The organism is Jiella soli (genome assembly GCF_020615385.1).
Taxonomy (GTDB): Bacteria; Pseudomonadota; Alphaproteobacteria; order Rhizobiales; family Rhizobiaceae; genus VKMB-3413.
Genome location: NZ_JAJAVB010000039.1, coordinates 1 through 228331, shown reverse-complemented (window position 1 = coordinate 228331; position 228331 = coordinate 1). Strand labels below are relative to the sequence as shown.

The following is a 228331-nucleotide window of genomic DNA, read 5'->3' as shown; positions in this document are numbered from 1 at the left end:
GAGACGCCCTGGAGCGAGCACGCGATCAAGGAACGGGTGGACCAGAACGGCTTGACCGGCCGGATCGGCGGCCAGGCGCTCATCGACCTCGCCGAGAAGGGGCGGGCGTTGTTCGAGGCGCGTTTCACCGTGCTCGACGGGGCAGGGCGCCCCGCGGCGACGCAGGCGATCGTGCCGACTGCAGCACGCCGCCCCTCCGAGCACGCCTTCCAGCGTCTCGCAGGTCCCGATGCCAACGCCTGCTCCTCCTGTCACAATGAGCCCGTCGCCGGCGGAGCGGGCGGCTTCGTGCAGAACGCCTTCGTGTCCGAGGGCTTCGAGAGCGCCGACTTCGATACGCTCGACCCGCAGTTTTCCAACGAGCGCGGAACGGTGCATCTCTTCGGCTCCGGCCTGATCGAGCTTCTCGCCCGCGAGATGACCGCCGATCTGAAGGCCGAGCGCGCTGCGGCCCTCACCGAGGCGCGCGCGAGCGGCGAGCCGATGCGCAGAGACCTTTCGACCAAGGGCGTCGCCTTTGGCAGGATCACCGCGCTGCCGGACGGATCGGTCGACCTGTCCGAACTCGACGGGGTGGACGGCGATCTCGTCGTCAGGCCCTTCACCCAGAAGGGCGTGATGACCTCGCTGCGCCAGTTTACGGTGAACGCGCTCAACCAGCACCACGGCATCCAGTCGGACGAGCGCTGGGGCGCGCGCTGGACCGGCACGGCGGATTTCGACGGCGACGGCCATCCGGACGAGTTCGGCGAGGGCGACGTCTCGGCGCTGACCGCCTTCCAGGCGGCGCTGCCGCCGCCGGTGGAACAGGCGCCGGACGATCCGGCCTGGCGGGAAGCGGCAAAGCGTGGGCGAGCGGTCTTCGCCGAACTCGGCTGCGAGAGCTGCCACCGCCCGTCGCTGCCGCTGAAGAGCCTCACCTTCGAGGATCCCGGCCCGCTCGACATGGCCGGCACGCTACGCTCGAGCGATGTCGCTGCGCCGGCGACCTACGATCTCGCCTCGCTTCCCTTTGCCAAGGACCTGCCGCGCAACGACAAGGGCGAGGTGTTGGTGCCGCTGTTCGGCGATCTCAAGCGCCACCGCATCGCCGATACCCGCACGGCCGAACTCGGCAACGAGACGCTGGCCCAGCGCTTCGTCGAGCGCGACGTGTTCATGACCGCCGAGCTCTGGGGCCTCGCCGATACCGCGCCCTATGGCCATCGCGGCGACGTCACGACGCTCAACGAGGTCATCCGCGCCCATGGCGGCGAGGCGGAGGCGAGCGGCCGCGCCTATGGCGACCTGCCCGAAGCCGACCGCTCCGCGCTGATCGCCTGGCTGAAGACGCTGAAGGTGGGGGAGTGAGGGGATGAGGTCGAGACCGGAAGCAGCTATGCCGGGATTGTCAGCGCCAGACACCCCCCTCTGTCCTGCCGGACTCCAGGGCGAGCCCGGCAGGACAGAGGGGGGCGCGGCGGGCGCCGAGGTCCGCCTTTCAGCCGAAATTTCACGACCCCTTCTGCCGATAGTCGCCGCCCTTCTTCTCACCACCCCAGCCTTTGCCGTCGACACCGCGCCAAAACCCTTCGCCGGCGACGTCCCGGTCATGCGAGAAGAAGCCGCCGCCGCCGGCATCGACCACACCTATGGCGGACCGTGGGAGTATTTCGTCGGGGGCGGCGGCGCCGCGTTCGACTGCAATGGCGACCGCTTTCCCGACCTTTTCCTCGCCGGTGGCAAGGGCGACGGCGCGTTCTACGTGAACCGTTCGCAGGCCGGCGGGCGCCTCGCCTTCGAGAAGGCCGCCGTCGACGTCGATCCGAAGGATCTTCGAAACGTCACCGGCGCCTATCCGCTCGACATCGACCAGGACGGAATAGAGGACCTCGTTCTCTTGCGCGTGGGGCAGAACATCCTCCTCAAGGGAGGAAAGGACTGCCGCTTCGAAAAGGCGAATTTCCCCTGGAAGTTCGATGGCGGCCGCGCCTGGACGACGGCCTTCTCCGCGACCTTCGAGGCGGGCAACGCCTATCCGACGCTCGCCTTCGGCAATTATGTCGACCGCGCCGCGCCGGGCTCGCCCTGGGGCACCTGCGCCGACAACGTGCTGATCCGCCCGAAGGCGGAGGCGAAGGCGAAGGAGACGCCCGACTATTCCGAACAGGTGGCGCTCACGCCCGGCTATTGCGCGCTGTCGATGCTGTTTACCGACTGGAACCGTTCTGGCGAGCCGAGCCTGAGGATCGCCAACGACCGGCAGTATTATCGCGGCGGCGAGGAGCAGCTCTGGCGGATCGAGCCCAGCCGCGCGCCGCGGCCCTATCGCAAGGCCGATGGCTGGCAGCATCTTTCGATCTGGGGCATGGGGATCGCCGAGGGCGACGTCGACAATGACGGCTTCCCCGACTACGCGCTGACCTCAATGGGCGACACCAAGCTGCAGTTCCTCGACCGCGAATTCGAGGACGCGCCAACCTATCGCGACGAGGCCTATGAGCGCGGCGCGACGGCGCACCGTCCATACGTGCGCGACGCCGGCAAGCCTTCCACCGGCTGGCATGCGGGCTTTGCCGACTTCAACAACGACACGGCGCTCGACCTCTTCATCGCCAAGGGCAATGTCGAGGCGATGCCGGATTTCGCTTCGGACGATCCGGACAATCTCCTGATGGGCGGCTTCGACGGACGCTTCACCGAAGAGGGCGCTCCGGCCGGAATTGCGCTGCCGACCAAGGGGCGGGGCGCGCTGATCGCCGACTTCAATCTCGACGGCGCGCCGGACCTCCTCGTCGTCAATCGCGGCCAGAAGGCGAGCCTCTTCCGCAACCTGGGCGGCAAGTCGGACTTCGGCACCCGCCCGCTCGGCAATTTCCTCGAAATCGCGCTGACCCAGAAGGGCGGCAATATCGATGCGATCGGCGCGAAGCTCGCGGTGAAGATCGGCGCGAAGACGCTGAACCGGACGATCAAAATCGGCGGCGGCCATGCCTCCGGCACCTCCGGCTTCGTCCATGTCGGACTGGGTACGGCGGAACGCGCCGAGATCCGGATCCAGTGGCCGGACGGCGAATGGAGCCATCCCTACCGGGTCTTTGCCGACAATTTCGTGCTGATCGAGCGCGGCGCAGTCGAGGCGCGCTACTGGTATCCCGACGCCGACCGCCCGGCGATGGCCCAGCCCGCGACCACCGCCGGACGCTGACGGTCGGGGCGAGGCGCAGGCCTGGGTGGGGCCGCTTCGCCTCGGCTGCTCCCGGAGGGGAAGATCATGCCGGCGGGCCTGAGAGCGGTGGCGCCGATCGGCGCCTTTCCGGCCGGGGCGCGATCCGAGGCCTCAGATCCCGGCGAACCACTCGTAGCCGTGGTCTTCCCAATAGCCGCCGCCGCCCTTGCCGAAGCTGTCGAGCGTGTCGGTGAGCGTGATCGAGCGGATGAATTTCGCCATCTTGTAGCCCAGCTGGCGCTCCACCCGTACCCTCAGCGGCGCGCCGTTGGAAACGGGAAGCGTCTCGCCGTTCAGCCCGTAGGCGAGGATGGTCTGCGGATGGCGCGCATCGCGCAGGTCGATCGACTCATAGTATTTGATCGGCCCGTTGAAGCCGCTTTCCATCGTGTCGAAGCACTCGAACAGCGCGAAGCGCGCGGCGGGCTTCACGCCGGCCCGATCGAGCAACGGGCCGAGCGGCGTTCCGGTCCACTGGGCGATGCAGCTCCAGCCCTCGACACAGTCGTGCCGGGTGATCTGGGTCCTCGCCGGCATGGCGCGGATCTCGTCCAACGATAGCGTCAGCGGCTTGTCGACGAGGCCCTTCACCTCCAGCCGATAGTCGGTAAAGCCGTTCCGGGCGAGGGCGAGATAGTCGCCGTCGCGCGGATTGGTCGAGCCGTTCGGTCGCTGCGGCTGGCGGATCTCGCTCGCCGCATATTCGCGGGCGAGGTCGTCGCTGCCGAGGAGCAGCCGCTGCGCCCGGTAGGTGAGCGAATTCGCCGTTTCCAGCACATTACGCACTGTGCCGTCGCGATCGCCAAGGAAGTCGAAGCAGCCGGAGAGCGGCACGGTCGAGGCGACGGCGGCACCGGTCAGGAAGCGGCGGCGGCTCAGCTGGAAGTTCGGCATCATTCGGCCTCCGGATCGGTGCGGTACCAGCCGGTGACGATCGAGCGCAGCTCGTTCAGCGGGCCGGCGAGGACGACCATGAGAATGTGGACGACGAAGAACAGGATCAGCGCGAGCATCACCAGGAAGTGGATGGTGCGGGCCGTCTGGCGGCCGCCGAAGACGTCGAGCAGCCAGGGCGCGAAGGACACGACCCCCGGCGACATGGTCAGCCCCGTCGCGATCATCACGGGGAGCGCGACGAAGAGGACGCCCGCATAGGAGAGCTTCTGCAGGACGTTGTAGCGCCCGTCGTGGTGAAAGCGCAGGCGGGCGTGGTCGGCGACGTCGCGCGGCAGGTTCTTCAGGTCCCGCCCCGTCGGCACGAGCTCGCGCGCGTGCCGGTTGACGAGGCTCGCTACGAGCCAGACGAGCAGCGTTCCCGCGAGGATCCAGGCAAAGAAGAAGTGGACGACGCGGCCGGTGGCAAGGTCGCGGTAGCCGGGGATGGTCAGCCAGCCGGGAAAGGTCTTCGATTGCAGGCTGCCGTCTTGGGAAACGGCGCCGAGCCAGCCGGTGGTGTCGAAGGTCTGGCCGAAGAGGGTTGTGCGCCCGGCGAGCGAGCCGCCGTCCCGCACCGCGCCGATCGTCAGGATGGCGTTGTCGAAGGAGAAGCCCGACTGCTGGCCGATATAGAGGTTCGGCCGTGCCATGAAGATCTGCAGGCCGGACAGGACCATGAAGAAGAGCGCCACGACCCAGACCCAATGCGTGATCCGGGTGGCGAGCCGCTGCCGGTAGATCAGCCGGCCAAGCCGACGCGCATCGGCGGGCGCGGTATCCTGATCCGGAACGACGGTGTCGGCGGCCATTGCCTCTGCCGCGGCGCCGGCGGTCGAATCAGTCATTCCCATGGCCCATGTCATCGCCCGAGCCCGGTTCGACCCGCTGCTTTGACGCGATTGTGTCTCCGCCCGGCGCAACGAAAGCGGGTCCTCGCGATTGGCTTCCTGCAAATGCTCAGTCAAGGTGCCACCCTGCATGACCGTCTCCCATCCCTTGCCGCGAATTGCCGGTATCGCGACCGCCGTTCCGCCTCACGTCCTGCCGCAGAGCGAGGTCGTGGCCCACGCCGCCGAGATGTTCGGCAAGCGGTTCCGCGACTTCGAGCGGTTACGCCCGGTCTTCGAGAACACCGGGATCATGGTACGGTATTCGGTGCGCCCCTTCGATTGGTTTCACCGATCACAGAATTGGCAACAGCGCACTGAGGCGTATCTCGACGGCGCGACGGAACTCTTCGTCAAGGCTGCGACGGCCGCGCTCGAGAGGGCGGGCGTGTCCGCTGGCGAGATCGATACAGTGGTGACGGTCTCCTCGACGGGTATCGCGACGCCGTCGCTGGAGGCCAGGGCGCATCAGGCGATGGGGTTCCGGCCGGATGTTCATCGCGTGCCCGTCTTCGGCCTCGGCTGCGCCGGCGGGGTGTCCGGCTTGTCGCTGGCCGCCCGCTTGGCGCGGGCCGATCCCGGCTCCAAGGTGCTGCTCGTCGCGGTCGAGATCTGCACGCTCGCCTTCCGGGACGACGAACTGACCAAGAGCAACATCGTCGCGACCGCGCTCTTCGGGGACGGCGCCGCGGGTCTCGTGCTGACCGCCGACGGCCGCGAGGAGGGCGCGGATGTCATCTCGGCGGGCGAGCACCTGTGGCCGGAAACGCTCGGCGTCATGGGCTGGCAGGTCGATCCCGAGGGCTTCGGCGCGATCTTCTCGGCCTCGATCCCTGATCTCGTGAGCGAGCGCATGCGCCCGGCTGTGGGGGAGTTCCTCGAACGGCAGGGCGAGAGCGTTGACGATCTCGGCGGCTTCGTCTTTCACCCGGGCGGGGCGAAGGTCGTGGACGCGCTGGAAGGAGCGTTCCGGCTTCCGCAGGGCACGCTGAACGTCGAGCGCGAGATCCTGCGCGACTTCGGCAACATGTCGGCGCCCACGGTGCTCTTCGTGCTCGAACGCAAGCTGCGCGAGGGGCTTGCCGGTCGGGCTCTGGTCTCGGCGCTCGGCCCGGGCTTCACCGGCAGTTTCGTGCGGCTCGATGCCTGAGTCCTTTGCAGGTCCTGCCGCGCCGGTTTGGGCGACCGCCGCAGTCCTCCTCTACGTGACGCTCCAGCGGCTGGCCGAGCTCTGGTTCGCGCGGCGCAATACGAGACGGCTCAAGGCGGAGGGCGCCATCGAAATGGAGGCGCCGCATTATCCGCTGATCGTCGCGGTGCATGCCGCCTGGCTCGGCCTGATGTGGCTCTTCGCCTTCGGCCAACCGATCTCGCTCGGTCTCCTGGCGCTCTTCGCGCTCGTCCAACTGGCCCGGTTCTGGACGCTCGTCTCGATCGGCCGGCGCTGGACGACGCGAATCGTGGTGAAACCCGGGGAACGGTTGATCGCGAAGGGGCCGTATCGTTTCTTTCCGCATCCGAACTATGCCGTCGTGGTCTGCGAGATCTTCCTGCTGCCGGCGGTCTTCGGCCTCTGGGCGATCGCGCTGCTGTTCACACTGATCAATGCCGGCGTCCTCGCGATCCGCATTCCGGCCGAGGAGCGGGCGCTGAAGGCTCACACGCTGGGGCGGCAGACTTCCGCGGACCGGCCCTGAGGAAGGACTTGCTCAGCTTCCGGCGGCGGTCCGTTTCAGGATCTGGTCGAGCGCCTGGCGGAAGCGCGAGCGGTCGGCGGCAGTGAAGCTGGCATTGTAGCCCTTCGATTCGCCGGTCTCGCGCAGATGCTGCTTGAAGGCCCGCATCGACAGGGCAGTGCCGATGGTCTCGTCGGTGAAGGGGCGCCCGGTAGGCCCGAGCACGGCCGCGCCCTTTTCGAGCGCACGCGCGGCGAGCGGAATGTCGGCGGTCACAACGACGTCGTCCGGTTCGGCCGCGTCGACGATCCAGTCGTCGGCGGCGTCCGGCCCTTCCGGCACGGCAACGATCCGCGCGTCCGGATAGCGCGAGGGCCGCATGCCGCCATTGGAGACGAGCACCGCTTCGGCGCCGTGACGGACCGCGATCTCGATCGCCTCGTCCTTCACCGGACAGGCATCGGCGTCGATCAGGAGCTTGGTCATCGTCGTCTTTCCTGCAGCCCAGATTCACGTTCGGCCGTTTCCCTAACGCCAACTTATCAATGGCGAGGGCCGTTTTTCCATGCGATCAAAGCGCATGGCAACGATCACCGAGACCCTCGAGAACACGCCGGCCGAGACCATTCGCGGCATCGTCATCATGGCGAGCGGCGCGGCCTTCATTCCGCTGCTCGATGCGTTTGGCAAGATCCTGGTCACCACCTATGAAGTTCCTCCCGGAGAAGTCTCGCTGATCCGGCTGATCCTCCAGGCGGTGATGATCCTGCCGCTTCTCCTCCTGCGCCATGGCATCAAGGGGCTTGCGACCCGCCATCCGCGGACGAACTTCCTGCGGGGCGCGCTGCTCGGGATCGGCGGCATCGCCTTTTTCGGAGCGCTCAAATTCATGCCGCTCGCCGACGCGGTGGCGGTGTTCCTGGTCGAGCCGATGATCGTGACGCTTCTCTCGGCGCTGCTCCTGAAGGAGAGCGTCGGCTGGCGCCGGATCCTCGCGGTGCTCGCCGGGTTTGTCGGCGCGTTGATCATTATCCGGCCGAGCTATGCCGTATTCGGCCTCGCCTCGTTGCTGCCGCTCGCCGCGGCGATCGCTGTCGGCCTCTACCTCATCCTCAGCCGCCGGGTCTCGCGCGGGACGACGCCGATGGGAATGCTGTTCTACGCCGGGCTCGGGGGCGCCGCGGTCGTGGCGCTGCTGATCGCCGTCGGCGAAGCCCTGGCTATCCCGGACCTGTCGTTCCGCTGGCCGCGCGAGGCCGCGGTCTGGGGGATATTCCTCGTGATGGGGGCCGTCGGCACGGCCGGCCATCTCTGCTTCATCGAGGCCTATCGGCTCGCGCCGGCCTCGCTGCTCGCCCCGTTCGGCTATATCGAGATCGTCTCGGCGATCATCCTCGGCTACCTCTTCTTCTCGGAATTGCCGGATGCGCCGAAATTCCTCGGCATTGCGATCATCGTCGGCTCTGGCCTCTTCATCTATCTGCGTGAGCGGCGCCTCGCGGTCGGCGTCGAACGCGTCCCGGCCGAACACTAAAGCATCGGGCGGGAAATCGGGATTGCGCCTCCGGCCTCTCTCATTGTTCTCGCATCGGATCGTTCCGAAAACCGGTTCCCACTTTTCGGTCCGATGCTTTAGCCGGTCTGGGCGAGGAGCGCTTCGAGGCGCTGGATCTGCTGGTCGATCGCCGCGCGCTGGCGCCGCAGCTCCTCGAGCCTGAGGCTCGCCGCCGCGTGGTCGAGGCCGACCTCCTCGTCCGGTTCGCCGAGACCCTCCATGAGCCAGGCCGGATTGACGCCGAAGGCGCCGGCCAGCGCGACCAGCCGCTCAGGACCGGGAGCCGCACGGTCGCGCTCCCAGTCCCGCATGGTTTCCGCATCGACGCCGATCCGGGCGGCGAGGGCCTCCGTCGACAGTCCGAACCGCGCGCGCATCCGCTCGATCCGGCCGCCCATCGTGTCGTCGTCCGTGCGCATGATCGGCTGATCCATCATCGCTATTCCCCTCGTCTCGGTGTTGATCCCTCGCTCCCATCACGGAACATGATGCGACTGACTTGCGGGATTTCAGCACAAAGGTCAAAACCGATGCCTTGTCTTTGATCATTTCCCGCCGGAGTCGAAGCATCGACATGTTCGAGACCATCCTGATTGCCAATCGCGGCGAGATAGCCTGCCGCGTGATCCGGACCGCCCGCGCCATGGGGATCCGCACCGTCGCCGTCTATTCCGACGCCGACCGGAACGCGGTCCATGCGCGCATGGCGGACACCGCGGTGCATATCGGCGCGGCGCCGGCCTCCGAGAGCTATCTTCTCGGCGAGAAGATCCTTCAGGCGTGCCGCGAGACCGGCGCAGAGGCGGTGCATCCCGGCTACGGCTTCCTGTCCGAACGGGCCGCCTTCTGCGAACTCCTTGAGGACAACGGCATCACCTTCATCGGGCCGAAGCCGAAGGCGATCCGGGCGATGGGCGACAAGATCGAATCGAAGCGCTTCGCCGAGGCCGCCGGCGTCAATGTCGTGCCCGGCCATCTCGGCATCATCGAGGATGCCGACGAGGCGGTGCGGATCGCCGGGGAGATCGGCTATCCGGTGATGATCAAGGCCTCGGCCGGCGGTGGCGGCAAGGGTATGCGCATAGCCTTTAACGAGCGCGAATGCCGCGACGGCTTCGACCGCGCCCGTTCGGAGGCGCGCTCTTCCTTCGGCGACGACCGCGTGTTCATCGAGAAGTTCGTGGTCGAGCCGCGCCATATCGAGATCCAGGTGCTCGCCGACGCCCACGGCAATGCCATCCATCTCGGCGAGCGCGAGTGTTCGATCCAGCGCCGCAACCAGAAGGTCGTCGAAGAAGCGCCGTCGCCCTTTCTCGATGCCGAGACGCGGGCGGCGATGGGCGCCCAGGCCGTCGCGCTCGCTCAGGCCGTCGACTATCAGAGCGCAGGGACGGTCGAGTTCATCGTCGACAAGGAGCGTAATTTCTATTTCCTGGAAATGAACACGCGGCTGCAGGTGGAGCATCCGGTCACCGAACTCGTCACCGGCATCGACATCGTCGCGGAGATGCTGAAGATCGCGGCCGGCGAGCCGCTGGCGATCCACCAGGAGGACGTCAGGTTGGACGGCTGGGCGGTGGAGAGCCGGATCTACGCCGAGGATCCCTTCCGCGGCTTCCTGCCCTCGATCGGCCGGCTCAGCCGCTACCGCCCGCCTGAGGTGTCGATCGCGCCGGGCGCGACGGTGCGCAACGACACCGGCGTCGAGGAGGGCTCGGAGATTTCGCTCTACTACGACCCGATGATTGCCAAGCTCTGCACCCATGCCGACACCCGCGAGAAGGCGATCGACGCCATGGGGCGGGCGCTGGGCGCCTTCGAGATCGACGGCATCTCGCACAACATCCCTTTCCTCGCAGCCCTCATGCAGCATCCGCGCTGGCGCGAAGGGCGGCTGTCGACCGCGTTCATCGCGGAGGAATATCCGGACGGTTTCGAGCGGCCGGAGCCTTCGGCGGACACGAAGCGCCGCGCCGCGCTGATCGCCACCACGATCGAGATCGCGCGGAAGCGGCGGCTCGACCGGCATGTCGACCGGCTGCGGCCGCATTCGGGCCAATTGCAGCGCGACTGGGTCGCCAGGATCGAGGGCGGCTATCTGCCGGTCTCGGTCAAGCGGCCGGACGAGCTGGCGCCCGGCGAGGACATCTACCGCGCGGCCTGCGACGGCCGCGCCTCGCTGATCGCCACCGCCTACCGGCCGGGGGAATCCCCCTGGACCGGCACGATCGACGGCGTCGCCGAGACCGCGCAGGTGAGGACGCGCGGCAATGGCGTCTCGCTGTTTCTCGACGGCGTCTGGATCGATGTCGCCGTCATGGTTCCCGCCATCGCCGAGCTCGACCGGCTGATGCCGGAAAAGCAGGCGCCCGACACGTCCAAGCTCCTGCTCTGCCCCATGCCGGGGCTCGTCGTCTCCATCGCGGTCGAGGAAGGGCAGGCGGTCAAGGCGGGCGAAACGCTGGCCGTGGTCGAGGCGATGAAGATGGAGAACATCCTGCGGGCGGAGCGCGACCTGACGGTTGCGAGCCTCAAGGCGAAGCCGGGGGACAGCCTTGCCGTCGATGCGGTGATCATGGAGTTCGAATAGCGGCGCTCCGCCGCTATCATTGTTCCGGGCCTGTCATCGCGTGACGGTCAACCACGACCTTGCACGGGAGCTCCCATGACGACCTTCACCCATGTCGAGATATCCGGTCGCGTGCAGGGCGTCGGCTATCGGGCCTGGTGCCATGGCGAAGCGACGCATCGCGGCCTGTCGGGCTGGGTGCGCAACCGGCGCTCCGGCACCGTCGAGGCCGTCTTCTCAGGGGAGGCCGCCGGGGTCGAGGACATGCTGTCGGCCCTGTGGACGGGTCCCTCAGGCGCAACGGTGACGGCGATTGACGCGACGCCGTCGCAGGAGCGCCCGGCAGAGGGCTTCATCCTGCGCGACACGGTGTGAGCCTCCAGGCTCACCGCCTCCACTGCGACGAGACTGCTGGCGCGCGTGAGGGCTATGCCGTCGCCCCGAACACCGCCTCGAAATTCTTGCGGAGCAGGCCGTCCACCTCCGGCATCGAGACGAGGATGCCGAGATCGGCGAGGCTGGTCACGCCGTGGCCGCGGATGCCGCAGGGCACGATGCCGGAAAAATGCGACAGATCCGGATCGACATTGAGGGAAATGCCGTGGAACGTCACCCAGCGGCGGACCCTGATGCCGATCGCCGCGATCTTGTCCTCGGCCATGGAGCCGTCCAGACCCACCGGCCGTTCCGGCCGCTGCACCCAGACGCCGACGCGGTCCTCGCGCCGCTCCCCGCGCACCTGGAATTCGGCAAGGGTCGCAATGATCCAGGCCTCCAGCGCCGCCACGAAGGCACGAACGTCCTGGCGGCGGCGCTTCAGGTCGAGCAGCACGTAGGCGACCCGTTGTCCCGGCCCGTGATAGGTGTATTCGCCGCCGCGCCCGGCCGGAAAGACGGGGAATCGCGCATCGAGAAGATCCTCGGCCCGGGCACTGGTGCCGGCAGTATAGAGCGGCGGGTGTTCGACCAGAAACACCGTCTCTTCGGCCTCGCCATCGGCGATCGCCGCGACTCGCGCCTCCATCATCGCAAGGGCATCCGCATAAGGCGTCAGCCCGTCGAGAACCGTCCAGGCCACGGGTGGCGATTCGGGCGCGGCAAGGAAGCGCTCGGCCGAGGTGGCAAGACGAGGCGTCGGCGAGGCGAGAGGAAGGGCAGTGTCCATTCCGCTCATTTAGCATCGTTCCAAGCCGATTTTGAGATCCTGAGCGATCGATCGGTGCGCCGCGGGCCACAACGATCATCGGATCGTCACAAGCCCCTTGTGCGGCGCCGGAACTCTTGTTAGATGCGCTTCACCGATGGCCGAGCGGCCAGTCGGTACACGGCGTGCGGTCGTGGCGGAATTGGTAGACGCGCAGCGTTGAGGTCGCTGTGGGGCAACCCGTGGAAGTTCGAGTCTTCTCGACCGCACCAGCCATCTTCGGAACTCCTGGAAATTTGCGATCGCTCTCTGTGAGGCGACATGCGCGACGCGCCTCTTCGGCGGAAGCGATATCGTTTCTTCGCCATCCGGCGGGTCGCATCAGCTTGCGCGATTCCCGGTAGCGCCTGACGGGCGCGGCTCTCTCTGACCCATGGCCAAACGCGTTTCGACGCCCGATGCGGACATCGGACGTCGAATTCGTTGTGGAAGAATTTGGCGGCACCGCTTCGTCGCGAAGGGAAGGTCAGCGCCCGGGTTCGGGTCCCATCTGTCGGACATCCGCTCGGCATTCGCCTGGAGCGGATGTCGCTCGTTCGTCGTACCTGCAAAATCTGAGACGTTGGGGCGCCCGGCCGTCGTCAGGGCCGGAGCGCCCATTCGCGTCGCTAGACGTAGAGATCGCCTGCATCGAGGTAGGCATCGCCATAGACGACGATCTGTTCGGTCGTCTCGGCATTGATGGTGATGAGGGTCTGGTAGACGCCGCCGGAATTCGAGACGGCTGTGACCGACACGTCGGTGGCGAGGAGGTCCGTCGTCGCACCGGCGTTGTTGTAGGTGTAGAGAGACAGATCGATCACGTCGACATCGTGCTCGAAGCCGTAGACCGTGTCGGATCCGGTCAGGTAGTTCGAGCCGGTGCCGGTCTGCCCGGCTTGGTAGAAGACCCGATCGGAGCTGTTGTAGTCGTAAAGCACGATGTAGTCTGCATCCCCGCCGCCCCAGATCTTGTTGGAGTATGACTGGTAGGCATAGATGTAGTCGTGGCCGGAGCCGCCATAGATGGTGTTGCTGGAAGCGGTGTAGCCGGTCGTCGTCTGGATGGTATCGTCGCCGGAACCGCCACCGAACTGGCCATTGGTGCCGGAGATGTAGATCAGGTCGTCTTCGGTCCCGGAATAGACAGTGTCCTGTCCCTGGCCGCTGTAGATGAGGTCGTTGCCCTGGCTTCCGAAGATCTGGTCGCTGCCGTACTGCGTGCCGCCCGACAGATCGCCATAGATCGTGTCGCTTCCGAGGCCGCCGCCGATCGTGTCGTCGCCGCCGCCGCCTTGGGCGTAGTCTGCGCCGTCATTCAAATAGATCTGATCGTCGCCGACCTGGCCCGTCGAGGCGCCCGATCCGTCGCCGTAGATCGTGTCCGCGCCGCTGTCGGTCGAACCGCCAAACAGGATGTCGTCGCTATTGCCACCCTGGATGTAGTCGTTGCCATTGCCGCCGAAGATGTAATCCTTGCCGTCGTCTCCGTAGAGATAGTCGGGGAACCCGTAACCGATAAGGGTATCCGCGCCGCCATTCCCGTAGAGGTAGTCCGTTTCTTCCGTTCCGACAAGTGATTCGGAATTGTTCGTGCCGACGATAGTGGTCATGATACGTTCTCACTTTTACAAAATGACGTAAGGTCACTGTAGCTTGAATGGAAAGCTATTCCTAGAGAATTTTTTCGGTTAATCGGCTGAATCTCGATGGATTTCGGTGGATTACGATTGCTGACTTGAGGGATTTGGAATAACGCTGCGGAATCTAGGGCTGGCATGCAAGTCGGCCGCCCGGTCGCGACAGCCCCTTTGTCTTGGGAATTGCGGAGACTGCCATCCTGATCGCCGGTGGGTGCACCGGAGGAACGGGCCTGGCGGTGGCGGTTGGAAGCGGCGTACCTGCCCAGTGCGCTCCCGCAAGATTAGTACTTGGCCCGGGCTCTGTCCTTGTCGCAGCGGGCGAAATCTTCCGGACCGCTCTTCGCCGCGGCGCAAGCCATTGTCGTCCCCCGCCTTTCCGACCCGGCCCAATTGCTCTAGACGCAGTGCCCATGCGCGCCGCGGCCGCGCCGCGACATTTTTCCGTCTGAAGAGGAGGGTGCATGGCTGACACACAGCTCGCGAACGGCGCGCCCGCCATCGAAGCGCAGTCGGAAATCTACGACGAGGACGGCTATATCGCCGAGGACTTCCTCGACAGAGTCCGTGCGGCGATCGAAGAGGAAGACGCCGACTTCCTGCGCGAGCGCGTCGGGCGCCTGCACGAATCCGAGCTCGGCGACCTTCTCTCGACGCTGAACAACGATCAGCGCCAGACGCTCGTTCGGCTGATGGGCGAGGAGTTCGATTATACTTCGCTGACCGAGGTCGACGAGGCGATCCGCCTGTCGATCGTCGACGCGATGCCGAACGAGCAGGTCGCCGAGGCCCTGCGCGAGCTCGATTCCGACGACGCGGTCTACATTCTGGAGGACCTCGAGGAGGACGACCGCAAGGAAATCCTCGCCCAGCTGCCGTTTCGCGAGCGGCTGCGGCTGCGCCGGTCGCTGGAGTATCCGGAAGAATCGGCCGGTCGGCGCATGCAGACGGAGTTCGTCGCGGTGCCGCCCTATTGGACCGTCGGCCAGACTATCGACTACATGCGCGAGGAGGAGGACCTGCCGGAATCCTTCGCGCAGATCTTCGTCATCGATCCGACCTTCAAGCTGCTCGGCGCCGTCGACCTCGACCGGATCCTCAGGGCCAAGCGCCCGGAGAAGATCGAGGACATCATGCACGAGACGCGCCATGCGATCCCGGCCGAGACCGATCAGGAGGAAGCGGCGCAGATCATCGAGCAGTACGATCTGCTCTCGGCCGCGGTGATCGATTCCAGCGAGAGGCTGGTCGGCATCCTGACCATCGACGATGTCATCGACATCCTTCAGCAGGAGGCCGACGAGGACATCAAGCGCCTCGGCGGCGTCGGCGACGAAGAGATTTCCGACACCGTCCTGACGGCGGCCCGCTCCCGCTTCCTGTGGCTCCTCGTCAATCTCGCGACGGCAATTCTCGCTTCGCTCGTCATCGGTCTCTTCGATGCGACCATCCAGCAGATGGTGGCGCTCGCCGTCCTGATGCCGATCGTCGCCTCCATGGGCGGCAATGCCGGCACCCAGACCATGACGGTCGCGGTCCGGGCGCTCTCGGCCCGGGAGATCGACATCTACAATGCCGGCCGGATCGTGCGCAGAGAGGTCCTGATCGGCCTTCTCAACGGCCTGCTCTTCGCGGTTCTCATCGCCGGGGTCGCCTGGCTGTGGTTCGGAAACAGCAATCTGGGCGCCGTGATCGGCTGCGCCATGATCTTCAACATGCTGGCCGCCGCGCTGGCGGGCATCCTGATCCCGCTCATCCTCGACCATTTCGGCGCCGACCCGGCGATCGCCTCCGGCACCTTCGTCACGACGGTCACGGACGTCGTCGGCTTCTTCGCCTTTCTCGGCCTTGCCAGCTGGTGGTTCGGCATTTCCTGAGCGCTACGCCCCGTGCGGCCGCGATCCCGTGCTGCCGGCTTGCCATGCCGTAAGTTTGACTTCGCTCCGAAACCTCGGGCAAGCATGGCCGGGCGCGTGATTTTTGGGAAGCATGGCCGCTGATGCGGGAGCACTATACGATTACCGAGCTGACCCGCGAGTTCGGGATCTCGACGCGGACGATCCGATTCTACGAGGACGAGGGGCTGATCGCGCCGATCCGCCGCGGGCGGACCCGGCTGTTCCGGCATTCCGACCGGCAGCTCCTGCGCAACATCCTGCGCGGCAAACGGCTGGGCTTCTCGATCGCCGAGATCCGCGAGATCATCGCCATGTACAAGGCGCCGCCGGGCGAGGCCGGCCAACTGCGCACCATTCTCGCGCGGGTCGCCGAGCGGCGCGACGAGCTTCAGCAGAAGAAGCGCGACATCGAGGACATGCTGCGCGAGCTCGACGCGGCCGAAGAAGCCTGCCTCACGCGCATGGCCGAACTCGGCATCGGCCAGCGCGCCCGCAGCGGCTGAGGCACCTTTTCGCGTGCGTTGCGGCAGAACTCCCTCCGGTCACTGCAGCGCCTTGATCGAGCACTGGTTGGTGACCTGTCTGATGCGGGTCATGTCCTTCGCGCCGATATCGCCCGCGATCAGGGTGTCGAACAGCTTCTCCGCCTTCAACTCGTCACGCGCGCAGGCGCAATAGCGGTCGCAGAAATCGGCCGGCCGATCACCGATGCAGGCGCGCATGCAGTCGGCGGCGAACACCTTGTTCGTGTCGGGCGGCGCAACCTGGGCGAACGCGAAGACGAGGCCGAAGAGAATCGGCTGGTGGAGAAGGTAGAAGACGAGGGTGTGGCGACCGAGCACCGCCACCGGCTGGAGCGGGCGCAAGGCGGGGTTGAGGGCGCGCAGACGATCGAGAAAACCGGTGTCGGTGGCAAGCCGGCCGGCGGCGATGCCGGCGAGCACGGCGCCGAAGAACGGAAAGAGCGGAACGAGATCGTTCGACAGGGGCGGGGCCGGTGCGAAGCCGATCCAGGCAAGCAGCGGCGTGTCGAAGGCGGGATCGGAGAAGAAGGCGGGAAGCGCGATGACGAGTGCCGCCGCCAGCGCCGTGACGAAGAAGGGCAGCCGCAGGAAAAGAAGGCCGATGAGGCTCGCCAGCACGATCTCGTGCAGGATGCCGAAGAAGACGAAGCTGTTTGGCGTGACGAACAGCGTGATCGCGGTGACGGCGAGGGCGCCCGCCGCGACCTGCGCCAGGCGGAGGAGGAATGGCCGCCAGCGAATCCTGCGCCCATGCGCAAGGACCAGGCTGAAGCCGACGAGGAAAAGGAAGCTCGAGGCGATCGCCCGCGCGAAGATCCGCCAGCCGCCGGAGCCGGTCAGACCGTGCTCGACATAGGAGAAGTGTTCGAGGTCCCAGGTGAAGTGGAACACGACCATGGCCAGGAGGGCGATGGCGCGGGCGATGTCGATGATCTCGATGCGGCCGCGGGCGGCCGGATTGGGGAGGTCGGACACGAAATTCCTCGGCGCTGGAAACGGGGTCGCCCCGCCTATCTTCCTGAGGCGACACATGAACGACACGTGCCGCGCTCGCGACACGGCTTCCCGGAAAGGCTCTACATGAAGATCATCGAGGCGCACGGTGCGCATATCCCCGCGATCGGTTTCGGCACCTATACACTCGAAGGGGGCGCTTGCGTCGAGATGGTGGCCGAGGCGATCCGAACCGGCTACCGCCATATCGACACGGCTCGCATGTACGGCAATGAGAGGGAGGTCGGCGAAGGCATCCGCCAGGCCGGCATCGATCGCGACGAATTGTTCGTCACCACCAAGGTCTGGTGGACGGAGCTTTCGGAGGACAAGTTCCTGCCGTCGGCCGAACGGGCGGTCGAGGCGCTCGGCATCAACGCGGTCGACCTCCTGCTGATCCACTGGCCGAACGGCTCCATCCCGCTGGAGGAATCGATCGATGCGCTCAACGCGGTCGCCGACAGGGGGCTGACGCGGCATATCGGCGTTGCCAACTTCACCAGCGCGCTGCTCGACGAGGCCTGTGCCATGTCGTCGCGTCCGCTGGTGTGCAATCAGGTCGAATACCACCCGTTCCTCAGCCAGGAGGCTGTGCTGTCGGCCTGCCGCCGCCACGACATGGCGCTGATCGCGTATTCGCCGGTCGGGCAGGGCGGGGCGGTTCTCGATCATCCGGTGATCCGGGAGGCGGCTGAGAGGCACGGGCGCACACCGGCGCAGATCGTGCTGGCCTGGGAGGTCGCGCAGGAAGGGGTTGGCGCGATTCCGCGGACGAAGAACAAGGAGCGTCTGGCGGAAAACCTCGACGTCTTCGATCTTGCGCTGTCCGATGAGGAGATGCGGGCGATCACGGAGCTGACGCATCGGCGCCAGCGGCTCGTCGACCCGTCCTTCGCGCCCAATTGGGATCGCAACTGATGGATCCGGAGACGTTGCGGCGGATCGCCGCCGGCGTCTCCGAATGGGGACGAGAGGCGCTCCGCTTCTTCTATCAGCCGTCCTCGCTGGCGCAGATCGGCGTCGTGGCGCTCTGCGTCATCCTCGCCTTTGCGTTCGATCGCGTCACGCGCCACCCGATCGAACGCCAGGCCCGCCGGATCAAGGGCGCACCGGGCGTGCTTCGGATCGTCGTCGCGATCCGCCGGCGCATGAAGCTCGTCTATTTCGTCGCGCTCCTGTGGTTCGCCACGCTGTTCGATCTCGCCGCGGGCGGTCCTCGCTCGCAGATCGTTTCCGTCGTCTTCAAGCTGGCGCTCGCCTATCTGGTCATCGCCGTCGCCTCGCGCATCGTGCGCAACCGCCTCGCCTCGCGGCTGATCAAGTTCGCCGCCTGGACGCTTGCCGCGCTATCGATCCTCGATCTCCTCGACCCGGTATCGCGGATCCTCGACCAGACCGCGGTGGCGGTCGGCCAGTCGCGCATCTCCGCCCTTCTCGTCATCAAGACGATCGCGGTGCTGGCGATCACGCTCTGGCTCGCCTCGATCGTGGGCAAGTTCCTCGACGCACGCGTCCAGCGCAGCGAGGAACTCACCCCGACGCTCCGGGTCCTGATCGGCAAGGTGCTGAAGATCGGGCTGATCCTGATCGCCCTCGTCGTGGCGCTTGCCTCCGTCGGCGTCGATCTGACTGCGCTGACGGTGTTCTCCGGCGCGATCGGCGTCGGCCTCGGCTTCGGCCTTCAGAAGGTCGTCTCGAACTTCATCTCCGGGATCATCATCCTGCTCGACCGCTCCATCAAGCCGGGCGACACGATCTCGCTCGGCGAGACGTTCGGCTGGATCCGCGAGCTTCGGGCGCGCTTCGTCTCGGTCGTCACCCGCGACGGCAAGGAATATCTGATCCCGAACGAGGACTTCATCACCAACCAGGTGATCAACTGGTCCTTCTCCAACGACCTCGTGCGCATCGACGTCCATTTCGGCGTCTCCTACGATTCCGATCCGCATGAGGTGATACGGATCTCCAAGGAGGCGGCCGCGGCCGTGCCGCGCGTGATCGAGGCCAAGCCGGTGGTCTGCTGGCTGACCGGCTTCGGCGACTCTTCACTCGACTTCATCCTGCGGTTCTGGATCTCCGATCCTCCCGGCGGCCTCACCAATGTGAAGGGCCAGGTGCTCCTCGCCCTGTGGGACGCGTTCAAGGCCAACGGCATCGGCATACCGTTCCCGCATCGCGAAGTGCTCCTGCGCACGCCGATCGTGGTTCAGGAGGGCGGGGCAGGCGCCGCCCGAGCCGAAGTCGCAAGCAAGGCGAAATTTGGCGACACGGATTGATGGCGGTCCCCCCTCCACGCCACCGCGCCGGCCCGATTTGATTATCAGCCAGCCAGCGCCGAACGGCTGGCGAAGGCTTCGTGCGCCAGAGTTCGGCCTTGCCTCTCGTCCGGATCCGGCCGCAAGCAGGGAGTTCCAGGCCTTTGTTCTTCTACCTCGCCAAGATCGGCTGGTTCGTCCTGCAGCCGCTGGTCGCCGTCATGGTGCTCGCGCTGGCAGCCTTACTCGCCCGGCGGCTGCGGCTGCGCCGCATTGGCACGGCGTTCCTCGCCCTCTCGGCGCTTCTTCTCGTCATCTGCAGCCTGAGCCCGCTCGGCCTCCTGATGATGGCCGCGCTCGAGGACCGGATTCCGCGCCCCGATCTGCCTGAGAACGTAGCCGGCATCGTCGTCCTCGGCGGCGCCTTGGATACGCGTGTCGCCCGCACGCGCGGAGAGCCGGAGCTCAACGAGGCGGCCGACCGGATGACCGCGGCGATGGCGCTCTCCCGGCGTTATCCAAAGGCCAAGATTCTCTTCAGCGGCGGGCAGGCGGCTGTCTTGGAGGACGACATTCCCGAGGCCCAGCCGGCCGAGGCGCTCCTGCTCTCGCTCGGCCTGCCACCGGACCGGCTGCTGCTCGATTCGCGCTCGCGCGACACCTATGAGAACGCGGTGTATTCGAAGGAGCTTGCCGATCCGAAGTCCGGCGAGACATGGCTCCTCGTCACCTCGGCCTATCACATGCCCCGCGCCCTCGGCTGCTTTCGCCGCGCCGGCTTTCCGGTCGTGCCGGTTCCGGTGGACTACCGCACGCCCGCCGGGCAGGCGGTCTGGCGGCCGTCGCGGGATGCCGTCCGCAATCTGGAAAAGGTTCATTTCGCCATTCGCGAATATCTCGGCCTCTTCGCCTATTGGATCGACGGGCGCACCGGCGCCCTGTTTCCGGGGCCGGATCCGGCATCGGCTGGTTAGCGAGATCCGAGAAGGGGCGGGCGTCACGAGCTCCGGCGCGGCAGAAAAGTCACGGCCACACCAAGAATCACCGGACGCTGCCGCCGGCCTTCGGGAACTCTTGCAGTCCGGCCGATCCGACTCAGCCGGGCTTTCCGCGCGGTCAGCGATCGCCGGTCAGGCCTAACCCTTGGAAGGCGCAAGGAGGTATCGCGAGACCAGTCAAAGGCGGCTTCGATAGTTAAGTCTGGAGCAAGCGAGTCATGCATAAATCCGGAGCTGAGAATTATTCCGTGAGTGGCTTGTGACCGCGTGCGTTAATCGATATTTAACGACCACGAGCCAGCGGACGGGGGGTCGTTGGATGGCTCGTGGTTCAGGGTTTCAGGACAGTTTCTGATCATGGATGACAGCGTGCAGAAGTCGTGCTGGGGCGTGACTGTGTGGACGGTTGCGATTTTCTCGGTGCTCTTGGTTATCGGCTTTCTCTTCACCAACGCCGAGACCGTTGCGATCGCCGCCAATTAGGTCGCGATCCTATTCTCTTGCGGTGCAGGTGACGATCGGTCGCCGCGGCGCTACCCGGTGATTTCCATCACATTCCAGACAATGGCGTGAATCTGCGTCCTCGTCGGCGACAGCCGGTCTTGGCTGGCCGGCATCGCTGAGTCATAGGAAGCGTCATGCCGCTTCACCTGATCAAGCTCTGCGTCGGCGTCGAGACGCCGGACGAACTCGCAGCCTATGTGGAACACCGTCTCGCCTCGGCTCGCGCCGGCGGATCTGTCGCCGAACAGATCCATACGACCAGGATGGTGCCGAAGCGGGCCGAGGAGATCATCGACGGCGGATCGCTCTATTGGGTGATGCGTGGTCAGGTGCAGGTGCGGCAGCCGATCCTCGACATCCGTCCGTTCACGGACGGGGAGGGGATCGGTCGCTGCCGGCTCGTGCTGGAGCCGGTGTTCGTGCGGACCCGGTTGCAGCCGCGCCGCCCGTTCCAGGGCTGGCGCTATTTGAAGCCGGAGGATGCGCCGCCGGATCTGTCCGCCGGAGCGTCCGACGACGACCAGTTGCCGCCGGACCTGTCTCGCGAGCTGCAGGCGCTCGGTCTGTTGTGAGATGCGGACCCGGCGAAAGCCGCCGATGGTCCGTCGTCGGCTTGCTTCAGTGGAAGCGCATCCGGACCGCGGAGCGTCCGGCAGGTGAGTAGGCGCGGACACGGCTGTGGCTGACCGGCTGCGAAGCCCGCCATGCGCGGGCGCCGTAGGACAGGAGCAGGCCGACGAGTTCCTTCGCCTTCAGCCGCGAACGGCCATCGCGAGCATCGCCCAGGCGCAGGGCCGCCTGCTGTAGTGGATGCATGCCGGCGGGAAATGCCGGCCGCTCCGGCTGCGCGCCACTCGCCGCTTGCGTCAGACCGCGGCCTTGTTGCTCGATCGACATTTCCAACCCCTCGTTACGCAGAACACATGCTGTCATGGCATCGGGCGGCGACTGGCGAGCCTTGGCCGCCCGACTTCCCTCGCGAGCTTCGGTCGCTCCCGGCCGAAGCTGGTCTTCATGCCGGCCACCCCCGCGGCCGGCATGAAGGGGTCAATTTGCTACGGCGTAGCAGCTGTAGTCGGCCCGCTTCAGCGCCGTGCAGGCGTTCCAGGCCTGGTCCTTGCTGGAGAAGCCGGCAAAGCGGGCACGATGCAGGACCTGCGAACCGCTGCGAACGGTCTCGGTGAACGGCTCGGCCTTGGCGAGCGGGCGGCCGACCTTCTGCTTGGCCTCGGTCAGCATCGAGATGGCGCGCCCCTTGTCGTCGGTCGCGGCGATCTGGACGACCCAGGGCGAATTCGGCGTCTGATCCGAAGCGATCGAACCGGTGCGGCTGGTGTCGAGGCCGCGATCCTGCGGGATTGCCGCGGCGGGCGTGGGGACCGGGCGGGCCGCCGCCGGTCTCACGAGCGGAAGGATCGCATTGGCGGCACCGACCGGACGCTCTTCGACCAGTGCGGCGCGGATCGCGTCGCGGCCGAGGATCGGCCGGTTGCTCGGCTCGGGAATGGCGGCGATGCGTGTCGCGGTCTCGGTGCCGTAGGCCTCGGCGATGCGATCATTGATCGACATGCCGCCCACCGGTCGCGAGCCGGGAACCGGCACTTCCTCGGGAAGCGAAGCGACCCTCATCGTATCGCGGCTTGCGATCAGCGGACCGGTGTCCTTGGTGCTTGCCTCGGGCAGGTAGCGGCGCAGCAGCTCGACCATGTGGTCGTCGCGCGAACGGCCGGACGTGCCGCCCATCACCACGGCGACGACACTCTTGCCGTCGCGCTTGACCGAGGTGACGAGGTTGAAGCCGGAGGCGTTGATATAGCCGGTCTTGATGCCGTCGGCGCCGTCGACGCGGAAGAGCACGCGGTTGTGATTGCCGAGCCTGCGGCCTCGGAAGCTGTAGGACCGGGTGGAGAAGTAGCCGTAATATTCCGGGAAATGCTCGCGGAGCGCGATACCGAGCTTGGAGAGGTCGCGAGCCGTCGTGTGCTGGTCGGAATTCGGCAGGCCGTTGGCGTTCTTGAACACCGTGTGCGCCATGCCGAGCTGGCGCGCTCGCTCCGTCATCCGTCGTGCGAAGGCCGCTTCGGAACCCGCCTGGTACTCGGCCAGCACCACCGCGGCGTCGTTCGCCGACTTGGTGACCAGCGAATAGATCGCTTCTTCGACCTTCAGCGTCGATCCGGGCTTCAGGCCGAGCTTCGACGGCGGGCGCGATGCCGCATAGGACGAGACCGGCATCGCATCGTTTTTCGAGATCCGACCGCTCTTCATCGCCTCGAAGGTGAGATAGAGCGTCATCATCTTGGTCAGCGACGCCGGAAAGCGCAGCTCGTCGGCCCGGTCGGCATAAAGCACGTGGCCGTTGTTCGCGTCGATGACGAAACCCGCATATTTCGGGTTAACAGCCGCAGCACTGCCCGTCATGGAAAGCAACAGGCCAGCGCCCACTGCGGCCATGCCTGCGAGTTTCGCAACTGTCTCGGCGGCGGTTTTGAGTCTCGTGAGTTCGAATTGCACGCGAATACTCTCGCTGATCGTGGAAAATGCGGCGTCGCGAAATCGGGTCACTAAAAGAAGCCTTGCTGGCATCTCGTCATCCACCGCGGATGCGCCGAATTGATGGCCAAACGATAGTTCGGGGGGGATTACCAATCGGTTTATGGTTGCCGAACCCTTCTTTGCGCCGGGAAACTTTCCGCCAGCAGCCTTAACGGGCTTGCATCCGGCCGATCCGCTAGGTCCCCGCCGGGACGTGATTCTCCCGCGCCGCAGCGAGACCTTGAAAACTTTTGTGCAGTGCAATATCTGAAGGCCGTAAGAAGACGACGCCGTGGCGCCCGACGCCAGCGGCAGAGGAAATGGCCAGTTTTCAGCAAGGGAAAGGACAGTTCTATGAACATGTACGAAGACGCCAACACGATGACCAGGGAAGCCATGGACAACGCGATGAAGTCGCTTTCGGCGATGACGAAGGGGTTCCAGCAGATCACTTCCGAGACCGCCGACTTCACCAAGCGGTCCTATGAGCAGCAGACGGCGATGATCGAGAAGCTTCTGCAGGCCAAGACGGTCGAGAAGTCGATCGAGGTGCAGAACGAATATGCCAAGACGGCGTATGAGAACTGGATCGCGCAGATGAACAAGGTCAGCGAGATCTATACCGGCATCGCCAAGGACACCTATCGTCCGTTCGAGCAGACGGCGTCGATGGCGCTCCGCACCGGTACCAAGGCGGCCCAGCAGACGGCGGCGAACGCCGAAGCTGCGATGAACGAGCAGGCTGCGGCCTGATCACGGCGATCCCCGGCGCTTTCGAGGCGCGGGGGCGGTCCCGGTCCACAGACCCGATCAAATTGCACGAGGCCCGGTTCCAGCCGGGCCTTTTTGCGTTAATCTTCATGGTCGAAGCGCCCTTCGCGATCAACGGCATCCGGCGCGCCTGCGGCGGGATGGCGCCATCTTAAAATCCGATGAATGACACATACATAGACGCGATGACGATGGTGGTGGAATTGAACGAGGGCCCTCTGGAAACGCTACAAGGATGGCGCGTCGTCACGTCGCAGGCAGGCAAGGACGACGGGCCGGGGACGGACCGGAGTACGTCCGTCATCACGCGAACGAAACCGAAAACCAAGCGCCCGAGCCTTTACAGAGTGCTGCTTCTGAACGACGATTACACTCCGATGGAGTTCGTCATTCACGTGCTCGAACGGTTCTTCCAGAAGGATCGGGAGGCAGCCACCAGGATCATGCTGCATGTGCACAACCACGGCGTTGGCGAGTGCGGGATCTATACCTACGAGGTTGCGGAGACCAAGGTCACGCAGGTCATGGATTTCGCCCGCCAGCACCAGCATCCGCTGCAATGCGTGATGGAAAAGAATTGAGGTGAAGCTTGCCGACATTTTCGCAAAGCCTAGAGAAGTCGCTCCATCAGGCGCTGACATTCGCCAATGAGCGCCGACAGGAGTTTGCGACGCTGGAGCATCTGCTCCTGGCGCTTCTCGAGGACAAGGACGCGGCGGCGGTGATGCGGGGCTGCAGCGTCGACATCGACCTGCTCAGGCGAAACCTGACTTCCTACATCGATACCGAACTGTCCAACCTCGTCACCGGGCATGACGAGGATTCCAAGCCGACGGCCGGATTCCACCGGGTGATCCAGCGCGCCGTCATTCATGTCCAGTCGTCCGGTCGCGAGGAAGTGACGGGCGCCAACGTGCTCGTCGCCATCTTCGCGGAACGCGAGAGTCACGCGGCCTATTTCCTGCAGGAGCAGGAAATGACCCGTTACGACGCGGTGAATTTCATTTCGCATGGGATTTCCAAGCGTCCTGGCGCCTCTGAGAGCCGGCCGCTGCGCGGGGCGGAGGATGAACAGTCGACCGTGGGCCAGGATGAGGACGGCAAGCGCAAGGCGGCTCCGGACGCCCTTAGCGCCTATTGCATCAATCTGAACGAGAAGGCCCGCAACGGCCGGATCGATCCGCTCATCGGCCGTGCCGAGGAGATCAACCGGACGATCCAGGTGCTCTGCCGGCGTTCCAAGAACAATCCGCTGTACGTCGGTGATCCCGGCGTCGGCAAGACCGCCATCGCCGAGGGCCTCGCCAAGCGCGTCGTCGACGGCGACGTGCCTGAAGTGCTGGCGGACGCCACGATCTTCTCGCTCGACATGGGCACGCTGCTCGCCGGAACCCGCTATCGCGGCGACTTCGAGGAGCGGCTGAAGCAGGTCGTCAAGGAGCTCGAGGACTATCCGGGCGCGGTCCTGTTCATCGACGAGATCCACACCGTGATCGGCGCGGGCGCGACCTCGGGCGGGGCCATGGACGCCTCGAACCTGTTGAAGCCGGCGCTCTCCTCCGGCGCGATCCGTTGCATCGGCTCGACGACCTACAAGGAGTACCGGCAGTTCTTCGAGAAGGACCGGGCGCTCGTGCGCAGGTTCCAGAAGATCGACGTGAAGGAGCCGTCGATCGACGACGCCGTGTCGATCCTCAAGGGCCTGAAGCCGTATTTCGAGGACTTCCACAAGGTGAAGTTCACCAACGACGCCATCAAGTCGGCGGTGGAACTCTCGGCCCGCTACATCAACGACCGCAAGCTGCCGGACAAGGCGATCGACGTGATCGACGAAAGCGGCGCCTCGCAGATGCTCCTGCCGGAAAACAAGCGCAAGAAGCAGATCGGCGTGAAGGAGATCGAGGCGACCGTCGCCACCATGGCGCGGATCCCGCCCAAGGCCGTCTCCAAGGACGACGAGGAAGTGCTCGCCCATCTCGACGAGCAGCTGAAGCGCGTCGTCTACGGTCAGGATGCGGCGATCGAGAATCTCGCCTCGGCGATCAAGCTGTCGCGCGCAGGTCTGCGCGAGCCCGACAAGCCGATTGGCTCCTATCTCTTCTCCGGCCCGACGGGCGTCGGCAAGACCGAGGTCGCGCGCCAGCTGGCCTCTGCGCTCGGTGTCGAGCTCCTGCGCTTCGACATGTCGGAGTACATGGAGCGGCATACGGTCTCGCGGCTCATCGGCGCGCCTCCGGGTTATGTCGGCTTCGACCAGGGCGGCCTTTTGACCGACGGGATCGACCAGCATCCGCACTGCGTGCTCCTGCTGGACGAGATCGAAAAGGCCCATCCGGACCTCTTCAACATCCTCCTGCAGGTCATGGACCACGGCAAGCTGACGGATCACAACGGCAAGCAGATCGACTTCCGTAACGTGATCCTCATCATGACGACCAATGCGGGTGCCGCCGACATGGCCAAGGCCAACATCGGCTTCGGGCATTCCAAGCGCACCGGCGCGGACGAGGAGGCGATCAACCGCCTGTTCACGCCGGAGTTCCGTAACCGCCTCGACGCGATCATCCCGTTCGGTGCGCTGCCGACGCCGGTGATCCATCAGGTGGTCGAGAAGTTCGTCATGCAGCTTGAGGCCCAGCTGTCCGAGCGTGGCGTCATCTTCGAGTTGTCGCCGGATGCCGTCTCTTGGCTGGCCGAGAAGGGCTATGACGAGAACATGGGTGCGCGGCCGCTGGGCCGGGTCATCCAGGAGCACATCAAGCGGCCGCTCGCCGACGAGGTTTTGTTCGGCAAGCTGAAGCGCGGCGGCACGGTCAAGGTCACCGTCGTCGAAGACGAGGCCGGCGCCAAGACGCTGGCGCTCGAGGCGATCGCCGACGAAGTTCCGCCGGGCAAGCCGAAGAAGGGCGGCGAGTCGCGGCGCCGGGCCAAGGTCGCGGCCGATGGCTCGGACATCGAGGACGAGATCGAGGCGGACGAGGACTTCGACGACGGTGCCGATGAGGACGATGGCGAGGATGGTAATGGCGAGACGGAGACGCGCTCCGATCGCCGCACCGGCTCGGCGGTTCCGCGGGTTCCGCGCCGGAACTAGGCCGTCCGCTGCACTGACCTGAGAAACGGGCCGTCTCCTTCGAGGCGGCCCGTTTTCGTTGTCGAGGAAGCACGGACGACGTCCCGCTAACGATCTGCCGGCCGCGCGGCCGGCCTGGATCAGGCGGCCACGAGGGCCTTGCGGATCTTTTCGGCCTGCTCGGCGATCGCGGCCTTGTCGCCGCTCGCCTCGCCGTGCTGGCCGAGCGGGATCCCGTCGAACATCGGCAGGATGTGGAAATGAAGGTGGAAGACGGTCTGGCCCGCCGTCGCTTCGTTGAACTGCGCGATTCGCACGCCGTCCGCGTTCATCGCGGACTTGGCGGCCCGCGCCAGCTTCGCCACGATCGGCATGACCGTGGCCAGCGTCTCGTCCGAGGCGTCGAGGAGGTTGCGAGAGGGCGCCTTGGGGATTACCAGGCAGTGGCCCTTGGTCTGCGGCATGATGTCCATGATCGCGACCGCGGCCTGGTCTTCATAGAGCTTTTCGCTCGGAATCTCGCCCTTGATGATCTTGGCGAAGATGTTGCCGTCGTCATAAGCGGTCATGAATCGGTCCCTCCATGGCTGATGGAGGACAAAGATTAGGCGCGGGGCGGACCTTGTCCAAGCGCTATCCGACCGGCGCCGGAGGCGAGGGCGCTACTCGGCGTCCCCCTTCTTGTAGGGCGTGTGACCGCTCAGGATCTCGCCGACCTGTTCCACTTCCTCACGTTCGGCTTCCAGATAGTCCTCGATGGCATGGCGCAGCCCCGGATGGGCGATGAAGTGCGCGGAATGGGTGGTCACCGGCTCGTAGCCGCGCGCCAGCTTGTGCTGCCCCTGGGCCCCGGCCTCGACCACCTCCAGCTTATGGGCGATCGCATAGTCGATGGCCTGGTGGTAGCAGACCTCGAAATGCAGGAACGGGTGTTCCTCGATGCAGCCCCAGTTGCGCCCGAAGATCGTGTCCGTGCCGAGAAGGTTCAGCGCGCCGGCGATGTAGCGCCCCGCACGCTTGGCCATGATCAGGAGGACGCGGTCTCCCATCCGCTCGCCGATCAGGCTGAAGAAGCGGCGGTTGAGATAGGGGCGGCCCCATTTGCGCCCGCCCGTGTCGAGGTAGAATTCGAAGAAGGCGTCCCACGCCGCCTCGGTGAGGTCGCGACCGGTGAGCCACTCGATCGAGATGTCGTTCGCCAGCGCCTCGCGGCGCTCCTTCTTCAGCGCCTTGCGCTTGCGTGAGGCAAGGGTCGCGAGGAAGTCGTCATAGCTTCCATAGCCGCGGTTTCGGAAATGGAACTGCTGGTCGGTGCGGTGCAGCCAGTCCGAGCCGGTGAGGGCGGTCAGATCGTCCTCGGTCACGAAGGTGGCGTGGACGGAGGAGACGCCGGTCTTGGCGACATAGGCCTTCGCGCCCTCGGCCAGCGCCTGCCGGCGAACCTCGGCGCCGGGCAGGCCGCCGACGAGCAGCCGCGGTCCGGTCGCCGGGGTGAAGGGCACCGACATCTGCAGCTTCGGATAATAGCGTCCGCCGGCCCGCTGGAAGGCGTCGGCCCAGCCATAGTCGAAGACGTATTCGCCCTGGCTGTGGCTCTTCAGATAGGCCGGCGCGACGGCGATCGGCACGCCGTCATCGCCTTCGAGCACCAGATGCTGCGGCAGCCAGCCGGCTCTTTGGCCGACACAGCCTGAGTCCTCCAGAGCCGACAGGAATTCATGCGTGACGAAGGGATTTTCCGGATGCGGCTGTACCGCGCCGCCAGTCGCGGCGAGCCCGTTCCAGACGTTGGGATCGACGGCTGCGATCCGTTCGACGATCCGGATCGCGAAGGAGGCTTGGCCAGAGTCGGACCCGTTCGAATTGTTCCACATGCGGTGGAAACTAAGGCTTCGCTGCCGCAGCGCAAGCGATCATTGCTGCGGCGCAAAGCCCTCGAACGTAATTTGATCGGCATGGCGGACGCTGTGGGCGGCTTCGTCCGCCGTCTTGACCGTCCAGGATATCACCGGGGCGCCGCGATCTGTGCGGACCCAGTCGACGAAGCCGTTCGGCAGATGGGCGAGGTTGTAGGAGACGAAGTCGCAGCCAAGCGAAAAGATCGCGCGGTGGGCGGCGAGAACCGGTTCCTCGACGCCTTCCGCGGTCAGACCGATCGGGCGGTCCGCCGGCCGCATGGCGAGCATTGCGTCGATCAGCCAGTGATCGAAGGACATCAGGGCGAGTTTGCCGCGATAGGCCGCGACGAGAGGGCTCAGCTTCGCCAGGAACTCGGCGTCGCGCTGCGGGTCGCGGCCCTTCAGCTCCATCACGATCGGCACCCGGCCGTCGACGAGGTCGAGGAATTCCTCCACCGTCGGAATGCCGGCGTCCGTTCCTGCGAGCCGCAGGTTCGCGATCTCGGGATCGGACAGGGTCTCGAAGGAGCCCTGCCGATCGGTCAGCCGGTCGGTGACGGCGTCATGGAAGACATGCGGCGTGCCGCTCGCCGACATCTGCACGTCGCACTCGATCGCGTAGCCCGCCTCGATCGCCGCTTGCGCCGCCGGGAGAGAGTTCTCCGGCACATGCCGAATGCCGTCATGCAGTCCGCGATGGGCAATCGGCCGCTCGACGAGCCACTGGAAGTCGCCGCGATAACCTTCGGACATGTCAGGCGATCTCGAAGAGCGCTTCGATCTCGACCGCGGCGTCCATCGGAAGCACCGGCACCCCGACGGCCGAGCGGGCATGCCGGCCGGCATCGCCGAGGATCTCGACGAGGAAGTCGGACGCGCCGTTCGCCACCTTGTGCTGCTCAGTGAAGCTGGCATCGCTCGCGACGAAGACCGTCAGCTTGAGGAGCCGGCCGATCCGAGAAAGATCGCCGCCGAGAGCGGTCCTGGCCTGGGCGAGGATGTTGATGGCGCAAAGCCGGGCCGCCTTCTGCCCATCCGCCAGCGAGACGCCGCCGCCGAGCTTGCCGGTGACGGCGAGGGCGCCGTTCTCCATCGGCAGCTGGCCGGAGGTCTGGAGCAGATTGCCCCAGGAGATGGTCGGCACGTAGTTGGCCGCGGGAGCCGCGGCTTCGGGGAGGGTGACGCCGGCAGAGGCGAGGCGGGATTCGATGGAATCGGCCATGATGTTGTCTTCCTTCAAGCTGACGGATAACACCAGACCACCATGCACGCCCGCAGCGCGGCGCAAGTCGGCGGATCTGGCCCGGGGTTCGAAACAGCGGTAGCCGATCTCGCCGATCAGCGAAAGATCGTCAGTTTATGCAGTCCGGCACCTTCCTGTTCCTAGCGGCTCCCATCCTCCTTCTGGCTCCGGGAGAGGCCGGCGCCGTGCCGCTCGCCCCGCATCGCGCCTCCTACGACCTGACGCTTCAGGGCGAGGCGGAGGGTCTCGTCAATGTCGACGGACGCATTGCGATCGAGATGCGGGAGGACAAGTGCGAGGCCTACAAGCTCGACTATCGCTTCGTCGCCCGGTTCCAGAAGGACCAGGAACTGATCGTCACCGATCAGCAGACCAGGACGCGGGAAAGCCTCGACGGCCAGTCTTTCTCCTTTGAGACCAAGTCCTTCGTCGATGCTCAGGAAAACGGTATGGTGAGCGGCTCGGCGACGACGAAGGACGGCCAGACCGAGGTCACCTTCACGCAGCCGGAGGCTCGCACCCTCGTGCTGCCGAAGTCGCTCTTCCCGATGCAGCATACGAGCGAGATCATCGAGCGGGCGAAGAAGGGTGAACGGATCGCCGAGTTCTCCGTCTTCGACGGCGACGCGGATGCCGGCAAGCTCCTGACCAGCACGGCCGTCATCGCGCCCGTCGACGCGGATGGAGCGCCAGCAAAGGACGTGCCGGCAAAGGACGACGGCTCGACCGGTGCCGACGCGGCGGGGACCGGAGGCTTCGAGGGGTCGCCCTCGGCTCCGACGCCGGAAGAAGGGACTGTGGGCCCGGCGCCGGGAGACGCGACGGCGGACGAACCGCAGGACAGCGCAGCGGCCGCGCAAGGCCCAGAGGCCAAGCTGAAGGGCCTCAAATCCTGGCGCGTCAGCGAATCCTACTACAATTCCGACAGCGATCCGGACGGGCTTCCGATCTTCCAGACCCGCTACACGCTCTACGAGAACGGCGTCTCCGACGATCTCCTGCTGAAGTTCGACGGCTATGCGCTCGCCGGCGGGCTTTCGAGCCTCGACCTCCTGCCGCGGCCGGACTGCCCGTAGGGGCTGCAGGCGGACGGGCCATATCCGGCCCGCCCTAGGGAGCGGTTGCGGGGCGGAGAGTGGACAATTGCGCCCAGTCGCCCCGCCTCGGACGCCAGACCGCCTTCGCGCCGCGGCCGCGGGGTGTTGGTCAGGCGATGAGCGAGGCCGCCTCATCTTCACCCAGGAAGGACGGTCTCGTGCAACGCTGGCTGACTTCGACGCTCCTGCCCGAGATCGCGGCCTCGATGATCGCCGCCATGACCGCCAGCACATGCAGGGCGACATCGCCATTCGCCCGATGCGGCCGGCCCTCGGCGATCGCCCGGGCCATCTCGGCAAGGCCGGCCCCGCGATAATTGGCGTGCTCCGGCCGGCCTGCCGGCCAGTTCGCGGCGCCGAGCACATGGTCGGCGGTGCGGGTCTTCGCCCAGTCGCCGCGCTCACGGGCGATTTCCAGCTCGCCGCCGAACCAGTTCGGGTCGGGCACGCGCAGCGAGCCTTCCGTGCCGTGGAGTTCGATCGGCCGAAGCCCGTGGTTCCAGACGTCCCAGCTTGCAAGGAACGTCACTTGCGCTCCGCTCTCGAAGCTGAGCAGCGCCTGGACCGTCGTCAGCGTCTCCACCCGGATTGCCTGGCCGAGCATCGGCGAGCCTTCGGTCGTCACCGTCCGGGTCGTAAAGCCGATCTGGCCGTTCGCCTGGATCAGGGCGACCGGACCAAGGAGATTGACGAGCGTCGAGAGGTAATAGGGCCCCATGTCGAAGACCGGACCGCCGCCGGGTTTGAAGAAGAAGGTCGGGTCCGGATGCCAGTGTTCCATGCCATGCGACAGCACCGCCGCGAGGCCGAGAAGCGGCCGGCCGATCGCGCCGGCGTCGATCTGCCGCCGCGCCTCCTGGACGGAGGCGCCGAGAACGGTGTCGGGGGCGCAGCCGACGCGCAGACCCTTGGCGCGGGCGGCCTCGACGATGGCGGCACCGTCCGCGACCGTGGTCGCCAGCGGCTTTTCGCAATAGACGTGCTTGCCCCCTTCGAGCGCGGCGAGCGACACCTCGGCATGGGCGGCGGGGACGGTCAGGTTGAGGACGATGTCGATGTCGCCCTGGGCGAGGAGACGGTCGACGCTCGTCGCCTCGATCCCGTACTTTGCCGCCTTCCGCTCCGCGGCCTCGGCGCGCAGATCCGCACAGGCGACGATTTCGATGTCGCGGAACCGCGCGGCGTTGACGAGGTAGATGTCGGAGATGTTGCCGCAGCCGATCAGGCCTATGCGCATGGACATGGGGACGTCTTTCCTGTTCAGCGGTTCGCCGCGAGAAGCTGCGTCAACTTGGCGCCGCTGACGCGGGCGCAGCGGGCAAAGTCGGAGGGATTGTCGTGCTCGGCGATCATCAACGACGCGCCGGAGCCCACCGCGAGCGGCCAGAGCCGGTCCCAGTCGACCACACCCGCGCCGACATCGGCCCAGCCGTCCTCGCCGGCGTTTTCGCCCTCTGGCGCGATGTCCTTCACATGCACCGCGACGATGCGGCCGGCATAGCGCTCGAGCCATGCCGCCGGCTCGGCGCCGGCGCGCACCATCCAGGCGACGTCCGCTTCCCACAGGACACCGTCCTTGAGGAGATGCTCGATCGGCAGCGAGCCGTCGGCAAGGGCGGCGAATTCGAAGTCGTGATTGTGCCAGGCAAAGCGCAGGCCTTCGTCGGCGCAGTCGGCGGCGAGCCGGCCCAGCCGGTCGCCCAGGGCCTGCCATTCCGCCTTGTCGTCAGGGCGGTCTTCCGCCGCGAGATAGGGGGCGACGACGATCTCGATGCCCAGCACGCGGCAGATCGAAATGACCCGATCAAGTTCGGCTCCGATCATCTGGAGCGGGAAATGGCCGCTCTTGGCGGTCAGGCCCGCCGCATTGAGGCGCTTGCGGAAACCCTCCGGGTCATCGTGGTTCGGCCCGAAGGTCTCGACATTGGTAAAGCCGGCAGAGGCGATCGTTCCGAGGACATCGGCGTCCTGAGGGGCGTTGCGGGCGGAATAGAGCTGGAAGGAGAGGGGGGCGGTCAATGCCATGAGGGTACGGGCCTTGCGGGTTTAAGCGGGAGGATCACAGGCGGGCTTCGTTCGCTGCGTCGAAGATGCAGGCGACGGCTGGATCGAAGGAGAAGGTGATGGTGTCGCCGGCGCGCACGCGGCTCTCGCCATCGGTGCGGATGGTCAGCGGTTGGCCGGCATAGCGGGTCCACACGATCGTATCAGCGCCCATTGGCTCGACGATCTCGACCGGGCCCGTGGCCGCCACCTGCCCGTCGCGCGCGCCGGCGATGGCGATGTGTTCCGGCCTGAGGCCGAAGGCGACCTTGCGGCCGGGTTCCGGCCGATCGGCAAAGGCGTAGCGGGAAAGATCCACCCGCTCGCCCTTAAGCGCGACGGAGAGGCCGTCGCCGGTCCCGACGATTTCGCCGTCGAAGAAGTTCATGCCGGGCGAGCCGATGAAGCTGGCGACGAAGCGATTGACGGGCCGGCGGTAGATCTCCTGCGGCGGTCCCAGCTGCTGGATCACGCCGGAGCGCATGACGGCGATGCGGTCGGCGAGGGTCATCGCCTCGACCTGGTCGTGGGTGACGTAGATCATCGTGTTGCCGAGCTGCTGATGCAGCTTCTTGACCTCGACCCGCAGCTCGTTGCGCAGCTTGGCGTCGAGGTTCGACAGGGGTTCGTCGAAGAGGAACACATCCACCTGGCGCACCAGGGCGCGGCCGATCGCGACGCGTTGGCGCTGGCCGCCGGAAAGTTCGGCCGGCTTGCGCTTCAGAAGCTCTGAGAGATGCAGGAGCGCCGCCGCCTTCTCGACGCGCGCGGCGATCTCCGCCTTGGGCAGGCCCGCGATCTTCAGCCCGAAGGACAGGTTCTGTTCGACCGACATCCGCGGATAGAGGGCGTAGGACTGGAACACCATGCCGATGCCGCGATCCTTCGGTTCGGCCCAGGTCACGTTCTCCCCGGAAATCCAGATCTCGCCGTCGGCGATGTCGATCAGTCCCGCAATGGCGTTGAGGAGGGTGGACTTGCCGCAGCCGGAGGGCCCGAGCAGCACCAGGAACTCTCCGCGGGCGATTTCGAGGTCGAGGTCGGCGATCACCTTGTGGGCGCCGAAGGCGATGTCGAGATCGCGCACCGAGACGGAGGGCTCGGCGACGAACTGGTGCGTTGCGCTCATCTGGTTCATCCCTTGACGGCTCCCGCTGCGATGCCGCGCACGAACCAGCGGCCGGATACGAAGTAGACGAGGAGCGGCACCGCAGCGGTCAGCAGCGTGGCGGCCATGTTGAGGTTGTAGGCACGCTCCCCGGTGGTGGAGTTGACGACGTTGTTGAGCTGGACCGTCATCGGCAGATTGTCCCGGCCGGCGAAGACGAGGCCGAGGATGAAGTCGTTCCAGATGTTGGTGATCTGCAGGATCGCCGTGACGATCAGGATCGGCGTCGACATCGGCAGCATGACGTAGGCGAAGATCCGCCAGAAGCCGCCGCCGTCGACGCGCGCGGCGTTGAACAGTTCGCGCGGCAGGCCGGCATAGAAGTTGCGGAAGATGAGCGTCATGATCGGCAGGCCGAAGATGACGTGGACGATGACGATGCAGGCGAGCGTGTTGTAGATGCCGAGCGTCGAGAAGGCCCGGACCATCGGGTAGATGAAGATCTGGTAGGGCAGGAACGCACCGAGCAGGAGGATGGCAAAGAGCAGATCGGCGCCGCGCACCCGCCAGAAGGAGAGGGCGTAGCCGAGGGTCGCGCCGGCAGAGATCGAGAGGACGACGCTCGGCACGGTGATCACCACCGAATTCCAGAAGCCGACGCGGATCCCCTCGCAGTTGAGCCCGGTGCAGGCGCCGGACCACGCCTTGACCCAGGCGGTGAGATCGAGATTCGCGGGCAGGGCGAAGATCGACCCTTGCCTGATCTCGTCCATGGTCTTCAGCGAGGTCAGCACCATGATCGCCGCCGGCAGGAGGAAAAAGGCCGCCGCGACGAGGAGGAAGGCGTAGAGCCCGATGCGTCCGGGGGTGAGCTGTCGCGGCCGCTTGCCGCGCGGCCCGGGCTGCGCCCTGGTGGGATCGGCGAGGTCGCCGCGGTTGGGCAGGGCCTCGGCGGGCGTTGCGTCGATGGTCATGCCGCCCCCCTCGCGCGCGCCTTGCGGAAGTATTCGAAGTAGATCCAGGGGACGAGCACGGCGGCGACGGTGATCAGCATGACCGTCGCGGCGGCCGTCGCCAGGCCGATGTTCTGGCGGGTGAAGAGATTGTCCATGATGAACTTCGCCGGCAGTTCGGTGGCGATGCCCGGCCCGCCATTCGTCAGCGCGACGACGAGGTCGTAGGCCTTGACGACGCTGATCGAGAGCAGCACCACCGCGGTGACGATCAGCGGCCGCAGCATCGGCACGATGATGAAGAGGTAGACCCGCCAGGCGGGGATGCCGTCGACGCGGGCGGCTTTCCAGATCTCGCCGTCGATGCCGCGAAGGCCCGCCAGCATCAGCGCCATCACGAGGCCCGAGGCCTGCCAGAGACCGGCGAGCACCAGGGCATAGAGCGCCATGTCGCGGTCGACCACCCAGTCGAAGCGGAAGCTCGAAAAGCCCCAGTCCTGCACCGCCTTCTGGATGCCGAGCGTTGGGTTCATCAGCCACTGCCAGATCAGGCCGGTGACGATGAATGACATCGCGTAAGGGTAGAGAAAGACGGTTCGCAGCGTGTTCTCGAAGCGCACATGCTGGTCGAGCGCCGCCGCCAGGAGAAAGCCGAGGACGAGGCAGCCGCCGACGAACAGGACGCCGAAGATCGCGACGTTTTCGAGCGAGACGATCCAGCGCGTGCTGGAGAACAGCCGCTCGTACTGGGCAAAGCCGACATAGCGGTCGACCGGCAGGAGCTTGGAGGCGGTGAAGGAGATCTGGACGGTCCAGAGCATGGCGCCGACATAAGCGGCGAGCACCACCGCCCAGAAGGGCAGGAGCACAAGGGTGGCCATGCGGAAACGCGGGGCGCGCGCCGACATTGAGCGACCTTTCGGCTGGATGGCTGCGGAGCCGGGCGCGAGCGCCCGGCTGCTCAGGCTGGCAGGCTGGGTGTCAGCCCTCGAGCTCGAAGGCATTGACGAAGCCTGCCACCACATTGTCCGCCGGCGCGTCCGGATTGTTCCAGAACTGGGTGAGGACGTCGTCGACGGACCCGACGAGGCTGGCGCTGACGAGGATGTCGAACACTGGGACCTGGCGGTCCTTCTCCTTCAGGAGCTTCAGGCCCTTCTTCGCGCAGGCGTCGAAGGCGTTGGTGTCGACATCGTTGCGGATCGGCATCGAGCCCTTGGCGAGATTGAAGGCCACCTGAGCCTCGGGATCCATCATCGTATTGGCCAGAAGATCCTGGGCCTTCCGCTTTTCCGGATCGTCGACCTTCGGGAAGACGAAGACGTCGCCGCCGACCATCAGCATGGAATCGTCGAGGCCGATGGTGCAGCCGTAGTCCTGTCCCGCCTTTTCGCCGGCGCTGGTGAATTCGCCCTTGGCCCAGTCGCCCATCACCTGGATGCCGGCCTTGTCGGTGATGAGGAGATTGGTCGCGTCGTTCCAGTTGCGGCCCGGCGAGCCGGCGTCGACGAGACCGCGCAGCCTGCCGAAGGTCTCGACCGCTTTGCGGAATCCGTCCGAGCGGACCGCGTCCTCGTCCTTGTCACGGTAGACCTTCATGTAGAGGTCCTTGCCGCCGACCGACAGGAGGATCGAATTGAACAGGACGTGCTCCTGCCAGGGCTGGCCGCCCAGGGCGAGCGGTGTGAAGCCGGCCTGCTTGATCTTCTCGAGCGCCGGGATGAGGTCGTCCCAATTGTCAGGCAGTTCGGAGATGCCGGCCTTCTCCAGGACGTCCTTGGAATAGAACGTCCAGTTCTGGCCATGGACGTTGACGGGAAGGGCATAGAGCTTGCCGTCGCGGCTCGCGGCCGACACGAGCGCCGGCGGCATCTTGTCCTTCCAGCCGCCCTGTTCGGCGAGATCCTCGATTGGCCGGATCAGGCCCTGGCTGACGAGGTCGTCGAACTGCTTGCCGGTGTTGAACTGGGCCGCCGCCGGCGGATTGCCGCCGACCATGCGGTTGATCGCGGCCGCGCGCGCGTTCTCTCCGCCCGCCGTCGCCGAGTCGACCCATTCCCCGCCGGCCTTCTCATAGGCCTTGGCGAAGGTCTTGATGGCGGCGGATTCGCCGCCCGACGTCCACCAGTGCATCACTTCGGCCTTGGGCTTGTCTTGCGCAAAGCCCGGACCGGCCATCATGCAGAGCGCCGTCCCGACGAGGAACGCCTGTGCGATCGATTTCATGATTTTTCCTCCCACGATTGGATCTTGGTGATCTCTGTAATCGATTACATCGATGGTATGTCAGAAAGTAATCGATTACAAGAGCCTCAATCAGTGATCGTGACGAAGGCACCGGACATGAACCAGATCAGACGCCTGCCGCGCATCGGCGACGTCGCCGAGGCGGCGGGCGTGTCGGTGGCGACCGTCAGCCGGGCCCTGTCTGCGCCGGAAAAGCTGCGCAAGGAGACGCGGGAGCGCGTCATGGCCGCCGTCACGGCGCTCGGCTACACGCCGAACTCCGTCGCCCGGCAGCTGAGGGGCGGCAATTCCCAGCTCGTCCTGGTGATCGTGCCGCGGCGGTCGAACCCGCCCTTCTTCTCCGAGGTCCTGCACGGCATCGATGTGACGCTGGCCGAGGCGGGCTATGTGCTGATCACCGGCTATATGGAGGGCGTCGACCGCGACCTGCGGCTGATCGAACTCGCGACGTCGGGACATCTGGCGGGGCTTCTGACAACATCAGGCCAGCTTCCGCAGGTCAGCGGCCGCTCGATCCTCGATGCGGGCCTGCCGGCGGTCGCGATCTGCGCCGATCCGCAGGTTCCGGGCCTGCCGCCGGTCCTCCTCGACGACGCGGCGGCGGCGCGCCTGCAGGTGAACCACCTCCTGGAACTCGGACACCGGCACATCTTCTACCTCACCGGGCCGACCGGCAATTACAATGAGACGGTGCGCCATCGCGGCATCGTCGCCGCCATCGGGGAGGCGGGCCTGCCGCCGGACGCGCTGGTCGAGCATCCTGGCAATTACGTCTTTTCCGGCGGCGCTGCCGGGGCAAACGCCTATCTCGCCCTCGAAGACCGGCCGACGGGCGTCATCTGCGGCAATGACGAGAGCGCCATCGCCTTCATCAAGACGGTGAGGCGCGCCGGCCTGTCGGTGCCGCGCGACCTGTCGGTCGTCGGCTTCGACGGGATCGAGTTCGCCGATTATTGCGAGCCGACGCTGACGACCATCGCCCAGCCGCGATTCGAACTCGGTGCGGCCGGTGCGAAGCTCCTCATCGACCTTCTTGCGGGCAAGACGCGGGAAGAACTCATGGCCGGAGAGGACCGGATCCTGATGCAGGGCCGGTTGCTCGCGCGGGACAGCACTGCCGCCCCGTCACGCTGATCCCTCGCACAGAGGCGCGGCGGCGCCTGCCGCGTTCTGCGAAAGGCCTTTGGCCGCACGGCCCATTCTCGACGTTAGAGCATCGGGCGACAAATGGGCATCGCTCGATGCTCTCGATCTCCCTGGTGACGCGCCAAGTGGCCGAATAACTAGATTCCACTTTTTCGCCCGGCGCTCTAGTCGGACCGGAGTTGGCGCGTCAGGGACTGCAGCTTGTGCATCAGATGCTCGCGCATCAGCTTGCCGAGTCTGGTGCCGTCGCGGGATTCGAGTGCGGCCTGGATCGCTTCGTGCTCCTCCGTCGCCGCGCGCCAGCGCTCGGCCGACAGGTTGGCCTGGTAACGCGCCCGGTAGACGCGGGCGGCGAGCGTCGCGTGATGCCGAACGAGGGTCGGATTCCCGGCCGCTTCGAGGATGCCGGCATGGATCTGCTGATTGATGTCGAAATAGGTCGGCCGATCGGCGGACTCGTAGGCCCGGCGGAGCGCGGCGCAGCGGGTGCCGAGCGCCACGATCGCCGCATCGCTGGCGTGCTCCGCCGCCAGCTCGCCCGCCGCGCCCTCGAGCGCGGCGATGACGGGGAACAGCTCGCGCAATTCGTCCGCCGTCTGGTGCGCGACGATCGCGCCCCGGTTCTGCACGAGAACGACGAAACCTTCATGGGCGAGGATCTTGACCGCCTCGCGGACCGGTGTGCGCGACACGCCGAAACGCTCCGTCAGCGCCTTTTCCGGCACCTTCTCGCCGGGCTTCAGATCGCCTTCCATGATCATGCGCCGCATGCGATCGCTGATCTCGGCGGACAGGGCAGGCCGCACCACCGGCGTGTCGAGGTCGAGAATGCTCATGGGACGGTCTTGCTCTCGCTCATCGTTCCGTGACTGCCGCTGCATCGGGACTACCAAGATGGCTCCCTATCATTGCCCGGTGATCCGGTCCGACGTGTCGGTCGAGGCGAGGGCGGCGGCCAGCGCCTCGGCGACATGTATAGCCCGGCGGCCAGCGCCGTCATGGATCTGATGGCGGCAGGACGTGCCGTCCGCAACGATCAAGGCGTCGTCCGGCGCCTGCCGGACCGCGGGCAGAAGCGACAATTCGCCCATCGCCAGGGAGATGTCGATCGTCTCGGCATCGTAGCCGAAGGCGCCGGCCATGCCACAGCACGAGCTTTCGATCGTGACGAGCTCGATGTCGGGGATCAGCCGCATCGCCGCCTCCACCGCCGGCATCGCGCCGAAGGCCTTCTGGTGGCAATGGCCGTGGAGATAGGCTTTCCGGCCGATCGGCTTAAGCGGCAAGGACAGGCGTCCGGCCTTGGCCTCGCGGGCGAGGAACTCTTCGAAGAGAAGCGCGGCGCCGGCAAGCGCGTCGGCGTCCTTGCCCGGGACGAGGGCCGGAAACTCGTCGCGCAGGGTGAGGAGGCAGGACGGCTCCAGCCCGACCACGGCCTTGCCGGCCCGCACATGCGGGATCAGCGCGGCGATGGTGCGCTCCGCCTCCTGCCTAGCGCGGTCCGCCATGCCCCCGGCGATATAGGTTCGGCCGCAGCAGAGCGGGTTCCTTCCCGACACCGGCCGGGCGGTCTCGACACGATATCCGCCGGCGCTCAGGACAGCGATCGCGGCCCGCAGGGTCTGCGGATCCAGCCACCGGCCGAACGTGTCGGCGAAGAGCACTACGTCCGGCTTATTGGCCGGCGCCGGGGCAGGCGCCGCACTGCCCTGATCGGTCGCGCCCCTCGCGGCCGCCCTGTCACCTTCCTCGTCCCGGAAGAAGTCCCGGCGAAAGGCCGGGAGCGTGCGTTTCCTGGAAAAGCCGAGCGTGCGCTCCGACAGCGCGGCGAGCGCCGGGATCCTGTTGCGCAGGCCCAGGAGGCCGCCGGCCCGTGCTGCCACCGGCGCCGTGCGCGGCAGGTTCGCGATCAGCCGGTCCTTCGCCGAAAAGCCCTTCGCCTTGCCGCGCTGGTAGAGGATCTCGGCCTTCATCTTCGCCATGTCGACACCTGTCGGGCATTCCCGCCGGCACGCCTTGCACGAGACGCAGAGCTTCAGCGTCTCGGCCATCTCGTCCGAAAGGAGCGCGTCGCGGCCCAACTGCCCGGACAGCGCCAGGCGCAGCGTATTCGCCCGCCCGCGCGTGACGTCGCGCTCGTTGCGGGTGACGCGATAGCTCGGGCACATCACGGCGCCGGCGGATTTGCGGCAGGCGCCGTTGTTGTTGCACATCTCGGCCGCGCCCTGGAGCCCGCCCGATGCGCCCGGCCAGGCTGACCAGTCGAAGACGGTCTCAAAATCGTCCGCCCGATAGCCCGGCGGGTAGCGCATGAGCCTGCGGTCGTCCATCTTCGGCGGATCGACGATCTTGCCGGGATTGAGGAGGCCGGCCGGGTCGAAAGCGGTCTTCACCTCCTTGAAGGCCGAGACGATCCGCTCGCCGAACATGGCCGTGTGGAATTCGGAGCGCACGATCCCGTCGCCATGCTCGCCGGAATGCGAGCCCTTGTATTCGCGCACCATGGCGAAGGCCTCCTCGGCGATCGCGCGCATGGTGGCGACGTCTTTTTGCAGCTTGACGTTGAGCACCGGCCGAACGTGGAGACAGCCCTCCGAGGCGTGCGCGTACCAGGTGCCGCGCGTGCCGTGGCGCTCGAAGATCGCCGTGAGCCGGTCGGTGTAGTCGGCAAGATGGTCGAGGGGCACGGCGCAATCCTCGACGAAGGAGACCGGCTTTCCCTCTTCCTTCATCGACATCATGATGTTGAGGCCGGCGGCGCGCAGCTCGGCGATCGCCCCCTGCAGCTTCGCTTCGCGGATGGCGACGACGCCGCCCTCGCGGACGCCGCCGCGACCGAAGCCGTAGCCGAGGTCGCTCATCGTGTCTTCCAGCGCCGCAAGGCTCGCCTCGTTTTCCTCCGGCTCGTCGGCGAATTCGGTGAGGAGCAGCGCTGCCGGCTCGCCCCGCACGAAGGCGTCGAGCGTCGGCACGAACATGTCGATCTTGCGGGCGAGCCCGATCATGGTCGAATCGACCAGCTCGACCGAGGTCGGTTTCAGCGCGACCAGATGCTTGGCGGCCTCCATCGCGGACCGGAAGGTCGGGAAATGGCAGGCGGCGAGGATCTTCTTGCCCTTCGGCAGCGGCGACAGCCTGATCTCGATCGCGGTGGAGATGCCGAGCGTTCCCTCCGAACCGACCAGGAGATGGGCGAGATTGATCGGTTCGTCGCCCGGCGTCAGGGCGTCGAGATTGTAGCCGCCGACACGCCGCTGCACCTTCGGGAAGCGCCGCGCCACTTCCTCCGCCTCGCGCCGGCCGAGGGAGAGAAGGGCGGCGACGAGATCGCGGGGCGGCTCCTGCGATGCGTACTGGTCGAGTGCCGCAAAACGGCCTTTCGTGCCGTCCGAAAGGATCGCGTCGATCGCGATGACGTTGTCGCGCATCGTCCCGTAGCGCAGCGAGCGCGAGCCGCAGGAATTGTTGCCGGCCATGCCGCCGATCGTCGCGCGCGAGGCGGTCGAGACGTCGACCGGGAACCACAACCCGTGCGGTCTGAGAAGCCGGTTGAGGTCGTCGAGCACGATGCCCGGCTCGACCAGCGCGCGCCGGCCCGCGACGTCGAGCTCGAGCAGCCGGTTCAGATATTTCGACGTGTCGACGATGAGGCCGGAATTCACCGTCTGGCCGCATTGCGAGGAGCCGCCGCCGCGCATGGTGAGCGGCAGCCCTTCTTCCCGCGCGGCGTCGAGCGAGGCGGCGACGTCCTCCACCGTCCTTGCGACCACCACGGCCGCCGGCATGATCTGGTAGATCGAGGCATCCGTCGCATAGCGGCCGCGATCGAAGGCGCTGAAATATGCGTCGCCGGCAATCGATGCCGAGAGCCTGCGGGCGAGGCCCGGCCGGATCGTCTCTGCCATTCTGGCGGTCCCTCCCGACGCGATCGCGATATTCGAGTCTTGACACGAATAATGAATTCATAATCCAATCGGATTGCAAGGGAGGCGGTCGCGATAAGCGTTCGTCAGGCGGTTCGGCCGCAAAGGCGGCCGCCGCGGCCGAGGGAGATGAGATCCGTGACCTATCAGCCCGGCAGGCATTTCCTGCAGATTCCCGGTCCGTCCAACGTGCCGGATCGCATTCTGAGGGCAATGGACCGACCGACGATCGACCATCGCGGACCCGAATTCCAGGCGATGGCGAAGCGTGTCCTCGCCGGGATCAAGACGATCTTTCAGACGACGAACCCGGTGATCATCTATCCGGCCTCGGGGACGGGCGCCTGGGAAGCGGCGCTGGTCAACACGCTGTCGCCGGGCGATCTCGTCCTGATGTCCGAAACCGGACAGTTCGCAAGCCTGTGGAAGAAGCTTGCCGAACGCGTTGGACTGAAGACGGAATTCCTCCCGGGTGACTGGCGCCATGGCGCCGATCCCGCGGCGATCGGCGAGAGGCTTGCCGCCGATACGGACCATCGGATCAAGGCGGTCTGCGTCGTCCACAACGAAACCTCGACCGGCTGCGTGTCGCCGGTCGCCGAGGTCCGCAAGGCGATCGACGCTGCGCGGCATCCGGCGCTGTTCATGGTCGATACCATCTCCTCGCTCGGCTCGCTCGACTACCGGCATGACACCTGGGGCGTCGACGTCACGGTCGGCGGGTCGCAGAAGGGGCTGATGCTGCCGCCTGGCCTGTCGTTCAACGCGGTCTCGGACAAGGCGATTGCGGCCTCGAAATCCGCTGGCCTCGCGCGGTCCTACTGGGCCTGGGACGAGATGCTGGAGATGAACGCCAACGGCTTCTTTCCGTTCACGCCGGCGACCAACCTTCTCTATGGCCTCGAGGCGGCGATCGAGATGCTCCACGAGGAGGGGCTCGATGCGGTATTCGCGCGCCATCGGCGCCATGGCGCGGCGACGCGGGCCGCGGTCGAGGCGTGGGGGCTCGAAGTCCTCTGCGCCGACCCGGCCCAGCATTCCGGCGTGCTCACCGCAGTGATGATGCCTGGCGGCAAGGGCGCCGACGCGCTGCGCAAGACGATCCTGTCGCGCTTCGACATGTCACTCGGCGCGGGACTCGCCAAGCTCGCCGACAAGGTCTTCAGGATCGGTCATCTCGGCGATTTCAACGATCTCACCCTGATCGGAACGCTGGGGGGCGTCGAGATGGGGCTTCAGGCGGCGGGGGTCCCGCATCGAAAGGGCGGTGTCGATGCGGCCATGGCCGTGCTGGCCGCGGCGGCGTCGGGAAGCGAGGCGCGTCAGGCGGCGGAATAGCAGGAGTTGAAGACTGCGGGGCGGAAGAGGAGCCGCCCCGAAAAGCATCAAAACCGGGAGGAAAAGATGAACTATCGTACGCTCATGCTCGGCGTCGCGGCTGCGGCGCTTCTCGGCTCGGCGGCAAGGGCCGAGCCCACGCTCAAACTTGGCCATGTCGGCGATCCCGGCTCGCTCTACGAGGCGACGGCCAACCATTTCGCCGAATGCGTCGCCGCCACCGGCAAGGCCAAGGTCGAGACCTACGGCTCTTCGCAGCTCGGCACCGACGAGGAGATGCTGCAGAAGCTGAAGCTCGGCCAGATCGCCTTCTCGATCCCGTCCTCGGTGATGAGCTCGGTCGCGCCGACCTTCGGCGTGTTCGAGATGCCCTATCTGATCAAGAGCCGCGACCACATGAGGAAGGTGCGCGACGACATGCGCTCGACCTTCGTCGATGCCGCGGACGCCAAGGGCTACCAGATCCTCGGCTTCTGGGAGAACGGCTTTCGCAACGTCACCAACAATGTCCGTCCGATCAATGTGCCGGCCGATCTGGAAGGCATCAAGCTGAGGACGCCGAAGGGCGAATGGCGGGTGAAGATGTTCCAGAGCTACGGCGCCAACCCGACGCCGATGTCCTTCTCCGAGGTCTTCACGGCGCTGAAGACTGGTGTCATCGACGGGCAAGAGAACCCGCTCGCCCAGATCTATTCGGGCAAGTTCCAGGAAGTGCAGAAATATCTGTCGATGACCGGCCATGTCTATTCGCCGGCCTATCTCGTGACGTCTGCCCGCCAGTGGAAAGGCTGGGATGACGAGGTCAAGACGGCGGTCCAGGACTGCGCCACGAAGGCGAGCGACTTCGCCTACAAGACCTCGGCGCAGATGGACGACGATCTCGTCGGCAAGATCAAGGAAGCTGGCGTAACCGTCAACGACGCCGACAAGGACGCCTTCATCAAGGCCTCGAAGCCGATCTACGAGCAGTTCGGCAAGGAAGTCGACGGCGGCCAGAAGCTGATCGACGACATCCAGGCGCTTTCCTCGGGAACCTGATGATCTCCGACGCGCAAAGGGGGAGACCCCTTTGCGGCCATGCCGGTCCGATGCGGATGTCGATGCCGATGTCGGGCCGGCCCCTTTCCGATTGTGTCGAAGACGGCGCCCGTCGGGGCGATGGGAGGACGCATTGCGCCTGATGGCGAAAGTTCTGGGCGAGTGCCTGACCTGGCTGGTCATTGCCCTCATGGTCACGCTGACGAGCGTCGTGATCGTGGCGGTCGTCTATCGCAAGCTCGGCCACTCGCTGTCCTGGTATGACGAGGTGGCCTCGGTGCTGCTCGCCTGGATCACCTATTACGGCTCGGCCCTGGCGGCGCTGAAGCGCAGCCATATCGGCTTCGACGACGTGCTCCTGGCGCTGCCGCACACCTTGCGCGGCATCGCCGTCATCGTCTCGGAGATCCTGGTGATCTTCTTTTTCGCGCTCCTGGCCTGGGCCGGCTACGAGGTGCTGCAGGTCCTGGCGGGCGAGACGCTGGTCAGTCTCACCTGGGTCCCGGTCTCCGTCACCCAATCGGTCATCCCGATCGGGGCGGCCCTGTTCATCATCGCGGAGATCCTCTCCTTTCCGGACTATTGGCGCGACGTCATGGCCGGACGATCGGTGGAGCATGCGGTGATGGCGCATGGCGCGACGCCCGGCGAGGAACGTGTCTGATGGTTCTCGGATCGATCTTTCTCGCGCTCGTCGCGATGGTCTGCATCAACATGCCGATCGCGATCGCTCTCGCGCTCTCCGCCGTGCTCGCAATCGCCATGACCGACGGCTTTTCGGCGCTCGTCACCATCGCGCTCGACATGTATGCCGGGGCAAAGTCCTTCTCGCTTACGGCGATCCCGATGTTCGTCCTCGCCGGCGCGATCATGAATGCCACGGGCATCACCCGGAGGCTGATCGCCTTCGTCTCGGCGATCGTCGGTTTCGTGCGCGGCGGCCTGTCCATGGTAACGATCGGGGTGTCCCTGTTCTTCGCCGAGATCTCCGGCTCGGCCGTTGCCGACGTCGCGGCGATCGGCTCGATTCTGATTCCGTCCATGAAGAAGCGCGGCTATCCCGCGCCCTTCGCGGCTGCCGTCACCTCGTCGGCGGCCTCGCTCGCGATCATCATTCCGCCGTCCATCCCGATGATCCTCTATGGCGTCTCGGCCGGCGCCTCGATCGAACAGCTCTTCGTCGCCGGCATCGTGCCGGGCCTCATCGGCGCCGGCGGGCTGATGGGCGTCGCCTACTTCTTCGCCCGCCGCTACAATTTCCCCAAGGAAGCCGCCTTCGAATCCGCCAAGCTGCGGCGCACCTTCATCGATGCGCTCCCGGCCTTCGCCCTGCCGCTGATCATTCTCGGCGGCATCTTCGGCGGCTTCGTCACCGCGACGGAAGGTGCGGGGCTCGCCGTCGTCGCCGCGATCCTGGTCGGCCTGTGGTACCGGGAGGTCGACTGGGGCCAGCTGAAGGAAGCGATGCTCGAAGGCGGGATCCAGACCGCCGTGGTCATGCTGCTCGTTGCATCCTCGATCCTGATGGGATCCTATCTGACGACCGCCCGCGTCCCGCAGGAACTGGCCGCCGGGATCCTCGACCTCACGACCAACAAATACCTGATCCTCCTTATCCTCAACGTCTTCTTCCTGGTCATCGGCTTCTTCCTGCATTCCTCGGCGGCGATCATCCTGGTCGTGCCGATCATCGTGCCGCTGATCAACCAGGCGGGGATCGACCCGGTCCATTTCGGCCTGGTGGTGACCCTAAACCTCGCGATCGGTCAGCAGACGCCGCCGGTCGCCTCGGTGCTGATCACCGCCTGCTCGATCGCCAAGGCGAACATCTGGGACGTCTCGCGCTGGAATCTGCCCTTCGTGGCGGTCCTCCTCTTCGTCTTGTTCCTGTGCACCTATGTGCCGGCGATCCCGATGTTCCTGGTCGATGCGTTCTACAGGTGAGACCGATGTCAAACGATGAACTTCTCTACGAACTGCGCGGCACGACCGGCTGGATCACGCTGAACCGGCCGCAGGCGCGCAACGCGCTCACCTTCGCCATGTACGAGCGCCTCGCCGACATTTGCCGGAACGTTCCGACGGACGGGTCGGTGAAGTGCCTCGTCGTGACTGGTGCGGGCGAGAAGGCCTTCGCGGCGGGCACCGACATGACCCAGTTCCGCGGCTTTTCGACCGACAAGGTCGCGCTCGACTACGAGCACAGCATGGACGTCGTCCTCGGCGCGGTCGAAACCTGCCCGCTGCCGATTATCGCCGCGATCTCCGGCGCCTGCACGGGCGGCGGCGCGGGCATCGCGGCAGCCTGCGACATCCGGATCGCGACGGCCGACCTCCGGTTCGGCTTCCCGATCGCCCGCACGCTCGGCAACTGCCTGTCGATCGCCAATCTCTCGCGGCTCTCCGGCCTGATGGGGGCCGGCCGCACCAAGGAGGTGATCTTCACCGCTCGGCTGGTCGGGGCCGAGGAGGCCAAATCCGTCGGCCTGATCTCGGAAGTCGTGCCGGACCATGCTGCGCTGATGGCGCGGGCGGAGGAGCTTGCCGAAACGCTGGCGGGCCATGCGCCGATCACGCTGCGTACGACCAAGGAGGCGCTGCGGCGCCTGCGCACCGAGGGCGCGGCGGCCAACGACCGCGACCTCGTCGTCCAGGCCTATATGAGCGAGGACTTCAAGGAGGGCATGGAGGCCTTTCTCGGCAAGCGCAAGCCGCAATGGAAGGGGCGCTGAGATGGCCGCGGGAAAAGGTCCGCTTGCCGGCATGAAGGTCGTCGAGCTCGCCCATATCATGGCCGGGCCGGTCTGCGGGCTGATGCTGGCCGACATGGGCGCCGATGTCGTCAAGGTGGAAAAGCCCGAGGGCGACGACACCCGCCGTTTCCTGCCGCCGGACATCAACGGCGAATCCGCCGCCTATCTGATGATGAACCGCAACAAGCGCGGCATCGTCCTCGATTTGAAGAGCGAGGACGGCAAGTCGGCGCTGAAGCGGCTGCTTGCGAACGCCGACGTCGTCATCGAGAACTACCGCATGGGGACGATGGAGAAGCTCGGCCTCGGCTATGACGAGCTGAAGACCATCAATCCCGGTCTCATCTACTGCGAGATCTCCGGCTTCGGACGCACCGGACCCTATGCGACGCGCGGCGGTTTCGATCTGATCGCGCAGGGGATGAGCGGCCTCATGTCGATCACCGGCGAGGCGCCGGGCCGGCCGCCTGTGAAGTCGGGCGCCCCGGTCTCCGATATCACCGCCGGCATTCTCGGCGCCCTCGGCTGCGTTTCCGCCTATGCCCGAAAGCTTCAGACGGGGGAGGGCCAGAAGGTCGACACATCCTTGTTCGAGGCCGGCATCACGCTGACCTACTGGCAGTCGGCGATCGCCTTCGCGACCGGCGTCTCGCCGGGGCCGCTCGGCTCTGCCCACCCGCTGAACGCGCCCTATCAGGCGTTCCGCACCAGCGATGGCTGGATCAATCTCGGCGCCGCGAACCAGAAGAACTGGGAGCGGATGCTGACGGTCATCGGCGCGGAGCATCTTGCGGCGGACGAGCGCTTCTCCAGCAATCACGGCCGCATGACGAATCTTTCCGCGCTCGAGGCGATTCTGAACGAGTATTTCGCGAAGGACAGTTCGGACGCGTGGCTGGAGCGCCTCGAGAAGGCAGGCGTTCCCGCCGGGCCGGTTCTCGACATCCGCGAGATGCACGAGGATCCCCAGGCGCTCGCCCGCGAGATGATCGTGACGACGAGCCATCCCGTTGCAGGCGAGGTGAAGGCGATCGGGCTGCCGGTCAAATTCTCCGAGACCCCCGGCGGGATCGCGAAGCCTGCCCCGCTGCTCGGCGAGCACAGCCGGGAGATCCTGGCGGAAAACGGGTTTTCGGCGGAAGAGATCGAGCGGATGGTGTCCGGCGGAGCGGTCCGCGCGGCGCCCGATCGTCGGGCACAGTAAACCGGAGGGATCCGCCGGCGACGGTCAGTCCTGTGTCTGGGGGCTGCCGTTCTGAATCGCGGAAAAGCGGGGATCGAACCGTCGCGCGATCGACTCTGCCCCGGCACCGATGGCGACCATCCAGGGATCCGCGCGGCCGGGCGTCAGCCGGGGCAATGTCCGGCCGGGGCGGTCCACATGCGAGGGCAGAAGCGACGTCATCCGCGCTCGCAGCGCGTCGAGGAGGGCGGCGGGCGCCGCGCCGCCGAAGACGATCGTCTCCGGGTCGAGCAGTGTCTCGACGACCTGCACCACCCATAGCAATCGCGTCGCCGCGTCGTCGAGCCAGGTATCCGCCGCGCCGGAGGCGACCGCCTGTTCGATGGCGGAAAACAGATCGGGCAGCGACGGGTCGATCCGCAGCCGGCGGCAGAGTCCCGCCAGCGACGCGACGTGCTCGATCGGCTCGCCCGTCCGCTGTTCCGCAAGGAAGGGCAGGGCCATGCCGATCTCGCCGGCGTTGCGATGGTGACCCGTATGAATTTCGCCGCGCACGAAGATGCCGGCGCCGAGCCCGTAGCCGAAATAGAGATAGACGAAGTCGTCGAGCCCGCGGGCGGCGCCCGACAGTTTCTCGGCGGCTGCAGCCGCGGCCGCGTCGTTCTGCAGGGCGACGTCGAAGCCGGTCGCCGAGGAAAGCTCCTCGACCGTCGGTCGGTTTTGCCAGGCCGACATCATCCAGGGATCATCCTCGGCGCCGGCAATGCCGAAGGGGCCGGGCATGGCGAGCCCGAGACCGACCAGCCGAGAGCGGGCCCCCGGATGCAATTCTTCCAGCCGCCGGCAGGCCGTGTCGACGAGACCGGCGATGATCGGCAGCCCGGTATCGGGCCCGCCGTCCGGAAGCGGAGCGTCGAGCCGCAGGATGTCGTGGCCCAGAAGATCGACGACGACGACGCGCGTGCAGTGGCGGTCGATCTGCACGCCGAGGGCGAAGGCGCCCGTCGCGACGAGACGATAGGGGATCGCCGGCTGTCCCCGCGCGATCCGGACCGGGGCCCCCGACACCACCAGACCGGCATCGGTCAGGTCCGCCACGAGGTTCGACACGGTCTGGCCGGTCAGATGCGTCGCGCGCGCGAGCTCGGCGCGCGACAGCGGGCCATTGACGCGCAGGGCGTCGATGACGACGCGCCGGTTGTGCGCGTTCGCACCGCCGAGATTGGTGCCCTGCTTCGCCCTGATCCGGCTGCCCGTGTTCATTTTCCCCGCATCGGTTGACAATGCCGATCTTTCCGGCAACCATTAACCCAAATTGTTTGAGTTAATCGAGTCCAGTCCAGCAATGTTCTTGTCCGGCCCGGCATCCGGCCGCTTCGGAGGGAACCAAATAGGGTGAAATTCGACATGTCTCATCGCCTTTGTTCGACGATCCTGGGGACCGTGCTGGCCGCTTGTGCCTTCACGGCGCCGGCGCTTGCGGAAACGACCCTCCATGCGCTCTTCATGGCGCAGGCCGCCTATAGTGAGGCCGACGTGCGGGCCATGACCGACGGCTTCATGAAGGCCCATCCCGACGTCAAGGTGGAGCTCGAATTCGTTCCCTATGAGGGGCTGCACGACAAGACGGTGCTGGCGCAGGGGTCCGGCGGCGGCTACGACGTCGTCCTGTTCGACGTGATCTGGCCGGCAGAATACGCCAAGAACGACATTCTCGTCGACCAGACCGACAAGATCACGCCGGAGATGAAGGACGGCGTCCTCCCCGGCGCCTGGACCACGGTCGAATATGACGGCAAGCGCTATGGCATGCCGTGGATCCTCGACACCAAATACCTGTTCTACAACAAGGACATCCTCTCCAAGGCAGGGATCGAGGAGCCGCCCCACACCTGGGAGGAACTGGCGGACCAGGCGAAGACGATCAAGGACAAGGGGCTGCTCGACTTCCCGATCGTCTGGAGCTGGTCGCAGGCCGAGGCGGCGATCTGCGACTACACCACGATCCTGTCGGCTTATGGCGGCTCGTTCCTCGGCAAGGACGGACATCCGGTCTTCCAGACCGATGGCGGGCTGGAAGCGCTCCAATACATGGTCTCGACCATGAAGAGCGGCATCACCAATCCCAATTCGAAGGAATATCTCGAAGAGGACGTCCGCCGGGTGTTCGAGAACGGCGAAGCCGCCTTCGCCCTCAACTGGACCTACATGTACAACCTCGCCAACGACGCCAAGGAATCGAAGGTCGCGGGCAAGGTCGGCGTCGTGCCGGCGCCGGGCCATGAGGGCGCGAGCGAGGTCTCTGCGGTCAACGGATCGATGGGACTCGGCGTCACGACGACGAGCGAGCATCCCGAGGAGGCCTGGAATTACGTCGTCTACATGACCTCGCAGCCGGTGCAGAACCAGTACGCCAAGCTCAGCCTGCCGATCTGGGCCTCGTCCTACGACGATCCTGCCGTCACAAAGGGGCAGGAGGATCTGGTCGCGGCGGCGAAGACGGCGCTTGCCGCGATGTTCCCGCGCCCGACGACACCGCGCTATCAGGAACTCTCGGTCGCCCTGCAGCAGGCGATCCAGGCGGCGATCCTCGACATGTCGAGCCCGAAGGATGCGCTCGAAGAGGCGGCGGCCAACAGCGGCCTCTGACGCGAACCGCATGAAGGAGGCGCGGCGCCGCGACCGCCGCGCCTCCTTCATTTTCACCGTCAATCCGTCGCTTCCGAAGAGGTCGCCGTGTCGAGCGCCTGGATCTCCACCCGCGCCTGGCTTTTGATGCTGCCGCTGCTGATCGTGATGGTCGCGGTCGTCGGCTGGCCCATGGCCGACACGATCCGGCTGTCCTTCACCGACGCACGGCTCGTGGGCACGTCGGGCGAGTATGTCGGCCTTGCCAACTACGCCAAGCTCCTCGGCAGCGCGCCGTTTCTCGGCGCGCTGCGCACGACATGCCTGTTCGCGGTTCTGTCCGTGGCGGCGGAGATGCTGCTCGGCGTCCTGGCGGCGCTTCTCCTCGACCAGCAATTCCGGGGGCGGGGCATCGTGCGGGCGTTGATGATCCTGCCCTGGGCGCTGCCGACCGTCGTCAACGCCATGCTGTGGCGGCTGATCTACAATCCCGAATATGGCGCGCTGAACAGCGCCCTCACGCAGATCGGCCTCTTGGGCGATTACCGGTCCTGGCTCGGCGAGCCCGGCTCCGCCCTGTGGGCCATCGTGGCGGCCGATTGCTGGAAGAACTTCCCGCTGGTGGCGCTGATCGGGCTCGCCGCCCTGCAGGCCGTGCCGCGCGACGTCAAGGCCGCCGCGATCGTCGACGGGGCGGGCCCCTTCGCGCGCTTCCGCTTCGTGACCTGGCCCTACCTTGCCGGGCCGCTGACCATCGCGCTCGTCCTGCGCACGATCGAGGCCTTCAAGGTGTTCGACATCATCTGGGTGATGACCCGGGGCGGTCCGGTCAATTCGACGCGAACGCTCTCGATCCTCGTCTATCAGGAAGCGTTCTCCTTCCAGCGCGCCGGGTCGGGGGCGTCGATGGCGCTGGTGGTGACCTTGATCGTGACGGTCTTCGCGGTGGCCTACATCGCCATGATGCGTAAGAGCGGATCGAGGGCCTGACCGATGGAACGCCGCTCGCTGATCGCCAGCCTTGCCGTCTACGGCTTCGCCATCCTCTTGTCGCTCATGATCCTGGCGCCGCTGGTCTGGCTCTTCCTGATGAGCATCTCGTCCTCGGCCGATCTCAGCGCCAAGCCGCTCCACTGGTGGCCCGATACGGTCGACCTGTCGCGCTACCGCCAGCTCGTCTCGCTTGCCGCAAACAGCGCCGGAGAGGCCTTCCTCGCCGCGCTGCGCAACAGCCTGTTCGTCGCCGGCCTCGCGACCCTGGGCGCGATCCTCGTCGCCGTTCCCGCCGGCTGGGCGGTGTCGCGGACGCCGGCGGTCCAATGGTCGCTCTTTGCCGTCATCGCGACCTACATGCTGCCGCCGGTCTCGCTTTCGGTCTCGCTCTACATGACGCTCGCCGCCTTCGGGCTTCTCAACACGATCGTCGGTCTCGCGCTGGTCTATCTGACCATCCTCGCGCCCTTCGCGACCTGGCTCTTGAAGACCGGCTTCGACACGATCCCTCAGGAGATCGAGAGCGCCGCAATGATCGACGGCGCGCGGCTCGACCAGACATGGCGCATCGTCACCCTGCCGCTGGCGGCGCCGATGGTCGCGACCGCCGCGCTGTTCGCCTTCCTTCTCGCCTGGGACGAGTTCTTCTACGCGCTTCTGTTCACCTCGGACCAGCGCGCGAAGACGGTCACGGTCGCGATCGCCGATCTCGCGGGCGGGCGCGTCGCCGATTACGGGCTGATCGCAACGGCGGGGATCCTGGCCGCCCTGCCGCCCGTCCTGATCGGACTTGTCATGCAGAGGGCGGTGATCTCCGGCCTTGCCGATAGTGGAGTAAAGGGATGAGCGAAGCGACGGCGTCCCCGCGGCCCGGGGGGCTGCAGGCGATCGAACGCGAGATGGCGCGGCAGGCCGTGGATGCGCGTGCCTCCTTCGAGGCCGGGCGCGAGGTGGCGGAGAGGATCGCGGCGTCGCTGCGGCAGACCGGACGGCTCCTTTTTCTCGGCATGGGCGGCTCGCATGCGGTCGGCCGCGCCGTCGAGCCGTTCTATCGCGAACGCGGCATCGACGCGGTGGCGATCCCGCTGTCGGAACAGCTCATCTCGCCGCTCCCGACCGGCCGCCGGACGATCCTCGTCACCTCACAGTCCGGCGAGAGCGCCGAGGTCCTGCGCTGGTTCCGCGAGGGCGGAGCGAACGCGGAGACCTTCGGCCTGACGCTGGAGGGCGGCTCGAGCCTCGGCAAGACGCTGCCCTGCCTCGTCGGCACCGGCGGGACGGAGCTCGCATTTGCAGCCACCCGCAGCCTCACCATCACCTTCGCCCAGCACCTCGCCATCCTCGCCGCGCTGGGAGCCGACCCGGCGCCGGCGCTGGCGGCGCTCGCGGGGAATACGGATGTTGCGGTGGGCGAGGCGGTCGACGCCTTCGCTGGCGTCGACACCGTCGTCACGTCCGGCCGCCTTCTGCGCGGGCTCGCCGAGGCGATCGCGCTCGGTTTCACCGAACTGTCCCGCGAGCCGTCCTATGCGCTCGAAGGCGGGCAGTTGCGGCATGGGCCGATGGAGATGCTGGGGCCGCGGGTCGGGATCCTGCAGTTCGCGGCGCAGGAGTCGTCTGCCGGCCTCGTTTCGGGCCTGTCGTCGGCTTGCGTCGAAGCGGGCTCGCCGGTCGTCGTCCTCGACGCGTCCGGCGAGAAGGCCGTGCCCGGCGCGGTGACGGTAAGCCTCGAGCCGACGGCCGGCTTCGCCGCGATCTTCAGGATCCTGCCGGTCGCGCAACGTCTCATGGTGGCGCATGCCGCCCGCCGGGTTCGGGACGTCGGCACGCCCCGGCGCTCCAGCAAGATCACGCGGGACGAATGAGGCCGATGCGACCGCTGGCCGTCCTCGGCAATGTGAATGTCGATCTGATCCTCGGCCCGGTGCCGCCTTGGCCTCGGCCCGGCACCGAGGTCATCGTTGAGCATGACGACCTTCGCATCGGAGGCGCGGCTGGCAATACCGCGCTCGCCTGGCAGGGGCTCGGCAGGCAACACCGGATCTTCGCCAATCTGGGAACCGACATGTTCGGGACCTGGCTTGCCGACGGGTTCGGCTCTCAGGCGGAATGCTGGCCGCGGGAGGATTCGGCGACCACGGTCTCCGTCGGCATCACCCATCCCGGCGGGGAGCGCACCTTCGTCACCTCGCGGGGCCATTTGCCGTTGTTCTCCTGGGACGGCCTGGAGGCGATGCTGGATGGCGCAGACCTCAAGGGCGGGATCCTGCTCGTCTGCGGGTGCTTCCTGACCGAGAAGCTGACGGGCGACTATCATCGCCTCTTCGAATGGGCAGCCGCTGAGGACGTGGAAATCGCGCTGGACACCGGCTGGCCTCTGGATGGTTGGACGCCGAGGGTTCGCGAAGAGGCGCTCGGCTGGTTGCCGCACTGCCGATACCTTCTCCTGAACGAGATCGAGACGACGCATCTTGCCGATGCCCCGACGGTCGAGGCCGCCGCGGAAGCGCTGCTGCCGCGGCTTCGGCCGGACGGGGTCGTCGTTTCCAAGCTCGGACCGCGCGGTGCGGCGGCGCGGGCCGCGGACGGACGGGTGATCGACGTCGCCGCCCCCGGGGTTGCCGTGATCGACACGATCGGGGCGGGCGACGTCTTCAATGCCGGCTTCTTGGCGAGCATCGCCGCGGGCGGGGACCTTCGGGACGCGCTCACCTTCGGGATTTCTCTCGCCTCGCGGGCGGTCTCGAGCTCGCCGCGGCGCTACGATCTCGAGGACCAATCATGAGCACGCTCGAACTCGCCGGTATCCGCAAGCGCTACGGCAATCTGGAAACATTGAAGGGCATAGATCTGACGCTGGAAAGCGGCGAGTTCCTGGTCCTGCTCGGGCCGTCGGGCTGCGGGAAGTCGACGCTCCTGAACATCATCGCCGGTCTCCTCGAACCCAGCGCCGGCGAGGTGCGCATCGACGGGCGGGCGATGACCCGCGTGCACCCGAAGAACCGCGACATCGCCATGGTCTTCCAGTCCTATGCGCTCTATCCCAATCTGACGGTCGCCCGGAACATCGGCTTCGGCCTGGAGATGCGCAAGGTCGCCAAGGCCGAGCGCGAGGCGGCGGTGAAGAAGGCCGCGGAGATCCTGCAGATCGAGCCCCTGCTCGGGCGCAAGCCGAGCGAACTCTCCGGCGGACAGCGCCAGCGCGTGGCGATCGGCCGGGCCCTGGTGCGCGACCCCAAGGTCTTCCTGTTCGACGAGCCGCTGTCGAACCTCGACGCCAAGCTGCGCACCGAGATGCGCACCGAGCTGAAGCGCCTGCATCAGCAGCTGAAGGCGACCGTGGTCTATGTCACGCACGACCAGGTCGAGGCGATGACGCTGGCGACGCGCATCGCCGTGATGCGGCAGGGCCGGGTCGAACAGGTCGGAGCTCCCAAAGCGATCTACGATCATCCCGCCAACCTCTATGTCGCCGGCTTCATGGGATCGCCCCCGATGAACGTCCTCACCGGCACCGTCGCGCCCGAGGGGGACATCTGGCAGGCGGACGGCGCCGAGGGCCGGGTGGCGATCCCGCACTTCCTTCGAGCAAGGCTCCAGCCCGGGCAGGCGCTTACGCTCGGCGTGCGCCCGGAGCGGCTGCAGATCGCGGCAGGAGAGGGGGCGGCCGACCTCGTCATGGACGTCGAGGTAACGGAACTGACCGGAGCGGAGACGCTGGTCATCGGCAGCGTCGGCGGCCAGCCCCTGATCGGCAGCGTCGAGCCGGAGCTGGCTCCCCGGCCGGGTGAGCGGCTGCCGCTCGTCTTCCGGGAGGACGCGCTGCGCTGGTTCGATGCCGAGACCGGCGAGGCGCTCGCCGACACCCGGGGAGACTAGCGGCGGGGTGATCGGCGGGGACGGCAGGCATTCAGGCTAGGCTTCGGTCCGCGCCGTTCCTCGCGGCGCGCCCGCTTCACGACAGGAGGTTGGGCAGCAAGAGGACGAGGCTCGGAAACGCGACCATCAGCGACACCACGACGAGGTCGGCGAGGAGGAACGGCGTCACGCCCCGGAAGATCTGCATGACCGAGGTGTCGCCGCCGGGGACGACCGATCGGATGACGAAGACGTTGAGGCCGACCGGTGGGGTGATCATCCCGATCTCCAGGAGCTTGACCACCAGCACGCCGAACCAGACGAGGCTGATCGCCTCCGCCTTGAAGATCGGCAGGAGCACCGGGAGGGTCACCAGCATGGCGCCGAACGGCTCCATCACGGTGCCGAGGGCGAGGTAGATCAGGACGACGATCACCATCAGCTGGACATAGCCGAGGTCGGCGCCGGCCACCGCCTGGCCGATGAAGCTCGACAGTCCGGTGATGCCGAGGAAGCGGGTGAACATCGAGGCGCCGATGCCGATGATGAACAGCGAGGCGGCGGTGAGCAGCGTCTCGACGAGGGAGTTCTTCAGGACGCTCCAGCTCAGCCGGCCGATCACCAGCGAGACGACGATGGCGCCGAGGGCGCCGACGGCGCCGGCCTCCGTGGCGGTGAAGAAGCCGGAGAACAGCCCGCCGAAGACGAGCACGATCAGCACCAGCACCGGCCAGATGTCGATCAGCGCCCGGGTGGCGCTGAGGTGCTCCGCGCCGACCGGGGTGCGCGGGGCGATGTCGGGCCGCAGCCAGCAGTAAAGCAGGACGACGACGGAATAGCCGACCGCGGTGACGAGGCCGACGGCGATCCCGCCCAGGAACACCTGGGTGATCGAGGTCTCGGCGAAGACGCCGTAGATGATCATCAGGATCGAGGGCGGGATCAGCGCGCCGATGGTGCCGCCGGCGGCGATCGAACCGCAGGCGAAGCTCGAGCGGTAGCCGGCCCGGGTCATCTCGGGGATGGCGATCCGTCCCATCGCCGCCGCGCAGGCGAGGCTCGATCCGCACACCGAGGCAAAGCCCGAACAGGCGAAGATGGAGGCGATGGCGAGACCGCCCGGGACGCGGCGGAAGATCGCCTTGCCGGCCTCGAACAGGCCGCCGGTGAGCCCGGCGTGATAGGCGACGAAGCCCATCAGCAGGAACATCGGGACCGCGCTCATGGTCCAGCTCGCGACGAAGCTGTAGGGCGTCGAGGAGACGACGCCGAGCGCCGGCTCGAAGCCGATCAGATAGGCGATGCCGCCGAAGGACACCGCGATCAGGGCGAGCGCGACGGGGACGCGCAGCACCAGGAGGACGAACAGGGCGATGACGCCGCAGAAGCCGACCTCGACGCTCATGACGCGGCGCCTTCGCGGGCCGCGGGTCCGCCCGCTAGCTGCATCGCCGCCCTCAGTAGCGTCGCAAGGGCAGCCAGCCCGAAGCCGAGCGGCGGCAGGAAGTAGGTCGGCCAGACCGGCACGCGCGTCTCAAGCGCCAGCACATAGGTGCCCGTTGCCCATTCGCGCAGCGCAACCCGCCACGTGGTGTAGGTGAGCACCGCATAGACGCAGGTCACGAGCAGCGAGACGAGGGCGTCGGATATCCGCAGCATGCGCGGAGACAGCGCCGCGTCGGTGATCTCGACGCTGACCATGGCGTTGCGCCGCTCGATCCAGGCGAGCGGCAGGAAGGCGATCAGCACCATGTAGTAGCGTGAAACGATTTCGACTGTAGCCGGCACCGGCGCGTCGAAGAGCGTCCTCAGCACGATATCGGCGCAGATGTGCAGCATCATGACGAGGACGCCGAGGGAGGCGAGCGCGGCCAGCGCGCCCACCGCCCTTCCTGTCCAGCGGGAAAGCGCGTTCATCGGGATATCCGGCTTGGGCATCGGAGCGAAAAGCGGGAACCGGTTTTCGGAAAATCCGCTGCGATACTGATAACTCGAAGCGTCAGACCCGATGCCGAAACCGGGCCGTACGGTCCAAGTCAGGGAAGATGAGGGCCTGCCGGGGGCCTCCCGGCAGGCGCTTCGATCACAGGCCGTAGGCGTTCGGATCGACCTTGTCCCAGACCTCGGCCTGGACGCGCTCGGCGACGGCCTTGGGATCGGGGCCGGTCTCCTTGACGATCTTGTCCCATTTGTCGACGAGGTCGAGGAAGCGCTGGACCCGCTGATCGGCGTCGGCGAGGCCGTAGCGGTCCTTGGCGAGCGAGGCGACCGTCTTGGCGTCGGACTGGGCGAAGTCCTGCACCTCCTTGAGGAGCGCCGGATCGGCCTCGACGATTTCGAGCCCAGCGTCCTTCGCCGCCTTGCGCGCCTCATCGGGCATCTCATAGCCCCAGCGATAGGTGAAGTCGGCATTGGCCCGGTTGGCGGCGCGGATCACCTCGGCCCGCTCCTCGGGGCTGAAGCTCTGCCAGGTCGCGTTGCCGACAGAAAAGTCGGAGGTGGCGTGGTAGGTGCCGAGGGGCAGGGTGGACACCGAGCCGACCAGCTCGATCAGCCGGAACGACAGGAGGTCGGCGATCGAGGCCATCGACCCGTCGATCACGCCCTGCGAGAGGGATTCGAAGGTGTCGTTCACCGCGACACTGACCGGGACCGCGCCGAAATGCTCGGCGAAGCGCGAGAAGGGCGCGCCGCCGCTTCGCAACCGCAGCCCCTTCATGTCGGCCGCGGTGCGGACCGGCTTCTTGGTGAGCAGCGTATAGACGTCCGACGATCCGGACCCGAGATAGACGATGCCGAAGCGGTTCAGCTCCTGCTGGCAGGTCTCGCAGGTGACGATGTATTCCGTCATGGCGGCGGCCATCGCCTGCGGCTCGCGGCCGGCCAGCGCCAGCTCCCCCGCGAGCGACATGTTCGGCAGGTCGGCCGGGAAGTAGAGCGGCAGAAGATTGCCGATCTCGACGAGCTGGCTCTGCAGCGCGTCCTTCATCTGCGACAGGCTGACCACCTCCGGTCCGAGGACCCGGGCCGTCAGATCGCCGTTCGATTCCTCGGCGATGTATTTGGCGAAGTTGACGTAGAGCGTCCCGTTCGAGGGATGGACCGGCGGAGCGCCGGGCGCGATGCGCAGCTCGCGCGCCTCACCGGCCTGCGCGGCGAGGACGGCCGTCAAAGTGGCGGCCGCCAGGATGGCAAGTTTCTTCATGGTGTCTCCTCCCGTGGATCATGAAGTCAGAGATTCAGCAGCTTCTTGGCATTCTCCTTGAGGATCAGCGGTCTGACCTCCTCACGGATGTCGATCTTGGCGAAGTCCGCCAGCCAACGGTCGGGGGTGATCGCCGGCCAGTCCGATCCGAACAGCATCTTGTGCTTCAGAAGCGTGTTGGCGTAGCGCACCAGGATGGGCGGGAAGTATTTCGGCGACCAGCCGGACATGTCGATGTAGACGTTCGGCTTGTGGGTCGCGACCGACAGCGCCTCCTCCTGCCAGGGAAAGGAGGGGTGGGCGAGGATGATCGGCATGTCCGGAAAGTCGGCGGCGACGTCGTCGAGATAGATGGGATTGGAGTATTTCAGCCGCATCCCCATGCCGCCGCGCATGCCGGCGCCGACCCCGGTCTGGCCGGTGTGGAACAGCGTGATCGCCCCTTCTTCCGCGATCGCCTCGTAGAGCGGATATGCGCTGCGGTCGTTCGGGTAGAAGCCCTGCATCGTCGGGTGGAACTTGAAGCCCCTGACGCCGAACTCCCGCACCAGCCGGCGCGCCTCCCGCGCGCCCGCTCTGCCCTTGGCCGGATCGATCGAGGCGAAGGGGATCATGATGTCGCTGTTTTCGGCCGCGATCTCCGCGACTTCCTCGTTGGAGTAGCGGCGGAACCCGGTCTCGCGCTCGGAATCGACCGGGAAGATCACGCAGCCGATCTTGCGCTCGCGATAGTAGGCCGCTGTCTCCCGCACCGTCGGCAGCATGCCGCTGGCGCCGGCCGGGTTCTTGAAGTACTGCGCCATTCCGGCCTGGAACTCGTCATAGCCGTCGTCGCGAGGCCCGCAGCACGGCTCCTCCGCATGCGTGTGGATGTCGATCGCCGTGAGCTGGTCAAGATCCATCGTCATCAGCCTATAGATCGGTGAGTTTGCGCAGGAGCGCCATGAGCTCGGCCTTCTCGGCCGGCGTCAGCCGCTCCGCGTTGATTTCCTCGAATGCCTGGAAGAAGCCGAGGTTGTTTTCCACGAACTCGTGCCCTTTGGGGGTCAGGCTGAGTTCGACGGAACGCCGGTCGTCGTCGGGAATGGTCCGCTCGACGAGGCCGCGATCCTCCAGCGCCCGGATCAGCTTGGTCATGTGGGCGCGCTTGATCATCAGCCGCTGTGCGAGAACGCCCTGCCGCACGCGGACATTGCGATGCATCACCATCAGCACGGAAAACTCGCCCGGCCTCAGTCCATGGTCGGCTAGGGCGGCGTAGAAATTCTCGAAGTTCTTGACCTGCGCGATGCGCAGCAGGAAGCCGAGCGACGAGGTCAGCGCGCCGAGGTCGAGTGCGTCGGCGGCAAGCGGAGGGGCGAAAACGTCGTCCATGACCTCAATCCGCCTTGGGGATGTTGAGACGGGCCGCCCGCTTCTGGAGAAAGGCGTCGAGCCGCTCGCGGGCCTCGGGACTGGTCGTGGTGAAGGCCGAGACGAAGGATTCCACGAACAGGCCGTCCTCCTTCGCCATGTCCTGGATGCGCGGCAGCGCGTTGATCACCGCGTAGTTCGACAGAGGCGCGTTCTGCGCCGCCGCCTTGGCGAGCTCGGCCGCCTTTTCACGCGCCTTGCCCTTTCCGACGACGTACTGGACGAGGTTCCAGCGCTCCGCCTCCTCGGCCGCGACCACGCGGCCGGTCAGCATCATGTCCGTCATCCGCGCGACGCCCATCAGGCGGGCAGCGCGCACCGAGCCGCCACCGCCGACGAAGATGCCGCGCTGGCCCTCCGGCAGGGCGAAGAATGCGCCGGCGTCGGCGACCCGGATATGGGTCGCGGATGCAAGTTCGAGACCGCCGCCGACCACCGCCCCGTGCAGCGCCGAGATCCAGGGAATGGTGCCGTGCTCGATCTCGCCGAAGACCGCATGCCAGCGCCGCGATCCGCGCACGCCCTCGATCGGCGTTTTGTCGGCATGTTCGGCAAGATCGAGCCCGGCGCAGAAATGATCGCCATGCCCGAAGATTACCGCGGCCTTGGCTTCCTTCTCCGCGCGCATCACCGCGTCATGAAGGGCTTCGACGAAGCGGTCGCTGATTGCATTGCGCTTTTGCGGGCGGTTGAGTCCGACATGGGCCACCTGGTCCTGAAGCTCGTAGGTGACGAAATCCTGGGCTGGTGTGCCGTCCATCGATCCGCTGCTGCTTTCGTTCTGCGCTGCGTTGCGCGTCTTGATGCGCATGGCTGGTCGCGATGTGGAATGTTTCCGGACAATTCTGTTTCCATGTAGACAAAAGCTGCGTGGTGGAGTCAATCTTCCCCATGATGTTTCGCCGCCGGGAGGAGATCGGTGGCGGGACTTCCGGCCAAGAGCCGGCACGGCATCACGTCTGAGGAGGAGACGAATGGCGAAGGCAGGCTTGCGCGAGGTCAAGCTCTGGTCCCCGCGTCTGGCGGTCGAGAGCCGGGAGGACGGCACCATCCTCGTCCGGCAGACCGAACCGCTGGGACCCTATCCGGACAGACTGAACGAGCGGTTGGTGCATTGGGCGGAGACCGCGCCGGACCGGGTCTGGATGGCCGAGCGGCATGCCTCCGGCGCTTGGCGCGAGGTGACCTATCGCGGGGCGCTCGACGCCGTGCGGCGCCTTGGGCAGGCACTGATCGATCGCGGGCTGTCGGTCGAGCGCCCACTGCTGATCCTGTCCGGCAACGATACCGAGCACGCGCTGATGGCGCTCGCCGCCCAGCATGTCGGCGTGCCCTCGGCGGCGGTGTCGACCGCCTATTCGCTGGTCTCGACCGACTACGGCAAGCTGCGCGACATCGCGGGACAGCTGACTCCGGGGCTCGTCTTTACCGCCGATGGGGAGCCGTTCCGGCCGGCGATCGAGGCTGTCTTCGGCCCGGAGGTAGAGGTCGCGGTAACGCGCAACCCGGTCCCCGGGCGCGCCTGCGTGACCTTCGCGGATCTCGCCGCCACCGAGGCGACCGGGGCCGTGGACGACGCCTTCGCGGCTCTCGGTCCCGACACCATCGCCAAATTCCTGTTCACCTCCGGCACCACCGGCAGCCCGAAGGCGGTGATCCAGACCCAGCGCCTCATCTGCTCCAACCAGGAGATGGTCGCCGATTGCTACGCCTTCATGCGGGAGGAACCGCCCGTGGTGGTCGACTGGGCGCCGTGGAACCACACCGCCAGCGGCAACAAGGTCTTCAACCTCGTCCTCTACAATGGCGGCACCTACTATATCGACAGCGGCAAGCCCTCGCCGAGGGGCATGGCGGAGACGATCCGGAACCTGCGCGAGGTCTCGCCCACCTGGTACTTCAACGTGCCGATCGGCTACGAGATGCTGGTCGAGGCGATGGAGCGGGACACAGGTCTGCGGGAGCGCTTCTTCGCGCGCCTCAAGATGATGATGTATGCCGGCGCCGGCATGGCCCAGCACACCTGGGACCGGCTGTCGTCCATGGCCGAGGAAACGATCGGCTCGCGCGTGCTGCTGGCCACCGGTCTCGGCTCGACCGAGACCGGCCCCTTCGCCCTGAAATGCACGCAGGAGCAGGAAAAGGCCGGCAATATCGGCATTCCCGCGCGCGGCGTGACGCTGAAGCTCGTTCCTCATGAAGACAAGCTGGAGGCGCGGGTAAAGGGCCCCGCGATCACGCCGGGCTATTGGCGGCGGCCGGACCTGACGGCGGAGGCGTTCGACGAGGAAGGCTTCTACAAGCTGGGCGATGCCCTGCGTTTCGCCGTCCCCGGCGATGCCGCTGCCGGCTTCTTCTTCGACGGGCGCCTGGCCGAGAATTTCAAGCTCGCCACCGGCACCTGGGTGCCGGTGGGGGACGTCAGAGCCAAGCTGGTCAACGCGCTCGGCGGCCTTGCCCGCGACGCTGCGATCGCCGGGGAGGATCGCGACGAGGTCGGCGCGATCCTGATCCCCTTCATGCCGGCAGTGCGGGGGCTGGTGCCCGAGGAGGCCTCGCTCGACGACGAAAAGGTGCTGTGCCATCCGCGGGTCCGCGAGCGATTGCAGAAACTCCTCGCAGAGCATGCGGCGAAGTCGACCGGCTCGGCGACGCGGGTGATGCGGGCGATCTTCATGGAAGAGGCGCCGTCGCTCGACAAAGGCGAGGTGACCGACAAGGGGTCGATCAACCAGCGGGCTCTCCTGCGTGGGCATCCGGATCTGGTCGAAGCGCTGTACAGCTCCGACGATCCGCGGATCGTCCATGCGCGTCGGCGCGAGGTGGCGGCGTGACGGCTCGCGTCTCGGTGCGCCGTCTTCGTGACGCCATCCGCCGGCAGCCGAGATAGGTCATGGCGGGTTTTCTCGACCAGGCGGGGGACACCGTCCGGCTTCTTGAGGCCACGCCCGGTTGGACCCGCGTCCTCGCCCTTCTGCCCGATCTCGACTCCGAGACGGTCGCCGCAGTGATCGGCGAGGCGGCCAGGACCGCCGAGCGGCTGGTCGCGCCGCTCAATCCTCCGGCCGACCGAACGGGATGCCGGATCGAACAGGGGCGGGTGGTGACGCCGCCCGGCTTTACCGAGGCCTATCGCCGCTTCGCCGCAGACGGCTGGCTCGGGCTGGACATTCCCGCATCCTTCGGTGGACAGGATCTGCCGATCGCGCTTCAGGCGGCGGTGGAGCCGCTGTTCGAGCGCGCCTGTCCGGCCTTCATGATGGCGGCAGGGGCCAGCCGCGCCGCCGCCCATCTCATCGCCGAGACGGCCGATCCGGCCATCGCACAGGATTGGGTGCTCCGCCTTGTCGCAGGCGAATGGGCGGCGACGATCTGCATTTCCGAGCCGGGAGCCGGCTCCGATGTCGGGCGCATTCGCACCCGCGCACGCCGCGAGGGGCGGGTCTGGCGGATCGACGGCGACAAGTGCTGGATCTCCTTCGGCGATCACGACATGGCCAGCCGCATCGGCCATTGCCTCCTCGCCCGCACCAGCGACGCGCCGGGAACGCGCGGCCTCAGCCTGTTCCTGGTCCCCGACCGGCGGGCGGACGGAACCGCCAACGGGGTCGTGCTGCAGCGGATCGAGGAGAAGCTCGGCCTGCACGGCTCGCCGACCTGCGTGCTCGGCTTCGACGGCAGCGAAGCGACGCTGCTCGGAGAGGAAGGGCGCGGTCTGCCGCAGCTCTTCACGATGATCGAGCGCATGCGCCTCCTCACCGGCTGCCAAGGCGCCGGCATCGCCATGGGCAGCCTCGACGTCGCCAGCCGCTATGCCGAGGAGCGTCGGCAGGGCGGCGCGCCGGACCTCGAACCGGCGCCGATCCTCGACCATGCCGATGTGCGCCGGCAGATCCTCGCGATGGAGGCCGAGACCCAAATCCTGATGGCCGCGGTGCTGGAACTCGGCGCGGAGATGGATCTCGCCCGCATCGAGGCGGACGAGACGGCGCGCGCAGAGAACGCGGCCTTCGCCGCCTGGCTTATGCCGATGGTCAAGACCTTCGGTGCCGAAGCCGGCTTCTCCGTCTCCAGCGCCGCGATCCAGGTGCTCGGCGGCGCCGGCTACACGCGCGAATTTCCGGTCGAGCAGGCGCTGCGCGATGCGCGTGTGCTCGCGGTCTACGAGGGCACGACCGGAATGCAGGCGCTCGACTTTCTCGTCCGCCGGCTGTGGCGCGAGGAGGGGCGGGGCCTTTCGGTCTTTCTGAAGCGTGCCCGCGAGGAAGCGGGGCGGGCCGCGATCACCGAGGCTGCATGTGCTCTGCGGACGCTCGACGCCTTCGCGGCACTGTCGCGAGAGGTGGCGGACCTCGCTGCGACGCCGCGGACCGGCGAGGCGATCGCCGACAGCTACATGCGCGCCGCCTGGATCGCGGTCTCGGCGATGATGGCGCTCCGGCTCGTCCTGGCCGATGCTCAGACGGCCGCGTTCGCTGCTATCGGACGGTTTCGGCTGCATGCGATCGAGGAGGAGATGGCCTTGATGGCGGCGCGCTGCCGGCTGACGGCGGATGAGATCGACCGGCGTTTCTCCGACGGCCGATAGATCGAGGCCGTGCCGCTCGGATTAACGCGATTGCCTTCCTCTCTCACGCCCGAGAGACGGTCGCCCGATTGTTCCGCCCCGCGACGAATGCGAGTCCGGGCGATCTGTCTGGGCGCGAGCCGGCGTAGCGGCGCACGCCGCCGGAAGAACCCCATTTGAACCCGTGCTTTACCGGGGTAAGGGTAGGCCTTCCACGGGGATCAAGGAGCGGGCTTGGACGAGGCAGTGCCGCGGCGGACGCGCCGCACCAGTCAGGCGATCAAGATGAGCGACGTCGCGAAGGCCGCCGATGTCTCGCCGTCGACCGTCTCGCTCTTCCTGAGGCAACCGGGCGCCGTTGCCAAGAAGACGGGCGCGGCGATCGAGGCCGCCATCGAGCGTCTCGGCTACGTCCCCAATCTCATGGCCGGCGGTCTGGCGGCGGCCCGTTCGCGCGTCGTCGGCGTCATCGTTCCGTCGATGCGCAACGCCTTCTTTGCCGAGACCGTCTCCGCGCTGCAGGCGATCCTGTGGGATGACGGGTTCCAGATCATGTTCGGCAACACCGATTATGACGAGGAGGCGGAACTGGCGCTCGTGCGGGCCTATCTCTCATGGTCGCCCTCGGCGCTGATCCTGACCGGGCTCCATCATTCGCCGCAGACGCGCAATCTCCTGAAGCACGCCGACTGCCCGGTCGTGGAAATGTGGGAACTGGGCGACGATCCCGTCGATCTCGCCGTCGGTTTTTCGCATGATCAGGCGGGCCGTGCCGCTGCGCATCATCTCATCCGCAAGGGCCGCCGCCGCCTCGCCTTTCTCGGCGCGCGCATGCACGAGGATCGAAGGGCGATGCAGCGGGCGGAAGGCTTCGCGGCCGAGGCGGCGGAAGCGGGCATACAAGCGGAGATCGTCCATCACATCAGGCCGGCGAGCACCGAGGCGGCAGCGACGCTGCTCGCCAAGGCCCTGTCCGAGGATCCCGGCATCGACGGTGTCGCCACGTCGAACGATACGCTGGCGCTGGGTCTTCTCTTCGAGTGCGCGCGGCGCGCGATCACCGTGCCGGAGCGACTTGCGATCGTCGGCTTCGGCGACCTCGAATTCACCGCCTTCAGCAATCCCTCGCTGACCACGATCCGGCCCTTCGGCGACGTGATCGGCGAGGAGATCGCCCGGCTGGTTTCCGGCATCCTGGCAGGCAAGGGGCGCCCTCAGAGCCCTTTCGTCAACACGGGTTTCGTCGTCATCGAGCGCGGCAGCGCCTGAGCGGCGCGGGCTCTCTGGAACTGGCGCGGTCAGTAGGCCGACACGACCTTCTCCGTCTTCCCGCTCGGCTGTCCGCGCAATTCGCCGAGCCAGTCGCGGGCTCGTCCGGTCATCATGGCGATGTCCGAGGCCATGGCGGAGAAGCTGTAGCCATAGTCGAGGAACCGGCGGACCATCGCCGGGTTCGGCCCGACGATCCCGATCGGGATGCCGGCGTCCCGGGCCTCGCGCGCGGCGTGCTGCAGGAGCGCCTGCACCTCGTCATGGCCGATGTCGCCGATATGTCCCATCGCGGCCGAAAGGTCGCCCGGTCCGACGAACAGCGCATCGACGCCGGGGACCGACGCGATCTCCTTCAGGCGCGCCACCGCTTCGGGCGTTTCCAGCTGGACGATGACCATCGTCTCCGCATTCGCCCGGCGCAGATAGTCGGGCAGGGCGCCATAGCGCGAGGCGCGGTGAATGGCGGCAACACCTCGCACGCCCTCCGGCGGATATTTGGCCGACGCGACGGCGCGGGCGGCATCCTCCGCGGTCTCCACGAAGGGAAGCATGATCGTCTGGGCGCCGGCGTCGAGCGCCTTCTTGATCATCACCGCATCGTTCCAGGCGAGGCGCACGACGGGTTCGGCCGGCGTGCAGCCCACGGCCCTCAGGATATCGGGCAGCTGCGCCACCTCGACCGGAACATGCTCCATATCGACGACGACGAAGTCGAAGCCGCAATGACCGATCGCCTCGGAGGGCCCCGGCGCGGCCGACATCAGCCAGGTTCCGAGCGGCGGCATCCGGCGCTCTTCGGTGAGCATGCGGCGGAAGCGGTTGGAAGCGTCAAAGGTCATGAGCGTGCCTTCAGTAGATTGCGGGTTCCGGCAGGTTCCGCACGCCGGAGAGGAAGTCGAAGTCGCAGCCCTGGTGGGCCTGGCTGACATGGCGCTGATAGAGCGCTGCGAAGGAGGTCTCGTAGAGCGGCTTGGGCGGCTCGAGCGCCGCGCGGCGCCGTTCGAGTTCGTCTTCGCCGACCCGCATGTCGAGACGACCCGCCTCCACATCGAGGACGATCGTGTCGCCGGTGCGAAGCAGCGCCAGCGGGCCGCCGACTGCCGATTCCGGCGAGACGTGCAGGATGCAGGTGCCGTAGTGGGTCCCGCTCATGCGTCCGTCGCAGATCCGCACGATGTCCTTGACGCCGCGTTTCAGGAGCGCCTTCGGGATCGGGAGATTGCCCCATTCCGGCATGCCCGGCGCGCCGATCGGCCCGGCATTGCGCAGGACGAGCACGGTGTCCTCGGTGATGTCGAGCTCGGGATCGTCGAGCACCCGCATCATCGTGCCGGGATCGTCGAAGACGAGCGCCGGTCCTTCGTGCTGGAAGAACTTCGGATCGGCGGCCGACGATTTCATGACCGCGCCGTTCGGCGCGAGATTGCCCTTCAGGAGGGCCAGCGTGCGGCCCTTCGACAGCGGCACCGCAGGGTTGTCGAGGCCGCGGATGACGTCGTCGTCATAGCATTCTGCGCCGGCGATCGCCTCTCCGAGCGTCCGGTTCTCGACGGTCCGCGCGTCGAGATGGAGATGGTCCGAGAGCTTGGAGAGAAGCGCGGGCAGGCCGCCGGCGAAGTGGAAGTCCTCCATCAGATGGGTGCCGGCCGGGAAGAGATTGGCGAGCACCGGGATCCGCGCCGACATTTCGGCCATGTCTTCGAGGCCGAGCACGATGCCCGCCCGGCCCGCGAGCGCGATCAAATGGATCGCCGCATTGGTCGAGCCGCCGAGCGCCATATAGGCGGTCAGCCCGTTCATGAAGCTCTCGCGGGTGAGGATGTCGCGCGGCTTCAAATCCTCCCAGACCATGGCGACGATACGCTCCCCGCATAGCGAGGCCATGCGGGGGTGACCCGAATCGACCGCCGGAATCGAGGATGCGCCGGTCAGCGTCAGGCCCATCGCATCGACGATCGAGGTCATCGTGGAGGCCGTGCCCATGGTGTTGCAGGTGCCCGCCGAACGGGTCATCCGGCTTTCGAGGTCGACCCAGTCCTTTTCGGTGATCTCGCCGCGGCGCAGCTTGTCGAAATAGGTCTTGGTGTGGGTGCCGGCGCCGGTCTTGGTTCCCCGCCATTGCCCGTTGGACATCGGGCCGGCCGGACAGAAGATCGCCGGCAGGTTCATCGAGATCGCGCCCATGAGAAGGGCGGGGGTCGACTTGTCGCAGCCGCCGAGCAGCACGCAGCCATCGATCGGGTGGGAGCGCAGGATCTCCTCCGCCTCCATCGCCAGGAAGTTGCGATAGAGCATCGTCGTCGGCTTCACCATCACCTCGCCGACCGAGAGCGCCGGCAGTTCCACGGGATAGCCGCCGGCCTGCCAGACGCCGCGCTTCACCGCCTCGGCGCGGTCGCGCAGATGGGCGTGGCACGGGCTCATTTCGCTCCAGGTGTTGATGATCCCGATCACCGGCTTGCCCATGAACTCCTCGCGCCTCAGCCCCATCTGCTGGGTCCTCTGGCGGTGGGCGAAGCCGCGAATGTCGGCCGAGGCGAACCATCTCTGGCTGCGAAGATCGGAGAGAGGTCTGGTCATGTGCGGATCGTCTTCTGTCTGGAATTCTTGCTGTTCGGCCGCCTGCCGCCTTGCCTCGCTGCCGTCCGGCAGCGGCTCATGCAGTCGGGTCCGGGTGAAGTCCGCCCTCGGAAGCGCCGTCACCACCCTGCGAACATAGAGCACCGAACCCGGACGTTGCGGTCGGCGCCGTGCGCGCTGCCTTGCCGAATGCGTCCGCACCGATGGTTCGGCGGTTCATCGTCGCCATCCAATCGGCGGTTGCGGCAGGGCGCCTCTCGACATCGGTTGCTCCTCCCAGGCTGATGGGAAAATCTCCCGGCCAAGTGTCTAGTTTCGTACCGCTGCGATTTTTTCGTGTCAAAGACTCTTTCTGGTGCGGGACGCTGCAAACTCGCCATGAGAGGTCAAGGGAGCACTGCATTGACGGTTTTCTCTGGCCGGCCTGTCTGTAGCTTGCGTCGTCTCATGAGGCGCCGCGCTCCGAGGAAGCGAGAATGCGCAAGGTTGATCGCATCGCTACGATCTGTTCTAGTGACTTCGGGTCAAGGGAGACGATCCTGCGCCTCGACATCGCTGCCTGGCGGCGAGACAGGACGAATTTGGGAGGAAACGATGAAGACAAGGTCGATCGCACTTGCGCTCGCCATGACGGCGTTCTGCGGAGCCGCCTATGCCCAGACAGTTGAAATGGTCGTTCCGTTCAGTGCCGGTGGCGGCACCGATACGGTGGCGCGGGTGTTCGAGCCCGGCTTTTCCGAAGCGCTCGGCCAGACGGTGGTCATCCGCAACATCGACGGCGCCAGCGGCACGATCGGCGCGGCGGCGGTCGCCGATGCCGCGGCGGACGGCTCGACGGTGGGCTATCTGCCGATCGGCCCCCTGGCGATCCAGCCCTCGCTGCGCGACACGTCCTACAAGCCGGACGACTTCGCCTATATCTGCCAGACCACTTCGACTCCGGTCTTCCTGCTCGCCAAGAAGGATTCCGAGCTTTCGTCCGTTCAGGATTTCGTCGATCGCGGCAAGGATGGCCGGATCGTCTACGGCTCGTCGGGCCCGGGCACGATCCCTCATCTCGCCATGGCCGCCTTCGCCTCCGGCGCAGGGCTCAACGCCGTGCACCTTCCCTTCAAGGGGACCGGTCCGGCGATGAACGCCATGGCCGGCGGCGAGATCGATCTGTTCGTCGACACGGCGACGGTCCTGGAAAACAACGACGTCAAGGCGCTCGCGGTCTTTGCGCCGAAGCGCCTGGAAGCCTATCCGGACATTCCGACCATGGCCGAACTCGGCTACGACCTCGACTTCTCCGTCTGGCAGGGTCTGGTGGCGCCCAAGGGCCTGCCGCAGGAGAAGCTGGCCGCCTTCTCCGATGCCTGCCAGAAGGCGCTCGATGCGGATCGCTTCAAGGAACTGGCCGAGAAGACCAATACGGGCGTCATGTATCGTGGTCCCGAAGAGTTCGCAGCCTTCGTCAAGAAGAACGCGGAGCAGAACCGCGAAATCCTGAAGGACGCCGGTCTCGTCAAGTGAACGGCCGCGTTCTGCTCGGGGCTTCTCCGGGCCGCTTCGGGAGCCGGACCACCGTCAGGGCCTCCTGATGGCTCTGACAGAGGCATGGGGCAGGGCGACGCATCCCATGCCTCTGTCGGCCGAGGCGCCGAACGCGGCCTTGGTCGGTTCGGATCACGCGCGAGCGACGACCTCCGGCCGTCCGACCTGCATTGCGGGTCGGGCGGCCTTCTTCCCACAGCAAACGAAGAACGGCTGATCCGCATGCGGGTCGCCGGCGCATCGGAGCGTTTCCCGTGACGCATGTCCGCTCAAGCCGTTTCCTGATCTCCGCAGGCTTCACCCTCGTCGGCGTCGTCTTCCTGGTGGCCGCCTTTGCCGGGGGTGGCGCAGGCAGCGGGAATCTGGCGGCGGGCGACACGCCGGACGCGCTGCCGCGCATCCTCCTCTTCGCCTGGGTGGGGCTCGGCCTCGCGGATCTGGTGCGGCAGCTGTTCGCCGGCCGGGGCAGGGCGGAAGTGGCCGATGGCGGCGTGGCCGGCGAGACCGCGCAATCGGGCGTGCTTGGCGTCATGGCGCTGGCGCTGCTGCTTGCGGTCGCAATTGTCTTTGCGGGCTATCTCGTGCCCGTCCTCGTCGTGCTGCCGCTTCTCCTCTACGCGACGGGCACGCGCAGCCCGTTCGCCTTCCTTCTGTCCTTCCTCGTTCTCGGGCCCGGGCTCTGGTTCCTGTTCCAGCACGTGCTCGAGATCCGTCTTCCCAGCCTTCTGCCGGGTGGTCTCTTGTGATGATCGACTTCGCCTTTCTCGCCGAGGCCCTCTCGCCGGCGACCCTTCTTGCCATCCTCGTCGGCACGACGCTCGGCGTCGTCATCGGAGCGCTGCCCGGCCTCGGCTCGGTCGTGGGGTTGTCGATCTGCCTGCCCTTCACCTTCGGGATGGACACGGTTCCGAGCCTGGCGCTGCTTCTCGGGGTCTATTGCGGCTCGGTCTATGGCGGCTCGATCTCGGCAATCCTCATCAATTCGCCGGGCACGCCGCAATCGGCCGCCACCATGCTCGACGGCTATCCGATGGCGCAGCGCGGCGAGGCGGGGATGGCGCTCGGCTGGGCGACGGTGTCCTCGGTCATCGGTGGCCTGATCTCCTGCGTCGTCCTGATCCTCGCCGCCCCGCAGCTCGCGCGTTTCGCCACGCGCTTCGGCTCGGTGGAGATCTTCGCGCTGATCCTGCTCGCGCTGACCTGCATCGCCGCCGTCTCGCGCGGCAGCATGATCAAGGGCCTCGCCATGGGCGCGGCCGGCCTGTTCATCTCGTTGATCGGCACGGATCCCGTCACGGGCGCGGCCCGGTTCACCTTCGACATCGAGTTCCTGACCGCCGGTCTCGACCTGATTTCCGTCGTCATCGGGCTGTTCGCATTGTCCGAAGCGTTCCTGCGCCTGGCGTCGCGTCACGGCGGCGCGCCGGTCGTCGCCAATGCGCGCCTCGTCATCCCGCCTCTGGCGGCCTGGCGGGGGCGGATCGTCAATCTCCTGCGCAGTTCCTTCATCGGCTGCCTGATCGGAGCCCTGCCGGGAACGGGCGCCGCCACCGCCGCCTTCATCAGCTACGCCTCCGCGAAACAGGCCTCGCCGCGCCGGGACGAATTCGGCAAGGGCGAGCCGGACGGGCTGATCGCCGCGGAATCGGCCAACAACGCGGTGACCGGCAGCGCGATGATCCCGACGCTCGCCCTCGGCATTCCGGGCGACGTCGTGACCGCCATCCTTCTCTCGGCCATGGTCGTCCACGGCATCACGCCGGGCGTCCGGCTGATGAGCGAGCATCTCGACGTCGTCAACGCGATCTTCGTCGTCCTGATCATCGTCAACATCGTGATGCTGATCGTCGCCTTCCCAATCGTGCGGGCCTTCGGCAAGATCCTGTCGATCCCGGAGCCGATCATCATGGTCGGCGTCGTCGTCTTCTCGCTCATCGGTGCGGTCACCGTCCGCGGCAATGCGCTGGACGGGGTCGTGGCGATGCTCTTCGGAGTGGTAGGCTACGGCCTGCGGCTCGGCGGCTTCCCGCTCGCGCCCTTCGTCATCGGGCTGGTTCTGGGGCCGCAGTTCGAGCAGAACCTGAGGCGGGGCCTGCTCCTGAACGACGGCGACATATTGCAGTTTCCCACCGCGAGTTGGATCTCGGCGACGATCTTCGCGGTCATTGCCCTGCTCTTCGTCGCCAACGCGGCCAGAGGTATCGTCGCGGGGCTGAGGGCACGGCCTGAGGCAGCCGACACCTGACAGGCGAGGGACGATGAGCCCGCCGGAGCACTCGCCACGCCGCGTCGACTATCCGGCAAATCGTCGCGATGAAGCCGACAATGAGGCGATGGGCGTGATCGACCTACGCCCCGTCCGGCAGTCTTTCGAGGCGGCAACGCGCCGGGAGCCAGCGCTTCAGATCTGGTCGGCTTCCAGGATGCCCGGCGTCTGCGACGCGTTGGTGCTGATCATGGCACGGATCTGCGGGTCGACGTCGCTCGCATCGAACATGCCGACCTGTCTGAGGGCACGGCGATAGTCCACCTGCGCCCCGAGATATTCTAGCAGCACCAGCGATGCCGCCGGCTTGCGGCCGCGCTTGGTCGGGCCGCCCGTCTGCACGCCGACGAGATAGTCGATGCGCGTCTGATAGCTCGGATAGAGCAGCAACTGGGTGATCGAGCTTGCCATGAAGGTCTCGTGCTCGATGATGTGGAGGCGCTCGCCGAGCAGGAAGGCGGCTCCCTCGTATTTCGAGATCGTGCGCCCGCCGCGTCCCTCGTCGATGATCTCGAGGTTCTTCCAGAAGAAATTGTCGTTCTCGGAACTCAGGGTGGCGAAGGACTTGATGATCTTGCCGGGATGGCTGAACGCGAAGAAATACCGGTAGTAGCAGCCGAGATAGCGCTGCAGGCTGCCGGATTCGCGGAACAGGGTCTCGACCAGTCTCAGGGGCCGGCCGGCCGTCTGTTCCAGGGTCGAACCCCTGCGCAGCGAGAAAAGCTCGGCAAACCGCGGCGGCTCGTAGAGAAGCTCCGACTCCGTCACGCCGAAGAAGTCGCAGATCTTGCGCATGTTGTGCCGCGACGGCCGCACCTGCCCGGCGAGGTATTTGTTGAATTGCTGGCGATTGACGTCGATGCGCCGACAGACATGGGCGACGGAGGGATAAAGGCTGCAGGCATAGGCGAGATTGGTCGGAATGGGTGCTGCGGCTGACATGCCGCTAACGCTACCTGACGCAGTTTCCGGGTCAAGTCGATAAGGGATGCGAAATTGAACGGTGCCCGGCGATCGGGTCTCTAGCAGTCAGCAACCGCCAGCGGCTCAAGGACTGCATCCCATGAAAACCGTCACCGAATTCCCCTTTGCCGTCCGCGAGGTCGAGCATTTCGAGATCGTGATGCCCGACGGCTGCCGCCTGGCCGCCCGGATGTGGCTGCCTGACAATGCGGATGCGGAGCCGGTGCCGGCCATTCTCGAATACATTCCCTATCGCAAGAACGACGGGACGCTTGCGCGGGACATGGTGAGCGCCCGCTACGTCGCGGGTCACGGCTATGCCTATGTCCGGCTAGACCTTCGCGGAACCGGCGATTCCGAGGGCGTGATGCTCGACGAGTACACGCAGCAGGAACTCGACGATGGCTGCGATGCCATCGCCTGGATCGCCTCGCAGCCCTGGTGCGACGGTAATATCGGCATGATCGGGATATCCTGGGGTGGCTTCAACGGGCTGCAGATCGCCGCCATGCAGCCGCCGGCGCTGAAGGCCGTCATCACCTGCTGCTCCACCGACGACCGCTATGCCGACGACATCCACTACATGGGCGGGACCTTCCTGATCGACCAGATTTCCTGGGCCTCGGTGATGTTCGCGGGCAATACGCTGCCGCCAGATCCCCGCAATGTCGGTGAGCGCTGGCGGAAGGACTGGCTGCGCCGCCTCGACGAGAGCGGATTGTGGCTGGAGACCTGGCTCCGGCACCAGCGGCGCGACGCCTTCTGGCAGCACGGGTCGATCTGCGAGGACTACGCGGCGGTCAAGGTCCCGGTCTACGCGGTCAGCGGCTGGGCCGACGGCTATTGCCGTTCGGTGTTCAGGCTGCTCGAGAACCTGTCTGGACCGACCAAGGGGCTGATCGGACCCTGGGCGCACAAATATCCCAATCTCGGCGTTCCCGGACCGGCGATCGGATTCCTGCAGGAAGAGCTGCGCTGGTGGGACCAGTGGCTGAAGAGGCGCGAGACCGGCATCATGGACGAGCCGCCGCTGCGCCTGTTCATGCAGGATCACGCGGCACCGGCCGGCAGCTATCGCGAGCGGGCAGGGCGCTGGATCGCCGAGCCCTCCTGGCCCTCCCCGAACGTCGCGCGGACGCCGTTCCGTCTGACGCAGGACGGGCGGCTCCGGCTAGAAGCCGACGAGGCAAGAAATTCCGAAGCGGCCAACGCGCATGAAGGCGGCCTGGATGTCTCCTCACCGCTTCGCGTCGGTCTCGGTGGCGGCAAGTGGTGCTCCTACGCGGTGCCGGGCGACCAGCCCGTCGATCAGCGGGAAGACGATTCCGGAAGTCTCGTCTTCGAGACGGCGCCGCTGGGCGACGCGCTGGAGATCGCGGGCGACGCCGCGTTGGACCTGTCGTTCAGGAGCGACCGTCCCGTTGCCATCGTCGCCGTGAGGCTTTCCGACGTCGCGCCGGACGGATCGGCGACCCGCGTGTCATACGGGCTTTTCAACCTGACCCATCGCAACGGCCACGACGCGCCTGAGTCCCTGGAGCCGGGGCGGAGCTATCTCGTCCGCATCCCCTTCAAGCCGGTCGCCCAGAGCTTCCGTCCCGGGCATCGCCTGCGGCTTTCGATCTCGACGACTTATTTCCCGCTGGCCTGGCCGGCGCCCGAGCCCGTGCGGCTCACCGTCGATCCCGCAAAATCGAGCCTGGACCTTCCCGTCCGCGATTGCGGTGCGCAGGATTTCGGTCTTCCCGATTTCGGCGAACCCGAAGGTGCGGAGCCGCTGGCCGTGGAGTGGATCGCCGAGCCGACTTCGAGTTGGCGCGTCATCGAGGATCTGGCCGAGGGCGCAACCCGCGTCGAGATCGTCGAGGACGATGGCACAGCCAGGATCATCGGCAACGATCTGACGGTCACGCAGCGTGCCGAAGAGACCTATGGCTTCTCCGGAAACGACTACCGGTCGGTCATGGGGGAGACGCTGCGGACCTGTGCCATGCAGCGGGGCGACTGGTCGGTTCGGTCGCGGACCTGGATGAAGGTCACGTCGACGGAAGAGCATTTCGTCATCGAGGCGAAACTCGAGGCATGGGAAGGCGAGGAGCCGGTCCGAACCCAGGAATGGTCGACGCGGGTGGAGCGCGACCTCGTCTGACTTCGCAATATGACGCACCATTGGGTTCATGAATTTCATGCTGCGAAATTGATAGCGCAGCCGACGTCGCCTCTTATCGAGGCACGACCGCCGATTGACATTTTACTGATCACAGGAGCCGCGACATGCAAAGCCACGGAAAGCCCTTCCTGCCCCTCGATCGACGGACGTTTCTGCGCGGATCGGCGGTCGCCGGCCTGGTGGCGGCGACCACTTCGATCACCCGCACCGTCTGGGCGCAGTCCGGCAAGGTGCTGAAGGTCCGCAACTACGCCGATATCGACGAGCTGGATCCCGGTTTCTACCAGAACCCCTACAATGTCGACGTGATGAACTGCCTCTACTCGAAGCTGACGCGCTACAAGCCGGGCCGCGAGTGGGAGACCGAGCTCGATGCCGCCGAGGAACTCGAAGCGGTCGACGCCAATCATATCCGCTTCAAGCTGAAGCCCGGCATCATGTTCAGCGGCGATTTCGGCGAGATGACCGCCGAGGACGTGAAGTTCTCCTTCGAACGGGCGCTCGAGCACGATTCCCCGGTCAAGAGCGACTGGGGTCCGCTCGAAGGGGTCGAGGTCACCGGCAAGTACACCGGCGTGATCAATTTCCGCGAGCCGTTCGAGCCGGTCTGGCTCGTCACCTTCCCCTTCGGCGTCGGGCACATCGTCTCCAAGAAGGCGGTCATGCAGGCCACGGGCGGCGGCGACTTCAAGATGAACCCACCGGCCTTCTCCGGTCCATATATGCTCGACGAATGGGTGCCGAACCAGCACATCCGGCTGAAGCGCAATCCGGCCTGGACCGGCGAGGCGCCGGGCTATGACGAGATCATGATCCTGCCGATCGCGGACGAGAAGAGCGCCGAACTGGCCTATGAGGCGGGCGATATCGACTTCACCTGGATCAGCCTCGCTTCCCTCGCGAATTATCAGGCCTCGCCTCCGGCAAATACGACGATCGCGGTCTATCCGGCGCTGAGCTATGTCTGGCTCGGCATGAACATCGACAATTCCGCCCTGTCCGATATCAACCTGCGCAAGGCGATCCAGTACGCCGTCAATGTCGAGCAGGTGGTCGAAGCGGCCTATTTCGGGGGAGCCGAGCCCTCGACCGGCATCATCGCGCCGGGCCTGGTCGGCCACCGCGAGAACACGCTCGTGCCGATCGAGGGGGATCTCGACAAGGCGCGGGAGTATCTGGAGAAGGCGGGCGGTCCGCCGTCCGAACCTCTGACCATCGACATTTCGAGCGAATCGAAGTGGAAGACGATGGCGGAGATCATTCAGGCCCAGCTTCTCCAGATCGGGATCCAGACGCAGATCAACGTGCAGGACAGCGGGTCCTTCAACACGCTCGGCATGGAGAGCGAGGGCCAGCGATGGAAGAACGTCCAGCTGATCCTCAACCGGTTCTCCATGCAGCCGGACCCGTTCTATGCCACGAGCTGGTTCGTGTCGGGTCAGGCGGGCATCTGGAACTGGGAGCGGTTCCGCAACGAAGAGTTCGACCAGCTCGAGAAGAAGGCGCTCCTGGAACAGGACCCCGCCAAGCGCGCGGCCATGTACGAGAAGATGCAGGATCTGATGGAGGAGAGCGGCGCCTACCGCTTCCTGACGCACGAGGCGACGCCGCTGATGTATCGCAACACGGTGGATGCGGCGGTGCGTCCCGATGGACGCGCCCTTCTGACCCGCTTCGAGCCGGCAAAGAGCTGAGGGCGGCGCAGGGCGCGATGGCGCAGGAACCGGTGAGGGGCTTTCAACGGTGCTGATCTTCATCCTGCGTCGACTGGCGCTGTCGGTGGCGATCGTCGTGATCGCCATCGTGCTCCTCAACACGATGCTCCACCTCGTGCCGGGCGACCCGACGGTGATGCTCCTCGGACCCCGCGCGACGCCGGAGCTCATCGAGCGAACGCGTGAAGCGATGGGGCTCGACCGGCCCTTCTACGTGCAGACGCTGACCTTCTTCGGCAATCTCCTGCGGGGCGACATGGGGGTCGACGTCTTCACCGGCCGCAGCGTCGCCTCGATCGTCTTGAGCCAATTGCCCTACACGCTGGTCCTGATCGCCGTGTCGATCGTCTGGTCGGCGGCGCTCGGGATCGTGATCGGCTGCTATTCGGCGCTCCGCCGCGGCAGCTGGCTCGACCTGTCGGCCGGCATCCTCTCGGTGTCGACGATCTCGGTGCCGTCCTTCGTGATGGCGCTCTACGGACTTCTCGTCTTCGCGGTCGGTCTCCACTGGTTTCCGGCCGTGGGGGCAGGGACCGGCTTCTGGGGCCAGGCCCACTACCTTGTCCTTCCCGCGCTTGCGATCGGCATTTCCTGGGTCGGCTATGTCGCGCGCGTGGTCCGAGCCTCGATGCTGGAGATCCTCGACGCCAATCACGTCCGCATGGCGCGCGCCTTCGGACTGACCGAGAGCAAGATCGTGTTCTCCTATGCCCTGAAGATCGCCGTCCTGCCGGCGGTGACGCTGATCGGCACCGGCGTCGTGCACCTGTTCTCTGCGGCGGTCTTCGCGGAAGTCATCTTCTCGCGTCCGGGCATCGGCGCCTTGATCGTCAATGCGGTGAACGAGCGAAACTATCCGATCGTGCTCGGCTGCATCCTGGTGACGACGATCGTCATCGTGCTGGCGACGCTGGTGTCCGATCTCGTCAACGCCTGGCTCGACCCGCGCATCCGCGAGGCGCTGTGATGATCGCATATTCGCTGCAGGGGCTGGGCGCATGAGCCTCGCATCGACGACCGGTTCCTCCCGCACGAGTGTCCGTGCGGGCCGATGGCGGTGGGCATGGCGCCGTCTTGCCGCCGACAGGCTTGGCTTCCTCGGCTTCGTCCTCGTCGCCCTGTTCATCGCGGCGGCGATCCTCGCTCCGTGGATCGCGCCCTATTCGCCGACGCAGATCATGACCGGGCCGCGCCTCGGGTCACCGTCGTGGGCGCACTGGCTCGGCACAGACCAGATCGGGCGGGATCTCCTCTCGCGGGTGCTTCTGGGAGGCCGCGTGGCGCTGACCGTCGCCTTCGCGACCATCGCAGCCGCACTGACGATCGGCTTTGCGCTCGGTCTGGCGGCCGGGTTCGGTCCCGTCTGGCTCGACAACATCCTCGTGCTCCTGTTCGACGCGGTACGCTCGTTCCCGACGATCGTCTTCGGCCTTGCCGTCGTCACACTCGTCGGACCCGGCCTGTCGACCATCGTGCTCGTCGTCTCGGTCACGTCGATCCCGATCTATGCCCGCATCGTGCGCACCCAGACGCAGGCGCTCCGCAATGCCGACTATGTCGACGCCGAACGCGTGATGGGTGCCGGCACGCTGCGGATCCTGTTCGTGCACATTCTGCCGAACGTCGTGGGGCCGCTCGTCGTGCTCGCCTCCATGGACGTGCCTCTGGTCATCGCCACGGAGGCCGGGCTGAGCTTCCTCGGTCTCGGCGTGCGCCCGCCAATGGCGTCCTGGGGAACCATCCTGAACGACGGCTACACCTTCATCCGCAATTCGCCCTGGCCGGTGATCGCCGGCTCGATCCCGATCGTCCTCGTCACGCTCGGCTTCACCTTCTTCGGCGAGGCGTTGCGCGACATCTTTGACCCCAAGCTCAGGCAGGACACCTGAACATGGCGGACGACACGCTGCTCTCGGTCCGCGACCTTTCGATCGACTTCTCCACGGCCGGCAACCGGTTGCACGCCCTGCGCAACGTCGATCTCGAGGTGTCGCCCGGCCGCATCGTCGGGATCGTCGGCGAGTCCGGCTGCGGAAAATCGACGCTCGCCTCCAGCCTCATCGGGCTGCTTGCCGCCAATGCCGAGATCGTCTCGGGAGCCATCGAATTCGAGGGGCAGGATCTTGCGCGGCTTTCGGCGGGTCAGATGCGTGCGGTCAGGGGACGGCGGATCTCGATGGTCTTCCAGGATCCGATGACCTCGCTGAACCCGGTCGTGACGATCGGGCGCCAGATGACCGACATCCAGTATCGGGAGAAACGGTCGGCCGCGGAAAAGCGGCGTGTGGCCTCCGATATGCTCCGGACGGTCGGCATTCCCGATGCCGAAAGCCGTCTCTCGGCCTACCCGCACCAGTTCTCCGGCGGCATGCGCCAGCGAATCTGCATCGGCATGGCGCTGCTGATGGAGCCCGCGCTGCTCATTGCCGACGAGCCGACGACGGCGCTGGATGCGACGCTGGAAGTCCAGGTCATCAAGCTCCTGAAGGAGCTGCAGCGGCAGTTCGGCTGCGCGATCGTCTTCGTCTCGCACCATCTCGGGACCGTTGCGGAACTCTGCGACGAGGTTGTGGTGATGTATGCCGGCGAGGTCGTGGAGCGCGGGCTGGTGCGCGATATCTTCCGAAGGCCGTCGCATCCCTATACGCAAGCGCTTCTCGAATGCGATCCGGCCCGGATCACGGCGCCGACCCGCAAGCTGCCGACCATCCCCGGGACGCTGCCGAACCTCGTTCGCCCGCCCAATGGCTGCATCTTCCGCGAACGGTGCCCCAAGGCCTTCGCGCGCTGCGCGGTGGAAGCGCCGCCGGAATATTCCGGCGCGGGCGCCGGTCACCGGGCGCGCTGCCACCTTCTCGACGAGACGGCGGAAGGGACGGCATGAGCCCGCTTCTTGACGTTGCCAACATGCGCGTGCGCTACCGGACCGCAGGCCGCTTCGAGGCCAAGGTGAAGGGCATTGGCGATCCGTTCATCGACGCCGTCTGCGACGTGTCCTTCTCGATCGAGCCGGGGCAGACGCTCGGCCTTGTCGGGGAGAGCGGCTCGGGCAAGTCGACGATCGCGCGGGCGCTGCTCGGCCTCAAGGACATCGCGGAGGGCAGCGTGCGCTTCGACGGGCGGGACCTGCGCAGCCTCGATGCGCGCTCGCTTGCCGAAGTCCGACGAAGCATCGCGATGATGTGGCAGGATCCGGTCGGCTCGCTCTCGCCGAGGCTGACGGTGAAGTCCCTCGTCACGGAGCCGTTCAGGATTCACGGCCGCGACGGTCGCGACCTCGACGAGGAGGCCGCACGGCTCCTGACCATGGTGGGGCTGACGCCGGACTTCGGCTCGCGCTATCCGCACCAGCTTTCCGGCGGACAGGCCCGCCGCGTCGGCGTCGCCCGCGCGCTGGCGCTGGATCCGAAGCTGGTCGTCGCCGACGAGCCGACGGCCGGACTCGACGTCTCGGTGCAGGCGGAGGTGCTCAACCTCCTGGCGGATCTCCAGAAGCGGCTGGGGATCGCGATCCTCGTGATCACCCACAATCTCAGCGTCGTGCGGCACATCACCGATCGCATGGCGACGATGTATCTCGGCCGTTTCGTGGAGCAGGGACCGACGCAGGCCGTCTTCGGGCAGCCCCGCCATCCCTATACGGAGGCGCTTCTGTCAGCCAATCCGGATCCCGATCCCGATGTGGCAAAGCACAGGGTCGAGATATCGGGCGAGGTGCCCAGCCTGATGGACCGGCCGAGCGGCTGCGAGTTCCACACGCGCTGTCCGCATGTGCGCGACATCTGCCGAACCGTCCGCCCAATGGTCACGACGGAAGGCGGGGAACACAGCTTCACCTGCCACTTCCCGCTGTCCCGCGCGCCGCATGAGGATCGGAGTGCTGGAAGGACAGGGCAGTCCGGCGAGTAGAGGCCGCACGCCGACCGGCGGCATCCCAGCTCGCATCTCCCGATAGCGCTCCGCAATCGCCAACACGCTCCGCGCAAAGCGGCCGTTGCTGCCGCGCCGAAACCATCCCGACAGCTTCCGGCGTAAACTTAGCCTATCGACAAAGTTTTTGCTTGCATCGTCGCCGGGTGGCGCGATAGTTAGCGAGATGACTAAGCATGATCCCGAACTCTCGCTGCTCTTCCACGCGCTCGCAGACCCGACCCGCCGATCGATCCTGACCCGGCTCGCCGAAGCGCCAGCGCGGGTGACGGATCTTGCCGAGCCCACCGGGCTGCGGCTGCCTACGGTGATGCGGCACCTGTCCGTGCTGGAGGAGGCGGGGCTGATCGTCACGTCGAAGGACGGGCGGGTTCGCACCTGCGCCATCGTCCCCGAGGCGTTCGATCCGATGCGCACCTGGCTCGACGAACAGCGTGCCATCTGGGAAGCCCGGCTCGATCGGCTGGATGCGTATGTGATGAAGCTGATGAAGGAACGTGACACATGACCCCGGATCTCGATCCGAACACCGATCTGAGTTTCACCCGCACGCTCGCGGTGCCGCGGCACCTGATCTGGGAGTGCTGGACGAAGCCGGAGCACATCCCGCACTTCTTCATTCCCGCCCCGCACAGGGTGACCGGCGTAGAGATCGACCTCCGCGTCGGCGGACGGTTCAACACGACCTTCGAAGTCGAGGGCAATGTGATGGACAATAAGGGGGTCTATCTGGAGGTGGTGGAGAACGAGAAGCTCGTCTTCACCGATGCCTATACGGAAGGCTGGAAACCCGCGCCCGATCCGTTCATGACCGCGATCCTGCTCCTGGCGGATGCGCCGCGCGGCGGCACGACCTACACGGCGATCGCCCGGCACCGGAATCCGGACACGCGCAAGGTCCATGAAGACATGGGCTTTTATGGCGGATGGGGCACGGTCGCGACGCAGCTCGAAGCCTATGCGAAGGGATTGGTTCGATGAGCGGCAATTTCGCAACCTTGACCTTCGAGCGGGAGATGGCTGCGCCGCCGTCGGTCCTGTGGCAAGCCTGGACCGCCCCGGCCGCGCGGGCGATCTGGGCCGCGCCGACGCCTGCGGTAACCGTCGAGTTCCTCGAGGCCGATCCCCGGATCGGCGGGCGCGAGGTATCGCTCTGCAAGGTAGCCGGCGAGCCCGACATCCGCTGCGAAGCGGGCTGGCTGGAAATGCAGCCGCCGGCTCGCAGCGTGAACTACGAGGTGATCTCCCGCGAGGGCGTGCGGCAATCGGCTGCGCTGGTGACCGCGGATATCGTCGGCGCCGGCGAGCACAGCCGCCTGGCCGTGACCGTGCAACTGTCCTCGCTCGCGAGCGACATGGCGCAAGGCTATCGGGAGGGCTTCGGCGCGGGGCTGGACAATCTCGCGGCCGTGGCCGAACGCACCATGGTCCTGGAGCGGGTGATCCAGGCGCCCCGCTCCCTGGTGTGGGGCGCATGGATGAACGAGGAGGCGCTGCCGCAATGGTGGGGACCGGAGGGCTATTCCTGCCGGACGAAACGGATCGACCTGCGGGCGGGCGGCGAATGGGTCTTCGACATGATCGCCGCCGACGGCACCGTCTACCCGAACCATCACCGCTACAACGAGGTCCGGCCCGAGAAGCGGTTCGGCTACACGCTGCATTGGGGCGAGGACGGGCCCAAGCATGCCGATGCCTGGGCCTCGTTCGAGGATCAGGGCGGGGCGACGCGGGTGACGCTGGCCATGATCTTCAGCACGGCTGAACAGTTCCGCGAGGCGAAGGGCTTCGGCGCGGTCGAACTGGGGCATCAAACCCTCGGCAAGCTGGACCGCTTCGTCGCATCGCGCTGAAACTCGGCGTCTTCCCGGCGCCTCGAGACGGGTGTGGCGAAACGGAGCGACACGGCGGGGCTCGGCGCCGGAATGGCTACCGAATGACTTGGTTGCCATCGTTCTTGCCGCGAACCGGCCAGGCCTTCAGTCCCTCTTGCGACGACGTTGTGCCGACGAAGTCGGCAGGACGTCGCTCTCCTCGGAAAGAGAGTTGCGGGCGCCCAGGATGTGCGAGCGCATGATCGCCTCGGCCCAGGCCGCGTCGCGGGTTTCGATGGCGACGAGAAGCCGGCGGTGGTCCGAAAGGCTCCGCTCGATCTCCTCGGGGCCGAAATTGGCATAGCTGTTGATCAGGAAGCCGATCTCCATCAGCCGGATAGCCGAATCCGCCAGCGTCGAATTGCGTGAGGCCGACAGGATCGCCTGATGGAAGTCGCGATTGAGGATCGACAGCTGTTCGGTCCTTGCCTCGCTCTCTTGCCCGTTCGCCGCGAGCGCGTCGAGTTCGCCCTGCACGGCCTTGAGCCGGGCGAGGTCGGCCGCGTCGCGGCGCTCGCTCGCAAGCCGCGCCGCCTCGCTCTCGAGCAACGCGCGAACGTCGTAGATCTCGCCGATCTCGCGCGCGCTGCGCTGTTTCACGATCGTCCCAGAGCGCGGCGTCATCTCGACGAACCCGTCGCCGGCAAGGCGCACCAGGGCCGAGCGGACCGGTGTGCGGCTCGCGCCGAAGCGCTCGGCCAGAAGCTCTTCGGTGATCCGTTCGCCCGGCTTGATCAGGCCGCTCAAAATGCCCTGGCGCGTGGCCTCGTAGACGCGATCCGCGGTGCGCTTGCCAGCCTTGCTGCCGTGCTTCCGGTTCGTCATCTTCCGACCCTATTGGATACATTCTGGCCGTCAACGTCGCGCGAACGGCGCCCAACTTGACAAATTGGATACAGGAGACCAATGCTCGCGGGAAGGGACGCGGGTCGGCAGATCGGCGTTTCGGCGGCACGGAGGAGAGCCGCCGGCTGGGAGGACATCGTGAAGCCGTTGACAGGGATTCGCGTCCTGGAAATGGGACAGCTGATCGCCGGGCCGTTCTGCGGCCAGCTTCTGGCCGATTTCGGCGCCGAGGTCGTCAAGATCGAGCCGCCGGAAACCGGCGACGCCATGCGCCAGTGGGGCCGGACGGACGAGGCGGGACATACGCTCTGGTGGCCGGTGATCGCCCGGGGCAAGAAATCGCTGACGCTCGACCTGCGCAAGCCGGAGGCCCAAGCGGTCGTCCGGGAGCTCTCCGCGAAGGCCGACATCCTGGTCGAGAATTTCCGCGTCGGACGCATGGAGGAGTGGGGGCTCGGCTATGACGTGCTGAAGGCCGCCAATCCCGGCCTGATCATGGTGCGGGTGACCGGGTTCGGCCAGACCGGCCCCTATGCCGACCGGGCCGGATTTGCCTCGGTCTGCGAGGCGATGGGCGGGATGCGCTATATCGCCGGCTATCCGGACCGGCCGCCGGTGCGCGCCGGGATCTCGATCGGCGATTCGCTCGCGGGCCAGAGCGGTTTCCAGGGAGCGCTGCTCGCGCTCCAGCATCGCCACCGCACCGGGGAGGGCCAGGTCGTCGACGCCTCGATCTACGAGGCCGTGCTGTCCGTGATGGAAGGCGTGATCTCCGAATATGACGGCGGCGGCCATGTGCGCGAGCGCTCCGGCAGCTTCCTGCCGGGCATCGCGCCGTCCAACGCCTATCCGACCCGGGACGGCGAGACCGTCATCATCGGCGCCAACCAGGACAGCCTGTTCAAGCGGCTCTGCAAGGTGATGGGCCAGCCGGAACTCGCCGAAGACGAGCGCTATTCCACGCACCGGGCCCGGGGACGGAATCAGGCCGAGATCGACGAGATCATTGCCAAATGGTCGGCCGGGCACGCCGCCGCCGAGATCGTCGAGATGCTGGCCGAGAACGGCGTTCCGGCGGGGCTGACCTACAAGGCCCCGGACATGCTGGCTGACCGCCATTTCCAGGCGCGGGAGTCGATCACCCGGGTGGAGGATCCGGAGATCGGCAAGGTCGCGATGCAGAACGTCTTTCCCAAGCTATCGGCCTCGCCCGGAGGCATCGAGCGCACCGGACCGAAGCTCGGCGAGCATACGGAGGCGGTCCTGACGGACTGGCTGGGCTATGACGGTGCGGCGATCGCGGCCCTGAGGGCGAACCATGTCATCTGACCGGCGGCCGCTCCTTGCCTCGTCCGGGGCGGGGCGGACGCGATGATCGAACCAGTCGTCGTCGTCCTCGTCCTGCTCGGCCTGATCGCGCTCGGCGCGCCGATCTTCCTGGCCCTCGGCGCCGCCGGCCTCATCGGTCTCTACATGGCGCGCGGCGCCATGGCCTTCTTCTTCGGACCGACATCGCTGTTCGGCCAGTTGAACAGCTTCGAACTGCTCGCCCTGCCGCTCTTCGTGCTGATGGGCAACTTCCTGGCCGCGACGCCGGTCGGAGCCAATCTGTTTCGCGCCGCGGTGATCTGGCTGCAATGGCTGCGCGGCGGCCTCGCGATCGCGACGGTTGGGGCTTCTGCGGTGTTCGGCGCCGTCAGCGGCGTCTCGATCGCCGGCGTCGCCGCAGTCGGCTCGATCGCCGTGCCGCAAATGCTCGAGCGCGGCTATTCGCGCACCCTGGCGGCGGGAAGCGTCGTCTCCTCGGGCGCGCTCGCCATGCTGATCCCGCCGAGCGTGCCGCTGATCATCTACGGCGCGGTCTCCTCGGTCTCGGTCGCCGATCTCTTCATCGGAGGGATCGTGCCCGGCATCGCCCTGGCCCTGGCGCTCTGCGTCTATGTCTATGTCCGGGCGCTGCTCAATCCGGCGGATGCGCCGAGGTCCGAACGGGTGGCCTATGGCTGGGGAGAAAGGCTGCGGGCGCTCGGCGGCATCTGGCATGCGATGGTGCTGATCGTGATCGTCCTCGGCGCGATCTATTCCGGCATCGCGACGCCCAGCGAGGCGGCCGCCTTTGGCGCGATGGGGGCGTTCCTGATCGCCGTCGGCATCTTTCGCTGCCTCGACTGGCGCGGCGTCCTCGGCGTCCTCGGTGCCAGCGCGCGCATCTCCGGCGCGATCCTGATCATCATGGGCTGCGCGCGGATCTTCGGCGATTATCTCAACCTCGTCCGCGTACCGGATGCGGTCAGCGGAGCGCTGATCGGTACGGATCTGCCGCCGGAAGCGATCCTGATGCTGATCATGCTGATCCTCGTCGGGCTCGGCATGCTGGTCGACGCCGTCTCGCTGATCGTGGTGACGACACCGATCCTTTTGCCGCTCGTCAAGACACTCGGCTACGACCCTTTGTGGTTCGGCATCATCCTGGTCATGAACCTGGAGATCGCGGTGATCACGCCGCCGGTCGGCCTCAATCTCTATACGCTGAAGGCCGTCGTGCCGAGCCTGAGGATCGAGGAGATCATCCGGTCGGTGGTGCCCTTCGTGATCATCCAGTTCCTGATGCTGGCGCTGTTCGTGCTGGTCCCGTCGCTCAGCCTGTGGTTGCCCAATCTCGTCAGATAACAGTTCTAAAAGGGAGGAACATCGACATGACACTCGACAGAAGACACTTTCTCGCCGGAACCGCGGCCCTGTCGGCGGGGGCCGCATTCGGCCTGCGCACCAGCCCAGCTTTCGCCGCGCAGAAGCTGACCGGCGTCACCTACCTGCCGCCGTCCTATGCCGATCTCGCCTACGGCTCCCAGGGCTTCGTCGATTACGTCAACAAGAATGCGCCCGACGCGGTCGAGATCGACTTCTACGATTCCGGACGTCTTCTTTCGGCCGACGAGCAGCTTCCAGCGCTGCGCGCCGGCACCATCGACTTCATGTTCCACACCACGAGCTACATCACCCGCTCGCTGCCGATCCTCGGCGTGATGGGGCTGCCGGGCGTCGTGGGCCCGCTCTACGACAATCCCGACCGCCTCAAGCGCGGCGCGCCGCTGTTCGAGCTCATCAATTCGGAGCTGAACAAGCAGGGGCTGACCGTCCTGTCGCTGGGCGGCGGCATCATGGAGCCGGAATATATCTGGTCGGTCGGCGATCCCGGCATTCGCGATCTCGATGCGATCGAGGGCAAGAAGGTCCGCGTCGTCTCCTTCGAGGCGACCAAGGCGATCGAGGATTTCGGCGGCGCCTCCGTGCGCATCCCGTCGTCCGAGCTCTATCTCGCGCTCCAGCGCGGCACGGTCGACGCGGCGGTCGCCAACATCTCGACCATCAACGGCCGCTCGATCCAGGAGCAGGTCAAGCAGGTCCTGAAGGTGCCGGTCACGGCCTTCGCCATCGGCATTTTCGTGCAGACGGATCGCTGGAACGCGATGTCCGACGAGGTGAAGTCGGCGATGATCGACGGCGCCAAATGGTTCGACGAGAACAGCGCCAAGGTCGCCAACCAGGACTATTTCGACAAGCAGTACTGGCCGAAGTTCAAGGAGGGCGGCCTCGAGGTGATCGATCCCGACCAGGCCATGCTCGACCGATTCGCCGAGGTCAGCGTCAATGTCCGCGACGCCTGGGTGTCGGAGGTCGGCGGCGACGTCGGCAAGAAGGCGATCGCCCTCGCCATGGGTGAGGCCGGCTGACGGCCCAATCGGCCGCGCGCGCCCGGAGCAGAACAGGGCGCGTGCTTTCAGGAGGAGGAGGCCATGAAGTCGGCAGTGATCAAGGCGATCGACGGCCTCGCCCGCATTCTTGCGATGGGCGGGGTGGTGGCGCTCGCATTCATGGCGGTGACCGTCACATACGATGCGCTGATGCGCTACGTCCTTGCGGCGCCGACCTCCTGGAGCCTGGAGATCAACTCCTTCCTCGTCGTCTATCTCGCGCTGATGTGCGCCGCCGACGTCGAGCGCCGCGGCGAGCATATCGGGATCTCGCTCCTGCCCGACGCCCTGTCTCCGCTCCGCCGGCGTATTCTGAGGGCAGTGATCAGCGTCATCGGCATCGTCTTCTGTGCCATCCTGACATGGCGCGGATATCTGATGGCGCACGATGCCTGGGCCTATGGCGAGCGGGTCTCCTCGGCCTTCGGAACGCCCAACTGGATCCCGTATTCCATGTTCCCGATCGGATTCGGGGCGCTCGGGCTGCAATTCGCCCTCGACATCGTCAGGCCGGAAAAGCCGAGATCGGACGGCGCCGCGCATGTCTGAGAGCCTCCTGCGCAGCCCGTTCGACGATCGAAGCGGCAAGGAGACCGCATGAGCCACAAGACCACCGTCACGCTTCTGGAAGTCGCGCCACGCGACGGCTTCCAGTCGATCGCCGAGCCGCTTCCGACAGACGAGAAGATCGCCGTGATCGAGATGCTACTCGACGCCGGCGTGACGCGCATGGAACTCGGGTCCTTCGTCAGCCCCAAGGCGATCCCGCAGATGGCCGACATGGCGAAGATCGCCGAGCATTTCAAAGGGCGCGAGGGCGCCCGACTGTCGGTCCTCGTGCCGAACGCCAAAGGCGCGAGTCTCGCGCTCGAAGCCGGCTATGGCGATCTCGTCTTCGTCGTCTCCGTCTCAGAGCCGCACAATCTCAACAATGTCCGCCAGACCGTCGCCCAGTCGCTCGATCAGCTTCGCGCGATCGTCTCGGAATCCGGCACCGACGGCGAGGGGATCCGCGTCGATCTCGCCACCGCCTTCGACTGCCCCTTCGCCGGAACCGTTCCGCTCGACGATGTCCGCCGCGTCTTCGCCGAAGCGCTCGAGATCGCGCCGAAGGCGGAGTTCGCACTTTGCGACACGACCGGCCGCGCCGACCCGATGACGGTCGCAAGGCGTTTCGAGACGGCCATGGCAGAGGGGCCGACCGATGCGGTTTGGGCGTTTCACGGGCACGACACCTTCGGCATGGGTGTCGCCAACGCGCTGTTTGCCCATTCGGTCGGGGTCTGCGTCATCGAAGGGGCCGCAGCAGGTCTCGGCGGCTGCCCCTTCGCACCGGGCGCAACCGGCAATACGGCGAGCGAAGACCTGCATTTCGCCTTCGAGGAGGGCGGGATCGCGACCGGCATCGATCGCGCGAAGCTTCTGGCGGCCGCGGACCGCGTCGCGGCGTTGCCTGGCGGCAAAACGGCCAGCCATCTTCGGATCGTGCCCCGCCAGCGCGCCCTTTTGTAACGGCCGCGTCGCGGGTGCCGGCGTCAGACTGCGGGCACGGACGGTCTTGACTGTTGGCGGCGGAGCCCGGCAGCAGTCGCATCAGCTCGTCCTCCGGGTATCCGGAAGGACGGCGGCAATGACGCGGGCCGATCGGCCCGCGTCATTGCCTGAGGGCGTCATTTTTTCACGGTGTCTTCGAGGAAGAAGCGACCGAGCGGGTTCTGGTAGAAGTTCTCGACGTTCTTGCGGGTCACGTTGATATAGGGGCTGTAGTAGAGGTCGACCCAGTTGACGTCTTCCTTCGCCTGCTTCTGCATCTCGACATACATCTCTTCGCGCTTCTTCGGATCCATCTCGACGCGGGCGTCGGCGACGAGCTTGGCTAGATCGGGATCGTCGTAACGCGTCATGTAATTCATGTTGGTGTCGTTGCCGAGGACGAAGGTGGTCTTCTGGTCCGGGTCGAGAATGTCGTTGGTCCAGTAGCCGACCGCGATATCGTAGTCGCCGTTGACCAGCATGTCCCACTGCTGGGAGGCGTCGATCTTCTGGATGTTCAGCGTGATCCCCGCCTTGGCATATTGCTGCTGGAGGAGCACGGCGGTCTGCTCGTCGACCTCGTCGCCGGCCTTGACGAGGTAGGTCACCGAAAGGTCGGAGACACCGGCATCGCTGAGGATCTGCTTGGCCTTCTCCGGGTCGTAGGGCCGGCGCAGATTGTCGGCATAGTAGTAGAGCGCGCCCTTTGGAATGTAGGAATTCGCCACTTCGCCGATGCCGAAGGTGACGGCGTCGACGATCGCCTGCTTGTCGGTCGCGAGATCGAGGGCCTGGCGGACTTCCTTCTTGCCGAGATCGCCATGCGAATGGTTGATCAGCAGCGCGTCTTCGCGGGTCGAGGGTTCGAGCAGGACATTGAGCTCCGGATCCTGCTTCAATTGCGCGACGCGGGAGAACGGCACGAAGATCGCCGCGTCGATTTGGCCAGCCTGGACGTTGAGCATGCGGGTGTTGTCATCGGGGATCGAGAGCCATTCGACGCCGTCGAGCTTCACGCGGTCGGCCTGCCAGAAGTTCGGGTTCTTCTCCAGGATGACCCTGTCACCACGAAGCCAGTCCTTGACGGTGAAGGCTCCGGAAGCGACCGGCTTCTGCGCATAGGCTTCCTCGCCCATCTCCTCCATGGCCTTCTTGGAGATGATCGAGGCGCCGGGCATCGCCAGCGTCGAGAGGAAGGGCGCGGAAGGCGACGCCAGCTTGACGACCAGCGTCTTGGCGTCCGGTGTCTGCATGTCCTCGATGATCTTGTAGGAATCGGCCCAGAGCGAAAGCTCGTCGTCGCGGATGCGGGTGAGGGAGTATTTCGCGTCCTCGGAGGTGATCGGCGATCCGTCGGAGAACTTGGCGTCGCGCATCTTGAACGTATAGGTCAGATTGTCGTCGGAGACCGTCCAGCTTTCGGCCAGGCCCGGCTCGAGCTTGGTGCCGGTCTTGTCGACGCGCACGAGGACGTCGAAGACGTTGGCGAAGACCCAGAAATCGACGTTCTGGGCCGTCGCTATGGGATCGAAAGTGGTCGAATCCTCGCGCCGTCCGATGGTCAGGATGCCGGCGGCCTCGGCGATGCTCGTTCCGAGCGTCAGCACGGTTAGCGCCGTCGCGGTCAAAAGCTTCAATTGGCTTCGGTTCATGGGTGCTCTCCTTGTGGGGACTGAAGGTGGGGTGCGGGGTGGAGCCGGTCCGCCGTCTGCGGGCGCGGCAGATCGCCGGGTTCCAGGATGCAGGCCCAGCCATGGTCGTCGCGACGTCGCAGCTCTGGCGGCGGGTCAGCGCGGCACTGCTGGCGGGCATGGGGACAACGCGGGTGGAAGGCACAGCCGGGCGGCAGGTTCATCGGGCTCGGCGGCTCGCCCTGCATCGGCGCTTCGGGCAGCGGAATGTCTGGATCGATCTCCGGGATCGATTCGATCAGTGCCGCGGTGTAGGGATGGCGCGGCGACGAGAAGACCTTCTCGGTCGGTCCTTCCTCGACGATCCGGCCGAGATACATCACCGCCACCCGGTCGCAGAGCCGTCGCACGATCGCCAGGTCGTGGGCGATGAAGACCACCGTCAGCTTCATCCGGTCCTTCAGGTCGATGAAGAGGTTGATGATCTGCCCCTGGATCGAGACGTCGAGTGCGGCGACGCATTCGTCGGCGACGATCAGCTTCGGCTCGATCGCCAGCGCCCGCGCGATCCCGACGCGCTGGCACTGGCCGCCGCTGAGCGCCTGCGGCTTGCGGCGCGCGAGTGAGGGGCCGAGCCCGACCAGCGTCAGGAGCTCGTCGACCCGCCCGGCGATTTCATCCTTCGGCACTTTCCGGTGGACCCGCAGGACCTCCGCGATCGCCTCGCCGGCGGTCAGCCGCGGGTTGAGCGCGTTCAGCGGATCCTGGAACACCATCGCGGTCTCGCGGCGCAGGCGCGCAAGATCCTGACGCTTGCCGGCGCTGACGCTCGTGCCGTCGAAAACGACATGGCCGGAGGTGATGGGTTCGAGCCCGAGCAGCGCCCGCCCGAGCGTCGACTTGCCGGATCCGCTCTCGCCGACGAGCCCGACCGTCTCGCCGGGGCGCACGGTGAGCGAGACACCGTTCAAGGCCTTCACGAAGCGGCGCGACAGGCCGAGCGGCCCGCCGCCGGAGACCGGGAAATGCAGGACCACGTCGTCGGTCTCCACGAGCGGCGCTTGCGGTCTCATGCGTCCTCCGTCACCGGCGCCGGGGCGGCGTCGACCGGGTTGTGGCAGGCGGCGGCGTGATCGCCCGCGAATGTCTCGAGCGGCGGCTGGACCTTTGCACAGGCGAGGAGAGCGTTCGGACAGCGCGGGTGGAAGCGGCAGCCGGGCGGCATCTGGTCCAGCGTCGGCGGATAGCCGGCGATCGTTGCAAGCCGGCCGCCGCCGCTCGCCAGTCCCGGCTGGCAGGCGAGCAGCCCGGTCGTGTAGGGGTGTCGCGCGTCCTTGAGGATCGCGCGCTTCGGGCCGAGTTCGCAGACCCGGCCGCCATAGAGAACGCAGATCCGGTCGCAGAGCTGCGCCACCACGCCGAGATCGTGGGTGATGAAGACGATCGAGAGCCCCCGACTGTCGCGCAATTCCTTCAGAAGCCGCAGGATCTGCGCCTGGACGGTCACGTCGAGCGCCGTCGTCGGCTCGTCGGCGATGAGGACGTCGGGGTCCGGAGCGAGGGCGAGGGCGATCATCGCGCGCTGGCGCATGCCGCCGGAAAATTCGTGCGGAAAGGCCCGGGCCCGTTCGCCGGGATCGGGAATGCCGACCTGCTGCAGGAGCTCGATCGCCCGCGCCGTCGCGGACTTGCGTCCCCCGCCGTGATGGAAGCGCACGCTTTCGGCGATCTGGTCGCCGATCGTCATGACGGGGTCGAGATGGCTCGCAGGATTCTGGAAGATCATGCCGATCCGTGCCCCGCGGATCTTGCGGAAGGCGGCGTCCGGCAGATCCAGGATCTCCTTTCCGTCCAGCCTCACGCTGCCGGCCTGGATCGACAGGCTCCGGCTCGGAAGGAGCTTCAAGAGCGCGCGGCAAGCCATGGTCTTGCCCGAACCGCTTTCGCCGACGAGGCCGAGGATCTCGCCTCTGGCAAGGTCGAAGGAGACGCCGTCGACGACGCGGTGGCGGCCGGTCGGTGTCTCCGCCACCACGGTCAGCCCCTTCGCCTCTAGCAGCGGCGCGGTCATGCGCGCACCCCGAGCTTCTCGCCCAGACCGTCGGCGAGGAGGCTGAAGCCGAAGGCGAGGAGCACGATGGCGAGGCCCGGAAAGGTCGCGATCCACCAGGCCGAGGAGATGAAGGCCTGGCCGTCGGCGACCATTATGCCCCATTCGGCCGTCGGCGGCTGCACGCCGAGCCCGAGATAGCTGATCGCCGCGCCGTTCAAGAGCACGAGCACTGCGTCGGACATCGAGAAGACGATCGAGCCGATCATCGCGTTCGGCAGGAGATGCCGGAACATGATCCTGACATGCGAGAAGCCGAGGCTCTTGGCCGCCATCGCGAAGTCGCTCTGGCGCAGGACCAGGATCTGGGCCCGGATCAGCCGCGCATAGGAGACCCAGCCGACCAGCGCCATCGCGATGTAGAAGCTCGCAAGCCCCGGACCGAGGATGGCGATGATCGCCAGCATCAGGACGAGGAAGGGGAAGGCGAGGATGATGTCGACGAGCCGCATGAAAAGGGTGTCGGTCAGCCCGCCGAAATAGCCGGCGATGGTGCCGGCCGTCGTGCCGATGACGAAGGGGAAGACGACGCCGAGGACGGCGATCTGCAGGTCGATCCGCGCGCTCCAGATCACCCGGGAAAGGATGTCGCGTCCGAAATTGTCGGTGCCGAAGGGATGCGCGGCGCTCGGCCCGGTCAGCCGTGCGGCGACGTCCTGATAGATCGGGTCGTAGGGTGCGATGACGGGCGCGCCGACCGCCAGGACCAGAAAGAAGAGAAGCAGGCCGCCGCCGACGAGCAGCGGCTGCGGAACGGCGCGGGTCAGACGGCGTCGCGCCGCCGGCTGGCCGGGCGCTGCGGCGGCCGCCTCGCTCACAGCTTCACCCGCGGGTCGAGCGTCACGGTCAGGACGTCGGCGAGAAAGTTGACGAGGACGGAAGCGACGGCAAACACCATGGCGACGCCCTGGACCACCATGTAGTCGCGCGTGAAGATCGCCCGGATCAGGAGCTGGCCCATGCCGGGAATGGCGAAGACGCTCTCGACGACGACCGTGCCGCCGATCAGCCAGCCGATGTTCACGGCGAGGAGGTTGAGCGTCGGGATCAGCGAGTTCGGCAGGACGTGGCGGCGGAACACCATCGCTTCCGGCAGGCCTCTCGCCCGTGCCGCGGTCGAGGCGTCCGACTGCATCTCGGCGATCAGACTCGCCCTGAGGCTGCGCGTGAGGACCGCCGACAGCGACAGCGCGATGGTGAGGCAGGGCAGCACCATGTGGTGCGCCTTTTCGGCGAGCGTCGAGCCGTAGCCCGAGACCGGAAACAGGTCGAGCCGGACGCTGAACAGGATGATCAGCATGATGCCAAGCCAGAAGGAGGGCAGGCCGAGGCCACCGGTGGAGATCATCCGCACGGTGTGGTCGACGGCGCCGCCCCGGTTGCGCGCAGCCAGCGTCGCCAGCGGAACCGCGAGCAGCAGCGAGAGGAAGACGCTGCCGAATACGAGGACAATGGTCGGCTCCAGCCGGCCGAAGATCAGGCCGATGACGTCGACCTTGTAGAGGATCGAGCGGCCCATCTCGCCATTGGCGAGGTTCTTGAGAAAGTAGAGATACTGCATCCACAGGGGATCATCGAGGCCGTACTGGGCGCGGATGCGGGCGATGGCCGAGGCCGTCGCGCGCGTGCCGAGCAGGATCCTCGCCGGGTCGCCCGGGATCGAACGCACCAGGACGAAGGTGATGATGCTGATGCCGAGGAGCACCGGCAGGAGCTGCAGCGGGCGTGTGATGACGAAGCGGTAACGGTGCATTCCCTGATCAGCCTCGATGCGTCATGAAGCGACCCTAACCGTTGCCGCGCCGCTTCAGGAAGTCGACCAGCACCGGGAAGAAGGCCTGCGGCTCCTCGAAGAAGGGCATGTGGCTGGAATTCGGGAAGACCTTCAGCTCGGCATCGGGCAGGGAATGCTTCATCCTGGCGGCGCAGGCGGGCGTCAGCTCGTCATGCTGACCGACGGTGATCAGCGTCGGAACGGTGATGCGGTGCATGTCCGGGATGCGGTTCCAGTCCTTGAGGTTGCCCGTATAGAGAAATTCGTTCGGGCCCTGGATGGTCCCGTACGGGCCCATGTTCCAATCGTCGAGCGAGCGCTGGACAGGCGCCGGCCACTCGGCGAGACGGCAGACATGGCGGTAGTTCAGGAGCGTGATCGCGGCCTGGTACTCGGGATGGTCGAGCGTCCCCTCCGCCTCGTGCCGCTGCATCATCGCCACCGTCTGCGGCCCGAGCGCGGCGCGCAGCCGCTCCAGTTCCGAGACGAGATGGGGAATGTCGGCCGCGGTGTTTTCCAGGACCAGCGTCTTCAGCGCGTCCGGATAGGTGAGGGCGTATTCGATCGACAGCCAGCCGCCCCAGGACTGCCCGACGAGATGAACTTTGCCGAGGCCGAGCGACCGGCGCACGGTCTCGACCTCCTCGACATAGCGAGTGATCGTCCACAGCGCCGGATCGGTCGGCCGGTCTGACTTGCCGGTGCCGAGCTGGTCGAAGGCGACGACGCGGTATCCATGGTCGATCAGGCAGGAGTGGGAATCGCGCAGATAGTCGCAAGGCAGGCCCGGACCGCCATTGAGACAGAAGACGACGTCGTCGCCGGAGCCGAAGCTGTAGGTGACGACCTTGTATCCTTCGACCTCGACGTCCCTTGTCTCATCCGGTTCGATCTCACGCCACACGCTGCCTCTCCTCGCTCGCTGTCCGGCGAGCCTGTGCCGGAGCTTGAGGACGAAGCCTAGCGGCCGGGCAGGGACGCGCGCCAGCTATCAGATTTGATAGGTTCGCGGCAGTTCGTCTTGCACCTCGGCGCCTAGGATGTAAACATGGCGCGAAAATAGTCAGATGAAGTGACCGTCGATGTTTTCCGGTATAGCGGATATCGATAGCTACCTGTCGGCCGGCGCTGATGTCGATGCCCGGATGCGGCTTGCAAGGAACGCCCTTGCAGGGTTCGAGCTATCGTCGCTGCTCTACGATTTCACCCCGGTGAAATACGACCACGACGGATCGGTCTCGCTGCCGTCCTTCATCTCGATGCAGAATCTGCCGGCGGACATGGTGAAGGTCTGGCGGGACGACGGCTTCTACCACATCGATCCGGTGCAGCAGCTGGCGTTCCGCTCGCATCTGCCCTTCGTCTGGTCCTATCGCGTCGGCGACCGGACGCCGCTCAACCGCATCCTGGAAGGCAAGCACGCGCCCGTCGTCGACTATGTCCACGACATGAAGATCACCTGCGGACTGTCCGTCCCCGTTCATATGCCGAACGGCGAATGTGCCGTGGTCACGGGCATAAGACAGGACGCGGCCGGCGACTTTGAGGATGTGATCGCCCGGCGCGTTGCGGATTTCACCCTGTTCGCCCACGTCCTGCACGAGAAGATCTATCCGCTGTTCGATCCGGAGACCCTTTCGGCGCGTCCGATCAATCTGACACCGCGCGAGCGCGAATGCGTGGCCTTCGCGGCGGAGGGACTGTCGGCGAAGGAGATCTCGCTACGGCTGTCGCGCTCGGTGCCGACCGTGGTCATGCATCTCAATGCCGCCGCGCGAAAGCTCTCGGCGGCGAACCGCGCCCAGATGATCGCGCGTGCTGCCCATTACCGGCTGCTCGGCTGACCGGCCACGCTGCACACTAGCCCTTCGCGTGGAACTGGAGCTGGCGTATCTGGTGCCGGATTTCGTCGAGCAGGCTGGTCGCAAGGAGGGACATTGGTTCGCCGCGCGGGGTCATCAGCCAGGATTTCATCCCGAACGGCTCGCGCAGCGGCCGGAACGCAAGCCGATCGTCCTCAGTGCCGGCATGGGTGATCGACAGGACGATGGCGACGCCGGCCCCCGCCGCCACCATGGCGCAGGCGGCGTCGGCCATATGCACCTCGGCAACGGCGTTCATACGCGCGCCGACCCGCTGGAAGGCGGCTTCGGTGAGAGGGTAGGACAGATCATCGCGTCCCAGCGCGATGAAGCGCTCGCCGTCTAGATCCATGATGCTCACATGGTCCTTCACGGCGAGAGGGTGATGCGCGGGAAGCGCAGCAACGAAATGGAGATCCTCGAACTCCTCGGCGATGAGCGACGGAGCGGTCGAGGGGCGCAGTCCGATCCCGAAGTCGGCTCGCCCGGTGATCATCGAGTCCTCGATGCTGCGCGAGGTGCGGCTGAAGAGCTGGACCAGAACGTCGGGAGACCGCTTCAGGAGAACCGCCGCCGCCTGCGGCGCGATGTGCATACTCAGCGCCGGAAAGGTCACCGCCGAGACCTCTCCCCGCTCCAGATTGCGGATCGATTCGGCCAGGCGCGAGATCCGCATCATGCCGGATTCCAGCTTCTCGGTCTCTGCGAAAAGCTGGCGCGCCTCGGCGGTCGGCTTCAGGCGCCCCTGTCCCCGCTCGAACAGCGACAAGCCGCAGGACTCCTCGAAGCCCTTGAGAAGCTTCGTTACCGCCGGCTGGGTGACGAACAGTCGTTCGGCCGCCTCGGTGACCGAGCCGGCCTTCATCACGGCGTTGAAGGCGCTCAGCTGCCGGAAGTTCAGCGGGGTCATCAGGCGGGGCTCATTACCGTTTAGAATGAGTCCATCCTTTAATTTCATTTGCCCGGAATATGAAATGCCTAAAGGATCGCCTTGCTCAAAAACTGGCATCGGCAGGGATCTCCATGAAGAAACACATGCTCATGCTCGCTGCGGCGGGATCGCTCCTCGCATGCGTCGGCGCCCAGGCGCAGACCAAGACCTTGACGGTCGGCGGCTATGGCGGCTCCTTCGAGACCTTGATGAAGGACCTGATCATCCCGCAGTTCGAGAAGACCCACGACGTCAAGATCCAGTTCGTGGCCGGCAACTCGACCGAGAACCTTGCCCGACTCCAGGCTCAGAAGGGCAACCAGGAACTGGACGTGGTCATCCTCGACGACGGCCCGATGTACCAGGCCGACGCGTTGGGCTTCTGTGCGCCTCTCGACAAGGACGTCGCATCGGACGACGTTTACGACCTCGCCAAGATCGGTCCGAACTCGATCGGCATCGGCTTCGTCGCCACCGGCTTCACCTACAATGCCGACTGGTTCAAGGAGAAGGGCTGGGAGCCGCCGTCGAGCTGGAAGGATCTCGAAGATCCGAAGTTCGAGCAGATCCTGTCGGTCCCGCCGATCTCCAACACCTACGGCCTCCACACCCTCGTCATGATGGCCCGCCTCAACGGCGGCGGCGAGAAGGACATCGATCCCGGCTTCACCGCGATGGCCGACGACGTCGCGCCGAATGTCCTCGTCTTCGAGCCGTCCTCGGGCAAGATGTCGGAGCTCTTCCAGTCGAAGGAGATCGCCCTGTCGATCTGGGGTTCGGGCCGCACCAAGTCGCTCGCCGACACCGGCTTTCCGGCGAAGTTCGCCTATCCGAAGGAAGGTGCCGTGGCGCTGATGCTCGCGGCCTGCCCGGTGGTGGAAAGCGACGCGCCGCAGGCCGCGCAGGACTTCATCAAATATCTCCTCGACCCCGAGATTCAGGTGAAGCTCGGCGATGCGATGGGGTCGGGACCGGTCAACAAGACCGCCAAGCTGCCGCCGGAGCTTGCCGAGACGCTGCCCTACGGCCCGGAGAAGATCTCCCAGCTGGTGACGGTCGACTGGGACACGATCAACCCGAACCGCCAGGAGTGGACCCAGCGCTGGGCCCGCGAGGTCGAGCGCTGAGTGCTTCGGCGTCCTAGCCCCGACGGGGGCGGCCGCGAGCCGCCTCCGTCCGACGATCCTTCGGCGGGTTGAACGAACGACAATGGCAATTCTCGAACTCAGCGGTCTGACCAAGCGCTTCGGCGAGACGGTCGCGGTCGATCGCTTTACGCTGTCGGTGGAAAAGGGCGAGTTCGTCTCGCTGCTCGGACCGTCCGGCTGCGGCAAGACCACGACGCTGCAGATGATCGCCGGGTTCGAGACGCCGAGCGGCGGCTCGATCGCCCTCAATGGCCGCGACCTGTCGCAGGTCCCGGCGCGAGCCCGCGGGCTCGGCATCGTCTTCCAGACCTATGCGCTGTTCCCGCACATGACGGTCGAGGAGAATGTCGGCTTCGGCCTGGAAATGCGAAAAGTGCCGGCGGAGGAGCGCAAGCGGCGGATCGCTGCGACGCTCGACCTCGTCCACCTGTCGCATCTGTCCAAGCGCTATCCACGCCAGATGTCCGGCGGCCAGCGCCAGCGCGTGGCGCTCGCTCGGGCGCTCGTGATCGAGCCGGAGCTCCTTCTGCTCGACGAACCGCTCTCCAACCTCGACGCCAAGTTGCGCGAGGAGATGCAGCTGGAGCTGCGGCGCATCCAGCAGGAGGCCGGGGTCACGACGCTGCTCGTCACCCACGACCAGTCCGAGGCGATGGCGCTCTCGGACCGGATCGCGGTGATGCAGGGTGGCAGGCTGATCCAGGAGGCCTCGCCCTTCGATGCCTACGACCGGCCGGCCAACGGCTTCGTCTCCTCCTTCCTCGGCAAGAGCAACGCGATCTCCGCGCATCTGGAAAACGGCGCGACCGGCACCAGGCTGCGCTGCCGCGACCTGACCCTCGAGGCCCCCGATACCGGCGAGGCGCCGGGCCCGGTTCTGATCTCGCTCCGCCCCGAGCGGATCGAGTTCGCCGGCGAGGCCGACGGCATCGTCGCCGGCCGCGTCGTCGAGCGGATTTTCCTCGGCGACCAGTGGCTGTTCAAGGTCGAGACCGGGCTCGGCGAACTCCTCGTCGTGCGCCGCAACAGCGGTCGCCGCGAGCCCGAACTCGGCGAGACCGTGCATCTTGCCTGGCAGGCCGAGCATCTGCGCATCCTCGCGGAGCCGGCGGCATGACGACCGGCGCTCGCCCCTGGATCCTGAGCGCCCCCGCGCTCATCCTGTTCGCGGTGATGCTGGTGACGCCGCTCGTCATGACGGCGATCCTGTCCTTCAACAGCTTCGACTTCTACGGCGGCATCCAGCCGACCTTCGGCCTCGGCAATTATGCCGATGTCCTCAGCGACTCCTATTTCTACGAGATCTTCGGCCGCACCTTCCTCATCGCGCTCGCAACCACCGTGGTCTGCGCGCTGATCGGCACGCCGCAGGCCTATTTCATGCTCCGCATGCATCCGTTCTGGCGCTCGGTGATGATCCTCGTCGTGCTCGGCCCGCTGCTGATCTCGGTGGTGGTGCGGACCCTCGGCTGGGCGATCCTCCTCGGCAACAACGGCGTCATCAACGAGGCGCTGCGCAATCTCCACCTGATCGATCGCCCGCTGAAGATGATGTACACCTCCGGCGGCATCGTGCTGGCGCTCGTCCACGTCATGGTGCCGTTCATGATCCTCGCCGTGTGGGCGGCGCTGCAGCGCCAGGACCCGGCGACGGAGAGGGCCGCGGAGTCGCTCGGGGCAGGGGCCTTCACCGTCTTCCGGCGGATCGTCCTGCCGCAGGCGATGCCCGGCATCCTGTCCGGATCGCTGATCGTCTTCTCGCTCTCGGCCAGCGCGTTTGCGACGCCGGCGATCCTCGGCGGCCGGCGGGTGAAGGTGGTCTCGACGACGGTCTACGACGAGTTCCTCAACACGCTGAACTGGCCGCTCGGCGCCGCCATCGCGATCATCCTCCTCGTTGCCGTCCTCGCCATCATGGTGGCCTGGAACCGGCTGGTCGAGAAGCGCTTCGCGGGGGTATTCCAATGACGCGGAACGGTCTCTTCGCCAAGTTCTTCAGCTTCGTCTTCGCCGCCTTCATGCTTGCGCCGCTGGTGGTCGTCGTCGGCGTGGCCTTCACGCCGGAAGGCTTCCTGGAGTTCCCGCCGAGCGGCATCTCGCTGCGCTGGTTCCAGGCAATCCTCGACAATCCCGACTTCATCGACGCGGCGATCGTCAGCCTTCAGCTCGGCGTCGCCTCGGCCACCATCGCGACAGTCGTCTGCATTCCGGCGGCGCTCGCCATCGGCGGCGGCAGGTTCGCCGGCCGCGAGGCGCTGCAGGCGCTGTTCCTCTCGCCGCTGACGGTGCCGACCGTGGTGCTGGGCATCGCCTTCCTGCGCTTCCTGTCGATGATGGGGCTGAACGGCACCTTCTGGGGCCTCGTCTTCTGCCACGTCGTCATCATCGTGCCCTTCGTGCTGAGGCTCGTGCTGGCCTCGGTCACCGGTCTCGACCCCTCGATCGCAAGGGCCGCCACGTCGCTCGGCGCCGGCGAATGGACCGTCTTCCGGCGGATCACCCTGCCGGCGATCATCCCCGGCGTCGTCGGCGGCTGGGTCCTCGCCTTCATCACCAGCTTCGACGAACTGACCGTCACCGTCTTCATCGTCAATCCGGCGACGACGACGCTGCCCGTCAAGCTGTTTTCCCACATCACCCAGACCACCGACCCGTTGGTCGCCTCGGTCTCGACGGTGGCCATCCTGTTCACGGTCGGGCTGATGCTGATCGTCGACCGGATCTACGGGCTGGACCGTCTGCTCATCGGAGAAGGATCGCGCTGATGCAGAGCGATGCGATCGTCATCGGCGGCGGCCTCGTCGGCGCCGCGACCGCCTATGGCTTGGCGAAGGAAGGCCTCGCGGTCACCGTTCTCGACGAGGGCGACGTCGCCTTCCGGGCCTCGCGGGGCAATTTCGGCCTCGTCTGGGTCCAGTCGAAGGGCGACGGCTATCCCGACTATGCCATCTGGACGCGGCGCAGCGCCGATCTGTGGCCGGAACTCGACGCGATGCTGAAGGAGGAGACGGGCGTCTCGACCTTCTACGAGAAGCCCGGCGGCCTGCATTTCTGCCTGTCCGAGGAGGAACTGGAGAAGCGCAAGGCGCTGATCGCCCGGCTCCACAACGTCCACGGCGCCGCCAATTACGGCGCCCGCATTCTCGACCGGCAGGAGGTGCACGACATGATGCCCGGCCTTGGGCCGGACGTGGTGGGCGGCACCTATTGCGAGCATGACGGCCACGCGAGCCCGCTCTATCTCCTGCGTGCGCTCCATGACGGGCTGAAGCGCCGTGGCGGCCGCATCGTCGCCGACGCCGGCGCGCGGGACATCAGCCGCGACGGCGAGGGCTATGCGGTGGCGACGCCCGCCGGCACCTTCCGCGCCGGCCGCGTCGTCCTCGCTGCCGGCCTCGGCAACAAGCCGCTCGGCGAGACCGTCGGGCTCCGGCTCCCCATTGCGCCGCTCAAGGGCCAGATCCTCGTCACCGAGCGCACCCGGCCGCGCCTTTCGATGCCGACCCATGTGGTGCGCCAGACCGGCGAAGGCTCGATCATGATCGGCGACAGCCATGAGGACGTCGGCTTCGACATCTCCTCCTCGAGCGACGTCATGGCGCAGCTCGCCGCCCGGGCGATCCGCATGTTCCCGTTCCTGAAGGATCTGAGGATCGTCCGCTCCTGGGCGGCGCTGCGGATCATGAGCCCGGACGGCTATCCGATCTACCAGCAATCCGAGACCCATCCCGGCGTCTTCTCGGTCAACTGCCATTCCGGCGTGACGCTTGCCGGCTCCCACGCACTGGCGCTCGCGCCGATGATCGCGAAGGGCGCGCTGGACGAGGATCTCGCCGCCTTTTCTGCAAGGAGATTCGATGCCCCAGCGAATTGACGGGAGCGGCGAGACGATCCGCTTCACCTTCGAAGGCCGGGAGATCGCGGCTCGGGCCGGCGACACGATCGCCGCGGCGCTGATCGCGGCCGGCGAGACGGCGACTCGGCAGTCCGTGGTGTCCGGCGCGCCGCGCGGGCCTTTCTGCATGATGGGCGTATGCTTCGAATGCCTGGTCGAGATCGACGGCGTGCCGAACCGCCAGGCCTGCATGATCGAGGCCGCGCCCGGCATCACGGTGACGCGCCAGACGGCGGACGAGGTGGTGGCATGAGACGCTACGACGTCGTCGTCATCGGCGCCGGCCCGGCGGGCATGGCCTGTGCGGCCGAAGCGAGCCGGGCCGGGCTGTCGACCCTCGTCCTCGACGAGCAGTGCCGCCCCGGCGGCCAGATCTATCGCGACATCGAGGCTGCCGACGCAAGGCGCCGCGGCATTCTCGGGTCGGACTACGAGACGGGCGCCGATCTCGCGGCCGAGCTGCGCGCGTCCAAGGCCGAGTACCTGCCAGGCGCCGTCGTCTGGAACATCGACAGCGAGAAGCAGATCGACTTTTCGATGGACGGAGGGTCGCGCAGCGTCGAGGCGGGGCACATCGTCGTCGCGACCGGCGCGATCGAGCGGCCGACGCCGATGCCGGGCTGGACACTGCCGGGCGTGACGACGGTCGGGGCGGCGCAGATTCTCCTGAAGACCTCCGGCGTCGTCATGGAGGACCTCGTCCTCGTCGGCTCCGGCCCGCTGCTATGGCTGGCTGCGACGCAGCTCATCGCCGCAGGCGCTCCTCCCAAGGCCATCGTCGAGACCGTTCCGAAGGCCCGCTACCGCGCGGCCGCGAAGCATCTTGCGAAGGCTCTGCCCGGCTGGCGCTACCTCGCCAAGGGCTTTGCGATGATGCGGGCGGTCAAGCGGGCCGGCGTGCCGGTCCATCGCGCCGCGGAAGAGATCGTGATCGAGGGCGAGACGGCAGCGCGCACCGTCGCCTTCACCAGCGGGGGCATGCGGCAGCGCATCGAAACCGCCCATGTCGCGCTCCATCAGGGCGTGGTGCCGAACCAGCAGATCACCCGGCTGATCAATTGCCGGCATCGCTTCGACCGCAGCCAGCGGGCCTTCCTGCCGGTCCTCGACGCGCATTTCGAGACGAGCGTTCCAGGCGTCTTCGTCGCCGGCGACGGTGCCGGGATCGGCGGAGCCAAGTCGGCGGCGATGCGCGGCCGCCTCGTCGCCATGCGGATCGCCGAGAAGGCCGGCAAGTCCGTCGCGAAAGGGCGGGAGACGCTTCAGGCGGAGCTTCGCCGTGATTCTGCGGTGCGCCCGCTGCTCGAAGCGCTGTACGCGCCCTCCGAGGACATCCTGTCGCCGGCCGACGGCACGCTGGTCTGTCGCTGCGAGGAGATCACCGCCGGCCAGATCCGCGAGGCGGTGGCGCTCGGTGCGCCGGGGCCGAACCAGGTGAAATCCTTCCTGCGGGCCGGCATGGGCCCCTGCCAGGGCCGCATGTGCGGTCTCGCCGTCAGCGAGATCATCGCGGCGGCGAAGGGCGAGGAACCCTCGAGTGTCGACTATTACCGCATCCGCCCGCCGCTGAAGCCGCTGCTCCTGTCGGAACTCGCTGCCTTCGAGGCCGGCGAGCCGCCGCGGGAAGCGGCCGAATAACCGGTCACGGAGCGGCCGGACGGAAGCCGAAGCCAGAAGGGCCTCATCCATGGCAAATCGCACGGTCGACCTCGTCGTCATTGGCGGCGGCATTCACGGCTGCTCGGCGGCGCTCCACGCCGCCCTGCGGGGCCTTGAGGTGGTGGTTCTGGAAAAGGACACGGTCGCCCGCCATGCCTCCGGCGTGAACGCTGGCGGCGTGCGCCGGCTCGGCCGCGACTATCCCGAAGTGCCGATCTCCCAGAGGTCGATGGAGATCTGGCACCGGATCGAGGAACTCGTCGACGACGATTGCGGCTTCCAGCGCGCGCCCCAGATCAAGGTCGCGGAGACCGAGGCCGATTTCGAGGCGCTGAAGGCCCGGGCCGCGCATCTTCGCGCCATGGGCTTCGAACACGAGATCGTCCTCGAACGCTCCGAGCTGCGCGAGCACCTGCCTGCGGTCGCCGAGCATTGCGTCGGCGGGCTCGCCAGCCTCGACGACGGCTTCGCGCTGCCCTACCAGACGACCTTCGCCTTCCAGCGCAAGGCCCGCTCGCTGGGTGTCCGGTTCGAGGAGAACTGCCGGGCGCGGAAGGTGGAGCGCGTCGGCGCCGATTTTCGCGTCTCCACCGATCGCGGCGTCTTCACCTCGCGCAAGCTTCTGAACTGCAGCGGCGCTTGGGCCGGCGAGATCGCCCGGCAGCTCGGCGAATACGCACCCGTTGCGGCGACCGCGCCGATGATGCTGGTGACATCGCGAATGCCGCGCTTCTGCACCGCCGTCGTCGGCAATGAGACCCGGCCGCTCTCCTTCAAGCAGATGCAGAACGGCACCGTCGTCATCGGCGGCGGGCGTCGGGGACGGCCGAACCCCGAGACCAACGCCTCGGAGCTGATCTTCTCCGAACTGCGCCAGACCGCCGCGACAGCCATCGCGGTCTTCCCGATCATGAAGGGGGCGACGATCGTCCGTTCCTGGGCCGGCATCGAAGGGCGCATGCCCGACGGCATTCCGGTGATCTCTCCGTCCGCGACCGAAGAGGGTGCCTATCACGCCTTCGGCTTTTCCTCCCACGGCTTCCAGCTCGGTCCCGGCGTCGGCGAGATCATGGGCGAGCTGATCGCCACCGGCCGGACGAACGCGCCGATCGCGCCCTTCTCCATCACCCGTTTCGCCCCGGGGGCCGACGCCTCCGGATCATCCCTCACGCATGCTCAAGGACATTCCGCGTGATTACCCGCCACATCCAGACCAAGATCAACCACCGCGTCGTCGAGCACAACGGCGTCCTCTATTTCGGCGGCCTCGTCGCCGACGACAAGTCGAAGGACATGAAGGGCCAGACCGCCGAGATCTGCGCCAAGATCGACGATCTCCTCGCCAAGGTCGGCTCGTCGAAGGAGAAGCTCCTGACGGCGATGATCTACATCTCCGACTTCTCGCAGAAGGACGGCATGAACGAGGCCTGGCTCGAATGGATCCCGGCCGAGCACCTGCCGACCCGCGCGACGATCGGCGTGGCCGAGCTCGGCAAGGACGTTCTGATCGAGGTCGTCGTCTCCGCCGCCAAATAGGGGCAGCGCCGCAAGCTGCGATGTCTGGATCGGCGCCGGGTCCCGGCGCCGATCTGCGAGATCGGTGGTCGACGAAGTTCGGGCGAGCAGGGCGCTGCGCCTGCGAACAATATTTCCCGCGCGACCCGCCATGCAGCGGGGGGCGGCCGGTTCTCCTGGGGCCGTGGCGCCGACACCGTCCGGGACGATGAAACCAACCTGTACCGAACCCGCTTCGGCAATGAGTTCTGGCAGTCCCTGCGCGAAATCCCTCGCCTCTTGGTCCAGAAAGGGAAGTCGCGATGTCCAACCAGGGCCTATGTGCCGCGGCGAACGCCGCAGCATGATCGTGGACGAACTGGTCGAGACGAGACCGCCGCGCCGACCTCTCCGCCAGGATCCTCCGATCATCGAGGCTGTTCACCATGGCGAACGATCCGCTCTTCCGGCCCCTGGTCATCAACGGGCTTGCCCTGCGCAACCGCGTGATGAGCACCAGCCACGCCATCGGCTATGTCGACGACGGCTATCCCAAGGAGCGCTACCAGCTCTACCACGAGGAAAAGGCGAAGGGCGGCATCGCGCTGACCATGTTCGGCGGGTCGTCGAACGTTTCGGCCGATTCCGGTTCGGTGTTCGGCCAGATCGACGTCACCGACGATGCGATCGTGCCGATCTTCCGGCAGTTCGCGGCCCGCATCCATGAGCATGGCGCGGCGCTGATGTGCCAACTCACCCATCTCGGCGCGCGCAGCCATTGGCGCGCCGACCGCTGGCTGCCGACGATCGCGCCCTCGCGCTACCGCGAGCCGGCGCATCGGGGCTTCGCCAAGGCGGCCGACCGCCACGACATCGATCGCATCGTCGCGGATTTCGGGGCGGCGGCGCGTCGCTGCCGCGAGGGCGGGCTCGACGGGATCGAACTGCATGTGCCCGGCCATCTGATCGGCCAGTTCTGGTCGCCGGCGATCAACACGCGCGAGGACGAGTTCGGCGGCACGCTCGAGAACCGTTGCCGCTTCGGCATGATGGTTCTCGAAGCGGTGCGCCGGCAGGTGGGGCCGGACTATCCGGTCGGCCTGCGCATGGCGGTCGGCGACGGCGGCGCCAGCGGCCTCGCCGACGAGGACTATGCCGCGATCGCGCGGCTGCACGATGCGTCCGGCCTCGTCGATTTCTTCAACCTGACCTATGGCCGGCTCGACACGGATGTCGGGCGCGCCGAATACATGCCGGGCATGTATGTCGGCCTCGCGCCGCAACTTTCCCATGTCGCGGCGTTCAACGACCGGGCGAAGCTGTCGAAGCCGATCTTCCATGCCGCCCGCATCAACGATCTCGCCACGGCGCGCTACGCCCTCGCAGAAGGCATCGTCGACATGGTCGGCATGACGCGGGCGCACATTGCCGACCCGCATATCGTCAAGAAGATCGAGGCCGGGGAGGAGGGCCGCATCCGCCCTTGCGTCGGCGCCACCTATTGCTCATGGAAGCGACGCTGCATCCACAATGTCTCCGTCGGGCGCGAGGCGGTGCTGCCGCACGCGATTCCGCCGGCCGCGGAGAGCCGCCGCGTCGTCGTCGTCGGCGCGGGGCCGGCGGGCCTGGAGGCGGCGCGCGTCGCCGCCGAGCGCGGCCATCGCGTCACCGTCTTCGAGGCGGCAGCGGAGGCCGGCGGCCAGGTCCGCCTTGCGGCGAGCGTGCCAGCGCGCCGCGACATGATCGGCATCGTCGACTGGCGCCTTTCCGAACTGGACCGCCTGGGCGTCGAGATCCGCTACAACCTGCTGGCCGAGAGGGAGGATGTCGAACAGGAAGAGCCGGACGTCGTGATCATCGCCTGCGGCGGCCTGCCCGACACGATGGAGGCGATGGTTCCCGGCGCGCAGGACCTTGCCGAGACGGTCTGGGACCTGCTGGCGGCGCCGCGCCGGAAGGATCAGACCATCCTTCTCTACGATGTCCTCGGCGCGATCAGCGGCACGTCGTCTGCCGAGATGCTGGCAGGTGAGGGAACCTCCTTCGTCTACGTCACCCCGGACGGCGCCATCGGCCAGGACACGAGCTATCTCGACATGCCCTTCGTGATGCGCTCGCTCTATCGGGCGGGCGTGCCGATCCATCGCGACCTGACCCTTTCCTCGCTCTCGCGCAGCGGCAATGCCATCCGCGCCGAGTTCGTCAACGAGTTCACCGGCGAGCGAACCGGCCTGGACTGCGACCGCTTCGTCCTGGACCACGGCACGGTGCCGATGGATGAGCTGTATGAGGAACTGCGCGAGAATGCCTGGAATTTCGGTGTGACGGATCTCGATGCCGCCGTCGCCGGCCGGAAGCAGGGCGATGCCGGCGCCGCGGCAAAAAACGGGCGCTACGAACTCCACCGCATCGGCGATGCCGTCTCGTCGCGCGACATCCATGCTGCTATGCTCGACGCCATGCGGATCTGCATCGCCTTGTAGCGATGCGGCCCGCGCCGGGCCGGGGCCCGCAGCCCGGTGCCAGCCGATACGGTTCGTCTGCCAGGGAGAGATGTCATCTACAGGATCGCTTTCCTGCTTCTTCCGGAGTTTTCGCTCCTGGGTGTGGTCGGGGCGCTGGAGACCTTGCGGGTGGCGAATTCTCTCGGCTCGGACCCGGTCTTCCAGACGCGGCTCGTCCATGACGCCGCGCCGCTGGTCAGATCCAGCGGCGGGATCGCGTTGGAGGCCTCGTGCCATCTGCGCGACCTCGTGGATTTCGACGCGCTGATCGTCTGCGCGAGCTTCCGCGCCGACAGCTACGAGCGCGAGGAAACGCAGGCGCTTTTGCGCCGCTTCGCCCGCCACGGCAAGGCGATCGGCGCGATAGAGAGCGGCGTCTACCACATCGCCCGGGCCGGGCTGCTCGACGGCCATGTCGCGACGGCTCACTTCAACAATTTGCCCTATTTCGCCCAGCTCTTCCCGGCCGTGCGCTTCGAGCGCCGCGTCTGCGCCATCGACCGAAGGCGGATGACCTGCGCCGGCGGTTCGGCAGCGGTCGACATGATGCTGCATCTGGTGAAGGAGCATCTCGGTCCGCTCGGCGCGAGCCGCGTCGCCAATCTGATCATCCACCCCTATCGCCGCGAGGCCGAATCCTTTCTCGACGACGTCTTCACCTCGGCGCATTCCGACCTGCCGCTGCCGGTGCGCAAGGCCTGCCGGAAGATGGCCGAAGCGGTCGAAGCCGGCTGTGATATCGAGGTGGTCGCCACGGATCTCTCGATGTCGCGGCGTCATCTCGACCGGCTGTTCCGAGCGGCGTTCTCCCGCACGGCGGCCGAGCACTACCGGATGATGCGGCTGGCGCGCGCCCGCAAGCTGATCAAGGCGACGCGTGCCGACCTGTCGACGATCGCCGCGCGCTGCGGCTTCGCCTCCTATTCGCATTTTCTGCGCCGCTACAAGGCGGCCTTCGGCGTATCGCCGACCGAGGATCGCCGCTCGAACCTCCCGGTGCCCGCCGCGCCGGGCGCGATGTCGCCGCTCGACGATCTGCACCCCTACCAGAACCAGCTCGACCCCGTCCGAATGGTGTGAGCCCTTCCGTAAGGGGCGAAGGCCGAAGCGGCGAGAGAGCGCGGTCATCGATCCGCAGCGTCGGCCATCCGCCGGGGGACCGGTGCCGTCATAATCCGCTCCACGCGGGCGGCTGCGCGGAGGAATGTGCCAAGGGCGGCCGGTCTTCACCATGTCCTGTCGCACCCGCCGGGTTAGCGTCGCCGCATCGTCCCGATGCCTTGCTCCGGAAGGTGCGCCATGTCCCTCAGTTTCGATCCCGCCGCGATCGATTGTCCCGTCGGCCATCACATCGGCGGCCGGCTCGTTGCCGCCGAGCCGGAGCTTGCGGTCCGGCGTCCCTCCGACGGCGTGGCCCAGGCCGGCTGTCCGGTCGCCGATGTCGCGGTGGTCGATCGGGCGGTGGCGGCCGCGAATGCGGCGCTGAAGGCCAGCCGCTGGGGCGAGGTGAGGCCGCGCGAGCGGGTGAGGGCGCTGCACGCCTTCGCCGACCTGATCGAGCGGGAAGCGACCATGCTCGGCCGGCTCGAATCCGTCGTCTCCACCCGGCCGATCGCCCAGTCGATCGCGGGGGACGTGGCCGTGACCGCCGAGCAGATCCGCTTCTTCGCCGAGTTCGCCGACAAGGAGGGCGGCGACCTCGTCCCCACCGGCTCGGACAGGCTCGGCATGATCGACAGCGAGCCCTACGGCGTTGTCGGAGCGATCACGCCCTGGAACTTTCCGGTGTCGATGGCCGGCTGGAAGCTCGGTCCGGCGCTCGCAGCGGGAAACGCCGTCCTGCTGAAGCCGTCGGAAATGACGCCCTTTTCCGCGCTGATGCTGGCCGAACTCTCGGTGCGCGCCGGCATTCCCGCCGGCCTCGTCAACGTCGTCCTTGGCGACGGGCCGACCACCGGCAACGCCATTACTGGCCATCCCGGGATCGCCAAGGTCTCCTTCACCGGCTCGACCGTGGCCGGCGCCGCGATCATGGCCAATGTCGCACGGACCGGCATCAAGCCGATGACGCTCGAACTCGGCGGCAAGAGCCCGCAGATCGTCTTTGCCGATGCCGACCTCGACCTCGCCGCCGACTGCATCGCCAGGGGCATCCTCGCCAATGCCGGCCAGGTCTGCGTCGCGGGCTCGCGGGTGATCGCGGCGGCCGGCATCGCGGACGCCTTGCTCGATCGCCTTCTCGCGCGTTTCGCGGCGATCGCGCCGGGAGCCACCTGGGACGAGGGCACGAACTTCTCGCCGATCATATCGCAGCGGCAGCTCGGCCGGATCACCGGCATCGTCGAGGCGGCCGTCGACGCCGGCGCGGACATCGTCACGGGCGGCAGGCCGCTCGACCGGGACGGCTCCTTCTATGCGCCGACGATCCTGACGGCAGTCACGCCGCAGTCGCCCGCCGTCACCGAGGAGATCTTCGGCCCGGTCCTGACGCTGCAGGCCTTCGCGGAGGAGGAGGAGGCGCTGGCGCTTGCCGATCATCCGACCTACGGGCTCTGCGCCGGTCTCTATACGCGTGATTTTTCGCGGGCAATGCGGACGTCGCGCAGGCTGCAGGCGGGGACCGTCTGGATCAACCGCTACGGCCGGTCCACCGATCACATCCTGCCGACCGGCGGCTACAAGGGCTCCGGCATCGGCAAGGATCTCGGCCGCGAGGCCTATCGCGCCAACCGACGGACGAAGTCCGTCCTGATCGACCTTTGATCTGCGCAGCAAGAGGACAGGCATGAAGTCGTATCGCATCGCGCTCATTCCCGGCGACGGCATCGGGCCGGACGTCGTCGCGGCCGCCTGGCAGGTGGCCGAGGCCGTCGCTGCGAAGGAGAGGTTTGCGCTGGAGGGGACCGGCTTCCCATGGTCCTGCGACCATTATCTTGAGACCGGGACGATGATGCCGGACGACGGAATCGAGACGCTGCGGGGCTTCGACGCCATCCTGCTCGGTGCCGTTGGCTGGCCGGCGAGCGTGCCGGATTCGGTCTCGCTGCACGGTCTGCTGCTGCCGATCCGCAAGGCCTTCGTCCAATACGCCAATGTCCGCCCGCATCGGCTGCTGCCGGGCGTCGAGGGGCCGTTGAAGAAGGACGGCTTCGACATCCTCTGCATCCGCGAGAACACCGAGGGCGAGTATTCCGGCGCCGGCGGTCGGGTCCATGCGGGTGCTCCGAACGAGGTGGCGGTGGAGACCGCGATCTTCACGAGGGCTGGTGTCGAGCGCATCCTGCGCTTCGCCTTCGAGAAGGCCCGCGAGCGCTCGGGACGCCTCGCCTCGGTGACGAAGTCGAATGCCCAGAAGCATTCCATGGTCTTCTGGGACGAGATCACCCGGGAGCTTGCGGCCGAGTATCCGGACGTCGCGGTGACATCCTACCATATCGACGCCATGGCCGCCCGCATGGTGATGGCGCCGGAAACGCTCGACGTGGTCGTGGCGTCGAACCTCTTCGGCGACATCCTCACCGATCTCGGCGCGGCGATCCAGGGCGGCCTCGGCTTTGCCGCCTCCGCCAACATCGATCCGACCCGGGCCGGGCCATCGATGTTCGAGCCGGTGCACGGTTCGGCGCCGGACATCATCGGGCAGGGGATCGCCAATCCGCTCGCGGCGATCTGGTCGGCGGCGATGATGCTGGAGCATCTCGGAGAAACGGGCGCGGCGAGCCGGATCATGCGGGCCATGGAGCACGCGACGGCGAACGGCATCGGTATCCGTCCGGGCGAGCACAGGACGGGGGCCTTCACCGAAGCCGTCCTGAACGCCATCGAAAGGGAATAAGCGTATGAATACGTTCGAGAGTCCGTCACTGCTGCGGCAGAAGGGTTGGGTCGGCGGCAACTGGATCGCCTCCGACAGCGGCGAGACCATCGCGGTGACAAATCCGGCAACGGGCGAGACGCTGGGAACCGTCCCGGCCATGGGCGCGGCCGAGACGAGGCGCGCGGTCGACGCCGCCGAAACGGCGTTCGCGAGCTGGCGCAAACGGACCAATGCCGAGCGGGCCGGGCTGCTGATGGCCTGGTACGATCTGATGCTGAAGCATGCTGACGAGCTCGCACTCATCCTCACGCTGGAGCAGGGCAAGCCGCTCGCCGAGGCGAAGGGGGAGATCGCCTACGGCGCGTCCTTCGTCAGATGGTTTGCCGAGGAGGCCCGGCGGATCGAGGGCGGCATCATTCCCTCGCCGACGCCCGATCGCCGGATCGCCGTCCTGAAGGAGCCGGTCGGCGTCTGCGGCGTCATCACGCCGTGGAATTTCCCGAATGCGATGATCACGCGCAAGGTCGGCCCGGCACTCGCCGCCGGCTGCACCGTGGTGATCAAGCCCTCGGAGCTGACGCCCTTCTCCGCGCTCGCCATCGCCGCGCTGGCCGAACAGGCTGGGATCCCGCCCGGCGTCGTCAACGTCGTCACCGGTCTTCCCGCGGATATCGGAGGCGAGCTGACCGGCAACCCGGCCGTGCGCAAGCTGAGCTTCACCGGATCGACCAGGGTCGGCTCGCTCCTGATGGCGCAATGCGCCCCGACCGTGAAGCGGCTCAGCCTCGAACTCGGCGGGAACGCGCCCTTCATCGTCTTCGACGATGCCGATCTCGACAAGGCGGTCGAGGGCGCTCTGATCTCCAAGTTCCGCAATGGCGGCCAGACCTGCGTCTGTGCCAACCGCATCCTCGTCCAGGCCGGCATCCACGATGCCTTCGTGGAGAAACTGTCGGCAAGGGTCGCGGCGATGAGGGTCGGGCCGGGAACGGAGGAGGGCGTGACGATCGGGCCGATGATCAACCAGGCGGCGCTCGACAAGATCAACCGCCATCTCGACGATGCGGTGGCGCACGGGGCGCGGCTCGCCAACGAGCCGGCCAAATTGCCGCAGGGGCCGCAATATGTCGCGCCGGTCGTCCTCACCGGCGCCACCACGAAGATGCAGCTCGCCTGCGAGGAGACCTTCGGCCCGGTCGCGCCGATCTTCCGCTTCGAGACGGAGGAGGAGGCCATCGCCGTCGCCAACGGCACGCCCTTCGGCCTTGCGGCCTATTTCTACACCCGGGATCTGGCCCGCAGCTGGCGGGTCGGCGAGGCGCTCGAGTTCGGCATGATCGGGCTCAACACCGGCCTGATCTCGACCGAGGTCGCGCCCTTCGGCGGCGTCAAGCAGTCCGGCCTCGGCCGCGAGGGCGCAAGGATCGGCATCGAGGAATATCTGGAGACCAAGGCGTTCCACATCGGCGGTCTCGGCTGAGGCGGGCTCGTCTCGCATGGCGCGGCCGGCGCGAGGGCTCGGCGGCCGCGCTCCAAGGGCGCGCGGAAGGGGCTACCGGATCCGGTCGAGCACGCGGTAGTAGAGGCCGACGAGCGGCAGGAACCACGGTTTGCCGAAATGACCGGGAACGGCCTCCCAGCTCATGCCCTCCATCGGGTTGCGGTTGCCCTTGCCGGCCATCGCCTCGCCCATGATCTCGCCGATATGGGTGGAAAGCTGGGCGCCATGGCCGGAATAACCCATGGCGTAGTAGAGGCCGTCCGCTTCGCCGGCGCGGGGAAACCGGTCCTTGGTCATGCCGACCAGCCCGCCCCAGCAATAGTCGATCTCGACCTCGGCCAGCCGCGGAAAGATCCGGGCGAGGCTGTCGCGCAGGATGCGGCCGGACTTCTCGTCCGAAGTCGCATCGGACACGGCGGAAAAGCGAGCGCGGCCGCCGAAGATCAGCCGATCGTCGGGCGAAAGGCGGAAATAATTGCCGACATTGAGCGAGGTCACGCAGGTCCGGTTTCCCGGCATCGTCGCCGCGATCGCATCGGCGCCCAGAGGCCGCGTCGCGAGCACGAAGCTGCCGACCGGGATGACCCGGCGGCGGAAATGGCCGAAAGGCCCTGCAGTATAGGCATTGGTGGCAAGGAAGACGCGTTCGGCGGTGAGGCTTCCGCGCGGCGTGGTCAGCCGCCAGCCTGAGCCGTCCGTCTCGCGCGCCGTCACCGGCGCGTCTTCGTAGATCACGCCGCCTTTCCGCTTCACGGCATCAGCCATGCCGTGGACGAAGCGCCCCATATGCATCATCGCGCTCTTCTTCGACAGCATGGCGCCATGGAAGGCGTCGGAGCCGATCTCGGCGCGCAGATCCGCCTTCGACAGGAGTGCGGTATCGGGATCGACCTCGCGGTGGACCGCCTCGAAATTCTTCGCGATCGAGTCGAAATGCGCTGGCTTGGAGGCGAGCTTCAGCTTGCCGGCGCGCCGGAAACTGCAGTCGATCCCTTCCTCCGCGACGATCCGCTCGATCGTGTCCACCGCGTCGTCGAAGGCGCGGTAGAGCGCCTTCGCCCGCGCCTCGCCGAGATGCTGCTTGGCGGAGAGGTAGCTGTGGGCGAGCCCGTTGTTGAGGTGGCCGCCATTGCGTCCCGACCCGCCATGGCCGACATGGCGCGCTTCCAGAAGCGCGACCCGCACACCGGCCTTGGCCAGCGTGCGCGCGGCCGACAGGCCGGTGAAGCCGCCGCCGACCACCGCGACGTCGAATCTGCCTTCGACCGGACCTTGCGCCCCGCCGCAAAAGCGCGGAGCGGTCTCGTGCCAGTAGGATTTCAGCTGCATGGCCTCACAGGCCCAGGACGGCCGGAAGACCGGAGATGTCCGGGATCTCGACATAGCCGTAATAGGGATTGGCCGGCTCGTGGCCGCGATTGACCCAGACCTTGTTCGCGATGCCGAGGTCGTGCGCCGACATCAGATCGTAGCGGAAAGACGAGGAGCAGTGCAGGATGTCCGCGGGACCGCAGCCGAGCTCGTCGAGCATGTATTCGAACGCCTGGAAGCGCGGCTTGTAGGCGTTCGCCTGCTGGGCGGTGAAGACATGAGCGAAGGGCGCGCCGAGCTTCTCGACATTCGACATGATCTGCGCGTCCATGGCGTTGGACAGGACCACCAGCGGGATCTCCTTCGCGACCTTCGCCAGGCCCTCGGGCACGTCGGGATGCGGCCCCCATGTCGGCACCGCCTCGTAGAACTGCCGGGCCTCGCTCTCGTCGAAGGCGACGTCGTTGCGCCTGCAGGTCCGTTCGACGGCGTTGACCAGGACCTGATCGTAGGCCTTCCAGTCGCCGAGGATCTCGTCGAGACGATAGGCCGCGAAATTCTTGATGAACTGTTCCAGTCGATCCGCCGAGAGGCGCGGGCCGTAAATCTCCCGAGTCTTCTCGGCCATCTGGAAATGCGTGAGGGTCCCGTAGCAGTCGAAGGTAATAAATTTGGGGCGGAACACGAGCGTCTTGCCTCTCAAGGGTGGGGATCGTCGGCCTGCCCAATGCTGGGGCGGGACATGCGCGATGGTAGCGCTCAAGAGCGGCGCGGTTTCTAGTCTTTGGCGGGGCGGACGAAGCAGATTCTTCCAAATGCGCGGGACATGACGGCAAGGGCTGCCGGTCGTTTCGCGGCAGTCTTCCAGCGCCCCGCCAGCTCTGCTGCGGGCCGATTCTGCCATCGGAGCGAGATCCCGGCGATGAACCTGCAGTCCATGTTGTCCAGCCTGGTGGCGTTCCGTTCCGTCGTCGGCACGCATAACGGTGCCCTGGTCGACTACATCCGCGACTTCCTCGCCACGCAAGGCGTCGAATCCGTCGTGGTGGGGGGACCGGAAGGGGACCGCTTCAACCTCTTCGCGACGATCGGGCCGCCAGACGTGCCGGGCTACATCCTGTCCGGCCACCTTGACGTCGTTCCCGCCAACGAGCCAGCCTGGGAGGGCGATCCGTTTCGGCTGCGCGAGGTCGAGGGACGCCTCGTCGGCCGCGGCGCCGTCGACATGAAGGGCTTCGTCGCGGCGGTGCTGTCGGCGGTGCCGGATCTCGTCGCCATGAACCTCACCCGGCCGATCCATATCGCCCTTTCCTACGACGAGGAGGCGGGCTGCCGCGGCGTTCCGCATCTCATCGCGAAGCTGCCGACGCTCTGCGCCCCGCCGCTCGGCTGCATCGTCGGCGAGCCATCCGGGCTGGTGCCGGTTCTCAGACACAAGGGCAAGGCGGCCCTGCGGATCGTCGCGGCGGGGAAATCCGGTCATTCGTCACGACCCGACCTCGGGCGCAACGCAATCCACGCCATCCTGCCGGCCTTGGCCGCGATGGCCGACGAAGCCGAGGCGCAGCGTGTCGGCGGGCCCAGCGACAGCCATTTCGCACCACCCTATTCGACCATCCAGATCGGCAGGATCAGCGGCGGCGAGGCGCTCAACATCATCCCGGACCGGGCGGAAGCGGAGATCGAGGCGCGGGCGATCGCCGGCGTCGATCCGCTGGCGCTTCTCGAACCGGCGCTGAGGATCGTCGCCGCCGACGATGCCCTTTCGGCGGAGATCGTCGCCAGCTACCCCGGGCTTGCCATCGGGGAGGACCATCCGCTGGCGGAGCTGGTGAGCGATCTGTCCGGCAACAAGCCGCTGGCGGCCGTCAGCTACGGCACCGAGGCGGGGCTCTACCAGGCCGCCGGCGTTCCCGCGATCGTCTGCGGGCCCGGCGACATCTCCCGCGCCCATAAGCCGGAGGAGTACATCACGGTGCAGGAGTTGAGGGCGGCGGCCGAGATGGTGCTGCGCCTCGGCCGCAGACTGACCGCCGGCCAGAGCCGTCCGCGCGCCGTCGGGACCGGGTGACCGGCGGGCTCCGCCGTCGCAATAAGCTGCGGCCATCGCCATCGGCGACGGCCGGATATTCCGTCACCCGGCCGGACGCCGAAACCATCTTTCCCTCCTGCGCTGCTATCCCTGAGCGGCATAAACTTCCGGATCGACTGAAGAATGTCCGATATCCAGATCCTGCCGTTCACGACCGGCCATCTCGAAAGCGCCGTCGCGCTGTCACGCAACGAAGGCTGGCCGCATCGGGCCGAGGATTGGGCGCTGGTCGCCGAAATATCGAAGGCCTTCGTTGCCGCGGAAGGCGGGAGGGTCGTCGGCACGGCCTTCTGCACGCCGTTCGGGAGCGATCTTGCGATGCTGGACATGATCATCGTCGACGGAGCGATGCGCGGGCGCGGTCTCGGGCGTCGCCTGGTCGAGCGGGTCATGGCCGAGGCCGGCGACCGGTCGCTGCGGCTCGTCGCCACCGAGGCCGGACTGCCGCTTTATGCGAAGCTCGGCTTTGTCGAGGACGAACAGATCCTGCAGCATCAGGGCGAAGCCGCTGCCGTCCTCCGTCCGCAGGGCGTCACCGAAGTCGCCTCCGATGACTGGCCAGCGATCGTCGAGCTCGACCGGACCGCTTTTGGCGGCGACCGCACCTTGCTTTTCGAGCACTTGCAGGCCGTCGGCGAAGCGGTCGTGATGCGGGGCGAGGCGGGCCGGATTGCCGGCTTCGCCATCTGCCGGCCCTTCGGGCGCGGTTTCGTGGTCGGGCCGGTCGTCGCGCCGGACGCCGAAGCCGCCAAGCGCCTGATCGCGGCCTATCTTCACCGCCACGCCGGCAGCTTCGTCCGCGTCGATGTCCCGGCCTCCAGCGGCCTTGCGCCCTGGCTGGCCGAAAACGGGCTGGCTCACGTCGGCGGCGGCATGAAGATGGCTTCTCCCGTTCCCCGTTCCGCACCGTCGTCGAACGTCGTGCAGACCTTCGCCCTGGCCTCGCAGGCTCTCGGCTGATCCATTCCGGAGACACCACCATGCTCGCCAACTCGCTCGTCGAACTCGACAGACAGCATCTGATCCACCCGCTGAGCTCCTTCCGCGGTCATGAGCAGGGCGGGCTCCGCGTCCTTCGCTCCGCCAAGGGCGCGACGCTGACCGACAGCGAAGGCAATCAGCTGCTCGACGGCTTCGCCGGCCTGTGGTGCGTCAATGCCGGCTACGGCCATGAGAGCGTCGTCGAGGCGGCGGCCGAACAGATGCGGCGGCTTCCCTACGCGACCGGCTATTTCGACATGGGCTCCGAGCCGGCCATCCGCCTGGCGGCGGAACTCGCCGAGCGCGCGCCGGGCGATCTCGATCATGTCTACTTCACCCTCGGCGGGTCGGATGCGGTGGACAGCACGATCCGCTTCATCCGCTACTACAACCATGCCCGCGGCATGCCGCAAAAGGACCAGTTCATCTCGCTGTCGCAAGGGTTCCACGGCTCGTCGACGGCCGGGGCGGGTCTGACGGCGCTGCCCGGCTTTCATGCCGGCTTCGGCGTACCGTTCGGCTGGCAGCACAAGATCTCGTCGCACTACGTGTACCGCAATCCGGTGGGGCCGGATCCGGAGGCGATCATCGCGGCCTCGGTGGCCGAATTGCGGGCAAAGGTCGAGGAACTGGGCGCCGAGCGTGTGGCCGCGTTCTATGCCGAGCCGATCCAGGGATCGGGCGGCGTTCTCGTTCCCCCGCCTGGTTGGATGAAGGCGATGGCAAAGGTCTGCCGGGAGATGGACATCCTGTTCGTCGCCGACGAGGTCATCACCGCCTTCGGTCGCACCGGCCCGCTCTTCGCCTGCGAAGACGAAGACATCGTGCCTGACTTCATCACCGTCGCGAAGGGTCTCACCTCCGGCTATGCCCCGCTTGGCGCTGTCCTAATGGCCGATCACGTCTACCAGGTCATTGCCGAGGGCGCCGGCGAGGCCCTGATCGGCCACGGCTATACCTATTCCGGCCATCCGGTCAGCGCTGCCGTCGCGCTCGCCGTCCTCAGGCTCTACGAAGGCGGGCTTCTGGAGAACGGGCGCCGGGCCGGCGAGCGGCTGATGGCCGGCCTTCACGGCCTCGCCGACCATCCGCTGGTCGGTGACGTCAGGGGCCGCGGCATGCTCGCGGCGATCGAACTCGTCACCGACAAGGGCGCGAAGACGCCGCTGCCGGCGGCGGCCGAGGCGTCCCGGCGCATCTTCGACCGCGCCTATCGCAACGGCCTGATCGTGCGCGCCTTCGGCAGCGGCGCGATCGGCTTCGCGCCGCCCCTGTGCTGCACCCTCGACGAGATCGACGAGATGGTCGCGCGCACCCGCCGCGTCCTCGACGAAACGCTCGATGATCCGGACGTGGGCGCGGCGATGACAGGCGCCTGAGCGCATGGCGCTGCTCTACCTATCCAGCGCCGAACGGGCCGCGGTCTGGCGGCCGATCTTCCGGGACGCACTGCCGGACGTGCCGTTTGTCGAAGGCGAGGCCGCGGTCGCCGATCCGGCCAGCGTCCGCTTCATCGCCGCCTGGACGCTGCCTGATGGCATCATCGACCGCTATCCGAACCTTGAGATGATCCTCTCGGTCGGCGCCGGCGTCGACCAGTTCGACTTCGCCGCGCTGCCGGAGCATGTGACGGTGGCGCGGATGGTCACGCCGTCGATCGGCGCGATGATGCGCGACTATGCGCTCCTCGGCGTCCTTGCCATGCATCGGCAGTTGCCGCGCTACATTGCGCAGCAGCGAAGCAGGGTCTGGGAGGCTGGCCCGGTGGATCTCGCCAGCCGCCGCCGCGTCGGCGTGCTGGGGCTCGGGCAGCTCGGCCGCGCGACGCTCCACGCGCTCCTACCCCTCGGCTTTCCGCTGGCCGGCTGGTCGCGGACGCCGCGCACCGTCCAGGGCGTCGAAACCTTCCACGGTCCGGATGGCCTGCAGCCGTTTCTTGCGCGCAGCGACATCCTGGTCTGCCTGTTGCCGCTGACGCCCGAGACCCGGAACATTCTCGATGCGGATCTGTTCGCGGCGCTTCCGGAGGGTGCCTGCCTGGTGCATGCCGGCCGCGGCCGCCAGCTGGATCACGATGCGCTTCTGGCCGCCTTGGACAGCGGCCGGATGGGCGGCGTCTTCCTCGACGTGACCGAGCCGGAGCCTCTGCCGGCCGAGCATCGCCTGTGGAGCCATCCGAAGGTGATCCTGACGCCGCATGTCGCAACGGTAACCGATTTCGAGGAAGGTGCACATTGTGCGGTCGACTGTATCCGCGCGCAGTTGAACGCCCAGCCTGTGCCCGGCCGTGTCCACCGGTCCAAGGGCTATTGAATAGGCACTGCGGAAAATATCGCCATGCCGCGAATTTCAAAACAAAATGCCGCGGCGGCTGCGCGTTTCGGCTTTTCTTAAGTCGCAGTCCTGCGACAGTCTTGGAACGGAAGGCGGTCGCAGACAGCAGGAAGGCTGGAACAGCGCCAGATTACAAGCTCCGGATCCTGCGCATCGCCGCGTTTCGAAGGCGCGGACCGAAAACGGCTGGCGCGGAATAAAATGCCGAACGACATCCGCTTCTCCTGGCTCACGGACGGAGAGTATCTGGTGGACAGAGTGCTGACGCGTTTCAAGGTCCTGACCTTCGATGTCGTGGGGACGTTGATCGATTTCGAGGCGGGACTGACCGGTGGGCTCGAGGCCATTGCCGCCGAGCATGGCGTCCCGGTCGACGGCGAGGCGGCTCTGGCGATCTACCGCGACTGCCGTCGGGACCCAGAGGCTGGCAAGTTTCCGGACGACGTCGCCCGCTGCTACGAGATCATCGCCGACAAGACCGGCCTGCCGCGAGGAGCCGAATATGGCGCGCGGATGGTCGAAGCGGTCGCCGCCGCCCCGGCGTTCCCGGACAGCGTGGAAGCGCTTGCGAGGCTCGGCCGCCGCTTTCGGCTGGTGGCGATGACCAATGCCCAGCGCTGGGCATTCGAACGCTTCGGGGCGGAACTCGGCAATCCGTTCCACAAGGGCTTCACCACCGACGACACCGGCACCGAGAAGCCGGACCCGGCGTTCTTCGAATTCGTGCTGGCGGACCTCGGCTCGGAAGGTGTGGCCAAGGCAGACATCCTGCACGTGGCGCAGAGCCAGTACCACGACATCGGCATCTCGCGGCAGTTGGGGCTGACCAATTGCTGGATCGAACGACGGCATGGCCGGTCCGGCTATGGCGGCACGATCGCGCCGGAGAGCTTCACCGAGCCGGATTTCCATTTCACCTCGCTCGCCGCTTTGGCGGACGCCGTCGAGGCGCAGTGACACCTGAACCACGCCCACGCCTGGTAGCCACTTCCTGACACGAAAAGGGGTCGACGCATGAGCCATAAGACTGTGACGAACTGGACCGGTCGCGACGATGCGATGGTCGAGGATGCGCTCCGCCGCGGCGCCACCCGTCGCGACCTCCTGCGGCTCCTGATGGCGAGCGGGATTGGCCTGGCCGCCGGCGGCACGATCATCGGCCGCGCCAGCCAGGCCTGGGCCGACACGCCGAAATCCGGCGGCTCGATCACGGCGGCTGGCTGGTCGGCATCGACGGCCGACACGCTCGACCCCGCCAAGGGCTCGCTGTCGACCGACTATGTCCGCGCCTGCGCCTTCTACAATCGCCTGACCTTCCTGGAAGAGGGCGGCAGCATCCGCATGGAGCTCGCCGACAGGCTCGAGACGAAGGACGCCAAGACCTGGACCCTGACGCTGCGCAAGGGCGTGACGTTCCACGACGGCAAGCCCCTGACCACCGACGACGTCATCTACTCGCTGCAGCGCCACAAGGACCCCGCCGTCGGCTCCAAGGTCAATGCGATGGCCAAGCAGATGGAAAGCTTCAAGAAGGTCGACGACGGGACGATGGAGATCGTCTTGGCCGCGCCCAACGCCGACCTGCCGATCATCCTGTCGCTGCATCATTTCATGATCATCGCGGACGGCACGACCGACTTTTCGACCGCGAACGGGACGGGCGCCTTCAAATGCGAGGTGTTCGAGCCCGGCGTGCGGTCGGTCGGCGTGAAGAACGAGACCTATTGGAAGGACAAGCTGCCCTATCTCGACAGCTTCGAATTCATCGCGATCTCCGACGAGCCGGCCCGCGTCAACGCGCTTCTGTCCGGCGACATCGCGCTCGCCGCCTCGATCAACCCGCGCTCGATCCGCCGCCTCGACACGGTGAGCGGGGTGACGCTGTCGAAGACCACGTCGGGCAACTACACCGACCTCAATGTCCGGCTCGACGTCGATCCGGGCGCCAAGGCGGGCTTCGTCGAGGGCATGAAGTATCTGATCAACCGCGAAGTCATCCAGCGCTCGGTCATGCGCGATCTCGCCGTCATCGCGAACGATCAGCCGGTTTCGCCCAACGACCGCTATTACAACAAGGATCTGAAGCCCAGGGAATACGATCCCGAAAAGGCCAAGAGCCTGTTCCAGAAGGCCGGCGTGCTCGGCCGGTCGATCCCGATTGTCGCCTCCGATGCCGCCACCTCGTCGATCGACATGGCGACCGTCGTGCAGCAGGCCGGCCAGGAGATCGGCATGCCCTTCGACGTGCAGCGCGTGCCCTCCGACGGCTACTGGTCGAACTATTGGCTCAAGGCGCCGGTCCATTTCGGCAACATCAACCCGCGCCCGACGCCGGACATCCTGTTCTCGCTGCTCTACACCTCGGACGCCCCGTGGAACGAGAGCCACTACAAATCCGACAAGTTCGACAAAATGCTGGTCGAGGCGCGCGGCTCGCTCGACGAGGCCAAGCGCAAGGAGATCTACGACGAGATGCAGGTGATGATCTCCGAAGAGGCAGGGACGATCATCCCGGTGTGGATCTCCAATGTCGACGCGCTGTCCTCCAAGCTGAAGGGGCTGAAGCCGAACCCGCTCGGCGGCATGATGGGGTATGCATTCGCCGAATATGTCTGGCTCGACGCCTGACATCGCCATCACGGCCGGGCGAATTCCGCCCGGCCGTTCATGCATCCCGCCACAACGAGGCTGTCCGTCGCAATGAATGCCGTCATCGCCCGGCTCGTGCTGAAGCGGCTGGGAATCATGCTGATCTCCCTGGTCATCGTCGCCTTCGCGGTCTTCTTCGCGACCGAACTCCTGCCGGGAGACGTCGCGCAGATCCTTCTCGGCCAATCGGCGACGCCCGAGGCCGTGGCGGGGCTTCGGCATGCGATGCATCTCGACGAGCCGGCGATCCTGCGCTTCTTCCGCTGGCTGGGCGGCCTGGCGACGGGCGATCTCGGGCGCTCCTACGCCAACAACCGGGACGTCGCGGAGCTCGTCTCCGGCCGGCTCGTGAACTCGCTGGAACTCGCGGGCGTGACGACGCTGTTCTCCGTCCCGATCGCTCTGGCGCTCGGCATCACCGCGGCGATGTTCCGCGGCACGATCTACGACCGCATCGTCTCGGTCTTCACCGTCACCGTGATCTCGGTCCCCGAGTTCATGGTCGCCACCCTGGCCGTCCTGATCTTCGCCGTCTATCTCAGATGGCTTCCGGCGCTGTCCGTCGCGGCCGACGTGCACGGCATCGGCGAATTGCTCCGGATCTATGCGATGCCGGTCATCACGCTGTCCTTCGTCATCTCAGCGCAGATGATCAGGATGACGCGGGCTGCGGTGATCGACACTTTGAACACGCCCTATGTCGAGATGGCGCTGTTGAAGGGGGCTTCGCGCCGGCGCATGGTGCTGCGGCACGCTCTTCCCAACGCACTCGGGCCGATCGCCAATGCGGTGGCACTCTCTCTGTCCTACCTCCTCGGAGGGGTGATCATCGTCGAGACCATCTTCAACTATCCCGGCGTCGCCAAGCTGATGGTCGACGCGGTGTCGACGCGCGACCTGCCGCTGATCCAGTCCTGTGCGATGATCTTCTGCGTCAGCTACCTCCTCCTGATCCTGACTGCCGACGTCGTCGCGATCATGTCGAACCCGCGGCTGCGCAACCAATGACCCTGACTGCTCCAGCTGCCCGCCGCCTCGGCTTCCGGATGAATGCCGTCGGCGCCGTGGGCGCAGCGATCATCCTCTTCTGGATCGTCGTCGCGATCTTCGCGCCCCTGCTGAGCCCCTATCCGGTCGGCAAGATCGTCGACTTCGACTATTATGGCCCGATGTCCGCGAAGTTCTGGCTGGGGACCGACTATCTCGGGCGCGACATGCTCTCCCGCATCATGATGGGCGCGCGCTACACGGTCGGCATCTCGCTCGCCGGTGTCACCTTCGCCTGTTTCATCGGCGTGACGCTCGGCATGATCGCGGCGGTGGTCGGAGGCTGGTTCGACGCCGCTCTGTCCCGGTTCCTGGACGCGCTGAATTCCATTCCGTCGCTGATGTTCGGCCTCGTCGTCGTCGCCGCCGTCGGCAGTTCCCTGACGGTGCTGATCGTCACGCTCGCCGTGATCTATGCCCCGGGCAGCTATCGCTTCGCCCGCGCCCTCGCGGTGAACATCAATGCGATGGACTTCGTCACGGTCGCGCGGGCGCGGGGCGAGGGGATCGTCTACACCATCCGCGAAGAGATCCTGCCGAACATCGTCGGGCCCGTGCTCGCCGATCTGGGCCTGCGCTTCGTCTTCATCGTGCTTCTGCTCTCCGGCCTGTCCTTCCTGGGGCTCGGCGTGCAGCCGCCGGAGGCCGACTGGGGCGCGCTGGTGCGCGAGAACATCGGCGGGCTCTCCTTCGGCGCGCCGGCCGTGGTCTTTCCCTCGATCGCGATCGCCAGCCTGACGATCTCGGTCAACATGCTGATCGACAATCTGCCCCGGCGGATCCGCGACAGGAGCGAATGATGGGCAACGCCGTCGAGATCCGCGATCTGCACGTCACCGCAAGGACCGATTCCGGACGCCAAGTCGAGATCATCCGGGGCGTCGACCTCGACGTCGGCGAAGGCGAGATGGTTGCACTGATCGGCGAGAGCGGTTCCGGCAAGACGACGATCGCGCTGACGCTTCTTGGCCATACGCGCCCCGGCTGCTCGATCCGCCGAGGCTCGGTGCGCGTCGCGGGGCGGGACGTCGTCGCGATGACGACGGCGGAGCGGCGGCGGCTGCGCGGCCGGCAGGTCGCCTACGTCCCGCAGTCGGCCGCAGCTGCCTTCAACCCCTCGCAGACGATCATGGAGCAGGTCGTAGAGGTTGCCAAGATCCACGATCTGATGCCGATGGAGGCGGCCCGGCGAAAGGCGGTGAAGCTCTTCCGGGCGCTGGCGCTGCCAGAGCCGGAGACGATCGGCAAAAGGTTTCCGCATCAGGTGTCGGGCGGCCAGCTGCAGCGTCTTGCGGCCGCGATGGCCCTGATCGGCGATCCCGAGGTGATGGTGTTCGACGAGCCAACCACGGCGCTGGACGTCACCACCCAGATCGAGGTGCTGCGAGCGTTCAAGTCGGTCATGCGCCAGCGCGGCATGGCGGGCGTCTATGTCTCCCACGACCTCGCCGTCGTCGCGCAGATCGCCGACCGCATCGTCGTCCTGAAGGGCGGCGAGGTCCAGGAGGTAGGGTCAACCGAGCAGATCGTCACGGCGCCGACGCACGGCTACACCAAGGCGCTGATCGCGGCATTCCATCCGACGTCCCACGATCTCGCCGGCAAGGGCGGCGCCGAGCCCGAGACGGCCGTTCTTGAGGTGTCGAACCTATCGGCGGGCTATGGCGAGATCGACAGGAACGGCTACCCGAAATATCTCGCCCTGAAGGACATCGGCTTCCGCCTGGAGCGGGGGAAGAGCCTCGGCGTGATCGGCGAATCCGGCAGCGGCAAGTCGACGCTGGCGCGGGCGATCGCCGGCCTTCTGCCGCCGGCGTTCGGCGAGATAAGGTTGGATGGAGTGCAACTCGCGGGGCGGACGAAGGACCGCTCGAAGGAGGATCTGCGCAAGCTGCAGATCGTCTTCCAGCTGGCCGACACCGCGCTCAATCCCAATCGGCCCGTTGGAACCATCCTGGCGCGCCCGCTGGCCTTCTACCACGGCATGAAAGGTGGCGAACGCGAGGCGGAGGTCGACCGGCTACTCGACATGGTCCGGCTGCCGCGGGCGCTGAAACACCGGCTGCCGTCGGAACTGTCGGGCGGCCAGAAGCAGCGGGTCAACTTTGCCCGAGCACTCGCAGCCAAGCCGGATCTGATCCTGTGCGACGAGATCACCTCGGCGCTCGACACGGTGGTCGCTGCGGCGGTGCTCGATCTCCTCGACGAATTGCAGCGCGAACTCGGCCTGACCTACATGTTCATCAGTCACGACCTGTCGACGGTGGAGGCGATCTGCGACCGGGTCCTGGTGATGTATCAGGGCGAGAAGGTGGAGGAGATGCCGACCTCGCGCATGAAGTCGGGCGCCGAGCATCCCTATTCGAAGCTCCTGATCGCTTCGGTCCCGCAGCTCGACACGGGCTGGCTGGACGGCCTGCGGCAGGATCCGGTTGTGACCGACGCGATGAGCGGCCGCTGAACGCCCGGCGGTCGGCATGCGGCTGCTCGCCCGTACTCCGTCACCAATGCGCCGGGCCCGCGACGGCTAGGCCGGGACCTTGTCGGCGAAGAGATTGTTCAGCGGCAGGTGGTTCTTGATGAACGGCGACTTGATCACCACGAAGCTGAAATATTTGTCGATGCCGACGTCCTGGTCGAGCAGGTTTTCGATGATCGTCTGATAGTGCACGATGCCGGCGGTGATGAATTTCAGCAGATAATCGTAGCCGCCGGACACCAGATGGCATTCGACGCAGGCGTCGATCTTGCGCACCGCCGCCTGGAAGCGGTCGAAGTCGACATGCCGATGGTTCTTCAGCGTCACCTCGGTGAAGACGGTCAGAATCTCCCCGAGCTTGCCGATGTCGATCTGGGCGGAGTAGCCGGTGATGTATCCGGCGGCCTGCAGCCGCTTCATGCGCGTCAGGCAGGGGCTGGGAGACAGGTTCACCAACTCGGCGAGCTCCACATTGGTGATGCGCCCGTTCTTCTGAAGCTCGCACAGGATCTTCACGTCGATCATGTCGAGCTTCATCCGCGTCCCGTTGGTAAGCATGGTCTCTCCGCTGCAAGGCCTACGGCAGATAATTCCGCCAGCTTGAGCCGACTCGGTGCCACTGACAAGCCGATATCGGACCAGCCGATTGAAAATGAACTACCGCGTTCCCGGTCGAAGGCGGCAGATCATGCCGAGCCACGCCGCCGATCCGTCGACCCTTCATGCGCCGTCCCCGCTAGATTGGCGCGAGCGTCAGGAGTCGAGACATGCCCGCCCCACTGGTCACCATCCAATCCTCCACGCATCTGCCTGCGCAAGCCGACGTGGTCGTCATCGGCGGCGGCATCGTCGGGGCCTGCGCAGCCTATTTCCTGGCGCGCCGTGGGCTCCAGGTGGCTCTTGTCGAGAAGGGCCGCATCGGCGCCGAGCAGTCCAGCCGGAACTGGGGCTGGTGCCGGCAGCAGAACCGCGATGCGCGCGAACTGCCGATGGCGACGCAGAGCCTGTCGCTGTGGGAAGAAATTTCCGCCGAAACCGGCGCGGATCTCGGCTTTCGGCGCTGTGGCCTGCTCTATCTCTCCGACGACGAGGCCGAAATCGCCGGCTGGGCGAAATGGCGCGACTTCGCGGCAACGCAGGGCGTCACCACGCACATGCTGACGGCGGCGGAGGCGAGCGCGCGCGGTGCGGCCACCGGCAAGCCCTGGAAGGGCGGGGTGTTCTCGCCGAGCGACGGCATCGCCGATCCCGCCCGCGCGGCGCCGATGATCGCCGCCGCCGTGATCGGGCGCGGCGGCACGGTGCACCAGTTCTGCGCCGCCCGCGGACTGGAGACGGAGGGCGGCAAGATCTCGGCCGTCGTGACCGAGCACGGCACCATCCGCACCCGCCAGGTCGTGCTCGCCGGCGGCGCCTGGGCCTCCTCCTTCTGCCGGCAGCTCGGGATCGCCTTCCCGCAGTCCTCGGTGCGCTCGCCGATCCTCTCGGTGATGCCGGGCGCCAAGGGGATCCCGGATGCGCTGCATACGTCCGCGGTGTCGGTGACGCGGCGCGGCGACGGCGGCTACACGCTCGCCGTCTCCGGCCTGGCGAGCATCGACCCGACGCTGCAGCAGCTGCGCTTCGCCCGCAGCTTCCTGCCGATGTTCGCCAAGCGCTGGCGGGTTCTTTCGCCCGGCAATCTGTCCGGCCTCAAGGCCGGCCACGAGACGCTGAAGCGCTGGGCGCTCGACCAGCCGACGCCGATGGAGAGGATGCGCATCCTCGATCCGCGGCCCTCGCGCCGGGCGATCGAGATGATCCTCGAACGGGCGCGGCAGCTGCTGCCGGAACTTGCGACGATCCCGATGCAGGCCGCCTGGGCCGGCTATATCGATTCGACGCCCGACGGTGTGCCCGTGATCGATCCGGAGGCGGGACCCGAGGGTTTCCTGCTCGCGGCCGGCTTTTCCGGACATGGCTTCGGGATCGGCCCCGGCGCGGGACGCCTCATCGCCGATCTCGTCGCCGGAGACAGGCCGAGCGTCGCGCATCGCCAATACGCCCTGTCGCGCCTTTCGCGCGGCGCCTGGGGCAAGGTCTCCGAATTCTGATGGCGTCCCTCTCATGCGGCCGCGAAGCGGGCGATGCAGTAGGGCGCGATCGGGGTGGGGGTCTCGCCGGTGGCGATCAGCTCCGCCATGACGTCGCCGACGCCCGGGCCGAGCTGGAAGCCGTGGCCGCAAAAGCCGAAGGCGTGGAAAACGCCGGGTGCGGTGCGGCTCGGTCCCATCACCGGCAGCATGTCGCCGGTATAACCTTCGCAGCCGGACCATGTCCGGATGACCTGCACCCTGGCGATGGCCGGGCAGAGCCGCGCCAGTTGCGGCAGCTGCGCCAGCGTGTTGGCGGGGTCGACCTTGGCGTGGCCGGGGTCCAGCGCCACCGGTTCGCGCTTGCCGCCGCCGAAGACGATGTTGCCGCGTTCCACCTGACGGAAATAGACCCCTTCCGCCTTCACCCGCGACCAGATTCCGACCACCGGCAGAATGCGGTGGGGCAGGGGCTCCGTCACGCCCATCTGCGGCCCGTAGGCCTCGATCGGCACAGGCTCGCCCAGCCTCTCCGCCAGCCTTGCGCCCCAGGCGCCGGCCGCATTGAGGACCGCGTCGGCGGGGAAGGTCCCGCGCGCGGTCTCGACCCGGAGCCCGTTGCCGCTGCTTTCGATTGCCGTCACCGGACAGTCTTCGGCGATCTCGGCGCCGAGGCGCGCGGCCGCCCGGGCGAAGGCCGGCGCGATCAGCCGCGGATTGGCCGAGCCGTCCTCAGGCGAGAAGGAGGCGGCGATGGCGCCCGGCCCGGCCCAGGGAAACCGGGCGCGCAGCTCGTTGCGTCCGAGGATCTCCAGCGTCAGGCCCAAGGGGGCGGCGTCGCGGGCGAAGGCTTCCATGTCGGCGACCGCGCCCTCGTCGAAGGCGAAGCGGACATGACCGGTGGCGCGGAACTCGACATCCTCGTCCAGAAGCGCGAGGGTCTCGCCCCAGAGCGCCCGCGAGCGATGCGCCAGCGGCAGCTGTGGCAGGTGGCGCCCCTGGCGGCGGATGTTCCCGAAGCTCGCATTGGTCGCCGCCTGACCGACGCGGTCGCGCTCGATCAGCGTCACGCCGATCCCGCGACGCGCGAGGAAGAATGCCGTCGCCGCGCCCATCAATCCACCGCCGACGATGACGACCCGCATGGCGTACCTCCTCGCTTCCGATCTGACCGACGAGCTTCGCCGCCATCGGCCCCGCTGTCCAATCGCACTTGCGGCTGCAGGCATAAGGGCGCCCTATGGGCCCGGGGGCGGAGGTAAGGCATGCGCGCACGTCAGCTCGAGGTGTTCTGCGCGGTCATGCGGGCCGGCACCGTGACCGGCGCGGCACGGGCGCTGAACATCTCGCAGCCGGCACTGAGCCAGGTTCTTCTGCACGCCGAGGACGAGCTCGGATTTCGCCTGTTCGAGCGGGTGAAGGGCCGTCTCGTCCCGACGCTCGCCGCCGAGGAACTCTATCCGGAGGCTCAGCACGTCTTCGCTGGGCTCGACGCATTGCGGCGACGAACCGAGGACATGCGCAAGGGCCGCACCGGCCTCGTGCGCCTCGCCGCATCGCCGCCGCCGGCGATCGGCCTCGTTCCCGCCGCCCTGCAACGCTTCCGCGGCGACCGGCCCGACGTGACGGTGCGCTCGATGATCGCGCCGGTCGAGACGCTGGTGCCGATGGTGCTCGGCGGCGATGCCGAACTCGCCGTGGCCATGGACGACGGGCCGCGGCCGGGGCTCGACATCGAGACGGTCGGCCGGGCCGGGATCGTCTGCGTCATGCCGGCCGGCCACGCGCTGGCGGGCCGCGAGCCTCTGGATTTCGCGGCGATCGGCGACTTTCCGCTGATCTCCTATCGCCAGGACACGCGCCCCGGCCGCGAACTTGCTCGCATGGCCGGGGCGGCGGGGCTGGCCTATCGGCCGGACATCGAGATCGACGTCTCGCTCTCCGCCATGGCGTTTGTCCAGCAGGGGCTCGGGATCGCGCTCGTCGACGGCCTTCTGCCGTGGCGAAAGTTCGAAGGTGTCGAGGCGCGGCCGTTCGCCGCCGATTTCCAGCTTCCGGTCGCGATCCTCACCCGCACCGATCGCGCGCTGTCGGCGGCCTCGGACCGCCTGCGCGATCATCTGCGGGCGGTGTGCGCCGCGATCTCGGGTTCGCCCCCATAAGTCCGGCCTATGCGAGATGCGCGCATCCGACTTGGACGCCGGGCGCGGCCGGCGGCATCGTGCCGGAACGGACAAAAGGGGCGGTGCAAATGGCTTGGAAGATCGGCGTCGACATAGGCGGGACCTTCATCGACTTCTGCGCGCTCGAGCAGGACGAGCAGCGTCTGGTGACGCTGAAGGTCCTGACGACGCCGGACGATCCCGGCCGCGAACTCCTGACCGGCATCGAGCGGCTGCGGGAGACGGAGGGCGTCGTACCGGAGGCGATCGAAGCTTTCGTTCACGGGACCACCATCGGCCTCAACACCGTCATCCAGCGCAAGGGCGCCCGGCTGGCGCTGATCACCAATGCCGGCTTCGAGGATGTGGTGGAGCTCGCGCGGCTGCGGCTGCCGGACATGTATTCGCTGTTCTGCGCGCAGCCGGAGCCGCTGGTCCAAAGGGACATGATCTTCGGCATTTCCGGGCGCATGCTCGCCGACGGCAGCGAAGCGGCAGGGCTCGCGCCCGGCGATCTCGGGCCGATCGTCGGGGCCGCCCGCGCCAGGGGCGCCGAGGGTTTCATCGTCTCGCTGCTGCACGCCTATGTCGCGCCTTCGCACGAACGGGCTGTGAAGCGGGAGATCGAGCGGCTGGCTCCGGACCTCTTCGTCTTCACCTCGTCCGAGGTCTGGCCGGTAATCCGCGAATACGAGCGCTCGGTGACGACGATCCTCAACGGCTACGTCCATCCGCGCGTCGCCGGCTATCTGAGCGGGCTGGAAGCGGCGCTCGCTTCGCGCGGCGTTCCGGCACGCCCGCTCCTGACCAAGTCCAACGGCGGTCTGATGAACGCCGCCGAGGGCAAGACGGCCTGCGTCAACATGCTCCTGTCGGGCACGGCCTCCGGCGTGATCGGCGCGGCCTATCTCGCCCGGCAGGCAGGGCTCGGGAACGTCTTGACGCTCGATGTCGGCGGCACCTCCGCGGACCTCGCGCTGATCATCGACGGCGAACCGCAGTTCGGCACCGGCGAGGCGGTCGGCGAGTTTCCGCTCTACATCCCCTCCGTCTCCGTCAGCTCGATCGGCATCGGCGGCGGTTCGGTCGCCCGGGTCGACGAGTTCGGCGTCCTGAAGGTCGGGCCGGAAAGCGCCGGATCTATCCCCGGTCCCGCCTGCTACGGCCGCGGCGGCGACGAGGCGACGATCACCGATGCGATGGCGGTGCTCGGCATCCTCGGCCAGGCGCCGATGGCCTACGGCCAGTTCCAGCTGGACCGAGACCTGGCCGTGCGCGTCGTCGAAAGGCTCGCGAAGCGGCTTGGCCGCACCGCCGAGGAGACGGCCGAGGCGATCCTCGACGTCGCGGTCTCCGAAATGTTCGTCGAGGTGGAGAAGCTCGCATCGCGGGCGGGCGTCGACCTGCGCGATTTCACGCTGATGCCGTTCGGCGGCGGCGGGCCGATGCTCGGCTGCTTCCTCGCCCGCGAGATCGGCGTGACGCGGATCGTCGCCCCGCGCCGGCCGGGCGTCGTCAGCGCGCTCGGTGGCCTCGTCGCCGATCTGAAGGGCGACTTCATCCGCACGGTCTTTTCCCCTTGCGAGGATCTCGCGATGCCGTCGCTGGAGCAAAGCCTCGAAGAGCTGACCGCCGAGGGAGAAACCTGGCTGCGCGAGGGTCAGCAATTTGCCGGCCGGATCCGCACCGAACTCTTCGCCGACATGCGCTATGCCGGCCAGTCGTTCGAGATCGAGGTGCCGGTCGCGCGGCGCTGGATCGAAGCGGGCGACGCGGCGGCGATACGCGATGCCTTCCACCGGCAGCACCGTGCGGTCTACGATTTCGACGATCCCTCCGGCGCGGCGGAAATCGTCAACCTGCGGCTCGTCGCGATCGGCGAGAGCGACCCGGTCGAGTTTCCGGCGTCGGCGCCTGCGGACCAGCCGGCTTCATCGGTGCGGGACATCTCGGTCTTCCTTGCGGGCAAGTGGCTGAGCGTCCCGCTCTATCTGCGCGCGGACCTTGAGGCGGGCGCGACATTCGCCGGCCCGGCCGTGGTCGCGCAGGAGGACACCACGCTTGCCGTTCCCGCGGGGCTTTCGGCGCGCGTCGACGCCTTCCTCAACATTCATCTGGAAGCGGCGGAGTAAGTCCGAGATGTTCGACGCGGTCACCCTGCAGGTCCTCGCCAATCACAGCCGCGCCGCGGCCGAGAACATGGCGCGCACGCTGTTTCGCACGGCCCATTCGGCCTTCGTCAAGGAGACCCAGGATTTCACGGTGATGCTGCTCGACCCCGGCGGCAGAACCTTCGCCGTGCCGCTGGACCTCGGCGCGACCTGGTATCCCGGTCTCACCTTCGGCCGGGCGATCGACATGATCGACGACTACCGGCCCGGGGACGTCGCCTTCACCAACGATCCCTATAGCGGCCACGTCGCCACGCACGCGCCGGACACGCATCTGTGGAAGCCGGTGTTCCACGAAGGCGAGATCGTCGCCTGGAGCGCAGGCCATATCCACAACACCGACATGGGCGGGGCGGTGCCGGCCTCGCTCTCGCGCTCCCTGACAGAGATCCATCAGGAGGGGCTTCGCTTCCCGCCGATGAAGCTGATGAAGGAAGGCGTCTTCGACGAGCAGATCCTCTCCATCATGACGACGAATGTCCGCAAGCCCGACCTGAACATCGGCGATATCAAGGCGCTGGTCGGCGCGCTCGCCACCGGCGAGCGCAAGATCCTGGCGATGATCGAGAAGTTCGGCATCGCCACGTTCCGCGAGGGGCTCGCCGGCCTGCTCGACTATGCCGAGGCGCAGGCGCGCGGCGTGTTGTCGGTCATTCCCGACGGCCGCTACGTCTTTTCCGACTATGCCGACGAGGACAGCGTCGATGGCAATCCCTGCCGCCTCCACCTGACGCTGACGATCGAGGGCGAAGATGCGATCCTCGACTTCACCGGCTCCGATCCGCAGCTCGCCTCCAGCCTCAACGTGCCGTCCGGCGGCGATCCGCGCCACACCATCCTGCTCGTCGGCATCTACTACGTGCTCTACACGCTGAAGCCGGGCATCCTGTTGAACCAGGGCCTGACGCGACCCTTCACCTGCATCGCGCCGGAGGGCACCGTCCTCAATCCGCAATTTCCCGCCGCCGTGGGGATGCGCAGCCTGACCTGCGCGCGGCTGCGCTCGGTGATCTTCGGCGCCTTCTCGCAGGCCGTGCCGGAGAGAATGCCGGCCGCTCCCGCCGGCAACAACTGCATCGTCAACGTCATGACCACCGACGAGCGGCGCAAGCGCACGGTGATCGCCGCGGTGAACCCCGTCGTCGGCGGCGGCGGCGCGATGCCGCATCGCGACGGCTCCAACGGTTCCGGAGCCGATGCCGCCTATCTGAAGAACACGCCGATCGAGATCACCGAAGCGGAAACGCCGATCCGCTTCGTGCGCTACGGCCTGAAGCCCGACAGCGGCGGGGCCGGCCGCTGGCGCGGCGGGTTGGCGACGGAGATGGCGTTCCAGGTGTTCGCGCCGGACACGCGCATCACCGCCCGCAACCGCGATCGGTCGTTCTTTCGGCCCTGGGGCGTGCTCGGCGGCCGTGCCGCCGGTCTGTCGGACATGGCGGTCAATCCCGGTACCCCGGAGGAAAATCGCCTCGGCAACACCGACATCGCCGTCCTGCAGCCGGGCGATATCCTGTCGATCCACTCCGCCGGCGGCGGCGGGCGCGGCGATCCCTTCGAGCGCGAGGCCTGGCGCGTCGCGCTCGACGTCGCGCGGGGCTATGTCGGCGAGGCGGCCGCCCGCGACGATTACGGCGTCGTAATCCGCGACGGCCGGCTGGATGAAGACGCGACGCAGGCGCTGCGGGCAGGGCGCACCCGGCCGGAGCCCGTGCCGCACTTCCATTTCGGCCCGGAGCGCGAAGGCTATGAACGCGCATGGACCAGCGCCGCCTATGACGCGCTGACCGCGATCCTGATGGCCCTGCCGGTGCACTGGCGCTTCTTCGTCAAGACGCAGATCTTCGCCGCGCGCCGGGCGGCGGCGGAGCCGGTCGCTGTCGCCGAGGCTTATCGCCGGGTGCGCGCGCGCTTTCCGCAGGTGCCCGATGTCGGGGACGCAAAAGGATGATCCGGCCACGCTTCGTCAGGCTGGCCGAGACCGGCCGGCCTGCCGTCCGCTTCCGGCTCGACGGGCGCGACGTCGCAGCGCTTGAGGGCGACACGGTGCTGACCGCCGTCCTGATGAACGCGGGCAGTCTGAGACGGTCCGAATTCGGCGATGGTCCGCGGGCGGGCTTCTGTCTGATGGCAGCGTGCCAGGACTGCTGGATATGGACGGAGGAGGGCGGGCGCCTGCGCGCCTGCGACACGGCGGTGGCCGAGGGCATGGCGCTGCTGACCGCCCCGCCGCAGGAGACGACATGGCCGACCAGCGCATCGTGATCGTCGGCGCCGGGCCGGCCGGCTGCCGGGCGGCCGAAAGGCTCGCCGCCTCGGGCCTCAGACCGACGGTGATCGACGAGGCACCGGCCGCCGGCGGACAGATCTATCGGCGCCCGCCCGCCGGCTTCGGGCGGACGGCCGAAACCCTCTACGGATCGGAGGCCGGAAAGGCGAAGAAGCTGCATGCCGCCTTCGATGGTCTGGCAGATCGGGTCGACTATCGTCCGGGCACCAGCGTCTGGGGCCTCGCCGGCAACCGCTTGTTCCTGCGGCGCGGCGGCTGTGCCGAGGTCCTCTCCTTCGACCGGTTGATCCTGGCGACGGGCGCGACCGACCGGGTGATGCCGGTGCCGGGCTGGACCCGGCCGGGCGTCTATACGCTGGGGGCCGCCCAGATCGCGCTGAAGGCGCAAGGCGTGGCGATCGGTTCGCCGGTCGTGTTCCTCGGTTCGGGGCCGCTGCTCCTCCTGGTCGCGTATCAATATGCCAGCGCGGGCGCGGCGGTTGCCGCGGTGTTGGACACCTCGCGGCTCCGCGACCAGGTGACGGCTCTGCCGCGGCTGGCAGCCCGGCCGCGGCTTCTGGCACGGGGCATCGCCCTGCGGCGCGGCTTGCGGCGAATGGGTGTCTGCCTGCACCAGGGCGTTCGCCCGGACGAGATCCTCGGCGACGAAACAGGTGTGACGGGCGTTCGCTGGCGTGACGCCGGGGGCATCTCGCATCGGACCGAGGCGAGCGCCGTGGGTCTGGGTTGGCATCTGCGCTCCGAAACCCAGCTGGCTCAACTCGCCGGCTGCGACCTCGCCTTCGACCCCGTCTGGCGACAGTGGTCCCCCGTGGTCGATGCGATGGGACGGTCCGGACGTCCGGACGTCTATCTCGCCGGCGACGGGACCCGCATCCTCGGCGCGGATGGTGCGGAAGTGGCGGGGCGCCTTGCGGCCCTTGCTCTCCTGCAGGATGCGGGTCTGCCGGCTTCACCGACCGAAGTTCACAATCTCCTGCGGCTTCGTAAACGGCTGGACCGGTTTTCGCGCGGAGTCTCGCGCGCCTTTCCCTGGCCGGCAAAAGCATGCGCCGCGCTTCCCGATGAGGCGATCCTATGCCGCTGCGAAGCCGTGACCGCCGGCGCGTATCGGCAAACGCTGAAGCGATCCGGCGCTGGCGAACTCAACCGGGCAAAGGCACAGTCACGCGTCGGCATGGGCCGCTGCCAAGGTCGCTATTGCGGGGCCGCCGCGGCGGAGATCGTCGCGCAGGCGGGCGGGGACGTGGCCGATGCCGGATGGCTTCGTCCGCAGGCGCCGGTCAAGCCGCTGCCGGCGAACGCGTCTATTCCCGAGCTTTGAGAGGCTGACCCGACGCCAGCAAAAGCGGACGGATATCGGGACGATCGGTGCAGATGCGCCAACTCCGGCGCTGCGCAGATTCCGTGTCTGTCGCCAAGGGGAAAGAATTCGTCGGCGACCTGCGCAATCCGCATCGAGCGTGCGGCTCCTGCGGATCTAGCTCCTTGTGTCAGCGGTGCGGAGAGTGGCGAGGCTGCGGCGACGCCGTTCGCGTCGCCTTCTGAGGAAGGCTTCGCTGGTGCGGACCGAGATCGGTCCTGCCTGCGAAAGCAGAGGAGCGTCGGCGGCCATCCTGGCCGCATTGTTACGTGGCGGTCCGGCAGGGCACGGCTTTCGCTTCGACCGTCCCCTACGCGATTTCTTGGGCAATTGAACACTGTACAATATCGCGCGGCTTCGCTATGCCTGTGCGATACGGTCTTGCAGTGCATGACGCTCAAAATTGTCATCGCCACAGGGAGCGCGCAGATGCGGAAGCGGATTTCATGACGGAACCCTGCGATCTTCCCGCGGTGGCGGCGCGCCGCCTGATCGGCCGCAAGCAGCTGTCGCCGGTCGACCTCGTCGAAAGCTGCATCGCTCGGATCGAGGCGGTCGATCCCGCCATCAACGCCTTCGTCGCGCGCGACTTCGACCGAGCCAGAGGCGTCGCCCGCGAGCATGAGGCGGCGGTGATGCGCGGCGGTCGGCTCGGGCCGCTGCACGGGCTTCCCCTCGGGGTCAAGGACATGGTCAACGTAGAGGGGCTGGTGACCTCCTTCGGCAGCCCGGCCCATCGCGACAATGTTGCGGCGGGCGACGAGCGCCTGGTGGCGGTCCTGAAGGCGGCCGGCGCGGTCGTCATGGGCAAGACCAATGTTCCCGAATGGGGCGCCGGCGGCAATTCCCGCAATGCCGTCTACGGCACCACCGGCAATCCGTTCGACCCGTCGAAGAACGCCGCCGGCTCCTCCGGCGGCTCGGCGGCCGCATTGGCGACCGGCATGGTTCCGCTTGCGACCGGTTCGGATACCGGCGGCTCGCTTCGAAATCCAGCCGCCTATTGCGGCATCGTCGGCTTTCGTCCGACCGCCGGCCTCGTCCCCTCGGAACTGCGCGGCATGGCCTGGCTGCAGCTTTCGACGCTCGGACCCATGGGCCGCACCGTCGAGGACGTGGCTCTGATGCTGTCGACGATCGTCGGCGACGACAAGCGCGATCCGCTGGCCAGGACCGTCCATGGCGAGCCCATGACGGGCCTGGATCGCTTCGCCAGGCTTCCGAGCGTGGATCTCTCCTCGCTGAAAACCGCCTATACAAGCGATTTCGGCTTTGCCCCCACGGAGAAGGCGCTTGCCGCCGCATTTTTTGAAAAGCTCGACGGGTTCAAGTCCGTCTTCAAGGCGGCCGATGCCGCGCATCCCGACTGCAGCGGCGCCGACGACGCCTTCGCCCGGCTGCGGGCGGTTCTGTTCCTGGGACCGCATCGGCGGCTGATGGAAAAGGATCCGGGCCTCGTGGGCGAAAACGTCCGCCTGAACGTCGAGGAGGGCCTTGGCTATTCGGCGGCCGACATCGCCCAGGGCTTCGAGCTGCAGACCGCGCTCTACCGCCGCTGGCAGGCCTTCTACGACGAATACGACTTCGTCGTCTCGCCGGCCGTCACGCTCAGCCCGCGTCCCTGGACCGAGCTTTATCCGACGGCAATCGATGGCGCGCCGACGCGCAGCTATTACCATTGGCTGGCGATGGCCTACGCGCCGACGCTGGCCGGTCATCCGGCGATCAGCCTTCCCGTTGGCCTTGATCACGCCGGCATGCCGTTCGGGCTGCAGATCGTCGGTCCGCGCGGCGGCGATCTGGTTCTGCTCGCCATGGCGGCGGAGCTCGAAAGCCTGCTCGCCGCCGACCCCGCGCTCAAGCGGCCGGTCCCCGACATTGCTCGGCTGAAGGCCGCGCCGCCGATCGCCGGAATGCCGGGCTTCATGCCGGCAGCCGGTACTGCCGGCAGCGTGTAATCTCCTCAAACACTTCGGGAACAGCTCCATGGCGATGCAATCCGGTGTAGCCTCGAATGCCATCGCAATCGCTCTGGAAGAGGTCGAGCGGCGCTACCGGGACCGGAACCCGGAGAGCCAGGCGCTCCTTCAGCGGGCGGCGGCGGTGATGCCGGGCGGGAACACGCGATCCTCCCTGTGGTCGGACCCGTTCCCGCTCTACTTCGTCTCGGGCGAGGGCTGCCGTGTCGAGGACGCCGACGGCCACACCTATGTCGACCTTCTGGGAGAGTTCACCGCCGGCATCTTCGGGCACTCCTCGACGGTGCTGAAGGACGCCGTCTGCGCCGCGCATTCGAACGGCATCAATCTGTCCTCGCACAATCGGTACGAGGTGCGCCTCGCGGAACTCCTGACGTCCCGCTTTCCGTCGATGGACCTCCTGCGCTTCTGCAACTCGGGAACCGAAGCCAATCTGATGGCGGTCGCGCTCGCCAAGATCGCAACGGGCAGAGAGCGCGTCGTCGTGTTCGAGAGGGGCTACCATGGCGGGCTCCTGACCTTCGGTGCGGCCAGCGCCAAGGTCAACGCGCCGCATGACTTCGAGATTCTCCCCTATGACGACGTCGACGCGGCAAGGGCGCTTTTCGAAACGGAAGGGGCGGAGATCGCCTGCGTCCTGGTCGAGCCGATGCAGGGTGCCGGCGGCTGCCGGGTGCCCTCTCCGGCGTTTCTTCAGGCGCTCCGGGACCTGACCGCCGAACACGGCGCCGTCCTGATCTTCGACGAAGTCCAGACGGCCCGCATGGGGGACGGCGGGATGCAGAAGCGCCTGGGGATCATCCCGGATCTGACGACCATCGGGAAGTTCTTCGGCGGGGGCCTGGGCTTCGGATGCTTCGGCGGCCGGCGGGCGCTGATGGAGCGGCTCGACCCGCGCCGGCCCGACGCGGTCTCCCATGCCGGCACCTTCAATAACAATACGCTGACGATGGCCGCCGGGATCGCCGCGGCAGAGCATTATCTGACAGCGGCAAACCTGGATGCGCTATTCGAACGCGGGGAAGCGCTGCGTGCGCGCCTTGAGGCGCTGTTTGCGAACCGGAACGCGCCCTTCACGGTGACGGGTATGGGCTCGATCATGAACATCCATGGGCAGGCCGCCGACCCGGCGGACGCCACGCGGCTTCTCAAGCTCGCGCATTTCGCCCTCGCCGAGCGCGGCTATTACTTCGCCTCGCGCGGGCTGATCGCCCTGTCGCTGGCGGTCGGCGATACCGAGATCGACGGCTTCCTGGACGCGATGGGCGCCTTCCTCGACGACTGTTCGAGCGTGCTCGAATCCGTCGACTGGAGTGCGTGACATGGCCTCGTTCAGCAATCTGACGGGCAAGGTCCAGACCGTCACCGGCCCGATCGACCCGAGCGAACTTGGTATGACGCTGATGCACGAGCATCTGGCGATCGACCTCAACGCGCCGCGGTTTCGCACCGAGACGGTCCCGGACGGCGTCTCGGACGCGCCGATCGATCTGTGCAACTGCTTTCGGGCCCGCTACGGTCAGGGCTATTTCCGCGACAACTTCCGCCTCGACTGCCAGGACGTCGTCACGGACGAACTCCGCGAGATGCGCCGGGCGGGCGGCCGGACGGTGGTCGATCTCACCGTCGGCGGGCTCGCCCCGCGGCCCGAGCATCTGCGCCGAATGGCGCAGGACGCCGACGTCCAGATCGTCATGGGCTGCGGCTACTATGTCGACGAGTACCAGCCGGCCGAGAACGCCGGCAGATCGGTCGACGACTTCGCGGCGCTGATGATCGCGCAGCTTCTCGAAGGCGCTTGGGATACCGACGTCAAAGCCGGCATCATCGGCGAAATCGGCTGCCAGTCACCCTGGACCGACAAGGAAAAGCGGGTGATGCGCGGGGCGATTGAAGCCCAGAGGGCGAGCGGCGCCGCGCTCAACGTCCATCCCGGACGCCACGAAGACCAGCCGCAGGAGGTGGCGGATTTCGTGCGGGCGGCGGGTGGCCCGATGGACCGGCTGATCATCAGCCATATCGACCGCACGATCTTCGATGCCGATCGCCTCTTCCGGCTGGCCGATACCGGCTGCGTCCTCGAATACGACCTCTTCGGCTGGGAGGAGAGCCACTACGCTCCCAATCCGGACATCGACCTGCCGAACGATGCGATGCGGCTCAAATGGCTGAAGATGCTGATCGAACGCGGCCATCGCGACCAGATCCTGATCAGCCACGATATCTGCACCAAGGGCCGGCTGGAGCATTTCGGCGGGCACGGCTACCAGCACATCTTCGCCAATGTCGTGCCGCTGATGCGCCGGCGCGGCTTCAGCGAGGAGGACATTCGCACGATCCTCGTCGAGACGCCGAAACGCCTGTTGACCTTCGTCTCGCCGAGCTGAGAACCGGGGGTTCGTCGGCTTTCGCTGTAACGCGAGAAAACTCGGTCAGATCGCCTTCAGCCGGGTCGGGGCGAGCATGCGCGCGAGCGGGTCTTCGGCGCCATCCATTGCGTCCGCGAGGAGCGCGGCAGTGGTCGGTCCGAGCGTGAAGCCCTGATGCCCATGGCCGAAATTCATCCACAAGCCGGGATGGCGTGGTGCCTCGCCGACGAGCGGCAGCATGTCCGGCAGGCAGGGCCGCGTCCCGTGCCACGGCGTGTCTTCCACCCGTTTGCCGAGAGGCAGGAGTTCGCGGACGGCAGCCTCGGCGACGGCCAGCTGCCGCGGCGCCGAAGGGGCGCCCATCGCCGTCAGCTCGGCGCCGGTCGCGATCCGCAGCCCGGTCCTCATGGGGGACAGAACCACCCCGCTGGCGACGTCCATCATCGGCAGGTTCAGGGTCGGCTCGCAGGCGTAATGGGCGTGGTAGCCGCGCTTTTTCACCATGTGGATGCGGTAGCCGAACCGGCGGAGGAGATCCGGCGACCACGGCCCGAGAGCGACGACGACGTTCCGCGCCGAAACCGGTCCGTCGCGCGTCTCGATCCGCCAGCCCTTGCCCTCAGAACGGAGCGACAGGGCGTCGCCGGTCGTGATGGTTCCGCCGCGCCGCTCGAAGAGCTCCGCATAGGCCGTCACAAGTCCGCCCGGGTCGGAACAGGTCCACGAGTCCATCCAGTGCACGGCACCGGCAAGCGGACGCTCGAGAACCGGTTCCGCCGTCGCGAGCTCGGCGCCGCCCAGTCGTCTCGCGCGAACGCCATAGTCGCGGTCGAGCCTCTCGGCCTCCGTCCACGCCGCGTCGAGCGCCGCCTCGCTGCGATAGGCCTGGCGAAAGCCTTCTCGCTTGATCTGGTTATCGGCGCCCGCCGCAGCGACGAGCGGTGCGTGGTCGGTCGTCGCCCGTTCCACCAGTTTGGAATAGGCAGCCGAGATCGCCTGGTGGCGGCTCGGCGCGGAATGCCAGAAATAGCGGGCTAGGCTTCCCGCGACGCCCGGCAGGGCCCGCAGGCTGTAGCGCACGGAGTTGTCGCGGTTGAGCGCGATCTGGAAGAGCGTCGCCAGATCCCGGGGCATCGCGTAGGGCTCGACCGCCTCGGCCTGGATGATCCCGGCATTGCCGTAGCTGGTTTCGCGCCCCGGCTCGCGGCGGTCGACGAGCAGGACCGACCGGCCCCGCGCCTGAAGCGCCAGAGCCGAGGACACGCCGACCATGCCGGCCCCGAGGACGATCACATCGGCCATCTGACTGTCGCTCATGGTTGCAAACGCGCTCTGGGCTTGGTGTTAAACCGCCGGAGCCTCAGGCCGAGGCGGCGGCGATCACGGTGATCTCGACCAGGGCGTCGATCATCAGCGGGGCCTCGACGGTGGTGCGCACCGGCAGCGGATCGGCGAAATAGGTCTTGTAGGCCGCGTTGAAGGCAGCGAAGTCGGCCTTGTTCGCGAGGTAGCAGGTGCAGGAGACTACGTCGGAAAGCGACAGGCCTTCGCCCTTCAAGGTGGCGGCGATGCGGTCCAGCGTCTGGCGGGTCTGCGCCTCGATTCCGGCCGGCACGGTCCCGTCGTCGAGAAGGCCCAGTTCGCCGGAGAGATAGACCGTGGTTCCGACGCGGCGGACCTTGGAGAAGGGAAGGGCGGGTGCGGACATCTAAAGCCTCCTGGATCGCAATCGGTCGGACGGACCATCATCGAACCGGCCGGTTATTGCACGTCGTACAATTAACGGCAACGCCCGAATCGCCGCACCCGCCCTGCAAGATTACGACGCCATGTCTGCCGCGGCGCGCAGCTCGAGCCCCTTGAGCAGCGACTCCAGGAGCGCGTCGAATCCCGTATCCAGCGGAGCCTCCGAGCCGTTCTTCCAGCGCATGACGAAGGCCCTGTTCCGCATCAGCGGCAGGGTCGCGCGGGTCAGCGGAAAGCGCTCCTCGTCGAGTTCTTCGAGCCGCGTCTCGAAGCTTCTCTCCCATTCGACGGTCTGTTCCGCGGGTCCCGGCGCAAGTTCCATGGTGACGAAGCCGACCAGCCCGCCGACCAGCGCGTTGAACGCATCGACCATCGCCTGGTCGCGAAAGCCGGCCTGGCTCAGCGCGGTGAGGATGATTTCCACCCAATGCGCGTTCGGGGCGCCGTTCGACTGCATCTGCGCGCCGAGAAGCGGTGCGGCGTTGGGATGGCGATGGACGCGCTCGCGAAACCGGCGGAACAACAGGCGCAGCGTGTCGCGCCAGTCGGCGCAGATGTCCTCCGGGCCGATCATGCCGGCGGTCAGCTCGCCGGCGATCTCGGAGAAGAGGTCGGCCTTGGAGCCGCCGATATGCCAGTAGATGGCGGTCGGATAGACGTCGAGCTGGCGGGACAGCTCGCGCATCGTCAGGGCATCGAGGCCGTTGCGGTCGATCAGGTCGATCGCCGCGGAGACGATCCGCTCGCGCGTCAGGCCGACCGCCGCCGCGCGCCCGAGTTGGCGGGACGCCTGCGCCCGATCCTTCGCCGGCGCGCTCGCGCCGTTGTTTTCCCTCTTGGCCATCACTTCCTGCTCGAAAAAAGGCGCGCACAAAAAAACCGCAGCTGCACAATTGCACGAAGTACAATTAACATGCATGCTGCCTTCAGCCGAGGAAGGATAGCCGCGGCAGACAGAGATTTACCACCCGCGGTCCGTGCATGTGCGGATTCGCGCAAGAGGCCTGATTGATGGCAGCACTGCCGATCCTCTTCGTGTCCGCCGCACTCCTGATGACCGGGGCGGTTCTCGCGCATCTGATCGGCGCCGCCTCGATCGCCAGCTTCATCGCCGCGGACCGTGGCCGGTTTCTCGCGGCCGTGCCGCAGCGGATCATCGCCAACATCGACCTGTTCTCCATCATGTCCATGCCGCTGTTCATCCTGGCGGGAGAGGTGATGAACCGGGCCGGCGTCACCGAGGCGCTTCTGAATTTCGCCATGTCGATCGCCGCTCGTCTGAAGGGCGGACTCGGGCACGTGAACATCCTGACTTCGGTGTTCTTCGCCGGGATCTCGGGCTCCGCCGTCGCCGATGCGGCCTCCATCTCCAACACGCTCGTCCCGGCCATGCACAAGTCGGGCTATTCGCTCAGCTATGCCGGCGCGATCACGGCGGCGTCCTCGGTCATCGGGCCGATCATTCCGCCGTCGATCATCATGATCTTCTATTGCGCGCTGGTTCAGACCTCGGTCACGGCGCTCTTCATCGCCGGCATCGTGCCCGGGCTGTTGATGGCGGTGGTTCTCTTCCTCGCCAACGGCTATCTCGCCCACAAGCACGACCACCCGCGCGGCGAAAGCGTCGATCTCGCCGAGTTCGGGAACCGATTCGTGCGGGCAGTGCCGGCGCTGGTCATCCCGCTGGTGATCATGGGCGGCATCATCTTCGGCGTGACGACGCCGACCGAGGCTGCGGCGGTCGCCGTGCTATGCGCCATCCTGGCCGGCATGGTCTACCGCTCGATGTCGGTCTCGGCGCTCTACGAGGCGCTGAAGCGGACGGCCTCGCTGTCGGGCTCGATCTTCATCCTTCTCGCCGCCGTTGCCATCTTCAGCTATCTGGCGGGGATCGAGCAGATCCCGCTCGCTTTGGCGAAACTCCTGGATTCGCTCGGGCTCGAGGGCTGGAAATATCTCCTGCTCCTGAACGGCATCTTCCTCGTCGCCGGCATGTTTCTCGAGGTGCCGGTCGCGCTCGCCTTGTTCGTACCGCTTCTCGTGCCGCCCGCGATCGCCTCCGGCGCCGATCCCATCCATCTCGGCATCGTCATCGTGGTCAATCTGACGCTCGGCATGGTCACGCCGCCCTTCGGTGCCGCGCTCCTCGTCGTCTCCGCCGTGAGCAACGCGCCCTATTGGGCGATCGCCAGGGCGGCGCTCCCCTTCCTCGCCGTCCAGCTCGTGCTGCTCGGCGTGCTCACCTATGTGCCGGAAATCACGCTCGTCCTCCCACGAGCCCTCGGCTACGTGAACTGAGAGGACCGGCGATGAAGCAGCTGGCGATGATGTTCCACGCCCTGTCCGACCGGCTCAACCTGGCGGCGGAAGTCCTGTCGGCCCTGTTGTTCCTGGGCATGCTGTTGACGGTGCTGCTCCAGGTCGTTGCCCGCTACATCTTCCACTCGCCGCCGTTCTGGACCGAGGAGCTGGCGCGCTGGCTAATGGTCTGGGGCGGGCTCCTCGGGGCGACCGTCGCCTTCCACACGCGCACCGATCCCGCGATCGTCAATCCTCCGAAGGATCACCCCGGCCGGCAGAAGGTGCAGATCGTTTCGCGCTTCATTGCGGCGTGGCTGTTCTTCCTGCCGGTCATCTGGTTCTCCTACCCGTTCGTCCTGCGCCAGATCGACCGGCCGTCGGAAGGCCTGCACATCTCCACGGCCTGGATGGCGATGGCGCTGCCGGTGTCCGCGATCCTCACGTGCCTGCACGGTCTGTCCGGCCTTCTCAGCCTCTCGCTCTACGCCGACGGATCGGCGCGAACGGATGCCATCGAGAGCGACCTCGAAATCGGAATCTAGCCAAACGCAACCGGAGACCATGATGAAATCACTGCTGACGACTTGCGCCTTCCTCGGCCTGATGCTGGCGAGCCCGGCCCTGGCACAACATGTCAGTCTCGCCGAGGACAGCGTTCAGGATCTGGAGAATTCCGGCACCGCGCGCTGGGCGCGCACCTTCATCGAGACGCTCGACCAGAAGGGTTGGGAGACCGAGACCTTCCCTGTCAACACCATCGGCGGAGAGGACGAGCGCCTCGACCAGATCCGCTCGGGCATCCTCGACGTCTCGATGTCGGATTACCAGAAGGCCGTCCAGTTCGATCCGGACATGTTCGTTCTGCGCCTTCCCTACCTGTTCCAGAGCCAGGAACAGTATACCCGGTTCATGACGGAGTCGGACTTCGTCAAGGCGGTGAACGAAAAGCTCGCAGGCGACGGCTTGCATGTGCTGTCTATCGTCCCGCTCGGCCCTTTCATGGCGATTTTCAACAACAAGAAGGAGGTGAAGACCGCCGACGACATGAAGGGCCTGCGCATGCGTGCGCTCGACGAGTCGCAGATGGTGCTCTTCAGAAATCTCGGCGCGTCCGGCGTCGTCATTCCGTTCCCCGAAGTGCCGAACGCGATCCAGACCGGCGTCGCGGACGGCTATGTCAACCCTCTCGGCGTTCCCCTGACCTTCGGCCAGGCCGACCTGTTCACGAATGCGACCGATGCGCGCGTTTTCCCGTCGATGCGCGTCGCGCTCGCTTCGCGTGCCTGGTGGGACGGCCTCTCGGACGAAGAGAAGGCGCAGGTGACGGAGGCCGCCGACGCCGCGCTGAAGGACGTTCTCGACTGGGTGCCGAAGGTGCATGACCGGCAGGTTCAAGATCTCAAGGACGCCGGTATCGCTGTCTACGAACCGACGCCTGAAGAGCTGAAGACCTTCCGAGACGCGACGTCCGACATGTCGAAGGACGTCCCGAACGTGGATCCGGCCCGTGTGGACGAGATCGTCAAGATGGTCGACGGCTACGCGCAGTAGACGGGCTTCAGACCGGGGAGGGCTGCTGCCTTCCCCGGCTTCACTTCGATTAGCCGCGGATGGATCGAGATGGCACTGAACCGAGAAGAGGCCGGTGACGGCATGTTCGACATCGTGATCCGGGGCGGCCGCGTCATGGATCCGGAAAGCGGCCGGGACGAGATTGCCGACGTCGCGATCCGGGGCGACACGATCGTGGCGATCGGCCTGGATCTTGGCCCCGCCAGCCACGTCATCGAAGCCCGCGGCCTCGTCGTCGCACCCGGCTTCGTCGATCTCCATGCCCACGGCCAGTCCGTCCCGGCCGACCGCATGCAGGCCTTCGACGGCGTCACCACCACGCTGGAACTCGAAGTCGGCGCCCTGCCGGTGGGCGAATGGTACGACGTCCATGCCCGCATGGGCCGCGTCCTGAACTACGGCACGGCGGCTGCCTGGCTGTTCGCGCGCAAATCCGTGATGATCGGCCTCGACCTCGACGCCAGCCAGTCCTCCATCGCCTTCATGGGCGCGGGATCGGATGACATGCGCTGGTCGGTGGAGGTGGCCGAGGACCGCGAGGTCGACGAGATCGTCGCGCTGGTCCGCGAGGGCCTCGACGAGGGCGCGATCGGCATCGGCATTCCCAATGGCTATGCGCCGGGAGCGGGCCTGAAGGAGCTGACGCGGATCTGCGATCAGGCCTATGAGGCCGGCTGCCCGACCTACACCCACATTCCCTACGCCTCGAACATCGATCCGAAAAGCGCGGTGGAATCCTATGTGCGGCTCATCGGCCTTGCCGGTGCGACGGGCGCGCATATGCATGTGTGCCATCTGAACTCGACCAGCCTTCAGGATATCGAGCGCGCCGCCGAGATCCTCAAGCGGGCGCAGGCGCAGGGCCTGCCAGTGACGGTCGAGGCCTATCCCTACGGCACCGGCTCGACGGTGGTCGGAGCCGGGTTCTTCACCGATCCCGAATTCACCAAGCGCACCGGAACCGGCTACGACGCCATCCAGCTGGTGCGCAACGGCCATCGCTTCACCGATGTCGGGGATCTCGTGACGGCGCGGGAGAGGGACCCCTCGGACCTCGTGCTCTGGCACTTCCTCGATGTCGAGGCGAACGATCGCCATCGCGAGCTTCTCGACGTGTCGATCAACTATCCCGGCGGCGCGATCGCCTCGGACGCCGTGCCCTGGAGCTTGCCGGACGGCTCGCTCTATTTCGGGGACGAATGGCCGCTGCCGGAAGAAGTCTCCTCCCACCCGCGCTCCTCGGGGACCTTCACGCGGTTCCTGCGCCAATATGTGCGCGAGCGCGGCGCCGTCTCCCTGATGGAGGCGATCGCGAAATGCACGCTGATCCCCGCGCGGGTGATCGAGGGCTGCGCGCCGCAGATGACGAAGAAGGCGCGGCTGCAGCCCGGATGCGACGCGGACATCGTCGTCTTCGATCCCGAGACGGTGACCGACAGGGCGACCTTCGAGGAAATGAACCGGGCGTCGGAGGGCATGGTGCACGTCTTGGTCAACGGTCAGTCCGTCATCGCCGGAGGAGAGCTCGATCGCGCGGCAGCGCCCGGGCGGCCGGTGCGGCGCGAGCCGCGGTGAGCGGCGTTCCGATCCTCCTGGTGACCGGGTTTCTCGGCGCCGGGAAGACGACGCTGATCAACGCGATCCTCCAGGCCGGACACGGCCGCCGCATCGCGGCGATCGTCAACGACTTCGGCTCCATCAACATCGATGCCGAGATCCTGGCCGAGGCGAACGACGGCGTCATCGGGCTCAAGAACGGCTGCATCTGCTGCTCGCTGCAGGGCGATCTCCTGCGCACGCTTAAGACGGTCCTGACCCGCAGGCCGCGGCCGGATGCGATCGTCATCGAGGCGAGCGGCGTCGCCGATCCCCGCGGCATCGTCGAGGCGCTGCTCGATCCGGTCATCTGGCAAAGCGCCAATCTCGATGCGGTCCTTTGCGTGGTGGACGCCGAGGACGTCTCGGGCGGTCCGGAACGGCGGGCCGACGAACTCTGGCTCGCCCAGTTGCGGGCGGCGGATTTCGTGTTCCTCGCAAAGACGAAGCACCTCGATGCCGAGGCGCTCGCGGAGCTGCGCGCTGCGCTTGCGAGGCAGACGAAGCGGCTGATCTTCGATCCGGACCGGGAGGGCCTGCCGCTGGACGTCCTGTTCGCGCCGTCCGCGGAGCGCGAGCGCCAACCGGCTGCCGACACTCCGTCCGCAACGCGCGCCTTCCGTTTCGAGACCCTCGAATGGCGCTGCGGGTCGGCCGTGCCGATGGCGGCCTTCCAGGCCGCGATCGGCCGGCTCGCGCCGGACCTCGCCCGGGCGAAGGGCTTTCTCCGGTTTCGCGAGCAGCCCGGCCGCACGCTGCTGTTCCAGATGGTCGGAAGCCGGGCCTCTCTCGCACCGGCCGCGGATCATTCCGGCGAGACCGGGTGCCGCCTCGTCCTGATCGGGGAACGCGCCCGCTTCGACCCCGAGGCGGCCCGGCTCGTCCTCGATGGTCTGGGCGGAGCCGGCGACGCGGTTCCGGGAGCCCGCGGCGGCGAGACATGGACGACGGGCAGGAGGCAGACATGAACATCTTCATCGCGGCGCTCGCCACCGAGACCAACACGTTCTCGCCGATCCCCACCGGCCGGGCGGCATTCTGCGAGCGCGAATATTTCAGGAACGACGGCAGCCGCCGGCCGCCGCGCCTCGGCAATATCCCGCTGATCGAATGGCGCGCCATGGGCGAGGGGGACGGCCACCGCGTCGTCGAAAGCCTTTCCACCTTCGCCCAGCCGGCCGGGATCACCTTGCGCCATGTCTACGAGGAGCTTCGCGATACGCTGCTGGCCGACCTGAAGGCCGCGATGCCCGTCGACGTCGTCCTCCTCTTCATGCACGGCGCCATGGTCGCGGAGGGATACGACGACTGCGAGGGCGACACGCTGGCGCGGGTGCGCGAGATCGTCGGGCCGGGCGCGAAGATCGGCATCGAGCTCGATCTCCACTGCCACCTGACCGAAGAGATTCGGGTGAGCGCCGATGCCATCGTCACCTTCAAGGAATATCCGCATACGGACATCCCCGACCGGGCGCGGGAACTCTACCGCCTCTGTACCGCCGCGAAGCGCGGCGAGATCGCGCCGGTCATGGCCTATTACGACTGCCGGATGATCGCCATGTGGCGCACCTCCGAGGAGCCGATGCGATCCTTCGTCAGGCGGATGGAGGCCCTTGAAGGACAGGACGGCATCCTCTCGGTGTCCTTCGGCCACGGCTTCCCCTGGGGCGACGTCGCCGATGTCGGCGCGAAGATGCTGGTGATCGCCGACGGTGACGAGGCCAAGGCCGCCGCGCTCGCCCGCTCCCTCGGCGAGGAGATCTGGTCGCTGCGCGAGGCGACGCGAACCCCCTACGATACGATCGACGAGGGGATCGACGCGGCAATGGATTCGATGGGCGGTGCGGGGCCACTCGTGCTTGCCGACGTCGCCGACAATGCCGGGGGCGGCGCCCCGTCGGACAGCACCGCGATCCTGCGCCGTCTGGTCGAGCGCGGCGTCCGCGATGTCGCCACCGGCTGCTACTGGGATCGGGGCGCAGTGGAGATCTGCCGGACGGCCGGTGTCGGAGCGACGCTCGACCTGCGCATCGGCGGCAAGCTCGGCCCCGCCTCCGGCGATCCCGTCGATCTCACCGTGACGGTGCGCGGCATGTCCGAAAGCCACAGCCAGGCCGGGCTCAGCGGCGGTCGCGCGGAACTCGGACCGAGCGTCTGGGTCGAAGCAGACGGCATCCACATCATCCTCGTCTCCGTCCGGCAGCAGACCTTCGCGCCGGATGCCTTTACGGGGCTCGGCTGCGAGCTTGGAGACAAGAACCTGGTAATCGTGAAGTCCACCCAGCACTTCTACGCCGCCTTCGCGCCGATCGCGCGCGCGGTCCGCTACGTCGCCGCCCCCGGAGCGGTCGCGCCGGACTATGCCGCGATCCCGTACAGAAAGCGGGTCGCGCCCTATTGGCCGAGAGTTTCGGACCCTTTCGAACTCGGGGGGTAATCTGCCGGATCGATCCGGGCGACGCGAGACGCCTATGCGCCCTTCGGCTCGTAGGTTGCGGCGCAGGGCTCTGCGACCGTCGACAGGTTCTTTCATTACCGCGACCGGCTTGGCATCCGGAATGATTGCCTTAACCTCGACGGTGGCGCAATCTCGATCGGTCATCCCCGACGGGACGCCCATCTCCCGTCCGGCGGTCCGGCGGTCCGGCGCCGCCGGCGGAGCGCGTTCCGCAGACCGGCAAAGCGGGGCTCACCCCACCGTGCCGAAACGCCCGTCGGCGAAGACGAGTGTCCGCTCGGCGTCCTCGCTCATATGGACGTCGGTGACGAGGCCGATGGCGGCGCGGTGGGTGCCGTAGTCGAGGAAGCCGGCGACGCGGCATTCGAAGGACGCGCGGGCGCCGACGAGGAGCGGCACGTCGTGCTCGCTACGATACCATTCGCCGTAGACGAAGCGGTCGCGCCCGGCGACGCCCTTCTGCCCCCCGAAAGCCTTGGCGATATCCTCCTGGCCCTCCGAGAGGATGCTCACGCTGAAGCGGGCATCTTCGAAGAGGCCGCTCGCGAGCAGCGAACCGCGGTTGATGCAGGCGATCAACGAGGGTGGTTCGGCCGACAACGAACAGACCGCCGTTGCGGTGACGCCGAGAAGCGTACCGCCGACGCCCTGCAGGGCGACGACCGTCACCGAACCGGCAAGGCACCGCATCCCCAGCTTGAAGCGCGGCGCGCCCGTCGCCCCGTGCCGGACGCTCGAAGGTGTGTCGGCCATGGCAGGCTCCTGGTGCTCGACCTGGCGGTTGGCGGTCGCCGGCGCCGTCATCGGCGGCAGCCCCGCCGACGCACGCCGCTCACGACCGCATGCCCGACTGGCGCAGGAGCGGCAATACCCGGTCGCAGAAGAAGGGCAGTTCGTAGGTGTAGTTCACGAAGGACAGCGCGATGCCGGCATAGCCGAGTTCCGCGATCTTGATCATGTCGGCGGCGATCTTCTCCGGCGTGCCGACCAGCGGATAGCTGCCCGCGCCGCCGGCGAAGCGCTGGCGATAGCGGTCGTAGGCTTCCCTGTCGTGCGAGGAGGAAAACTCCTTCTTGCCGGCCATGTGGGTTTCGACCGCGGCGTGATCGGCCTCCTTGAGCGCGTATCGCTCGTAGTAGGCGTCGGCCTCGGCCTGTGTCTCGCGGCAGACGACATGGCAGACGGTGTAGAGGCCGACATGCCGGTTGTTCTTCGCCGCCCGCTCGTGGACGTCGGCGACATGCTTGCCGGCATCCTCCAACTCGCTGAAGGTGGTGAAGATGTATTCGCAGTGCTTGGCCGCGAAGTCCCGGCCGGGGCCGCCGAAGGCGGCGTTCATCGTCACCGGTCGCGGCACCTGCAGGCTCGCTGGCCGGCTGACGACCTGCTTCAGCTGGTAGTAGGTGCCCTCGTAGTCGAAGGGCTCGTTGGAGGCATAGGCCTTCTCCAGGATCTCCAGCCATTCGCCAGCCTGGTCGTAGCCCTTCTCGCCGAGCTTCACCCCGAACATGGCGAACTCCGAGGGGTTCCAGCCGCAGACGATGTTGAGGCCGGCGCGCCCCTTGGAGATATGGTCGACGGTAGCGAGTGCCTTTGCCGCATAGAGCGGATGCATGACCGGCACGTGCACGGTCATGAACAGACCGATCCGCTCGGTGACGGCGGCGAGCGCCGCCGCCCATGTGAAGGTCTCGAACGACCATTCCCGCGCATGCGTCTGCCCGCCGAAGCCCTTCCAGCGGGCGATCGGCAGCATGAACTCCAGCCCGGCCCGGTCGGCGATCTGCGCCGCGTTGAGATTGTCGTCCCAGCGGGCCTTCCAGCGTTCCTCGACCGTCGTGATGGCGAGCCCGCCATCGGCATTGGTGGAAAAGACGCCGAGCTTCAGCCGGTTGGCACCCTTCAGCGGATGTCGCTTGATCATCGAAAACCCCCGATTTCCGCGGCAAGGCAGTCGCGGCCCGCCGCGATCCGGCCAGGCCGACGGCGCCGGAGCCGACGCCGGCATCTTCGACGATGCCGGGGGGATGTTGAAGACCCGCCGCAAAAAATAGTTTAAGAGTGAAATAGATTGCGGCAGGGGGGATAACGCGATGTCTCACAGCGGGTTCAGGAAAAAGGGGCGGTCCGGCGCGCTTCTGTGCGGCACCTTCGCCGCGATCCCGCATCCGGTCGCCGCCGAGGTGACGGCGCGTTCCGGCGCCGACTTCGTCTGCATCGACTGGGAACACGCGCAGATCGGCCGCGGCGAGATCGAGAACCTCGTCCGGGCGATCGAGGCGGGCGGCGCCGTGCCCATGGTTCGCGTGCCCGGCAACAACGCCGAGGCGATCGCCGCGGCGCTGGATTCCGGCGCGCAAGGGATACTCGTGCCGCGCGTGTCGAGCGCGGCGGAGGCGACCGCGGCCGCTCGCGCCATGCGCTATCCGCCGGATGGCGAGCGCGGCGCAGGGCCGGGCCGGGCGTCCGCCTATGGCTACGACATCGCCAGCTATATCGAGAAGGCCAACCGGAGGCTTCTCCTCGCCGTCCAGGTCGAGACGGGCCGGGCGGTCGAGGCGATCGAGGAGATCGTCGCGGTGGAGGAGGTGGACGTCGTGTTCATCGGCCCGGGAGACCTCGCTGTCTCGCTCGGCGCCCTCGGCACCGACGGCGCCGCGACGCTCGAGGCGGCGATGGAGCGGGTGCTGAGCGCCTGCCGCTCGGCGCGCAAGGCGGTCGGCCTGTTTCGCCCCGACGCTTCGGATATCGCGCGCTGGAAGGCCGCCGGCGCCAGCTTCTTCATCATCGCCTCGGACACGATGTTCCTCGGCGCGGCCGCGGCGGCGTCGCTCGGTACGGCCGGCGAGAGCTGAGACCGGGCGGCCTCGAAGCGCATCCGGCGCCCGGGCGGCACTGCCTCTCATAAGCCGCGAGCGCTCACCGGGTGCGCGCGGCACTGCGCCGACGGTGCGGACGCAAGCCGGCCGCCTCGTTCCGCCTCTTCCCACACCGGAGTATCCTCATCATGCGTGCCATCCGATACGACCGATATGGCGGCTCTGACGTGCTGCAGCTTCTCGATCTGCCCCGGGCGCCCATGGCGCCGGACGAGATCCGGGTCGCGCTCAGCCATGCGAGCGTGACGCCGCTCGACTGCAAGCTGCGCGCCGGCCTCCTGAAGGCGCATTTCACGGTGGACTTCCCGAAGGTTCCCGGCCGGGACGGGGCGGGCACGGTTTCCGAAGTCGGCGCGGCCGTGACGGACTTCGCCGTCGGCGACCGGGTCTGCGTCCTCGCCCGGCACGGCACGCAGGGAAGCTATGCCAGCGAACGGGTCTCGCGGGCGGACGACCTCGTCCCCATCCCCGGCGGCCTGTCCGACGAGGCGGCGGCGAGCCTCGTGAATGCCGGGCTCAGCGCCTGGGTCTCTGTGTTCGAGACCGCGCGGATCGAGCCGGGGACGAAGGTTCTCGTCCATGCCGGCGCGGGCGCCGTCGGCGGATTGATCGTCCAGCTCTGCCGCAATCTCGGCGCGGAGGTGACAGCGACCTGCCGCGCCGCCAACTGCGACTATGTGCGCTCGCTGGGCGCTTCCCGCGCGGTCGCCTACGACACGGAGGATTTCGGCAAGCTGTGCGACCAGGACGTGGTCTTCGATCTCGTCGGCGGCGAGACCCATGCCCGGTCCTATCCGATCCTGAAGAAGGGCGGCCATCTGGTCTGGCTCGTCGCCGCGCCGATCGTCGATCGGGGCGCCGAGTATGGTGTGGAGGTCACCCGCGCGATGATCACGGATCGGCGCGAGCCGGTCGAGGCGATCCTGACGATGGCGGCCAAAGGCGAGATCGCCCCGCAGATCGCCGGCGTCCTGCCGCTCGCAGAGGCCGCCGAAGCGCATCGACGGATGGAGGCGGGCGAGGTCACGCGGGGGCGGATGCTGCTCGCGACGGGGTGAGACGGAATACGATGAAAGTGTTTCAAGAACGAGCGATCAGACCGGGTCGGCCGTTTGATCCGCGCGCGGCGTAATCGCATCGAGAATACGACAATTCGATATCGTCCCGCCGCCCGAGCATCGGGATGAGATTTGCCGGAGCTCATTCGCCAACGCCTGGAGATCGGTGATCTTCCGTTCGACTTCGGCCAGATGCGTCTCGGTGATTGCGTCCACGTCACTGCAGGCGCGTTCCTCGTGCGAGGAGAGTTCGAGAAGCTCGCGGATCTGGTCGACCGAGAAGCCCAGATCCCGGCACCGTCGGATGAATCGAAGGCGTTCGAGAGCCTCGCGATCGTAAGTCCGATAATTGCCGGAACTGCGCGGCGGCGACGCCAGGAGACCTACCTTTTCATAATACCGGATCGTCACGACCTTGGTTTTGGTCTCTCGCGACAAATCGCCAATCTTCATCTCGCTGCGTTCCATGCCTTGACCCTATAGCCACTATAGCCTGCATATGAAAGGAACGATCGGAAAAGTGAGATCCGTCCATGCCATGCTGTTCCAACGATAGCTGCTCGTCCAACGCCGCGACGAGCGAGCGATACCGCACCATTCTCTGGGTCGTTCTGGCGATCAACGCGGTGATGTTCGTGGTGGAGATCATCGCCGGTCTTGCCGCCGGATCAGCGGCGCTGCAGGCCGACGCGCTCGACTTCTTCGCCGATGCCGCGAACTACGCAATCAGCCTGTTCGTCCTGGGGCTGAGCCTTCGCTGGCGTGCGAGTGCTGCTCTTGTGAAGGGTGCCTCGATGGGCCTCTTCGGTCTCTGGGTCGTCGGCAGCGTCGTCTGGCACGCGGTGAACGGCACCGTTCCGGGTTGGGGCACCATGAGCCTCGTCGGTACAGTCGCGCTTGTCGCCAACGCCGCCTGCCTCGCTCTTCTCTACGCTTGGCGGAAAGGCGATGCGAACATGCGCTCGGTCTGGATCTGCTCCCGCAACGATGTGATCGCCAATCTTGCGGTCCTGGCGGCCGCGTTTGGGGTTTTCGGCACGGGGACGGGGTGGCCCGACATCATCGTGGCAGGCGTGATGGCGGCACTGGCGTTGCAAGGAGCGGCAACGATCGTCCGGCAGGCTCTGTCCGAGCTCCAGGATGATCGTCAGATGAGCCTCCTGCCCAGTCCTCGCTGAGGCCGTCTTGTCGGTCAGGCCGCCCAGTGGCACACCCTGGCGATGACCTTGCTCGCTTACATCGCGGCCGCTCTTGCCGAAATCGCCGGGTGTTTCGGCTTCTGGGCGTGGTTGCGGCTCGGCAGAAGCGCTGTCTGGCTGGTTCCCGCGATCGCGTCCCTCAGCCTGTTCGCCTATCTCCTGACGCTCGTCGAAGTCGATCAGGCGGGACGAGCCTATGCCGCATACGGGGGCGTCTACATCGTGTCCTCGATCGCCTGGCTTTGGCTGGCCGAAGGGGTCCGCCCCGATCGCTGGGACGTATCAGGGGCTGCCATCTGCCTTCTCGGTGCGGCTGTCATCCTTTGGGCTCCACGCACTGGGTGACTGCGCCTCTGAAACGGAATTGGCAATTCTGTTCCACCCCAACCCGAACGCTCACACCCTCGGCAACACCTCCTCCGTCGCCACCGGATAATGGAAATTCCCGCCCTCATAGGGCGGGAAGTCGCCGAAGTCGGCGCGCATCTCGTGGCGGACCGGCGAGTGAAGCGCGTCTTCCAGGGCCTTGGCAGAATCGAACAGGATGCGGTTGCGCTGGAGGTGGTTCACGCGGCGCCAGGGAAGCGCGTCGATCCAGTCGATCCGCGTCAGGATCTCCAGCTCCCGGACGCCGGGAAACCGCCGCATGATCGGCGGGTGGTGGTGGATGTAGTGCGAGAGCCAGGCATTGGTGTCCGCCGCCGGGCCGGGATAGTGGACGACATAGCTGCAGGCCTTCGGCGAGAGCGCGGCGGGGTCCGGGACATGGAAGCTGCGAACCAGCATCGCCTGCTGTGCAGCCTGCGCGCCTGAAAGGCTCGGCAGCGCGCCGGGGACCGCGAGCGCCTGGAGCGCGCCCGTCTGGCCGATCGCAGCTTCCAGCGCCTCGATCCCGTCGAAGTAGAGTTGGAAGCCGAAGACCGGGGAATGGCCGTCGTCGTTGTAGAGGTCGGAGGCGGTCTCCGGCGTGTAGAGCCGCGCCCGGTCGAGGCCGGGCAGCGCGCCGAAGACCTCGCGGACCGCTTCGAGATCGGTCCCGGAAATGCGCGCGGCCGGGTCCTCGGCGGAGAAGAAGACGAGGTGGGAAAACGTCATCGCAGCGGCCTCATAACAGGTTCGGCAGGAACAGCGCGAGTTGCGGGAAGGCGACGATCAGCACGATCAGCAGAAGCGTGCAGGCGATGAAGGGCGCCGCGGCGAAGGCGACCGTCTTAAGGCTGGTGCCGGGCGGGGCGACGCCAATCATCACGAAGAGCAGGAGGCCGAAGGGCGGGGTCGTGAAGCCGACCTCGTAGGAAAGGAGCAGGATCAGCGCGAACCAGACCGGGTCGAAGCCGAAATGGGTCGCGATCGGCAGGAAGATCGGCAAAGTGATCAGCATCATCGACACCTGATCCATGAACATGCCGAGGACGAGGATCACCAGCACCATCAGGAACAGGAAGGTGTACGGTCCGGGATCGAAGCCGGTGACGTAGTCGATGAAGCCGTTCGAGGCGCCGGAGAAGGCGAAGACCTGGGAGAAGGTGGTGGAGGCCGAGATGACCAGGAAGGTCATGCCGGTCACCTTCATCGCGTCGTCGAGCGCCGCCCAGACGGACTTCCACGAGAACCGACGATAGACGACAAGCAGGCCGAAGACGCCGGCGCAGCCGAGCGCGGCCGATTCCGTCGGCGTGGCGATGCCGAGCAGGATCGTGCCGACGACGAGGAAGACGATGACGCCCATCGGCACGACGTTGATCGCGACGGCCTTCAGCTTCTGGCCGAGCGAGATCTCCTCGACGGGGTAGAGCGGCGCGCAGTCCGGGTCGAGCCGGGTCTGCACGTAGATGAGGCCGGCGAAGATCAGGCAGAGCAGGAGACCGGGAATGGCGCCGGCGATCAACAGCGCGCCGACATTGATGTTGGCGAGCGAGCCGAGGAGAACGCCGAGCGAGGAGGGCGGGATGATGACGGCGAGGCTGCCGGCGCCGAGGATCGGCCCATAGGCCATCTTCGGCTTGTAGCCGCGCTTCAGCATCTCCGGGACCATCAGCGATCCCATCATGCCGGTATTGGCGAGGCTCGAGCCGGAGAGGGCCGAGAACACCGCGCCGGCGGCGAGCACCACGTAGGAGAGGCGGGCGCGCAGATTGCCGATGCACAGGTCCAGCGCGTGCATCACGCCGTCGCCGAGGCCGGAGCGGAAGAACAGGCTGCCCATGATCAGGAACAGCGGTAGCGGCGCCAGCGAATAGGTGGCGATCGCGTCCGAGAAGTTCGAGATCATCTGGGTGACGCCGGCCGAGCCGCCGAAGAACAAATAGAGGCCGACGATGTTGGTGACGAAGAAGGCGAAGGCGACGGGCAGGCCGACGCCCATGAAGAACAGGATCAGCCCGACCATCAGGGCGAAGGGAAACAGCCAGTCCACGGGTCAGAGCCCTTCTCTGTCGAGTATGTCGACGTCGTAGAGGCTGTCATGGCCAAGGAGATAGCGGCTCCATTCGAGCGCCGAGAGGAAGAAGCCGATGGCGATCGGCAGGAAGATCAGCCATTTCGGCATGTCGAAGGTCTTTGTCTCGTAGGCGCCGGTCGCAAGTGCGTTGAGAAATGCGTCGAAGGCGTACCAGGTGAGGTAGAGGCTCAGCGCGATGCAGAGCGCATAGACGAGCTTCTCCAGCACCAGTCGGCCGGCCGGCGGCAGGGCGCGGCGCAGGAACTCGACGAAGACGTGACCCTTGGTGCGCACCAGCCAGGGCATCGGCAGGAAGGCGGAATAGAGGAGGCCGTACTCGGTCGCCGAGACGCCCCAGGAGATCGGCCGGTAGTCGAGGTTGCGCAGGACGACGTCCGAGACGACCTCCACGACCATCGCGGCGAGGATCAGCTTGACCAGCGATGCGAGCGCGAGGCTCAGCCAGCCGACGAGCTTGAAGAAGGTGCCCATGTTCGGGAATTCACTCCGGCAGACCGCCGGCGCCCATAGCGAGCGCCGGCGGCGATTGTCTGTTATGGCTCAGTCCTGGAAGAGCTTGCGGAGCTGCGGCACGTAGGTCGGGTCGCGTGCTTCCATGCGGTCCCAGCTCGCCTTGGCGGCCTTGGCGAGGAAATCGTCGCGGCCCTTGCCCTTCAGCTCGAAGATCTTCTGGCCCTCGTCCTCCATCACCTTCGCCTGCCGGGCGTTTTCCGCCTCGATCGCCTTGCGGCTCTCCTCCTCGTACTGCAGCGAGACGTCGGTCAGGATCTTCTGCGCCTCGGGCGACAGGCTGTCCCACTTGTCCTTGTTCATCGAGATCAGGACGTCGGTCTGGAAGAAGGTCGGCTCGACCCGCCACTTGGTGAACTTGTCCCAGCCGAAGGACTTGTAGCCGAACACCGGATAGGCGTTGGCGTTGATGACGCCGCGCTCGAGCGCCGTGTAGACCTCGCCCGGGGGCATCACGATCACGGTCATGCCCAGCGACTCGAAGAACTGCCGGTAGAGCGGCGAGGAGCGGATCTTCAGCGTCGACCAGTCGATGCCGCCGTCGGCATTGCCCTTGGGCTCGTCGACCGTGAAGATGCTGAAGCCGGTGCCGGAATCGACATGGGCAAGCAGATGGGCATTGCCCTTCTTGCCGTAGATCTCCTGCATCAGATCCCAGCCGCCGTTCTTGCGGACCTCCTCCGGCGACTTGGTCGATGCGGAGAACACCTCGCCTTCCGGCACGAGTTCCAGATACTGGCCGGCCGGATTGTCGATCATGTCGATCAGGCCGTTCTTCTGGGCGAGACCCAGCTGGCCCGGCGGGATGACCTCCGGTCCGCCGCGCACCTTGATCTGCACGACGCCCTTGCCGGCCTTGTTCACCTCGTCAACGAACTTCAGGAAGCTCTGGGCATAGGAGTTCTGCGCCGGGGTAAAGTGGGCGGCGTTGAGCGTCACTTCCTCGGCCTTGGCGGTCGCTGCGGACAGCGCGAGCAGTCCGCAGGCGAGCGCTAATCTGAGGGCGGTTCGCATGATGCTGGTCCTTTCGGTTCTTGTGGGAAGGTCGGGCGGGACGACCGGCGAGGAGCCGGGTCGGCCCATCGGGGTTCAAGGGACGGGTGTCATGGCGCCGGGCCCGGCGGGGCCGCCGCGCTCCAGCCAGCCGGGGTCGGGAACGGGCGAAGGGATGGCGTCGAGAAGCTCGCGCGTATAGGCGGTCTTCGGCGCCTCGAAGAGTTCGGCACACGGGCCTTCCTCGATGATCCGCCCGGCCCGCATGACGACGACGCGGTCGCAGAGCGTGCGGATCACGGAGAGGTCGTGGCTGATGAAGGCGAGCGACAGCGATAGCTCCGCCGCCAGATGCCTCAGCAGCGCCAGCACCTGCGCCTGCGTCGAGACGTCGAGGCCGGAGACGATCTCGTCGGCGAGGACGAATTCGGGCCGCGTCGCGATCGCCCGGGCGATGCCGACACGCTGGCGCTGGCCGCCCGACAGCTCATGCGGGAAGCGGTCGGCGAGCACCGGGTCGAGCCCCACCTCGACCATGATGCGAGCGAGGGCGCTGTGGCGGTCTTCGGCGGGAGCGGGCGGTGCGAGGTCGAGCGCGGCGCCGAGGATCGTGCGGATCCGGTGCCGGGGATTGAGCGAGGATTGCGGATCCTGGAAGATCATCTGCATGCGGCGGCGGAAGGGCCGGAGCGCGGCCTCGCCGGCATGGGTGATGTCGGTGCCGTCGAAGACGAGCCGCCCACCGGTCGGCTCGTAGAGCCTAAGCAGCGCGCGACCGAGCGAGGACTTGCCGGAGCCGGACTCGCCGACGATGCCGAGGATCTCGCCGCGCCGGACCGTCAGCGAGACCGGATGGAGGATGCGGGCGCGCGGCCGGGTCCCGAAGCCCTTGCGGGCGTTCATGTCCGGCAGTTCGAGTTCGAGATCTCTCGCCTCGATCAGGATCGGCGCGTCGTTCGGGGCGGGAGCGCCGGTGTCGCCAGACGCGGTGTTCCGAATGGGAGCGTGGATCTCAGACATGGGCGCCGGGTCCCATGCCGTAGCGCGCCACCTCCGCCTGAAGCGCCGCCGCGACGCTCGCCGGGATCGGCGTCATGCCGGTTCCGGTGCGGTCGTGGCGCGGCGTCGCGTCGATGAGCGCCTGGGTGTAGGCGTGCGACGGCGCGGCGAGGATCGCCGCCGTTTCGCCCTGCTCGACGACCATGCCGCCGTAAAGCACCGTCAGCCGGTCGCAGACCTGCGCGACGACGCCGAGATCGTGCGTCACGAAGACGACGCCGGTGCCGTGCGTCCTCTGCATCTTCCGGATCAGCCGGAGCACTTCCTTCTGCACGGTCACGTCCAGGGCCGTCGTCGGCTCGTCGGCGATGATCAGCTTCGGATCGAGTGAGAAGGCGGCGGCGATCAGGACGCGCTGGCGCATGCCGCCGGAGATTTCGTGCGGATAGCGCTTCAGGACGGCTTCCGGCTCCGGAATCTGCACGTCCTCCAGAAGCGCGACGGCCTTTTCCCGGAGCGCCCTGCCGCGCAGGCTGCGCTTCAGCCGGAGCCCGTCGGTCAGCTGGTCGAAGATCCGCCGCGACGGGTTGAGCGCGGTCATCGGGTCCTGCGGGATCAGCGCGATCTCGGTGCCGAGGACGGCGTCGAGCCGGGCGGGGGAGAGGCCGAGAAGGTCCGTGCCGGCAAAGCGGATCGTGCCGCCGCAGAGTTCGATCGGGCGCGGCAGGATGCCGAGCACCGCCTTGCCGATCGTCGACTTGCCGGCGCCGCTCTCGCCGACCAGCGCATGGACCTCGCCAGGGCGGACGGACAGGCTGACGGAACGCAAGAGCGGGCGGCGCGGCGGCGCGCGCAGCCGGGCCGACAGGCCGTCGATGGCAAGCAGCGGCGCCGTCATCGCCGCAGCACCGGATCGGTCAGCCGGCGGATCCCGTCGCCGAGCTGGTTGAAGGCGAGGACGGTGGCGGTGAGGAGCACGAGCGGAAACACCAGCACCCACCAGGCCTGGTAGATGATCTGCCGTCCCTCGGCGATCATGCCGCCCCAGGTCGGCGTGTCCGAGGAGACCGACAGGCCGACGAAGGAGAGCACCGCTTCGACGATGACGGCGATGCCCATCTCCAGGCTGAGGAGCACGACGACGACCGGCAGGACGTTCGGCAGCACCTCCTTCAGGAGGATCTTCCAACGGCTGGTGCCGAGCGTCACCGCCGCGTCGACATAGTCCATCTTGGCCTGCTGCAGCGTCTCCGAGCGCACGACGCGGCAGAACCGCGTCCAGTCGATGATGACGATGGCGAGGATGACGGAGGTGACGCCGGTGCCGATCACCGCGACGAGCAGGATCGACAGGAGCACCGGTGGAAACGCCATCCAGATATCGATCAGCCGCGACACGACCGCGTCGATCCAGCCGCCGAAATAGCCGGCGAGGAGCCCGAGCACCGTGCCGATCAGTCCGGCCGCCAGCGCCGCGACGACGGCGACGGTGAGGGCGACCCGGGTCCCGTGGATCAGCCGCGAGAGGACGTCGCGCCCGAGACTGTCGGTGCCAAGAAGATAGCCCGGCTCGGCATCCGCCAGCCAGGCCGGCGGCAGCGTGTTCAGCATCAGGTCCTGCTCGAGCGGGTCGTGCGGGGCGACGAGCGGCGCGAAGATCGCCGCGAAGACGAGGAGGAGCAGGAAGCCCCCGGCGAAGACCACACGCGGCTCCTTGAGGACCGCGGCGAGCCCGGCCGAGCGGCACGGGACCGCGGCCGGATCGGCCGGCGTCGCCGCCATGGCGGCCGCCTCGGGGAGTGCGCGCTCAACCATGCCGGAGCCTCGGGTTGAGCAGGCCGAAACTCGCCTCGACCGCGAGATTGATGAGGATGAAGACGAGGCCAAAGGTCAGGATCAGGCCCTGGATCAGCGGCAGGTCGCGATTGATCACCGCGTCGATGGCGAGGTTGCCGATACCGGGATAGGCGAAGATCCGCTCGACGATCACCGTGCCGCCGAAGAGGAAGGTGAACTGGACGCCCGTCAGGGAAAGGGTTGGGATCAGGGCGTTGCGCAGCGTCTCCTCCAGCGTGACGCGCAGGCGCGACTTGCCGCGGATGCGCGCGAGCAGCGCGTAGTCCTGATGCGCCTCGACCTCCAGAGCCCCTTTGAGCACCCGCAGGATCACGGCCGCGAGCGGCAGGGCGAGCGCCATCGCCGGCATGATCATGTGCGACAGGACGTCAAGGGTGACCGCGAAGCGCAGGCGCAGGAGGCTTTCGAAGAAGATGAAGGGCGTCGCGAAGTCGAGCGGCAGGCGCGGGTCGACGCGGCCGGAGATCGGCAGGATTGGCAGCACGACGCCGAACAGGACGACGAAGGCGAGCGCCCAGACGAAATCGGGAACGGCAAGGAGGATGCCGTTGGCGTTGTCGACCATCGAGCCGACCAGCCGCCGCCGCGCCAGCGTCGTCAGGACCGCCGTGCCGATGCCGAGCGCGAGGGCGACGAGGAGGGCGAAGAGCGCCAGCTCGATCGTCGCCGGCAGGCGCTCGGCGATGATATGGGTGACGTCCTGGCGCATGGAGATCGAGGTGCCGAAATCGCCGGTCAAAGCATGGCCGAGCCAGATGGCGAACTGCACGGGGATGCTACGGTCGAGCCCGTAGGAGGCGCGCAGCGCGGCGATGTCCGCCTCGCTTGCGCCCGGCGCGATCATCATGGCGACTGGATCACCCGGGACGACGCGCAGGAGCACGAAGGAGATCACCGCCACGCCGAACAGGGTGACGACCGCCAGGAGCAGCGATCGCCATGGCAGGAAGGCAAGGGGCATCATGCGCATCGCATGGGCTCCGTCAGCGGGCCGTCCTCTTCCGTCTCAGCTCTTGGAGATCAGCGTCGGCTGCAGTGCCTCGGACTCGTTGGGCGTGACCTTCAGTCCCTTCCGGAAGACGATGGGCTGGGCGTATTGCAGGAGCGGCAGGACATACCCCTCCTCGGCGATGTATTTGTCGACCGCCTTCCAGCCGGCGATCCGCTTCTCCTCGTCCTTTTCGCCCCAGAGCAGCGCGATCTTGGAGTCGAGGTCGTCGGTGTTCCAGACCGAGTGCGGGGAGGGGCCGAACATGGCGAAGCCCGTCGAGGTCGCCGGATCGCCGATCGCGTTGCCCCAATTGTAGAAGGCAAAGGGCGCCAACTGGTCGGCCGCGCGCAGCTCGTAGTGCTTGGCGATCTCGTAGACCTCGATATTCGCCTCGATGCCGACCTTGCGCCACATGCCGACGATCGCCTGGATCATCTCGTAATCCTTCGGCATGTAGCCGCGGGTGGTCTGAATGGTCACCGTGACCGGATTGTCCGGCGAAAAGCCGCTGTCGGCAAGGAGCTTCTTCGCCAGATCGGGGTCGTAGGGGACCGTGATCGAGGCGTCGTAGGCGGCGTAGCCCGGCGCCTCCAGCGTATCGATTGGCGTGCCGTAGCCGCGCAGCAGCCGCTTGATGATCGCCTCCTTGTCGACCGCATGGGTCGCCGCGAGGCGAACGTTCTTGTCGAGAAGCGGACCGACATTGTTGATGAAGATCATGCCGATATCGGAGACCGGCTCGCAGGTGCCGTCGAACTGGCCGCTCTTGGTCAGCCGGTCGTACTCCTCGTAGGGGATCTGCAGCGTCACGTCGGAGCCGCCGCTCTCGATTTCGGCGACGCGGCTCGTCGGGTCGGTGACGAACTTGAAGATCACCGTCTCGAAGGCCGGCTTGTCGCCCCAATAGTGCGGGTTGCGCTTCAGGCGCAGGAAGCCGTTCGACTGGAACTCGTCGACCATGTACGGCCCGGTGCCGACCGGCTTCTGTTCGAAGCCCTGCGCGCCGACCTTCTCGTAATAGGCCTTCGGCATGACGTAGCCGGTGAGAAACGCCATCCACTTGAACAGCGTCGGGTCGTAGGACTTTACGTCGGCGGTGATCTTGTTGCCGTCGACCTTGAAGTTGTCGATCGTCGACCAGACGAACTGGATCGGGTTGCCGGTCTTCGGATCGCCCGCCCGCTTCAGCGACCAGACGACGTCCTCGGGCGTCATGTCCGACCCGTCGTGCCACTTCACGCCCTCGCGGACGGTCATGTGGACCTTGGTCTTGTCGTCGTTCCAGCCCCAGTCGGTCAGCAGGCCCGACTCGAAGGAGAGGTCCGGCTTCTGCCCGACATACTGGTCGAACACGGCCCGGTAGATCGCCTGGATCGTCGGGTTAACCGCGGAGGGGCCGACGGTCGGGTCGAAGGCCGGCAGGTTGACGTTGTAGGCGATCGTCACGGTATCGGCGTCCGCCGCGAAGGCGCCGCCGCCCTTGAGGAAGCTCGTCAGGACGACGCCCGCTCCCGCGATCTTCAGGAAATCCCGTCTCGTGGTGCCGGTCATGTCGATCGCTCCCCTCGAAGATGGTCGGGTCGGGCGGATCCGCTCCGCCGATACCCGCTGAACCGCCTGTCGCAGCACTTGATCGGCCAGACTGCTTTAGGCTTAAAATTCTTCCGCCATTAAGTCCCAAGTCCCGCCGCTTGCCAAGAGGGGTTTCTAGGCATTTTCTGTTTCGCCGATTTTTTGTGCAGAGCGGAAAGAAATGCGGCAGCGCGAAGTGTGGAGGGGCAGTGGCGAAGAATGGCGACGACCGGATGCCGCGACGGTCAGCCGGCGCGACCCTTCGCGACGAGGGCCCGGAAATCCGCCTTCGCCCGTTCCGGCGCCAGCGCGAAGCTCGGCCCGCGGGAGGGCTCCAGCCCGTTCAACCGGTGCAGCTGCACCCACATCTCCGCGCTCTTCAGCCCGACGGCGGCGCAATTGACCACCGGTGCGTGGCCGACGGTGAAGCCGTGCTCGCCGCCGCATAGCAGCCCCGGCAGGACGCCCGCCGGCACGATGACGTCGGCGCCTTCCTCGACCAGCGGCATGGCGCACTTCGTGAAGTCGTCGAGCATCCGCCGCCGCGCCTCGTCATTGCCGGCGAAAGCCTCGGAGAAGTCCTCCGGCCGGCAGGCCATGGCGGTGACATGGCGGACACGGTCGCCCAGTCCGTAGCGCTCGGCCTGCTCCCGGTGCCAGACCTCGAAGACCGGGTCGAGCGTCACGAGACCGAGCCGGCGGCCGAGCTGGGCTGCGGCGAACAGCGTCGCCTCGCCGACGCCGACGATGGGGATCTGCAAGGCGGAGCGCAGCTCGTAAAGGCCGGGATCCTGGAAATGCCCCATGACGACGGCGTCGTAGCCCTCCGCCTCCGCAGCGATGCCGTTGTCGACTGCAAGGACCGCGCAGCGCATCTCGGCGAGGCGTCCGAAGTCGCGGTCGGGCGGCGAGATGCCGGCGACCTCGACGGTCGTGCCGGGGGCCGCGATCTCGTTCAGATAGGCCGACAGCCGCTGCATGTACGGGCGGCTGGCGGTCTCGTCGATGAAGCTCTGCCAGAAGATCCTCATCGCTCGACGAGCCCCTTGATCAGGAACATCTCGGCTTCGTGCGACGTCGCGGTCTGGAGCCAGGCGGCCTCGCTCTGATCGGCCATGCGCCAGGAGAGAAGGGTCACCACGCAGCGGTCGGCCTCCATGTTCAGGACCGGGCCGGGGATCACCCGCGACATGTTGCGGAAGCGCATGGTCTCGAGGCTGGGGCCGACGTCGTAATCGACCATGAGACGCGGCCGGTCGACCTTGAGACGGACAAAGGTCTGCTTGCCGGAGAAGAGCGACGTGCCGACGAAGACGCCGGGCTCGAGCTCGCGCCGGTCGTAGCTGCCGAGCGTCCAGCGGCCCTGGCTCAGCCCCTCGGCCATGATCTCGAAGACGGTCTCGGCCGGCCGGTCGACCGCAATGCTGCTGGAATGGCAATGTGGATCCTGCATCGGGGTCTCCGGAAAGATGGTGGGCACGGAAGGTCGAAACGACCGCGCCAATCGGCGTCGCGAAACTTTAAGCTTAAACTGATCGCGCTTGTCGGGCCTGTCAACGAGGGCTGATGCGTCGGAGGTTGGACCAACGGAGCGGCGGGTCGAGGCGCTCGCTTGGCGGCGCTCTCCGACGAAGCCCGTAAACGCGACAAAAGAGAGGGCAAGTCTGCCTGCGGGAGACGGGCCGGCGGCAATGCGCTCCAGCCGATCCGGAAAAATCGCCCCCGTCTGGGCTTGAAAACTTTAAGCCTAAAGCATTTACTGCCAGCCGTTGGACTGGAGGAAGGCGGATCATGAAGATTGCGGTTCTCGGCGGCGGCAATGGCTCGCATGCGGCGGCGGCGGATCTCTCCGAGGCCGGTCACGCCGTCCGCTTCTGGCGACGCGACGGCGCCGCCTTCGGGCCGATGATCGAAACGCGCACGATCGCCCTTCGCGACTTCAAGGGCCTGCGCGACGTCTCGATCCCGGTCGTCACCGACGATCTCGCGGAGGCCGTGCGCGGCGCCGAACTGATCGTGGCACCGGTGCCGGCCTTCGCGCAGGAGGACCTTGCCCGGCGGCTGGCCCCGCATCTGTCCGATGGCCAGGTGATCTACCTGCCGCCCGGCACCTTCGGCTCCTACCTCATGACGAAGATCCTGCGCGATGCCGGCTCCACCGCCGACGTCGCCATCGCCGAGACCGGCACGCTGCCCTGGCTGACCCGCAAGCACGGCCCGGGCGAGATCGCCATCACCACAAGAGCGACGCGGCTGCCGACCGGCGTCTTTCCCGCCCGCCATTCGAACCACGCCCTTGCGGTCATCTCGCAGGCCTTCCCGGATGCCATCGAGCCGGTCGAGGATGCGCTGTCCGGCGCGTTGATGAATGCCGGGCCCATCATCCATCCGCCGTTGATCCTGATGAATGCCGGGCCGATCGAGCATTTCGACCGATGGGACATCCACAATGAGGGTACGCAAGCCTCGATCCGCCGCGTCCACTCCGCGCTCGACGCCGAGCGGATCGCCGTGCGCGAGGCGCTCGGCTACGGCGCACCGCACTTCCCACTTGCCGACCACTACGAGACGTCGAACTGGATGTACGGCAATCTCGCCCACGACAAGCTGGTCGGCTCCGGCGACTGGCACGAGCATCTCGACCTGAAGGCGCACCGCTACATGCTGGAGGACGTGGCCTGCGGCCTTGCGCTCCTCGTTTCGATCGGGGAATGGGCCGGGGTGCCGGTGCCGGTCGCGGCGGGACTTCTGGCGATCGCCGGCGCGGCCACCGGCAACGACTTCCGCCGGAGCGGCCGCACGCTGGAAGGGCTCGGACTTTCCGAAACGTCGCGCGCGGAGATGCAGGCGCTCCTGAGGGACGGATTGTGATGGCGGCGGCGAGCGCCAGGCCGGTTGTCGCCTGCGTCGGGGCGGGCCGCATGGGCCGCGGCATCGCCCATGCCTTTGCCTATGCCGGCTATGTCGTGCGCCTGATCGACGCCAAGCCGCGCGAGCCGCAGGCATTTGCGGAGATGGCCGATGCGGCGCGGGCGGAGATCCGCGGCAGCCTCGCCATGGTCGCGGGGCTCGGCGGCTTCGATGCGGGCGCGATCGAGCCGATCATGGCGCGCATCTCGATCGTGCCCCTCGACGAGGCGGAGACGGCTCTCGCCGACGCGCGCTTCGTCTTCGAAGCGGTGCCGGAGACGGACGCGGCCAAGCGCGCCGGCCTTGAGCTGATCGACCGCCTCGCCTCGGCGGACGCGATCGTCGCCTCGACGACCTCAACCTATCTCTCGACGCAGCTCGCTGCCTGGAGCGGCCGGCCGGGCCGCTTCCTCAACGCGCACTGGCTCAATCCCGCCTTCATCGTGCCGCTGGTCGAGGTGAGCCCGACCGGCGAGACCGATCCGGCCGTGGTGACCGAACTCAACGCTCTCTTCGAGGCGATCGGCAAGGTCCCGGTCGTCTGCAAGGCCTCGCCCGGCTACATCGTGCCGCGCATCCAGGCGCTCGCGATGAATGAGGCTGCGCGGCTCGTCGAGGAGGGCGTCGCTTCGGCTGAGGACATCGACAAGGCGGTGAAATACGGCTTCGGCTTCCGCTTCGCCGTGCTCGGCCTCCTCGAATTCATCGACTGGGGCGGCGGCGACATACTCTACCATGCCAGCCGCTACATGACCGATGCGATGGGCGACAGGCGGTTCGCGGCGCCGGCAATCGTCGAGGCGAACATGGCGGAAGGCCGCAACGGCCTGCGCGACGGCGTCGGCTTCTACGACTATGCCGCGATGGACGTCCCGGCCTACCGGCAGGAGCGGATGGCGGAATTCCTGGGCATGCTGACGCGCTCGGGCCTCCACCGGCCGCCGGCCCAGCCGGCCGAGGAGAAGGGCGCGGCATGACCGGTCTTCCCGACGCGCCATGTCGGCGAGGGCCGCCGGCCCCGATCTTCCAGGCGGCCATGCCGGCTGTGCGCGGTCGGCGCGATACAGGCGCCGCCTCGATGTGCATGATGAGGAAAATCCGAGCCGGCGTATCCCGCCGACGCCCGTGAACCGATCCAGGAGGCTGATGCAATGTCCCGCTACCAGGCCGATCCCTCTTCCGTGAAGGCGCTCGTCACGCCCGAGCGCGTGCATCGCGACGTTTATACGAGCCCGGAGATCTTTCGGCTGGAGATGGAGCATCTCTTCGCCAACACCTGGGTCTATGTCGGCCATGCGAGCCAGATCCCCAATCCCGGCGACTATCTCTCGAGCGAGATCGGCAACAAGCCGGTGCTGGCCTCTCGGCACAAGGACGGTTCAATCCACGTCCTGCACAATCGCTGCCCGCACAAGGGCACCAAGATCGTCTCCGAGGCCTGCGGCAATACCGGCTTCGTCTTCCGCTGCCCCTATCACGCCTGGCTGTTCAAGACCGACGGCGCGCTGCACGCGATCCCCTATCACCGCGGCTACCAGGACACCGACCTGATGGAGAGCGAGGCGGCGACGGGCCTTCCCCGGGTCGGCGCCTTCAAGGTCTATCGCGACTTCATCTTCGCGCGGCTCGCCAAGGACGGCGTCGACTTCGAGACCTTCTTCGGCGACAGCCTCTCCTCGATCGACAACATGGTCGACCGCTCGCCGGCCGGAAAGCTCGTCCTCGAAGGCGCACCGCTGCGCTACATGCATCCCTGTAACTGGAAGATGCTGGTCGAGAACCAGACCGACACCTGCCACCCCATGGTCGCGCACGAATCCTCGGCCGGCACCGCGGTCTCGGTCTGGGAGCGCGAACAGGCCAAGGGCGGCAAGAAGCCGATGGCCGTCGAGGTCTATGCGCCCTTCATGGCGCCCTATGACTTCTTCGAGAAGATGGGGCTGCGGGTCTGGCCGAACGGCCATGGCCACACCGGCGTCACCACCTCGATCCACGCGGACTACTCCGCCATCCCCGGCTACTTCGACCAGATGGTCGCGGCTTATGGCGAGGAGCGGGCGAAGGCGATCCTCGGCGAGAACCGGCACAACACCTGCTACTTCCCCAACATCATGGTGAAGGGGCCGATCCAGACGCTGCGCGTCTTCAAGCCGATCGCCGCGGACAAGACGCTGGTCGAGAGCTACACCTTCCGCCTCGTCGACGCGCCGGACATGCTGTTCGAGCGGACGCTGATGTACAACCGGCTGATCAACGCTCCGACCTCGATCGTCGGGCACGACGATCTCGAAATGTACGAGCGCGCCCAGCTCGGCCTGATGTCCGACGGCTACGAATGGGTCAACATCCAGCGGCTCTACAAGCCGGGCGAGGCGGACGACGTCACCGAAATTGCCGGCGGCACCTCGGAGCGGCAGATGCGCAACCAGTTCCATGCGTGGGTCAAGTATATGACGATGTCGATGACGCCGGCCGGCCACGGCCTGCAGGAGGCAGCCGAGTGATGACAGAGATCACCGAGAAGGACCTCGTCGACTTCGTCTACCGCGAGGCGCGGCTCCTCGACGAGCTTCGCTACGAGGAATGGCTGTCGCTCTATGCCGAGGACGCGCATTACTGGATGCCGGCTGAATGGCAGCAGACCGATCCGAGGCTGCAGCCCTCGCTGATGTACGAGGACATGCTGCTCCTCAGGATTCGGGTCGAGCGGCTCGCCGGCAACCGCACCTATAGCCAGAAGCCCAGGAGCCGTGCCCAGCACCTGTTGCAGGCGCCGCAGATCGACGAGATGAACGCGGCCGAGAACCGCTACCGCACCTGGACGAGCTTCCACTATGCGGAGACGCGCGGCGACGAGTTCTCCACCTATGCCGGCTGGGCGCGGCACGAGCTGCGGGTCGAAGACGGAGAGCTGAAGATCGTCCTGAAGCGCGTCGACCTCGTCAATTTCGATGCGCCTTTCGGCAATATCCAGCTGTTCATGTGAGCGGGTGACGATGAGCCTTCTTTCCGGCGTCATAGAGGACGCCACGGTCTTCGCCCGCTTCGAACGCACGGCGACCCGCTTTCCGGAACGGCTCTTCCTTGCCGTCCTGCCGGAAACCGCCGCCGTCTACGGGATTCCCTCTGGTGTCGTCACCTATGGCGAGGCGCTGAACCGCGTAAGCCTTCTTGCCGAGGCCTACCGCCGGGCGGGCTATGGGGAGGGCCACCGCGTCGGCCTGCTGCTGCAGAACCGGCCGGATTTCGTCTTCCACTGGTTCGCACTGAACGCCCTCGGCGCCTCAGTCGTGCCGATCAATCCGGATCTTCGGTCCGCCGAACTCGAGTACCTGATCGCACACTCGGAGATGTGCCTGGCGGTGGCGATCCGTGAGCGGATCGAGGATCTTCGGTCGGCCGCAGCGGCGACGGGCGCAGCGCTTGCGGTGATCGCGCCGGACGACGCGCCGCCCGTGGCATCCCGTCCGGCGACTTCGCACGACGATCTCACGCGCGAGACCGAATGCGCGCTGCTCTACACCTCCGGCACGACGGGTAAGCCGAAGGGATGCCTGCTGACCAACGCCTATTTCCTGATCGCCGGCGAATGGTATGCCACGGTCGGCGGGCTCTGCGACCTTCGCGCCGAACCGCCGGAACGCATGCTGACGCCGCTGCCGCTCTTCCACATGAACGCCATGGCCTATTCGCTGATCGCGACGGTAACCGTCGCCGGTTCGACCGCCATCCTCGACCGCTTCCATCCGAAGAGCTGGTGGGACAGCGTGCGGAAATTCGATGCGACCGTCGTCCATTATCTCGGCGTCATGCCGGCCATGCTGATGTCGGCGCCGGAAGGTCCCTCCGATAAGGCACACAAGGTGCGCTTCGGCTTCGGCGCGGGGGTCGACAAGGGCCTCCATGCTCCGTTCGAGGCGCGCTTCGGCTTTCCGTTGCTGGAGGCGTGGGCGATGACCGAGACCGGCGCCGGCGCGGTGATCATCGCGTCCGAAGAGCCGCGGCAGATCGGCACCAGCTGCTTCGGGCGACCGAAGCGGGAGGTCGAGGTCTCGATCCGCACCGATGCAGGGCAGGAGGCCGCTTCGGGCGAGCCGGGCGAACTTCTGGTGCGCGCGGCGGGCGCCGACCCGCGCCGCGGATTCTTCCGCGAATATCTGAAGGACGAGGCGGCCACCACCGCCGCCTGGGCGGACGACTGGTTTCACACGGGTGACGTCGTTTCGCGGGACGCCGAGGGACAGCTGCATTTCGTCGACCGCAAGAAGAACGTCATCCGCCGCTCCGGCGAGAACATCGCTGCGGTCGAGGTGGAGAGCGTGCTCGGACGCCATCCGGCCGTCGCGCAGGTCGCGGTCGCGCCGACGCCGGACCCGGTGCGCGGCGAGGAGGTGGTCGCGCTGATCGTGCCGAAGGAGCCGGACAAGGCCGGGCGAGACCTGGCGGAGGAGATCACGCGCTGGTGCCTGACCCGGCTCGCCTATTACAAGGCGCCGGGCTTCGTCGCCTTCGTGCCCGCGATCCCGCTCACCTCGACCGAGAAGATCCAGCGCGGCGCGTTGAAGGCGGCCGTGGCGGCGGCGCTCGGCAAGGGCGACGCGATCGACACGACGGCCCTGAAGAAGCGGACGGCCTGAGGTGGCGGAGGCAGTCCGACCCTTGCGCGGCAATCCCCGCCGGCCGTATCGCGACGTCGCCGTCGCGGTTCCCGTCAGCATTCCCTATGTCCGCTATTCGACCGATACCGCGCATGCGTGGATCGCTCGGGCGCTGGAGGAGCTGACGAGCCGCGCCGGCATCGCGCCGGCCGATCTCGACGGCCTCTCCGTCTCGAGCTTCACGCTCGCCCCCGACACCGCCGTCGGTCTCACCCAGCATCTCGGCCTCTCGCCGCGCTGGCTCGACAACATTCCGATGGGCGGCGCCAGCGCGGTCGTGGCGCTGCGCCGGGCCGCGCGTGCGGTGGAGGCCGGCGACGCCTCGATCGTCGCCTGCGTCGGCGGCGACGCCAACGAGGTCGACTCGTTCCGCAAGCTGCTCTCGTCCTTCTCGCGCTTCGCCCAGGATGCGAGCTACCCTTATGGCTATGGCGGGCCGAACGGCTCCTTCGCGCTCCTGACCGACCATTACATGCGGGCGTATGGCGCGACCCGCGAGGATTTCGGCAAGATCTGCGTCGCCCAGCGCGACAACGCGCTGACCTATCCCCAGGCGATCATGCGCAAGCCCCTGACGCTCGACGACTACATGAACGCTCGGCCGATCGCCGACCCGATCCACCTCTTCGACTGCGTCATGCCCTGCGCCGGGGCCGAGGCCTTCCTGGTGACCACTGAAGACATCGCCCGCGATCTCGGCTTGAAGCATGCGACGCTGCTCTCCACCATTGAGCGCCACAACGCGTTTCCCGACGATCCCATCCAGATGCGTGGAGGCTGGGCGATGGATGTGGACGAACTCTACGCCATGGCCGGTGCGAAGCCGGACGACGTCGACGTGCTCGAAACCTATGACGACTATCCCGTGATCGTGATGATGCAGTTCGAGGATCTCGGCTTCTGCGGCAAGGGCGAGGGGCCTGAGTTCGTGCGCGGGCATGATCTCACCAATGCCGGCAGCTTCCCGCAGAACACCTCCGGCGGGCAGCTGTCGGCGGGCCAGGCGGGCGCAGCCGGCGGCTATCTGGGCCTGGTCGAGGCGCTGCGCCAGGTGACCGGCCAGTCGCTCTCCTGGCAAGTGGAGAACGCCAGAACCGCACTCGTTTCCGGCTTCGGCATGATCAACTACGATCGTGGGCTCTGCTCCGGTGCGGCGATCCTGCGGGGGGATGGCGCATGACGCACCCGCTCAGCCCCCCGCCCAAGAAGGACCCGCAGCGGGTCACGCGGCCGCCGGAACTGCCGCCGGTGCAGCGCAGCCGCGCCGCGCTCGGCCTCACAGCGGCCGCCGCCCGCGGCGTCTTCGCGCTGCAGGTCTGCGACGAATGCGGCGCGGTCGCCTATCCGCCGCGCGATGCCTGCGGCAAGTGCTTGTCGACCGAACTGCGCTTCCGCCCGGTGCCGGACGGCGGGAACGTCATCGCCGAGACGGTGATCCGCACCAGCACCGATCTCTATTTCCGCGAGCGCACGCCCTGGCGGGTCGGCATGGTGAAGATGGACTGCGGCCCGTCGATCGTTGCCCATCTCCATGGCGATGTCGCGGTTCCCGGGCGCTGCCGCATGGTCGCAAAGCTCGACAAGAGCGGCAATGCCGTCCTGATGGCACAGCCCGAGAAATGGAGCGAGGCGATGGCCGACGATCCGGAATGGCGCGAACTCACCGCGCATCCGAAGTTCCGCCGCGTGCTCGTGACCAGCGGCCGCGAGCCGGTGGGGCAGGCGGTGGCGGCAGCGCTGTCGAAGGCTGGCGCGGCGATCATCTTCGTCGGCATCGCCGAGCCGTGGAAGCCGTTCCCGGGAGAGGCGCAACTGCGGGCGATCCCGAACGTCCAGATCATGCCGCTCGACCTCACCGACACGTCCTCGGTGAGCGAGCTTGCCGGCGAGATTGGCGGCAAGACCGACATCATCGTCAACACCGTGGATCACGTGCGACCCGGCGGGTTCGTTGACGCAGGCAGCCTCGTCACCGCCCGCGAGGCCTTCGATGTCAACGTGTTCGGACTGCAGCGCCTCGCGCAGGCCTTCGGCCCGGGCATGCGGGCGCGCGGCGCCGACGGCGTCAACTCGGCGGCGGCGATCGTCGACGTGCTGCCGGTCCATGCGCTGGCGAATTCGCCGGACTACGGCTTCTACTCCGCCAGCGCCGCGGCCCGCCTTTCGCTGCTGCAGTGCCTCAGGGCCGAGATGCGTCCCGGCGGCGTGCGCGTCATGGGCGTCTTTACGGGGCCCGTCGAGGACGAATGGCGCCAGAACGTGCCGCCGCCGAAGGTCGCGCCGGCGCAGATCGCAAAGGCCGTGGTCACGGCGCTCGCCGAGGGGATCGAGGAGAGCTTCGTCGGCGACGTCGCCAAGGACATCGCGGCACGATTTGCGGCCGATCCGAAGGTGCTGGAACGGGAACTCGGACAATGACGACAGCCGCAGCGCCCTCCGGCGCCGAGCTTCTGCAGGCGCTCGCCGCCGGCATCGTGTCCGGCGGCGTCGAGATCGTCGACCTCACGCATACGCTGTCGCCGGACTTTCCAGTCATGGTCCTGCCGCCGGAATTCGGCCAGTGCCAGCCCTTCCGCATGGAGGAGGTGTCGCGCTACGACGGCCGCGGTCCCGGCTGGTACTGGAACAACATCTCCATGTCCGAGCATGCCGGCACGCATTTCGACGCGCCGGCGCACTGGATTTCCGGCCGCAACCTGCCGCAGGGGACGGTCGACGCTATTCCACTCGACCGACTGACCCGCCCGGCAGTTGTGCTCGACTTCTCGCAGGAGAGCGCGGAAGACGAGGATTTTCTCCTGACCCGCGCACACATCGAAGCCTGGGAAGACAAGCACGGCGCGATCGAACCGGGGGCCTGGGTCCTCTTCCGCACCGACTGGTCGAAGCATCTCGGCAGCGCGAAATATCTCAACCTGCGCGAGAATGGGGCCCATTCGCCAGGCCCGGCGCCGGATGCGATGGAGTTCCTCGTCAAGGAGCGCGGCATCATCGGCTTCGGCACCGAGACGATCGGCACCGACGCTGGGCAGGGCAGCCACCTCTCTCCGCCATATCCCGCGCATTTCATCCTGCACGGCCATGGCCGCTACGGCCTGCAGTGCCTTGCCGGCCTCGATCGCCTGCCGGCCCGCGGTGCCATGCTCTTCGCCGCGCCGCTGAAGATCCGCAACGGATCGGGCAGTCCGCTCCGGGTCTTCGCGCTGGTGCCGCAGAACGAGGAAAGGACCAGCGCATGAGCGAGACGCCGTTCACCGCCGTCGTCACCGGCACGAGTTCCGGCATCGGCCGCGACATCGCGCGACGCATGCTGGAGCGCGGGTGGCGCGTCGTGGGCCTCTCCTGGCAGCCGCACGACTTCGAGCATGCGAACTTCGAGTCGGTCGAAGTCGACCTCCTCGACGAGGCGGCGACCAAGCGCGTCGCCGACGATATCGCCGCGCGTCATGCCGTCAGCCACGTCGTCCACTGCGCCGGCCTGATCTGGCCGAACCTCCTCAGCGACGTGAAGCCGGAGGAGATCGACGGGCTGACCCGGCTGCACGTGACCTCGCCGATGATCCTCAGCCAAGCGATGCTGCCGAAGATGCGCGCGGCCGGATTCGGCCGCATCGTCTTCATCTCGTCGCGTGCGTCCATGGGCGCTGCCTCGCGCACCGCCTATTCCGCCACCAAGGCCGCGGTCCACGGCATGGCGCGGACCTGGGCGCACGAGCTCGGGCCGGACGGCATCACCGTCAACGTCGTCGCGCCCGGCCCGATCCTCACCGACAATTTCTGGGGCATCATCCCGAAGGATTCGGAGCGCCAGCAGCGCCTTGCCGAACAATTGCCGGTGCGCCGCCTCGGCACGGTCGAGGACGTCTCGCGCGCCGTGATGTTCTTCGCCGAGCCCGACGCCGGCTATGTGACGGGGCAGGTGCTCTTTGTCTGTGGCGGCTCCAGCCTCGGCGGTCTGTCGCTGTAGGGACCGGAAGGCGACTCGTCCGTCGCCGGGCCGCAAGTTGGTTGAGTGCCGCTGGCCTCTTGCGGGCGTAGGGGGTCTTTGCGCTTCACGAAAGGCCGAAGGATTATCTGGCGCAGACGGAGGCGCATGAAGTGCCACCCTCGCCGCTTCGTCATTCTCGGGCCCCGTCCCGAGAATCCAGAACACCGCTGCCACGGGCTCTTCTCCTGGTAGGCAGTTCTGCCTCAGCCCGTGTCCGAGGCCGCGACTGGATCCTCGGGACGAGGCCCGAGGATGACGACGGGTAGGGATGGCCGCTGCTCATCTCCAACCTCTGCATTCGACACATTCGTCGACGGCCCTAATGACACAAGAGGCCGGCCAACGCCCTCGTCACTGGTCACAGTCTCCGGCGCCGAGCCATCACCATCCGTGCCGCAAGACGTCCATTGAAATCCAGATATTTTAATCCTAAACTAATCCGACGAGATCCGAGAGGAGACAGCCATGCGCATCACGGTGATCGGCGGCGGGCCGGGCGGGCTCTATTTTGCGCTCCTGACCAAGAAGCGCCGGCCGGACTGGCAGATCGCGGTCTACGAGCAGAACCAGGCGGACGACACGTTCGGCTTCGGCGTCGTCTTTTCCGACGAGACGCTGCACGAGTTCCTGTCACGAGACGCGAAATCCTTCGACCGCATCCGCGGCGACTTCGCCTACTGGGACGACGTCGCGATCCACAAGCAGGGCACGGAGATGCGCTGCGCCGGCAATGGCTTTGCCGGCATCTCGCGCATGAAGCTCCTCGCCATCCTGCAGCAACGTTGCCGGGAGGAGGGCGTCGAGATGCATTTCGGCGTCTCGATCCCGCCGGAGGAGATCGCAACCCGCTTCGCCGACAGCGACGTGATCGTCGCTTCGGACGGCGTGAACTCCCGTATCCGCGAGCACTTCAAGGAGAGTTTCCGGCCGGAGGTGGCGATCAAGTCGAACCGCTTCTGCTGGATGGGCTCCACCCGGCCGATGGACGAGTTCAACTACTTCTTCCGCGAGACCGAGCACGGCATCATCTGCGCCCATACCTATCAGTATGAGGCGGGCCGCTCGACCTGGATCTTCGAGATGGACGATTCCTGCTGGCGCGGCCACGGCTTCGACGGCATGGACGAAGAGCACTCCAGGGACGTTCTCGAGCAGCTCTATGCCGAGGAGTTGCAGGGCCACGGGCTGCTCCTCAACCGCTCGAACTGGCGGCAGTTTCCTCGGATCTTCTGCCATGACTGGAGCCACGAGAACATCGTCCTGCTCGGCGACGCCAAGGCTTCGGCGCACTACTCCATCGGCTCGGGCACCAAGCTTGCGATGGAATGCGCGATCTCGCTGTCGGACGCGGTCGTCGATCATGCGGAGACCAGTGTCAACGCGGCCTTCAAGGCCTATGAGGACGAGCGGCGCACGCCCTGCCAGATCATCCAGCACAATGCCGACGTCTCGCTCGCCTGGTTCGAGCACATGAACCGTTCCTGGGACATGGAGCCGGAACAGTTCGCCATGGTGGTGATGTGCCGGGCGAAGTCGATCACCTACGACAACCTCATGGTCCGCGATCCCGGCTTCGTGGAGAAGGTCGACACCGCCTTCTACGAGCGGCTGCTCGCCGAGACCGGCGAGGATTACCGCGAGACCCGGCCGACGCCGATGTTCACGAAGTTCAGGCTGCGCGACATGGTGGTCGAGAACCGCGTCGTCATGTCGCCGATGGCGCAGTATTCGGCGGACGAGGGCGGCAACCTCACCGACTGGCACTTCGTCCACTATACCAGCCACGCCCTCGGCGGCGCCGGCATGGTGTTCGTCGAGATGACCTGCCCCTCTGCCGATGCGCGGATCACGCCCGGCTGCCCGGGACTGTGGACCGATGCCCACGAGGCGCAGTTCAAGCGCATCGTCGACTTCGTGCACGCCAATTCGAAGACCAAGATGGTGATGCAGCTCGGCCATGCCGGCCGCAAGGGCTCGACCCAGCTCGGCTGGGAGAAGATGGACGTGCCGCTGGAGGACAAGGCGAAGAACTGGCCGCTCTTCTCGGCCTCCGACATCCCCTACATGGACGGCATCAGCCAGGCGCCGAAGGCGATGGACCGGGCCGACATGGACCGGATCAAGGCGGATTTCGCGCAAGGCACGGAGCGTGCGGACCGCGCTGGCTTCGACATGCTCGAACTCCACTGCGCCCACGGCTATCTGCTGGCGTCCTTCCTGTCGCCGCTCACCAACCGGCGCACCGACGAATATGGCGGCTCGATCGAGAACCGCCTGCGCTACCCGCTGGAGGTCTTCCAGGCGATGCGCGAGGTCTGGCCGGCGTACAAGCCCATGTCGGTGCGCGTCTCCGCGACCGACTGGGCCGAGGGCGGCATCAGCGAGGAAGACACTTTCGCGATTTCCAAGGCCTTCGCCGAGGCCGGCTGCGATTTGATCGACGTCTCCGCCGGGCAGACCATCGCCGAACAGAAGCCGGTCTATGGCCGCATGTTCCAGGTGCAGTTCGCCGAGAGCATCCGCAACGTGCCGAAGCTGGCGGTGATGGCCGTCGGCGCGATCACCGAGCCGGCGCAGGTCAACACCATCCTTCACACCCGCCGGGCCGATCTCGTGGCGCTCGGGCGCCCGCATATGTGGAACCCGTATTTCACGCGGGAGGCGTCCGCCTGGTACGACGCCCGCAACCAGCATTGGCCGAAGCAGTATCTCGCCGGCCGCGATCAGGCGCATCGCGAGCTGACGAAGAAGCGCGAGCAGGAGATGGAGCTCAAGCGAAAGGCGCGGCCGCGTCCGCACGAGCTGCAGGAGGACCTGCTTGAGGCCCGCGAGGCCGCCGAATAATGGGAGGATCGTGATGCCGGGGGAGGTCTTCGAGGCCCGCTACAAGCTGCGCTTCGGCCAGTGCGATCCGGCCGGCATCGCCTTCTTCCCGCGGTTGGTGGAAATGGTGAACTGGACCGTCGAGGACTGGTTCGACACCGCGCTCGGCGACAGCTTCCGCCACATCCACATGGAGGAGAAGCGCGGCGTGCCGGCGGTGTCGGTCGCGGTCGACTTCCTCGGGCCGGCGCGGCTGGGAGACATGGTCGTCTTTCGCCTCGCCGTCACTGCCATCGGCCGCAGCTCCATAATGCTCGACATCCGGGCCGAGCGCGAGGACGGGCAGAAGGTGCTTTCCGCCCGCCACACCATCGTCCACTGCGACCTCTCGAACGAGGCGCCGAAGTCGCTGCCTCTGCCGGACGATCTCCGGCAGGCCGTCGAGCGCTTCCGGGTCGAGGACGCGGCTGTCGATGGATAGGCGCGTTCTCCCGGACCTTCTGACAATGCAGGCGGAGCGCTATGGCGACCGGGAGCTGGTCGTCGTCGATGGCGTCCGCTGGAGCTTCGCCGAAGCGGCCGGGATCGCGGCGCGCCGTGCCTCGGCGCTGGCCGCGGCGGGCATCCAACGCGGCGACCGCGTCGCGATCATCTGCTCGAACCGGCCGGAATTCCTCGACGTCTTCTTCGGCTGCGCCTGGCTCGGCGCCGTCGCGGTGCCGATCAACGTTGCCTCGCGCGGCGCCCAGCTTCAGCACATCCTCGCGAACTCCGGCTCGCGGCTCCTGGTGATCGAGGATGCGCTCGCCGAGAGCCTGGGCACGATCGAGATCGGGACGCTGGCGCTGGAGGCGATCTGGGTGATCGGCGATCCCGCGGCGGTGGCGCATCCGCTTGCAGGCTTGCTGCCCGAGCCAGGCGAACCCGTGCCGCCGGCATCGCAGATTGCCGGCGACCTTGCCGCGATCATCTACACTTCGGGCACGACCGGCCCGTCCAAGGGCGTCTGCTGCCCGCACGGCCAGCTTTACTGGTGGGGCGCCAACACCGCCGACATCCTCGGCTTATCCGAGGGGGAGCGGCTCTACACCTGCCTGCCGCTGTTCCACGTCAACGCGCTCAACACCGTCTATCAGGCGCTGATCACCGGCTCGACGGCGATCGTCGGCCGGCGCTTCTCGGCCTCCGGCCTATGGCCGGCGCTCGTCGAGCATGGCGCGACCGCCACCTATCTCCTCGGCGCCATGGTCCCGATCCTTCTTTCCCGGCCGGCGTCCGATCTCGACCGCGCCCACAGCGTCCGCGTCGCGCTGGGGCCGGGCGTGCCGGCGCGCTTCCACGAGCCGTTCGAGCAGCGCTTCGGCTTCTCGCTCGTCGAGGGCTATGGCTCGACCGAGACCAATTTCGTGATCGCCGGCAAGCCGGGCGAGGGCATCTCCGGCACGATGGGCCGGCTCCGGCCCGGCTTCGATGCGCGCGTCGTCGACGCTGAGGACGAGCCGGTGCCGCCCGGCGAAGCGGGCGAGCTGGTGCTGCGGGCCGACGAGCCCTTCGCCTTTTCGAGCGGCTATTTCGGCATGCCGGACAAGGCTGTCGAGGCCTGGCGGAACCTCTGGTTCCACACCGGCGACCGCGTCGTGCAGGACGAGGACGGCCGCTTCCGCTTCATCGACCGGATGAAGGACGCGATCCGGCGGCGCGGCGAGAACATCTCCTCCTATGAGGTCGAGCAGGTGCTCCTCGCGTTCCCCGCCGTCGCCTCGGCCGCGGTCTTCCCGGTGCGCTCGGAGATGGCCGAGGACGAGGTCGCGGCGGCGATCGTGGCGGAGGAGGGCGCCCGGGTCGATCCGGCGGAGCTGATCGCCTTCTGCCGCCCGCGCCTCTCCTATTTCGCCATTCCCCGCTTCATCGAGATCGTCGACAGCCTGCCGGTGACCGAAAACGGCAAGGTGAAGAAATACGCGCTCACCGAGCGCGGTGTCACGGATGCGACATTCGACCGGGAAGCGCACGGCATCCTGATCCGCTGAAGACGGGCGGCGCGCCGCCCGCACGAGCCCTCAGGCGACGCTCAGCGTCACGTCGATATTTCCGCGTGTGGCGTTGGAATAAGGGCAGCGCTCATGCGCCTTGGCCATCAGATCTTCCGCCGCCGCACGGTCGAGGCCGGGGATCGTCGCCGTCAGCGCGACCGCGAGGCCGTAGCCGGTCGCGACCGGGCCGATGCCGACCTTGGCGGTGACCGTGGTCTCCTTCGGCAGCGCGACCTTGCCCTGCCGCGCGACGAGGCCGAGGGCGCCGAGGAAGCAGGCCGCATAGCCGGCGGCAAAGAGCTGTTCGGGATTGGTGCCGTCGCCGCCGGGGCCGCCCAGACCCTTCGGGATCGACAGGTCGAGCGAGAAGCCTCCGTCCGGGCTGACGGCGCGCCCCTCGCGGCCTCCGGTCGCGGTCATCTCGGCCTCGTAGAGGATCTTTTCGGGGGTCGTCATGCTTCGTTCTTCCTCTGATGGAGTGCGTTTTAGGCAGGCAAGGCGCCAATGGAGGATCTGCCGGCGGCGTCCCGCCTCGACTGGCTGCGAAACAGCTTCTGAAGCGAGGCGGCGACTTGTCTCGGCGGGCGGTTGCGGGAAGGCTGTTCTGCGGCGCGAACGGACCGAAGATGTTTCGGCTGTGCCTTCCGGTCCGCCGCAGCGGCGCTATTCGCCCTCGCTGCCGCCGAGATAGGTGGAGATCAGCCGCGGATCGTGGATCAGCTCCTTCGCCGGGCCGGAGTGATTGATCTCGCCGGTCTCCATGACATGGCCGAAATCGGCGGTCTCCAACGCCGCCTTGGCGTTCTGTTCCACCAGGAGGATCGACACGCCGAGGTCTCGCAGCGAGGCGATGATCAGGAAGATCTCGCGGATGATCAGCGGCGCGAGCCCGAGGCTCGGCTCGTCCAGCATCAGGAGCTTCGGCTTGGCCATCAGCGCCCGGCCGAGCGCCAGCATCTGCCGCTCACCGCCGGACAACGTTCCAGCCATCTGCGAACGTCGCTCGGCAAGCCGCGGAAAGCGTTCGAAGATCTCGCCCATGTCCCGCTTGATCGCCGCCCCATCGCCGCGGCGCGCGAAGGCGCCGAGCAGAAGATTGTCGTGAACGGACATGTCGGCGAAGAGCTCGCGCTTTTCCGGCACGAGACAGAGGCCCATTTCGACCCGGCCCTCGGTCTCCAGCCGCGTGACGTCGGCGCCGTCGAAGTGGATCGTGCCGGACGGCCGCAACAGGCCAATCGCGGCGGTGAGCAGGCTGGTCTTGCCGGCGCCGTTCGGTCCGATGACGGTGACGATCTCGCCCTTCTCCACCGACAGCGAGACCCCGCGCACCGCTTCGGCTTTGCCGTATGAGACGGACACGTTTTGGAGCGACAGGAGAGCCATCAGGCAACTCCCCCGAGATAGGCTTCCTGCACGCGCGGATCGGCCCGCACCACGGCCGGCACGCCTTCGGTCAGCTTGGCGCCGAATTCCATGACGACGATCCGGTCGACGAGGCCCATGACGAATTCCATGTCGTGCTCGACGATCAGGATGGTGAGGCCTTCCTCGCGCAGCGATCGAAGCAGGGTGGCGAGCGCCAGTTTCTCGGGTCGTCTCAGTCCCGCCGCCGGCTCGTCGAGGACGAGCAGGACAGGGTCGGCGGCGAGCGCGCGGGCGATCTCGAGGATGCGCTGGTTGCCGAGGGGCAAATTGCCGGCCAGCTCGTAGGGCTTGTCGCCGAGCCCGACGCGCTCGAGCTGACGCTGCGCCTCGGCGCGTGCCCGTCGCTCCTCTTCCCGGTCGAGCGTCAGCGCACCGGCGAGGAAGCCGGCCCGGGTGCGGGTGTAGGTGCCGAGAAGGACGTTGTCGAGAAGCGACATCTTCGGCCTCAGCTTCACATGCTGGAAGGTGCGGGCGATGCCGGCTTTCGCGATCGTGCGCTGCGCGGCGCGGGTGATGTCCTTTTCCGCGAAGGTGATCCTGCCGGCCGTGGCAGGCAGGGCGCCGGTCAGGAGATTGAACATCGTGCTCTTGCCGGCACCGTTCGGGCCGATCAGGCCGAGGATCTCGCCGGATTTGAGCTCGAAGCTGACGTCGTTGACCGCGACCAGCCCGCCGAAGCGGCGCACGCAGCCTTCTGCCTTCAGCAGCGTCTCACCGGCCGGCGGCTGGGTCCGGCGGGGCAGCGGCTCGGCCGGCTCCGGCGGCTTGCGCCGGCGCTCCGGCAGGCGGTGCGCGACGAAGGGCACGATGCCCTCGCGCGCATATTGCAGGAACAGGATGAACAGGAGCGAGAAGACGACGATCTCCATCTGCCCGGCCGACGTTGGCGCGATCAGCGGCAAATAGTCCTGCACGGCGTTCTTCAGGAGCGTGATCAGCGCGGCGCCGACGACGGCGCCGAGGAGATAGCCGGAGCCGCCGACCATCGCCATCATCAGGAACTCGATGCCCTTCGTAGCGTCGAAGGGCGTCGGGCTGACGAAGCGGCTCATATGGGCGTAGAGCCAGCCGGCAAGTGCCGCGAGCAGCGCCGCGACGACGAAGGTGACGAGCTTGATGCGGAAGGCGTCGACGCCGAGCGATTCCACCATCGCCTTGCCGCCGCGCAGCGCCCGCATCGCCCGACCGACCCGCGAGTTGAGGAGGTTGTGGGAGAGGAGCATCGCGACGATCAGGATCGCCCAGATCAGATAATAGATCTCGTCGCTCGCCAGAAGCGCATGCGAGCCGATCGAAATGGGCGGCACGCCGGGAATGCCGTTGAAGCCGCCGAGGCCGGGAAAGTTGCCGAAGGTGAAGTAGATCGCCAGCCCCCAGGCGATCGTCGAGAGCGACAGGAAATGCCCGTGCAGCCGGAGCGTGACGGCGCCGAGGATCGCGGCGACGAGGCCGGTCAGCACCAGCGCGAAGAGGAGGCCGAGCCAGGGCGAAACGCCCATCAGCGCCGTGGCCGATGCCGTGGCATAGGCCGCGACGCCCATGAAGGCGGCCTGGCCGAAGGAGACCATCCCGGCGACGCCGGTCAGGAGCACGAGCCCGAGCGCCACCAGCGAATAGATGCCGATGTAGTCGAACAGCGTGATGGTGAAGGGCGCGAGGTAGTAAGGCGCGGTGGCCACGAGCAGGATGGCCAGGACCGTCGCGATCCGCGCGGTTTGCGCGCTCATTCGTCGATGTCCTCTTCGGAATGGGCGACGGTATAGGAGCGCCACAGAAGGACCGGGATCAGGATCGAGAAGACGATCACCTCCTTGAAGGACGAGCTCTGGAAGGCGGCGAAGCTCTCCAGAATGCCGACGAACAGCGATCCGATCGCGGTGACGGGGAAGCTGACGAGGCCGCCGATGATCGCGCCGACGAAGGCCTTGAGCCCGAGCAGGAAACCGGAATCGTAGAAGATCGTGTTGACCGGCGAGATCAGGATGCCGGAGACGCCGGCAAGAAGCGAGCCTAGGAGATAGGCGATGGTGCCCGTGCGTTCGGGCCGGATGCCCATCAGCCGCGCGCCGGTGCGGTTCACGGCCGTCGCGTGCAGCGATTTGCCGGCCAGGGTGAACTCGAAGAACAGGAACAAGAGGCCGCTGAACAGGATGGCCGCCGCGACGATCAGGATCGACTGGCCCGCGATCGGGATCTCGCCGAGGATCAGCGTGTAGTCGGTCAGCGCCTCGGTGCGCACGCCCTCCGGCCCGAAGAACAGAAGGCCGAGCCCGACAAGGGCGAAATGCAGCGCCACCGAGACGGTGAGGAGGAGGAGCACCGTGGCGTCGGCGATCGGCCGGAAGATCAGCCGGTCGAGAAGCGGCGCGATCGGCAGGATCAGCGCCAGCGCCAGGACGATGCGTAGGGCAATCGGCAGGACCATGCCGGCAGTCAGGAAGACCGCGGCTGCCGGGATCATCGGCAGGACCAGGTAGAAGAGGAGGGCCCGGGGGATCTGCGCCCCCCGGCCCGCCCTGAGGAGACTGACACTTTCGACCAGGGTTGCCAGCACCGCCAGCACCGCGACGAGGCCGACGGTTCCCGGCAGCTGGCCGGTCTCCAGTCCCGCCAGCGTCAGCGCCGCGAAGGCGGCGATGTCGCCGAAGGGTACGAAGATGACCCGCGTGACCGCGAAGATCAGCACGATGCCGAGCGCGATCAGGACGTAGATCGCGCCGGTCGCCACCCCGTCGATCGTCAGAAAGGCGGCAATTTGAGAGTTCATCGCATGTCAGGCCGTTGCGCGGGTCAGCAGGAGGCGGTGGATCAGGGCTGGTAGACCCATTTGCCGTCCTGCAGCTGGACGACGACAAGGCTTCGCGCATCGACGCCATAGGCGGAGTCGGGGCTGAAATTGTAGACCGAGTGCACGCCCTTCAGATCCTTGGTGGCGTAGATCCCGTCCATCAGCGCCTTGCGGAACTCTTCGGTGCCGGGCTCGGCGGTCTTCAGCGCCTTTTCGGCCGCGCTGAGGAAGAGCAGCCAGCCGTCGAAGGAATAGCCGGAGAAGCCGTCGTCGGCATCGCCGCCGTTCACCTTCTGGAAGACCTCGTGGAACTTCGTCCCGATCTCCTTGGAGAAGTGGTCGTCCGGCAGCTGGCTGGTCACGATCACCGGGCCGGCCGAGACCTTGACGCCCTCGACCTGCTTGCCGCCGACGCGCACGAAGTCGGCATTGAGCATTGCCGGCGTGCCGTAGAACGGACCCTTGTAGCCGAGCTTCTTCAGGGCGAGGATCGGCAGCGCCGCCTGCGTCGCCGAGCCGCCGATCAGGACGCCGTCGGGCTTGGTCGCCATGACCTTCAGCGCCTGCGCCGTCACCGAGGAATCGGTGCGGGAATAGCGCTCGTTGGTGGTGATCTTCGCGTCGCCTTCGGCCTCCGCCGCCTTGGCACCGTTGTAGACGAGGTCGCCCCAGGCGTCGGAGAAGCCGATATAGCCGGCGGTGTCGATGCCTTCCTTCTTCATCCGGTCGGCGATGACCTTGACCATCAGCGAAGGCGTCTGGGGCATCGCGACGCCCCACAGATGACCGTTCTCCGGCACCTTGATGTTGACCGGCGAGATCGCGATGAACGGCACGTGCAGCTCGTTCGCGACGGCCATCATGGCGTTGGTCGAAGGCGCCGTCGCCGTGCCGATCAGGATGTCGACATGATCCTGCTGGATCAGCTTGCGCGCGTTCTGCGTCGCCGCCGTCGGATCGGACCCGTCGTCGAGCTCGATCAGCTCGATCTTCTGGCCGTCGATCTCGCTCTGATAGGCGAAGGCCGCCTTCATGCCTCTGTCGTAGAGGGTGCCGATCGAGGCACCGGGACCGCTGAGGGAGGTCACGAATCCGACCTTGATGTCGGCTCGGGCCGCCGTCGCCGCGAGGGTGAGGCCGGTCAGGGCAGTGAGGGTCAGGAGCAGTCTCTTCACAGTGTCCTCCGGGAAAGCGTTGCGATGTCTGAAGGGCAGGCGAGAATGTCGGGCGTCCCGCCGCCGGGCGGGAGCGCATGATCTCGGGCAAGGGTGCCCGGATGCGGAAAGCGGATGCCGCTTCGCCACGCTTCCCTTGCAGGAAGATCGCGACGCTGCGGTCCCGGAAGGCCGTCGAGGGCCTCCGATGCGAACCGATATTTCAAGCTTAAAGAGATTGCCTCCAAGGTGTCAACAAGCCTGCGGAGACGCGGGACGTCTGCTCGGGCAGACTGAGCGACCAGACGTAGGCCCGGCAGACGGAAGTTGTCGTGGGGGCGGCTGATGCCGTCACTTCCGCGGCTTGCCTTCGGCCGATAAAAGTTCAAGCTTAAAGCGATTTGCCGGCCGGCGGCGACGATCGAGTCTTGCGGGACCCGGCGCGGCGCGGGAGCATCTAAGGGAGCCGCGGGATGGACGAGACTCTGGTCGAAACGGGCGGTGACGGGGTCGCCATCGTCCACATGAACCGGCCTCAGACCCGCAACGCGCTGTCGGCCGAGATGCGGGCGCAACTGGCAGGCCATTTCGAGGCTCTGGCCGTAGACGAGGGCGTGAACGTCGTCGTGCTGACAGGCGGGCCCGACTGCTTCGCGGCGGGAGCGGATATCCGGGCCATGGCATCGGCGTCCCCGACCCAGATTGCGCTGCGACGCACGGAAAAGCTCTGGGAGCCGATCCGGACCTTTCCGAAGCCGCTGATCGCGGCGGTGAACGGCTGGGCGCTCGGTGGCGGCTGCGAACTCGCCATGCATGCCGACATCATCGTGGCCGGAGAGAGCGCTCGCTTCGGCCAGCCGGAGATCAAGGTCGGCATCATGCCGGGAGCCGGCGGAACCCAGCGGCTGGTGCGCGCCGTCGGCAAGTTCAAGGCGATGAAGATGCTCCTCACCGGCGAGCCGGTCTCGGCGATAGAGGCCGAGGCGATGGGGCTGGTGTCCGAGGTCGTGCCGGACCGCGAGACGTTGGAGCGGGCTCTTCACCTTGCGCGGGCGATCGCCAAGCTGCCGCCGCTTGCGGCGCGCAAGATCAAGGAAGTGGTCCTGGCGGGCGCCGACCAGTCTCTGGATTCGGCGCTGTTGACGGAGCGGCAGGCCTTCCAGCTCCTGTTCGACACGCGCGACCAGAAGGAAGGCATGGCGGCCTTCCTGGAAAAGCGGAAGCCGGATTTCACCGGCCGCTGAGCGACAGCGAGGCATCGAAAGGAAGACGAACATGGTCGAAACCGCATCCCGCTTTGGCGATGGCAAGGAGCCGCTGACGCTCGGTATCGTCGGCGCTGGCATCATGGGACGCGGCATTGCGCAGATCGCAGCGGAAGCCGGACTGACCGTGCTTATCGCCGACGCCAAGCCGGAAGCGGCCGAGGAGGCCCGGACCTTCGTCGGCGGAATGCTCGATCGCAAGCGGGCGAAGGGACGTTTGAGCGAGGCCGACGCGGCGGCGGCCCTGTCCCGGATCCGCGTCGTCCCGATCGCGGGACCCGGCGGATACGAGGCGATGCGAGGCTGCGATGCCGTCGTCGAGGCGGTCGTGGAGCGCATCGAGGTGAAGCGGGCGGTGCTTGCCGGGCTCGAGGCGGTCGTCGAGCCGTCCTGCATCCTGGCGAGCAACACCTCCTCCCTGTCGGTCACCGAGCTCGGAGCCGACGCCCGGCGTCCCGAGCGGGTCGCCGGGTTCCACTTCTTCAATCCGGTGCCGCTGATGCGCGTGGTGGAGGTGGTGGCAGGGGCCCGCACGGAGGCCTTTGCGGTCGAGGCGCTGGAGGCGCTTGCAAAGCGCATGGGCCACCGGCCGGTGCGGGCCAGCGATTCTCCCGGCTTCCTCGTCAACCATGCCGGCCGCGCCTATACGTCGGAGGCGATGCGCATCGTCGGCGAGGGCGTCTGCGCCTTCGGCGACGTCGACAGGGTCATGGTCGAGGCCGCCGGCTTCGGAATGGGCCCGTTCCAGCTGATCGATCTCGTCGGGATGGATGTCGTCCAGACGGTCAGCGAATCCGTCTACCACCAGTATTTCGAGGAGCCGCGATACCGGCCGGTGCATATGGGCGCCTTGCGCCGCTCCGCGGGCCTTCTCGGCCGCAAGAGCGGTGCCGGCTTCTACCGCTATGGCGACGGCAAGCCGGTCGCACCTGCCGAGGCGGAGCCGCCCGCGGTTGCCCCGAACAACCGTCCGGTCTGGGTTTCGGGCCGGTACGAGGCCGAGGCGAAGGAGCTCAGGGGCGCCCTTGCGCAGGCGGGCGCTGCCTTGGAGGACAGCGAGCGTCCCTCAGCGGCGGCACTCTGCTTGGTGACGCCCTTTGGGCTCGACGCAAGCATGGCAGCGCTGGAAGAGGGGCTGGATCCGCAGCGCACGGTGGCAGTCGACATGCTGCTGCCGCTGGGTGGCCGGCGCACGATCATGGCCGGCGTCGCGACGCTGCCCGAGATCCGTGATCTCGCCCATGCGCTGCTGGCCGCCGGCGAGCATCCGGTCACCGTCATCCACGACAGCCCCGGGTTCCTCGCCCAGCGCGTCATCGCAAGCATCGTCAACCTCGGCTGCGATATCGCGCAACAGCGCATCGCGGCGCCTGCCGATATCGATGTCGGGGTCAAGCTCGCCCTCGGCTATCCGAAAGGGCCGCTGGAATGGGGGGACGCGCTCGGGCCGCGGCGCATCCTCGCCATCCTCGAAGCCATGCACGACTTCTACGGCGATCCGCGCTACCGTCCCAGCCCGTGGCTGAAACGACGCGCTTTGCTGGATCTGCCTCTGGCGACGCCGGAGAATTGACGGGGCGTGCGACAGGCCAAGGGCAGGAGGAGGATCACCGAGCGATGACCGCAACCGGGATGGGCCGCGCCCCGTCGAACCGTGAGGAAGCGGAGGCGCTCGATCGAAGCGATCCGCTCGCCGGAATGCGCGATGCCTTCCACATGCCGGAAGGGCTGATCTATCTCGACGGCAATTCGCTCGGGCCGCTGGCGCACAACGTCCGCGAGCGCGTCCGCGATGTCGTCGAGCGGGAATGGGGCGACGGGCTGATCGGCTCCTGGAACGCGGCCGGCTGGGTCGATCTGCCGCGCCGGGTCGGCGACAAGATCGCCCGCCTGATCGGGGCGCCCGAGGCGAGCGTCGTGGCGGCCGACTCGACCTCGGTCAACCTCTTCAAGGTGCTGGCCGCCGCGATCGCGCTCAATCCGTCCCGCCGGGTGATCGTCTCCGAACGCAGCAATTTTCCCACCGACCTTTACATCGCCGAGGGCTTGGCGGCCCTGGCGGGGCAGGGCCACGAGCTCCGGCTGGTGAACGATCCCGCGGACATTCCCGCGGTCCTCGACGAGACGGTCGCTGCGGTGATGCTGACCCATGTCAGCTATCGCACCGGCCTGGTTCACGACATGGCGGCGACGACCCGGATGGCCCACGATTGCGGGGCGCTCGCGATCTGGGATCTCGCCCATTCCGCCGGCGCCATGCCACTCGATCTCACGGGCGCGGATGCGGATTTCGCGATCGGCTGCGGTTACAAATATCTCAATGGCGGCCCGGGCGCGCCGGCCTTCCTCTATGTCGCGCCGCGGCTGCAGGGGCGGGCGGTGCAGCCCCTGTCCGGCTGGTTCGGCCATGCCGCACCGTTCCGTTTCGACAGCTCCTACCAGCCGGCGGACGGCATCGACCGCTTCCTGACCGGAACGCCGGCCGTCCTGTCGATGAGCGCGCTCGACGCGGCGCTCGACCTCTTCGAAACGGTGGATATGGCGGGGCTGCGCGAGAAGTCCGTGGCTCTCTGCGAACTGTTCCTCGCCCGGGTCGAGGCGCTCTGCGGGGAGTTCGACGTGACCCTCGTCAGCCCGCGCGACGCGTCCGTGCGGGGCAGCCAGATCTCCTTCGCGCATCCGGGCGCATACGCGGTGATGCAGGCCCTGATCGCACGCGGCGTGATCGGCGACTTCCGCGCGCCGGACATTCTCCGCTTCGGCTTTGCACCGCTCTATACGCGCTTCGTCGACGCCTTCGATGCCGCAGAGATCCTCAGCGAAGTGCTCGCCTCCGGCGAATGGCGGCGGCCCGAATTCGGCGTCCGCCGGGCGGTGACCTGACACCGTCAAGCCGATGGCGGTCGTTCAGGCCCGCGTATCGGGCGGCTTGCGCCATCCGGCGGCCGGCGAGTGCCGGCGCCAAGCTCGTCAAAACCGCCTGCGAGGCGACCGGCGCCGCCAGCGCAGCGACCGGCCGGACCCTGTCGGGGTTAGAAGAAGGCCTGGATTCCCGTCTGGGCCTTGCCGAGGATCAGCGCGTGGACGTCGTGCGTGCCCTCGTAGGTGTTGACGGTCTCGAGGTTCTGGGCGTGGCGCATGACGTGGTACTCGCCCATGATGCCGTTGCCGCCATGCATGTCGCGGGCGGTCCGGGCGATGTCGAGCGCCTTGCCGCAATTGTTGCGCTTGACGAGCGAGATCATCTCCGGCGCCATCTTGCCATCGTCGAAGAGGCGGCCGACCCGGAGCGAGGCCTGCAGGCCGAGCGCGATCTCGGTCTGCATGTCCGCGAGCTTCTTCTGCACGAGCTGCGTGGCGGCCAGCGGCCGGCCGAACTGGATGCGCTCCAGCGTGTAGTCGCGGGCACGCTTCCAGCAGTCCTCGGCGGCGCCCATCGCGCCCCAGGAAATCCCGTAGCGGGCCCGGTTGAGGCAGCCGAAGGGGCCGCGCAGGCCGGAGACGTTGGGCAAAAGGTTCTCCTCCGGCACCTCGACCCCGTCCATCACGATCTCGCCGGTCACCGAGGCGCGCAAGCTCAGCTTGCCCTCGATCTTCGGCGCCGAAAGGCCCTTCATCCCCTTCTCCAGGATGAAGCCGCGGATCTTGCCGTCATGGGCGGCCGACTTCGCCCAGACGACGAAGACGTCGGCGATCGGCGAGTTGGAGATCCACATCTTGGCGCCGGAGAGGCGATAGCCGCCGTCGATCTTCTCGGCCTTGGTCTTCATGCCCGCGGGGTCGGAGCCGGCGTCGGGCTCGGTCAGGCCGAAGCAGCCGACGAATTCGCCGGTCGCGAGCTTCGGCAAGTACTTCTTGCGCTGAGCTTCGTCGCCATAGGCGTAGATCGGGTACATCACCAGCGAGGACTGGACGCTCATCATTGAGCGGTAGCCCGAATCCACCGCCTCGACCGCACGGGCGACGAGCCCGTAGGAGACGTAGGACGCGCCGGCGCAGCCGTAGTCCTCGGGAACGGTGATGCCGAGCAGGCCGAGCTCGCCCATCTCGTTGAAGATGGAGCGGTCGGTCGTCTCGTTCTGATAGGCGGCGATCACTCGCGGCCGCAGCTTCTCCTCGGCGAAGGAGCGGGCGGTCTCGAAGATCAGCCGCTCGTCCTCGGTCAGCTGATCCTCCAGCCGGAACGGGTCGGCCCAGTCGAATTCGGCCGTCGGGGCGGCCTGCGCGGGAGTCTGCGCGGGGGCGGTGGACATGGCGTCGGTCCTCTCGTCTTGTTCTCTTATGGCTTGCCCGCAGACGCAGCCTCAGTCCGGCACAATGGCCGTCGCTTCGATCTCGACCAGCGCCTGCGGTTCGACGAGGTCGGCGACCTCGACCAGCGCCATCGCCGGGTAGTGGCGGCCGATCACCTCGCGATAGACCCCGCCGAGCTCGGCCAGCGAGGCGCGATAGGTCGCGATGCTCTTCACGTACCAGGTGAGCCGCGCGATGTGCTCCGGCCCGCCGCCGGCCTCCGCGACGATCGCAACGACGTTCTTCAACGTCTGTTCGACCTGCGGGACGAACCCGTCCGCGAGCGTTTCGGTCTCGTCCCAGCCGATCAGTCCACCGGTCAGAACGATCCGGCCGCGTCCCATCATGCCGTTGGCATAGCCCTTCGGCTTTTTCCAGCCGGCGGGCTGCAGCACGGTCAGACCATCATCTTCCATGCGTCCGTCGGACGCTGCGTCCTCGCCGACGACCGGCCGAGAAAGGTTCACGCGTTTTCTCCCTTTTTCGCCGCTTCTTCCTGCGCCTTCTGGCGCAGTGCGAAGCGTTGCAGCTTGCCCGATCCGGTCTTCGGCAAAGCATCGACGAAGACGATCGACCGGGGGTACTTATATGGCGCGAGCTCCTGCTTGACATGCTCCTGCAGGGCTTCGGCGAGCGCCGGGGACGCTTCATGCCCCTCGGCAAGCACGACATAGGCCTTGACGATCCGGCCGCGGTCGGGATCCGGCGCGCCGACGACACCGGCTTCCATGACGTCGGGGTGGGCGAGCAGCGCCGCCTCGACCTCGGGCCCGGCGATGTTGTAGCCGGCCGAGACGATCATGTCGTCGTTGCGCGCCTGGAACCAGAAATAGCCGTCCTCGTCCTCGACATAGGTGTCGCCGGTGACGTTCCAGCCCTTCTCGACATAGACTGCCTGGCGCTCGTCGGCGAGATAGCGGCAGCCGATCGGCCCGCGCACCGCCAGCCGTCCAGGCGTGCCGCGCGGCAACTCGTTGCCTTCGCCGTCGATCACCTTCGCCTCGTAGCCCGGCACCGGCTTGCCGGTGGAGCCGGGGCGGATCTCGTCCTCGCGGGCGGCGATGAAGATGTGCAGCATCTCCGTCGCGCCGATCCCGTCCATCAGCCGGATGCCCGTCTTCTCATACCAGGCATCGAAGGTCGGCTTCGGCAGCGTCTCGCCGGCCGAGACGCATTTGCGCAGCGAGGACAGGTCGTATTCGTCCGCCTTGGCGAGGATCGCACGGTAGGCCGTGGGGGCGGTGAAGGAGATCGTCGCCTTGTACTCGCCGATCGCCTTGGCAAGGTCCGGCGGACCGGCCTTCTCCAGGAGAACGGCGGAGGCACCGACCCGGAAGGGGAAGAGGACGAGGCCGCCGAGACCGAAGGTGAAGGCGAGCGGCGGCGAGCCGATGAAGATGTCGTCCTCGTTCGGCCTGAGCACCTCGCGGGAATAGCAGTCGCAGATGACGAGAAGGTCGCGATGGGTGTGGATCGTCGCCTTGGGAAGGCCGGTCGTGCCCGAGGTGAAGCCGAGAAGACAGGGATCGTCTCCCCGCGACGGCGCGGCGTCGAAAGTCTCGGCCGACCCTTCGAGAAGTGCGCCGAGCTCACCGCCGGCCGTGCCGGACCAGGTGACGATGCGGGGCCGCTCCGCCGCAGCGCCCGCCGCCTTCTCCATCTCCTCGGCAAGGGTCGCGTCGCAGAGGGCGAGGCCGATCTTGGCCTTGTCGAGCACCTGGACCAGCTCACGCGACCTCAGCAGCGGCATGGTCGCGACGACGATGCCGCCCGCCTTGATGATCGCCATGTAGAGTGCGACCTTGGTCGGATTGTTCGCCGAGCGCAGGAGAATGCGGTTGCCGGGGACGAGGCCGAGCTTGCCGGTCAGCGCGTTCGCCATCTTATCGATGGTGCGGGCAAGGTCGGCATAGGTCCAGCGGACCCCGCCGGGGGCGACGAGCGCCGGCCGGTCGCCCCGTCCTTCCGCCACGTTCCGGTCGACCAGCTCGGCCGCCGCGTTCAGACGCTCCGGGTAGCCGAGGCGGTCGAGATTGATGAAGTCCGGCATCAGCTCGGCCGGCGGCATGTTGTCGAGGACGAAGGTGTCGATATGGCAGGTCCCGGACATGGCGAGGCTCCTCAGGCCGGCTGCGACAGGAGTTGGCGGGCTATGATCAGCTTCTGCACCTCGGTCGCGCCTTCGTAGATCCTGAGCGCGCGGATCTCCCGGTACAGCGTCTCCGGCACCGAGCCGGAGCGCACGCCTTCGCCGCCATGGAGCTGCACGGCGCGGTCGATGACGCCTTGCGCGCTCTCGGTCGCGACCATCTTGGCCATCGCCGCCTCGCGGGTGATGCGGGGAGCGCCGGCGTCCCTGGTCCAGGCGGCGCGATAGACGAGGAGGGCGGAGGTATCGATCGCCGTCGCCATCTCGGCGAGCGCCGTCTGCGTCAGCTGCATGTCCGCCAGGGGTGCGCCGAAGAGTTTTCGCGAACGGGTGCGATCGACCGTCACATCGAGCGCCCGGCGCGCGAAGCCGAGAGCGGCAGCGCCGACGGTCGAGCGGAAGACGTCGAGCGTCGCCATGGCGATCTTGAAGCCGGCGCCGGCCTCGCCGATGCGGTTCGACGCCGGGATGCGGCAGTCCTCGAACTTCAGCCGGGCGAGGGGATGCGGCGCGATCGTCTCCAGCCGCTCGGCGATGGTGAGGCCCGGCGTGTCGGCGGGGACGGAGAAGGCGGAGAGGCCGCGGGCGCCCGGTGCCTCGCCGGTGCGGGCGAAGACGACGTAATGGCCGGCGATGCCGCCATTGGAGATCCAGGTCTTCTCGCCGTCGAGCCGGACCATGTCGTTGCCGGCGGGCGTCGCGGCGAGCGCGATCTCGGCGACGTCGGAGCCGGCCTCGGGTTCGGTCAGCGCGAAGGCGGCGATCGTCCTGCCGTTGCGGACGCCGGGCAGGACGGCCTCCTTCAGCGCCTCGCTGCCGAAGAGTGTCAGCGCGCCAGTGCCGAGGCCCTGCATGGCGAAGGCGAAGTCGGCGAGGCCGTCGTGCCGCGCGAAGGTCTCGCGCAGGATGCAGAGGCTGCGGACGTCGAAGCGGCCGTCCTCGGGCGCCGCATGGGCGAGGAAGCCGGCCTCGCCCATCGCCGCGACCAGCCGCCGGCAGCTTCCGTCGACGTCGTGATGGTCGACGAGGCCCGGCACGTGCTCGCTCGCCCAGGTGTCGGCCGCCGCAGCCAGCTCGCGATGGCGCGGCTCGAAGAACGGCCAGTCGAGGAAGCTCGTATCCGCCACGCCGTCAGTTCCCCTCGAAGACGGGTTTCTGCTTCGCCGCGAAGGCTTCGAAGGCGCGCCGGAAGTCGCCGGTCTTCATGCACAGCGCCTGGGCGATCGCCTCGGCGTCGATCGCCTCCTCGACGCCCATCGCCCATTCCATCTGCAGCATCTTCTTGGTGACGGAATTGGCGTAGGTCGGCCCCTCCGTCAGCGCCTTCGCCAACTCCGTCGCGCCGGCAAGCGCGCCGCCCGCCTCGGTCAGCCGGTTGAAGAAGCCCCAGCGTTCGCCCTCTTCGGCGCTCATGAAGCGGCCGGTATAGAGGAGTTCCGAGGCGCGGCCCTGGCCGATGATGCGCGGCAGGATCGCGCAGGCGCCCATGTCGCAGCCGGCAAGGCCGACCCGGTTGAACAGGAAGGCGACCTTCGCGCCCGAGGCGCCGACCCGCATGTCGGACGCCATGGCGACGATCGCGCCGGCGCCGGCGCAGATCCCTTCGACCGCGGACACGATCGGCTGCGGGCAGGCGCGCATCTCCTTGACGAGATCGCCGGTCATCGTCGTGAAGGCGTGAAGCTCGGCCGCCTCCATTTTCGTCAGCGGCTCGATGATCTCGAAGACGTCGCCGCCTGACGAGAAATTGCCGCCGGCGCCGGTGATCACCACGGCGGTGACGGCGTCGTCGAAGCGCAGAGCGTGGAAGGTGTCGCGCAGCTCGGCATAGCTCTCGAAGGTGAGCGGGTTCTTCTTCTGCGGCCGGTTCAGCGTGACGGTGGCGATGCCGCCCTCGATCGCGAGCTGGAAATGCTCCGGCGAAAACTCGCCAAGCGGCGCGGCGATGGCGTTGTGGCGCTTCATGATGTCTCCTCCGGTCCGGCGGCGCCGGCCGCCTCGTGGGTCGCGGCATGGACCGACAGCTTCAGGTCGCCGAGCTGCTGCCAGAGCGTCTTCTGCTCCTCGGTCGAAAGCCCGCCGAGGAGTTCGGCGACCCAGTCGCTGTGGGCGCGTGCCATGTCGGCGAATACGGTCCGACCGTGCGGCGTCAGGCGCACCAGCGCCGCCCGCCGGTCTCGCTCCGATACCTGCCGCTCGATCAGCCCCTCCTGGACGAGACGCTCGACGAGGCCGGTGATGTTGCCGTTCGAGACCATCATGCGGCGCGACAGTTCGCCGAGCAGGATGCCGTCGGGCGCCCGCTCCAGCTGGGCCATCAGATCGAAGCGCGGCAGCGTCGTGCCGAAGGTCTCGCGCAGGCGCTTGCGGATCTCGGCCTCGATGAGGTTGGCGACGGTGAGGAGCCGCAGCCAGAGGCGTAGCTCGGCGCGGTGATGCTGCGGGCTCTCGCCGACCTTGGACTCGGCGTCGATATGCTTGAGGGAAGCCGCGCGCGTCGAATTCAAATCTCGCCTCCCGCAACTGCGATCGCTTGGCCCGTGATCGCGCCGGCCAGCGGCCCGGCGAGCCAGACGGCACAATCGGCCACCTCTTCGGGCCGGATCAGCCGGCCGAGCGGGTTGACCTTGGTGAAGTCCTTCAGGAGCGCCTCGCGCGTGCGGCCGGTCTTGGCTTCCAGCCGGTCGAGCGACTCGGCCATCAATGCCGTGTCGGTATAGCCGGGGCAGACGGCATTGACCGTGATTCCGGCGCTCGCGAGTTCCAGCGCGAAAGACTTCGTCAGGCCGACCACCGCATGCTTGGCGGCCGTATAGGCGCCGACATAGGCGTAGCCCTTGAGGCCCGCGGTCGAAGCGATCGTGACGATCCGGCCGCCGCCGTTTTCCTTCATGGCCGGAACGACGGCCCGGATCGCGGTCAGGACCGGCTCGACATTGAGCGCCATCATGCGGCGCAGCGCATCGACGTCGAGCCGCGCGAGCGGCGCGGTCTCCACGCCCCCGGCATTGTTGACGAGGACTTCGACCGGTCCGTTCCGCTCGGCTGCGGCGGCGATTGCAGCCTCGAGCGCCACAGCGTCGGCGACGTCGACGCCGATCGCGCCCGCCGCGCCGAGCTCGGCCATCGCGCGGCTCGCGCTTTCCTCGCTCCGGCCGTGCACCGTGACGCGTTCGCCGGCCGCGACGAAGGCAGCCGCGATCGCCTGGCCGATGCCGCGGGACGAACCGGTTACGAGGATGTGGCGAGGGGCGGATGTCGAAGGCAAAGGCGCTGTCCGATGGAAGTTCTTTTAATCTTAAACTATTTTGCCGCGGCTCGGCAACCTGTCACCTTGCACAACCACAAATGCAAGCCGAAATCGGCGAGCGCCCAGCCGCTTACGGCCAGCAAGGCGCGGCCGATCATGCCGGGAAGCCTCTCGGGAGAGCCCTCAGCGGGCGTGTGTGAAGCGCTTCTCCAGAAGCGAGACCATGCGCACCGCCGGCCAGAGGATGATGAGGTACATCAGCGCCGCGGCGATCAGCGGCGAGGGGTTGGCAGTCAGAGCCTGGGCGTCGGTCGCCTGCTTGAGGAGATCCGGCATGGCGACCACCGAAGCGAGCGAGGTGTCCTTGGCGATGGCGACGCAGTTGGAGGTGTGCGGCGGTGTCGCGATCCGCAGGGCCTGCGGCAGGATGACCTTCCACAGGACCGCCGGGAAGTGCATGCCGAGCGAGCGCGCGGCCTCGGTCTGGCCCGCCGGGATCGCCTGGATGCCGGCGCGGAACACCTCGGCGGTGAAGGCGGACAGGACCAGCGCCAGCGCAAAGACCGCGGAGGTGAAGGACGACAGGCGGACGCCCATGAAGGGCAGGGCGTAGTAGACGAGGACGAGCACGACGAGGATCGGCAGCGCTCGGAAGATGTCGATGATGGCAACGGCGCCGTAGGCGAGCGGCTTCGGCGCGTAGAGCCTCAGAATGCACAGGATGATCCCGCCGATCGAGCCGATGATGAGGGTCGTCACGGCCAGGAGCAGGGTGTTCTTCAGCCCCGCGATCAGCATCGGGAAGACCCGGAGCATGACGTCGGTGTTGAAGAAGGTATCGAGGAATCCCATGGATGCTCCGGAGATCGCGCCGGGCCGCGGCGGCGGAAGGCGTGTTCGGGCGGATACGAGCGCGGCAACGCTGCCGCGCCCGCGCTTGCGCGGGGTAGAGCCGAGGGCTCTTCCGGCTTATTCGGCCTTCGGGATCGGCAGGACGTCGACGGTCGAGGTGCCCTTGTCCGGCGCGACGCCGAGCCATTTCTCGTGCAGCTTGGCCATCGTGCCGTCCTGCTTGATGGCGCTGATTGCGTCGTTGACCTTTTCCAGGAGCGGCGAGCCCTTCGGCATCATGATCGCGAAGCGGTCGCCCGTCTGAATGCGCTGGGCGATCTGGAGCTGCGGCAGCTGCTTCATGGCGTATTGGAACCCGCCGATATCGCTGACGCCGCCGGCGACGCGCCCGTTCTGGACGTCGAGCAGAAGGTTCTGGAAGGTGTCGTAGCCCTTGTAATCGCCGAAGCCGTATTTCTCCTGGTTCTCCTTGATCCAGGTCTCGCCGGTCGAGGTGGAGAGCGCGCCGACGGTCTTGCCTTTCAAGTCGTCGACCGACTTCACGTCCGAACCGACCTGGGTGACCAGAGCGAGATCGGAATCGTAATAGCCCTGCGTGAAATCCTGGTTCTTCAGCCGGTCATTGGTGATCGAGATGGTCGAGATCGCCATGTCGATGCGCTGCGAGGCGGTTGCGGCGAAGAGCGCCTGGAACCCGAGATCCTGGAGATCCACGTCGGCGCCGAGCCGCTTGCCGATCTCGTTGATAAGGTCGACCTCGAAGCCTTCGAAGGAACCGTCTTCCTTCTTCATCTCCCAGGGCGGGTTCGCCGGATAGGCGCCGACCGTCAGCGTGTCCGCCATGGCCGCTCCGGGTGTCCCGGCAAGGCCGGCCAGAGTAAAGCCGATCGCCACAAGGACCGTCTTCATCGTTCTCATCTGGTTTTCTCTTCCCCTATCGCAACTGACCGAGACGCCGGCCGACCGGAGGCACGTTCCTCCGCAGACATCTGACGACGTCTGCAATTCCTTCGCAATCTCTATTCTGAGGCAGCCGTCCGGCCGGCATCGGGGCAGGTACCTGCAAAGGACGCGACCGTCTTCAACGCGCCGTCCAGCGTCGTGCCCTTCTCGTCCTTCAGCGCCGCCTCGCGCAGCCGCCGCAGCCAGGCGCCGGCGTCGTCGCGTCCCTCCAGCATCGGCAGGGCGGACAGCACGCGGTCGAACTTCGACAGGCCGCGCGCATGGGTGTCGCTGTAGCCCTTGATCAGGCGGCGGCACTTCAGGATCTCGGTGGCAAGCTCGTAGTCGCGCGCGGCCGTCCCCAGCGCCAGGCGGTACCAGCGGTCGATATGCGCCGTCTCCACCTGATGGCGCAGCAGCTTGCGGCGAAAGCGACGCAGCCCGCCGACCGCCCAGAGCAGGCCGAAGCCGAACATCGAATCGGTGCGGATGTGCCGACCCCTGTTGAGCCGCTTGTCGAGCCAGGCGGAAACGCCGGGCCGAGCCTCGATCCACCGCCCCATCCCGGCCGGCATCGTGCCGCAGAACTCCTCGATCCGCGGGTGGAAATACTCCGTCACCTGAAGGACCGCATCCTCGCCGACGCCGATCTCGCGGCGCACCCGCGCCTGCCGGCTGGATCGGGTCTTCAGGTCGGCGACGCGGATGATGTCGTCATAGGCGAAGGCGTTGGCGAGATATTTCGCGGCGGCCTGCGACAGGGCGAAGCCGTGCGCTGCGTCGTCCTTGGCCAGCGCCTCGTCGAGGCGATCGAGATATTCCCGGCCGTAGGCGAGGTCCTGATAGTCGACGACTTTGCGCAGGCCGAGGCGGGCGAGTTCGCCTACGCTCTCCGGCAGCCCTTCGATGCGGGCAGAAAGACCGCGCCATTCGGCAACGAGGCGCGCCTCTCCGCTCGGTGCCGCGGCCGTGTCCGCAGGTGTTCCGTCCGTATCGCGGTCCTCGCTCTCCGGCTGTCCGCCGAGCGGCAGCGGCGCTTCGGACGTCCGCTCGGCGGCGGGCGCGGACGGCGCGCCGGCCGTATCGCCGCCCTGCCGGCGTGCCGCCTCGTCACAGGCCATGGCGAAGGCGCGCAGGCTGGCCTCGACGCCGCGGCCGGATGCCTTGATCGTCGCCTCGAAGCTCTCGCGCGGGAACGGCAGGACGCCGGCTCCCGCGAGCGCGCCGAACAGGCTCGACGAGATGACGGAGCCGGCCTCGACCGCCATGGTCTCCATGTCGAATGACACGAAGGCCTTGGCTGCCTTCAGCGCCGCGGCCTCGACATCGGGACCCGACGCACGCCCGTCACCGGGCACGATCTTCTCCGAGACGGCGGCGATGCGATGGGACGAGGCGATCAGCGTCGTGCGGTTCGGTGTCACGAATCCGCGCAGGATCGCCCGTCCGGCCTCCATCAGCTCGGCGGCGATGAGGACGTCGACGTCGCCGGGAGACGGCGACAGCGAGAACACCGGCTGGCGTCCGCGGTCCGGGCACATCTCGATATAGTAGATCGTGGCGCCGGTGCGCTGGGCGACGCCGGCCACCGAAGTCGACTGGGCGCGGTAGCCGTTCCTCTCGGCGACGGCGACGACCCAGTCCGTGAGGACGCCGCCGCCCTGGCCACCGACGGCGAGGATCGCGACGCTCAAGATCCGGTCGGACAGCTCCGAGCCCGGGCGGTGGTCGAGGGCAATGGTCATGCGGCAGCTCCCCCGAAATTAAGGCGCTTGCCTTCGCGGCGCTGCTGCAGCCAGCCGATCACCCGCCGGCTCATCTTCGCGGAGAACCGCTCGGCGCCGGTCGGATTGTGGACGGTGTCGGCGCGGTAGAAGGACGGGCAGAGAACGGCGGCGTCCGCCACCTCGCCGCAATTGCCGCAGCCGACGCAGGTATGGTCGATATGGGCGACCGGATCGTCGCGCAGCGGATCGTCGAGCGTCTTCACCGAGAGCGAGGGGCAGCCGGACAGGCGCATGCAGGCGTGGTCGCCCGTGCAGACGTCCTCGTCGACGCCGAAGCGCGGCTTCACCACCCGTTCGCCGCCCTTGATCGCCTTGGCGGCGAGCGGCTTCTCGCGTCGCTGCCGGTTCAGCATGCATTCCGAAGAGGCGATGATGACCTTCGGCCCGCTCTCCTCGGTCGTCAGCGCCTCCTTCAGCGTCGCCTGCATCTTGGTCACGTCGTAGGTGCGGTCGAGGTGCCGCACCCATTTGACGCCCATGCCCTTCACCGCCTCGGTGATCGGGTGCTTGGTAGACTTCGACTTGTTGGTGGCGCGGGACGACAGGATGTCCTGCCCGCCGGTCGCTGCCGAATAATAGTTGTCGACGATGACGATGACGCCGTCGTTCCGGTTGAACACGGCATTGCCGATCGAGGATGTCAGGCCGTTGTGCCAGAAGCCCCCGTCGCCGACGAAGGAGATCGAGCGGCGCTTGGCGTCCGGCGAGTTGAAGGCCGAGGCGGAGGCGGGCCCGAGACCGTAGCCCATGGTCGTCGCGCCGAGTTCGAAGGGCGGCATGATCGAGAAGAGATGGCAGCCGATGTCCGAGGCGATGTGATGGGGGCCGAGCTCGTTCTCGACGAGCTTGGTCGCCGCGAAGATCGGCCGCTCCGGACAGCCGGTGCAGAAGCCGGGCGGGCGCCCCGGCACGACCTTGGCGAGTTCGGGCAGGTCGACCGGGCTTTCGTCCGGCCGGTTGGGCGCACGGATGGCGTCGGGCAGGACGTCCGGCGCATGCTCGCGCAGGAAATCGCCGATCCCGTCGAGCATGACCTGGCCGGTGTATTCGCCGGCGACCGGCAGGTAGCCCTTGCCGAGGAGGCGGGTCGTGCCGCCGTTTCGGTAGAGCAGGGAGCCGAAGGCCTGCTCGATATAGTTCGGCTGGCCTTCCTCGATGACGAGGACGGCGTCCTTGCCCTCGCAGAATTCCAGGAACTCGTCGTCGATCAGCGGGTAGACCGCGTTGAGGACGTAGAGCGGCACCTCGGTGTCGCCGTAGATGTCGGCGAGGCCGAGCCGCTGCAGCGCCCGGATGACGCTATTATACATGCCGCCCTGCATCACCAGGCCGATCTTGCCGGTGCTTGCGCCGAAGACCTCGTTGATCTGCCGCGACTTGATGAAGTCGACGGCGGCCGGCCAGCGCTTCTCGACCTTCTCCTTCTCGTGGTTGAAGGAGGCGGGCGGCAGAACGATGCGGCCGGTGTCGCGGCGCGGGTTCTCCAGCGCGTCGGCGACGGTCATGGTCGGGCGCTGGTTGTCCTTGGCGACGAACTTGCCGTGGACATGGCAGCACTTGATGCGCACCTGCAGCATGACCGGCGTGTTCGAAGCCTCCGACAGCTCGAAGCCGTCCTCGACCGCCTTGACGATCGAGGGCAGGTTCGGCCGTGGGTCGAGCAGCCAGACCTGGCTCTTCATCGCAAACGCGTGGCTGCGCTCCTGCATGATCGAGGAGCCTTCGCCATAGTCCTCGCCGACGATGATCAGCGCGCCGCCGGTGACGCCGCCGGAGGCGAGGTTGGCGAGCGCGTCGGAGGCGACATTGGTGCCGACGGTGGACTTGTAGGTGCAGGCGCCGCGGATCGGGTAATGGACCGAGGCGGCGAGCATCGCCGTCGCTGTCGCCTCGGAGGCCGAGGCCTCGAAGTGGACGCCGAGTTCGCCGAGAATCTCCTGCGCGTCGGCGAGGACGTCCATCAGATGGCTGATCGGCGCGCCCTGATAGCCGCCGACATAGCCGACGCCGCACTGGAGCAGCGCCTTGGTGATCGCGAGAATGCCCTCGCCGGAGAATTCCTCGCCGGCGCCGAGCCGAAGCTTCTGCACTTCCTTGGCGAACGATCGTTCAGCCATGCCGCCGCTCCTTCATCATGTCTGTCTTCTGAAAAGTCACTTGGCCGGATCGCGTGTCGACCAGAGCACGGTGTCGGCGCCCTTTTCGTAGGCCATGCCGCCGGGATAGCTGATCGCCTCCAGCTGCAGGCCCCAGGGCGCGAAGAAGTAGAGGATCGACTGGCCGGCGGCCGGACCCGCATCGATCGGCACCGGCCCCATCAGTGTGCGCACGCCGTTCGCGTCGAAATAGGTCTTCGCCGCCTTGATGTCGTCGACGTAGAAGGCGAGGTGGTGCCCGCCGATGTCGCTGTTCTTCGGCCCGGTCTTCGCCTGGTCCGGCGCGGTATACTGGAAGAGCTCGATATTGCTGCCATTGCCGCAGCGCACCAGCGTGATCTTCTCGATGACGGCGCGCGGATCGACGTCGACGAGGTCGTGCATGAAGGTGCCCGTGTCGTCGCGGAACGGACCGAAGGACATCGCCTTCCGGCAGCCGAGGACATCGGTGAAGAAGGTCTCGGCCTGAGCGATGTCGGGCACGGTGATGCCGACATGGTCGATGCCGCGCATGCCGGGCAGCGTGTCGGCCGCCGCGGCCGGGCCGAAGAGGGCGCATGCGGCGGCCGTGGCGGCAAGGCCGGCCAGGAGGCCGGCGGAAAGGCGGCGGGCGAGGCGGCCGGGTTCCTGATCCAGCATTCTGGAAAATCCCCTCAGAAATCGTGCTGCCGGACATTGCGCAGAACCTTCTGCAGCACGGCGACGAAGGCTGCGTATTCGGGGTCGTCGACGCCGAGGAACATCCGCTCGAAGGCGGAGCGCATCACCGGCCACACGGCCTCGAACAGGGCGCGGCCCTTGTCTGTGAGGTAGATCCGCCGGACGCGGTTGTCCGAGGTCTCCGTTTCCCGCCGCAACAGCCCCTGAGCCTCCATCGTGTCGAGCGTCCGGCTCATGGTCGACTGCTCGATCACCGCGTAGACGGCGACCTCGTTGATCGTCAGCCCGTCGATGGCGGACAGGATCGCCAGCGTCCGCATTTGCGGCGTCGTCAGGCCGTGCGCCTTCAGATCGTCGCGCAGAGTCGCGTTGTAGCGCCCCATGATCCGGTTCATGAGATAGGGCGCGAATTGCTGCAGCCCGATCTCGCCGAGGGCGTAGGATCTGTCGTCCGCCGACCGCGGGACGTCGTCCATCAGCGCTCACCCGCGCCGCCGTGGCGAGCCGCCGGCGCCTTGTTGCAAAGGGCGAGGCCTGCGAGCCGAGACGCCGCCTTTCGGCAGCGGCCGGATCCGTTCAGTCCGGCCATCCGCTCCACCGTCTTCAGGCCTCGCACCATCGAATTCCCGCTTGTTAGCTCTTTGGGACGAGGGCCAGGGCGCGGATCGGGCTGCCCGTGCCATGCTCGATCTTCAGCGGCGCCGCGATCAGGATCGCGCCCTTCGCCGGAAGCTTGTCGAGATTGCAGAGGCTGGCGAGGCCGTAGCGATTGGCCTTGTGCATCAGGTTGTGGGCGGGGAAGGGGATCTCCATGCCCGCCGCCTGGCCAGCGTCCGTGCCGATGCACTGCGTGCCCCAGCCGATCGCGCCCTTTTCGATGATGTACTGGATGCAGTCGACGGTCGGTCCGGGCGAGTGCGGACCGGTCTCGTCGGCGTTGAGGAAGGTCTCCTCCGAGCCGTTGCGCCGATCCCAGTCGGTCCGCATCACCACCCATTCGCCGGCCTTAATCTCGCCATGCTCGGCCTCCCAGGCCTTCACGTCGTCCGCCGTCAGGAGGTAGTCGTGGTTCTCGGCCGATTTGGCCGAGCAGTCGATGACGTTGACCGGCGCGACGAAGTTCTTGACCGGAATCGAGTCGGTCGCGCCATCCGGATAGTCCTTGCCGGTGATCCAGTGATGCGGCGCATCGAAATGCGTGCCGGAATGCTCGCCCACCTTCAGCCAGTTCCATGCCCACCAGGGGCCGTTCTTGTCATATTCTGAGATCTTGTGGATCTCGATCTTCGGCGTGTCGACCGCGAGTTCCGGCGGCAGCTTCAACAGCGGAGTCGAGGGCCCCAGCACCGCGGTGAGATCGACCACCTCGACCGCGCCGCTGACAAGCATCTCCGCCAAACCCGACAGACCTTGCGAACCGGCCATCCTCGCCTCCCTTATTCAACTGCCCCGTCCCAGGGCGTCTGACATGCCTGCACGCTATCGCGGCAAATATGCGGATGCAAGTATTTCTTGGAGCATTTCCATTGTTGCACTGCGGTTGCGCAGGATGACCAGGAATTGGGCTGGATGTGGCGCTAATGTCGGCAGAGTCTTCGCGGTCGCGGCACTTTCAGTGCAGCGCGGAATCGGGGCTTTCCGGCATGCACTTGACGAGGCATGCCTTCCCTCGCTGGTATCGGTACGATACCGTATGCAAATGGATATAATTCCGTGCGCAGGCACGGAGCGGGCGGCAGGCAGGCCGACCGGGAGTCGCGGTGCCGGAGGGATGGGATCATGGCCATGCGGATTGCAGAACTCCTGATGGAGCGGCTCGGCGGGGAAATCGTCACGCTGGGGGATGAGATCCCCGAGCGCGCCCGGCACGACTGGAGCGGCCAGGAGCCGGTGCGCCCGCTCGCGCTGATCAGGCCGCGCAGCACCGAGGAGGTCTCGGCGACCTTGAAGCTCTGCAGCGAGGCGGGGATCGGTGTCGTGCCGCAGGGCGGGCTCACCGGTCTCGCCGGCGGTGCCCATCCGACGAAGGGCTGCGTGGCGCTGTCGCTGGAGCGGCTCAACCGGATCGAGGAGATCGACCCGGCCATGGCGACGATGACGGCCGGGGCCGGGGTGGTGCTGCAGACGGCTCAGGCTGCGGCGGAGGAGGCGGGCCTGTTCCTCGCCCTCGATCTCGGCGCGCGCGGCTCCTGCACCGTGGGCGGCGTCCTGTCCACCAATGCCGGCGGAAACCGGGTGATCCGCTACGGCATGGCGCGCGAGCACGTGCTCGGCCTCGAGATCGTCCTCGCGGACGGGACGGTCGTCAGCTCGCTGAACAAGATGCTGAAGAACAATGCCGGATACGATTCCAAGCAACTGTTCATCGGCTCGGAAGGAACGCTCGGCGTCATCACCCGGGCCGTCCTGCGCCTGCAGCCGCAGCCGACCTTCTCGACCAGCGCGCTCTGCGGCTGCCGCGACTTCGACGCCGTCCTGTCGCTTCTGAAGGCGGCCCGCGCTGGCCTCGGCCCCTCGCTCACCGCCTTCGAGGTGATGTGGCCGAGCTTCTACCACTTCATGGGCGACAGCCTGCCGTCGCTGCCGCAGCCGCTCAGCGGAAGGCACGGGATCTACGTGCTGATCGAGGTCAGCGGCTTCGATGCCGAACGGGATGCGGCACGACTGGAATCCCTGCTCGAGGGACGGCTGGAGGCGGGCGACGTCGAGGATGCGGTGATCGCCGCCTCCGGCAAGGACGTGGCCGCGCTCTGGGCGATCCGCGAGAGCGTCTCGGAATATACCAAGGTGCTCGGGCCGATCGCGGCCTTCGACGTGGGCGTCTCCTCGCATGTCACGGGCGCCGTGGTCGAGCAGCTCGAAGCCGGGATGGCCGAGCGCTGGCCGGACGCGATCTCGCTGTCCTACGGCCATGTCGGCGACAGCAACCTGCACTTCGTCGCCAACGTTCCCTCCGCCGGCGCCGCGCAGCCGGGCGGCGAGATCGCCGATTTCGTCTACGCGACCGTCCGGGCGGCCGGCGGGACGATCTCGGCCGAGCATGGAATCGGAACGCTGAAGCGCAAATATCTCGCCTATTCGCGCTCGCCCGCCGAACTCGATCTCATGCGGCGGATGAAGGCGGCGCTCGACCCGAAGGGCATCCTCAACCCCGGCAAAGTGCTGGGATAGGGGCGTCGCTGTAGGGATCCAGAGGTGAGGGTGCGGCGACGGTAGTGCGAGGATCGACTGCCCCTTCGTAGAGGGGCGGCCCGCCCTCAGCGGCCCGCGAGCTCCTTTGCAAGCATGTATCCCGAGCCCGCACCCAGCCCGCCGCCCGGCCAGGTCGAGGCGCCGATGAGATAAAGCTTGTCGACGGGCGTCCTGTAGCGGGCCCAGCCAGGGAACGGCCGGAACAGGAAGTTCTGCGACAGGTGGTGGCTGCCGGCGATACTGTCGCCGCCGACGAGGTTGGGATTGCGGCGCTCTAGATCGGCCGGCGTCTCGACATAGCGGCCGAGGATCTTCGCCTTGGTTCCCGGCGCGTAGGTCTCGATGATGTCGAGCACCCGGTCGGCATAGGCTTCGCCGGCATCCGCCCAGTCGGTCGCGGCGATCGTTCCCGCCGCATCGCCGCGGATCGTGCCGGGCACCATGCGGACCTGGACCCAGAGCGTGTGCTGACCCTCCGGTGCGCGCGAGGGATCGACGGCGGTCTGCTGTCCGACGACGATCAGCGGCTTCTCCGGCAGGAGACCCGCCATCGCCTGCGCATAGGCGATCGCCATCATGTCGAGGTCAGGGGCAAGGTGGACATAGAGGAAGCGCTTGAGCTCTTCGCCTGCCGACCAGTCGGGGAGGGCGGACATCGCCAGATGCACCATCATCGCGCCCGGCCCGTGCCGGAACTTTCGCGCCCCCGCATCGAAACTCGCGTTCCCGCTCGTGCCGGCGAGCAGCCGGTCGACGAGCGCGCCGGGCGCTACGCCTGCGACGACGGCGCGCCTCGCCGTCACCTCGGTCCCGTCGGCGAGGCGGATGCCGTCGGCTTTCCCGAAGCGGTGGCGGATCGCGGTGACCTCGGCGCCGGTGTCGACCCGGCCGCCGAGTTCCTCGATCCGTGCGACCATCGCCCTGACGATGGTGTCGGCGCCGCCCTTGCCGATGACCATGCCGTTCGCCTGGTCGGCCATGCCTTCGAGATAAGGGAACAGCGCGCCGCCGGCGATGTCCGGCGCGAAGTCGAGATGCATGCCCCAGGCGCCCAGCGCGGCGCGCACTTCCGGCGCCTCGAACTCGCGCTCCAGGAATTCGCGCGGCGAGGAGGCAAGGAGCCGCGCGAGGTCGAGGCTGCCGCGGGCGCCCTTCGCGCGCCAGGCCGCCCAGCCGAGGCGCGCCAGCGAGCGCCAGGACATCGGCGCGCCGAGAAGGCCGAAGAGATGCGGCGCCTCCGCCGGGAACGCGGCGAACATGGCGCGCCAGCGCTCGCCGTCCTGCGGCGACAGGGCGGCGGCGCGCGCCGCGGTCTTCTCGATGTCCTTGGATACGCCGAACCAGCGGCCGGATGGCGTCGGCGAGGCGAAGCAATCCTCCGCCGGCACCAGATCGAGCCCATGCGGTTTCAGCGCCGCTCCGTGCTCGGCGAAGAAGGGCGAGCCGGCGAAGAGGCCGAGATTGGTTGCATAGAGGTCGTGGCGGAAGCCGGGAAGCGTCGCTTCCTCGGTGCGGCAGGCGCCGCCGGCCGTCTCGTTCTTCTCGAAGACTCCGACCCGCCAGCCCCTGGAGCCGAGATGAATGGCGGCAGCGAGCGCGTTGTGGCCAGCCCCCACGAACACCGCATCGAATTCCTCGGCCATAAGCGTCTCCCGTCGATCGGCTTGCGCTGCCCCCGCGGGCCCGCTTCGTTCGAGATTATTTTAAGCTTAGACATTTGCAAACGCATCCGCCGGCCATAGGCTGGATTTCGCGGGACGCGCGCGGACGGGCTGCCGCGCCGCCGCTTGCATTCGAACGGGAGCGAAGCGTCATGGCCGTCGACTACGTGATCGTGGGTTCGGGCATCAACGGGCTGACCTGCGCGGCCCTGCTCGCCAAGAAGGGCAAGAGCGTCCTCGTGCTCGAACGCGAGAGCGTTGCCGGCGGCTGCATGCGCACCGAGGAAATCACCGTCCCCGGCTTCCGACACGATGTGATGGCGGCGACCTTCGTCTTGTTCGTGACCTCGCCGGCCTTTGCCGAACTCGGCTCCGATCTCGCCCGCCACGGCCTGGACTTCGCAAATACGTCGCATCCGACCGCCGTGCTCCTGCCGGACGGGCGCAGCCTCGCGCTCGCGACCGATCGGGCCGAGAACGTCGCGCATCTCGATCGTCTCGCCGCGGGCGAGGGCGAACGCTACCGCGCCGAGATGGAGGCCGTCGAGCGCGACGCGGGCCTGCTCTTCGGCCTGCTCGGGAGCGCGTTGTGGAGCTTTCCGACCGCGAGCCTCCTCCTCGGCGAGGCGCGGCGCCGCGGTCCACGCGCGCTTCTCGCCCGGCTCGGCGAGGCGCTGCGGCCCGGCCGCGCCTGGCTGGAGCACAGCTTCCGCTCCGAGCTGACCCGTGCGCTCCTGGCGCCCTGGGTCCTGCATGCCGGTCTCGGCCCGGAAAGTGCCTTCTCAGGCGAGATGGCCCGGATCATCGCCTTCGCGCTTGAAGCGGCAGGCGCACCGGTGGCGATCGGCGGGGCCAGCCGTGCCGTGGAGGCCTTCGAGGGCCTGATCCGCGAACATGGCGGCACGATCCGGACCTCCGCCGACGTGGCCGAGATCTGCGTGTCGGGCCGGCGCGCCACCGGCGTCAGGCTTGCCGACGGCAGCACGATCGATGCCCGCGAAGGCGTCGTCTGTTCCGTGACCCCGACGCAGCTCTACGGCCGGCTGATGCCAGCCGGAGCCAGCGATGCCGCGACGCAGGATAGCGCCGCCGCCTTTCGCTATGGCAAGGGGAACATGCAGATCCACTACGCCTTGAAGCACCCGCCGCGCTGGAAGTCGGATGGTCTTGGCCATGTCGCCCTGATCCACCTGACGCCCGGCCTCGACGGCGTCTCCAAGGCGGTCAACGAATGCGAGCGGGGCATGCTGCCGGACGTTCCGACGATCTGCGTCGGCCAGCCGCATGCACTGGACCCGTCGCGTTGTCCGGAGGGCGCCGGCATCCTGTGGCTTCAGCTTCCCGAAGCGCCGCGGCAGGTCAGGGGAGACGCCGCCGGAACGATCGCGACACCGGCCGACGGGCGCTGGACGGACGGACTGCGCGAAGCCTATGCCGATCGGGCAGAGGCGATCCTCGCCGGGCATATCGAAGGCTTCGCCGAGAGCGTCATCGCCCGCAAGGCCTATTCGCCGGCGGATCTCGAAGCGATGAACATGAACCTCGTCGGCGGCGATCCCTATGGCGGCTCGGCCGCGCTCGACCAGTTCTTCATCTGGCGACCGTTCGCCAATTCGCGCAACCACGCAACCGGCGTCAAAAGCCTCTACCACATCGGCGCGTCCACCCATCCCGGACCCGGCCTCGGCGGAGGATCCGGCTTCGCACTCGCGCAGAAACTGCGCTGAGGCCGGCCGATCTGCCGACCATATCGAGGGGAACGCTGCTCCGCAGGGCTGCTGCCGTCGCTGCATCGAGGCCGGCTTTTGCCAGGGGAAACCAGCGCGTTGGCGACCGCTTCCGGCTCTTTCGCCACCAGTCGACCAGGCTACATGCAACGCAAGAAGTTCCTGCGATGAAGATGTAAGATCGAAGGCCAGGCGTCAACGAGCGTTCCAATCGAGTTGTCGTCTGACACCCGAGTCTGCTATTGCATCGAACATGAAGAGCGCTCTCGCCATAGCAGGCATCCTGACACGGCTTCTCGTCGTGCTTGCCGTGCTGTCGGGCGCCAGTCTTCAGTCGCCGGCTTCGGAATGGGCTCGTTTCGACGCGTCCGCGTCCGAAATGTCTGAGGCCCGTCTTGACCCGGCAACGCGTCGTCACGGCAATGATGCCGGGCATGCGATGTCGCACGTGACGGATACTCATGAGCATACGAGTTCCGACGATGGCGACTGCAGTCTTCACTGCGCCACCGCGCTGCCGCAAGCCGCTACCGTCCGGACGTCGACACAGATCGTCCGCACCATCGTCTATGCCGCATTTTCCGAGCATCGCGCCGGTCGTACCGCTCCGGCACTCGAACGTCCTCCACGCGCCTGAACTCCTCGCGTCTTTCTTGGCGCTGATAGTGTGCCGGCTGCGATAGCGGCTGCGCGCTTCGTGCTCCGTGCCGCCGTCCATCGGCGCGTGGCTTGGCAGGAATTCAATCGGCCCTTCCCGAAGCCGGTGCGCATCGGGGATGTCGGCGGATGACGGTGTCTCAACGATCATGTTCACCTTCCAACGGATCGGCCTTCTCGCCGGTCTCGCTCTCGCCGGCTGCGCGCCGGCGCCTCCCGGGCTGCTGGACATGGCGGCCTTCCCATCTCCTGACGATCCGGCCATCGTCTCGCCGATGCGGCGATCCAGGTCGCGATCCTCAACAACAAGCGTCTGCAGGCGACCCATGCGGAGGTGGGACTGTCGGTTGCCGATCTCTGGCAGGAGGGTCTTCTCGCCGACCCGACGATTTCCGTCGGCTAAAGCGGCATCGGCGTCGGAACCATGCCGGCGGTCACCGCGAGGACGCCGGTGACAAGGGCCACATGGACGGAATGGGCCATCAAGACGAGATGGCCATCGGCGAGCCCGGCACGGCCGCCGAAGCGAGCCGCACCATCGCGGTTTCGATGCGAGAGACGGACGACGGCGCGATGGTCTTCGAGCCCTCCCGCATCGAGGTCGGTGCCCGCGAGACGGTTCGCCTCGCGATCACCAATGACGGCGAGACCGAGCACGAATTCGTCATGGACGGCACGGGCGCGATCCGGGAGCACAAGGCGCTCATGGAGAAGTTCCCGGAGATGGAACACGCCGACCCGAACGCCGTGCGGCTTCAGCCCGGCGAGAGCGGCGAGATCGTCTGGACCTTCGGCAAGGCGGGGGACTTCGAGTTCGCCTGCCTGATCCCCGGCCACTACGAGAGCGGCATGCACGGCCCGCTCGTCGTTACGAAGAACTGAACCGAACCAATCAAGGACAAGACCATGAAGTCGTTCATTCGCATTTCGCTCGCCGCCGCTCTCTCGCTCGGTGCCCTGTCCGCGGTCTCGGCCGCCGAATTCACCAAGGGCGTCGTCCAGAAGGTCGACACCAAAGGCAAGTAGCTGACCATCAAGCACGAGGAACTGACCAATCTCGACATGCTGGCGATGACGATGGTCTTCTCCGTCGCCGACCCGGCGATGCGGGAGAAAGTCAAGGAAGGCAAGACGTTCCAATTCGTCGCCGAGCGCCTGCGCGGCAAGCTGACCGTCCCCGATATGAAGTGACGCTTCAGCCAGCCGACGGCGGGTGAAAAAGGGTCGGTGTCTGAGGTCGGGCGCCGACTGGACTGACGGAGGAGGGGTGCCGGTCTTTGCGCATTCGCCGTGCGGAGTGATCAGCTTGGTTCGCGCTGGCCGGCGATCGGTGGTCGGCCCGATGCGGCAGTGCTTGCGAACCGCCGCAAACCGTTCGCCCACCCGTCCCAAAAAAGGAATCGAAGGATGAAGATGACGAAAACCAAAGGTCTGACGCTCATCGCTATCATGGCGATCGGCGTGTTCATGGTCTGGAGAGCGACTTCCCCACGTCCGGGCGCGGCGGATCAAATCGTCGACGTGACCGTGCCGGAGCTTTCGGCCCAGGCGTCGCATGGCCAGAAGCTGTTCGCCGAAAGTTGCGCCGCCTGCCACGGCGCGAACGGCGGCGGCACCGACCAAGGGCCGCCGCTGATCCACGGGATCTACGAGCCGAACCACCATGGTGACCAGGCTTTCCTGATCGCGGCGATGCAAGGAGCGCGGGCCCATCACTGGCAATTCGGAAACATGCCGCCGGTCGAGGGCATCACGCCCCGCCAAGTCCAGGATATCGTCGCCTACGTGCGCGAAGTGCAAAAGGCCAATGGCATCTTCTGACCGCCGGCGGAGCGGCCGAAACGCGCAGCGACTGGCAAGCCGTCCACTTCCGTCTCGGCGGCAGATCCTACGCCTCCTACGCCGGGTCAGCTCTCTCATTCCGAGTCCGCTGGTGGACGATCAGCAAAGAATGCAGCCGGCTGACGATCCGACAGATCGCAACACATTCAAAAACTTGAACGTTTTTGGAGATGCGCTGCGCACGCCGGCCGTCGGCTCCGGGCCCGGCTTTGCGGTTGAAGCCGCGTCACCGCGCTTTATTGATTGGATCTTGCCACAGGGGGCAATGTGAGGGAGTGCGCCGTGGAGCTGGTGACGAAAATCCTGGTCGTTTCGGCGGTCTCGATCATCGCGATCCTTCCCCTCATGCGCTGGGTCGGGCAGGATCGCGCAACGGCGCCCCAGCAGCTTCCGTTTCTCGGCGGAGGCACGCCCGACACGCACGCCTGGCAGCGTTACCATGTGCGCTACTATTCCATGACGCTGCTCTTCATCGCCTTCGAGATGGAGATGATGTTCATGTATCCCTGGGCGGTCGTCTTCGTCGAGGAGGGCGGCAAGGCGATGATGGAAATGGGGATGTTCCTCGCGATCCTTTCCATCGGCATCGTCTATGCCTGGCGCGAGGGCCTGTTCCGGTGGCAGTGAACGCGCTTCGGGGGTTTGCGCGCGAGGCGCCTGCGCCGGTTTTCGCCGCGGCCGGCGAGGCGATGCGGGACCGTCTGGACCTTCTGTTTACGGACTCCCGCCTGGAGCGCGTTGCAACCCCGCGCCATGCTGCCATCCTGTTCATCGCCGGGCCAATGCGGCTCGAAGACCGGGAAGACCTGCGTCGCCTGCACGACCAGATGCCGCATCCGCGCGCGACGCTGCTCTGGGATGCCGAAGTCGGCGAAGCGCTGGGGGATGCGGAACGTCTGGTGACAGGCGCGCATGCTGTGGACCCAAGCCGTGTGGTCGAGGCGGCGATTGACCGTCTCACCCTGCTCTGGCGCGAACTGGTCGAGGGCGAGCGGGACAGCGAGGCGGATCTTTTGAAGGACGAGCCGGCCAACCCCTGGGAGGGCATCGGCCCCCACGGTCAGGGCGGCAAGGGCATGATGGGCGGCACGCCCTATGGCCGACCGATGGCGATGACAGCGGACGATCTGCGGGACGGCCTCGCGCTCGACGCCTATACGGCGCGCTTCGGTCCTTTCCTGCCAATGTTTCCGCCGGGTCTATTGCTGGAAATGACGCTTCAGGGCGACATGATTCAATCGGCCGCGGTGTTGCGGCCGCCATTGGCGCAAGCGGTGGATGACGTTGAAAGCGCGTCTCTGCTGCGGCTGGCGCGGCTTCTCGATCTCCTCGGCCTGTCTGCGTTAGCCCTTCGTGCGCGGCTCACGGCGGCGGGTGATCCGTCATCGAAGGCAAGGGGCAGTTTCGAGCGCGCGATCCGCTGGTCGGGCGCGCCGCTCGCCATCCCGCCGGGCCTCGGCGCCATGGGCGGGACGGATGTGCGGGCGCGTTTTCTCGATCTCGTCGCGGCATCGGACGGAAGGGCTGCCGCGAGGCCGCCTGTCGCGGCGGACACTGATCACCTCTCCTCGCTTCTGCCCGGTCTCGAATGGACCGAAGCCTTGCTTCTCCTCAACAGCTTCGACAACGTCACCCTGGCGGCGCTGGCCGCACTCAGCGACGAAAAGGAGGAGGAGGAGGGCGGTCGCGACGAGCATGAGGGTGGTCACATGCACCCGAAGCATGATCACCACGAGCATGGTGGGCATCAGGGGCAGGGCGATCGTGCAGGCCATGACGGGCAAAAGTCTCGCGGCGAACATGATGGCCATCATCATCACGGCCATGGAGGCAGCGCATGACGACGCTCCTTGCCGCCCTTCTACTGATCCTCTTCCTGTCGATCGGGTTTGCCGGCGCGGCACTCGCCGATCGGGCCGTTCCGGCACTCCTCGCCGGGCGGAATGCGCCGTCCTGGCGCCTTGCCGTCGCCGATGCCGCGCGGCTTCTGACGGCCCAGCGCGTCCGCACCGAAGCACCGGACGCTCTTCTCTGGGGTCTTGCACCGGCGCTCTATCTGGCGCTCGCGATCATCGGCCTCGCCGTCGTGCCTTTCGGTCCAAATCTCGTTGCGATCCCGAGCGATGTCGGCATCGTCGTCTGGGGAAGCTGCGAGGCGCTGACCATCGTGGCCGTCTTCATGTTCGGCTGGTCGGCGAACGCACCGTTGCCGTTGATTGGCGCCTACCGCTACGTGGCGATTGCCCTGCCGGGGATGCTTCTGTCCATGTTCGTGCTGATCGGTGCGGCCCTGCCTGCTGAATCTCTCGGCTTTACCGAGATTGTCGAGGCACAGCGCACGGTCTGGAACGTCGTGCGTCAGCCGGCGGGGCTGATCCTCTTTCTGATGCTCGGCCTTGCGATCAGCCTGCGTGGCCCCTTCGACTATGCCAGCCCGCAAGACCTGGCAGGCGGCGTAACGGCGGATGTTTCCGGCCCGGCACTGCTCGCCTGGCGCATCGCGCGGCTCACCATGCTCGTCTCGGTCTCGGCCGTGACGGCGACGGCCTTTCTCGGCGGCTATCTCGGTCCGCTCCTGCCGGGCTTCGTCTGGCTGGCCCTCAAGACGGCATTGGTCCTTCTGATGCTCGTTGGCGCCGGTAGTGTCTTCGCCCGCCTGCCACCGGCGCGCGTGATGGGCGTGATCTGGACGATGCTCCTGCCGCTCTCTTTCCTCATGCTTCTCGCGGTCGGTGTGGAGTTGCTTCTATGGGCCTGAACGATCTCATCTTCTTCGCCTTGTCGGCCGTTGCGATCGTCGCCGGATGGCGGGTTTTCGCCACCGATTCCATGGTGCGGGCGTCCTTCCTCCTGCTGCTCTCATTCGTCGCGGTCGGGCTGATCATCGTCATGCTCGCCGCACCCTATATCGGCGTCGCCACCGTCTTCATGATGGCGGTCGAGATGATGGTCATGGCCCTCTTCATGGTCATGTTCATGATGAACCCGGCCGGTCTCAACCCGATGATGATGGTACATCAGCACCGCTTCTCGATCGTCGCCGGCGTCCTCGCCTTCGCCGGGCTGACCACCGCGATCCTGTTCACGCACTTTCCCGAGAACCCCGTCGACCCGGCCGCGCCGGTGGTCCGCGATCTCGGCATCGAGCTTTTGGGCTCGTCCATGTTGATCTTCGAGACAGCAGGGGTGACGCTGCTCGCCACGATGATCGGCTCTGTCATCCTCTCCGCCCGCTCCGGCCGCTTCGGGATGGCCGATCAGGGCTCCATGCCGCCCGGCCTCGAGCCGGACGGCGAACCCGCCGGACGCCAGCCCGATGAGGGCGGCGGTGGCCATCATCACCATCACTAGAAGGGACCGACCCGTGACGCTCACCAGTGTTCTCATCGTCGCCGTGGCCCTGATCGGGATCGGCCTCTACGGCGCCCTGTCGCAGCAGAGTTTCGTCATGCTGATGATGGGCCTCGAACTGATGCTGAACGGCGGGCTTCTCGCCGTGATCGGCCTCTGGGCGCACACGATGGGCGGCGCGCCGGAAGGCCAACTCCTGGCGATCATCATCATGGCGGTGATGGCGGTCGACATGGCGATCGGCTTCGCCCTGGTGACGGCCGTCTATCGCAAGCGGCAGGCCGACGTGACCGAGAGCCTTGCGACGATGAAGCACTGAGCGATGGCGTTTCTTCTTCCGCTCTTGCCCCTCATCTTCGCCATCGCGGCGGCTTTCTCCCCGCGCGGAGAAGACGGGCGCCAGCGCCTTTGGCTGACCGGCCTTGCCGCTACCGCCATGGCGCTGACGGCGCTCGTCGCGGGCCTCGGGGTGGTGGGTGGATGGACAGGCCAACTCGCCTGGCATGGACCGCTCGGCCTGACGGCCGCCCTGCCGCCGCTCGCCGGCGCGATGGCGGTTCTCGTGCCACTGATCGCGCTGCCCGTCCTCGCTTATGCCGCCTTCCACGAGGAAAGCCAAGGACTGCACCGGCTTCTCGGCATCCTTCTCGTCTTCGTCGCCGGCATGGAACTCCTGGTCGTCGCGGCCGACTTCCTGACGCTCCTGATGGGCTGGGAGCTGGTCGGCGTCTGCTCCTATCTGCTGATCGGCCATGAATGGCGCGCGCGAGAGAATGTTGCCTCCGGCCTTTACGCATTCCTGACGACGCGCTTCGGCGATCTCGGCCTCTTCGCTGCCGCCATGGCGGTCTTTGCCGCAACCGGCTCGTTTTCCTATGACGGCCTCTCCGGCATGAGCGGCGTCCCGGCCGCGGTCGCGGGCTTCGGCCTGCTGCTTGCCGCCGCCTCGAAATCCGGCCAGATCCCTTTCGCGCCCTGGCTGTTCCGGGCAATGGCGGGGCCGACCTCGGTCTCGGCGCTGCTCCATGCCGCGACCATGGTCGCCGCCGGGGCCTTCATCCTCCTGCGCCTCCAGCCCTTCCTCGCCACCGTACCCGGCTTGTCCGGAGCCATCATTGCCGTTGGCGCCGTGACCGCCATTGCCGGCGGGCTCGTCGCTCTCCTTCAGACCCACGCCAAGCGCCTTCTCGCCGCGTCCACCTCCGCCCATTACGGGCTGATGTTCGTGGCGGTCGGGGCGGGCTATCCGGGAGTCGCCTTCCTGCATCTTGTGGCTCACGCGGCCTTCAAGGCGCAGCTCTTTCTCGCCGCCGGCCTCGCCCACGAAAAGACCGGCAGCTATGACCTGTCGGCCATGCGCCTCGGCCGCGCTCTGCCGCTGGCTGGGCTCTTGACCCTGATCTGCGCCCTCTCGCTTGCGGGCGTCCCGCCATTTGGCGGGGGCTGGACCAAGGAGGCTGTCGCGACGGCGGCGGAACACTGGAGCTTCGTGGCGGCCGGAGTGGTGATCCTCGCGGGAGCGTTCAGCGCAGCCTATGCCGCCCGCTTCCAGCTTTCCGCCTTCGGCCAGCCCGAAGACGGGAGCGAGGATGACGAAGAGAAAGGTGAAACCGCGCCCCTCTTGCCGCAGACCCGCGCCCTCCGGGTCGAGACCGGCGCGATGGCGGGGCTTGCCCTGTTCCTCCTCCTGACCTCGCTGCTATGGCTCCCACCGGCCCGATCTGTCGTCGAGGACGCGCTGCAAACAGCGCTTCCTCAGGCGAGCGTAGCGACGCTTGTCCTCTCCCTCATCGCTGTCGGGATCGGCCTCCTCGCCGGGGCCCTGATTGCGCGGCAATACCGGCACCTCGGCGCGGAAGGACCGGCGGCCGGGGCGGCCGGCTGGCTGGGTCTGCTGTTCTTGATCGACACCGCGATCACCAAACCCGTGCTCCGGCTTTCCCGGGAGGCCGCCAAGTTCGACGACCGGCTCATCGACGGAGCGGTTAGCCTCGTGACGCTGGGCGGACGGGGCGCCTCCTGGATCCTGCGCCAGAGGGGCGAGGCGGGCGCGGAAAGCCTCGTCTTCCGTACTGCCGGCCTCGTCGGCATGGTGTCTGGCGCGGTGAGCCGTTTCGGCGAATGGCTGACCGACGGCGTCGTCGAAGGCCTCGCGCTCACCGTCGGACAGAGCGGCCGCGACGCAAGGCGGCTTCAGACCGGCCTTTCCCACCATTATTACGCCATCGCCACGCTCGGCGCCGGCGCAGCCATACTCCTGCTGATGAGTTTGTCCTGATCCATGCTGACGCTTTCGATCCTCATCCCGCTTCTCGCTGCGCTCGGACTGTTTCTCTGGCCAGACGCAGGAAAGCATCGCGCCCGTCCGGTCGCTCTCGGCGCGTCGGCCCTGTCGCTTCTCTGCCTGGTCGTCGTTTGGATCGGCTTCGACACCGGCCCTGAGGCGGCCGCTTTCCAATCCGTCAGCGAGATCGGCTGGATCGACGCGCTCGGCGTCGCCTGGCGGGTGGGCGTCGACGGCATGTCGCTCGCCATTTCCCTGATGAGCGGCCTCCTGTTCCTCTGCGCCATCGCCTGGCCCGCCGAGACCAAGGGGCGGGCCCGACAGTATTACGGCTGGTTCCTGTTCCTGCAGGGCGTCTCGCTCGGCCTCTTCCTGACGCTCGATCTCCTGGTCTTCTACGTCTTCTTCGACCTGACGCTGGTCGGCATGTATTTTCTGATCGGCCGCTGGGGGCACGAAAAGGCCGAGTACGCGGCGCTGAAATTCTTCGTCTATACGCTCGCCGGCTCGCTCGCGATCCTGCTCGCCATCCTCGGGCTCGTTGTCGCCAACGGCACGCTCACCTTCGACATGCGCGCGCTGATCGCCGCCCAGCCGCTCGGCGGAGCGGACTTGCGCTCCAGCCTGATCCTCCTCGGCTTTCTCGTCGGTTTCGCCATCAAGACGCCGCTGGTGCCGTTTCACACCTGGCTGCCGCTCGCCCATGTGGAGGCGCCGGGACCGGCCTCGGCCGTCCTGGCGGGCGTCCTTCTGAAGATGGGGACCTATGGCATGGTGCGCATTCCCTTCCAGATGATGCGCGAGACCTTCGCCGCCTATGCCTTCCCGCTTGCGCTCGTCGCCCTCGTCGCGATCCTCTGGGGCTCGCTCGTCGCGCTCGGTCAGACGAACCTGAAGCGCCGCATCGCCTACACCTCGGTCAATCACATGGGCTATACCGTGCTCGGCATCGCCGCCGCCGGCGCGATGATCGGCAGCGAGAGCGTACGGACTCTCGCCCTGTCCGGCGCGGTGACGGAGATGGTCGCCCACGGCCTCATCACCGGCGCGCTGTTCTTGATCGCCGGCAGCTTCTATACCCGCACCGGCACCTATGAGCTGTCGCGCTATGGCGGTCTCGCCCGTGTGACGCCGCTCTTGATGGTGGCCTATTTTCTTGCCGCCTTCGCGAGCTTCGGCTTGCCGGGGCTCGCGGGCTTCGTCGCCGAGTTCCAGATCTTCGCCGGCAGTTTCGGCGTCTATCCGCTCGTAGCTGCGATCGGGCTGATCGGCCTCATCGTCACAGCCGCGCTCTTCCTGATGATGGGCCAGACGATCTTCTTCGGCGAGACGAAGCCCGGGATCGCTGCGCTCCAGGATCTGAAGCCCGCCGAGATATGGCCGCTCGCGGCCCTTCTTGCACTCGTCGTTCTCATCGGCATCCTCCCTGGCAGGCTGCTCGACATGATCCAGACCGGTTCTGCCTTCGCCCCCTTCCGGGCCGCCGGCGGGCCGCAATAGCATGGCGATGCCGCTTGGAGACATTCTGCCGGAGATCGCCGTCCTGCTGACGGCAGTCTCCATCGTCCTTCTTGCAAGTTTCCTGCCGCGCCGCCTGCAATGGACGGGCGCACCGGTAGCGCTCGCGGGCCTCGCCATCGCGGCGATCTTCCTTTTCGTCCAGGCGAATAGCGACGCTCGCACGACCTTTTCTGCGACCTACGCGCTGGACATGGTGAGCATTGAGGGCCGGCTTCTCATCCTCTTCGTCACCGCTGTCACAGTGCTTCTGTCCCCGCGCTGGTTTGCGGCCGATCAACGGCACGGCGAATACTACGCCATGCTCCTGTTCTCTGCGCTCGGCGCGATGGTGCTCGCGGGGGCGCTGGATCTGCTTCTCGTCCTGATCGGCGTCCTCCTTTCGTCCGCCACGGGCTATGTACTCGCAGCTTATCACCGTGACTGGGCGCTTTCGGTGGAGGCGGGGATGAAATACTTCCTCGTCGGCGCACTGGCGAACACCGCGCTCGCCCTCGGCGCAACCTTCATGATCGGCATGCTTGGCGGGCCGGGTTTCGGCGAGATGGAGGCGGTCCTCGCCACCCAAAAGTCGTCGCCGCTTCTCCTCGCCGGCCTCGGCCTCGTCGCGATCGGCATGGCCTACAAGATCGGCGCCGCGCCCGCCCATGCCTGGCTGCCGGATGTCGCCGAAGGCGCACCGGCTCCTTCCGCCGCCTTCCTGACCGTCGCACCGAAGATCGGGGCGGCGATCGCGCTCGCCCGGCTTGTCTCGCTCTTTCCCGAGACGGGTTTCGCCATCCGGCCACTCATCGCCACGCTTGCCGTCATCACCATGACCCTCGGCAATCTCGCGGCCCTGTGGCAGGACGACTTACGGCGCATGCTCGGCTGGTCCTCGATCAGCCAGGCCGGCTACCTGCTCATGGCGGTGACGGTTGCAGGGCTCAGCGACCAGGCGTTTCCGGCCCTGATTATCTTCCTCGCCGGTTACACCGCGGCCAATCTCACCGCCTTCGCGGCCGTCACTGATCTGCGAGGCCGCTCCGACCGGAGCGACTATGCCGGCCTCGCCAAATCCGCGCCTTTCGCCGCGATCGCGCTCACCGTCGCCTTTCTGTCGCTGGTCGGCATCCCTCCGCTCGGCGGCTTCGTCGGCAAACTGGAGCTGTTTCTCGCAACGATCGACGGCGGCTATGCCTGGCTGGCAGTCGCCGCACTGTTCAACACCGTACTCTCGCTCGTGTATTATCTGCGCTTCGTCGCGCCGATGATCTTTCGCGAGCCCGCCGGAGTGGTGCACCGACTGGGATCGTGGTCTGCGGTTGCTCTCTGGATCTGCCTTGCCGCCGTTCTGGCGACCGGGATTCTCGCAGGCCTCATACTCGGTCCGCTTATGGAAGTGGCTGTTCTCCCCATTTGACCTTATGCCGCCATTGCGACGTTGTCCCGGGAGACGAACCGAAGGACATCGATATCGAGGTTTCCGGAGCCAGCGGTGACCATTTGGCCGGCGCCGATTGCCAGGAGAGGGATCGCCGAGTGCTCGCGCTCATGCCGTCGCTCGGGGCGGTCGTCGGATTGGCTCCCGCGTTCGGCGCGCCGTTCACCGGCGCGGGCCTTGCGACGGCGATCGCCTGCACGCGGGCCGAACCGGCGGTCCTTTCGCGGGAAGCATTGCTGTCGATCGGAGTCTCGTGCTCGGCACGGGCTCTGCGCCTGAATGAAAGTCCTCCTGAAGACCTGCATCGTCAGGGGTGTCTCGCCGGGTCTTCTCATCTGCGTCGCTGCAGATCTTTCAATGGGGCGCGGCATCGGCCGGCTGAAGGCGATGGTCGGCCTCAGGGTGCATAAAGGAACCGGTGAGGCCTTGCCTGCGGTCTCACATTGCGCGGCGCCCGTGGTGTGGTATCCCGTTCGGCCGCTTGCCCCGGACGGAAGGCTCTCCGCTCAGCGCACCAGCCAGCGAGGAATTGTCCTTCACAAGATCTGATCTGCAGCAATTGCTGCCTGCAGCCCCGGGAGTGCCCGGACCGGCCGCCGCGTGCAGTGTGTCGGCGATGGCCGTATGCCCGATGACAATGGCGCCTTGGCCGGTCGCCGACCAGCCGAAGCCGGTCGTCCGCACGAGGGCGAACGACCGGAGGACTGCAGGATGACGGCCCATCGGCGACCTACGATCGATCACCCAGGTCGGCACATCCGTAACAATTCCCAGGCCGGGAGGGGTTGCGGGGCAGGCTTGGTTGCGCCACCTCATATGCAGCGAAACTAATGTATGGGGGCAGGGATGCTCGACCGGCACCCGGACTTGAACAGCGCGATGAGGCCATGGCTGTGGCGGCTCGCCGTCTTTGCCGTGGCGGCGGCGTTCGTCGTCGCCTTCACGCCCATGGCGCCTGCCTCGGCGGCGACCATGGCGGCATGCAGCGTGCAGGAGGGGCCGATGGTCTCGGGGGGCACGGTGCACTGCCGCCGAGGTGCGGCAACGTCCGACTGCCTCGGCCGACCTGGCCACTTCGCCTGCTATCCCTTTCTCCCGTCTCCGATTTTCCAGCTCCTCCAGCAGACCGACCCCGGATCCTGGCCGACACCGGCGGCCGCCGCGTGGTGCGACTTCGTCCGGGCTCCCGAAGGGCCGCCGCCGCGGACCAACCAAGCCAGGCGCCGCGACCTTTTGCGGCATTCAGACCCAACTTCGAACGGGAGCGCGTGAAGCGAATCCGCATTCCCGGCACACAGGAGACTGACATGAAGAAGCTTTCGATCCTCGCCCTTTCCGCCGCCGTCCTCGCGGGCGGCCTCGTCGCCGCCCATGCCCAGCAGGGCCAGATGATGGGCGGCACCGGCGGCCCGAACGCCCAAAACCAGGACGGGCGTCCCTATGGACGGATGCCGTGGGGCGGTCGCTGGGGCATGGGGCCCGGCATGATGGGCGACGACGACTGGGGCCCTGGCATGATGGGCCCCGGCATGATGATGGGGCGCGGCATGATGGGGCCGCAGATGATGATCATCATGATGGACACCAACAGCGACGGGAAGCTGTCGCTGGACGAGTTCCAGTCGATGCACAAGCGCATGTTCGACTATCTCGACGCGAACGGCGACGGTCAGATCGAGATGGACGAACTCGGACCCCGCTCGAGCCGCAACGCCGACGACAAGTAGCCGAGCGGAGGAGGGGCCGGCCGCCGGCCCCTCCGTGCCCGTCGCCGCCGTGTGCGAGCTGCGGCCGATGCCGCGTGTCGCCCGCGCGCGACCACGGGCGCATTCAAATTGCCGGAGGAGCCCGCGGGGCCGCGGCATGCTTCGGCGACGCCACCGGCAATCGGGCCGCAGGAGTAAAGCGTGCTCCGCTGCGCCAGTCGCCGGCTGCCACCTTCGACGGCATCCCCGACAGAGGAGACAAACCATGGCCTACTACTTCGCCAAGACCCTTTCCGGCGTCGCCTTCGACGATGCTGTCGCCCGCACGACCGAGGCGCTGAAGGAGCACGGCTTCGGAGTCTTGACGGAGATCGATGTCCGCGCCACGATGAAGAAGAAGCTCGGCGTCGATTTCCGGAACTACCGCATTCTCGGAGCATGCAATCCCGAGCTTGCGCATCGGGCGCTTCAGCAGGAGGACAAGATCGGCACCATGCTGCCCTGCAACGTCATCGTGCAGGAGACTGACGGCGGCTCCGTCGAGGTCGCGGCCGTCGATCCGGTCGCCTCCATGCAGGCGGTCGGGAACCCGGGGCTGGGGGACGTGGCCCAGCAGGTGCGGGGCCGGTTGCAGGAAGTCATCGCGGCGCTTTGAGATGTCTGGAACACGATAGTGGATGTCGACCAAGCGCAGGCTTGCCTGTCGGTCGGTCGACATCTCCAAAAGTGGAGACTGTGTGATCTGCCGACATCGCATCAGCCTATGTGCGCTCGTTGTTTTGAGCCTCTCGCTCGCCGGCTGCCTCACAACCCCCTCGTCTTCGCCTCTCGAGCCTTTGACGGACGAGTCTCTGGCGCCGGAGCCGATACGCAGTCTCGGCCTCGCCATCCACAGCCTCTGCATTCTTTCCGGCGTCTATGCGCTCGACGGTGGGCCGACGAACGACGCCCCCGTCTCCGACGAACGATCCCGATCCTCTCGGCGCAATGGAACCGTCCGCGCGACTTGGCTCGGCCATTCGTCGATGTTGCTGGACGTGGGAGGAGTGAGGATCCTCACGGACCCTGTTCTGGCGGACGGCGCTTCGCTTGCTAGCCCGCTGCCGCCGATCCTTGTGCGACGTCAAGACCGCACAGCGAACTTGCCTCAGCTCGATGCGGTCGTCATCTCGCATGGCGACTACGATCACCTCCACGAGCCGTCCCTGAGGGCAATCGCCAGCCGCTTTCCCAAGGCCACCATCTTCCTGCCGGAAAGGCTCGGACATCTGGCTCGGGCAGCGGGCTTCCAGCGCGTCAGGGAAGTCGCGGTGGGAAGCTCCTCACAACTTGGGCGTGTCGTCTTCACCGCGCTTCCAGCTCTTCACGCCACGCGCCGAAACATCGTCGGAATCGTCGATGGGGGGGCGGTTTCCTGGGAATTTCGCACGCGCTCGCGGCGCGTCCTGTTCGTCGGAGACACGGCATACGGCCCGGTCTTCAAGAGGATAGGGTGCCAGCGAGGTCCCTATGATCTGGTGCTTGTTCCGATCGGCGCCTCCGAGCCCCATTATTTCGTCGGTGATATGCATATTTCGCCGGAGGACGCCGTCCGGCTCGTCCAGGACGTCCGTGCGGCCGTGGCGATCGGCATTCACTGGGGAACGTTTGCGCTGTCACCAGAACCGCGGGAAGCGCCGGCGCGACGCTTCCGCAAGGCCGCCGCGGGCCGCATCGACGCACGAACACTGCGCATCGGCGACAGTCTGGTTCTACCATGAGGCTTCATCGGCCGTGATGCGCCTTTTCGGATGATGGCTTGAGAGGAATCCGGTTCGGCGAGGGCGCGCTTATTGGAGAGGGTCCTACGCCGTCCGGGATCATGTCCCGGACGATCAAGCTGGGTCGGGCGCCTGCGGAGGATTTCGCCTATCTGGCCTGCTGCCGGTTTCGTGGACACCGAGATAAGGTGTTTAACGGAACTGGAGAGTGGGAATGCGAAGAAGGAAGTTCAGCCGAGAGTTCAAGCTTGAGGCAGTGAGATTGGTGAAGGAACGGAGCGTTGCGGTGGCGCAGGCTGCCCGTGATCTGGATCTCCATGAGAATGTTCTGCGCAAATGGGTGCGCGAGCTATCGGCCGATCCGCAGCATGCGTTTCCCGGCCAGGGTCAGGTGAAGCCGGAGCAATTGGAGATTGACCGGCTGCGCAAGGAAGTCGCGAAGCTCAAGGCGGAGCGCGACATTCTAAAAAAGGCCGCAGCCTTCTTCGCGAGGGAAGCGATATGAGGTTCGCTTTCATTGCGAGGCACCGGGGCATCTGGCGGTGACATGGCTGTGTGACGCGCTGGATGTCTCCCGCTCGGGCTTTCATGCCTGGCTCAACCGCAGCCCCAGTGCCCGTTCCCGGCACGATGAGGTGCTGGTGACGGCGATCGACCGCAGCTTCAAGAGCAGCGATCGAACCTATGGCGCTCGCCGTGTCTGGCATGACGTGCTGGCCGAGGGTCTTTCCTGCGGACTGCATTGTGTCGAGAGGCTCATGCGGGAGAACGGGCTGCGTGCTCGGCCTCGGCGTCGTGGGCTGCCGAAGGATACCGGGGAGCGAGCGGCAGTATCGGACAATATCCTCGATCGCGCCTTCGAGGCTTCGGCACCGAACCAGAAGTGGGTGGCCGACTTCACCTACATCTGGACCGCCGAAGGATGGCTCTACGTTGCGGCCGTCGTCGACCTGTTCTCCCGGCGCGTCGTCGGCTGGGCGATGAAGGCGGAGATGACGGCGCAGCTCGTCACCGACGCCCTCATCGTGGCGATCTGGCGCGGAGGCAAGCCCGATAGTCTGCTGCACCATTCCGGCCAGGGATCGCAATACACCAGTGAGCAGTTCCAGCGCCTGATGGCCGACCACGGCATCACCTGCTCGATGAGCCGGTCGGGAAACGTCTGGGACAATGCCGCGATGGAGAGCTTCTTCTCGTCGCTGAAGACCGAGCGCACGGCCCGCAAAGTCTACAGGATGAGGGATGACGCGAGGGCGGATGTGTTCGATTACATCGAGCGCTTCTACAACCCTCGCGAAGGCACTCGACACTGGGCTATCTGAGCCCCGTCGAGTTCGAGGAGCAAGCTATGCTAGCTTAACCTGGTGTCCGAAAAACCGGCAGCAGGCCATATCGCTTCGGCGCGCGGTCCGCCTGCTCTTCGAGCGCCGCCTCCAGCGAGGCGATCCGGTCGAGCAGGCTGTCGACGCCCGCGTCCCGCAGGATGTCGAAGGGTTCGTAGGCGTAGCCCGCGAGCCGGGCATAATTGATCGCCGCACGGTATCGGGCCTTGGCGTCGGGATCGTCGCCTTGGGCGAGCGCGCGCCAGTAGGCTACCGTTGCCGCGTTGATTCTGTCGCGCGCGATCAGGGCCTTGCCGACATCGTCTGTCTCGCATGAGGCCGTAACGTAGACGCGGCGATCGAGACGGGCGTAGCGGCCGGGCACGCGGCGCACGTAATGGATGCGACCACCGCGACGAACGAGCCATTTCGGGAGGGGCTCTCGGGCCATATCGAAGGATGTCGCTGTTAGAGCATCGGGCGACAAATCGGCATCGCTCGATGCTCTCGATCTCCTTGGCAACGCGCCGGCTGGCCGAAAACCGGTTTCCACTTCTTCGCCCGGCGCTCTAGGTCGCGTCTGCATTCAGGGATTCCGTTTTACCTTGGAATTTGATTCAAGATCGCAAACGGAGAGCGATCTTGAGCCGACGAAC

At 67.0% G+C, this 228331-nt stretch carries 205 protein-coding genes, 1 tRNA gene and 4 pseudogenes (1 of these 210 cut by a window edge); 129 read left to right on the top strand and 81 right to left on the bottom strand.

What is annotated here, in order from left to right; genetic code table 11:
• Both LH400_RS23810 and LH400_RS23805 read left to right on the top strand, forming a co-directional pair.
• Positions 1-1350, top strand: the 3' portion of a protein-coding gene (locus LH400_RS23810; RefSeq protein ID WP_370638471.1) for a di-heme oxidoredictase family protein. 72 nt of this gene lie to the left of the window's left edge; the window shows 1350 of its 1422 coding nt (coding positions 73-1422); its start codon lies off the left edge, out of view; it ends in the stop codon at positions 1348-1350.
• Between the two features lie 241 nt (positions 1351-1591).
• Complete coding sequence (locus LH400_RS23805) at positions 1592-3187, top strand: CRTAC1 family protein (RefSeq protein WP_229155952.1); 1596 nt, start codon at positions 1592-1594, stop codon at positions 3185-3187.
• Positions 3188-3319: 132 nt separating this feature from the next.
• On the opposite strand, the gene LH400_RS23800 is transcribed toward LH400_RS23805, so the two are convergent.
• Positions 3320-4102 carry a molybdopterin-binding protein gene (locus LH400_RS23800; RefSeq protein ID WP_229155976.1) on the bottom strand — a complete coding sequence of 261 codons (783 nt, stop codon included), beginning with the start codon at positions 4100-4102 and terminating at the stop codon, positions 3320-3322.
• Complete coding sequence (locus LH400_RS23795) at positions 4102-4989, bottom strand: cytochrome b/b6 domain-containing protein (RefSeq protein WP_229155951.1); 888 nt, start codon at positions 4987-4989, stop codon at positions 4102-4104. Before LH400_RS23795 ends, LH400_RS23800 begins: the two co-directional genes overlap by 1 nt.
• A gap of 133 nt (positions 4990-5122) precedes the next feature.
• On the opposite strand from LH400_RS23795, the gene LH400_RS23790 reads away from it, so the two are divergent.
• Together LH400_RS23790 and LH400_RS23785 are read left to right on the top strand one after the other, a co-directional pair.
• Positions 5123-6181 (top strand): type III polyketide synthase, encoded by a 1059-nt coding sequence (locus LH400_RS23790; RefSeq protein ID WP_229155950.1) that lies wholly within the window; start codon positions 5123-5125, stop codon positions 6179-6181.
• Positions 6174-6728 carry an isoprenylcysteine carboxyl methyltransferase family protein gene (locus LH400_RS23785; protein ID WP_229155949.1) on the top strand — a complete coding sequence of 185 codons (555 nt, stop codon included), beginning with the start codon at positions 6174-6176 and terminating at the stop codon, positions 6726-6728. Before LH400_RS23790 ends, LH400_RS23785 begins: the two co-directional genes overlap by 8 nt.
• Before the next feature lie 12 nt (positions 6729-6740).
• Here the strand turns inward: LH400_RS23785 and LH400_RS23780 are convergent, their stop codons facing one another.
• Positions 6741-7193 (bottom strand): YaiI/YqxD family protein, encoded by a 453-nt coding sequence (locus LH400_RS23780; RefSeq protein WP_229155948.1) that lies wholly within the window; start codon positions 7191-7193, stop codon positions 6741-6743.
• A gap of 94 nt (positions 7194-7287) precedes the next feature.
• Here LH400_RS23780 and LH400_RS23775 point away from each other — a divergent pair, with 94 nt between their 5' ends.
• Positions 7288-8241 carry a DMT family transporter gene (locus tag LH400_RS23775; RefSeq protein ID WP_229155947.1) on the top strand — a complete coding sequence of 318 codons (954 nt, stop codon included), beginning with the start codon at positions 7288-7290 and terminating at the stop codon, positions 8239-8241.
• Positions 8242-8339: 98 nt separating this feature from the next.
• Here the strand turns inward: LH400_RS23775 and LH400_RS23770 are convergent, their stop codons facing one another.
• Positions 8340-8699, bottom strand: a complete 360-nt coding sequence (locus LH400_RS23770; RefSeq protein ID WP_229155946.1) for a helix-turn-helix domain-containing protein — start codon at positions 8697-8699, stop codon at positions 8340-8342.
• Between the two features lie 137 nt (positions 8700-8836).
• Between LH400_RS23770 and LH400_RS23765 the strand changes: the two genes are divergently transcribed.
• Together LH400_RS23765 and LH400_RS23760 are read left to right on the top strand one after the other, a co-directional pair.
• Positions 8837-10852, top strand: coding sequence for an acetyl-CoA carboxylase biotin carboxylase subunit (locus LH400_RS23765; RefSeq protein ID WP_229155945.1), 2016 nt, complete (start codon positions 8837-8839; stop codon positions 10850-10852).
• A 75-nt stretch (positions 10853-10927) separates the two neighbouring features.
• The gene (locus tag LH400_RS23760) at positions 10928-11206 is read left to right on the top strand and encodes an acylphosphatase (protein ID WP_229155944.1); all 279 of its coding nucleotides are present in this window, start codon (positions 10928-10930) and stop codon (positions 11204-11206) included.
• 52 nt (positions 11207-11258) lie between these two features.
• Here LH400_RS23760 and lipB read toward each other — a convergent pair whose 3' ends face one another.
• Entirely contained in the window at positions 11259-11996 is a 738-nt protein-coding gene (lipB, locus tag LH400_RS23755) for a lipoyl(octanoyl) transferase LipB (protein WP_229155943.1), read from the bottom strand.
• A 166-nt stretch (positions 11997-12162) separates the two neighbouring features.
• On the opposite strand from lipB, the gene LH400_RS23750 reads away from it, so the two are divergent.
• A tRNA-Leu gene (locus LH400_RS23750) sits at positions 12163-12247 on the top strand.
• 396 nt (positions 12248-12643) lie between these two features.
• Here LH400_RS23750 and LH400_RS23745 read toward each other — a convergent pair.
• On the bottom strand, positions 12644-13627 hold the full coding sequence (locus LH400_RS23745) for a calcium-binding protein (RefSeq protein ID WP_229155942.1): 984 nt from the start codon (positions 13625-13627) through the stop codon (positions 12644-12646).
• A 491-nt stretch (positions 13628-14118) separates the two neighbouring features.
• Here LH400_RS23745 and mgtE point away from each other — a divergent pair, with 491 nt between their 5' ends.
• The gene (gene mgtE, locus LH400_RS23740) at positions 14119-15531 is read left to right on the top strand and encodes a magnesium transporter (protein ID WP_229155941.1); all 1413 of its coding nucleotides are present in this window, start codon (positions 14119-14121) and stop codon (positions 15529-15531) included.
• Positions 15532-15653: 122 nt separating this feature from the next.
• Positions 15654-16055: a MerR family transcriptional regulator gene (locus tag LH400_RS23735; RefSeq protein WP_229155940.1), complete on the top strand. Its 402-nt coding sequence runs from the start codon at positions 15654-15656 to the stop codon at positions 16053-16055.
• A 39-nt stretch (positions 16056-16094) separates the two neighbouring features.
• Here the strand turns inward: LH400_RS23735 and LH400_RS23730 are convergent, their stop codons facing one another.
• A complete protein-coding gene (locus LH400_RS23730; protein ID WP_229155939.1) occupies positions 16095-17051 on the bottom strand; it encodes a heparan-alpha-glucosaminide N-acetyltransferase in 957 nt (318 codons plus the stop codon).
• A 105-nt stretch (positions 17052-17156) separates the two neighbouring features.
• Here LH400_RS23730 and LH400_RS23725 point away from each other — a divergent pair, with 105 nt between their 5' ends.
• The 5 genes from LH400_RS23725 to LH400_RS23710 all read left to right on the top strand — a co-directional run bounded on the left by LH400_RS23725 (position 17157) and on the right by LH400_RS23710 (position 21398).
• Positions 17157-17987, top strand: a complete 831-nt coding sequence (locus LH400_RS23725) for an aldo/keto reductase (RefSeq protein ID WP_229155938.1) — start codon at positions 17157-17159, stop codon at positions 17985-17987.
• Entirely contained in the window at positions 17987-19345 is a 1359-nt protein-coding gene (locus LH400_RS23720) for a mechanosensitive ion channel family protein (protein WP_229155937.1), read from the top strand. The genes LH400_RS23725 and LH400_RS23720 overlap by 1 nt, the downstream gene beginning before the upstream one ends.
• 143 nt (positions 19346-19488) lie before the next feature.
• Positions 19489-20298: a YdcF family protein gene (locus LH400_RS23715; RefSeq protein ID WP_229155936.1), complete on the top strand. Its 810-nt coding sequence runs from the start codon at positions 19489-19491 to the stop codon at positions 20296-20298.
• A 381-nt stretch (positions 20299-20679) separates the two neighbouring features.
• Positions 20680-20805, top strand: a complete 126-nt coding sequence (locus LH400_RS26120) for a hypothetical protein (protein ID WP_255618214.1) — start codon at positions 20680-20682, stop codon at positions 20803-20805.
• A gap of 155 nt (positions 20806-20960) precedes the next feature.
• Positions 20961-21398, top strand: coding sequence for a DUF1489 family protein (locus LH400_RS23710; RefSeq protein WP_229155935.1), 438 nt, complete (start codon positions 20961-20963; stop codon positions 21396-21398).
• Between the two features lie 46 nt (positions 21399-21444).
• Here LH400_RS23710 and LH400_RS23705 read toward each other — a convergent pair whose 3' ends face one another.
• Both LH400_RS23705 and LH400_RS23700 read right to left on the bottom strand, forming a co-directional pair.
• Positions 21445-21723, bottom strand: coding sequence for a hypothetical protein (locus tag LH400_RS23705; protein ID WP_229155934.1), 279 nt, complete (start codon positions 21721-21723; stop codon positions 21445-21447).
• Positions 21724-21873: 150 nt separating this feature from the next.
• Positions 21874-23247: a D-alanyl-D-alanine carboxypeptidase gene (locus tag LH400_RS23700; RefSeq protein WP_229155975.1), complete on the bottom strand. Its 1374-nt coding sequence runs from the start codon at positions 23245-23247 to the stop codon at positions 21874-21876.
• A 468-nt stretch (positions 23248-23715) separates the two neighbouring features.
• On the opposite strand from LH400_RS23700, the gene LH400_RS23695 reads away from it, so the two are divergent.
• The 3 genes from LH400_RS23695 to clpA all read left to right on the top strand — a co-directional run bounded on the left by LH400_RS23695 (position 23716) and on the right by clpA (position 27226).
• Positions 23716-24114, top strand: a complete 399-nt coding sequence (locus LH400_RS23695) for a phasin family protein (protein ID WP_229155933.1) — start codon at positions 23716-23718, stop codon at positions 24112-24114.
• A gap of 203 nt (positions 24115-24317) precedes the next feature.
• Positions 24318-24713 carry an ATP-dependent Clp protease adapter ClpS gene (gene clpS, locus LH400_RS23690; protein ID WP_370638470.1) on the top strand — a complete coding sequence of 132 codons (396 nt, stop codon included), beginning with the start codon at positions 24318-24320 and terminating at the stop codon, positions 24711-24713.
• An 8-nt stretch (positions 24714-24721) separates the two neighbouring features.
• The gene (clpA, locus tag LH400_RS23685; protein WP_229155932.1) at positions 24722-27226 is read left to right on the top strand and encodes an ATP-dependent Clp protease ATP-binding subunit ClpA; all 2505 of its coding nucleotides are present in this window, start codon (positions 24722-24724) and stop codon (positions 27224-27226) included.
• A 119-nt stretch (positions 27227-27345) separates the two neighbouring features.
• Here the strand turns inward: clpA and LH400_RS23680 are convergent, their stop codons facing one another.
• From LH400_RS23680 to LH400_RS23665, 4 genes are all read right to left on the bottom strand, one after another.
• Positions 27346-27774: an HIT family protein gene (locus LH400_RS23680; protein WP_229155931.1), complete on the bottom strand. Its 429-nt coding sequence runs from the start codon at positions 27772-27774 to the stop codon at positions 27346-27348.
• 93 nt (positions 27775-27867) lie between these two features.
• Entirely contained in the window at positions 27868-29079 is a 1212-nt protein-coding gene (locus tag LH400_RS23675; RefSeq protein ID WP_229155930.1) for a GNAT family N-acetyltransferase, read from the bottom strand.
• A gap of 39 nt (positions 29080-29118) precedes the next feature.
• The gene (locus tag LH400_RS23670; protein ID WP_229155929.1) at positions 29119-29856 is read right to left on the bottom strand and encodes a glycerophosphodiester phosphodiesterase family protein; all 738 of its coding nucleotides are present in this window, start codon (positions 29854-29856) and stop codon (positions 29119-29121) included.
• 1 nt (position 29857) lies between these two features.
• The gene (locus LH400_RS23665; RefSeq protein ID WP_229155928.1) at positions 29858-30325 is read right to left on the bottom strand and encodes a RidA family protein; all 468 of its coding nucleotides are present in this window, start codon (positions 30323-30325) and stop codon (positions 29858-29860) included.
• A gap of 137 nt (positions 30326-30462) precedes the next feature.
• Here LH400_RS23665 and LH400_RS23660 point away from each other — a divergent pair, with 137 nt between their 5' ends.
• Complete coding sequence (locus LH400_RS23660; protein ID WP_229155927.1) at positions 30463-31422, top strand: EipB family protein; 960 nt, start codon at positions 30463-30465, stop codon at positions 31420-31422.
• A gap of 130 nt (positions 31423-31552) precedes the next feature.
• Here the strand turns inward: LH400_RS23660 and LH400_RS23655 are convergent, their stop codons facing one another.
• From LH400_RS23655 to LH400_RS23630, 6 genes are all read right to left on the bottom strand, one after another.
• Positions 31553-32686, bottom strand: coding sequence for a Gfo/Idh/MocA family protein (locus tag LH400_RS23655; RefSeq protein WP_229155926.1), 1134 nt, complete (start codon positions 32684-32686; stop codon positions 31553-31555).
• A 17-nt stretch (positions 32687-32703) separates the two neighbouring features.
• A complete protein-coding gene (locus LH400_RS23650) occupies positions 32704-33468 on the bottom strand; it encodes a sugar phosphate isomerase/epimerase family protein (protein WP_229155925.1) in 765 nt (254 codons plus the stop codon).
• A gap of 34 nt (positions 33469-33502) precedes the next feature.
• Positions 33503-34615 (bottom strand): ABC transporter ATP-binding protein, encoded by a 1113-nt coding sequence (locus tag LH400_RS23645; RefSeq protein ID WP_229155924.1) that lies wholly within the window; start codon positions 34613-34615, stop codon positions 33503-33505.
• 5 nt (positions 34616-34620) lie between these two features.
• Positions 34621-35568 (bottom strand): carbohydrate ABC transporter permease, encoded by a 948-nt coding sequence (locus LH400_RS23640; protein WP_229155923.1) that lies wholly within the window; start codon positions 35566-35568, stop codon positions 34621-34623.
• Positions 35565-36455, bottom strand: a complete 891-nt coding sequence (locus LH400_RS23635) for a carbohydrate ABC transporter permease (RefSeq protein WP_229155922.1) — start codon at positions 36453-36455, stop codon at positions 35565-35567. Before LH400_RS23635 ends, LH400_RS23640 begins: the two co-directional genes overlap by 4 nt.
• Before the next feature lie 73 nt (positions 36456-36528).
• Positions 36529-37773 carry an ABC transporter substrate-binding protein gene (locus LH400_RS23630; RefSeq protein WP_229155921.1) on the bottom strand — a complete coding sequence of 415 codons (1245 nt, stop codon included), beginning with the start codon at positions 37771-37773 and terminating at the stop codon, positions 36529-36531.
• A 117-nt stretch (positions 37774-37890) separates the two neighbouring features.
• Between LH400_RS23630 and LH400_RS23625 the strand changes: the two genes are divergently transcribed.
• A complete protein-coding gene (locus tag LH400_RS23625) occupies positions 37891-38928 on the top strand; it encodes a LacI family DNA-binding transcriptional regulator (RefSeq protein WP_229155920.1) in 1038 nt (345 codons plus the stop codon).
• A gap of 176 nt (positions 38929-39104) precedes the next feature.
• Here the strand turns inward: LH400_RS23625 and LH400_RS23620 are convergent, their stop codons facing one another.
• Positions 39105-39776, bottom strand: coding sequence for a GntR family transcriptional regulator (locus LH400_RS23620; RefSeq protein WP_229155919.1), 672 nt, complete (start codon positions 39774-39776; stop codon positions 39105-39107).
• Between the two features lie 69 nt (positions 39777-39845).
• Entirely contained in the window at positions 39846-42845 is a 3000-nt protein-coding gene (locus LH400_RS23615) for an FAD-binding and (Fe-S)-binding domain-containing protein (RefSeq protein WP_229155918.1), read from the bottom strand.
• 147 nt (positions 42846-42992) lie between these two features.
• Here LH400_RS23615 and LH400_RS23610 point away from each other — a divergent pair, with 147 nt between their 5' ends.
• The 6 genes from LH400_RS23610 to LH400_RS23585 all read left to right on the top strand — a co-directional run bounded on the left by LH400_RS23610 (position 42993) and on the right by LH400_RS23585 (position 49196).
• Positions 42993-44201, top strand: coding sequence for a pyridoxal-phosphate-dependent aminotransferase family protein (locus LH400_RS23610; protein WP_370638469.1), 1209 nt, complete (start codon positions 42993-42995; stop codon positions 44199-44201).
• A 66-nt stretch (positions 44202-44267) separates the two neighbouring features.
• Positions 44268-45239 (top strand): TRAP transporter substrate-binding protein, encoded by a 972-nt coding sequence (locus LH400_RS23605; protein ID WP_229155916.1) that lies wholly within the window; start codon positions 44268-44270, stop codon positions 45237-45239.
• 142 nt (positions 45240-45381) lie between these two features.
• Positions 45382-45903 carry a TRAP transporter small permease gene (locus LH400_RS23600; protein ID WP_229155915.1) on the top strand — a complete coding sequence of 174 codons (522 nt, stop codon included), beginning with the start codon at positions 45382-45384 and terminating at the stop codon, positions 45901-45903.
• Positions 45903-47183, top strand: a complete 1281-nt coding sequence (locus LH400_RS23595; RefSeq protein WP_229155914.1) for a TRAP transporter large permease — start codon at positions 45903-45905, stop codon at positions 47181-47183. The genes LH400_RS23600 and LH400_RS23595 overlap by 1 nt, the downstream gene beginning before the upstream one ends.
• 5 nt (positions 47184-47188) lie before the next feature.
• Positions 47189-47971, top strand: coding sequence for an enoyl-CoA hydratase/isomerase family protein (locus LH400_RS23590; protein ID WP_229155913.1), 783 nt, complete (start codon positions 47189-47191; stop codon positions 47969-47971).
• Between the two features lies 1 nt (position 47972).
• A complete protein-coding gene (locus tag LH400_RS23585) occupies positions 47973-49196 on the top strand; it encodes a CaiB/BaiF CoA transferase family protein (protein ID WP_229155912.1) in 1224 nt (407 codons plus the stop codon).
• Between the two features lie 24 nt (positions 49197-49220).
• Here the strand turns inward: LH400_RS23585 and LH400_RS23580 are convergent, their stop codons facing one another.
• Positions 49221-50438, bottom strand: a complete 1218-nt coding sequence (locus tag LH400_RS23580; RefSeq protein ID WP_229155911.1) for an ROK family transcriptional regulator — start codon at positions 50436-50438, stop codon at positions 49221-49223.
• 144 nt (positions 50439-50582) lie between these two features.
• Between LH400_RS23580 and LH400_RS23575 the strand changes: the two genes are divergently transcribed.
• The 6 genes from LH400_RS23575 to LH400_RS23550 all read left to right on the top strand — a co-directional run bounded on the left by LH400_RS23575 (position 50583) and on the right by LH400_RS23550 (position 56675).
• The gene (locus LH400_RS23575; RefSeq protein ID WP_229155910.1) at positions 50583-51824 is read left to right on the top strand and encodes an extracellular solute-binding protein; all 1242 of its coding nucleotides are present in this window, start codon (positions 50583-50585) and stop codon (positions 51822-51824) included.
• Positions 51825-51911: 87 nt separating this feature from the next.
• A complete protein-coding gene (locus LH400_RS23570) occupies positions 51912-52793 on the top strand; it encodes a carbohydrate ABC transporter permease (protein ID WP_229155909.1) in 882 nt (293 codons plus the stop codon).
• Positions 52794-52796: 3 nt separating this feature from the next.
• Positions 52797-53642 carry a carbohydrate ABC transporter permease gene (locus LH400_RS23565; RefSeq protein WP_229155908.1) on the top strand — a complete coding sequence of 282 codons (846 nt, stop codon included), beginning with the start codon at positions 52797-52799 and terminating at the stop codon, positions 53640-53642.
• The gene (locus LH400_RS23560) at positions 53639-54661 is read left to right on the top strand and encodes an SIS domain-containing protein (RefSeq protein WP_229155907.1); all 1023 of its coding nucleotides are present in this window, start codon (positions 53639-53641) and stop codon (positions 54659-54661) included. The genes LH400_RS23565 and LH400_RS23560 overlap by 4 nt, the downstream gene beginning before the upstream one ends.
• 5 nt (positions 54662-54666) lie before the next feature.
• On the top strand, positions 54667-55581 hold the full coding sequence (locus tag LH400_RS23555) for a carbohydrate kinase family protein (protein WP_229155906.1): 915 nt from the start codon (positions 54667-54669) through the stop codon (positions 55579-55581).
• Positions 55578-56675, top strand: coding sequence for an ABC transporter ATP-binding protein (locus LH400_RS23550; protein ID WP_229155905.1), 1098 nt, complete (start codon positions 55578-55580; stop codon positions 56673-56675). The genes LH400_RS23555 and LH400_RS23550 overlap by 4 nt, the downstream gene beginning before the upstream one ends.
• Positions 56676-56751: 76 nt before the next feature.
• On the opposite strand, the gene LH400_RS23545 is transcribed toward LH400_RS23550, so the two are convergent.
• The 6 genes from LH400_RS23545 to LH400_RS23520 all read right to left on the bottom strand — a co-directional run bounded on the left by LH400_RS23545 (position 56752) and on the right by LH400_RS23520 (position 62032).
• Positions 56752-58059 (bottom strand): TRAP transporter large permease, encoded by a 1308-nt coding sequence (locus LH400_RS23545; protein ID WP_229155904.1) that lies wholly within the window; start codon positions 58057-58059, stop codon positions 56752-56754.
• The gene (locus LH400_RS23540) at positions 58056-58571 is read right to left on the bottom strand and encodes a TRAP transporter small permease (RefSeq protein WP_229155903.1); all 516 of its coding nucleotides are present in this window, start codon (positions 58569-58571) and stop codon (positions 58056-58058) included. The genes LH400_RS23545 and LH400_RS23540 overlap by 4 nt, the downstream gene beginning before the upstream one ends.
• A gap of 166 nt (positions 58572-58737) precedes the next feature.
• Positions 58738-59859, bottom strand: coding sequence for a C4-dicarboxylate TRAP transporter substrate-binding protein (locus LH400_RS23535; RefSeq protein WP_229155902.1), 1122 nt, complete (start codon positions 59857-59859; stop codon positions 58738-58740).
• Between the two features lie 26 nt (positions 59860-59885).
• Positions 59886-60761 carry an amidohydrolase family protein gene (locus tag LH400_RS23530; RefSeq protein WP_229155901.1) on the bottom strand — a complete coding sequence of 292 codons (876 nt, stop codon included), beginning with the start codon at positions 60759-60761 and terminating at the stop codon, positions 59886-59888.
• A 10-nt stretch (positions 60762-60771) separates the two neighbouring features.
• A complete protein-coding gene (locus tag LH400_RS23525) occupies positions 60772-61233 on the bottom strand; it encodes a MarR family winged helix-turn-helix transcriptional regulator (RefSeq protein WP_229155900.1) in 462 nt (153 codons plus the stop codon).
• Between the two features lie 4 nt (positions 61234-61237).
• Positions 61238-62032: a crotonase/enoyl-CoA hydratase family protein gene (locus LH400_RS23520; RefSeq protein ID WP_229155973.1), complete on the bottom strand. Its 795-nt coding sequence runs from the start codon at positions 62030-62032 to the stop codon at positions 61238-61240.
• A gap of 214 nt (positions 62033-62246) precedes the next feature.
• Between LH400_RS23520 and LH400_RS23515 the strand changes: the two genes are divergently transcribed.
• The 3 genes from LH400_RS23515 to LH400_RS23505 all read left to right on the top strand — a co-directional run bounded on the left by LH400_RS23515 (position 62247) and on the right by LH400_RS23505 (position 67108).
• Positions 62247-64106, top strand: a complete 1860-nt coding sequence (locus LH400_RS23515; protein ID WP_229155899.1) for a feruloyl-CoA synthase — start codon at positions 62247-62249, stop codon at positions 64104-64106.
• A gap of 59 nt (positions 64107-64165) precedes the next feature.
• On the top strand, positions 64166-65860 hold the full coding sequence (locus tag LH400_RS23510; RefSeq protein WP_229155898.1) for an acyl-CoA dehydrogenase family protein: 1695 nt from the start codon (positions 64166-64168) through the stop codon (positions 65858-65860).
• 213 nt (positions 65861-66073) lie between these two features.
• Positions 66074-67108: a LacI family DNA-binding transcriptional regulator gene (locus LH400_RS23505; protein WP_229155897.1), complete on the top strand. Its 1035-nt coding sequence runs from the start codon at positions 66074-66076 to the stop codon at positions 67106-67108.
• 29 nt (positions 67109-67137) lie between these two features.
• On the opposite strand, the gene LH400_RS23500 is transcribed toward LH400_RS23505, so the two are convergent.
• Complete coding sequence (locus LH400_RS23500; protein WP_229155896.1) at positions 67138-67950, bottom strand: HpcH/HpaI aldolase family protein; 813 nt, start codon at positions 67948-67950, stop codon at positions 67138-67140.
• A gap of 10 nt (positions 67951-67960) precedes the next feature.
• Entirely contained in the window at positions 67961-69691 is a 1731-nt protein-coding gene (gene araD, locus LH400_RS23495) for an L-arabinonate dehydratase (protein WP_229155895.1), read from the bottom strand.
• 594 nt (positions 69692-70285) lie between these two features.
• Here araD and LH400_RS23490 point away from each other — a divergent pair.
• From LH400_RS23490 to LH400_RS23480, 3 genes are all read left to right on the top strand, one after another.
• Positions 70286-71206, top strand: a complete 921-nt coding sequence (locus tag LH400_RS23490) for a Bug family tripartite tricarboxylate transporter substrate binding protein (protein ID WP_229155894.1) — start codon at positions 70286-70288, stop codon at positions 71204-71206.
• Between the two features lie 275 nt (positions 71207-71481).
• The gene (locus tag LH400_RS23485) at positions 71482-71973 is read left to right on the top strand and encodes a tripartite tricarboxylate transporter TctB family protein (RefSeq protein ID WP_229155893.1); all 492 of its coding nucleotides are present in this window, start codon (positions 71482-71484) and stop codon (positions 71971-71973) included.
• Positions 71973-73472, top strand: coding sequence for a tripartite tricarboxylate transporter permease (locus LH400_RS23480; RefSeq protein ID WP_229155892.1), 1500 nt, complete (start codon positions 71973-71975; stop codon positions 73470-73472). Before LH400_RS23485 ends, LH400_RS23480 begins: the two co-directional genes overlap by 1 nt.
• Positions 73473-73628: 156 nt before the next feature.
• Here LH400_RS23480 and LH400_RS23475 read toward each other — a convergent pair whose 3' ends face one another.
• The gene (locus LH400_RS23475) at positions 73629-74435 is read right to left on the bottom strand and encodes a helix-turn-helix domain-containing protein (RefSeq protein ID WP_229155891.1); all 807 of its coding nucleotides are present in this window, start codon (positions 74433-74435) and stop codon (positions 73629-73631) included.
• A 121-nt stretch (positions 74436-74556) separates the two neighbouring features.
• On the opposite strand from LH400_RS23475, the gene LH400_RS23470 reads away from it, so the two are divergent.
• The 9 genes from LH400_RS23470 (at position 74557) to LH400_RS23430 (ending at position 84124) form a co-directional block, all read left to right on the top strand.
• Positions 74557-76605: a CocE/NonD family hydrolase gene (locus LH400_RS23470; RefSeq protein WP_229155890.1), complete on the top strand. Its 2049-nt coding sequence runs from the start codon at positions 74557-74559 to the stop codon at positions 76603-76605.
• A 125-nt stretch (positions 76606-76730) separates the two neighbouring features.
• Positions 76731-78320 (top strand): ABC transporter substrate-binding protein, encoded by a 1590-nt coding sequence (locus LH400_RS23465; RefSeq protein WP_229155889.1) that lies wholly within the window; start codon positions 76731-76733, stop codon positions 78318-78320.
• Between the two features lie 49 nt (positions 78321-78369).
• A complete protein-coding gene (locus LH400_RS23460) occupies positions 78370-79308 on the top strand; it encodes an ABC transporter permease (RefSeq protein WP_229155888.1) in 939 nt (312 codons plus the stop codon).
• Positions 79309-79339: 31 nt separating this feature from the next.
• Positions 79340-80230 carry an ABC transporter permease gene (locus tag LH400_RS23455; RefSeq protein ID WP_229155887.1) on the top strand — a complete coding sequence of 297 codons (891 nt, stop codon included), beginning with the start codon at positions 79340-79342 and terminating at the stop codon, positions 80228-80230.
• A 2-nt stretch (positions 80231-80232) separates the two neighbouring features.
• A complete protein-coding gene (locus LH400_RS23450) occupies positions 80233-81225 on the top strand; it encodes an ABC transporter ATP-binding protein (protein ID WP_229155886.1) in 993 nt (330 codons plus the stop codon).
• On the top strand, positions 81222-82250 hold the full coding sequence (locus tag LH400_RS23445; protein WP_229155885.1) for an ABC transporter ATP-binding protein: 1029 nt from the start codon (positions 81222-81224) through the stop codon (positions 82248-82250). The genes LH400_RS23450 and LH400_RS23445 overlap by 4 nt, the downstream gene beginning before the upstream one ends.
• 187 nt (positions 82251-82437) lie before the next feature.
• Entirely contained in the window at positions 82438-82779 is a 342-nt protein-coding gene (locus LH400_RS23440; RefSeq protein ID WP_229155884.1) for an ArsR/SmtB family transcription factor, read from the top strand.
• Complete coding sequence (locus LH400_RS23435; protein WP_229155883.1) at positions 82776-83252, top strand: SRPBCC family protein; 477 nt, start codon at positions 82776-82778, stop codon at positions 83250-83252. The genes LH400_RS23440 and LH400_RS23435 overlap by 4 nt, the downstream gene beginning before the upstream one ends.
• The gene (locus LH400_RS23430) at positions 83249-84124 is read left to right on the top strand and encodes an SRPBCC family protein (RefSeq protein ID WP_229155882.1); all 876 of its coding nucleotides are present in this window, start codon (positions 83249-83251) and stop codon (positions 84122-84124) included. The genes LH400_RS23435 and LH400_RS23430 overlap by 4 nt, the downstream gene beginning before the upstream one ends.
• A gap of 126 nt (positions 84125-84250) precedes the next feature.
• Here LH400_RS23430 and LH400_RS23425 read toward each other — a convergent pair whose 3' ends face one another.
• Positions 84251-84970: a GntR family transcriptional regulator gene (locus LH400_RS23425; protein WP_229155881.1), complete on the bottom strand. Its 720-nt coding sequence runs from the start codon at positions 84968-84970 to the stop codon at positions 84251-84253.
• A 159-nt stretch (positions 84971-85129) separates the two neighbouring features.
• Here LH400_RS23425 and LH400_RS23420 point away from each other — a divergent pair, with 159 nt between their 5' ends.
• The 5 genes from LH400_RS23420 (at position 85130) to LH400_RS23400 (ending at position 90258) form a co-directional block, all read left to right on the top strand.
• On the top strand, positions 85130-86320 hold the full coding sequence (locus LH400_RS23420; protein WP_491014618.1) for a CaiB/BaiF CoA transferase family protein: 1191 nt from the start codon (positions 85130-85132) through the stop codon (positions 86318-86320).
• A 42-nt stretch (positions 86321-86362) separates the two neighbouring features.
• Positions 86363-87661 carry a TRAP transporter large permease gene (locus LH400_RS23415; protein ID WP_229155880.1) on the top strand — a complete coding sequence of 433 codons (1299 nt, stop codon included), beginning with the start codon at positions 86363-86365 and terminating at the stop codon, positions 87659-87661.
• A gap of 26 nt (positions 87662-87687) precedes the next feature.
• Complete coding sequence (locus LH400_RS23410) at positions 87688-88725, top strand: TRAP transporter substrate-binding protein (protein ID WP_229155879.1); 1038 nt, start codon at positions 87688-87690, stop codon at positions 88723-88725.
• Between the two features lie 63 nt (positions 88726-88788).
• A complete protein-coding gene (locus LH400_RS23405; RefSeq protein WP_229155878.1) occupies positions 88789-89295 on the top strand; it encodes a TRAP transporter small permease in 507 nt (168 codons plus the stop codon).
• 48 nt (positions 89296-89343) lie between these two features.
• A complete protein-coding gene (locus tag LH400_RS23400; protein WP_229155877.1) occupies positions 89344-90258 on the top strand; it encodes a hydroxymethylglutaryl-CoA lyase in 915 nt (304 codons plus the stop codon).
• 158 nt (positions 90259-90416) lie between these two features.
• Here the strand turns inward: LH400_RS23400 and LH400_RS23395 are convergent, their stop codons facing one another.
• From LH400_RS23395 to LH400_RS23370, 5 genes and pseudogenes are all read right to left on the bottom strand, one after another.
• The gene (locus LH400_RS23395; protein ID WP_229155876.1) at positions 90417-91931 is read right to left on the bottom strand and encodes an ABC transporter substrate-binding protein; all 1515 of its coding nucleotides are present in this window, start codon (positions 91929-91931) and stop codon (positions 90417-90419) included.
• Positions 91928-93981: pseudogene (locus LH400_RS26505) on the bottom strand (dipeptide ABC transporter ATP-binding protein). The gene LH400_RS23395 and the pseudogene LH400_RS26505 overlap by 4 nt, the downstream one beginning before the upstream one ends.
• On the bottom strand, positions 93978-94787 hold the full coding sequence (locus LH400_RS23380) for an ABC transporter permease (RefSeq protein WP_229155971.1): 810 nt from the start codon (positions 94785-94787) through the stop codon (positions 93978-93980). The pseudogene LH400_RS26505 and the gene LH400_RS23380 overlap by 4 nt, the downstream one beginning before the upstream one ends.
• A gap of 47 nt (positions 94788-94834) precedes the next feature.
• The gene (locus LH400_RS23375; RefSeq protein WP_229155874.1) at positions 94835-95773 is read right to left on the bottom strand and encodes an ABC transporter permease; all 939 of its coding nucleotides are present in this window, start codon (positions 95771-95773) and stop codon (positions 94835-94837) included.
• Positions 95774-95807: 34 nt separating this feature from the next.
• Positions 95808-96698 (bottom strand): proline iminopeptidase-family hydrolase, encoded by an 891-nt coding sequence (locus LH400_RS23370; RefSeq protein WP_229155873.1) that lies wholly within the window; start codon positions 96696-96698, stop codon positions 95808-95810.
• Positions 96699-96876: 178 nt separating this feature from the next.
• Here LH400_RS23370 and LH400_RS23365 point away from each other — a divergent pair, with 178 nt between their 5' ends.
• Positions 96877-97638: a LuxR family transcriptional regulator gene (locus tag LH400_RS23365; RefSeq protein WP_229155872.1), complete on the top strand. Its 762-nt coding sequence runs from the start codon at positions 96877-96879 to the stop codon at positions 97636-97638.
• Positions 97639-97654: 16 nt separating this feature from the next.
• On the opposite strand, the gene LH400_RS23360 is transcribed toward LH400_RS23365, so the two are convergent.
• Entirely contained in the window at positions 97655-98566 is a 912-nt protein-coding gene (locus LH400_RS23360; protein ID WP_229155871.1) for a LysR substrate-binding domain-containing protein, read from the bottom strand.
• 113 nt (positions 98567-98679) lie between these two features.
• Between LH400_RS23360 and LH400_RS23355 the strand changes: the two genes are divergently transcribed.
• From LH400_RS23355 to LH400_RS23290, 14 genes are all read left to right on the top strand, one after another.
• Complete coding sequence (locus LH400_RS23355) at positions 98680-99714, top strand: ABC transporter substrate-binding protein (RefSeq protein ID WP_229155870.1); 1035 nt, start codon at positions 98680-98682, stop codon at positions 99712-99714.
• A gap of 82 nt (positions 99715-99796) precedes the next feature.
• Entirely contained in the window at positions 99797-100852 is a 1056-nt protein-coding gene (locus LH400_RS23350) for an ABC transporter ATP-binding protein (RefSeq protein WP_229155869.1), read from the top strand.
• Complete coding sequence (locus LH400_RS23345) at positions 100849-101703, top strand: ABC transporter permease (protein WP_229155868.1); 855 nt, start codon at positions 100849-100851, stop codon at positions 101701-101703. Before LH400_RS23350 ends, LH400_RS23345 begins: the two co-directional genes overlap by 4 nt.
• Positions 101700-102500, top strand: coding sequence for an ABC transporter permease (locus LH400_RS23340; RefSeq protein ID WP_229155867.1), 801 nt, complete (start codon positions 101700-101702; stop codon positions 102498-102500). Before LH400_RS23345 ends, LH400_RS23340 begins: the two co-directional genes overlap by 4 nt.
• Positions 102500-103609 (top strand): NAD(P)/FAD-dependent oxidoreductase, encoded by a 1110-nt coding sequence (locus LH400_RS23335; RefSeq protein ID WP_229155866.1) that lies wholly within the window; start codon positions 102500-102502, stop codon positions 103607-103609. Before LH400_RS23340 ends, LH400_RS23335 begins: the two co-directional genes overlap by 1 nt.
• Positions 103593-103883 (top strand): (2Fe-2S)-binding protein, encoded by a 291-nt coding sequence (locus tag LH400_RS23330; protein WP_229155865.1) that lies wholly within the window; start codon positions 103593-103595, stop codon positions 103881-103883. The genes LH400_RS23335 and LH400_RS23330 overlap by 17 nt, the downstream gene beginning before the upstream one ends.
• Positions 103880-105268 carry an FAD/NAD(P)-dependent oxidoreductase gene (locus LH400_RS23325; RefSeq protein ID WP_229155864.1) on the top strand — a complete coding sequence of 463 codons (1389 nt, stop codon included), beginning with the start codon at positions 103880-103882 and terminating at the stop codon, positions 105266-105268. The genes LH400_RS23330 and LH400_RS23325 overlap by 4 nt, the downstream gene beginning before the upstream one ends.
• 49 nt (positions 105269-105317) lie before the next feature.
• Positions 105318-106484 carry an NAD(P)/FAD-dependent oxidoreductase gene (locus tag LH400_RS23320; protein WP_229155863.1) on the top strand — a complete coding sequence of 389 codons (1167 nt, stop codon included), beginning with the start codon at positions 105318-105320 and terminating at the stop codon, positions 106482-106484.
• Positions 106481-106825, top strand: a complete 345-nt coding sequence (locus LH400_RS23315) for a RidA family protein (RefSeq protein ID WP_229155862.1) — start codon at positions 106481-106483, stop codon at positions 106823-106825. The genes LH400_RS23320 and LH400_RS23315 overlap by 4 nt, the downstream gene beginning before the upstream one ends.
• A 404-nt stretch (positions 106826-107229) precedes the next feature.
• Entirely contained in the window at positions 107230-109266 is a 2037-nt protein-coding gene (locus LH400_RS23310) for an FAD-dependent oxidoreductase (RefSeq protein ID WP_229155861.1), read from the top strand.
• A 36-nt stretch (positions 109267-109302) separates the two neighbouring features.
• Positions 109303-110367, top strand: coding sequence for a GlxA family transcriptional regulator (locus LH400_RS23305; protein WP_370638467.1), 1065 nt, complete (start codon positions 109303-109305; stop codon positions 110365-110367).
• A 219-nt stretch (positions 110368-110586) separates the two neighbouring features.
• A complete protein-coding gene (locus LH400_RS23300; RefSeq protein WP_229155860.1) occupies positions 110587-112050 on the top strand; it encodes an aldehyde dehydrogenase family protein in 1464 nt (487 codons plus the stop codon).
• 22 nt (positions 112051-112072) lie between these two features.
• Positions 112073-113122, top strand: a complete 1050-nt coding sequence (locus LH400_RS23295; protein WP_229155859.1) for a tartrate dehydrogenase — start codon at positions 112073-112075, stop codon at positions 113120-113122.
• A 4-nt stretch (positions 113123-113126) separates the two neighbouring features.
• A complete protein-coding gene (locus LH400_RS23290) occupies positions 113127-114584 on the top strand; it encodes an NAD-dependent succinate-semialdehyde dehydrogenase (protein WP_229155858.1) in 1458 nt (485 codons plus the stop codon).
• 72 nt (positions 114585-114656) lie between these two features.
• Here the strand turns inward: LH400_RS23290 and LH400_RS23285 are convergent, their stop codons facing one another.
• Positions 114657-115934, bottom strand: coding sequence for an NAD(P)/FAD-dependent oxidoreductase (locus LH400_RS23285; RefSeq protein WP_229155857.1), 1278 nt, complete (start codon positions 115932-115934; stop codon positions 114657-114659).
• A 4-nt stretch (positions 115935-115938) separates the two neighbouring features.
• Complete coding sequence (locus tag LH400_RS23280) at positions 115939-116601, bottom strand: haloacid dehalogenase type II (protein WP_370638466.1); 663 nt, start codon at positions 116599-116601, stop codon at positions 115939-115941.
• Between the two features lie 237 nt (positions 116602-116838).
• Between LH400_RS23280 and argE the strand changes: the two genes are divergently transcribed.
• From argE to LH400_RS23235, 9 genes are all read left to right on the top strand, one after another.
• Positions 116839-117987, top strand: coding sequence for an acetylornithine deacetylase (gene argE / locus LH400_RS23275; protein ID WP_229155856.1), 1149 nt, complete (start codon positions 116839-116841; stop codon positions 117985-117987).
• Between the two features lie 144 nt (positions 117988-118131).
• The gene (locus tag LH400_RS23270) at positions 118132-118968 is read left to right on the top strand and encodes a GNAT family N-acetyltransferase (protein WP_229155855.1); all 837 of its coding nucleotides are present in this window, start codon (positions 118132-118134) and stop codon (positions 118966-118968) included.
• A gap of 20 nt (positions 118969-118988) precedes the next feature.
• Positions 118989-120368, top strand: a complete 1380-nt coding sequence (locus LH400_RS23265; protein ID WP_229155854.1) for an aspartate aminotransferase family protein — start codon at positions 118989-118991, stop codon at positions 120366-120368.
• A 4-nt stretch (positions 120369-120372) separates the two neighbouring features.
• Positions 120373-121302: a 2-hydroxyacid dehydrogenase gene (locus LH400_RS23260; protein ID WP_229155853.1), complete on the top strand. Its 930-nt coding sequence runs from the start codon at positions 120373-120375 to the stop codon at positions 121300-121302.
• 222 nt (positions 121303-121524) lie between these two features.
• On the top strand, positions 121525-122280 hold the full coding sequence (locus tag LH400_RS23255) for an HAD-IA family hydrolase (RefSeq protein WP_229155852.1): 756 nt from the start codon (positions 121525-121527) through the stop codon (positions 122278-122280).
• A gap of 57 nt (positions 122281-122337) precedes the next feature.
• Entirely contained in the window at positions 122338-123951 is a 1614-nt protein-coding gene (locus LH400_RS23250; protein ID WP_229155851.1) for an ABC transporter substrate-binding protein, read from the top strand.
• 72 nt (positions 123952-124023) lie between these two features.
• Positions 124024-124980: an ABC transporter permease gene (locus LH400_RS23245; protein ID WP_229155850.1), complete on the top strand. Its 957-nt coding sequence runs from the start codon at positions 124024-124026 to the stop codon at positions 124978-124980.
• Complete coding sequence (locus tag LH400_RS23240; RefSeq protein ID WP_229155849.1) at positions 124977-125819, top strand: ABC transporter permease; 843 nt, start codon at positions 124977-124979, stop codon at positions 125817-125819. The genes LH400_RS23245 and LH400_RS23240 overlap by 4 nt, the downstream gene beginning before the upstream one ends.
• The gene (locus LH400_RS23235) at positions 125819-127480 is read left to right on the top strand and encodes an ABC transporter ATP-binding protein (RefSeq protein WP_229155968.1); all 1662 of its coding nucleotides are present in this window, start codon (positions 125819-125821) and stop codon (positions 127478-127480) included. Before LH400_RS23240 ends, LH400_RS23235 begins: the two co-directional genes overlap by 1 nt.
• Before the next feature lie 66 nt (positions 127481-127546).
• On the opposite strand, the gene LH400_RS23230 is transcribed toward LH400_RS23235, so the two are convergent.
• Positions 127547-128035, bottom strand: a complete 489-nt coding sequence (locus LH400_RS23230; protein WP_229155967.1) for an Lrp/AsnC family transcriptional regulator — start codon at positions 128033-128035, stop codon at positions 127547-127549.
• A 230-nt stretch (positions 128036-128265) separates the two neighbouring features.
• Here LH400_RS23230 and LH400_RS23225 point away from each other — a divergent pair, with 230 nt between their 5' ends.
• Entirely contained in the window at positions 128266-129591 is a 1326-nt protein-coding gene (locus LH400_RS23225; RefSeq protein WP_229155848.1) for an NAD(P)/FAD-dependent oxidoreductase, read from the top strand.
• Positions 129592-129602: 11 nt separating this feature from the next.
• Here LH400_RS23225 and LH400_RS23220 read toward each other — a convergent pair whose 3' ends face one another.
• Complete coding sequence (locus tag LH400_RS23220) at positions 129603-130715, bottom strand: NAD(P)/FAD-dependent oxidoreductase (protein WP_229155847.1); 1113 nt, start codon at positions 130713-130715, stop codon at positions 129603-129605.
• A gap of 120 nt (positions 130716-130835) precedes the next feature.
• Here LH400_RS23220 and LH400_RS23215 point away from each other — a divergent pair, with 120 nt between their 5' ends.
• From LH400_RS23215 to LH400_RS23180, 8 genes are all read left to right on the top strand, one after another.
• The gene (locus LH400_RS23215; RefSeq protein ID WP_229155846.1) at positions 130836-131732 is read left to right on the top strand and encodes a LysR family transcriptional regulator; all 897 of its coding nucleotides are present in this window, start codon (positions 130836-130838) and stop codon (positions 131730-131732) included.
• Positions 131733-131821: 89 nt separating this feature from the next.
• Positions 131822-133864: a hydantoinase/oxoprolinase family protein gene (locus LH400_RS23210; protein WP_229155845.1), complete on the top strand. Its 2043-nt coding sequence runs from the start codon at positions 131822-131824 to the stop codon at positions 133862-133864.
• A gap of 7 nt (positions 133865-133871) precedes the next feature.
• Positions 133872-135854, top strand: a complete 1983-nt coding sequence (locus LH400_RS23205; RefSeq protein WP_229155844.1) for a hydantoinase B/oxoprolinase family protein — start codon at positions 133872-133874, stop codon at positions 135852-135854.
• Positions 135851-136168 (top strand): (2Fe-2S)-binding protein, encoded by a 318-nt coding sequence (locus tag LH400_RS23200; RefSeq protein ID WP_229155843.1) that lies wholly within the window; start codon positions 135851-135853, stop codon positions 136166-136168. The genes LH400_RS23205 and LH400_RS23200 overlap by 4 nt, the downstream gene beginning before the upstream one ends.
• Complete coding sequence (locus LH400_RS23195; protein WP_229155842.1) at positions 136147-137517, top strand: FAD/NAD(P)-dependent oxidoreductase; 1371 nt, start codon at positions 136147-136149, stop codon at positions 137515-137517. Before LH400_RS23200 ends, LH400_RS23195 begins: the two co-directional genes overlap by 22 nt.
• 485 nt (positions 137518-138002) lie before the next feature.
• Positions 138003-139514, top strand: coding sequence for an amidase (locus LH400_RS23190; protein WP_229155841.1), 1512 nt, complete (start codon positions 138003-138005; stop codon positions 139512-139514).
• Positions 139515-139542: 28 nt separating this feature from the next.
• Entirely contained in the window at positions 139543-140856 is a 1314-nt protein-coding gene (locus LH400_RS23185; protein ID WP_229155840.1) for an aspartate aminotransferase family protein, read from the top strand.
• A 1-nt stretch (position 140857) separates the two neighbouring features.
• Positions 140858-141922 carry a phosphotriesterase family protein gene (locus LH400_RS23180; protein WP_229155839.1) on the top strand — a complete coding sequence of 355 codons (1065 nt, stop codon included), beginning with the start codon at positions 140858-140860 and terminating at the stop codon, positions 141920-141922.
• Positions 141923-141967: 45 nt separating this feature from the next.
• Here LH400_RS23180 and LH400_RS23175 read toward each other — a convergent pair whose 3' ends face one another.
• The 3 genes from LH400_RS23175 to LH400_RS23165 all read right to left on the bottom strand — a co-directional run bounded on the left by LH400_RS23175 (position 141968) and on the right by LH400_RS23165 (position 144494).
• On the bottom strand, positions 141968-143206 hold the full coding sequence (locus tag LH400_RS23175) for an NAD(P)/FAD-dependent oxidoreductase (RefSeq protein ID WP_229155966.1): 1239 nt from the start codon (positions 143204-143206) through the stop codon (positions 141968-141970).
• 58 nt (positions 143207-143264) lie between these two features.
• Positions 143265-143612 (bottom strand): RidA family protein, encoded by a 348-nt coding sequence (locus LH400_RS23170; RefSeq protein ID WP_229155838.1) that lies wholly within the window; start codon positions 143610-143612, stop codon positions 143265-143267.
• Positions 143613-143723: 111 nt separating this feature from the next.
• Positions 143724-144494 (bottom strand): TetR/AcrR family transcriptional regulator, encoded by a 771-nt coding sequence (locus LH400_RS23165; RefSeq protein ID WP_229155837.1) that lies wholly within the window; start codon positions 144492-144494, stop codon positions 143724-143726.
• A gap of 167 nt (positions 144495-144661) precedes the next feature.
• On the opposite strand from LH400_RS23165, the gene LH400_RS23160 reads away from it, so the two are divergent.
• The 6 genes from LH400_RS23160 (at position 144662) to LH400_RS23135 (ending at position 151556) form a co-directional block, all read left to right on the top strand.
• Entirely contained in the window at positions 144662-145948 is a 1287-nt protein-coding gene (locus LH400_RS23160) for a TRAP transporter large permease (RefSeq protein WP_229155836.1), read from the top strand.
• A gap of 11 nt (positions 145949-145959) precedes the next feature.
• Positions 145960-146493 carry a TRAP transporter small permease gene (locus LH400_RS23155; protein WP_229155835.1) on the top strand — a complete coding sequence of 178 codons (534 nt, stop codon included), beginning with the start codon at positions 145960-145962 and terminating at the stop codon, positions 146491-146493.
• Between the two features lie 19 nt (positions 146494-146512).
• Positions 146513-147502: a TRAP transporter substrate-binding protein gene (locus tag LH400_RS23150; protein WP_229155834.1), complete on the top strand. Its 990-nt coding sequence runs from the start codon at positions 146513-146515 to the stop codon at positions 147500-147502.
• A gap of 69 nt (positions 147503-147571) precedes the next feature.
• Positions 147572-149098, top strand: coding sequence for an amidohydrolase family protein (locus tag LH400_RS23145; RefSeq protein ID WP_229155833.1), 1527 nt, complete (start codon positions 147572-147574; stop codon positions 149096-149098).
• Positions 149095-150087: a CobW family GTP-binding protein gene (locus tag LH400_RS23140; protein WP_229155832.1), complete on the top strand. Its 993-nt coding sequence runs from the start codon at positions 149095-149097 to the stop codon at positions 150085-150087. Before LH400_RS23145 ends, LH400_RS23140 begins: the two co-directional genes overlap by 4 nt.
• Positions 150084-151556 (top strand): M81 family metallopeptidase, encoded by a 1473-nt coding sequence (locus tag LH400_RS23135; protein WP_229155831.1) that lies wholly within the window; start codon positions 150084-150086, stop codon positions 151554-151556. The genes LH400_RS23140 and LH400_RS23135 overlap by 4 nt, the downstream gene beginning before the upstream one ends.
• Positions 151557-151808: 252 nt before the next feature.
• Here the strand turns inward: LH400_RS23135 and LH400_RS23130 are convergent, their stop codons facing one another.
• Both LH400_RS23130 and LH400_RS23125 read right to left on the bottom strand, forming a co-directional pair.
• Positions 151809-152330, bottom strand: a complete 522-nt coding sequence (locus LH400_RS23130) for a flavin reductase family protein (protein WP_229155830.1) — start codon at positions 152328-152330, stop codon at positions 151809-151811.
• A gap of 79 nt (positions 152331-152409) precedes the next feature.
• A complete protein-coding gene (locus LH400_RS23125; protein ID WP_229155829.1) occupies positions 152410-153501 on the bottom strand; it encodes an LLM class flavin-dependent oxidoreductase in 1092 nt (363 codons plus the stop codon).
• Between LH400_RS23125 and LH400_RS23120 the strand changes: the two genes are divergently transcribed.
• The 3 genes from LH400_RS23120 to LH400_RS23110 all read left to right on the top strand — a co-directional run bounded on the left by LH400_RS23120 (position 153494) and on the right by LH400_RS23110 (position 155514).
• Positions 153494-153631 carry a hypothetical protein gene (locus LH400_RS23120; RefSeq protein ID WP_229155828.1) on the top strand — a complete coding sequence of 46 codons (138 nt, stop codon included), beginning with the start codon at positions 153494-153496 and terminating at the stop codon, positions 153629-153631. The two genes, LH400_RS23125 and LH400_RS23120, sit on opposite strands and share 8 nt — an antisense overlap.
• Positions 153632-153670: 39 nt before the next feature.
• Positions 153671-154432, top strand: coding sequence for an HpcH/HpaI aldolase family protein (locus tag LH400_RS23115; protein ID WP_229155827.1), 762 nt, complete (start codon positions 153671-153673; stop codon positions 154430-154432).
• A 152-nt stretch (positions 154433-154584) separates the two neighbouring features.
• Positions 154585-155514 carry an NADP-dependent oxidoreductase gene (locus tag LH400_RS23110; protein ID WP_229155826.1) on the top strand — a complete coding sequence of 310 codons (930 nt, stop codon included), beginning with the start codon at positions 154585-154587 and terminating at the stop codon, positions 155512-155514.
• A gap of 36 nt (positions 155515-155550) precedes the next feature.
• Here the strand turns inward: LH400_RS23110 and LH400_RS23105 are convergent, their stop codons facing one another.
• Positions 155551-155982: a MerR family transcriptional regulator gene (locus tag LH400_RS23105; RefSeq protein ID WP_229155825.1), complete on the bottom strand. Its 432-nt coding sequence runs from the start codon at positions 155980-155982 to the stop codon at positions 155551-155553.
• A 65-nt stretch (positions 155983-156047) separates the two neighbouring features.
• Between LH400_RS23105 and LH400_RS23100 the strand changes: the two genes are divergently transcribed.
• The gene (locus LH400_RS23100; protein ID WP_229155824.1) at positions 156048-156692 is read left to right on the top strand and encodes a cation efflux transmembrane domain-containing protein; all 645 of its coding nucleotides are present in this window, start codon (positions 156048-156050) and stop codon (positions 156690-156692) included.
• Between the two features lie 42 nt (positions 156693-156734).
• A complete protein-coding gene (locus LH400_RS23095; protein ID WP_229155823.1) occupies positions 156735-157058 on the top strand; it encodes a YnfA family protein in 324 nt (107 codons plus the stop codon).
• A 51-nt stretch (positions 157059-157109) separates the two neighbouring features.
• On the opposite strand, the gene LH400_RS23090 is transcribed toward LH400_RS23095, so the two are convergent.
• The 11 genes from LH400_RS23090 to LH400_RS23040 all read right to left on the bottom strand — a co-directional run bounded on the left by LH400_RS23090 (position 157110) and on the right by LH400_RS23040 (position 167549).
• Complete coding sequence (locus LH400_RS23090; RefSeq protein ID WP_229155822.1) at positions 157110-157808, bottom strand: EthD family reductase; 699 nt, start codon at positions 157806-157808, stop codon at positions 157110-157112.
• 10 nt (positions 157809-157818) lie between these two features.
• A complete protein-coding gene (locus LH400_RS23085; protein WP_229155821.1) occupies positions 157819-159129 on the bottom strand; it encodes a TRAP transporter large permease in 1311 nt (436 codons plus the stop codon).
• 3 nt (positions 159130-159132) lie between these two features.
• Positions 159133-159645 (bottom strand): TRAP transporter small permease, encoded by a 513-nt coding sequence (locus LH400_RS23080; protein WP_229155820.1) that lies wholly within the window; start codon positions 159643-159645, stop codon positions 159133-159135.
• Positions 159646-159714: 69 nt separating this feature from the next.
• A complete protein-coding gene (gene dctP, locus LH400_RS23075) occupies positions 159715-160698 on the bottom strand; it encodes a TRAP transporter substrate-binding protein DctP (protein WP_229155819.1) in 984 nt (327 codons plus the stop codon).
• A 75-nt stretch (positions 160699-160773) separates the two neighbouring features.
• The gene (locus LH400_RS23070) at positions 160774-161697 is read right to left on the bottom strand and encodes an ATP-binding cassette domain-containing protein (protein ID WP_229155818.1); all 924 of its coding nucleotides are present in this window, start codon (positions 161695-161697) and stop codon (positions 160774-160776) included.
• Positions 161690-162574, bottom strand: a complete 885-nt coding sequence (locus tag LH400_RS23065) for an ABC transporter ATP-binding protein (RefSeq protein ID WP_229155817.1) — start codon at positions 162572-162574, stop codon at positions 161690-161692. The genes LH400_RS23070 and LH400_RS23065 overlap by 8 nt, the downstream gene beginning before the upstream one ends.
• On the bottom strand, positions 162571-163491 hold the full coding sequence (locus tag LH400_RS23060) for an ABC transporter permease (RefSeq protein WP_370638465.1): 921 nt from the start codon (positions 163489-163491) through the stop codon (positions 162571-162573). The genes LH400_RS23065 and LH400_RS23060 overlap by 4 nt, the downstream gene beginning before the upstream one ends.
• Positions 163484-164503, bottom strand: coding sequence for an ABC transporter permease (locus LH400_RS23055; RefSeq protein ID WP_229155816.1), 1020 nt, complete (start codon positions 164501-164503; stop codon positions 163484-163486). Before LH400_RS23055 ends, LH400_RS23060 begins: the two co-directional genes overlap by 8 nt.
• A gap of 36 nt (positions 164504-164539) precedes the next feature.
• On the bottom strand, positions 164540-166075 hold the full coding sequence (locus LH400_RS23050) for an ABC transporter substrate-binding protein (RefSeq protein ID WP_229155815.1): 1536 nt from the start codon (positions 166073-166075) through the stop codon (positions 164540-164542).
• A gap of 266 nt (positions 166076-166341) precedes the next feature.
• Positions 166342-167127, bottom strand: a complete 786-nt coding sequence (locus LH400_RS23045; protein ID WP_229155814.1) for an aspartate/glutamate racemase family protein — start codon at positions 167125-167127, stop codon at positions 166342-166344.
• Entirely contained in the window at positions 167124-167549 is a 426-nt protein-coding gene (locus LH400_RS23040; protein WP_229155813.1) for a hypothetical protein, read from the bottom strand. The genes LH400_RS23045 and LH400_RS23040 overlap by 4 nt, the downstream gene beginning before the upstream one ends.
• 338 nt (positions 167550-167887) lie before the next feature.
• Here LH400_RS23040 and LH400_RS23035 point away from each other — a divergent pair, with 338 nt between their 5' ends.
• From LH400_RS23035 to LH400_RS22980, 12 genes are all read left to right on the top strand, one after another.
• Complete coding sequence (locus LH400_RS23035) at positions 167888-168967, top strand: NAD/NADP octopine/nopaline dehydrogenase family protein (protein ID WP_229155812.1); 1080 nt, start codon at positions 167888-167890, stop codon at positions 168965-168967.
• A complete protein-coding gene (locus LH400_RS23030) occupies positions 168967-169983 on the top strand; it encodes a 3-hydroxybutyryl-CoA dehydrogenase (protein WP_229155811.1) in 1017 nt (338 codons plus the stop codon). Before LH400_RS23035 ends, LH400_RS23030 begins: the two co-directional genes overlap by 1 nt.
• 174 nt (positions 169984-170157) lie before the next feature.
• Entirely contained in the window at positions 170158-171510 is a 1353-nt protein-coding gene (locus LH400_RS23025; RefSeq protein ID WP_229155810.1) for an aromatic ring-hydroxylating dioxygenase subunit alpha, read from the top strand.
• Positions 171510-171992 (top strand): aromatic-ring-hydroxylating dioxygenase subunit beta, encoded by a 483-nt coding sequence (locus tag LH400_RS23020; protein WP_229155809.1) that lies wholly within the window; start codon positions 171510-171512, stop codon positions 171990-171992. Before LH400_RS23025 ends, LH400_RS23020 begins: the two co-directional genes overlap by 1 nt.
• A 10-nt stretch (positions 171993-172002) precedes the next feature.
• The gene (locus LH400_RS23015) at positions 172003-173643 is read left to right on the top strand and encodes an AMP-binding protein (protein ID WP_229155808.1); all 1641 of its coding nucleotides are present in this window, start codon (positions 172003-172005) and stop codon (positions 173641-173643) included.
• 22 nt (positions 173644-173665) lie between these two features.
• Positions 173666-174844, top strand: coding sequence for a thiolase family protein (locus LH400_RS23010; RefSeq protein WP_229155964.1), 1179 nt, complete (start codon positions 173666-173668; stop codon positions 174842-174844).
• Complete coding sequence (locus LH400_RS23005) at positions 174841-176082, top strand: SDR family NAD(P)-dependent oxidoreductase (RefSeq protein WP_229155807.1); 1242 nt, start codon at positions 174841-174843, stop codon at positions 176080-176082. The genes LH400_RS23010 and LH400_RS23005 overlap by 4 nt, the downstream gene beginning before the upstream one ends.
• A complete protein-coding gene (locus tag LH400_RS23000) occupies positions 176079-176903 on the top strand; it encodes a cyclase family protein (protein ID WP_229155806.1) in 825 nt (274 codons plus the stop codon). Before LH400_RS23005 ends, LH400_RS23000 begins: the two co-directional genes overlap by 4 nt.
• On the top strand, positions 176900-177631 hold the full coding sequence (locus LH400_RS22995) for an SDR family NAD(P)-dependent oxidoreductase (protein ID WP_229155805.1): 732 nt from the start codon (positions 176900-176902) through the stop codon (positions 177629-177631). Before LH400_RS23000 ends, LH400_RS22995 begins: the two co-directional genes overlap by 4 nt.
• A 486-nt stretch (positions 177632-178117) precedes the next feature.
• Positions 178118-180496, top strand: a complete 2379-nt coding sequence (locus tag LH400_RS22990) for an oxidoreductase (RefSeq protein ID WP_229155804.1) — start codon at positions 178118-178120, stop codon at positions 180494-180496.
• Between the two features lie 13 nt (positions 180497-180509).
• Positions 180510-180956 carry an acyl-CoA thioesterase gene (locus LH400_RS22985; protein ID WP_229155803.1) on the top strand — a complete coding sequence of 149 codons (447 nt, stop codon included), beginning with the start codon at positions 180510-180512 and terminating at the stop codon, positions 180954-180956.
• Complete coding sequence (locus LH400_RS22980; protein WP_229155802.1) at positions 180949-182505, top strand: ATP-dependent acyl-CoA ligase; 1557 nt, start codon at positions 180949-180951, stop codon at positions 182503-182505. Before LH400_RS22985 ends, LH400_RS22980 begins: the two co-directional genes overlap by 8 nt.
• Positions 182506-182535: 30 nt before the next feature.
• Here the strand turns inward: LH400_RS22980 and LH400_RS22975 are convergent, their stop codons facing one another.
• The 5 genes from LH400_RS22975 to LH400_RS22955 all read right to left on the bottom strand — a co-directional run bounded on the left by LH400_RS22975 (position 182536) and on the right by LH400_RS22955 (position 187899).
• Complete coding sequence (locus LH400_RS22975; protein ID WP_229155801.1) at positions 182536-182964, bottom strand: organic hydroperoxide resistance protein; 429 nt, start codon at positions 182962-182964, stop codon at positions 182536-182538.
• A gap of 207 nt (positions 182965-183171) precedes the next feature.
• Positions 183172-183897: an ABC transporter ATP-binding protein gene (locus LH400_RS22970; RefSeq protein WP_229155963.1), complete on the bottom strand. Its 726-nt coding sequence runs from the start codon at positions 183895-183897 to the stop codon at positions 183172-183174.
• A complete protein-coding gene (locus LH400_RS22965; protein WP_229155800.1) occupies positions 183894-185663 on the bottom strand; it encodes a branched-chain amino acid ABC transporter ATP-binding protein/permease in 1770 nt (589 codons plus the stop codon). Before LH400_RS22965 ends, LH400_RS22970 begins: the two co-directional genes overlap by 4 nt.
• Positions 185660-186703 carry a branched-chain amino acid ABC transporter permease gene (locus LH400_RS22960; protein ID WP_229155799.1) on the bottom strand — a complete coding sequence of 348 codons (1044 nt, stop codon included), beginning with the start codon at positions 186701-186703 and terminating at the stop codon, positions 185660-185662. Before LH400_RS22960 ends, LH400_RS22965 begins: the two co-directional genes overlap by 4 nt.
• A gap of 41 nt (positions 186704-186744) precedes the next feature.
• Positions 186745-187899 carry an ABC transporter substrate-binding protein gene (locus tag LH400_RS22955; protein WP_229155798.1) on the bottom strand — a complete coding sequence of 385 codons (1155 nt, stop codon included), beginning with the start codon at positions 187897-187899 and terminating at the stop codon, positions 186745-186747.
• 452 nt (positions 187900-188351) lie between these two features.
• Between LH400_RS22955 and LH400_RS22950 the strand changes: the two genes are divergently transcribed.
• From LH400_RS22950 to kynU, 3 genes are read left to right on the top strand one after another with little or no spacing between them, the layout of a single operon-like run.
• The gene (locus tag LH400_RS22950) at positions 188352-189122 is read left to right on the top strand and encodes an enoyl-CoA hydratase-related protein (protein WP_229155797.1); all 771 of its coding nucleotides are present in this window, start codon (positions 188352-188354) and stop codon (positions 189120-189122) included.
• Positions 189123-189153: 31 nt separating this feature from the next.
• Positions 189154-190716 (top strand): 3-hydroxyacyl-CoA dehydrogenase, encoded by a 1563-nt coding sequence (locus tag LH400_RS22945; protein ID WP_229155796.1) that lies wholly within the window; start codon positions 189154-189156, stop codon positions 190714-190716.
• Between the two features lie 44 nt (positions 190717-190760).
• Positions 190761-192026: a kynureninase gene (gene kynU, locus LH400_RS22940; protein ID WP_229155795.1), complete on the top strand. Its 1266-nt coding sequence runs from the start codon at positions 190761-190763 to the stop codon at positions 192024-192026.
• Positions 192027-192175: 149 nt separating this feature from the next.
• Here kynU and LH400_RS22935 read toward each other — a convergent pair whose 3' ends face one another.
• The 14 genes from LH400_RS22935 to LH400_RS22870 all read right to left on the bottom strand — a co-directional run bounded on the left by LH400_RS22935 (position 192176) and on the right by LH400_RS22870 (position 206657).
• Positions 192176-193396: an acyl-CoA dehydrogenase gene (locus LH400_RS22935; RefSeq protein WP_229155794.1), complete on the bottom strand. Its 1221-nt coding sequence runs from the start codon at positions 193394-193396 to the stop codon at positions 192176-192178.
• 51 nt (positions 193397-193447) lie between these two features.
• Positions 193448-193852: a RidA family protein gene (locus LH400_RS22930; protein WP_229155962.1), complete on the bottom strand. Its 405-nt coding sequence runs from the start codon at positions 193850-193852 to the stop codon at positions 193448-193450.
• 47 nt (positions 193853-193899) lie between these two features.
• Complete coding sequence (locus tag LH400_RS22925; protein WP_229155793.1) at positions 193900-195546, bottom strand: benzoate-CoA ligase family protein; 1647 nt, start codon at positions 195544-195546, stop codon at positions 193900-193902.
• Positions 195547-195557: 11 nt separating this feature from the next.
• A complete protein-coding gene (locus tag LH400_RS22920; RefSeq protein ID WP_229155792.1) occupies positions 195558-196712 on the bottom strand; it encodes an acyl-CoA dehydrogenase family protein in 1155 nt (384 codons plus the stop codon).
• 4 nt (positions 196713-196716) lie between these two features.
• The gene (locus LH400_RS22915) at positions 196717-197550 is read right to left on the bottom strand and encodes an enoyl-CoA hydratase family protein (RefSeq protein WP_229155791.1); all 834 of its coding nucleotides are present in this window, start codon (positions 197548-197550) and stop codon (positions 196717-196719) included.
• On the bottom strand, positions 197547-198092 hold the full coding sequence (locus LH400_RS22910; protein WP_229155790.1) for a MarR family winged helix-turn-helix transcriptional regulator: 546 nt from the start codon (positions 198090-198092) through the stop codon (positions 197547-197549). Before LH400_RS22910 ends, LH400_RS22915 begins: the two co-directional genes overlap by 4 nt.
• The gene (locus LH400_RS22905; protein ID WP_229155789.1) at positions 198089-198853 is read right to left on the bottom strand and encodes an SDR family NAD(P)-dependent oxidoreductase; all 765 of its coding nucleotides are present in this window, start codon (positions 198851-198853) and stop codon (positions 198089-198091) included. The genes LH400_RS22910 and LH400_RS22905 overlap by 4 nt, the downstream gene beginning before the upstream one ends.
• A 165-nt stretch (positions 198854-199018) precedes the next feature.
• Positions 199019-199687 carry an amino acid ABC transporter permease gene (locus LH400_RS22900; RefSeq protein WP_229155788.1) on the bottom strand — a complete coding sequence of 223 codons (669 nt, stop codon included), beginning with the start codon at positions 199685-199687 and terminating at the stop codon, positions 199019-199021.
• A gap of 117 nt (positions 199688-199804) precedes the next feature.
• Positions 199805-200605: an ABC transporter substrate-binding protein gene (locus LH400_RS22895; protein ID WP_229155787.1), complete on the bottom strand. Its 801-nt coding sequence runs from the start codon at positions 200603-200605 to the stop codon at positions 199805-199807.
• A 101-nt stretch (positions 200606-200706) separates the two neighbouring features.
• The gene (locus LH400_RS22890; RefSeq protein ID WP_229155786.1) at positions 200707-202374 is read right to left on the bottom strand and encodes an indolepyruvate oxidoreductase subunit beta family protein; all 1668 of its coding nucleotides are present in this window, start codon (positions 202372-202374) and stop codon (positions 200707-200709) included.
• A complete protein-coding gene (locus tag LH400_RS22885) occupies positions 202371-204533 on the bottom strand; it encodes a thiamine pyrophosphate-dependent enzyme (protein WP_229155785.1) in 2163 nt (720 codons plus the stop codon). The genes LH400_RS22890 and LH400_RS22885 overlap by 4 nt, the downstream gene beginning before the upstream one ends.
• Before the next feature lie 36 nt (positions 204534-204569).
• Positions 204570-205211, bottom strand: a complete 642-nt coding sequence (locus LH400_RS22880; protein ID WP_370638464.1) for a VOC family protein — start codon at positions 205209-205211, stop codon at positions 204570-204572.
• A 14-nt stretch (positions 205212-205225) separates the two neighbouring features.
• A complete protein-coding gene (locus tag LH400_RS22875) occupies positions 205226-205708 on the bottom strand; it encodes a MarR family winged helix-turn-helix transcriptional regulator (RefSeq protein WP_229155784.1) in 483 nt (160 codons plus the stop codon).
• 157 nt (positions 205709-205865) lie between these two features.
• The gene (locus LH400_RS22870; RefSeq protein WP_229155783.1) at positions 205866-206657 is read right to left on the bottom strand and encodes a cyclase family protein; all 792 of its coding nucleotides are present in this window, start codon (positions 206655-206657) and stop codon (positions 205866-205868) included.
• A gap of 354 nt (positions 206658-207011) precedes the next feature.
• On the opposite strand from LH400_RS22870, the gene LH400_RS22865 reads away from it, so the two are divergent.
• Positions 207012-208403 carry an FAD-binding oxidoreductase gene (locus tag LH400_RS22865; protein WP_229155782.1) on the top strand — a complete coding sequence of 464 codons (1392 nt, stop codon included), beginning with the start codon at positions 207012-207014 and terminating at the stop codon, positions 208401-208403.
• Between the two features lie 86 nt (positions 208404-208489).
• Here LH400_RS22865 and LH400_RS22860 read toward each other — a convergent pair whose 3' ends face one another.
• On the bottom strand, positions 208490-210067 hold the full coding sequence (locus LH400_RS22860; protein ID WP_229155781.1) for a phytoene desaturase family protein: 1578 nt from the start codon (positions 210065-210067) through the stop codon (positions 208490-208492).
• A 170-nt stretch (positions 210068-210237) separates the two neighbouring features.
• Here LH400_RS22860 and LH400_RS22855 point away from each other — a divergent pair, with 170 nt between their 5' ends.
• The 13 genes and pseudogenes from LH400_RS22855 to LH400_RS22795 all read left to right on the top strand — a co-directional run bounded on the left by LH400_RS22855 (position 210238) and on the right by LH400_RS22795 (position 222866).
• Positions 210238-211812 (top strand): phytoene desaturase family protein, encoded by a 1575-nt coding sequence (locus LH400_RS22855; RefSeq protein ID WP_229155780.1) that lies wholly within the window; start codon positions 210238-210240, stop codon positions 211810-211812.
• A gap of 253 nt (positions 211813-212065) precedes the next feature.
• Positions 212066-212449: a hypothetical protein gene (locus LH400_RS22850; protein WP_229155779.1), complete on the top strand. Its 384-nt coding sequence runs from the start codon at positions 212066-212068 to the stop codon at positions 212447-212449.
• Between the two features lie 440 nt (positions 212450-212889).
• Positions 212890-213351, top strand: a pseudogene (locus LH400_RS22845) (cupredoxin domain-containing protein); the annotation flags it as partial.
• A 24-nt stretch (positions 213352-213375) separates the two neighbouring features.
• Positions 213376-213660: pseudogene (locus tag LH400_RS22840) on the top strand (copper-binding protein).
• A 99-nt stretch (positions 213661-213759) separates the two neighbouring features.
• Positions 213760-214290 carry a c-type cytochrome gene (locus LH400_RS22835; RefSeq protein WP_229155777.1) on the top strand — a complete coding sequence of 177 codons (531 nt, stop codon included), beginning with the start codon at positions 213760-213762 and terminating at the stop codon, positions 214288-214290.
• Positions 214291-214593: 303 nt separating this feature from the next.
• Positions 214594-214938, top strand: a complete 345-nt coding sequence (locus LH400_RS22830) for an NADH-quinone oxidoreductase subunit A (RefSeq protein WP_229155776.1) — start codon at positions 214594-214596, stop codon at positions 214936-214938.
• A complete protein-coding gene (locus LH400_RS22825) occupies positions 214929-216152 on the top strand; it encodes a hypothetical protein (RefSeq protein ID WP_229155775.1) in 1224 nt (407 codons plus the stop codon). The genes LH400_RS22830 and LH400_RS22825 overlap by 10 nt, the downstream gene beginning before the upstream one ends.
• Positions 216149-217069, top strand: coding sequence for a complex I subunit 1 family protein (locus tag LH400_RS22820; protein ID WP_229155774.1), 921 nt, complete (start codon positions 216149-216151; stop codon positions 217067-217069). The genes LH400_RS22825 and LH400_RS22820 overlap by 4 nt, the downstream gene beginning before the upstream one ends.
• The gene (locus tag LH400_RS22815; protein ID WP_229155773.1) at positions 217060-217662 is read left to right on the top strand and encodes an NADH-quinone oxidoreductase subunit J family protein; all 603 of its coding nucleotides are present in this window, start codon (positions 217060-217062) and stop codon (positions 217660-217662) included. Before LH400_RS22820 ends, LH400_RS22815 begins: the two co-directional genes overlap by 10 nt.
• A gap of 13 nt (positions 217663-217675) precedes the next feature.
• Positions 217676-217981 (top strand): NADH-quinone oxidoreductase subunit NuoK, encoded by a 306-nt coding sequence (nuoK, locus tag LH400_RS22810; RefSeq protein WP_229155772.1) that lies wholly within the window; start codon positions 217676-217678, stop codon positions 217979-217981.
• 3 nt (positions 217982-217984) lie between these two features.
• On the top strand, positions 217985-219940 hold the full coding sequence (locus LH400_RS22805) for an NADH-quinone oxidoreductase subunit 5 family protein (RefSeq protein WP_229155771.1): 1956 nt from the start codon (positions 217985-217987) through the stop codon (positions 219938-219940).
• 3 nt (positions 219941-219943) lie between these two features.
• Positions 219944-221446, top strand: coding sequence for a complex I subunit 4 family protein (locus LH400_RS22800; protein ID WP_229155770.1), 1503 nt, complete (start codon positions 219944-219946; stop codon positions 221444-221446).
• Between the two features lies 1 nt (position 221447).
• The gene (locus LH400_RS22795) at positions 221448-222866 is read left to right on the top strand and encodes an NADH-quinone oxidoreductase subunit N (RefSeq protein ID WP_229155769.1); all 1419 of its coding nucleotides are present in this window, start codon (positions 221448-221450) and stop codon (positions 222864-222866) included.
• 848 nt (positions 222867-223714) lie between these two features.
• Here LH400_RS22795 and LH400_RS22790 read toward each other — a convergent pair.
• A complete protein-coding gene (locus tag LH400_RS22790) occupies positions 223715-223906 on the bottom strand; it encodes a hypothetical protein (protein WP_229155768.1) in 192 nt (63 codons plus the stop codon).
• A 288-nt stretch (positions 223907-224194) separates the two neighbouring features.
• Between LH400_RS22790 and LH400_RS22785 the strand changes: the two genes are divergently transcribed.
• The 4 genes and pseudogenes from LH400_RS22785 (at position 224195) to LH400_RS22770 (ending at position 227713) form a co-directional block, all read left to right on the top strand.
• Complete coding sequence (locus LH400_RS22785; protein WP_229155767.1) at positions 224195-224614, top strand: EF-hand domain-containing protein; 420 nt, start codon at positions 224195-224197, stop codon at positions 224612-224614.
• Positions 224615-224858: 244 nt separating this feature from the next.
• Positions 224859-225248 (top strand): DUF302 domain-containing protein, encoded by a 390-nt coding sequence (locus LH400_RS22780; RefSeq protein ID WP_229155766.1) that lies wholly within the window; start codon positions 224859-224861, stop codon positions 225246-225248.
• A 22-nt stretch (positions 225249-225270) separates the two neighbouring features.
• Positions 225271-226353, top strand: a complete 1083-nt coding sequence (locus tag LH400_RS22775) for an MBL fold metallo-hydrolase (protein WP_229155765.1) — start codon at positions 225271-225273, stop codon at positions 226351-226353.
• A 214-nt stretch (positions 226354-226567) separates the two neighbouring features.
• A pseudogene (locus LH400_RS22770) lies at positions 226568-227713 on the top strand (IS3 family transposase).
• Here LH400_RS22770 and LH400_RS22765 read toward each other — a convergent pair.
• On the bottom strand, positions 227710-228261 hold the full coding sequence (locus tag LH400_RS22765; protein WP_229155764.1) for a hypothetical protein: 552 nt from the start codon (positions 228259-228261) through the stop codon (positions 227710-227712). The pseudogene LH400_RS22770 and the gene LH400_RS22765 overlap by 4 nt on opposite strands.
• Positions 228262-228331: the final 70 nt, after the last annotated feature.

Coding starts and splice junctions, on each gene's coding strand:
- LH400_RS23050 (WP_229155815.1), bottom strand. CDS start 166,075: ATGACCGGCACCACGAGACGGGATTTCCTGAAGATCGCGGGAGCGGGC.
- LH400_RS22850 (WP_229155779.1), top strand. CDS start 212,066: ATGAAGAGCGCTCTCGCCATAGCAGGCATCCTGACACGGCTTCTCGTC.
- LH400_RS23135 (WP_229155831.1), top strand. CDS start 150,084: ATGAACATCTTCATCGCGGCGCTCGCCACCGAGACCAACACGTTCTCG.
- LH400_RS23645 (WP_229155924.1), bottom strand. CDS start 34,615: ATGAGCGCAACGCACCAGTTCGTCGCCGAGCCCTCCGTCTCGGTGCGC.
- LH400_RS23480 (WP_229155892.1), top strand. CDS start 71,973: ATGATCGACTTCGCCTTTCTCGCCGAGGCCCTCTCGCCGGCGACCCTT.
- LH400_RS23425 (WP_229155881.1), bottom strand. CDS start 84,970: ATGACGAACCGGAAGCACGGCAGCAAGGCTGGCAAGCGCACCGCGGAT.
- LH400_RS23765 (WP_229155945.1), top strand. CDS start 8,837: ATGTTCGAGACCATCCTGATTGCCAATCGCGGCGAGATAGCCTGCCGC.
- clpS (WP_370638470.1), top strand. CDS start 24,318: ATGACGATGGTGGTGGAATTGAACGAGGGCCCTCTGGAAACGCTACAA.
- LH400_RS23035 (WP_229155812.1), top strand. CDS start 167,888: ATGAAGATTGCGGTTCTCGGCGGCGGCAATGGCTCGCATGCGGCGGCG.
- LH400_RS23105 (WP_229155825.1), bottom strand. CDS start 155,982: ATGGAACGCAGCGAGATGAAGATTGGCGATTTGTCGCGAGAGACCAAA.
- LH400_RS23555 (WP_229155906.1), top strand. CDS start 54,667: ATGCGACCGCTGGCCGTCCTCGGCAATGTGAATGTCGATCTGATCCTC.
- LH400_RS22925 (WP_229155793.1), bottom strand. CDS start 195,546: ATGTCCGGGACCTGCCATATCGACACCTTCGTCCTCGACAACATGCCG.
- LH400_RS23435 (WP_229155883.1), top strand. CDS start 82,776: ATGACCCCGGATCTCGATCCGAACACCGATCTGAGTTTCACCCGCACG.
- LH400_RS23590 (WP_229155913.1), top strand. CDS start 47,189: ATGTCAAACGATGAACTTCTCTACGAACTGCGCGGCACGACCGGCTGG.
- LH400_RS23145 (WP_229155833.1), top strand. CDS start 147,572: ATGGCACTGAACCGAGAAGAGGCCGGTGACGGCATGTTCGACATCGTG.
- LH400_RS23415 (WP_229155880.1), top strand. CDS start 86,363: ATGATCGAACCAGTCGTCGTCGTCCTCGTCCTGCTCGGCCTGATCGCG.
- LH400_RS23340 (WP_229155867.1), top strand. CDS start 101,700: ATGACGCGGAACGGTCTCTTCGCCAAGTTCTTCAGCTTCGTCTTCGCC.
- LH400_RS23490 (WP_229155894.1), top strand. CDS start 70,286: ATGAAGACAAGGTCGATCGCACTTGCGCTCGCCATGACGGCGTTCTGC.
- LH400_RS22995 (WP_229155805.1), top strand. CDS start 176,900: ATGAGCGAGACGCCGTTCACCGCCGTCGTCACCGGCACGAGTTCCGGC.
- LH400_RS23130 (WP_229155830.1), bottom strand. CDS start 152,330: ATGGCCGACACACCTTCGAGCGTCCGGCACGGGGCGACGGGCGCGCCG.
- LH400_RS23155 (WP_229155835.1), top strand. CDS start 145,960: ATGAAGCAGCTGGCGATGATGTTCCACGCCCTGTCCGACCGGCTCAAC.
- LH400_RS23805 (WP_229155952.1), top strand. CDS start 1,592: ATGCGAGAAGAAGCCGCCGCCGCCGGCATCGACCACACCTATGGCGGA.
- LH400_RS23470 (WP_229155890.1), top strand. CDS start 74,557: ATGAAAACCGTCACCGAATTCCCCTTTGCCGTCCGCGAGGTCGAGCAT.
- LH400_RS23610 (WP_370638469.1), top strand. CDS start 42,993: ATGAGATCCGTGACCTATCAGCCCGGCAGGCATTTCCTGCAGATTCCC.
- LH400_RS23450 (WP_229155886.1), top strand. CDS start 80,233: ATGGCGGACGACACGCTGCTCTCGGTCCGCGACCTTTCGATCGACTTC.
- LH400_RS23310 (WP_229155861.1), top strand. CDS start 107,230: ATGGCGAACGATCCGCTCTTCCGGCCCCTGGTCATCAACGGGCTTGCC.
- dctP (WP_229155819.1), bottom strand. CDS start 160,698: ATGCGAACCGCCCTCAGATTAGCGCTCGCCTGCGGACTGCTCGCGCTG.
- LH400_RS23455 (WP_229155887.1), top strand. CDS start 79,340: ATGAGCCTCGCATCGACGACCGGTTCCTCCCGCACGAGTGTCCGTGCG.
- LH400_RS23095 (WP_229155823.1), top strand. CDS start 156,735: ATGACCTTGCTCGCTTACATCGCGGCCGCTCTTGCCGAAATCGCCGGG.
- LH400_RS23780 (WP_229155948.1), bottom strand. CDS start 7,193: ATGACCAAGCTCCTGATCGACGCCGATGCCTGTCCGGTGAAGGACGAG.
- kynU (WP_229155795.1), top strand. CDS start 190,761: ATGACCGCAACCGGGATGGGCCGCGCCCCGTCGAACCGTGAGGAAGCG.
- LH400_RS23600 (WP_229155915.1), top strand. CDS start 45,382: ATGGCGAAAGTTCTGGGCGAGTGCCTGACCTGGCTGGTCATTGCCCTC.
- LH400_RS23215 (WP_229155846.1), top strand. CDS start 130,836: ATGCGCGCACGTCAGCTCGAGGTGTTCTGCGCGGTCATGCGGGCCGGC.
- LH400_RS23290 (WP_229155858.1), top strand. CDS start 113,127: ATGAATACGTTCGAGAGTCCGTCACTGCTGCGGCAGAAGGGTTGGGTC.
- LH400_RS22775 (WP_229155765.1), top strand. CDS start 225,271: ATGTCGACCAAGCGCAGGCTTGCCTGTCGGTCGGTCGACATCTCCAAA.
- LH400_RS23630 (WP_229155921.1), bottom strand. CDS start 37,773: ATGAAATCGATCGCACAGGCGTTCCTCGTCGGGACGGCGCTCTGCATG.
- LH400_RS23285 (WP_229155857.1), bottom strand. CDS start 115,934: ATGCAGCTGAAATCCTACTGGCACGAGACCGCTCCGCGCTTTTGCGGC.
- LH400_RS23225 (WP_229155848.1), top strand. CDS start 128,266: ATGCCCGCCCCACTGGTCACCATCCAATCCTCCACGCATCTGCCTGCG.
- LH400_RS23575 (WP_229155910.1), top strand. CDS start 50,583: ATGTCTCATCGCCTTTGTTCGACGATCCTGGGGACCGTGCTGGCCGCT.
- mgtE (WP_229155941.1), top strand. CDS start 14,119: ATGGCTGACACACAGCTCGCGAACGGCGCGCCCGCCATCGAAGCGCAG.
- LH400_RS23170 (WP_229155838.1), bottom strand. CDS start 143,612: ATGTCCGCACCCGCCCTTCCCTTCTCCAAGGTCCGCCGCGTCGGAACC.
- LH400_RS23665 (WP_229155928.1), bottom strand. CDS start 30,325: ATGGCCGATTCCATCGAATCCCGCCTCGCCTCTGCCGGCGTCACCCTC.
- lipB (WP_229155943.1), bottom strand. CDS start 11,996: ATGGACACTGCCCTTCCTCTCGCCTCGCCGACGCCTCGTCTTGCCACC.
- LH400_RS23585 (WP_229155912.1), top strand. CDS start 47,973: ATGGCCGCGGGAAAAGGTCCGCTTGCCGGCATGAAGGTCGTCGAGCTC.
- LH400_RS23440 (WP_229155884.1), top strand. CDS start 82,438: ATGACTAAGCATGATCCCGAACTCTCGCTGCTCTTCCACGCGCTCGCA.
- LH400_RS22985 (WP_229155803.1), top strand. CDS start 180,510: ATGCCGGGGGAGGTCTTCGAGGCCCGCTACAAGCTGCGCTTCGGCCAG.
- LH400_RS23430 (WP_229155882.1), top strand. CDS start 83,249: ATGAGCGGCAATTTCGCAACCTTGACCTTCGAGCGGGAGATGGCTGCG.
- LH400_RS23595 (WP_229155914.1), top strand. CDS start 45,903: ATGGTTCTCGGATCGATCTTTCTCGCGCTCGTCGCGATGGTCTGCATC.
- LH400_RS22765 (WP_229155764.1), bottom strand. CDS start 228,261: ATGCAGACGCGACCTAGAGCGCCGGGCGAAGAAGTGGAAACCGGTTTT.
- LH400_RS23375 (WP_229155874.1), bottom strand. CDS start 95,773: ATGCACCGTTACCGCTTCGTCATCACACGCCCGCTGCAGCTCCTGCCG.
- LH400_RS23160 (WP_229155836.1), top strand. CDS start 144,662: ATGGCAGCACTGCCGATCCTCTTCGTGTCCGCCGCACTCCTGATGACC.
- LH400_RS23190 (WP_229155841.1), top strand. CDS start 138,003: ATGACGGAACCCTGCGATCTTCCCGCGGTGGCGGCGCGCCGCCTGATC.
- LH400_RS23070 (WP_229155818.1), bottom strand. CDS start 161,697: ATGTCTGAGATCCACGCTCCCATTCGGAACACCGCGTCTGGCGACACC.
- LH400_RS23465 (WP_229155889.1), top strand. CDS start 76,731: ATGCAAAGCCACGGAAAGCCCTTCCTGCCCCTCGATCGACGGACGTTT.
- LH400_RS23530 (WP_229155901.1), bottom strand. CDS start 60,761: ATGGATCTTGACCAGCTCACGGCGATCGACATCCACACGCATGCGGAG.
- LH400_RS23150 (WP_229155834.1), top strand. CDS start 146,513: ATGATGAAATCACTGCTGACGACTTGCGCCTTCCTCGGCCTGATGCTG.
- LH400_RS23210 (WP_229155845.1), top strand. CDS start 131,822: ATGGCTTGGAAGATCGGCGTCGACATAGGCGGGACCTTCATCGACTTC.
- LH400_RS23565 (WP_229155908.1), top strand. CDS start 52,797: ATGGAACGCCGCTCGCTGATCGCCAGCCTTGCCGTCTACGGCTTCGCC.
- LH400_RS23640 (WP_229155923.1), bottom strand. CDS start 35,568: ATGACCATCGACGCAACGCCCGCCGAGGCCCTGCCCAACCGCGGCGAC.
- LH400_RS22860 (WP_229155781.1), bottom strand. CDS start 210,067: ATGGCCGAGGAATTCGATGCGGTGTTCGTGGGGGCTGGCCACAACGCG.
- LH400_RS23255 (WP_229155852.1), top strand. CDS start 121,525: ATGCCGAACGACATCCGCTTCTCCTGGCTCACGGACGGAGAGTATCTG.
- LH400_RS22950 (WP_229155797.1), top strand. CDS start 188,352: ATGGACGAGACTCTGGTCGAAACGGGCGGTGACGGGGTCGCCATCGTC.
- LH400_RS23080 (WP_229155820.1), bottom strand. CDS start 159,645: ATGGGCACCTTCTTCAAGCTCGTCGGCTGGCTGAGCCTCGCGCTCGCA.
- LH400_RS23725 (WP_229155938.1), top strand. CDS start 17,157: ATGAAGATCATCGAGGCGCACGGTGCGCATATCCCCGCGATCGGTTTC.
- LH400_RS23020 (WP_229155809.1), top strand. CDS start 171,510: ATGACAGAGATCACCGAGAAGGACCTCGTCGACTTCGTCTACCGCGAG.
- LH400_RS23320 (WP_229155863.1), top strand. CDS start 105,318: ATGGCAAATCGCACGGTCGACCTCGTCGTCATTGGCGGCGGCATTCAC.
- LH400_RS23500 (WP_229155896.1), bottom strand. CDS start 67,950: ATGACCTTTGACGCTTCCAACCGCTTCCGCCGCATGCTCACCGAAGAG.
- LH400_RS22820 (WP_229155774.1), top strand. CDS start 216,149: ATGACGACGCTCCTTGCCGCCCTTCTACTGATCCTCTTCCTGTCGATC.
- LH400_RS23365 (WP_229155872.1), top strand. CDS start 96,877: ATGTTTTCCGGTATAGCGGATATCGATAGCTACCTGTCGGCCGGCGCT.
- LH400_RS23355 (WP_229155870.1), top strand. CDS start 98,680: ATGAAGAAACACATGCTCATGCTCGCTGCGGCGGGATCGCTCCTCGCA.
- LH400_RS23550 (WP_229155905.1), top strand. CDS start 55,578: ATGAGCACGCTCGAACTCGCCGGTATCCGCAAGCGCTACGGCAATCTG.
- argE (WP_229155856.1), top strand. CDS start 116,839: ATGAACCTGCAGTCCATGTTGTCCAGCCTGGTGGCGTTCCGTTCCGTC.
- LH400_RS22785 (WP_229155767.1), top strand. CDS start 224,195: ATGAAGAAGCTTTCGATCCTCGCCCTTTCCGCCGCCGTCCTCGCGGGC.
- LH400_RS23695 (WP_229155933.1), top strand. CDS start 23,716: ATGAACATGTACGAAGACGCCAACACGATGACCAGGGAAGCCATGGAC.
- LH400_RS23540 (WP_229155903.1), bottom strand. CDS start 58,571: ATGAACGCGCTTTCCCGCTGGACAGGAAGGGCGGTGGGCGCGCTGGCC.
- LH400_RS23785 (WP_229155949.1), top strand. CDS start 6,174: ATGCCTGAGTCCTTTGCAGGTCCTGCCGCGCCGGTTTGGGCGACCGCC.
- LH400_RS23240 (WP_229155849.1), top strand. CDS start 124,977: ATGACCCTGACTGCTCCAGCTGCCCGCCGCCTCGGCTTCCGGATGAAT.
- LH400_RS22815 (WP_229155773.1), top strand. CDS start 217,060: ATGGGCCTGAACGATCTCATCTTCTTCGCCTTGTCGGCCGTTGCGATC.
- LH400_RS22915 (WP_229155791.1), bottom strand. CDS start 197,550: ATGAAGCGCCACAACGCCATCGCCGCGCCGCTTGGCGAGTTTTCGCCG.
- LH400_RS23270 (WP_229155855.1), top strand. CDS start 118,132: ATGTCCGATATCCAGATCCTGCCGTTCACGACCGGCCATCTCGAAAGC.
- LH400_RS23675 (WP_229155930.1), bottom strand. CDS start 29,079: ATGTGGAACAATTCGAACGGGTCCGACTCTGGCCAAGCCTCCTTCGCG.
- LH400_RS22895 (WP_229155787.1), bottom strand. CDS start 200,605: ATGAGAACGATGAAGACGGTCCTTGTGGCGATCGGCTTTACTCTGGCC.
- LH400_RS23510 (WP_229155898.1), top strand. CDS start 64,166: ATGGCGGGTTTTCTCGACCAGGCGGGGGACACCGTCCGGCTTCTTGAG.
- LH400_RS22890 (WP_229155786.1), bottom strand. CDS start 202,374: ATGACCATTGCCCTCGACCACCGCCCGGGCTCGGAGCTGTCCGACCGG.
- LH400_RS23230 (WP_229155967.1), bottom strand. CDS start 128,035: ATGAAGCTCGACATGATCGACGTGAAGATCCTGTGCGAGCTTCAGAAG.
- LH400_RS22795 (WP_229155769.1), top strand. CDS start 221,448: ATGGCGATGCCGCTTGGAGACATTCTGCCGGAGATCGCCGTCCTGCTG.
- LH400_RS23055 (WP_229155816.1), bottom strand. CDS start 164,503: ATGCGCATGATGCCCCTTGCCTTCCTGCCATGGCGATCGCTGCTCCTG.
- LH400_RS23040 (WP_229155813.1), bottom strand. CDS start 167,549: ATGCAGGATCCACATTGCCATTCCAGCAGCATTGCGGTCGACCGGCCG.
- LH400_RS23790 (WP_229155950.1), top strand. CDS start 5,123: ATGACCGTCTCCCATCCCTTGCCGCGAATTGCCGGTATCGCGACCGCC.
- LH400_RS23060 (WP_370638465.1), bottom strand. CDS start 163,491: ATGGTTGAGCGCGCACTCCCCGAGGCGGCCGCCATGGCGGCGACGCCG.
- LH400_RS23775 (WP_229155947.1), top strand. CDS start 7,288: ATGGCAACGATCACCGAGACCCTCGAGAACACGCCGGCCGAGACCATT.
- LH400_RS23680 (WP_229155931.1), bottom strand. CDS start 27,774: ATGACCGCTTATGACGACGGCAACATCTTCGCCAAGATCATCAAGGGC.
- LH400_RS23705 (WP_229155934.1), bottom strand. CDS start 21,723: ATGTCGATCGAGCAACAAGGCCGCGGTCTGACGCAAGCGGCGAGTGGC.
- LH400_RS23650 (WP_229155925.1), bottom strand. CDS start 33,468: ATGGCATTGACCGCCCCCCTCTCCTTCCAGCTCTATTCCGCCCGCAAC.
- LH400_RS23045 (WP_229155814.1), bottom strand. CDS start 167,127: ATGAGGATCTTCTGGCAGAGCTTCATCGACGAGACCGCCAGCCGCCCG.
- LH400_RS22885 (WP_229155785.1), bottom strand. CDS start 204,533: ATGGCTGAACGATCGTTCGCCAAGGAAGTGCAGAAGCTTCGGCTCGGC.
- LH400_RS23655 (WP_229155926.1), bottom strand. CDS start 32,686: ATGTCCATGCGCATAGGCCTGATCGGCTGCGGCAACATCTCCGACATC.
- LH400_RS23205 (WP_229155844.1), top strand. CDS start 133,872: ATGTTCGACGCGGTCACCCTGCAGGTCCTCGCCAATCACAGCCGCGCC.
- LH400_RS22930 (WP_229155962.1), bottom strand. CDS start 193,852: ATGGAAGATGATGGTCTGACCGTGCTGCAGCCCGCCGGCTGGAAAAAG.
- LH400_RS23220 (WP_229155847.1), bottom strand. CDS start 130,715: ATGCGGGTCGTCATCGTCGGCGGTGGATTGATGGGCGCGGCGACGGCA.
- LH400_RS22980 (WP_229155802.1), top strand. CDS start 180,949: ATGGATAGGCGCGTTCTCCCGGACCTTCTGACAATGCAGGCGGAGCGC.
- LH400_RS23015 (WP_229155808.1), top strand. CDS start 172,003: ATGAGCCTTCTTTCCGGCGTCATAGAGGACGCCACGGTCTTCGCCCGC.
- LH400_RS22945 (WP_229155796.1), top strand. CDS start 189,154: ATGGTCGAAACCGCATCCCGCTTTGGCGATGGCAAGGAGCCGCTGACG.
- LH400_RS23025 (WP_229155810.1), top strand. CDS start 170,158: ATGTCCCGCTACCAGGCCGATCCCTCTTCCGTGAAGGCGCTCGTCACG.
- LH400_RS23395 (WP_229155876.1), bottom strand. CDS start 91,931: ATGAACCGAAGCCAATTGAAGCTTTTGACCGCGACGGCGCTAACCGTG.
- LH400_RS22865 (WP_229155782.1), top strand. CDS start 207,012: ATGGCCATGCGGATTGCAGAACTCCTGATGGAGCGGCTCGGCGGGGAA.
- LH400_RS23030 (WP_229155811.1), top strand. CDS start 168,967: ATGGCGGCGGCGAGCGCCAGGCCGGTTGTCGCCTGCGTCGGGGCGGGC.
- LH400_RS22965 (WP_229155800.1), bottom strand. CDS start 185,663: ATGAGCGCGCAAACCGCGCGGATCGCGACGGTCCTGGCCATCCTGCTC.
- LH400_RS23245 (WP_229155850.1), top strand. CDS start 124,024: ATGAATGCCGTCATCGCCCGGCTCGTGCTGAAGCGGCTGGGAATCATG.
- LH400_RS23710 (WP_229155935.1), top strand. CDS start 20,961: ATGCCGCTTCACCTGATCAAGCTCTGCGTCGGCGTCGAGACGCCGGAC.
- LH400_RS23165 (WP_229155837.1), bottom strand. CDS start 144,494: ATGGCCAAGAGGGAAAACAACGGCGCGAGCGCGCCGGCGAAGGATCGG.
- LH400_RS23525 (WP_229155900.1), bottom strand. CDS start 61,233: ATGGACGACGTTTTCGCCCCTCCGCTTGCCGCCGACGCACTCGACCTC.
- LH400_RS23475 (WP_229155891.1), bottom strand. CDS start 74,435: ATGTCAGCCGCAGCACCCATTCCGACCAATCTCGCCTATGCCTGCAGC.
- LH400_RS23090 (WP_229155822.1), bottom strand. CDS start 157,808: ATGACGTTTTCCCACCTCGTCTTCTTCTCCGCCGAGGACCCGGCCGCG.
- LH400_RS23335 (WP_229155866.1), top strand. CDS start 102,500: ATGCAGAGCGATGCGATCGTCATCGGCGGCGGCCTCGTCGGCGCCGCG.
- LH400_RS23350 (WP_229155869.1), top strand. CDS start 99,797: ATGGCAATTCTCGAACTCAGCGGTCTGACCAAGCGCTTCGGCGAGACG.
- LH400_RS23125 (WP_229155829.1), bottom strand. CDS start 153,501: ATGATCAAGCGACATCCGCTGAAGGGTGCCAACCGGCTGAAGCTCGGC.
- LH400_RS22990 (WP_229155804.1), top strand. CDS start 178,118: ATGCGCATCACGGTGATCGGCGGCGGGCCGGGCGGGCTCTATTTTGCG.
- LH400_RS23560 (WP_229155907.1), top strand. CDS start 53,639: ATGAGCGAAGCGACGGCGTCCCCGCGGCCCGGGGGGCTGCAGGCGATC.
- LH400_RS23000 (WP_229155806.1), top strand. CDS start 176,079: ATGACGACAGCCGCAGCGCCCTCCGGCGCCGAGCTTCTGCAGGCGCTC.
- LH400_RS22875 (WP_229155784.1), bottom strand. CDS start 205,708: ATGGACGACGTCCCGCGGTCGGCGGACGACAGATCCTACGCCCTCGGC.
- LH400_RS23175 (WP_229155966.1), bottom strand. CDS start 143,206: ATGGCCGATGTGATCGTCCTCGGGGCCGGCATGGTCGGCGTGTCCTCG.
- LH400_RS23235 (WP_229155968.1), top strand. CDS start 125,819: ATGGGCAACGCCGTCGAGATCCGCGATCTGCACGTCACCGCAAGGACC.
- LH400_RS23115 (WP_229155827.1), top strand. CDS start 153,671: ATGTCTCACAGCGGGTTCAGGAAAAAGGGGCGGTCCGGCGCGCTTCTG.
- LH400_RS23620 (WP_229155919.1), bottom strand. CDS start 39,776: ATGAGCATTCTCGACCTCGACACGCCGGTGGTGCGGCCTGCCCTGTCC.
- LH400_RS23330 (WP_229155865.1), top strand. CDS start 103,593: ATGCCCCAGCGAATTGACGGGAGCGGCGAGACGATCCGCTTCACCTTC.
- LH400_RS23360 (WP_229155871.1), bottom strand. CDS start 98,566: ATGACCCCGCTGAACTTCCGGCAGCTGAGCGCCTTCAACGCCGTGATG.
- LH400_RS23200 (WP_229155843.1), top strand. CDS start 135,851: ATGATCCGGCCACGCTTCGTCAGGCTGGCCGAGACCGGCCGGCCTGCC.
- LH400_RS22900 (WP_229155788.1), bottom strand. CDS start 199,687: ATGGGATTCCTCGATACCTTCTTCAACACCGACGTCATGCTCCGGGTC.
- LH400_RS23185 (WP_229155840.1), top strand. CDS start 139,543: ATGGCGATGCAATCCGGTGTAGCCTCGAATGCCATCGCAATCGCTCTG.
- LH400_RS22800 (WP_229155770.1), top strand. CDS start 219,944: ATGCTGACGCTTTCGATCCTCATCCCGCTTCTCGCTGCGCTCGGACTG.
- LH400_RS23625 (WP_229155920.1), top strand. CDS start 37,891: ATGAACCAGATCAGACGCCTGCCGCGCATCGGCGACGTCGCCGAGGCG.
- LH400_RS23660 (WP_229155927.1), top strand. CDS start 30,463: ATGCAGTCCGGCACCTTCCTGTTCCTAGCGGCTCCCATCCTCCTTCTG.
- LH400_RS22780 (WP_229155766.1), top strand. CDS start 224,859: ATGGCCTACTACTTCGCCAAGACCCTTTCCGGCGTCGCCTTCGACGAT.
- LH400_RS23325 (WP_229155864.1), top strand. CDS start 103,880: ATGAGACGCTACGACGTCGTCGTCATCGGCGCCGGCCCGGCGGGCATG.
- LH400_RS22855 (WP_229155780.1), top strand. CDS start 210,238: ATGGCCGTCGACTACGTGATCGTGGGTTCGGGCATCAACGGGCTGACC.
- araD (WP_229155895.1), bottom strand. CDS start 69,691: ATGACCAGACCTCTCTCCGATCTTCGCAGCCAGAGATGGTTCGCCTCG.
- LH400_RS23250 (WP_229155851.1), top strand. CDS start 122,338: ATGAGCCATAAGACTGTGACGAACTGGACCGGTCGCGACGATGCGATG.
- LH400_RS23700 (WP_229155975.1), bottom strand. CDS start 23,247: ATGACGGGCAGTGCTGCGGCTGTTAACCCGAAATATGCGGGTTTCGTC.
- LH400_RS23635 (WP_229155922.1), bottom strand. CDS start 36,455: ATGTCGGCGCGCGCCCCGCGTTTCCGCATGGCCACCCTTGTGCTCCTG.
- LH400_RS23580 (WP_229155911.1), bottom strand. CDS start 50,438: ATGAACACGGGCAGCCGGATCAGGGCGAAGCAGGGCACCAATCTCGGC.
- LH400_RS23110 (WP_229155826.1), top strand. CDS start 154,585: ATGCGTGCCATCCGATACGACCGATATGGCGGCTCTGACGTGCTGCAG.
- LH400_RS22805 (WP_229155771.1), top strand. CDS start 217,985: ATGGCGTTTCTTCTTCCGCTCTTGCCCCTCATCTTCGCCATCGCGGCG.
- LH400_RS23605 (WP_229155916.1), top strand. CDS start 44,268: ATGAACTATCGTACGCTCATGCTCGGCGTCGCGGCTGCGGCGCTTCTC.
- LH400_RS23735 (WP_229155940.1), top strand. CDS start 15,654: ATGCGGGAGCACTATACGATTACCGAGCTGACCCGCGAGTTCGGGATC.
- LH400_RS23300 (WP_229155860.1), top strand. CDS start 110,587: ATGTCCCTCAGTTTCGATCCCGCCGCGATCGATTGTCCCGTCGGCCAT.
- LH400_RS22975 (WP_229155801.1), bottom strand. CDS start 182,964: ATGACGACCCCCGAAAAGATCCTCTACGAGGCCGAGATGACCGCGACC.
- LH400_RS22960 (WP_229155799.1), bottom strand. CDS start 186,703: ATGAACTCTCAAATTGCCGCCTTTCTGACGATCGACGGGGTGGCGACC.
- LH400_RS23515 (WP_229155899.1), top strand. CDS start 62,247: ATGGCGAAGGCAGGCTTGCGCGAGGTCAAGCTCTGGTCCCCGCGTCTG.
- LH400_RS22935 (WP_229155794.1), bottom strand. CDS start 193,396: ATGTCCACCGCCCCCGCGCAGACTCCCGCGCAGGCCGCCCCGACGGCC.
- LH400_RS23800 (WP_229155976.1), bottom strand. CDS start 4,102: ATGCCGAACTTCCAGCTGAGCCGCCGCCGCTTCCTGACCGGTGCCGCC.
- LH400_RS23260 (WP_229155853.1), top strand. CDS start 120,373: ATGGCGCTGCTCTACCTATCCAGCGCCGAACGGGCCGCGGTCTGGCGG.
- LH400_RS22880 (WP_370638464.1), bottom strand. CDS start 205,211: ATGCTGGATCAGGAACCCGGCCGCCTCGCCCGCCGCCTTTCCGCCGGC.
- LH400_RS23720 (WP_229155937.1), top strand. CDS start 17,987: ATGGATCCGGAGACGTTGCGGCGGATCGCCGCCGGCGTCTCCGAATGG.
- LH400_RS23760 (WP_229155944.1), top strand. CDS start 10,928: ATGACGACCTTCACCCATGTCGAGATATCCGGTCGCGTGCAGGGCGTC.
- LH400_RS23770 (WP_229155946.1), bottom strand. CDS start 8,699: ATGATGGATCAGCCGATCATGCGCACGGACGACGACACGATGGGCGGC.
- LH400_RS23615 (WP_229155918.1), bottom strand. CDS start 42,845: ATGGCAGAGACGATCCGGCCGGGCCTCGCCCGCAGGCTCTCGGCATCG.
- LH400_RS23410 (WP_229155879.1), top strand. CDS start 87,688: ATGACACTCGACAGAAGACACTTTCTCGCCGGAACCGCGGCCCTGTCG.
- LH400_RS23100 (WP_229155824.1), top strand. CDS start 156,048: ATGCCATGCTGTTCCAACGATAGCTGCTCGTCCAACGCCGCGACGAGC.
- LH400_RS23795 (WP_229155951.1), bottom strand. CDS start 4,989: ATGACTGATTCGACCGCCGGCGCCGCGGCAGAGGCAATGGCCGCCGAC.
- LH400_RS23400 (WP_229155877.1), top strand. CDS start 89,344: ATGAGCCACAAGACCACCGTCACGCTTCTGGAAGTCGCGCCACGCGAC.
- LH400_RS23295 (WP_229155859.1), top strand. CDS start 112,073: ATGAAGTCGTATCGCATCGCGCTCATTCCCGGCGACGGCATCGGGCCG.
- LH400_RS26120 (WP_255618214.1), top strand. CDS start 20,680: ATGGATGACAGCGTGCAGAAGTCGTGCTGGGGCGTGACTGTGTGGACG.
- LH400_RS23065 (WP_229155817.1), bottom strand. CDS start 162,574: ATGACGGCGCCGCTGCTTGCCATCGACGGCCTGTCGGCCCGGCTGCGC.
- LH400_RS23745 (WP_229155942.1), bottom strand. CDS start 13,627: ATGACCACTATCGTCGGCACGAACAATTCCGAATCACTTGTCGGAACG.
- LH400_RS23180 (WP_229155839.1), top strand. CDS start 140,858: ATGGCCTCGTTCAGCAATCTGACGGGCAAGGTCCAGACCGTCACCGGC.
- LH400_RS23545 (WP_229155904.1), bottom strand. CDS start 58,059: ATGAGCGTCGAGGTCGGCTTCTGCGGCGTCATCGCCCTGTTCGTCCTC.
- LH400_RS22870 (WP_229155783.1), bottom strand. CDS start 206,657: ATGGCCGGTTCGCAAGGTCTGTCGGGTTTGGCGGAGATGCTTGTCAGC.
- LH400_RS23265 (WP_229155854.1), top strand. CDS start 118,989: ATGCTCGCCAACTCGCTCGTCGAACTCGACAGACAGCATCTGATCCAC.
- LH400_RS23345 (WP_229155868.1), top strand. CDS start 100,849: ATGACGACCGGCGCTCGCCCCTGGATCCTGAGCGCCCCCGCGCTCATC.
- LH400_RS23535 (WP_229155902.1), bottom strand. CDS start 59,859: ATGAAGAAACTTGCCATCCTGGCGGCCGCCACTTTGACGGCCGTCCTC.
- LH400_RS23405 (WP_229155878.1), top strand. CDS start 88,789: ATGAAGTCGGCAGTGATCAAGGCGATCGACGGCCTCGCCCGCATTCTT.
- LH400_RS23520 (WP_229155973.1), bottom strand. CDS start 62,032: ATGGACGGCACACCAGCCCAGGATTTCGTCACCTACGAGCTTCAGGAC.
- LH400_RS23005 (WP_229155807.1), top strand. CDS start 174,841: ATGACGCACCCGCTCAGCCCCCCGCCCAAGAAGGACCCGCAGCGGGTC.
- LH400_RS23195 (WP_229155842.1), top strand. CDS start 136,147: ATGGCCGACCAGCGCATCGTGATCGTCGGCGCCGGGCCGGCCGGCTGC.
- LH400_RS23445 (WP_229155885.1), top strand. CDS start 81,222: ATGAGCCCGCTTCTTGACGTTGCCAACATGCGCGTGCGCTACCGGACC.
- LH400_RS23670 (WP_229155929.1), bottom strand. CDS start 29,856: ATGTCCGAAGGTTATCGCGGCGACTTCCAGTGGCTCGTCGAGCGGCCG.